The organism is Amycolatopsis sp. NPDC104819, from assembly GCF_055583145.1.
In genome coordinates this window covers 245,255-475,940 of sequence record NZ_JBVJON010000007.1, presented here as the reverse complement: position 1 = coordinate 475,940, position 230,686 = coordinate 245,255, and the positions used below count along the sequence as shown (strand labels likewise).

Here is a 230,686-nt window from a genome sequence, read left to right as displayed (position 1 = left end):
GACCAGGTCTTTCATTCGGGTCCGGACCTTGTCGAAGGCCTCGTCGGCGTCCGCTCCGACGTCCCCGAAGAGCGTCCACCACCACCAGGAGTTGGTCGCCGAGTTGGCGACGAAGTCCGGCACGACCCGGATGCCCCGGGCGTCGAGCAGCTCCTCGGCCTCCGCGGTGACGGGCAGGTTCGCGGCCTCGACGATGAGCTTCGCGCCGATCTTGGCCTGGTTGTCGGCGTCGACGCAGTAAGAGATGGCGGCCGGCACGAGCACCTCGGCCTCGACGTCGAGCCAGGCTTCCGGCGGGAGCAGCTCGTCACCGGGCTTGAGGTTGTCGCGGTCGATGCCGCCGAAGCGGTCACGGTGCCGAAGCAGGTTCTCGACGTCCAGGCCGGCGGGGTTGGTGACGACACCACGGACGTCCGAGACCCCGACGACCTTCAGCCCGGCCTCGGCGAGGAACCGGGCGGTGGCCCCGCCCATCGAACCGAAGCCCTGGACGACCACCCGGTTCTCGTTGCTCAGGCCGAGTTGTTCGAGGCCGGTTAGGGTGGCTTGGGCGACGCCTAGGCCGCCGACCAGCTCGTCGAGCCCCAGGCCGCCGACCTCGATCCGGAAGGCGTCGGCGAGCCGTCCGGTCGCTTCTTCGCGGTCTTCGAGCAGCGGGTAGACGGCCTGGACGGAGCTGAGCAGGCCGATTTCGGTGATGATGCCGTCGATGACGTCCTGGCGCAGGCCGAGGTCTTCGCCCATGGTCCAGTACCGCTCGATCAGCGGCCGCATGGCATGAAGGAACCGCGCGACCACATCCCGGGCGCGGTCGTCGTAGGGGTCGAAGTCGATGCCGCCCTTGGCGCCGCCGAGGGGGATGTAGCGGCCGTGGGGGTCGTAGTTGAGGGCTTCTTTGAGGGTCATGCCGCGGGCGAGGCCGCGGACTTCGAAGAGCGTGCAGCCGCGGCGCATCCGGAGGCCGCCGCTGGCGACTCCGCGGACCAGGCGGTCGATCACGAGGTAACCGCGGCAGGCGGTGACCGGGTCGGTCCAGGCGATCTCGAGGAAGGCCGGTTCGGTCATCGGTGCTCCTGGGCGGTTGGTTGGTGAGGGGCCGCCTTTCGTGTCATGCGGGACACCGTACCCAGTCGTCGGTCTTGGGTTGTCCACAGTGGATCGTGCGGGGCGGGGGGCTGGCGGAAGTTGTGCAAGGGCGGTGGAGCGTTGCCGCTGTGGGTGAGGATTTGTGCTGGGGCTGGTGGGTCGAGTGTCGGGGCTATCGCGAGAGCCGGGGAGCCGCGAACGCGGCTCCCCGGCGGAGGGATTGGGCGGTGGGATCCCGGTGGGCAAGCGTGGGCGAGGCAACCCCCGGTGGGGGCCCAATGGGGGGCCTGGGCGGGCAACCCCGGTGGGGCGCCCCCAGGGCGGGAGGGCCCGGTGGAAAGACTCGGACGGAGAGACCACGGCGGAGAAGCCCGAGGGGGAGGAGGGCCGGTGAAGCACTATCGGCGGACAACCTCGCGGAGGAACCCTGGCGGAGGAACTTCGCCGGAGAGGTCCCGGGTCGGCGGTGAGGCCCGGTGGAACAAGCCCGGCGGAGAGACCCCCGGTGGAGAGGGTCGACGGGAGGAACCTCGGCGGTGAGATCCCTACGGGGTGGCCCGGGCTGGGCAGCTCCGGTGGGCAAGCTCGGGGTGGGAGGTCCCGGTGGGGCGAGCCCGGCGGGCACCTCCGGGGTGGGAGGTCCCGCTGGGGCGATCCGGTGGGGCAACTCCGAGGTGGGAGGTCCCGGTGGGGCGATCCGGTGGGGCGAGCCCGGCGGGGCAACTCTGAGGTGGGAGGTCCCGGTGGGGCAAGTCCGACGGGGGAGGGCCCGGTGGGCAACCCGGGTGGTGCAGGCCCGGAGTCGGCGGGCCCAGTGGAACGAATCCGGAGGAGAAGTCCCAGTGGAGAGCCCGGTGGAGAAATTCCGTGGGCGAGATCCGGCGAAGCAAGCCCGGCGGAGAAATCTGGCAGAGAGAGCCCGCGGGGGCTTGCTCCACCCGGCCTCCCCGCCGGGGCAGGCCCGGTGCCGCAACCCGGAGGGCTCGCCCGGGCGGGGAGCCCCGCGTGGGCTTGCCCGGCAGAGCAGACTGGCGGAGGGAACCCCGGCGAGGAACCCGGTGGGAGCGGGCCCGGTGGTACGAACCCACGGGAGAGAACCCCGGCGGGGAACCCCGGGGGCCCGGTGGTACGAACCCACGGGAGAGAACCCCGGCGGGGAACCCCGTGGCCCAGTGGTGCGAACCCACGGGGAAGACCCCAGCGAAACACCAGACCTCAAGCCGTCCACTGGGGGTTGCGGCCCAAGTACCGCAGCAGCGTCGAGACCGCGCTGTCCTCAGCCGGGCCCTCCAACGCCGCCGCGTAGGCGAAGCCGCGCAGCGGCTCGGCCAGCTCCCTTGCCACCGGCAACAGCTCCGCCGCCATCGCCTCCGTCAGCGGGGAAACCTGGCCCGTCGCCACCGCGATGTCCCATGCGTGGACCGCCGCGTCCAATGCCGCCGCTCCTACCGCCACCTCGGCCGGGAGGGCTCCCTGGGGCAGCGGGGTCGGGACCTCCGTCGCCGACCGTGACACCGTTGCGAAGGCCGCTGCCGACGCCGTCAAAGTCGGCTCCAGGAACGCCGATGCCGAGACATCGAGGGCGCCCGACGGGGAGAACGGGTCGAAGTCGGGGCCGCCCGAGCCCGTGATGAATGCCGCGTAGCCCAGCTGGTCGCCTGCCGCGTGCTGGAGGACCTGGGTCACGTTCCACGCGTCGCACGGGGTGGGCGCCGTCCAGTCCTGGACCCCCGCCACCGCTGTGCGCAGGGCCGCGTGGGCCGACGCCAGCAGCGGCCACGACGGCGCGCTCAGGCTTGCGAAGAACCCTCGGATGTCCGCCACCAGGATCTCCGGGGCCTCGTGCGCCGCGTAGTGGCCCGCCGCGTCTCGGGGGCCGGCCGAGCCCGCTCCGGCTTCGTACGCGTTCCAGCTGACGATGTTCGTGTGGTCGCGGTCGGCGAACCGGCGGATCGACTGGAAGTCGCCCTTGAACATCGCCAGGGCCGTCGGGACCGTGGTCGGCTCCGTCGGGTGGGACGCCGTGTGCGCGTCCTCGTAGTAGAAGCGGATCGACGAGCCCGCCGTGCCCGTCAGCCAGTACAGCGCCACGTTCGCCAGGACGAAGTCCGCGTCCAGGTGCTCGCCGAACAGCTGCGCGTTCCACGCCAGCAGGCCCAGCGGCGAGTCGGCCAGTGCGAACGCCAGCGTGTGCGGCTGCTGGCTGTGCAGCTGGTTGAACGAGAACATGTTCTCGTAGAACCACTGCAGGTGCGCGAGCGCCGCCTGGTCGGCCTCGCTCAGGTCCGCCATCTCGGCCGGGTCGCCCGACGGGAACGAGAACAGCTGCGTGACGTGCACCCCGACGACCTTCTCCGGCGCGATCCGGCCGAGCTCGGGCGAGATCATCGACCCCGCGTCGTTGCCGACCGCGCCGTACGACTCGTACCCCAGCCGGCTCATCAGCTCGGCCCACGCCGCCGCCGTGCGGTACTTGTCCCAGCCCGCCGACTTCGTCGGGCCCGAGAACCCGAAGCCCGGCAGCGACGGGACGACCAGGTGGAACGCCGGCGCCTCGGCCGACTCCGGCTCGGTCAGCGGGCCGATCACGTCGAGGTACTCCGCCACCGACCCCGGCCAGCCGTGCGTCAGCACCAGCGGCGTCGCGTCCGGCCGCGACGAGCGGACGTGCAGGAAGTGGATGGTCTCGCCGTCGATCTCCGTGACGAACTGCGGGTACGCGTTCAGCCGCGCCTCGAAGGCCCGCCAGTCGAACTTCTCCAGCCAGTACTCGGCCAGCGCGCGGACCCGCTCGTTCGTCACGCCGTACGCGGCGGGCAGGTCGTCCGGCCAGAGGGCGCGCTCGAGGCGGCCGCGCAGGTCGTCGAGAGCGGACTGGGGGACCTCGGCGCGGAACGGGCGGAGGGCGGGGACCGTCATGATGAGCTCCTCGGACTGGAACGGAATGCTTCGTTCCGACTGTAGCAGAGCGGAACGATCCGTTCCAGTGGTAATCTCCCGAACATGCCCGAGACAGCCCTGCCCGGCCGCCGCGGCCAGGCCGCCCGCAACGACGTCGTCATCCTCGACGCCGCCCGCGAGGTCTTCCTCGTCGACCCGAAGGCCCCGATCTCGCACGTCGCCGAGCGCGCGGGCGTCGGGATCAGCGCGCTCTACCGCCGGTACCCGAGCAAGGAGTTCCTGCTCTGCCGGCTCTGCCACGACGGGCTCCGCAAGTACATCGCCGAAGCCGAGGGCGCCGCCGAGGAGCCGGACGGCTGGACGGCGCTGACCGGCTTCCTCCGCCGGGTCGTCGACGCCGACGTGCACTCCCTGACCGTCCACCTCGCCGGCACGTTCACCCCGACGGCCGAGATGGGCGACGACGCCCGCCACGCCGGCAAGCTGTCCGCGCGCCTCTTCGAGCGGGCGCGGGAATCCGGCCGGCTGCGCGCGGACGCCGTCACCGAAGACCTCGGCATGATCCTCGAGTGCTGCGCGGCGATCCGCGTCGACGACCCGGAGCGCACCGCGCAGCTTCGGCGCCGCTACCTCGCCCTGCTCCTCGAAGGCCTGGCCGCGGGAAAAGGTGAAGAACTGCCGGGTCCGCCGCCGCGCCCGGGTGAGATGAACGGCCGCTGGCGTCCGTCCTGACGGCGGTTCCGCGGCACCGCCGGATGGCGGTAACGAATTCCGGGAGCGCGACGACTGATCAACGTCGGCTGTGCAACGAGACAAACGGAACATCTGTCAGAGCGCCATTCCCCGGACGGAACAGCGAGATCACGACTATGCAACGAAGCTGGCGACGGACCACGATCCTGTCCTCGGTGGCCGCGATGGCCACGGCTTTCCTCGCGGTGGCGCCCGCCGCGGAGGCGGCGCCGCCTCCCAGTTCGGTCGAGGTCAGCGCCACCACGGTGCTGCCCGGCCAGACCTTCACGGTCACCGAAACCCTTTACAACGAACTCGATTACGCGGTCGAAGGCGGGAAAGCGGCGATCTCCGCGAGACCGACCCCGCTCACCGACCTCGCCGACCTGGTGGAGTGCGTCGACACGACGGCGGACTGCTACACCTACGACGGCAGCTACCGCGCGCCGGTCGGCAACGTCGAGCCGGGCGGGACCAGGACGGCCACGTTCACCTTGCGGGTCAAGGAAACCGCGGCGCCGGGCCAGTTCACGCTGCGCCACCAGTTCGTCGGTGACAACTACGCCTTCACGAGCACCGACGGCCCGGTGATCACCATCGGCCAGTCGACCACGGCCGCCGACGTCAAGGTCGCCCTCGGCGCCGTCGGGCACGGCGGGCTGAACGCGCGGTTCGACTACACGCTCACCGTGACGAACAACGGCCCGTCCGCGGCCGGCGGGATCCGTGTCGTGGCAACGTATCCGTCGGGTCTGTCGTTCGGCAGCGCGACCGGCTGCACCCGCGTGGGCAGCACCCGGACGCTGAACTGCGACGTCGCTTCGCTGGCGAGCGGGGCTTCGGCCACGGCCAAGTTCTCCCTCAACGGCGGCCTGCTCGCCATGGGCTCGTACGTCACTACGGTGCAGCGGACGGCCAGCACGCCGGCGGATCCCACCAGCGCCAACGACAGCGCTTCGAAGAAGTGCTCGGCGTTCACCGGGCTCATCGTGTCCTGCTGAGGGTTCGCGAGAGGTGAACCGGGCCCGTGTCCTCCGCCAGGGACACGGGCCCGGTTCGCGTTTTCAGCCGTTGACGGACGCGTACAGCTTCGCGATGTCGTCGTCGAAGTAGGCGCTGTAGGAGACGTCCGGGGTGTCGCCGCCGAGTTCGTAACCGCCGATGACCCCGACGACCGCGCCGTCGGTCACCCACGGGCCGCCGCTGGTGCCGTCGGGGAACCCGGGGCAGGCGACGCGTTGCTGGAACGTGTCGGACTGCGTGGTGTCCCCTTGGCAGACCACCGGTTTGTCGGTGGTGTCGGGGTAGCCCGTCAGGGTGATGCGGTGCGTGAACCCGCGGCCGGTGCCGAGCACGTTCGCGCCGGTGAGGCTTTCCAGCGAAGCCGGGTTTCCGGGCTGTTGAACGGTGAGGAACGCAAAATCCAGGTCGGGATCGGCCGAAGCCGTCCATCCGGGAGCGACGGCGACGTCGGTGACCGTCCACATTCCATAAGGCGCGACGCCGTCGTGATATCCCGGCGCGAAAGCCATCCCGTCCTTGACGCAGTGGGCCGCGGTCAACACCAGATCACCGGTTCCTGAATGGACGACGCTCGCCGTGCAGAAATGGCTCCCGTCCGCGAACAACGCGCCGACCGGGGTGGCGGTTTTCGCAACCGCGGCCGGCGCGGGCGAAGTGGCCGGAGTGGCCGGAGCGGGCGTGCCCGCGGCGTAGGCGTCGTCGGCCGTGGTGTTCGTGCCCAGGACGAGGCCGGCCGTCACCACCAGCACGCCCGTCGCGGCCGCGAGCGCGGGCCGCCAGTACTTGATCGCCACCCCTCCAGAGCACCACAACGACGGCGTCCCGGCAGCGTGTGGAGCCGGATCCACAGAGACCTCACAGCGGCTGTGCGGGAGTTGCCGATCCGGTCCGCCGATGGTTCTTGTCCACGGCACCGGCGCCGACCACCACCGCTGGACGGCGGTCCGCGAGCAGCCGGCCCGGAGGTTTCGGCTGCACCTCGTCGACCGCCGCGGCCGGGGCCTCAGCCGCGACGAGGCCGGCGCCTACGACATCCGGCGCGAGGGGCAGGACATCGCCGCCGTCGCCGAGGCCGCCGGGGGAGACGTCTACCTGATCGCGCACTCCTACGGCGCCCTCTGCGCGCTGGAAGCCGTCCAGCTCACCGGCGCGGTCAGCCGGCTGCTGGCCTACGAGCCGCCGCGGCCGAAGCCGGGGAGTTCGTGGTCGGGCCGGACGCGCGTGAGCGCATGGCGGCGGCCACCGGTCCCGAAGAGATCTTCGAGATCTTCCTGCGGGAGACGCTGCAGCTCTCCGCAGCCGACGTCGAGGTGATGCGGGCGACCCCGGCCTGGCCGTCCCGGGTCGCCGCGGCGCCGACGATCCCGCGTGAGCTGGCCGTGGTCGAGGCGATGGTGTTCGACGACCGGCCGGCCGGGATCACGATCCCGGTCCGGCTGCTCGCCGGCACGGAAAGCCCAGAGTACCTGCGGCTCGCCGCCGAAGCGGTGGCCGAGCGCATCCCCGGCGCCGGCGTCGTGCCGCTGCACGGCCAGGCGCACCAGGCGATGGACTTCGACCCGGACCGGTTCGTGCGGGCCGTGCTGGACTTCAGTCCGGCGTGAGGCCGCGGCGGTGCGCCCAGGCCGCGACCTCGGTCCGGTTCGCCAGCCCCAGCTTGGCCAGCACACTGCGGACATGGCTTTCGACCGTCCGCTCGGAAAGCACCAGCCGGCGGGCGATCTGCCGGTTGCTCAGCGCGGCGGCCACCAGCACCGCGACCTCGCGCTCCCGCCCGGTCAGCGGGTCGGCCGCGTTCCGGGCGCCTTCGTGCAACGCCGTCGCGTCGCGCAGCCAGCCGGGCATGCCGAGCCGCCGGGCCTCGTCGGCCGCCTGCCGGGCCAGGGTTTCCGCGCGCGCCGGCTCACCCAGCGCCGTCAGCGACGCCGCCAGCCGGACGCGGTTGTGGACGACGTACGGGCGGGCGCCGAGGCGCGCGTCCAGCACGATCGCCTCCTCGAACAGCGTCACGGCTTCGTCGTGACGGCCGAGGAGCGCGGCGAGCCGGGCGGCCGAGCTGCTGGAGCAGTCGCCGCAGAAGGTGCCCGCGCCGCCCGAGCCGAACGGCGGTTCGCCGGCCAGCTGCTTCGCGAGCCATTCCGCCGTCTCGAGGTCCCGGAACTCCTCCAGCAGCGGCAGCAGGTTCGGTCCGATTCCCGGTGAGTGCCCGATGAAGTCGGGGTCGCGCAGCCGCGGCCGGAGGGTGTCGTACCCCGCCCGCGCCTCGTCGCGCCGGCCGGCGACCAGCGCGCAGAGCGGGCGCGAAACGATCGTGATCGGCAACGGCGGCGCGATCGCGAGCAGCTCTTCGTACCCCTCGGGCAGCTCGGCCGGGTCGCCGACGAGCAGCGCCAGCTGGAGCGCGAAGGCGAAGGACAGTCCCATCGTGGAGCGGTCTTCGGCCAGTTCCGCCGTCGCGAGCTCCCCCGCGAGCCGGTTCAGCTCGCGCGCGTCGGCGAACTCCCCGCGGTAGGCGCCGACCGACGCCCGCAGCCGCAGCTCGTGCCAGCGGACGAGCGGCAGCCGGGTTGACGCCGCGAGCGCCGAAATCGCGCGGAGCTCGTCGTCCACGACCGGGATCGTGCCGACCTCGAACGCCGCGTCGACCCGCCACTTGTGGCCCCACAACGCCACCAGCGGCCGCCCGGTGCCGCCGAGGGACACCGCGAGCGCGCCGAGCCGCAGCCGGTCGGCCAGCGGCAGCTCCATCGGGCGGATCTTCAGCCGGGCTCGGACGGCGTCGATCCGCGCCTCTTCGTCCCCGGACAGCTCGGCGAGGGCCAGTGCTTCGTCGGCGGTCTTGACCGCCTCGCTGGTCTTGCCGTGGTCGGCGGCGACCGCGGCGGCCTGGGCGAGCAGCTTCGCCCGCACCGCCGGGTCCGCGTCCGGGCCGGCCGCGGTCAGCGCGGCCGCCGTCAGCTCGGCCATCCCGGCCAGCAGGTCGGGCGCGGAGGTGTCCCGCACGACCAGCGCCGCCGCGACGACCAGCGCCGGGTCCGACGTCAGTTCGGCGGCCTCGCGCGCGTGCTCGAAGCTCCGCGCGAACCGGCCCGCGCGGTACTCCGCGGTCGCGAGCTCGACGAGCAGGGCGGCCGGGTCACCGCCGAGCCGGCGTCGGCAGTCGAGGGCGAGCGCGAGGAACCGGGCGGCTTCGGTGAAGGCCAGCGACCGGGTGGCGTCCCGCGCCGCGGCTTCGGCCCGGTCCGCCGCGCGGGTGAGCGTGTCCCGGGTCGGCGCCGACCGCAGCCAGTGCCCCGCCACCACCCCGGCGAGCGCGGGATCGGGGCGCTGCTCCAGCGCCGTCGCCGTCCGGGCGTGCAGGTCTTCGCGGACACCCTGGTCGAGATCGGCGTAGATGCCGTCGCGCACGACGGCGTGAGCGAACCGCCGTGACCCGGCGACGGCGGGCAGCAGCACCCCGGCGCGCACGGCGCGGTCGAGCGCGGTGACGACGTCGGCCACCGGCTGCCCGGCGACCTCGGCGACGACGTGCGCGTCGACCTCCTCGCCGACGACCGAGGCGATGGCGAGCAGCTCCCGCGCGTTCGTGTCGAGCCCGGAGACCGTGGTGCGGACGAGGTGCCGCAGCTCGGCTTCCCCGCCGCCGGTCGCCGACGACCGGGCGACAGCCTTGAGGTAGAGCGGGTTGCCGCCGGAGCGTCGCAGCGCGTCTTGGACGTCGACGCCGGTCCGGCCGACTTCGGCGAGGTACGCGCGGACGTCGGGTTCGGTGAGCGGGCCCAGGCGCAGGGTTTCCGTGCCCGGCCGGCCCAGCAGGTCCGGCAGCGCTTCGAAGAGCGCGCCGGCCGACTCGGTGTCCCGGTGGGTCGCGACGACGGCGAGCCGCGACCGGCGGATCTCGCCCGCGAGGTGCCGCAGCAGCCGCAGGGAAGCGTCGTCGGCCCAGTGGACGTCTTCGAGGACGACGACCAGGCCGGCCGGCTCGGCCGCGGCGACCAGGGCGTCGGCGGCCAGCGCGACGAACCGGAACCGGGCCGCGACCAGGTCGGCGCCGCGGTGCTCGTCCAGCTCGGCGAGGGCGCGGGAGACCTCGGCGCCGGCTTCCGGCAGTGCCCGCAGCACCCGCCGCCACGGCCACAGCGGCGGCGCGCCCGGGTCGTCGACGCAGCGGCCCCAGACGGCGGTGGCGCCGGTGACCGTCTCGACCAGGCGGGTCTTGCCGATCCCGGCCGGGCCGCCGACGAGCACCAGCGCACCGGCGCCCCCGGCCGCCGCCGCGAGCCACGCGCGCAGGTCGGCCGCGGCACCGGCCCGCCCGACGAACGGCTCGCTGCGCGTCACGTGAGCAGTATCCCCTGCGTGTCCGGGTTCAGTGCCGTTCTCCGTACTGGCACTGATGCTCGCGGCGCCGTTGCCGCCGAAGGTGGTCCTCACACGATGACCAGCGGAAAGGGGCACGTCATGCACGCCACCGTCCACCAGTTCCGGGTCCCGCTCGGGCCTCTGGGCACCGACCCGGGCGCGGACCTCGCCCAAGGCGCGCTCGGCGCCTGCACCCTCACCCAGGTCGGCGGGCTGTCCGGCGCCGTCGTGGCCTTCTGGCCCGACGCCGCGGCGGCCGCCGAAGCCGCGGCCCGGCGGCCCGCCGGGACCACCTGGCTCGACACCGGCGTCTACCGGGTCGCCGACGTCCACTCGGTGTCCGACGCGGCCGCGGTCGCCCAGATCACCTGGTTCGGCGGTCCGCGCAGCGCCGACCAGTCGGCCGCCGAGCTGCGTGCCGGCCGTGAGCGGATCTGGCCCGCCGTCCGCGACCTCGACGGGGTCGGGGCGACCTACGTCCTGATCGCCGAGGACCGCGCGCTGGTCGTCGTCGGCTTCGCGGCGTCGATCGAGGCGATCGAGGCGACGCAGCGGGCGATCTCGACCACCGAGCTGCTGCCGGGTGAGGACCCCGCGCTGCTGCCGGGCCCGGACCGCGTCGACCTGCACCGCGTGCTGCACGCGGCCCTGCCGGCCCCGGCGGGTGCGCGATGAGCCCGCACACCGCGGCCGCGCTCCGCGCCGGGACCTGGACCGTCCGAAGTGGACGGACGACGGCGGCGTTCGAGGTCCGCAACTTCGGCTTCAACCGCGTGGGCGGCGCCATCCCGGTCCGCACCGGGACCGTCGAGGTGACCGGCGGCCAGGTGACCGCGGTCCAGGCCGAGCTCGACCTCGGCGCGCTCGACACCGGCAACCCGCGTCGCGACGCCGACCTGCGGAAGCCGAACCTGCTCGACAGCGAGGCGCGCCCGGCGATGACGTTCGCGTCCAACGGTGTCCGGCGCACGGACACCGGCTGGGCGGTCGACGGCGAGCTGACGCTGCGTGGGACGTCGTGTCCGCTGACGCTGACCGTCGAACCGGCCGGCGACGGCTTCCGCGCCACGGGGACGCTGGACCGCGCGCCGCTCGGCATGCGCGTGCCGCGTCTGGTCATCGGCCGTTACGTCCGCGTGGTCGTCGACGCGGAGCTCGAACCGCCTAGGTGAGGTCCTTGGGCAGCAGGGTGGTCGCCGCGTCGGGGGCGGCGACCGCCTTCGGCCGCCGGTCGCGGAAGACCCAGCCGCCGACGATGCCGCCCACGAAGCCGAACATGTGGCCCTGCCAGCTGACCCGCTCGTCGCCCGGCAGCAGCGACGAGAACTGGTAGGCGAAGCACAACGCCATCACCAGCCCGATCACGATGTCGATCGGGTGCCGGTCGAACAGCCCGCGCACGATGATGTAGCCGAAGTAGCCGAACACCAGGCCGCTCGCCCCGACGGTGACCGAGGTCGACGGCGAGACGAACCAGACGCCCAGCCCGCTCGCGACGACGATCAGCAGGCTCACGCCCAGCCACTTCTTCACGCCGCGGTAGGCCGCGAGGAAGCCGAAGACGAACAGCGGGCCGGAGTTGGCTTCGAGGTGGTCCCAGCCGAGGTGCAGGAAGGGCGCGCTGAAGATCTCCGGCAGCGACGTGGGGTCGCGTGCCTCGATGCCGAACTGGCCGCTGAGGCCGTACCCGTCGAGGGCGTTGACGATCTGGACCGCCCACAGCACCGCCAGCAGGCCCACCATCACCCAGAGGGCTTTCTTGGCCTCGGCGATCATTTCCTCGGCTTGGTTACGGGGCTCTTCGGTCACCGCACGCCTCTCCCTCTTCGGCTGCGGTGAGGATAACCGGGGGTTGGCATGGTCCGTGGTGTTCCGGACCGAGCCGTGACCTGGCGATGCGCCCGGCCGGGCGACAGAAGCGTGAACGGGCGCCGTCACCCTTCGACCGTAGCGCCGGGGCCGGTGCCATGGCGTACAAAGGACGCAGAGGTGATGCCGGATGACGCCCTCGGTGGTGCGGCACGAAAAGCGGCGCCGGTGGGCGGTCGTCGCCGTGGTGGCCGCCGTGCTCGTTTCCGTGCCGTCCGTCGTTGCCGCGCTTTCCCCTGCCGGGGGCGCCGTCGACCCGGGGCGGCTGCGGGCTCTCGTGCTGACCTCCGGTGGGCTGCCCTACCAGGGTTACGCCGAAAGCGCCGGGTCGCTGGCCCTGCCGGAGCTGCCGAACCTCGCCCCGGTCACCGCGCTGTTCTCCGGCCGGACGCCGATGCGCGCGTGGTACGCCGGCCCGGACCGCTACCGCGTCGACATCCTCGGCACCGCCGGGGAGCACGACGTCTACCGGCTGCCCGACGGCGAGTACACCTGGGACTACGGCGACAACACCCTGACCAGGCTGATCGGCGACCCGACCGTCCGGCTCCCGCGGGCCGCCGACCTGCTGCCGCCCGCGCTCGCGCTGCGGATCTTCCAGGCGGCGAAGGACGACCCGGTGAGCACGCTGCCCGGGCGGAACGTCGCCGGCGTCGCCGCGTCCGGGCTGCGGCTCACCCCCGCCGACCCGGACACGACGATCGGGCAGGTGGACGTCTGGGCCGACCCGGTGACCGGGCTGCCGGTGCGGGTCGAGGTGACCGCCCGCGGGCAGCACGCGCCGATCCTGGTCAGCGAGTTCCAGCAGCTCGAGCAGACGACGCCGGTCGTCGAGGCCCCGCGGCCCGTGCTCGGCTCCGGGTTCACCGTGGCGAGCGCCCCGGACATCTCGGACACGCTCGGCGCGTTCAGCCAGGTTCCGCTGCCCGGGACGCTGCTCGGCCGGTCCGTCGCGTCGTCGGACTTCGGCGGGATCGTCGGCGCCGCGCTCTACGGCGCCGGGCTGGCGTCCTTCGTGGTGGTCGCCGTGCCGCGCAACGTGGCGATCGCGGCGGCCGACGCCGCCGGGAAGGCCGGTGGCACGCAGGTCAGGCTGCCCGGCGGGACCGTGGTGCAGCTGTCGATCACCCCGCTGTCGCTCGCGATCGTCCGCTCGACCGTTTCGCGCCGGTCGTACCTGCTGGCCGGGTCGGTGACGGCGGACGTGCTGCGGTCGGCCGCGGACGAGCTGTCCCGGCTGCGCCGGAGCGGCCGATGATCGTCACGCGCGGCTTGACCAAGCGCTACGGCGCGACCGTCGCCGTCGACGCGGTCGACCTGGAGGTCCGCGAAGGCGACCGCTACGGCTTCCTCGGCCCCAACGGCTCCGGCAAGACGACGCTGGTCCGGATGCTGCTCGGGCTCGTCTACGCCACCAGCGGCGAGATCGAGGTGCTCGGGAAACCGGTGCCGAAGCGGGTCGCCGAGGTGCTGCCGCAGGTCGGCGCGCTCGTCGAGGGCCCGGCCGCGTACCCGCACCTGTCCGGGCGGCGCAACCTGACGCTGCTCGACGCCGCCGGGCGCGGCGGCGCCCGGCGGACCCGGCGGCAGCGGATCGAAGGGGTGCTGGAGCAGGTCGGCCTCGGCGGGGTCGACCAGCGGCCGGTGAAGGCGTACTCGCTCGGCATGCGGCAGCGGCTCGGGCTCGCCGGCGCGCTGCTGCGGCGGCCGCGGCTGCTGATCCTGGACGAGCCGACCAACGGCCTCGACCCGCAGGGCATCAAGGAGATCCGGGAGCTGCTGGTCGAGCTGAACGCGGGCGGCACGACGGTGTTCCTCTCCAGCCACCTGCTGGCCGAGGTGGAGCAGCTGTGCACCCGCGTCGGCGTGGTCGACCGCGGCCGGCTCGTGCTGGAGGAGGACCTCGCGACGCTGCGGGCGGCGACCGGCCGGGTGCTGGTCGGCACGCCGGACCCGGCGGCGGCCGCGGCGGTCCTCGACGGCCAGCTCGAGTCCCGCGACGGCGACCGCCTGGTGATCCGGCACGGCGACCCGGCGGCGCTCAACGCGTTGCTCGTCGAAGCGGGGGTGCGCGTGACGTCGATCCACGCCGAACAGCGGACGCTCGAACAGGTCGTCCTCGACGTGACGGGTCCGGGCTCGGACCGGTTCGGAGCGGCCGGGTGATCGGGGTCGAACTGCGGAAGCTGGTGCTGCGGCCGCGGGTGTGGTTCAGCGTGCTGCTGCTGTGCCTGCTGCCCGCGATCGTCGGGGTCTTCCTGGCGACGGCCGACTTCGCGCCGCCGCCGGGGCAGGGCGGGGCGTTCCTCTCGGCGGTGGTGAACGACGGCGCGCTGTACCCGGCCGCGGCGCTCGCGCTGGTGCTGCCGCTGTTCCTGCCGATCGCGGTCGCGGTGGCGGCGGGCGACTCGATCGCCGGCGAGGCGTCCACCGGGACCCTGCGCTACCTGCTGGTGCGGCCGGTCGGCCGGACCCGGTTGCTGGGCGCGAAGATGGTGGCGCTGGCGGTGTACGTGACCGCGGCGATCGTGATCGTCGTGCTGACGTCGCTGGTGCTCGGCGTGATCCTGTTCGGCACCGGCGGGACCCCGGGGGTCGCCGGGCCGGGCGGCCAGCCGACCGGGGTGACGTCGCTGTCGGGGCAGTCGCTCAGCTCGTCCGCGCTCGGCCTGCGGTTGCTCGGCGCGGTGAGCTACATCGTGGTGTCGATGCTCGGGTTCGCCGCGATCACGGTGTTCCTGTCCACGGTGTCCGACTCGGCACTCGGTGCCGCGCTGGGCGGGCTGGCCGTGCTGATCACGAGCTCGGTGCTGGAGACGCTGGACGCGGCCGCGTCCGTGAAGCCCTACCTGCCGACGCACTACTGGCTGTCGTGGATCGACTTCTTCCGGGATCCCGTGCTGTGGCGCAACATCGACCACGGGCTGCTGCTGCAGGCCGGTTACATCGTGGTGTTCTTCGGCGCGGCGTGGGCGAACTTCGCGACGAAGGACGTCACGAGCTGACGCAGTCCGACGGAGCTTCGAGCGGGCTGGTGCCGAGGGCCTGCAGGACGAGCTCGGTGACGGCGGGATCGGTCGGCAGGTCGCCGTGCGCGGCCTGGTTCCCGGGGCAGATCTGCTGCAGCGAGACGTTGACGGCGCCGTCGAGCCGCGCCGACTCCGGCGGGGTGACCGTCTCGTCCTGCTCGGTCCAGACCGACAGCCACGGCAGCGTCGACGGGATCGGCTCGCGGTCGAGCTCCCGCAGCAGCGCGCTGCCCGGGGCCAGCTGGACGCAGGCGGTCGGGCACGCGCCGGGGACGAGCGCGCCGCCCGCGGCGGCCAGGCCGGTGCCGTGCAGCGGCGCGCCGAGCGTGACGACCCGCCGGGCCTGGTGGTCACCGCCGTCCCGGCTGACCCACAGCCGCGCCACGACCCCACCCGCGGAGTAGCCGACGACGTCGACAGACGGCGCTCCGCCCGCGTACGCCCGCTCGACGGCGTCGGCGAGGACGGCGGCCTGTTCGACCAGGTCACCGGTGCCGTCGCCGGCCAGGGTGAGCACCTCGGCGGTGCGGCCGGTGGACTGCCGGATCCGCTCGGCGAGGGCGTTGAGCGCGCCCTGGCCGCCGCCGTACCCGGGGACGAGCAGCACCGGGCCCGGCCGGCCCTGGTCCGGGGTGCCGCTGCGGGGCGCCGCGCTGCCGCTGGAGGTCGCGATGGCGGTCGCGGCCACCACGACCACGGCCGCGACGGCGACCCCGCCCATCAGGAGGCGCCGCCGTGGACTGATACCGCGCCACCAGGCCGTGATCCGCACAGCTCCATGATGACGGCGGCGGCGCTCGGCCGCCGTGTGCTCAGAGCCCGGCCCAGCCCGTGGTCACCGTGGTGCCGTCGGGCGCGGTGACCCGGACCCGCGTCGCGCCCCGGGGCAGGCCGGTCGCGGTGAACCAGCCGTCCTCGTCGATCGGCTGCTCGTGCCGTTCACCCGGCGCCTCGATCACCGCGGCGCCGACCGCGCCGGTCACCAGCCCGCGCAGGACCACCCGGCCGTCGGCGTACTCCACCTGCAGCTCCAGCGACACCCGCGGCGACTCGAACGACAGCAGCCGGACGTCGTCCCCGTCCGCCCGGACCGCGCCCGCCTCGGCCAGGTCGGAGTCGAACGCGAGGCCGGCGAGCTCGGCGTCGAGGTCACGGGTGACGAGCGCCGCGCGGGCCTGGCGCAGCACGAGGTCCGGCACCGGGTCGGCCTGGACGGCGGCCGCGCGCAGCCGGTCGAGCAGCTCGTCGTCGTTCACGCGCCGTCCTCCGTCCCGAGCCCGGCGTGACCGGCCCGCTCCCGCAGCCGGCCCAGGCAACGCTGCCGCGTCGGGCCGATGCTGCCGACGGGCATGTCGAGGGCGGCGGACACCTCCGCGTACGAAGGCGGGGGAGTGGCCATGAGCACCCGCAGCAGGCGACGGCACTGCTCGGACAGCGTCGCCAGCGCACGCCACAGCGTCGCGTCGCGCTCGTCGAGCAACAGCGCGGCGTCGACGCCCGGGCCCGGCGCGGGCTCGGACTGCCAGGTTTCGTCGTCGACCGGGCGTTCCCGGTCGGCCCGGCGGATCTGGCGGAGGCACTCGTGCCGGGCGGTGGTGGCCAGCCACCCGGCCAGCCGGTCGGGCTCCTTGATCCGGCCGAAGTTCTCGACCAGCTTCAGCCAGGTCGTCTGGACGACGTCGGCGGCATCGGCGTCGGAAAGCCGGTGGCCGCGGGCGATCGACCAGAGCAGGCTCGCGTACTGGTCGACGAGGGCGTCCCAAGCCGCCTGATCCCCGCCGGCGGCCTTTTCGAACAGCGTCGTGGTGTCCACTTCACCTCCGCTTGACCCGCTCAGCCTAACCAAGAGCGGCCCTTCGGACCTGTACGCCATCGGGGGACTCCTTCGCCGTATTTCCCCCCTTTTCACCGATCCGCGAGACGGCCGGGAAATACACCCGTTCGCCCTGAACCGGCGCGCGGTGGCCGCCGTGTGCCCGGTTGGGAGTGGAGAACTCAAAAACGGGGTGAGCCGATCATGCGGATGCGGATTACTGCGCTCGTCGTGCCGTTGCTGGTGTGGGAGGTGGCCGCCTGCGGCCAACCGGCGGTCATCGTGAAAACCGGCACGGCGGTGCCGGTGTACGCCGGGGAACCGGGGTGTGCGTGGCTGGGGGACACCCCGGTGGTGCCGGACAGAGTGAAGCTCTAGGTGCGTTCGATCTTGCCGTTGGCTTGTGGCCGGTAGGGCCGGGTGCGTTTCGCGGGTGGCGAACCAGGCCACCGCCCGGCGGAGTACCGAGGTGGCGGCGGTTTCGTCGGTGTGGATTTCGGCGTAGGCAACGCGGGAATGGTCGTCGATGACGGTGTGGACGAACGCGGTATCGGTACGGGGCTTGCGGTCGGCACCGCGGGGCAGGCCCGCGGTGGCGCGTTTGTTGCGCTCGCCTTGCTGCCGTCCGACGAAGCGGTGCCCGCCGCCGTCGGGAATGTTGCCGTACTTGGTGACATCGACGTGGATCAACGAGCCGGGATGGTCGTGTTCGTAGCGGCGCAGCGGCTCGCCGGTGACCCGGTCGATGCGGGTGAGCCGGTTGATCCGGCAGCGCACCAGGACCGCGTGCACGGTCGAAGCCGGGATGTTGAGCCGGCCGGCGATCCGGACCGGGCCCAGCCGTTGACGCCACCGCAGCCGCAAGATCGCCCGGACCAGGTGCTCGGGGGTGCGGACCGGGCTGCGATGCGGGCGTGAGCTGCGGTCAGCCATCCCGGCCGGGCCTTCGTCGCGGTAGCGGTCGGCCCATTTGCGGGCGGTTTTGGTGGCGACCATGAACATCTTCGGCGCTTGGGTGCAGGTCCAGCCCTGTTCGACGATCAGGTGAGCGAGTCGCAGTCGGGTGCGTGGGGTGAGGGTGGGACACGAAGGCCTCCGGCGGGTGATGAGGTTCCGGGTCACCTCAACTCGGGACAACGTCCCCGGACATCACATCTAAGCCGGCGTCGAGCGGGTGACGTAGTCGATCAGGTCCACGACGGCGGTGGCGTTTTCGGCGTAGGCGATGGCGCCGCCCAGGTCGACCTGGGCGTTTCCGTGCGCGACCTCGTTGCGCATCCGGCGCATGCGCTGGATGCTGTCGACCGCGTCGGCCGGCAGGTGGTCGGCCAGATCGGTCACCTTGCGCTGGGCGGTCGCCGGTTTGGCCGCGCGGTCGGCGCCGAACACCGTCCGGTACAGGCCGTCGAGCGCCGCTTCGATCCTGATCCAGGACTGCATGACCAGCCCGGTGGGCTGCGCCCCGGCGAGCAGCGATCCGGCAACGTGCGCCTTCGGCTCGGATTCTTCTTCGTCCGCCGGTTCTTCTTCGCGCTCGTCGGCGGGCGGGCTCGGCGTCTTGCCGTTGCGAGTGGCGTCGATCGCGGCTTCCGCGCTGCTTTCGGCGGCCTTGAGCTCGGCGCCGAAGTCGAACTTCTGGCCCGCGACCTCGGCCCGGGTGAGGCGGCTCAGCAGAGCGCGGATCGACGGCCGGAACACGAGCAGGAAAACGACGAGCGTGCCCGGCCACGCGAGCGAGGCGATGAAGTCGAGGACGACTTTTAACCACTCCACAGAAAAGCTCCGGGCTCGCAGGGGCGAAGGAGGGCAGGGTATCCCGCTCCGCCCAAGCAACCGGCCCCGGGACCGGCGTGCGGCCCCGGGGCCGGTTCGCTTCCCGGCTCCCTAGTTGAACGGATCCAACGTCAGGTAAGCCGTCCCCGGGTTCCCGTCGTTGACCAGCGATTCGTAGTGGCCCACGTCGTCGAAGGCGAACGCGTACGCCTTGCCGTCCGCCATCTGCGCGTGGATCTTGCGCGCGTACTGGTTCGTGACGCTGTCCAGGTAGAACCCCGCCGAACTGGTGTCGGGCTGGTTGGCGTTCGTCAGCAGCGTCGAGCGGTTGAAGCCCGCGCAGAGCGTGCGTGAGATCTGGCCGCGGACGTCGTTCGGGGCGTCGAGGTTCTTGTAACAGCCGAAAACGCTGTCGGAGTCGGGTTTCTGGAACGCCGTCACGAAGCCGCCGGAGGTGTTCGTGAAGTTCATGACGTTGCCCGAGACCCGCCCGAAGTACTTCACGCCCGGCTGGTCGGCCACCGGTGTCACCGTCAGCGTCGACGAGCTGTACTTCGTCCAGACGCGGTTTATGTAGTCCTGCAACACGTTCGACGGCAGTGCGCCGGCTTCGATGCCGTGGCTCGGGGCGAGTGCGCGCAGGACCGTTCCGTCGGACCGGGTGCGGATCAGGTTGGCCCAGCCGCCCGGCTGGCCGCGCAGCGCGTTCAGGAAACCGTTGTACCCGCCCGCTTTCAGGTGTCCGGTGGACTTCGTCGTGCCGCCCACCGGCTGCACGCCGACCGCGTACGGCGCCGAGAACATGTCGACCTGCGTGCTGTTGAGCCAGAGGCCGCCGTCGTTGAGCGTGTACTCCGACCAGTTGAAGAGGATGTTCACGTTCGGGTCGGACGGGTTCTGGACCGCCGGCTGCACCAGGCCGCCGGTGGCGAGCTTGAACACGAGCTTCTGCCCGTAGGAGAAGTAGATTCGGCCGGAGAACTTGGGGATCCGGATGGTGATCGACTGGCCGTTGGCCGGGCCGGGGATCGACGCGTCCGGAGCCGGGACCGGCGGCACCGAGCCGCCGGGCCACGCATGGAACGTGCCGTTCGCGTCGGCCCAGCCCTGCCGGCCCGTGGCCAGGTTGGTGCCGAGGTCGTAGAGGTAGACCTGGTCGCCGCGGCCGGAGTTGTTGGTGATCTTCAAGGGGATCGTGGCGGGGACCGCGTCGGCGACGGCGGTCGTGAGGCCGGCGGTGACGGCGACCGCCGCGGCCAGCACCCCCAGCCGCCGCCGGAAGGGAGTTCTCGTGCGCACGGGCGCCTCCTCGTCGAGGCCGATGATCGCAAGTTGTTCAGACCATTTCAGAGTCGGTGCCCCGGTGAGCGGTTGTCAAAGGCTGATACTTATCAGCCCCCGTCCGGCCCAACGCCCGGCGCTGCCCGAAGACGACGGCGGTGAGCACGACCGCGGCGCCCAGCAGCTGCCACGCCGTCAGCCGCTGGCCGAGCACGAGCCAGCCGAGCAGCGTCGCGACGACCGGGCTCAGCAGCCCGAGGAACGTCACCTGCGTCGCGGACAGCGCGCGGATCCCGCGGAACCACAACGTGTACGAGAGCGCGGCGCCGATCAGCGCGAGGTAGCCGTAGCCCGCGAGGTTCGCGCCGGTGAGGACGGCGGGCGGCGGCCCTTCGACGGCCAGCGCGACCGGCACGAGCACGAGCCCGCCCGCGACGAGCTGCCAGCCGGTGGTCGCCAGCAGTGGCGCGGGGGACGTCCAGCGCTTGCTGAGCACGACGCCGGCGAGGACGACGCGCCGCGTCAGGCGTTCGCCGAGCAGGCCGGTGGACAGGCCCGCGACGAGCAGCGGCTGCAGTGCGCCGAGCGTGGCGGCGACACCGCCGGGCAGCCGGTACGCGGCGACGAACAGCAGCGCGAGGAAGGCGCCGATGTTCAGCGTGCCGAGCACGAGCGAACGCCACCACCAGTCGCCCTTCGGCAGGCGGCGGGTGAGCGCGACGAGCAGCAGCCCGGCGGGCAGGGCGCGGACGACCGCGGCGAGCAGCGGGCGGTCGGGCGGCAGGAGCTCGGTCGTGACGAGGTACGTCGTGCCCCAGATCGCCGGGGCGAGGGCGGTGAGCAGTTTGGTGAGCACTAAGACAGATTACCTCAGCGCTAAGGTAAATGGCACTACTCACTTATCGCTAAGGTTTCGGCTACGCTGGGCCGATGGCCGACCACGTGGACCGCGTCCTGGAGCAGTGGCAGGCCGAGCGCCCCGACCTCGACGTCTCCCCGATGGCGGTGATCGGCCGGCTGTCCCGCCTGGCCGCGCTGGTCGACACCGAGCTGCGCCGGACGTTCGCCCGCCACGGCCTGGACCGCGCGACCTTCGACGTCCTCGCGACCCTGCGCCGCAGCGGCCCGCCGTACCGCCTGACCCCGACGGAGCTGATGCGTTCGGCGATGGTGACGTCGGGGGCGATCACCCAGCGCCTCGACAAGATGGAGGCCCGCGGCCTGGTCGAGCGCACCCCGAACGAAACGGACGGCCGCGGGGTCCGCGTGCGGCTGACGGAGGCGGGCGGCGAGCTGATCGACCGGGCCCTGCCGGACCACGTCGAGACCGAACACCGGATCCTGGCGACGCTCGGCGCCGAGGAGCGTGAGGAGTTGGCCGGAACGCTGCGGAAGCTGCTGGAAAGCGTGGGTGGCGCGGGTTCCTAGGAAATCCGCCGCACCGGTTCGCCGTCCAGCAGGTAGTCCAGGTCGATCCGGCCGCCCGCCGCGGCCAGGACCGCGTCGATCGCCAGGTCGACGTCCAGCTTGCGGTGGTGCTGGTCGGCGTACGCGCGCATCAGGTTGCCGATGTGACGCTCCGGGTTGCGCCACGTCGGCCAGCGCAGGGCCGCCTGCTGCGCCAGCTTCGTGAAGTCGGACTGGCGGCCCGTCACCTCCAGGAGCCACTCGAGGTAGACGCGCATGCCGTGCACCGCCGTGTGGCCCGGCGTCGCCACCGGGCCGTGGCCGGGGACCACCGTGCGGGGGCGGAACGTGTCCTGGAGCCAGTCGAGCGCTTCGAGCCAGCCCGGGACCGAGCCGTGCACCGCCATCGGCGTGCTGCCGACGAAGACCAAGTCGCCGGTGAACAGCGTGCCCGACCGCGGCTCGTGCACCACCAGGTCACCCGCCGTGTGCGCGACGCCGGGCACCGCCACGACGTCCGCCGCCGCGCCGCCGAGGTCGAGGCGCCGCCAGCCGGGCACCGGGCGGACCGCGTCCGGCTCCGGCGGCTCGAGCACGCCCCACCGCGTGTAGGTGAAGACGTTGCCGTACGTCTGCGGTCCGGCCTTCACGGCCTCGACGCTGCCCGGCGCGGCCAGCGCCGTCCCGCCTTCGCGCAGCGCGACGCCGAGCCCGTTGTGGCGCTCGCCGTGCGCGTGCGTGATGGCGACCGTGAGCTCCTGCTCACCCGCGTACTTGCGGACGTCGCGCAGCAGCTCCAGCGTCGCCTGCTCGGTCCCGCAGGTGTCGACGAGCACGACGCCGTCGCTGCCCTGGATCCAGCCGCTGTTCGCGACGAACCAGTCGGCCGGGCTCTTCACGTACGCCACCACGCCCGGCCGGGCGTGCCGGAGCGGGACGATGTTCGCTGTGACGGCCGACATGCCTTCCCTCCCTCATGCGACGATGCGTTAACGACGGTGACCCGGCCAGGTTGCGGGGAATTTCCGAATTGGTCAGGCGGGTGTCGCCCACCGCTGGTTCGCGGTGGCCGCGCAGGTCCGGATCTGCAGGCGGGTGCCGTCGGCCGAGACGTTCCCGGTCGCGTCGAGGCACTTGCCCGACTGCGGGTTCAGCAGCGTGCCGTCGGCCCGCGCCTGCCATGGCTGCGCGCCGGGGCAGACCTTCACCAGGCCGCCCGGCGGGTTCGGCAGGCGGCGGCCGACGGGACCAGCGCGGTGGCGAACACGAGGGCGGTGCCGAGCGCGGCGAGGCGCCAGGATCCGGTGGTCATGAGGGGAGTTCCGCCTTTCCCGGTGCGGCAGGGGGCGAGAAGTGCGGTCTAGACCACTGGGAATGATAGGAGGGGGTCCGCCGGCTGTCACTGACAAGAACGGACAGCCTGGAGTGAATCGCTCACGGAGGGCGTTCGCCGTATTTCGGTCGGCCGACCGGCCGATGATCTTTCCGGCCCGCTGAGCGGTACAGGTCTTGACAGTCGATCACGACGGTCCATACTGGTATATACCTTTATGGGAGGGTCCGGGGTACCAGAGGGGGCTTCGCGCTCGCGGGCCGACGGAAGGTCTGAGGGGTCCTTCCGTCGGCCGCGCGAAGCCGTCGGCGAGAGACCGGTCACAGCCAGTGTTGACACGGCTACTGGGGCTGACCAAGGATGTTTCCTGCCGTCCGGGAGGAGAAACATGGCGGGGGCACACGTCCGGATCGACAACCGGCTGATCCACGGGCAGGTCACCGTCGCGTGGACCCGGCGGCTGGGCATCCGGCGGCTGGTCGTCTGCAACGACGACGTCGCCGCCGACGACCTGCAGCGGATGCTGCTCCCGCAGGCCGCCCGCGGGCTGCCCACCGACGTCTTCACCGTCGCCGACACGCTCACCGCGCCCGCCGAGACCGGCGTCATGATCATCGTGAAGGACCCCGGAGACGCCTTCCGCCTCGTCGAGGGCGGGCTGCGGCCCGACGTCGTCAACGTCGGCAACGTCGCGCCGCGGCCGGGCCCGGCCTACGCCATGGTCACCCGCTCGATCGCCGTCACCGCCGACGAAGCCGACGCCTACCGCAAGCTGGCCGCGACCGGCGTCCCGCTGGTCACGCAGCTGATGCCGCAGGACAAGCCGGCCGAGTTCGTCCCGCTGCTCGACCGGAAAGGGCTCTAGCCCCGCATGCTCGTCGCGCTGGCCCTGACCATCTGGGCGATCTACTGCACCTACGACGGGCTCGGCCCGTTCCTCATCTACGCCCAGCGCCCGCTCATCGCCGGCTCGGTGGCCGGGCTGATCACCGGGCACCCGCTGCTCGGCCTGCTGATCGGCGCGACGCTGGAGCTGGCCGCGCTCGGCGTCTACACCTACGGCGGCGCGACGATCCCGGACTACCAGACCGGCGCGATCGTCGGCACCGCGCTGGCCGCGGGCGCCGCCGGGGACGTGTCCGCGCAGGTCGCGGTGGGCATCGGCGTCGGGCTGCCGGCCGCGATCCTGCTCTCCGCGCTCGACCCCGTCGGCAAGATCATCACCACCGCGCTGGTGCACCGGGCCGACTCCTACGCCGCCGACGGCAACGCGCGCGGCCTGGCGATGATCCACTGGGTCAGCCTCGTGCCGTGGGCCGCGGTGCGCGCGATCCCGACGTTCCTGGCCGCGCTCGCCGCGTCCGGCGGGCTGGTCAAGGACATCACCGCGAGCATTCCCGCCGGGTTCGTGCAGGGCATGACGCTCGCCGGGTCGCTGCTGCCGGCCGTCGGCTTCGCGCTGCTGCTCGGCATGATGGAGCTCTCGCGTTACTGGTACCTGCTGCTCATCGGGTTCGTCGGGTTCGCCTACCTGCACCTGCCGGTGCTGGGGATCGCACTGATCGGCGTCGCCGTCGCGATGCTGTTCGTGACGCTCAAGCGCGACGAGCCGGCCATCGCCGTCCCTTCGGACGCCGCCGAAGAGTCCACAGTGGATCCACGGTTGACCAGGCAGGACTTGAAACGCGTGTACCGCCGCTACTTCTGGGCGAGCCAGATCTCCTGGAACTACGAACGGATGCAGGCGCTCGGGTTCGCGTACGCGATGGAACCGGCGCTGCGCCGGCTCTACCCGGAGAAGGCCGACTACGTCGCCGGTCTGCAGCGGCACATGCAGTTCTTCAACACCTCCGTGCTGGTCGGCGGCCCGCTGATCCTCGGCTCGGCCGTCGCGCTGGAAGAGGCGGGCACGCCGAAGTCGGCCGCCAGCACGAAGGTCGCGCTGATGGGGCCGATGGCCGGCATCGGCGACACCGTCGTCTTCGCGCTGTACAACAGCATCGTCTTCACCATGGGCGCGTCGTGGGCACTGCAGGGCAACTGGCTCGGCCCGGCGTTCGCCGCCGTGATGGTGCTCGTGCCCTACGCGCTGGTGCGGCGCTGGCAGTTCGGGTTCGCCTACCGCGAGGGGAAACGGCTGGCCGGGCACCTCGCCGCGGGCGCGCTCGCGCGGGTCGCGCAGGGGGCGACCGTGCTCGGGTTCGTCGTGCTCGGCGGGTTCGTCCCGTCGATCGTCAAGGTCGTCACCACGCTGACCTACCGGCAGACCACCACGGTCCAGGGGCAGCCGGTGACCCAGGCCGTGGCGATCCAGGACCGGCTCGACGAGCTGGTCCCGTTCCTGCTGCCGGTGCTGGTCACCGCCGGGGTGTACCTGCTCACCGCGAAGGCCCGGCTGCGGCCGGTCTGGGTCATCGCCATCGTTGTCGTCGCCGGGGTGGTTCTGGGGTGGCTCGGCTGGTTCGCGCCGGCCCCGGCGAAGAGTTAGGGAGACCGTCATGACCGTCCCGATCATCCTCGCCGGGCACGGAAGCCTGCCTTCCGGAGTCGGCGAGGCCGCCGAAATGATTCTCGGCCCGCAGTCGCGGCTGAAGGTCTGCGAGCTGCGCCCGCACGACAGCCCGGAGGAGTTCGGCGTCCGCGTGCACGAGCTGGCCGGCGACGCGCCCGCGGTGCTCGTGCTCGCCGACCTGCACGGCGGCTCGCCGTTCAACGCCGTGCGCGCGCTCGCCGCCACGCGGCCCGGCTTCGAGCTCGTGTCCGGGCTCAACCTGCCGATGCTGCTGGAAGTCCTGCTGCACACCACCGGCGACGTCACCGAGCTCGCCGGGGTCGCTCGCGCCGCCGGCCGCGACGGCGTGGTCGACGTCCTGGAATCGACCTGGTGACCGGCGCGCTGCTGCTGTCCGCGCAGGACGTCCGGATCACCCCGGGACCCGGGCACCCGCTCGGCGGTTACCTGGCCAGGGACGGCGTCGCGACGGGCACGCACGACGAGCTCGAGGCGTCGCTGATCTGGCTCTCGACCGAGGACGACCCGGGTGTGCTGTGGCTGGCCCTGGACGCGCTCGCGGCCGACGCCGGGCTCACCCGCACGCTGGCCGACGCCGTCGCGGCCGCGGTGGGCATCGACCCGGCGCGGGTGCTCGTCTGCGCGTCGCACACCCACTCCGGGCCCGAAGGCTGGACCGGCCCGCTGCACCCGGGGCTGCCCGGACGGCGGGACGCCGGGCTGGTCGGCCGGATGGCGGAGCAGGTCACCGGCGCCGCGCTGCGGCTGCGCGCCGGGCGCGGCCGGGTGCGGGCGTGCTGGCATGCGGGGGAGACCGAGGCCGTCGGCGGCAACCGCTACCGGCCGGACGGGCCGCACGACACGTCGTTCGGCGTGCTCGAACTGCGCCGCGAGGACGACACGCCGGCCGCGCTGCTCTTCGACTACGCGAGCCACCCGACGGTGCTCGGCCCCGACAACCTCAGCTGGTCCGCGGACTGGCCGGGCGCGACCCGCCGCGAGCTGGCCGCGCTGATCGGGCGGCCGGTCGCGGCGTTCCTGCAGGGCGCGGCGGGCGACGCGAGCTCACGCTTCGTGCGGCGCGGCCGTGGCCACGACGAGGTTCGCACGCTCGGCGGCCACCTCGCGACGTCTATTTCCCGGACGCTCGCCGCGGCGGTCCCGGCGCCCGCGGCCACCGGCCCGGTCCGGCTGTCGCGGTCGTCGCTGTTCCTGCCCTACCGTGACGTGCCGTCCATCGAGGACAGCCTGGAGCTGCGGGAGGCGGCCGAACGGGAGTGGCAGCGCGAGCTGGCCGGCCACGGCGAGGACCACCCGGCCGTGCGGATCGCGCAGACGCGGTACGAGGGCTGCGCGATGCTCGCCGCGATGGCGGCGAGCGACCGGCCCACCGGCTGCGCGGAGGTCCCGGTCAGCGTGGTGTCGCTGGGGGAGATCGCCTGGTTGCACACGCCGTTCGAGCTGTTCGCGTCGCTGGGGCTGCGCATCCGGCGGGGCAGCCCGTTCCACCACACCCGCGTGATCGGCTACACCGACGGGTATCTGGGGTACCTGCCCGACGCCGAGGGACACCGCGACGGGATCTACGAGTCGTACGTGACGCTGTTCGGCCCGGACGCCGCCGAGGTGCTGGTGGAGCACTGCCTGAAGCTGCTCCGGGCGCACCACCTCAGCTGGTGCTCCGCCGAGCCTGCGTGAAGACGGTGTAGCGGTCGGCCCGGTACAGCGACCGGCCCGCCTCGATGACACCGCCGCTCTGGTCGTGCAGCGTGCCTTCGATGATGAGGCACGGCTGGCTGGCTTCGATGCCGAGCAGGGCGGCGTCGTGGGTGTTGGGGAGGACCGCGGAGATCGCCGTGTCGTTCCATTCGGCGTGCACGCCCCAGCGCTCCTCGAGGGTGCGGTGCAGCGACTGCGTCTCCCAGTCGAAGAGCTCGATGTCCGGGAACCGGTCGACGGACAGGTTGGTGCGCTCGACCGCGAACGGCTCGTCTTCGACGTAGCGAAGCCGTTCCAGCCGGAAGACCTTCGCGCCCGGCGGCACGTTCAGCCGCCCGGCGATCCGGGTGCCGGCGCGTTCGACCTCGGCGTGCAGGACCTTGGTCTTCGGGACGACACCGCGGGCCTTCATGTCCTCGGTGAAGGAGGTCAGCATGTCGATGTGCGCGGCCTGCCGCTGCGCGGTGAAGGTGGCGGTGCCGTGCTGGCGGTAGAGGACACCGTCGGCGACCAGGCGGTTGATCTCCTGCCGCACGGTGCCCCGGGCGACCTGGAAGTGCTCGGCGAGGAACCGTTCGGACGGCATCAGCCGCCCGGGCCCGGCCTCGGTGGCGACGCTTTCGAGGATTTCGCGGAGCTGGTCACCCTTCGGCCGCCCCGGCTGCAGCGCGTCCGGGAGCCGGAGATCGCTCGCGGGGACGTGTTTGGGACGGGGCATGTGGTCATTATCCCGTGCGGGCCCGACGCGGGCGCGGCGGGCGGGCGCGCTGGGCCGCCTGCCCGGAGGTAGTGAATGACTCATTCATGCCGTCGGACGCGATGAATGAGTCACTCATGGCGGTTCGCCGACTGCGGCCCGGCTTGAGGTGCGGGCGGAATCGGGTGCACAGGTGCTGCGACGCTCTGGTGGGGTTCGCGGAGGCCGGTGAGCCGGTCGCGCGGTCGCTCGGGTGGGTCCGCGGATGCCGCGAATGACCCATTGGGGACGCGAGATGTCTGCAATGGGTCATTCGCGACGCTCGGGGTCTGGTGGACGGGAGCCGGTGAGCCGGTCGCGGTCGCTCGGGTGGGGTTCGCGGAAGCCGCTCAGTCGCTGGTCCGGCGGCCCAGCTCGGGCAGGAAAGCTCAGCCTGTCGCCTGGCCACCCAACTCACGCAAGAATCCATCCGCCAGCGCCTCGCCCGTCACATGCCCGACCGCCCGATACAACGCCCGAGCCTCCCGAGCCGTCCCGTCCGCCAGCATCGAACGTCCGGCCGCCGCCTCCACCGCGGCCAGCCCGAGCAGCGCGTCCGCCTCCACCACGCGGAACCCGCCCGCACGAGCCGCGTCCAACGCCGCTCGTGCGTGCTCGCCCGCCTCACTCACCCGGCCGCCCGCCGCCAATACCCGCGCCAAAGTCGCCGACGCCTCGGCCTGCTGGCCCCGCAGACCCGACTCCGCCGTCAGCTCGCTGGCCTCGCGCAGGACGCGCTCCGCCGTCGTCAGGTCGCCGCCCTCGGTTGCTCGGCCGAGGGCGATCAATGCCGCCGTCTCCACCTGGCGGTCTCCGTCGCGGCGGACGCACTCCAGGGCGGCCGTCGCCGTCCGGGCCGCCGTTGGAGCGTCGCCGCGGGAAAGCTGCAGTGCGCTGATCGCCGTGAGCGCCGTTGCCTCGCCGAAGCTCGAGCCGACCTCGCGGAACGCTCGGAGCGCCTCGTCCAGGACCTCGTCCGCCTCTGCCGGGCGGCCCGTCGCCAGCAGCACCCAGCCGAGGTCGGCGAGGTTCGCCGCCGCCCAGAACGCCAGGTCCTCCTTGCGGGCCAGTGCGACCGCCTCGACCAGGCAGTCTTCGGCCTGCTCCAGCCGGCCCAGCTGCCGGTAGTGGCAGCTCAACGAATTCAGCGCCAGCGCCTCGCCCGACCGCTTGCCCAGCTCGCGGAACAGCTGGATCGCCCGACGGCTGTGCTCGACCGCCTCCGACAGCCGGCCGGTCCACTCCAGCATCGAGCCCAGGTTCGCGACCGCCGTCGCCTCGCACTCGCGCCAGCCGCACGCCCGGCTGGCCAGCACCGCCTTCTGCGAGTGCCGGATGCCCGCTTCGTGATGCCCTTCGCGGAAGTACGCGCCGCCGATGGACAGGTGGACGAGCGCCTCGGCCGGCTGGGCGCCGTGGTCCTGCGCCGCCCGCAGGACGATCGGCGCCAGCTCCAGCCATTCCGCGCGGCGGCCGTGGTCGTGGAAGAACCGCCGCAACGCGTCCGCGAGGTACCACGCGCCGGGGTACGGCCCGCGGGTCGCGGCCTGCCGCAGGGCCGCCGACAGGTTCGGGACCTCGACGTCCAGCCACGCCACGGCTTCGGCGGCGCCGGCGAAGGCGATCGGGCTCGGCGCGGCCGGCGCGTCTTCGCGGGGCAGCGACACGATCCGCGCGCCGAGCAGTGCGACGGCGGCGTCCGCGGCCGCGCAGTAACCGGTGAACAGCCGCTCCCACGCTTGCTCGCGCGAAGGCTCGTCTTCGTCGGCGCGGAGGCACTGCTCGGCGTACCGTCGGGCCAGGTCGTGGAAGCGGAACCGGCGGGGCGCGTGCGCCTCGAGCAGGTTCGCCGCGGCCAGCCCGCGCAGCCGGCGGCTCGCTTCCCCGGCCGGCACGTCCAGCAGGGCCGCCGCCGCGACCGCCGTGAAGTCGGCGCCCGGCACCAGCGCCAAGAGCCGGAACGCCTGCCGCAGCCCAGCCGGAAGTGCCTGGTAGGACAGGGAAAACGCCTTCGCGACGGCGCTTTCCTCGGCGCCGTCGAAGCCGAGCCGGGCCAGCGGGTCGCCGCGCAGCTCCTCGACCACCTCGCCGATGCTGGCGCCGCCGGTGTTCGCCGCGGCGATCCGCAGCGCGAGCGGGTGGTGGCCGCAGAGCCGGGCCAGCTCGGCCGCGGCTTCCGGCTCGGCGACGGCCCGCTCGCCGAGCAACGCGCTCAGCAACGCCCGCGAGTCGGCTTCCCGCAGCTGGGCCAGGCCCAGCGACCGCGCGCCGGTGCGGGCGACGAGCTCGTCGAGCCGGTGGCGGCTGGTCACCAGCACCCGCCCCGACGACGGCAGCAGCGGCAGCACCTGCGCGGCGTCCCGCGCGTTGTCCAGCACCACCAGCGCCTGCCGGTCCGCCAGCAGCGACCGGTAGAGCTTGCTCTGGTCGTCGAGGCCCGGCGGCACGTCCCGCAGGTCGACGCCGAGGGTGCGCAGCAGCTGCGCGAGCGCCGCGGCGGGCGTGAGCGGCTCGTCTTCGGCGTCGAAGCCGCGCAGGTTCACGTACAGCTGGCCGTCCGGGTAGCGGGCCCGCGCGGTGTGCGCCCAGTGCACGGCCAGCGCGGTCTTGCCGACACCCGCGGTCCCGGTGATCACCCAGACGTCGCCGGGCTCGTCGAGCGCGGCCAGCTCCGGCGCCCGGCCGGCGAACCCGCGGACGTCCAGCGGCAGCTCGGCCGGCCGCGGCGCGACCGGGACCACGGCCGGCGTCGGCTCGCCCTCACCCCGCAGGAGCCGCAGCTGCAGGTCCTTCAGCGCCTGGCCGGGCTCGATGCCCAGCTCGTCGACCAGCAGTTCGTGTGCCCGCGCGTACGTCTCGAGAGCTTCCGGGGTGCGGCCGCAGCGGTGCAGCGCGAGCATCAACGCGGCCCGCAGCCGTTCGCGGAACGGGTGTTCCTCGACGAGCTGCCGCAGCTCCCCGACGACCTCGCTGTGCCGTCCGGACACGAGCTCCTGTTCGTACAGCTCTTCCAGCACGACGAGCCGGCGTTCGGCCAGCGCCGGGCCCTGCTGGTCGGCCAGCGCCTCGCTCACCCCGCCGAGCGGCGTGCCGTCCCACAGCGCGAGCGCGGCCCGCAGGTGCGTGACGGCTTCCGGGCCGGACGTCGCCCGGGCCCGGGCGACCTCGTCGTCGAACACGTCGAGGTCCCGCTCACCGGGCGCGACCTCGATCACATAACCCGGCGCGCGCCGGAGGATGACGTCGCGGCCGAGCAGCTTCCGCAGTTCCGAGATGTGCACCTGGAGCCGGCCGCGCACGCTCGGCGGCGCGTTTTCGCCCCAGGTGAGGTCGATCAGGCGGTCTTCGGCGACCACGCGGTTCGGGTTCAGCAGCAGCGCGGCCAGCACGGATGTCTGTTTCTGGCCGCCCGGCCGGACCTCGCCCGCGTCGTCGAGGACCGTGACCGGCCCGAGCAGGCGGTAGCGCACGTGTTGCCCCCAGAAGGCGGACCGAAGCGGAACGGAAGTGCCGTGGTCGACCCTAATGCCGGGCTGGGAGGAATTGGAGGCCGCCGGTGGAGACCGCTGACCCGGATCGCACGCTGTTCGTCTGCTTCCCGGACGTCGGCGAGGCGGCCGGCCGCTATCGCGCGTGGCGCGATCCGCGGATCGCGGTGCACGTCGTCGAGTTGCCCGGCCGGGGGGAACGGCGGGACGAGCACCCGTACCGCGACATGTGGCTGCTGGTCGAGTCACTGGTGGGGGAGCTGGCGGGGGAGCTCGCCCGGCCGCACGTGCTGTTCGGCGCCGGGCTCGGCGCGCTGGTCGCCTACCGGCTGGCGCAACGACGGGTTTCCGCGGGACTGGGGGTCTCGCGGGCACTCGTCGTGGCGCACCAGGCGCCACCGGCCCGGGCGGCACGGGCGGTGCCGGCCCGGGCGGAGCGTGCCGACGTCAGCCTGCAGGCGAGCGACGCGCACCTGCCGGTGGCGCCGCCGCTGCCGTGCCCGATCCGCGGGTTCGGCGAGCCGCACGTGATGGCCGGCTGGGGTGAGCACACCAGCGCGGGGTTCGTGCTCACCCCGGCCCGGGCGCAGGACAGCGCCGCCCTGTTGCGCGACGCGGTCCTGCGCGCGGCCTACCTGATCTCGGCGCTCGCCGTGCCGGCGCCGGGCGGGGCCGGCTTGGGCACGTCGCCGATGTAGGGGCCGCTCCCGACTCCGCCCACCGGCGAGGGGTCGGTGGGCGGACCCCCGGCCGCCGCCGCGGCGGGGGCGAAGACGACGATCCCCAGCAGGGCCGTGCCGATGACGGCCTGGATTGCACCGGCTCTCATGAGCTCTCCTCTTGCGTTCGGTTACCACCGACTTTGCCCGAACCGGCTTCCAAAGTGCTTCCCCTTGCTGCTGGTGCCCGCGTGGTCACGCACTGTCCCTTGTGGAGCCCGGCTTTTCTCGCGGGACAACGGGTCCGCGCCGCTGCCATGATCGGCCCATGGGGAACGACATCCTTCGGCTGGCCTCACTGGCGACACCCATGGCGATCCGGGTGGCGGTGACGCTGCGCCTGCCGGACCGGCTGCGCGCCACGAGCGCCACCGCCGACGACCTCGCGGCCGAGCTCGGTGTCGCGCCGGTTCCGCTCGGGCTGCTGCTGGGGCACCTCACGACCCTGGGCTTCTTGGAGCACACCTCCGGCGGTTACCGCACCACCGAGTACGGCGCCGAGCTCTGCGGTGACGGCTTCACGAACCTCCTCCTGCGCCTGGACACCGCGGGCGGGCGCGCCGAGCTGGCGTTCGTCGAGCTCCTGCACAGCGTCACCACCGGCGAAGGCGGTTACGCGCGCCGGTACGGGCAGGACTTCTGGGCCGACCTCGCCGCGCACCCGCCGCTGCGCGAGTCGTTCGACCGGCAGATGGAGCTGCGCTTCCGCGACCAGGTGCCGGGCATCGTCGCCGGACACGACTGGGCGCGGTTCCCCACGCTCGTCGACGTCGGCGGTGGCACCGGGGAGCTGCTGGCCGCGATCCTCACCGCCTGCCCGGGGACGCGGGGCACGCTGGTCGACCTCGCGCCGGCCGCGGCCGGGGCCGCGCGCACCCTCGAAGCGTTCGGCGACCGGGCCGAAGCCGTCGCGGGCAGCTTCTTCGACCCGCTGCCGCCGGGGGCGGACGCCTACCTGCTGAGCGACATCCTGCACGACTGGGACGACGAGCACGCCCACCGGATCCTGGCCCGCTGCGTCGAAGCCGCGGCGCCGGGCGGGCGGGTCCTGGTCGTCGAGCCGGTCGGGGGCCGGCGGGCGGACACCGGGTCGGACCTGGCGATGCTGGTGATCTTCGGCGGCCGCGAGCGCGGGGTCGGGGAGTTCCGCGCGCTGGCCGCGGCGCACGGGCTGGCGCTCGACGCGGTCGTGGACCTGGCAGCCGACCGGTGCCTGCTGGAGTTCAGAATTATATAAGCGCTGTTATGGTTTCGCCGTGGCTCTGACCCGTGCTCTTGTCGACCTGACACCGCTGCGGACGTCGCCGGCGTTCCGGCGGCTCTGGCTGGGCCGGGTCTTCTCCGGTTTCGGCGCCCAGATGACGCTGGTCGCGGTGATGTTCCAGGTCTGGGAGCAGACCCGCAGCCCGGTCTGGACCGGCGCGGTCGGGCTCGCGCAGGCGGCGCCGGTGGTGGTGTTCGGGCTGTTCGCCGGGTCGCTGGTGGACCGCGTCGACCGGCGGAAGTTCGCCCTCGTCACCACGACGGGCCAGGCGGTCTGCGCGGTTTTCCTGGTCGTGCAGGGGTTTCTGGGCGACGTCCCGGTCCTGGCCGTGCTGGGGCTGGTGGCCGCGCAGTCGTGTTTTGTCGCGGGTGGCGGCCCGGCCGCGCGCACGTTCGTCCCGCGGCTGCTGCCGCCGGCGCAGCTGCCCGCCGGGCTGGCGGTGAACCGGATCGCGTTCCAGGGCGCGATGCTGCTCGGCCCGGCCCTCGGCGGCCTGGTGCTCGGCCGGTTCGGTGTCGGCGGGTTGCCGATCCGGCCAAAAGCAGGCCGGCCTTCGAGCGGTACGTAACCGTTGCCACGAAATCATCCGGCCGTGGCTGTGGTCGGATCGGCAACGAACGGCAGAGTTACCTCGTGGACGCACTGACGTTCGGCATGGCGTTCTACGGCGTCCTGGGCCTCCCGCCGATGCGCCCCGACGGCGAGCCGTCGCGGCCCGGCGTGCGCGGGGTGCTCGACGGGTTGGCGTTCCTGGTCCGGACCCGGTCGTCCGCGGCGCGCTGCTGACGGACCTGGCCGCGGGTCGATCCTGTGGGGTGTTTCGCTGACCGGGTTCGGCTTGGCGCCGGATCCGTGGCTGGGCCTGGCGTGCCTGGTGCTGGCGGGAGCGGCGGACACGGTGTCGGTCGTTTCGCGCGGCGCGCTGGTGCAGCTCACCACCCCGGACGCGCTGCTGGGGCGGGTCGCGGCGGCGGAGCAGATCGTGGGCAAGGCGGGCCCGGACGTCGGCAACCTGCGGGGCGGGCTCGTGGCGGGGGTGACCTCGGGCGGGTTCGCGCTCGTCAGCGGGGGACTGCTGTGCGTGGTGGCGGTGGTGCTGGTCGGTGCGGGAACACCGGGCCTGCGCCGGTTCGTCACGCCGTCCGAAGCCGCCGGGAAGATCACCTGAGCGGGGGCGGGTGCACGGGCAGACCCGAAGTGTGCACGCCCGGTCATCCCGTGGGCTTCCGCCCGAACGGCGGAATCGGTAGTTCTTTTCCGTACGGCACAACAGCCGTCCGGAAAGGACCAAAATGTTGTTCACCACGGTGAAACGCGCGTGCGCGGTGGCCCTGCTGGCCGTCGCGGCGGGTGGCCTCGCGGTCGCGCCCGCCGAAGCGACCGTCCAAAGTGGAAGCGGCACCATCGGCGACCCGTGGGTGCCGACGCGCGCCGCGCACATCACCTGCGCCAGCGCCACGCTCTTCGGCAACTACACCCCCGGCCAGGGTCACTCCGACCCGATCGCGACGCTCGTGCAGGGCAACTACATCGGCGTCCGCTACATCACCTCGGACCAGAACTCGGCCGACGTCTTCTGGCACGGCACGAGCAAGTGGGGCTTCCTGCTCCGCAGCTGTTTCTCCCTCGACTGACCAGGAGCTCCCATGACCACCGCACGCATCACGGCGGCCGCGGCCCTCGCGGCCGCCGTTGCGCTCACCTTCGCCCCGGCCGCTTCGGCGGGCACCGTGCACGAAATCTGCGCCCAGGACCTCTACGTCCGGACGCAGCCGGCCGGCGTCATCATCGGCACCCTCTACCGCGGTGACCACTTCGAGCTGTCGCGGTACTCGCCCAGCGGCGACTGGGCCGAGGGGTACGCGATGGGGCACGTGAACCAGCGGGGCTGGATCCAGGCCGGCTGGTTCTGCTGACCGCCGGGGGCCGTCGCCGCCGGGCGGCGGCCCCTCACGGGATCTTCAGCGAAAGCACGTCGGGCACGGTGATCAGCCGGCCGAAGAGCCCCGCGCCGCCGCCGATCGCGAGCACCCGGTTCGCCGACCGCGGCGCGCAGACGAGCGAAGGCCGGCCCTGCGGCAGCAGACCGCTCAGCAGCCGCCACTCCCGCGTGGCCAGGTCGTAGACCTCCGTCGTCCGGTCCCCGGTGGTCGCGTCCCGGCCCGGCACGGGACCACCTCCGGCCACCACGATCCGGGTCCGGCCGTCCCCGGTCAGCACGGCCGCGCCCGGGAGCCCCCGCCGTTTGTGCATCGGCGGCACGGTTTCCCACGTGTCCGACGCCGGGTCGTACCGCTCCACGGAGTCGAGCGCGTCCTGCCGCCGGCCGGGCAGGCCGCCGAGCGCGTAGAGGTGTTCTCCCGCGGCGACCAGCCGGAAGCGGGCCCGCGGTGTGCGCATCGGGGCCACCGGACCCCAGTGTGGGCGCGGATCTTCCGGGTCGAGCACGAGCACCGCGTCCGTGGCGTCTGTGCCGTCTTCGGCAAAACCGCCTGCCACGTAGACCTTCCCGGCGAACCCGGCGCCCGCGGCCGAGTCCAGCGGGCCGGGCAGCGGCGGGCCCGCGGCCCACTGGTCGCCGGCCGGGTCGTAGACCTCCACGACGTCCGTGGTCCGGTCGTCGGCGGTGCGGCCGCCCGCGGTGTGGACCAGTCCGCCGGCGACACCCACCGCGTGGCCCGCCCGCGCCGTCGGCATCGGGCGCACGAAGCGCCATTCCCCGTCGCCCGCCACCCGGCGGGTCTCCACCGAGCCGAAGCCCCCGGCCCCCTCGGCGCCGCCGAAGACGAAGATGGCGCCCCCGGCGGTCGCGGCTTCGTGGCCGGACCGCCGCGCGAGCATCGGCGGCCGGTACTTCCAGGATTCGGTCATCTTCCCACCCTTTTTGCGCCAGAGTCTCCGGTCCGCCCGGGTTCGTTACGGCTGATCCACTTTTCACAATTGGCCGCGGTGCGAGCGATCGGTTTTGTGATCGCTTGGTACCGGTGGCACGTCGCTGCGCTCATCCGCCGTAGTGGGTTCGGCCGGATGGCGGCTGACGATCACGCTGTGTGCCGGTTTCTCGTGGGTTTCTTTCCCTTGGTGAGCACGGTCCTGTGTGTGCTTACCTGCTTTCCGTCCGTCACTCCTTCCCTCGAACGAGGGCTTGCGCATTTCTCGGCAACGTAATTGCGGACCCGGAAATCGTCATCTACAGTCCGGCGAACCATGGCTCGTCGAGCCGGATTCCGTGCTCTCAAGATTCTTTTGCAAGGAGTGGCATGCCCCCACGCGCCACGACACGACGGCTCGCCGTGCTCGCACTCGTGCTCACCCTGCTGGCCGCCGGATGCAGCCAGCTGAGCGGGTCGGGCAGCGGCGGCGCCGTCGAAAAGCCGTCGATCAAGGTCGCCATCTTCGCCGCGGTGGACCTCGCCAGCCTGTGGCTGGCCCAGGAAGGCGGCTACTTCAAGGCCGAGGGGCTCGACGTCCAAACCGACATGGGCGCCAGCGGCCAGGACGCGCTGAACCGGATGGCCGGCGGCCAGGACGATCTCGCGCTGTCCACCTACACCCTGTTCTTCCTGGCCAAGAGCAGCGGCACCGCGGACCTCCGGCTGATCGCCGACGCGACGTCGGCCAGCCCGCGCAGCAACGAGATCGTCACCGTGCCGAACTCGCCGGTGAAGACCGTGAACGACCTGGGCGGCAAGCGGATCGCCATCAGCTCGAAGAACGCGGCCTCCGACGTGCTGACCCGGTCCGTGATGCGCGACCACGGGGTCGACGCCACCAAGGTGCAGTGGGTCCCGATGCCGCTGCCGGAGATGGGGTCCGCGCTGGCGCAGGGCCGGGTCGACGCCGCCTACCAGCCGGAACCGTTCCTCACGCAGTCCGCCAAGACGGCCGGCGCCTTCCCGGTCATCGACGCCGCCAGCGGCAGCACGGAGGGCTTCCCGCTCACCGGCTTCGGCGCCACGGCCAAGTGGGTCCAGGACAACCCGAAGACGATGCGCGCGTTCCAGCGCGCGATGCTCAACGCCACGCGCGCCGCGGTGGACCGGGCCCGGATCGAGCCGCTCGTCGTCCGCAACGCCAAGGTGGACCAGGACATCGCGAGCCTGATGGTGATGCCGGCCTTCGGGTCCACCCTGGACGCCCGCCGCATCCAGCGGGTGCCGGACCTGTTGCAGCAGCTGGGTGTCGTCCAGACGAAGCTCGACGCCTCCTCGATGCTCGCGCCGCAGGCCGGCACGGGCTGACCGGGAGCCGGACGGCGAAGGGCGGGTGCGCGAACCAGCGCACCCGCCCTTCGCCATTTGTGGCGTAAGGACTTCCCCCGGCGGGCTCGCTTCCCGAAATTTTCGGACCGCTCGCCGAGATCCCGTCGCACCTTGACACGACCGGCGTCGCGCCCCACCCTCTTCATACCGACCGCGCGGTACGGGCTGGTCCACCTGGTGAGACAGGAGCGTCGATGACGACACGGCTTGGCGAGGCACTGCCCGGCGAGGACCTGCTCGTGGTCGATGGCCTCACCGTGCGCTTCGGCGGCCTCACCGCGCTGCACGACGTCCGGCTGAGCGTCGCCGCGGGCACGGTCGTCGGGGTCATCGGGCCCAACGGCGCCGGCAAGACCACGCTGTTCAACGTCGTCTGCGGCTTCGTCCGGCCGCAGTCCGGCCGCGTGCTGTGGCGCGGGGAACCGCTGGTCCGGCACCGTCCCGAGCACCTCGCCGGGCTCGGCATCGTTCGGACGCTGCAAGGGCTCGGCCTCTTCGCCGGGCTGACCGTGCTCGAGAACGTGATGGCCGGCGCGGGCCGGCACGCCCGGACCGGCCTGCTCCCGGCGCTCGTCGGCGCGGGCCGCTCGGCGCGCGACGAAGGCGACCTGGCGGCCCGTGCCCGGGAGACGCTCGGTGAGCTGGGGATCGCCGACCTCGCCGGCCGGCTGCCCGGGGTTCTGCCTTACGGGGTGCGCAAACGCGTCGCCCTCGCCCGCGCGCTGGTGGCCGAGCCCGACCTGCTGCTGCTCGACGAACCCGCGAGCGGGCTCTCGGCCGCGGAACTCGTCGAGCTTGCGACGCTGATCCTTTCGCTGCGCCGGCACATGGCGGTCGTGCTCGTCGAGCACCACATGGACCTGGTCATGCAGGTCTGCGACCGCGTGGTGGTGCTCAACTTCGGCGAGGTGATCGCCGAGGGCACGCCGGCCGAGATCCAGGCCGACCCCCGCGTGGCCGAGGCCTACCTCGGTGACCCCGCCGAGGAGGCGCCCGGTGCTTGAGATCAGCGAGCTTTCCGTGGCCTACGGCGCCGTCCGCGCGCTCGACGGCGTCGAGCTGAAGGTCGAGCGCGGCGGGATCACCGCGGTGCTCGGCGCGAACGGCGCCGGCAAGACGACGCTGCTGCGCACGATCAGCGGCCTGCAGCCGGCCCGCGGCGGCCGGATCACCTGGGACGGCACGGACCTGACCGGCCGCGCGCCGGACCGCATCGCCCGCGGCGGGGTCGCGCACGTGCCCGAGGGCGGCGGGGTGATCACCGAGCTGACCGTCGAGGAGAACCTCCGGCTGGGTGCGCTGTGGCGGCGCGACCGCGCCGACCGCGCGGCCGCCAAACGCGAGGTGTACGAGCTTTTCCCGCCGCTGGAAGAACGTTCGGCGAAACCCGCGTCGACGCTGTCCGGCGGTGAGCGGCAGATGCTGGCCATCGGCCGCGCCCTGATGAGCCGGCCCGAGCTGCTGCTGCTCGACGAGCCGTCGCTCGGCCTCGCGCCGCTGATCACCGCCCGGATCATGGCGATCCTGCGGGACCTGCGGACCTCGACCGGGCTCACCGTGGTGCTCGTCGAGCAGAACGCGCACAGCGCGCTGTCCATCGCGGACAACGGGTACGTCCTCGCGCTCGGCAGCGTGGTGGCCGTCGACACCGCGGCGGAGCTGCTGGCCGACGACGGCCTCCGCCACGCCTACCTCGGTTTCTGAACGTCTACTTGGAGGTGACGGGCCCGGTATGCAGGACTTCTTCGACCTGACCCTCGGCGGGATCTCCGCCGGCGCGGTGTACGCGGCGCTGGGGCTCGCGCTGGTCATCATCTACCGGGCCACGAGGGTGGTGAACTTCGCGCAGCCCGCCCTCGCCCTGATCTCGACGTACCTCGCGTACTCGGTGACGAAGGCGACCGGCAGCTACTGGCTCGGCTTCGCCGTCGCGATCGTCGCCGGGACGCTGCTGGGCGTCGCCACCGAACGGCTGCTGATCCGGCCGCTGCGGCACCGCTCGGAGCTGAGCTCGATCATCGTCACTCTGGGGCTTTTGCTGGTGCTGCAGGCAATCGCGGGCATGATCTGGTCCAACGAGCCGCTGGCCTTCCCGTACGCCTTCGACTTCGTCGGCCGGTTCTCCGCCAACGACCTGTTCGTCGTGCTGATCGTGCTCGCCATCGCCGCGCTCGTGCTGGTGGTGTTCAAGTACACGCCGCTGGGCCTGCGGATGCGCGCCGCCGCGTTCGCCCCGGACGTGGCGCGCACGCTCGGGGTGCGCGTCGGGCTGATGCTCACCGTCGGCTGGGGGCTCGCCGCGGCTGTCGGGTCGCTTGCCGGGCTGTTGGCGACGCCGCCGTTCCTCTTCCCGAACGTGCTGGACGGCGTGTTCGTCTACGCCCTGACCGCGGCCGTGCTCGGCGGGCTCGACAACCCGCTGGGCACCATCGTCGGCGGGTTCGTGCTCGGGATCGGACTGTCCTACGTGTCCGGCTACCTGGGACCGGAGATGGTGACGATCGCCGCGCTGGCGATCCTCGTCGTCGTGCTGATCGTGCGGCCGAGCGGGTTGTTCGGCCGCGCGAAGGTGAGGCGGGTATGACGGTGCGCACGAGTCTTCCGGAAACCCCGGTGAAGACGGTGGCGAAGAAGCGGACGCTGCCGCCGTTCGTCGTCCACGTCCTGTACGCGCTGGCCGCGTTCGCCGTCGTCGTGGTGCTGACCCTGGTCACCGACGAGTTCACCAACCTCCGGATCGCGACGATCGGCTACTACCTGGTCGCGGTGGCCGGGCTGACGCTGCTCACCGGTCTCACCGGCCAGGTTTCCCTCGGCCACGGCGCGTTCATGTTCATCGGCGCCTACACGGTCGCGCTGCTGGTGCGGCGGGTGCCGTCGTTCCCGCTGTGGGCCGACCTGCTGCTGGCCTCGGCGGCCGGCGGGCTCGCCGGGCTGCTGGCCGGGGCCGCCGCGGCCCGGTTGCGCGGGCCGTACCTCGCCGGGGCGACGCTCGCGCTGGCCGTCGGGCTGCCCGCGCTGACCCGCCGGTTCCAGGACTTCCTGGGCGGCAGCAACGGCCTGAGCTTCACCGTCCACAGCAGACCGTCCGGGGTGGCCGTTCCCGAGCTGCGCTGGCAGACCTGGGTCGTCTGGCTCAGCGTGCTCATCGCGCTGGTGCTGGTGCTGAACATCGTCCGCGGGCGGCTCGGCCGCGACTTCCGCGCCGTGCGGGACGACGAGGTCGCCGCGTCGCTGGGCGGGATCGCCGTCGGCCGCACGAAGATCCTCGCGTTCCTCATCAGCGCGGTCTGCGGTGGCCTGGCCGGTGGCCTGCAGGCGTTCCTGCTCGGCACGGCCGCCCCCGGCTCGTTCACGCCCGCGCTGTCGCTGAGCCTGCTGGCGGCCGTGGTGCTGGGCGGGCTCGGGTCCCTGTGGGGCGCGCTGTGGGGCGCGGTCGCGCTCGTGTACTTCCAGGCCTGGTCCGAGGACCTCGCCGACGTCCTGCACCTGAACACCGACGTGGCCAACAACCTCCCGCTCGCGGTGTACGGCGTGATCCTCATCGTCGTCGTGCTCGCCTTCCCCCGCGGCATCCAGGGCGGTTTCCACCGGCTGCGCGGACTTCTCCGTCGACCCGCCGAAAAGAAGGAGAACCATGGGAACCACTAGAACCGTCGCGGGAATCGCGGTGCTGGCGCTCGCGCTCAGCGCGTGCGGCGGTGCGGGGGAGAGCGACGGCGGTGGCCAGCAGGCCGCCGACTCGGCCGTCGGTGTCACGAAGGACTCCGTCGTGATCGGCACCCACCAGCCGCTCACCGGCCCGGCCGCGCCCGGGTACAGCAAGATCTCCGTCGGCGCCCGCGCGGTGTACCAGTCGATCAACGACGCCGGCGGGATCAACGGCCGCAAGATCGACTACAAGGTCGAGGACGACGGGTACAACCCGACCAAGACCGTCGAGGTTGTCAAGAAGCTCGTCCTGCAGGACAAGGTGTTCGCGATCGTCGGCGGCCTGGGCACGCCGACGCACTCGAAGGTTGTCGACTACCTGAACACCGAAGGCGTGCCGGACCTGCTGGTGTCTTCGGGCGCGCTCGCGTGGGACAACCCGCAGAAGGCGCCGATGACCTTCGGGTACCAGGTGGACTACACGCGTGAGGGCAAGATCCAGGGCAAGTACATCAAGGACACCTTCGCGGGCAAGAAGATCGGCTACTTCACGCAGAACGACGACGTCGGCCGCGACACCCAGGCCGGGCTCGACCAGTTCGTCAAGGACCAGACCGTCGCGCGGCAGGGCTACGACAGCGCGAACACCGACGTCACGCCGCAGCTGTCCGCGCTCAAGGCCGCGGGCGCCGAGGTCGTGGTGTGCGAGTGCATCCCGGCGTTCACCGCACTGTCGATCCTGGCCGCGGCGAAGATCGGATACAAACCGCAGTTCGTGGTCAGCAGCATCGGCGCGGACCCGGCGACGCTGTCCGGGCTGCTGCAGGACTTCGCCAAGCGCGGCGGGGCCAGCGTGTCGAGCGCGCAGCTGCTCAACGGCCTGATCGGCACCGGCTACCTGCCCGACGTCGCGCAGACGTCCGACCCGTGGGTCGCCTACTTCAAGGGCATCCACGACAAGTACATCCCGAAGGAGCCGCTCACCAACACGCTGTTCTACGGGATGGTGCAGGCGTACACGTTCGGCCAGGCGCTGAAGGCCGCCGGGCCGGACCCGACCCGCCAGAAGATCGTCGAGGCCATGAGCTCCGGGGCGTTGAAGGGCCCGGGTCTCACGCCGTTCGGGTTCTCGAAGGACTCGCACTCCGGGTACACCGGCGCGTACGTGTTCAAGATCAACCCGGACACCACGACGACGGTGATCCAGCCACCGTCGGTCACCGACCGGGGCACCGGGGCGATCACGCCGTACACCGGTGAACGCGCTACCCCGGACCAGGTGAATCTGCTGGGTAAGTAGATGGGAGGGCCGGTCCGTAGCGCCGTGCGGACCGGCCCGTCCGCTCACCTAGGGTGGTCTCATGAACGTGCGGGACAAGGTCGTGCGGGCGGCGGTGCGCCTGTTCGCGGAGAAGGGGTTCGAGGCGACCACGGTCCGTGAGATCGTCGAAGAGGCCGGCGTCACCAAGGGCGGGCTGTACCACTACTTCGAGTCGAAGGACGACCTGCTCTTCGAGATCTACACGGCGATGCTGCGGATGCAGACGCGCCGGATGACGACGATCGCCGAGTCGGACCTGCCGCTGCCGGAACGCCTGCACGCGATCATCGCCGACGTCGTCGTGACGAGCATCGCCGACCTCGACGCGGCGACGGTGTTCTTCCTCTCGTTCCCGCTGCTGGAGAAGTCCAAGCAGGTCCAGGTGCGGGCGGAGCGGCGCACGTACCACGAGCGCGTGCGCGGCCTGGTCGAGGAAGGGCAGCGGACCGGCGTCTTCCGCGCCGACGTCCCGGCCGACCTGGTGATCAACTACCACTACGGCGCGATCCACCGGCTCGGCATGTGGTACCACGCCGAGGGGGAGCTCTCGGGGGAGCAGGTGGGGGAGCACTTCGCGAACCTGATGCTGCGCAGCCTCCGTCCATAGTGGACGATCTATCGTGGGGGCATGCACATCGTGGCCGTCCTCGCGCTGGACACGGTCGTCCCGTTCGACCTGGCGACGCCCATCGAAGTCTTCTCGCGGACGCTCCTGGGCGGCTCGCCGGCCTACGAGGTCCGGATCTGCGGCACCGGGCGTGAGCTCGACGCCGGCGCGTTCACGCTGCGCCCGCCGTGGGACCTCAGTGGGCTCGAGGACGCCGACACGATCATCCTGCCCGGCCGCGCCGAGGACCCGCCGCCGGTGCCTCCGGACGTTCTGGCCGCGTTGCGGGCGGCCGCGGCCCGGGGCACCCGCATCGCGTCGATCTGCTCGGGCGCGTTCGTCCTGGCCGAGACCGGCCTGCTCGACGGCCGCCGCGCGACGACCCACTGGGCCGCGGCGGCCGAGCTGGCCCGCCGCCACCCGGCGGTGACGGTCGACCCGGACGTGCTCTACGTCGACGAAGGCCAGTTCCTGAGCTCGGCGGGCGCGGCGGCCGGCCTGGATCTGTGCCTGCACCTGATCCGCCGTGACCACGGCTCCGCGGTGGCGGCCGCGGCGGCCCGGCTGTCGGTGATGCCGTTGGAGCGCGAGGGCGGCCAGGCGCAGTTCATCGTCCACGACCCCCCGCCGACCCCGCGCGGCTCCGAGCTGGAGCCGGTGCTGCGGTGGCTCGAGGAGAACTGCGCGGCCGAGCTGACGCTGTCCGGCATCGCGGGACACGCGGGGATGAGCGCCCGCACGCTGAACCGCCGCTTCCGCGAGCAGACCGGGACCACGCCGCTGCAATGGCTGCTGCGGGCCCGGGTTCGGCGTGCGCAGCACCTGCTGGAGGCGACGGGCGACCCGGTGGACCGCATCGCGGGCGACGTCGGGTTCGGCTCGCCGACGGCGTTCCGGGAGCGGTTCAAGCGGGTGGTCGGCACCAGCCCGCAGGCCTACCGGGCGAGCTTCCGCGGCCGGGCCGGTACTGTCGGGGCATGTCGAGCCCCGAAGCGTCCAGGGCGGGGCTGCCGGTCACTCCGGCGGCCCGGTAACTCCCGCTTTCCCGGGCTTCCCGGGTGACCACGAAGTCGGCTGCCGATCTCGTGTTCCCTGGAGTCTCGCTGTGCCTTTTTCCGTGTACTTCCTCGCCCTGGCCGTGTTCGCCACGGGCACGTCCGAATTCATGCTCGCCGGGCTGGTGCCCGGCATCGCCGACAGCTTCGGCGTCTCCCTCGCGCAGGCGGGGTACCTGACGTCCGCCTTCGCCGTCGGCATGGTCGCCGGCGCGCCGCTGATGGCCGCGCTCGCGCGGGCGTGGCCGCGGCGGACCGCCCTGCTCGGTTTCTTGGCCGTCTTCGTCGTGATGCACGTCGTGGGCGGGGTGACGTCGTCGTTCGGCGTCCTGCTCGTGACGCGGCTGGTCGCCGCCGTCGCCAACGCGGGCTTCCTCGCCGTCGCGCTGACCGCCGCGGCCGGGCTCGTGCCGCCGGACCGGCAGGGCCGCGCGCTCGCCGTCCTGCTCGGCGGCACCACGGTGGCGTGTGTGGCCGGGGTCCCCGGTGGCGCGCTGCTCGGCTGGCGGGCGGCGTTCTGGGTGGTCGCCGCGCTGTGCCTGCCGGCCTTCGCCGGTGTCTGGCGGATCGCCGGCACGCCCGCGGCCACCGCGCCGGTGGACCTGCGTGCCGAGCTCGCCGAACTCCGTCCGCTGGCCGGGGTGCTCCTGCTGGGCGCGCTGGTCAACGCGGCGACGTTCGGCGTGTTCACCTACCTGGCGCCGGTGGCCGCCGGGGTCGCGCCGGTGCCGGTGGTGCTGGCCGCGTTCGGCGTCGGGTGCTTCGCCGGTGTCACGGCGGCGGGCCGGCTCGCCGACCGGTGGCCTTCGCGGGTCATCACGCTCGGCGGTGGGCTGCTCCTCGCGGGGTGGGTCGTCTTGGCCCTCACCGCGGAGGTGCCCGCGGCGCTGGTCGGCCTCGCGTTCACGCAGGGAGCGTTGTCGTTCCTGGTCGGCGGCACGGTGATCACGCGGATCCTGCACCTGGCCACCGGCGCCCCGACGATGGGCGGGTCCTACGCGACCGCGGCGTTGAACATCGGGGCGACGGCGGGGCCGCTGCTGGCGGGCGCGGTCCTCGGTGCGGGCCGCGCCGCGCCGATGTGGACCGCGGCGGTGCTGGTGCTGCTCGCGTTGACGGTTCAGGCCTTCCGGCGCCGGACGTAGTAGGTGACCAGTCCGGCGCCGGCGGCGAGCACCACACCGCCGGCGATCATCCGGATCGTGAAGTCGAGGCCGACGAGGGGCCGCCGGCGTTGACGGCGGCGCTGAGGACGAGGGCCAGCCAGAGGAGGACGGGCGTCGCGGTCCGGGCGGGGCGTTGGTGTTGGTCATGGCGGAAACGTTAGGAGCGCGCGGCGGGCGAAACGATGCCGCGCGCACCCGGATCGGGGGTGGTGCCGGCGCTACCCCGCGTCGCGGCCGAGGTAGGCGAGCACCGCCAGCACCCGGCGGTGCCCGCCCTCGTCGGACGGTAAGCCCAGCTTCGCGAAGATGTTCCGGATGTGCTTCAGCACCGCGCCGTCACTCACCACGAGCAGCTCGGCGATCGTGCCGTTGTTGTAGCCCTCGGCCATCAACGCCAGCACCTCGCGCTCCCGTGTGGTCAACGCCGCCAGCGGGTCGGCCGCGCGGCGGCGGGCCATCAGCCGGCCGATCACCTCGGGGTCCATCGCCGTGCCGCCCTTCGCGACCCGCTCGAGGGCGTCGAGGAACCGCTCGACCTTGCCGACCCGCTCCTTCAGCAGGTACCCGACCCCGCCGACGCCGTCCGCGAGGAGCTCGACCGCGTAGCTCGTCTCGACGTGGGCGGAGAGCACCAGCACCGGCAGGGCCGGGTGGATCTCGCGGGCCCGCACGGCCGCGCGCAGGCCCTCGTCCGTGTGCGTCGGCGGCATCCGGACGTCCATCACGACGGCGTCGGGGCGGTCGGTTTCGAGGTAGGCGAGGAAGTCCTCCGCGTTGTCGAACGCCGTGGGCACCTCGATGCCCGCCGTCTTCAGCAGCAGCGACAGGCCTTCGCGCAGCAAAGCGTCGTCTTCGGCGATCACGACCCGCATGGCAGCTCCACTTTCAGCACGGTCGGCCCACCGGGTGGGCTGGTCAGGGTGAGGGTTCCGTCGAAGGCCTCGGCGCGCCGCCGGATCCCGGCCAGGCCGCTGCCGCGGGACTCGTCGGCGCCGCCGCGGCCGTCGTCGCGGACCACCAGCCGCAGGACACCGGCGGTGCCGCCGAGCGTGATGTCCACCCGGGACGCGTCGGCGTGCTTGGTGACGTTGGCGAGCGTCTCGGCCACGACGAAGTACGCGGCGGCCTCGACCGCGGCCGGGCGGCCGGCTTCGTACTCGACGTCGACCACGACCGGCACCGGAGAGCGTTCACCGAGCGCGCGGACCGCGCCGGCCAGGCCGCGCTCGGTCAGCAGCGGCGGGTGGATGCTGCGGACGACCGTGCGCAGCTCGGCGAGCGCGTCGGTCGCGGTGTCCTGCGCCTTGACCAGCAGGTCGCGCACCGTCGCCGGGTCGCGGTCGTAGAGCTGTCCCGCGATGCCCAGCTGCAGCACGACCGCCGCGATCCGCGCCTGGGTGCCGTCGTGCAGGTCATGCTCGATGCGGCGCAGCTCGGCGCCGTGCGCTTCCAGCGCGGCCGCGCGCGTCGCGGTCAGTTCGGCGACGCGGTCGGCCAGGACGACCCCAGGAGCGGGGGCGAGCAGCCGTCGCGCGGTGCGGGCCTGCCAGCGCGCGAGCCGTGGCAGCAGCAACGTCAACGCGGCGTAGGCGGCGCCGATCAGCAGCGTCAGCCCGGCCCGCGGCCAGGAGTTCACGACGATCCCGACCGACCCCTCGAGCCCGCCGGGCACCGCCGGCCAGACGAACGCCGTGACGACCTGCTGAACCGCACCCAGCGGCAGTCCGATCGCCAAGGCGCCGAGGAACATCCCGGTCGCCGCGTGGATCGCGAGCCACGCGGCGTCGCGGCGGGTCGCCGGGTCCTTCAGCGGGGAGCCGTCCCGGTAGGGCTCGGGAACGAGCTCGCCGAGCCGGCGCGCGGCGCGGCGGCGGTCGATCCCGACGGGCCGGCGCGCCAGCCGGATCGCCGGGGCCAGCGACGGGATCCCGACGCCGAACGGGCACAGCAGCAGCACCGCGAACAGCCCGGCGAGGGCGAAGACCGACAGCAGCGAGGTGCCGGCGCCGGCCAGGAGGAACCGGGCCGCCGACCAGCACTCGCGCAGCCGGGTCGTCACGACGGGAGTGTCCCACCCCACCACCGTGGTGGTGCTGGCGCTACCCCCGATCCACCTCCCCACGGGATCGATCGGCGGCCGCCGCGAACCTAGTTTTCCCTTCAGGCACAACGAAGGGGACCAAGATGACCACAGCGTATGCGCTGGAGCTGGCCGAGGTGCGGAAGGTGTACGGCTCCGGCGACGGCGCCGTGACCGCGCTCGACGGCGTGTCGGCGGGTGTCGCGCGGGGGACGTTCACCGCCGTGATGGGGCCTTCCGGCTCCGGCAAGAGCACCTTCCTGCACTGCGCGGCCGGCCTGGACCGGCCGACGTCGGGGCGGGTGCTGCTCGGCGGCACCGAAATCGGCCGGCTGAAGGAAGGCGAGCTGACGCGGCTGCGGCGCACCCGGATCGGGTTCGTCTTCCAGGCCTACAACCTGCTGCCGTCGCTGAACGTGCTGCAGAACATCACCCTGCCGATGCGGCTGGCCGGCACCAAACCGGACCCGCGGTGGCTGCGGGAGATCGTCGAAGGTGTCGGGATCGCGAAGCGGCTCGAACACCGCCCGGCGGAGCTGTCCGGCGGGCAGCAGCAGCGCGTCGCGATCGCGCGGGCGCTCGTCACCCGCCCCGACGTCGTGCTCGCCGACGAGCCGACCGGCGCCCTCGACACCCGCACCGCGCGGCAGGTGCTGGACCTGCTCCGCGACGTCGTCGAGGGAATGGGGCAGACCGTCCTGATGGTGACCCACGACCCGGTCGCGGCCTCGGCGGCGCACGGGGTGCTGTTCCTGGCCGACGGCCGCCTGGCCGGGCACCTCGCGCACCCCACGCCCGAGCGGGTGGCGGAGCGCATGACACACCTCGGGGAGTGGTGACCGTGCTGACCCTGGCCTGGCAGGCGATCCGGACCCGGCTCGGCGGTTTCGCCGGCGCGTTCATCGCGATCCTGTGCGGCACCGCGCTGGTGGCGGCCTGCGGGATCCTCATGGAGTCCGGCCTGCGCGCCGGCGTCCCCACCGAGCGGTACGCCGGCGCGGCGGTCGTCGTCGGCGGCGAGCGGAGCGTGCAGCCGCCCGGCGCCGACGCGCTGTCCGCCGAGCAGGTGGCCGAAGAACCGCCGGTCCCGGCGGCGCTGGCCGGCCGGATCGCCGCGGTGCCCGGCGTCCGCGCCGCGGTGGCGGAGCAGAGCTTTCCCGCGCACGTCGTCACCGCCGACGGGCAGGTGCTCGGCCGGCCGTCGTCGCTGGGCCACAACTGGGACGCGGCCGTGCTGGCGCCGTTCCGGCTGAGCGCGGGCCGGGCGCCCGCGACGCCGGACGAAGTCGTGCTGGACGCCGCGGTGGCGAGCCAGGCCGGGGTCGGTGTCGGCGGGCAGGTGCGCGTCACCACCCGGTCGGCGCCGGTGGTGTTCCAGGTGAGCGGCGTGGTCGACAGCCTTTCGCGGCAGTCGGCGCTGTTCTTCACGCCGGAGCGCGCCGCGGACCTGGCCGGGCGGCCGGGCCAGGCGCACGCGATCGGCGTGCTGGCCGACCCGGGGGTGGCGCCGGACGCGCTGGCCGAGCGGGTGCGCGCGGCCGTGGACCACGTCGAGGTCAGCACCGGGGTCGAGCGCAGCAGCGTCGAGTTCCTCGACGTGAGCCAGACGCGGACGATGCTGCTGGCGATCGCCGGCTCGTTCGGCGGTTTTGCCTTGCTGGTGGCGGTTTTTGTGGTCGCGAGCACGCTGGCGCTGACGATCAACCAGCGCCGGCGGGAGTTCGCGCTGCTGCGTGCGGTCGCGGCGACGCCGAAGCAGATCCGCAAGCTCATCGGCATCGAGACGACGTTGGTGGCGCTGGCCGCCGGGGTGCTCGGCAGCGCGCTGGGGCTGGCGGTGGCGTCCGGGCTGCGCGACGCGTTCGCCGCGATCGGTGTCATCCCGGCGGACTTCGGGCTGGCGATCGGCCCGCTCCCGCTGGTCGCGGCGCTGCTGCTCGGCCTGGGCGCGGCCCGGCTGGCCGCGTGGGCGGCTTCGCGGCGGCCGTCGTCGATCCGGCCGGTGGAAGCGCTCGGGGAGGCGTCGGTGGAACGGCGTGCGCTCGGCCGCGTCCGGCTGGCCACCGGCTGGGGCCTGGTGCTGGCCGGGTTCGGTGGCGCGCTGGTGCCGCTGTTCGTGCACGGCCAGGTGGCGACCGCGATCTCGACGATGGCGACGCTGGTGGTCGTGATCGGGCTGGCGGTGGTGGGGCCGCAGGTGACCGGGCTGGTGGTGCGGGTGCTGGCGCCGGTGCTCGCGCGGGTCTGGCGGATCAGCGGCTACCTGGCGGGCGCGAACACACAGGCAAACACGCGGCGCGTCGCGGCGGCGGTGACCCCGCTGATGCTGGCGGTGGCGTTCGCACTGGCGACGTTCTACAGCCAGACGTCCAGCACGGCGGCCGCGGCGGAGCAGTCGGCGCGGTCGACGACGGCCGACTACGTGATCGGCGGCCCGGCCGGGGTCTCCCCGGAAGTGGCGTCATTGGTGGCCCGCGTGCCGGGCGTGGCGGCGGCGACGCCGGTGGTGCGGACGTCGGTGCTCACGGCGACCCCGATGGGCGACGACCTCGACGTCCAGCGGAAGCCGGCGCAGGGCCTGGCGGGCGACCAGGTCCGGGGCACGCTCGACCTGGGCGTCGACGCGGGCCGGCTGACGGACCTGACCGGCGAGACGGTGGCGCTGAGCCGTTCGGAAGCGAACTGGCTGGACAAGAAGATCGGCGACGAGGTCGAGTTCTACTTCAGCGACGGCGTCCCGGCGAAGCTGCGCCTGGTGGCGACGTACACGCACGACATGGCCTTCGGCGACTTCGTGCTGCCGGTTTCCCTGGCGCGCCAGCACATCGGCGGCCGCCCGGACGATTCGCTGCTGGTCCGCCGAGCCCTGGACGCGGACCCGGCGACGGTTTCCACGGCCGTGCGTTCGGTGCTGTACCCGGGGTTGACGCTCGCGCCCGCGGTGGTGGCGACGGCGTCGGACGGCAGTGAGGCCCAGTTCTACCTGAATCTGGTGGCGGTGGGCGTGATCGTCGGCTACCTGGCGATTTCGGTGGCCAACACGCTGGTCCTGACGACGGCGCAGCGGAGCCGCGAGTTCGCGTTGCTGCGGCTGGTGGGGACAACCCGCCGCCAGGTGACCCGCATGATGCGCCTGGAGGCGGTGGCGACGGTGGGGATCGCGGTCGTCGCGGGGACGCTGGTGGCGTTGGTGCCGCTGGGTTTGCTGAACGTGGGGCTGCGGGGGAGCCCGTTGCCGTCGGGGCCGTGGTCCGTCTATTTCGGAATCATCGGCGGAGCGGTGTTGCTGGGGATGGCGGCGATCGGGCTGTCGACGTCGGTGGCGTTGCGGGCCCGGCCGGTGGAGGCGATCGGGCTGCCGGAGTGAGGAACCGGGCGCCGTCCCCCTCGGCCGGCGCCCGGGGTCTCGGCACGCTAGCCCGGGCTGATGAAATCTCGATGAAACCGGACTCAGGGGTGGACCGCCGGCCACAGGCCGAGCCGGGTGAACTGCTCTCGGACGTGGTCGTGCACCGGGTCGTCGGGCTCCGTGACCAGGGCGATCGTCTGGCGGGACTCGTTCCACGCCTCCGCCTGCCGTCCCGTCGCCGCCAGGGAACGCACCAATGCCACCAGGGCGCGGACCACCCACCTGTGGTCGGTCGGCGACCGGGAGATCCCCAGCGCCTTGCGCGCGTTCAGCAGGACCTCCGTGTGCTCACCGGCGTCACACCCGGCCTCGCTCAGCTCGACCAGCGCCGTCAGCGTCTGGTGGTGGTCGGCCGGGTGCTGGTCGTGCAGGGTGACGGCTTCGGTGAGGAACCCGATCGCCTCGCCCGTCCGGCCCGACTGGCGGCTCAACAGACCGAGCTCCAGCGCCATGGCCGCGTGCCGCCGGTGGTCGCCCAGCTCCTCGTAAAGCATCTTCGCCTGGCTCAGGTGTTCCGCGGCCTCCTCGAGACGGCGGCCGCGCAGACGCAGGTGCGTGCCGAGCGCCCCGTGCGCCGCCGCGGACTGCGACGGCTCGTTCAAGCTGGCCTGGATCGCCAGCGCCTCGCGCAGGCACGACTCGGCGTGGGCCGGGTCTTCCGCGTGGCGGGCGAGCAGCAGGAGCACCTCCGACCGGTCGCGATGGTTGCCGGTGTTGCCGAAGATCGTGTCCGCCAGCCGCAGCGCCTCCTCGGTCTTGACGGGGTCGTCGTGGATCCGCGCCAACGCCGTCCAGGCCTGCCCTTCCGCGTCGAGGTTCCCGGCGGCCCGGGCCGCGAGCAGGACGGCTTCGGCGGTCTCACGCCACTCGGGACCGAGATGGGGCCGCAGCAACCGAAGCAAGGTCACCGCCCGGGACGAGGACGCGCCACGGCGGATCGCGGCCCGCAAACTCTCAGCTTCGTCGTCCAGAAACGCTTGGGCGGCCGCAAAGTCCGGCAGCCGTCCGGCCTGGGGCAGCTCGGCGGTGCGACGCAGCGCGGGTGCCAGCACCTCGGCGACGTCCGAGACCCGGGCGATGTACCAGTCGAGCAGCCGCTCTTCGGCCTCCCGCCGGACGTCGGGTGGGTCGTGGGCGAGCGCGAGCCGCGCCCCGGCCGCGCGCGTGAGGTCGTCGAGCACGAACCGGCCGTCGCGCCGGCCGACCAGGTAGAGCGCGCCGAGCCCAGCGAGCGCGCCGCGGGTCGTCTCCTCGTCGGCGCCGTCGAGCGCGCACACCGCGGGCAGCGTGAGGCCGGGCGAGCCGTGGAGCGCGAGCGACCGGAACAGGCGGGCGGCCGCCGGGCGGAGCGCGTGGTACGACCACATCAGCGACGTCAGGATCGTGCCCGACGCCAGCTCGCCGGCCAGCAGCAGCTCGGCCGGGCCGGGCAGCTCTTCACCGCCCGCAAGGAGTTCGGCGAGCGTGCGGATGGCCTGCGGGGTGCCGCCGGTGAGCGCGACGGCCGTCGCCGGATCGGGGAGCTCGGCCACGGAGTCGCGGAGCAGGCCGCCGAGCAGCTGCTCGGTCTCGGCCGCCCCGAAGCGGCCGACGTCCAGCCGGTACGCGCCGTGGCCGGTGACGAGGTCGCTGAGCCGGTACCGGCTGGTGACCACGACGACGCACTGCGCGCTGCCCGGCAGCAGCGGCACGACCTGCCCGGAATCCCGGGCGTTGTCGAGGAAGAACAGCATCCGGCGGTCGTCGAGGAGGGTGCGCAGCAGCGCGGTCCGGGCGCTCAGGCTCGCGGGCAACGCCGTCGCGGAGACGCCCAGCGCGTCGAGGAACTCCGCCAGCACGTCGGCGGGGTCGCGGGGCGCGCCGCTGCCGTACCCGGCGAGGTCCGCGTGCAGCTGGCCGTGGGGGAACTGCTCCCGGACGTGGTGCGCCCAGTGCAGGCCCAGCTCCGTCTTGCCGACCCCGGCCGGCCCGGTGACGGCGACGATGAGCGTCGACGGCGAGCCGCCGACCCGGGAGCGGAGGAACAGGTCGTCGAGGCGCACGAGGTCGGCGGAGCGGTCGACGAACTCGCTGACCGTCGAGGGCAGCTGCGCGGGCGGCAACGCGCGAAGGGCGGCCTGCGTGCGGTGCTCGTCGGCCGGCGCGAGCAGGTCCCGCGACTGCAGCAGCCGCCGGTGCAGCTCCTGCAGCTCCCGCGCGGGCCCGGTCCCGAACGAGCGGGCGGAGCGGTCGTAAACCTGTTTCCAGTAGGCGTCGAACTCTTCGTAGTGCCCGAGCCCGTCGAGCGCGGCGAGCCGCTGGGCGATGTACTGGGTGTCGAACTCGTGCTCGACCATGGCGACGTCGAGGATCTGCAGCACCTCACGGTGGTTGCCGCGTTCGAGCTCGACGGCGCACAGGGCCTGGTACCCGGCGACGCGGTCGTAGAGATCGAGGTCTTCGCGCTTCTGCTCCATCCAAACGGTGCCGAGATCCTCGACGGCGGGCCCCCGCCAGAGGTCCATGGCTTCCCGGAGGGCGGCCGCGGCGTCGTCGAGCCGGCCCGCCCGCCGCGCGGTGCCGCTGTCGCGGACGAGGGACTTGAAGCGCGCGTAGTCGAGCTCTTCGTCCTCGGGCAGGAACTCGTACCCGGCGCGCCGGGTGACGATCCGCGCGGAAACCCCGGAGTCCCGCAGCGACGCGCGCAGCCGGCTGACGTAGGCCTGGAGGTCCTTGCGGGCGTGCTCGGGCGGGTTGTCGTCCCAGAGCGCCTCGATGACGGTGCGGACGTGGACGACCTTGCCGTGGTGGAGCATGAGGACACCGAGCAGCGATCGCTCCTTCGCCCGCCCGAGCGTCGCCTTCCGGTCACCGAGCCGGAGCTCGACGGGCCCCAGGATCCGGAACTCCATCAGGTTTCCTCGTCCACCCCCGCTCCCCGCTGGCACCGTAACTCGCCGGCGGCGCGGTTTCGGCGCAGGTCAAGCGGCTGTCAAGAATTTGTCCAGCAACCGGCAACCGAAGTGTCAACCAGCCGCGGTCACGATCGTCCCGGAGGACCGGCCCGGCGGGAGGTGGCCCGATGCGGATGTGGCGATGGCTGCGGGGTTCGCCGCCCCCGGCGACGGAGCCGGTGGCGGATCCCGTGCACCACACCATCTTCGCGCTCGTGATCGACGGCTTTTCGGCCCCGGACCGGACGAACGTGCAGCGGCTGGCGTTGCGGGCGGGGCTGTACCGGCTGGCGGAACAGGCGTTGACCGCCTGCGGCGTGGAGTGGGAAGGCTGCCACCGCACGGACCTCGGCGACGGCGTCCTCGTCCTGGTCCCGGCGGGGTATCCGAAGGCGGTGTTCAGCGAGCTGGTCCCGGCCGAGCTCACGGCGGGGCTGAGCGAGCACAATTCCGGGCTCCGGCGCGGCGAGCGAATCCGGTTGCTGGCGGCGTTGCACGCGGGAGAGGTGAGTTACGACGACCACGGCACGACGGGGGCGGCGATCGTGCACACGTTCCGGCTGCTGCAGTCTCGGGTTCTGCGGGACGCGTTTGCCGGTGCGGTGGGGGATCTGGTGGTCATCGCGTCGGCTTGGTTTTACGACGAGATCATCCGGCACAGTCCGGTGAGCCGGCCGGACAGGTTCCGGCCGGTGTTGGTGCAGGAGAAGGAAACCGCGGCCCGGGGCTGGATCCGGCTGCTGGGGCCGGGCGATGCCGGCGACCGGCCGTGGGCGGATGAAAACGCAGTTTAGTGATGAGGGCGATCTGCGCCGACGCCCTCATCACCCTCTACTTCTTCGCCTCAGCGATCACCGTGTCACGTTACGGCGACTACGAAAGACGACCATGCGCTCGGCGGGAACTCGATGACCCTTGCCCCGGTCTCACTGTCCTTGCTGTCGCGCACATAAACCGCGTCAGATGTCAGTTTTGCTTCGACACAACTCGCGCTTGCGTTGGAGTAGCTGCTCTTGAACCATCCGCCGTTTCCGGGCGAATCGCTGTGTCGATTTTTTGCGTCCAATGGTCTTACCTATCGTTGATGAGTCCTTCCGGTTACCTCGCTTTTGGCGAGTGGGGTTTCGGGTGCCGGGGGCCAGGGGTTCACGCGGGGGATGGAGGGTCCCGGCCGCCTCCATCTCCGCGCCTCATCTGGTTGACGTCAGGCTTCCTCCGGTGTCACGACCCGCAAGAACGTTGTCCACGCGGTCGGGGGGAACTCGATGAAGGGCGAGTCGGGACGGCGGTCTTTGCTGTCCCGCACGAAGGCGGAGCCGGGTGCGAACCGGGCCTCCACGCAGCTTCCGCCGGCGTTAGAATAGCTGCTCGTGAACCAGCTGCTGTGGCTCGCCGCGGACGTCATCTTGATGGTCAATCGAGTTCCTTGGTGTGATGCTGGATCATCTTCAGTGATCGGCTCTTGTCGAGGGCTCGCCGATAGGCGTCCTCGTAGGTGGTGGTCAGATTTCTCACTTGTGTCGAATCGTCGATGATCCCCCAGGTGGTGACGGTTTCCTGCCAGGCCAGTGTGGGCAGCTGCGGGTTGTCGAAGTCGATGAGGACGACCGTCGCGCCGCCGAAGAGCCCGCATGCGGTCGCGGTGAACGGGATGACACGAATGTCGAGTGTCTCCGGGTGCTGCTCGATCAACGTGGCGAGGTGCACGAGCTGGTTTCGGAGCACCTGCCGGCCGCCGATCTGCTGGCGGAGCGCCGCTTCACTGATGACCGCGGTGAACTTGAACGGGTCGCTCTTGTCGGTGAGCCGCCGTTGCCGGCGCAGCCGGGCCTCCACCCGCTGGTCGACTTCGACGGGCCGCATGGTCACGTCGGGCAGCATGATGCCCCGGATGTAGTCGGCGGTCTGCAGTAGTCCCGGGATGAGCAGGTTCTCGTAGTCCCTGATGCTCCGCGCGCCTTGTTCCAGTCCGTAGAGCCGCTGGATCTCGTTGTCGAAGAGCGCTGAATACCGCGTCCACCAGCCGCGTTCCTTGGCGGCCGCGCGCAAGGCGAGGAGCTCCTGCTTCTCCTCGGCGTCGAACTCGAACAGTTCGATGATCCGCGCGAGACTCTCCGGTGAAAGGATCTTGCGCTCGTTCTCGACCGCGGACCAGTAGTTGCGGGAGAAGCCCAGCGTGTCGGTGATGGTCTTGACTTCGACGCCCAGCTGGTCTCGCCGCCGCTTCAGGCGCAGAGCGAGTTCCCATGAGGCAACGACCGGCGACGACGGCGCTGACAACGTCGGCTCCTTCTGCACGCGCAGACGCAGCTGCGAGGGGGCGTACTTGGTTACGGTAACCGAACGGTGCGACCAGTGCGGTAGTGGTGTTGTGTTCGGTTGCCTAACCTGAGGATAGACATCAGCACGCCGCGACACGCCCGAAGACGCGCGCCCGATCGGCTGATGCGCCGTCGTTGCCGAAGGGAACGATGATGTCCGATCCCGAGACGACCAGGCCGCCCGCGTCGCGGCCCGGCGGGCGGACGCACAGCCGGCCACGGCCCGGACACGCCCCCGGGGCCATCGGGATCGCCCCCGTTCGCGGGGTGGGCGCGGTCGATTGGCGCGGCAGTCTCGGGCTCAACACCGCGCACTGCACTCTCGTGGTCGTCGACGTCGAAGGCTTCGGGCGGTACAGCCGGACCAACCCGAACAAGGTCCGTGTCCGGCGGGGTGTCTACAAGTCGATCGAACGCGCCTTTGCCGCCGCCGGCATTCCGTGGGCCGGGTGCCGGCATGCCGACCTGGGGGACGGCGTGCTCGTGCTCGCTCCCGCGGAGATCTCCAAGACGCTGTTCGGTGACCGGCTCCTCGGCGCCCTCGCCGAGGAGCTCGTCGCCCACAATGCCGCGCATCCCGTTCAGGAACGCATCCGGCTCCGGCTCGCCTTGCACGCCGGTGAGGTGAGCTACGACGAGCACGGTGTCACCGGGTCGTCGATCCTGCACGCGCAACGGCTGCTCGACGCGCCCGTGCTCAAGCAGGCGCTCGCGGGGACCGCGGCCGTGCTCGCGGTGATCGTGTCGGACTGGTTCTTCGACGAAGTCGTCCGGCACGCCGAGGCCAGCCGTCCGGGTGTCTACCGGCCCCTCGACGTCGGGGGCGGGGACCGGCCGGCGACCGCGTGGATGCGGCTGGTCAAGGCGACGGTCGCCCGGCGGCGGTACCGGGCCTGATCATCGGGAAACCCTTCCGTACTCCCGAAACTTTCCGAAAGTTATTGCCCACCCCACTCCCGCGATCGCATGCTTTCGCCATTCCCGCAGCCTCGACGAGGAGGAAGCATGCTCACCAGGAACCGGTTCAAGGTGTGCGCCGCCCTGGCGCTGGCCGCCGCCTTGGTGCCCGGGGTTGCCCGGGCCGATACCGTCGTCACCACCAACCAGACCGGGAACAACAACGGTTACTACTACTCGTTCTGGACCGATGGTGGTGGCTCCACCGCCATGACGCTCGGCTCCGGTGGCAACTACCGGATGAACTGGAGCAACACCGGGAACTTCGTCGCCGGCAAGGGATGGAGCAACGGGAGCCGGCGGAACGTCAACTACTCCGGCAGTTTCAACCCCTCCGGCAACGGCTATCTCGCGCTCTACGGCTGGACGTCCAACCCGCTCGTCGAGTACTACGTCGTCGACAACTGGGGCACCTACCGGCCCACCGGCACCTACAAGGGCACCGTCACCAGTGACGGCGGCACCTACGACGTCTACCAGACGACGCGCTACAACGCGCCGTCCGTCGAGGGGACCCGGACCTTCAACCAGTACTGGTCCGTGCGGCAGCAGAAGAAGACCGGCGGCACCATCACCACCGGCAACCACTTCGACGCCTGGGCGCGCTACGGCATGCGGCTGGGGAACTTCTCCTACTACATGATCCTCGCGACCGAGGGCTACCAGAGCAGCGGCAACTCGAACCTGACGGTGGGCTGACCCGTGCGGCCATGGATCACGGCGCTGGTCACCGCCCTCGTCGTCACAGGGAGCGTCATGGGCGCCGAAGCGCACGCCGCGGCTTGCACCGGCTACGTCGGTCTCACCTTCGACGACGGACCGTCCACTGCTAACACACCCGCGTTGCTCAACGCATTGCGCCAGAACGGGTTGCGGGCGACCATGTTCAACGAGGGCCAGTACGCCGCCGCGTACCCGGCTCAGGTGCGGGCGCAGGTGAGCGCCGGGATGTGGGTCGGCAACCACAGTTACACCCACCCGCACCTCACCCAGCAGAGCCAGTCCCAAATGGACTCCGAGATCTCCCGGACGCAGCAGGCGATCGCGGCCGCGGGCGGCGGCACACCCAAGCTGTTCCGCCCGCCCTACGGGGAAACCAACGGGACACTGCAGGCAGTGGAAGCCAAGTACGGCCTCCGCCAGATCATCTGGGACGTCGATTCGCAGGACTGGAACGGCGCGAGCGTGGACGCCATCGTCCAGGCCAACGCCCGGCTCACCAACGGCCAGGTCATCCTGATGCACGAGTGGCCCGCCAACACCCGGGCGGCCATCCCGCGGATCGCGCAGGTCCTGGCGAGCCGCGGGCTGTGCGCGGGCATGATCTCGCCGCAGACCGGGCGGGCGGTCGCCCCGGGGTGAGCGCAGGGTTCCGGCAAAGTCGGGGCGGACGTGACCGGCGGGCCGCTGCGATGTCGTGAATGACTCATTCACCTCGTCAGAGGTCATGAATGAGTCATTCATGACGACTTTGCCGGAACCCTGCGGGGTGAGCGGGGCCGGGGCGGGGCCGGCCGCCGCGCCGCAGCTCAGTTCACGTACCACTCCACGCGGACGGCGTCCGGCGCCAGGGTGGTCAGCCGGGCGCACACCTCGTGGCTGACCACGAGCCCGTTCGTCCGGCAGATTTCGGTGCGCTCCGGGTCGGCCGGCGGGGTGAAGTTCACGGCCGCGAGGTGCTCGCGCATGACGTCCGGGGCGCGCTCGCCGGTCGCCGTCAGGACCCGCCAGCAGCCGCCGGAACCGCAGCTGTAGTCCTCCTGGATCCGCAGCTGCGCGGGCGCGGGCAGGACGCCTTCGTCCCCGGCCGCCGCCTCCAGGCCGACAACCCAGGCGGCACCCGTCAGGAAGACCCCGGCGCCTACCAGGAGCGCCAGCCGGGCGCCGCCGCGCCGCGCGCCGATCGCGCAGACCACCGCCGCCAGGATCGGGTGGAGCCAGAAGATCTCGCGTCCGGCCGGCCACCGCCCGGCGAGGTTCAGCGCGCGCGGCACCACGAACCACGCCAGCAGCGCGAGCAGGACCAGCCCGACGACGATGCCCGTCCGCCGCGACGGCGCGAGCCCGCACCACACCAGGATCGGCACCACGCCGAACATGCCGCCGACGACGCTCGGCGAGAACGCCGCCACGGCCACCGCCGCCACCACGAGAGCTGCGCCCCACCAGTGGGTCTTCACTCTTTCGGGGGTCAGCACGCGGTCATTCTGCTCAGGTCAGGCCGAGCGCCGCGATGCGGGCCGGGTCGGCCACGATGGTGATCTCCACGATGCGGCCGCCGCGGACCGTCGGGCCGAACACCGCCACCGGCTGCCCGGCCTGGCCGTTGACGACCACGGGTCACCGTCCGCGCGCCGCGGACCAGCTTCGACGCCGTGCCCGCGTCCGCGCGCAGCACCACGTCCGGGTCGAGCACGGCGACCAGCGCCTCGAAGTCGCCGGCCTGCGACGCCGCCAGGAACGCCTCGACGACCTCGCGTTGCGCCGAGAGGTCGCCGGGCGGCCCCGCGCACCCGGCGGCGGGCCCGGCTGGCCAGCTGAGTGATGGCCGACGGCGTTCGCCCGGCGATTGCCGCGATCTCCCCGAACGGCACGCCGAACATGTCGTGCAGGACGAACGCCAGCCGCTCGGCCGTGACGTCCGGGTCCGGCACGTGCGTCTCGAGGGGCTCCTCGCGGCGCGTGCGGCGGGAGCGCAGCACGTCCAGGCAGATCCGGCCGGTCACAGTGGTCAGCCAGCCGCCCAGGTTCGCCACCGCGGTGGGGTCGGTGCGGGCGAGCCGCAGCCAGGTCTCCTGGACGGCGTCGTCCACGGTTCCTCTCCTCCGTCACCAGCCTGACGAATCAGGCGGTCCCGATGTGACGCGCGAGGAGCTCGTACGACCGCCGCCGGTCGAGGTGGCCGTGCACCGGGGTGGTCACCATCAGCTCGTCGGCGCTCGTCTCGGCGACGACGGCCCGCAGCTGGTCCAGCACCGTCGACGGCGAGCCCGTGAAGAGCCGGTCGGCGAGGTCGGCGGGCTCGTGGGCCGCGGCTTCCTCGGGACTCGGCAACAGGATGCGTTCACCGCGAAGCCGCCGAAGGACCTTCACCCGGGTCGGCCGGGCGAGCCGTTCGGCGCGAGCGTCGGTCTCGGCCGCGATCACGGACACGCTGACCAGCGTCACCGGCGCCGGAATGCGAACCGGCCGGAACGCCGAGCGGTACGTCTCCGTCGCCTCGGCCGCGTCGTCCGGGTTGAGGTGGTGGGCGTAGGCGTAGGCCAGCCCGAGCTGCCCGGCGAGCCGCGCGCTGGCCGCGGACGTTCCCAGCAACCAGACGTCCGGGGCGTTTCCGGCCGCCGGGACCGCCGGGCCCGGCCGGTCGAAGTACCCGAGCAGCTCCTCGACCTGCTCGCGGAAGCCCGGGGTGGCGCGGCCGCCGCGGACGAGGTCCACCGCGGCCGGGGGACCGCCGGGCGCCCGGCCGAGGCCGAGGTCGATCCGGCCGGGGTGGAACGCCGTCAGCGTGCCGAACTGCTCCGCCACCACGATCGGCGGGTGGTTCGGCAGCAGCACGCCGCCCGCGCCGGCCCGGATGCGGTGCGTCGCGGCCGCGAGCCGGCCGGCGACGACGGCGGGCGCGCAGCTCGCCACCCCGCGCATCCCGTGGTGCTCCGGCACCCAGTAGCGGTGGTACCCCAGCTCGTCGGCCAGCACGGCGAGGTCGACGGTGTTCGTGAGGGCCTCGCGGGCGCTCGAGCCGGCCACGATCGGCGAAGTGTCCAGAACGGACAGCCGGACGTCCACAGTGGACTATCCGGCGAACAGGTCCGGCCGGCGGTCGGCCAGGTAGGGGCTGAGCTCGCGGGCCTTCGGGATCTCGGAGAGGTCGATTTCGGCGATCCGCAGCTCGCCGTCACCGCTGAGCACGCGCCCGTCCGGGCCGACGACCCGGCTCAGCCCGCAGTAGGTGAGGCCCTGCCCGCGTCCGGTCCAGTTGGCGTAGGCGATGAACAGCTGGTTTTCGAACGCGCGGGCCGGCACGAGCCCGGTCGCGACGAACTCGCACGGCTCCATCAGCGCGGTCGGCACGAGCAGCAGCTGCGTCCCGGCCAGCGCGTGCGCGCGCACCGCTTCGGGGAATTCGACGTCGTAGCAGATCAGCACGCCCAGCATGAGGCCCTCGAACTCGGCCTGGACCACACCGTCGTCACCGGGGTCGAACGCGGCGCGCTCGACCGGGCCGTAGAGGTGGCTCTTGCGGTAGCTCAGCAGGGTCTCACCGGCGCGCCCCACGAGCCGGGCGGTGTTGTACACGCGGTCACCGTCGGCTTCGGGCCAGCCGTGCACGATCGCGATCCCGGTTTCGGCGGCGATCGCGGAGACCGCCGCGCAGTACGGCCCGCCGAGCGGTTCGGCGAGGGAACGCAGGCGCCGCGCGTCGGTCAGGTACCCGGTGCCGGACAGTTCGGGCGTGACGAGCACCGCCGCACCGGCTGCCGCGGCCCGCTCGGCGGCGGCGCGCAGCCGGGAAGGTGAGACGCCGTCCTGCACGGCCTCCCAGCAGGCGATCTTCACCGCCCAAGGGTAAGCGCGGCGCCGAAAAACCGGCAACCCCTACTCTGCCCCACCACGGGGGGCCCGGCGGCCGGTGATGCGGCAGACTGCTGGTCATGGACAAGGTGCTCCGCGGCCTCAGGCTCCCCGAGAACGTGGCGCCGGGCTGGCTGGTGGTGCAGCTGCTGGGATCCGTCGTGATCCTGGCGACGCTGCTGACCACCGGGGAGACCCAGTCGTTCGTGTGGGCGGCCTACGGCGCGGCCGCCGCGTGCTGGGTGGGGTTCGTGCTCGCCCACGACCGGCTGCCGCGGACGGCCGCGGTGCTGCTCGCCGCGGGAGCCACCGTCGTGGCGCCGGTGATCAGCCTGGCTTCGGACACCTCCGCGCTGGTCATCGGCGTGGTGATGCTCGGCCGGTTCGCCGCGCTGACCACCCTGCGCGTCCGGGTGATCGTCGCGACCGGGTGCGCCGACATCGCGTTGTGCGTGCTGGGCGGCCTGCTCGCCGACGTCGGGGCCGGCGAGACGCTCGGCAACCCGCTCGGCCTGGTGATCATCCTGCTGTTCGGGCTCAACCGCCGGCAGTACCGGCTCCACCTGGCCCAGACCCGGGCGCTGCTGGAGCAGACGACCCGCGCTCAGGCCGAGCAGGCGCGCGCCGCGGCGCTGGACGAGCGCACCCGGATCGCCCGCGAAATCCACGACGTGCTGGCGAATTCCCTTGGCGCGCTTGTCGTGCAGCTCGAGCTCGCCGAGGCGCTGATGGAGAAGAACGAGGACGGCCAGGCGCTGGAACGGATCCTGGTCTCGCGGCGGCTGGCCGTGGACGGTCTCGCCGAGGCGCGCAACGCCGTCGCCGCGCTGCGCGCCGACGTCCCGCCGCTCGACCGGGCGCTGGCGGATCTGGCGCAGCGGCACAGCAAGATGAACGCGGCCGAAGTGTCCTTTCGCACCGAAGGCGACCTCCGGGCGCCCGCTTTCGCGGTGGTAGCCTGCCTCGTGGCGACGGCCCGGGAAGCGCTGACGAACGCCGCGAAACACGCGCCCGGCGCGCCGGTGACCGTCGTGCTGGGGTGCGAACCGGGGTCGATCCGCCTCACCGTCCGCAACCCGCTGTCCGGCGAACCGCGTGCGGGGAAGGGTTTCGGCGTGACCGGGATGCGGGAACGGCTCGCCCAGGTGGGCGGCCGGCTCAGCGCCGGGGCCGAACCGGGGGCGTGGCAGGTGGTCGCGGAAGTTCCGGAACCCGCGCACAACGGAGGGGATCATGGGTGAGCCGCAGACGATCAAGGTGATCGTGGTCGACGACCAGCAGGTCGTGCGGGAAGGCCTGGTCGCGCTGATGAGCCTGCTCGACGACGTCGAGGTGGTCGGCTCGGCGGCGAACGGCGCGGAGGCGCTCGACCTGGTCGGCCGGCTCGAGCGGCTCGACGTCGTGCTGATGGACCTGAACATGCCGGTGCTGAGCGGGGTCGAGGCGACCAAGCGCATCACCCAGGAGCACCCGGACGTCGCCGTGGTGGTGCTGACGACCTATTCGGACGACGAGTCGATCGCCGGCGCGCTCGCCGCGGGCGCGCGCGGGTACCTGACGAAGGAAGCCGGCCGCGGGGAGATCGGGTCCGCGCTGCGGTCCGTCGTCGCGGGCCAGCTGACGTTCGGCGCGGACGTCTCGCGCCAGGTGGTCAGCGCGCTGTTCGACTCCGGCGGCCAGGGCGCGCCGAAAGCCGTGCCGCACAAGGAAGGCCTGCCCGACGGGCTCACCGCGCGCGAGGCCGAAGTGCTCGGCCTGATCGCCGCGGGGCTGAGCAACGGGAAGATCGCCGCCGAGCTGTTCATCGGCGAGGCGACGGTGAAAACGCACATCAACAACGCGTTTGCGAAGATCGGCGTCCGCAACCGCGTCGAGGCGGTGCGGTACGCCGTGCAGCACGGGCTGGAGCGGGAACCCCGGGCGCGGTGACGTCGGGGGAGCCACCGCGACCGGGTGCTCAGCCGGCGGGAACGGCTTCCCGGCGGGGCTTCAGCGCCAGCTTCGGGTTGTGCGCCACGACCTTGAACGCCTTGGTGAGGGGCACCCGGCTGAAGAGGTTATCGGTGCCGCAGAAGTGCAGCTCGGTGACGTCGAGCCGGTGCAGCGACGCGGTGACCGACGGCCAGTCGATCGGCCGGTCGAAGGTGTCCAGCAGCATCGTGCGCACCTCGGCGGCCGTGCGGACGACGGCGCCGTCCTGGTCGGTCACCAGCGGGATCTCCGGGTCGCGCAGCGGGCAGCCGTCGAACGCGGCCGCGGCGGCCCGGCGGCGCAGCTCGCCGAACGCGGGCGCGTGCACCGGGGGCCGCATCGTGTACAGCGAATAACCGCCCACCGTGCCGATCCGGCGGATGAACTCGTCGAGCTCGCCTTCGCGCAGCGAGACCATGTGGAAACCGTCGTCGACGACTCCCGAGATCTCGTGCCACGACAGCTCGCCGAGCACCGTCCGCCAGCCCGCGTCGGGAACGCGCATCACGGTGTGCGTGACGACGTCTTGGTGCTGGGAAGCGAAATACTCCGCCTCGCAGTCCGCCTGGATCGCGGTCAGGCGCACCGCGTCGGCGAAGGACAGTGCGCCGGAGTGGACCGCGGCGGCCTTCTGCCCGAAGCTCACACCGGTGACGACGTCGGGCCGGAAGGCGAGCGAGTCCGCGAGGGCGACGCAGCTGACCAGGAACGCCAGCTGTGCCGCGGGGGAGTAGTCGTCGTCCGCTTCGGCGTAGGCGTCCAAAATGGAGTATCCGACGACCTCGTCGGCCTCCGCGACCCGGCGGCGGGCGTCGGCGTTGATCACGAGGAACTTGGTCAGCTCCGCGAACTTGCCCGGCGCCATGCCGGGGAAGACGAGTGCGGTGCCGCTCATGCCCCCGCACCGGCCTCGGCGAGCTCTTCCATCCGCTTCTTGTCCGGCTTCCCGTTGCGGTTGACCGGGAACTGGTCGACGACGACCACGCGGTTCGGCTGCTCGTAGGCGGGCAGCACCTCGGCGATCCGGTCGCGCCAGTAACCGCTTTCGCGCTGGTCCGGGTCGGCGACGAAGAACACGAGCTGGGCGCCCTTGCGCTCGTCGGGCAGCGAGATGATGCGGGTGCTGCAGCCGTGCGCGGCGACCTTCCGCTCGATGATCTCGGGGTGCAGCGTGTACCCCATGCGGTGCACGGCGGCCTTGCGGCCCGCGATGAACAGGTTCCCGTGCTCGTCGAGGTGCCCGAAGTCGCCGGTGGGGTACCAGCCCTGCTCGACCGGGGTGATCGTCCCGTCCGCGCCGAGCAGCGACGTCAGCATGTCCGGGCAGTCGATGACCACCTCGCCGATCTCCCCGGCGGCGACCTCGCGGCCGTCGTCGTCGACGACCTTCACGCCGATGCCGGCCATCACCTGGCCGGTGCCGACCGGGTTGTCCAGCGTCGCGAAGGCGAGGTTGCCCAGCTCGGTGCTGCCGTAGCTGTCCAGCAGGGTCATCCCGAACTCGGCCTCGTACTCGGCGACGACGGGGGAGTCCAGCGGCGCGGCGCCGCTGCAGAACATCCGGACCTTCGCCAGCGCGGCCCGGGCCTCGGGGCGCTTGCGCACGATGTTCAGCATGCTCTGGTAGGTGGTCGGGGCGGCGTCCACGACGGTCGCGCCGCACTGGCCCGCCATCCGCAGCGCGCGGTCGAGCCGGCGGTAGGGGGCGATCACCAGCGAACAGCGCGTCAGCCACGCGATCATCACCATCGAGATGCCGTACTGGTGCGAAAACGGCAGCAGCGGCAGCAGGACGTCGTCCGGCCGGTGCCCGACCTGGTCGGCGTTGCGCTGCATGTTCTTGAGGAACCGGGCGCCGTTCTTGACGATGCCCTTCGGCGAGCCGGTGGAGCCGGACGACCACATGATGATGCTGTCCGGTAGCTCGCACCAGCGCTCGAAGGACAGCCGTTCGCCGGGCTGCGCCGGCACGGCGTCGGCGAGGAGTTCGTAGAGGTAAACGGGGTTCTGCCCGTCCGGCAGCGGGGCGTCGTCGTCCACGATGGACAGCCGGACGTCCGCGCGGTCGAGGATCTCCTGGGTCTGCTGCGGTTTCTCCTGCGGATCGACCAGCACGATCGACGCGCCGAGGTGCATCAGCGCGAACAGCGTGGTGACGTACCCGGCGGAGTTGCCGGCCTTGAGCAGCACGCGGTGCCCGGGCAGCAGTCCCCGCGCGCCCAGCGCGTCGGCCACGCCCAGTGCGCGCAGCTCGAACTCGTCGAGGGTCTGCACCGAGTCCGCGGCAAAGAGTTTCGCCGGCATCGGCCCGTCCTTTCGGTGGAATGGGAAGGCGCCAAGATGGTCCGAATATAGGAATGGCCGGTCGGCGGCGGCCACCCCTAACCCCGGATAGGGGTGGGCGGAGGGCCTCATCAGCAGGTCCAGCCCCTCATCGGACCGGCGGAAGCTAGGGGCGCTTAGGGGTGGGGACGGCCCTCGGGCCTCGGTAGCCTCCCGAGAGGGTGCGGGAATTCCCGCCAATTCCCGTCGGGAAAACGATCGCTGGAGAACGAGGGAAAAATGGTGAACCCCATCCGGGACCTCGGAGACCTTTCCGCCTACGACCGTTCCCGTGTCCTCGGTGAATTCGTCCGGGAGCACCTGGCCGCGGTGCTGGCGGACTGGCCGGACGGCGGCGCGGACGAGCACCGCTCCTTCCTGGAGCTCGGCCTGGACTCGGTCGCGGCGGTCGCGCTGCACGCGCGGCTCGTCGAGGCGACCGGGCTGGCCCTGCCGGTCACGCTCGCCTTCGACCACCCGACGCCGGCCCGGCTCGCCGAGTACCTGCGGGACCGGCTGCTGGGCTCGGGCCCGGCGCCGGTGGCGGAGCTGCCGTCGTGGGAGGGCGAGCCGATCGCGATCGTCGGCATGAGCTGCCGGTTCCCCGGGGATGTGCGCACGCCCGAGGAGTTCTGGCGCCTGCTGTCCGACGGCGCGGACGCGACGTCTTCCTTCCCGACCGACCGCGGCTGGGACCTCGACGCGCTTTACGACGCCGACCCGGACCGCCCCGGCACGACGTACACGCGTCGAGGCGGGTTCCTGCACGACGCCGCCGACTTCGACGCGGCGTTCTTCGGCATCAACCCGCGGGAAGCCGTCGCGATGGACCCGCAGCAGCGGCTGCTGCTGGAGACCAGCTGGCACGCGCTCGAAGACGCGGGCATCAACCCCCAGCGGCTGCGCGGCAGCCGGACCGGCGTGTACGTCGGCGCCGAGGCGCAGGACTACGGCCCCCGCCTCGAGGACGCGGACGGCGCCGAGGGGTACCTCGACATCGGCACCGCCGGAAGTGTCGCGTCCGGCCGGGTCGCGTACACGCTCGGCCTGGAAGGGCCCGCGATCACGGTGGACACGGCGTGCTCGTCTTCGCTGGTGGCGCTGCACCTCGCCGTGCAGGCGCTGCGGCGGGGCGAGTGCGGGCTGGCGCTGGCGTCGGGTGTCGCGGTGCTGTCGAGCCCGGGCGGGTTCCTGTCGTTCAGCCGTCAGCGAGCGTTGTCGGAGGACGGCCGGTGCCGCGCCTTCGCCGCCGACGCGGGTGGCACGGGCTGGGCCGAGGGTGTCGCGACGGTGGTGTTGCAGCCGTTGTCGGAGGCGCGTGCGCAGGGCAACCGCGTGCTGGCGGTGGTGAGCGGCACCGCGGTCAACCAGGACGGCGCGAGCAACGGTTTGACGGCCCCCAGCGGCCCGGCCCAGCAGAAGGTGATCGAGCAGGCCCTGGCCGACGCGGGCCTGCCGGCGGCGGAGGTCGACGCGGTCGAGGCCCACGGCACGGCGACCCTGCTGGGCGACCCGATCGAGGCCCAGGCCCTGCAGGCGGTGTACGGCACAGGTCGCCCGGCGGAGCGGCCGCTGTGGCTGGGTTCGGTGAAGTCCAACATCGGCCACACCCAGGCGGCGGCCGGGCTGGCCGGGGTGGTCAAGATGGTGCTGGCGATGCGGGCGGGGACGTTGCCCCGGACGCTGCACGTCGAGGAGCCGACGCCGCACGTGAACTGGGCGGGTGGCGGGGTTTCGCTGCTGACGGGCGAGCGCGCGTGGCCGGAGACGGGCCGTCCCCGGCGGGCGGGGGTGTCGTCGTTCGGGATGAGCGGGACGAACGCCCACGTGATCCTGGAGGCGGCGCCGGAGGAATCGGTATCCGCACCTGACCAGCCCGTTGGCCCCTTCCTCCTCCCGATCTCCGCCAAAACCCCCGCGGCCCTGCGCGGCCAAGCCGAAGCCCTCCTCGCGCACCTCGACCGCCACCCCCTGGCCGACCTCGGCGCGGCCCTCGGCACCACCCGCGCCGCCCTCAAACACCGGGCCGTCCTCGTCGCCGCCACCTCGGCCGAAGCGCGCGCCCAGCTCGAAGCCCTCATCGCCGGCGAAACCACTCCCGGCCTGGTCCGCGGCAAGACCACCGAAGGCGGCCTCGCCGTCCTGCTGAAGGGCGAACTGCCGCCCGACGTCCGGGACCTCTGCCGCACCTACCCCGTGTTCGCCGAGGCCCTCGCCGACACCTGCGGCCACCTGAACCTGCACCTCGACACCCCCCTGCTCGGCGCGCTGCTGTCCGCGGCGCCCGAGCTCGCGCGGCCCGAGTACGCCACCTCCGCGGTCTTCGCCGTGGACGTCGCGCGCTACCGGCTGTTCGAGTCCTGGGGCCTGCCCGGCGACCTCGTCGCGGGGCTCGGGATCGGCGAGGTCGCCGCGGCGCACGGCGCCGGGGTGCTTTCGCTTGCGGACGCCTGCGCGCTGGCCGGGACCCTGGCCCGCGGCGCGGGAGAAGACGAGCTGCGGAGGCTCGTTCGAGCACTGACCTTCGATCCCCAGCGAAGGCCGGTGCTCGACGTCGTGACCGGTGACCCGGTGGAGGCGACCGAACTCGCCACCGCCGGGCACTGGACGCGGCTCGCGGAGCCGGTCCAGCCGGAAGCCGGCTGGCTGGACCGGCACGGCGTGCGCGCCGTGCTCGAACTCGGCGGGACCACCGATCCCGCCGAAGCACTCGCCACGCTCGCCGCCCACGGCGCGGACGTCGACTGGCGTGCCTTCTACCAGGACCGCGACGTCCGGCACGTGCGGCTGCCGGGGTACGCCTTCCAGCGTGAACGCTTCTGGCTCGACGCCACCCGCCGCGACACCGGGCTGGTCGAGACCGTGCTCACCCACGCCGCCAAGGACGAGGTGACGCTCACCGGTCGGCTCGCCCTGAACACCCACCCCTGGCTCGGCGACCACCGCGTCCACGGCGCCGCCGTCCTGCCCGGCACCGCGTTCCTCGAGCTGGCCGTCCAGGCCGGCACCCACGCCGGCTGCCGCACCGTGGCCGAGCTGACCCTGCACGCGCCCCTCGTCCTGCCGGACGACGCCGGGGTCGACGTCCAGGTCACCGTCGGCGAGCCGGACGCCCAGGGCACCCGGCCCTTCACCGTCCACTCGCGACACGAGGGTCCCTGGACGCACCACGCTTCCGGCGCGCTCGCCGTCGCGCCGGTGGCAGCGAAGGACAACGTCTCCCGCCCCGAAGCCGGAGCCGTCGACATCGGCGACGTCTACCCGAGGCTCGCCGAGACCGGGCTCGGTTACGGCCCCGCCTTCCGCGGCCTGGCCGCCGCCTGGCTCGCCGGAGACGACGTCGTCGCCGAAGTTGTGCTGCCCGAAGGGGTTCCGGGCGGCTTCGCGCTGCACCCGGCGCTGTCGGACGCCGCGCTGCACGCTCTCGAGCTGTTCGAAGGCGCCTTCGGAGGTGACGGCCGCGCCTGGCTGCCGTTCTCGTGGAGCGGCGTCACCGCCCACGCGACCGGCGCCACCCGCGCCCGCGTCCGGCTGACCCGGACCGGCGACGACACCGTCGCGCTGACCATCGCCGACCTCGAAGGCACGCCGATCGCGACCGTCGAGGCGCTGACCCTGCGTCCGGCCTCCGCGGTGGCCGACTCGCTGTTCACCACCCACTGGGTCCCGTTGACCGCCGATGCGGCCACCGGCACCTGGGCCGTGCTCGGCGAGCCCGCGCACCCGGACCTGCCCGCGTTGCTGCTGTCCGAGCTCCCGGACTTCGTGCTCGCCCCGGTCACCTCGACCGGAACCGGAGCCGCGGCCGCCCACGCCACCACCGCCGACGTCCTGGCCCTGCTCACCACCTGGCTCGGCACCACCGCGGCCGCCCGGCTGGTCGTGCAGACCACCGGCGCGCTCGCCGTCGCGGGCGGGGACGCCGTGCCCGGGCTCGCGCAGGCGACCGTCCCGGGTCTCGTGCGGTCCGCGCAGGACGAGGAGGCCGGCCGGATCGTGCTCGTCGACACCGACGGCACCACCGCGAGCCGGACCGCGTTGCCCGCCGCCGTCGCGGCCGCCGTGGCCGCGGGGGAAACCGAACTCGCCCTCCGTGACGGTGTCGCCTTGGTCCCCCGGCTCGGCACGACGTCCACAATGGACACGGTCACCCTCGACCCCGAGGGCACCGTGCTCATCACCGGTGGCACCGGCGTGCTCGGCGGCCTGGTCGCCCGGCACCTCGTGCGCCGCCACGGCGTCCGGCGCCTGGTCCTGCTTTCCCGCTCGGGCAAAGCTGACCTGACCGGCCTCGACGCCGACATCACCGTGGTCGCCTGCGACGCCGCCGACCGTGACGCCCTCGCCGCCGTCCTCGACGGCATCCCGCGGCTCACCGCCGTGATCCACGCCGCCGGGGTGCTCGACGACGGCGTGCTCGGTTCGCTCACCGCCGAGCGGGTGGCGAAGGTGCTCACCCCGAAGGTCGACGCCGCCGTCCACCTCCACGAGCTGACCCTCGACCGGCCGCTCGACGCGTTTGTGCTGTTCTCCTCCTCCGCCGCCCTGTTCGGCGGCGCGGGCCAGGCGAACTACGCCGCCGCCAACACCTTCCTGGACGCGCTCGCCCAGCATCGGCACGCGGCCGGGCTGCCCGCGCTGTCCCTGCAGTGGGGCCTCTGGGAAGAAGCCAGCGGCCTGACCGCGAAGCTCGGCGAAGCCGACCACGCGCGGCTGCGTCGCTCGGGGATCGCCCCGCTGCCCACGGACCGCGCGCTGATGATGCTCGACGCGGCCCTCGCCACGGCGGAACCCGTGGTGGCGCCGGTGATCCTGGACTACCCGGCGCTCCGGGCGAAGGACGACGTCGTCCCGCTGCTGCGCGGGCTCGTCCGGCCCGCGCCGAAGCTCGCGCCGGTCGCCGCGGCGCCGGCCGCGGACCTCTCCGGCCTGGTGCGGGAGCACGTCGCCGCGGTGCTGGGCCACTCCGCGCCGGACGCCGTCGAGGTCGACCAGGCCTTCACCGAGCTCGGGTTCGACTCGCTGACCGCCGTCGAGCTGCGCAACCGCCTCGGCACGGCACTCGGCCGCCGGCTGCCCGCGACGCTGATCTTCGACTACCCGACCCCCGCCGCGCTGGCCGCCCACCTCGCCGAGGGGAGCCGCGCGGTGGCCGCGCCGGTGTCGGCGAAGGTCGTGGACGAGCCGGTCGCGATCGTCGGCATCGGCTGCCGGTACCCCGGCGGGGTCACCGACGCGGACGGCCTGTGGCGGCTCGTCTCGGAGGGCGCCGACGCGATCGGCGACTTCCCCGACGACCGCGGCTGGGACCTCGACGCGCTCTACGACCCGGACCCGGCCGCGCCCGGCAAGATGTACGTGCGCAACGGCGCCTTCCTCCCGCACGCGCTGGAGTTCGACGCCGGGTTCTTCGGCATCTCGCCGCGCGAGGCCCTCGCCATGGACCCGCAGCAGCGCCAGTTGATGGAGGTCGCCTGGGAGGCCCTCGAAAACGCGGGCATCGACCCGGGCAGCCTCAAGGGCAGCCGCACCGGCGTCTTCGCCGGGATCATGTACCACGACCACGCGGCGCGGCTGCGTGAAGTGCCCGAGGAGCTGGAAGGTTTCCTCGGCAACGGCAGCGCCGCCAGTGTGCTCACCGGCCGCATCGCCTACACGCTCGGCCTCGAAGGGCCCGCGATGTCGGTCGACACCGCGTGCTCGTCTTCGCTGGTCTCGCTGCACCTCGCCGCCCAGGCGCTGCGCCGCGGGGAATGCACGATGGCTCTCGCCGGTGGGGTGACCGTGCTCTCGACACCCGAGGTCTTCGTCGACTTCAGCCGGCAGCGCGGCCTCGCCCCGGACGGCCGCTGCCGCGCCTTCTCGGACGACGCCGACGGCACCGGCTGGGCCGAGGGGGTCGGCATGCTGGTGCTGGAACGGCTTTCCGACGCGCAGCGCAACGGGCACCCGATCCTCGCCGTGATGCGGGGTTCCGCGGTGAACCAGGACGGCGCGTCCAACGGTATGACCGCGCCGAACGGCCCGTCCCAGCAGCGGGTCATCACCGCCGCGCTGGCGGACGCCGGGCTCGGTACCACCGACGTCGACCTCGTCGAGGCGCACGGCACCGGCACCGCCCTGGGTGACCCGATCGAGGTCCAGGCGCTGCAGGCGACCTACGGCGCCGGGCGCGCCGAGGACCGGCCGCTGTGGCTGGGCTCGCTGAAGTCGAACCTCGGGCACGCCCAGGCCGCCGCCGGGGTCGGCGGGGTGATCAAGGTCGTGCAGGCGCTGCGGGCCAAGACGATGCCGCGCACGCTGCACGCGGAAACGCCGTCGTCGAAGATCGAGTGGGACGGCGGTGGTGTTGAGCTGCTGCAGGACTCGCGCCCCTGGACGTCGGACCAGCCGCGTCGCGCGGGCGTGTCGTCGTTCGGGATCAGCGGGACCAACGCCCACATCATCCTCGAGGAGGCGCCGGCGTCCGACGTCGCCGAGCGCGACGGCGAGGCGGCGGGTCCGCTGCCGGTCGTCGTGCACGCGAAGACGCCGGAAGCGGTGCGAGACCAGGCTTCCCGGCTGCGGGAGCACGTCCTGGCGCACCCGGAGTTCTCCGTCGCCGACATCGGCTACTCGCTGGCCACCGGCCGGACCGGGTTCGCGCACCGCGGCGCGGTCGTCGCCGCGGACCGCGAGGAACTGCTGAACGGCCTTGCGGACCTGGCCGCCGGTGCGGAGTCCGCGGTGACCGGCTCCGGCTCGGCCGACGCACGGGTGCTGATGGTGTTCCCGGGCCAGGGTTCCCAGTGGGTCCACATGGGACTGGAGCTGGCGGAGCACGAGCCGGTGTTCGCCGAACGCCTGCGTGAGTGTGACGCGGCCCTGTCGGAGTTCGTCGACTGGTCGTTGTTCGACAAGCTCGCGGACGAGTCCTCGCTGGGCCAGGTCGACGTCGTTCAGCCGCTGTTGTGGGCGATGATGGTGTCACTCGCGGCGCTCTGGCGGTCCTACGGTGTCGAGCCCGCCGGGGTGGTCGGACATTCTCAGGGGGAGATCGCCGCGGCGACCGTCTCGGGTGCGCTGTCGCTGCAGGACGGCGCACGGGTGGTCGCCCTCCGGGCCCGCGCACTGCGGGCGCTGGAAGGCATCGGCGGGATGTCGTCGATCCTCGTGTCCGCGGAACGCGCCGCCGAGCTGATCAAGCCGTGGGGCGAGAAGCTCGCCGTCGCCGCGGTGAACGGCCCGGCGCAGGTGATCGTGTCCGGTGACGTCACCGCGCTCGACGAACTTGCGACGCGCTGTGAGAAGGAAGGCGCGCACTACCGCCGGATCGGCGTGTCGTACGCGTCGCACCACCCGCAGGTCGGGCAGCTGGCCGACGTCATCCTCGGCGACCTCGCCCCCGTGACCCCGACGACGACCGAGATCCCCTTCTACTCCACCGTTTCCGGTGAGGCGATCACCACCACGGCGTTGACCGGCGAGTACTGGCTGGAGAACCTGAAGAGCCAGGTCCGGTTCTTCCCGACCGTCGTCGAAGCGCTCAAGAACGGCTTCACGCACGTCCTGGAGATCAGCCCGCACCCGGTGCTCGGCGCGCCCCTGGAGGAAGCGGCGCAAGGCATCCCGGTGCTCTCGACGCTTCGCCGCGGTGACGGCGGGCCGAGCCGGTTCCTGACGTCGGTCGCCGAGTTCACCGTCGGCCAGGGCAGTCTCGACTGGACTGCGCTGTACCTGGACGCCGGCGCGCGGCGGGTGCCGCTGCCGACGTACGCCTTCCAGCACGAGCGCTACTGGCTGGAGGCCCGCCAAGGCGCCCAGGACGTCGGCACGGTCGGGTTGAGCCCGGCCGGGCACGGGCTGCTCGGCGCGGTCATGCACGCCGCCGGCGACGGCACGGTCTACCTCAGCGGACGGCTGTCCCTGGCCGCCCAGCCGTGGCTGGCCGACCACGCGCTCGGTGACACACCCCTGCTGCCCGGCGCGGCGATGGTCGACATGGCCGTGCACGCCGGGGACCAGATCGGCTGCCCGCACCTGGAGGAGCTCACCCACCACGCGCCGCTCCTGTTGCCGCGCACGGGATCCGTGGTCGTCCAGCTGATGGTGACCGCTCCCGACGACGACGGCCGCTGTGGCCTGACCCTGCACTCGCGTCCCGAAGAGGACGGCGAGTGGGAGCTGCACGCGTCCGGCCTGCTGTGCCGCGAGACACCGGAACGGCCGCAAGCCCCGGCCACCTGGCCGCCGGAAGGTGCGAAGCGGATCGAGACCGAGAACGCGTATCACGTCCTCGCTGGCCAGGGATACGCCTACGGGACGCTGTTCCAGGGCCTGGAAGCCGCGTGGCGCGACGGCGACGCGCTGTACGCCGAAGTCAGCCTGGCGGAAAGCCTGGAGGAGGACGGTTTCCTGCTGCACCCGGCGTTGCTCGACGCCGCGTTGCACGTCATCAGCCTGGCGAACCCCGGTGACGACACCGCGATCCCGTTCTCCTGGCAGGGCGTCACCGTGCACGCGAGCGGCGCCCGGCGGCTGCGTGTCCGCATCACCGGCGGCGCGGACGACACGGTCACCATCAGCGCGTTCGACGGCGCGGGCGCCCCGGTGCTCGACGTCCGCGCGCTGGTCTCCCGGGCCCTGCCGCCGCAGGCGCTGTCGCAGTTCGTCAACATCCGCGACAGCCTGTTCCAGCTCGGCTGGCCGGAGTGGACGGCCGAGAGCGGGTCGACGACGGTTGTCGACAAGCCGACTTTCGGGGTGCTCGACGACACGAGCGGCCTGCGGTCCTGGTTCGCCGAGGCCGGGTGCGAGCCCGTGCTCTACCGCGGCTGGGACGAGGTCGCCGTCACGCGCGAGACCCCGGACCTGGTGCTGTGGGACACCGCGTCGCTGCTTCGCCGTCCCGTCGACCTCGACGACGGCCCGGCGCTCGCCGACACCGCGGGCCGACTGGTCGAAGCGGTCCTCATGCGGCTGAAGCGGTGGCTCGCGCTGCCGCAGTCCGAGCGCACCCGGCTGGTCGTGGTGTGCTGGGGCGGCCTGGCCGTCGCCGGCATCGGCGGCCTGATCCGGTCGATGACCACGGAGTTCCCGGACCGCCTGGTGCTGCTGGACGTCCGGGGCAAGGGCACGATCGACGTCGCGGCGCTGATGGCGGTGCTGGCCACCGACGAGAACGTGGTGGGCGTGCGGGACGGCGTCGTCCGCGTGCCGCGCCTCGAGCGGACGATCTCGGAGCTGGCCATCCCCGACGGCGAAGCCTGGTCCGTCGCCTCCGACGGCCGCGGCACGCTCGACGGGGTCGGCCTGGTGCCGTCCGACGCGGCCACGGCCGAGCTCGGGCCGAACGAGGTCCGCGTCGCGGTGCGCGCCGCCGGGGTCAACTTCCGGGACGTGCTGATCAGCCTGGGCATGTACCCCGACGCGGGCGCGATGATGGGCAGCGAGGCCGCCGGCCTGGTGCTGGAAGTCGGCGAGGACGTGCGCTCGGTCGAACCCGGCGACGCCGTGATGGGCCTGTTCACCGAGTGCTCCGGCTTCGGCTCGCACGCGGTGACCGACGCCCGGATGGTCGTCCCGGTGCCCGAAGGCTGGTCGTTCGAGCAGGCGGGCGCGGCCCCGGTCGTGTTCCTGACCGCGTTCTACGCGCTCCACGACCTCGGCAAGCTCGCCACCGGCAAGCGGATCCTGATCCACACCGCGACCGGCGGCGTCGGCATGGCGGCGTTGCAGCTGGCCCAGTACTGGGGCGCGGAGGTGTTCACCACCGCGCACCCGAGCAAGTGGCCGGTGCTGCGCACACTCGGCGTCCCGCGGGAGCGGATGGCCAGCTCGCGGACTGCGGACTTCGAGGCGGAGTTCCTCGCGGCCACCCGCGGCGCGGGCATGGACGTCGTGCTGAACTCGCTGGCCAACGAGCAGACCGACGCGTCGCTGCGGCTGCTGCCGCGCGGCGGCCGGTTCGTCGACATGGGCAAGACCGACGTCCGCGACCCGGACGTCGTCGCGAAGGAGCACCGGGGTGTCCGGTACCGGGCGTTCGACCTGATCGAGGCCGGGCCCGACCGGATCCACGACATCCTCACCGCGTTGCACGAGCTGTTCACCGCGCGGGTGCTGCTGCCGCTGCCGGTCAAGGCGTGGCCGATGCAGCAGGCACGGCGCGCGCTGCGGTTCGTGCGGGAGGCGCGCCAAATCGGCAAGGTCGTGCTGACCCTGCCGGAGGAGCTCGACCCGGACCGCCCGGTGCTGGTCACCGGCGGCACCGGCACCCTCGGCGGGCTGCTGGCCCGGCACCTCGTCACCGAGTACGGCGTGCGGGAGCTGGTGCTCACCTCGCGCCGGGGCCTCGGCGCGGTCGGCGCCGCGGACCTGCGTGACGAGCTTCTGGAGGCCGGCGCGGAGTCGGTCGCCGTGGTCGCCTGCGACGTCGCCGACCGCGAGTCGCTGGCCGGGCTGTTCGAGCAGACCGGGCCGGTCGGGGCGGTGTTCCACACGGCCGGGGTGCTCGACGACGGCCTGTCGGTGAACCTCGGGCCCGAGCAGGTCCGCCGGGTGCTGGCGCCGAAGGTCCAGGCGGCGACCTCCCTGCACGAGCTGACCCTGGACATGGGGCTGTCGCACTTCGTCCTGTTCTCCTCGGCCGCCGGTGTCCTCGGGGACGCCGGGCAGGCCAACTACGCGGCGGCCAACACCTACCTCGACGAGCTGGCCGCGGAACGCCGGGCGCTCGGCCTGCCGGCGCTGTCGCTGTCGTGGGGCCTGTGGGCGGACGAGTCCGGGATGACCGGGCACCTCAACGGGGTCCACCACGACCGGATGGCCGCGAACGGCATGCGGGCGCTTTCGGCGGACCACGCGCTGGGGCTCCTGGACGTCGCGATGACGTCGACGCACCCGCACTACGTCCCGATCTCGCTGAGCGTCGGGACGCAGAGCGAGCCGATCTTCCGGGCGCTGGTGCAGCCGAAACGGGCCCAGGCCCGCGCGGGCACCGCCGTCGCGGACGACGGGCTCGCCGACCGGCTGGCGGTGCTCAACCCCGAACAGCAGCTGCGGCTGCTGGACAAGCTGGTGGCCGCGCAGGTCAACCTCGTGCTCGGGCACGCCGAGGAACACCCGGTCGACCCGGACCAGCCGTTCACCGTGCAGGGTTTCGACTCGCTGACCGCGGTCGAGCTGCGCAACCGGCTCACCACCCAGACCGGTGGACACCTGCCGGCGACGCTGATCTACGACCACCCCACCCCGCGGCACATCACGCAGCTGCTGCACCGGACGCTCGCGCCGGAGCAGGAGCCGCTGTCGGCCGACGACGAGGACAAGCGGCGGCTGCAGGAGATCCTCGCCACCGTGCCGGTGTCCCGGATCCGGGAGATCGGGCTCTTCGACGCGCTGCTCAGCCTGGCCGAGGAGCCGGACGGCGGTTTCACCACCACAACGGCGAACGTGGACGACATGGACACCGACGCACTCATCGCGTTGGCGATGGAGGGATCCGAGAACTCATGACTGCACCTCAGGAGAAGGTCGTCGCCGCACTCCGGGCGTCGGTCAAGGAAACCGAACGGCTGCGTCAGCAGAACCAGCAGCTCCGCGCCGCCGCGCACGAGCCGGTGGCGATCGTCGGGATGGGCTGCCGGTTCCCGGGCGGCGTCGGGTCCGCGGCGGACCTCTGGCGCCTGGTCGCCGACGGCGCGGACGTCATCGGCGAGTTCCCCGCCGACCGCGGCTGGGACGCGGACGCGCTGTACGACCCGGACCCCGAGGCGGCCGGGAAGTCGTACGTCAAGACCGGCGGGTTCCTCCACGGCTCCAACGGCTTCGACGCGGGGTTCTTCGGGATCTCGCCTCGGGAAGCCGTCGCCATGGACCCGCAGCAGCGGCAGCTCCTGGAGGTCGCCTGGGAGACCCTCGAGGACGCCGGGCTCGACCCGGTCGCGCTCAAGGGCAGCCCCACCGGCGTGTACGTCGGCGTGATCCACAGCTCCTACGCCGACCGGCTGCCGTCGGTGCCGGGCGAGCTGGAAAGTTATGTGGACAACGGGAACCTGAGCAGTGTCGCGTCCGGCCGGATCTCCTACACCCTCGGCCTGGAGGGGCCCGCGGTGTCGGTCGACACGGCGTGCTCGTCGTCGCTGGTGGCGCTGAACCTCGCCGTGCGCGCCCTGCGCAACCGCGACTGCACGCTCGCCCTGGCCGGCGGCGCCACGGTCATGGCGAGCGAAAGCTCGTTCGTGAACTTCAGCCGTCAGCGCGCGGTCGCGCCCGACGGCCGCAGCAAGGCGTTCGCCGAGGCCGCCGACGGCTTCGGGGTGGCCGAAGGCGCCGGTTTCCTCTTGCTGGAACGGCTTTCCGACGCCGTCCGCAACGGCCGGGAGATCCTCGCGGTGGTCCGCGGCTCGGCGGTGAACCAGGACGGCGCGTCCAACGGCCTGTCCGCCCCGAACGGCCCTTCACAGCAGCGTGTCATCACGGCGGCGCTCGAGGACGCGCGGCTGTCGCCCGCCGACGTCGACCTCGTGGAGGCGCACGGCACGGGCACCGCCCTGGGTGACCCCATCGAAGTCCAGGCGCTGCAAGCGACCTACGGTGTCGAGCGTGCGGCCGACCGTCCACTGTGGCTCGGATCGCTGAAGTCGAACATCGGCCACTCCCAGGCCGCGGCGGGCGTGGGTGGCGTGATCAAGATGGTCCAGGCCCTGCGGGCCGGGGTCATGCCCCGGACGCTGCACGCGTCGACGCCGTCGTCCAAGATCGAGTGGGACGGTGGTGGTGTCGAGCTGCTGCAGGAGGCCCGCCCGTGGGAGTCCGACGGTCCCCGGCGCGCCGGGGTGTCGTCGTTCGGGATCAGTGGGACGAACGCGCACGTGATCCTGGAGCAGGCGCCCCCGGCCGAGGTCACCTCGGCCGACGTGCCGGGGCCGCTGCCGTTCCTGGTGCACGCCAAGACGCCGGAGGCGTTGCGGGACCAGGCTTCGCGGCTGCGTGAGCACGTCCTGGCCCACCCGGCGGTGGCGTTGGGTGACCTCGGGTTCTCCCTGGCCGGCCGCAGCAGGTTCGCCCATCGCGGGGCCGTGGTCGCCGCGGACCGCGACGAGCTGCTGTCCGGGTTGGCCGACCTTTCGCTGACCGGCTCCGGCTCCGGTGGGCCGAGCCGGGTGCTGATGGTGTTCCCGGGTCAGGGTTCGCAGTGGGTCCACATGGGACTGGAGCTGGCGGAGCGCGAGCCGGTTTTTGCCGAGCGCCTGCGGGAGTGTGACGCGGCGTTGGCGGAGTTCGTGGATTGGTCGGTGTTCGACAAGCTGGCGGAAGAGACGAGCCAGGTCGACGTGGTGCAGCCGCTGCTGTGGGCGGTGATGGTGTCGCTCGCCGCCCTTTGGCGGTCCTATGGTGTTGAGCCCGCCGGGGTGGTGGGTCACTCGCAGGGTGAGATCGCTGCGGCGACGGTCTCAGGTGCGTTATCCCTTGGTGATGGCGCTAGGGTGGTTGCTCTTCGTGCGAGGGCGTTGCGGGCGTTAGAGGGTCTAGGCGGCATGGCGTCGCTGCGAGTGTCGGCGGAAGAGGCCGCGGAGCTGATTGACGAGCGGCTCGCGGTGGCGGCGGTGAACGGCCCGGCGCAGGTGATCGTGTCGGGTGAGGTGTCCGCTTTGGACGAACTGGCGCAGCGGTGCGAGAGCTATCGGCGGATCGACGTTTCTTATGCTTCGCATCATCCGCAGGTCGGGCAGCTCGCCGAGGTGATCCTGGCAGATCTCAAGCCGGTGTCGCCGGAGAGCACCGAAATCCCGTTCTTCTCGACAGTGTCCGGTGAAGAGGCCGACACGGCGACCCTCACCGGCGAGTACTGGCTGGAGAACCTCAAGAGCCAGGTCAAGTTCTTCCCGACCGTGGTGGCGGCGCTGAAGCAGGGCTTCACGCACGTCCTGGAGGTCAGCCCGCACCCGGTGCTCGGCGGCCCGCTGGAGGAAGCGGCGCAAGGGATCCCGGTGCTGTCGACCCTGCGCCGCGAGGGCGGGCAGCCGCGGTTCCGGACCGCGCTGGCCGAGCTGCACGTCCACGGCGGTGACGTCGACTGGACGCGGGTGTTCGACGGCGCCGCCCGGGTGCCGCTGCCCACCTACGCGTTCCAGCACGAGCGGTACTGGCTGGAGGGTGAGGCCGCTCAGGACGTGACGGCCGTCGGCCTGCGCCCGGCCGGGCACGGCCTGCTCGGCGCGGTCCTGCACGCCGCCGACACCGGCGCGGTCTACCTGACCGGACGGCTTTCGGCGGCCGCGCAGCCGTGGCTGGCCGACCACGTCGTCGGTGACAGCGTGCTCCTGCCGGGCGCGGCGATGCTGGAGATGGCGGTCCACGCCGGGGACCAGCTGGGCTGCCCGCACGTCGAGGAGCTGACCCACCACGCGCCGCTGGTGCTGCCTGCGGAGGTGCAGGTCACCGTCCACGAGCCGGACGAGACCGGCCGCTGCGCCTTCGCCCTCCACTCGCGGTCCGACGACGAATGGGTCCAGAACGCGGAAGGCACCCTGGTCAAGGGCACCGCGGCCGCCGACACCGGCCTCACCGAGTGGCCGCCGCGAGACGCACAACCGGTCGACGTGACGGCGTTCTACCCGACGCTGGCCGAAACCGGGCTCCGCTACGGGCCGGTGTTCCAGGGCCTGCGGCAGGCGTGGCGGCGCGGCGACGAGCTGTTCGCCGACGTCGTCCTGCCCGACGGCGAGGCCGCCGACCGGTTCGTCGTGCACCCGGCGCTGCTCGACGCGGCCGTCCAGGTCGCCGAGCTGGACGGCGACGGCACCACCCGGCTGCCGTTCTCCTGGCGCGGGTTCTCGGTGTTCGCCACCGGCGCCCGCGCGCTGCGGGTGCGCGTGGCCCCGACCGGCGAAGACGGCGTCACCATCACCGCCGCCGATCCGACCGGAGCCCCGGTCGCCCAGGTCGACGAGCTGATCTCCCGGCCGACCCAGGCGGCCGGCCCCGCGGTGCGGCTGCGCGACACGATGTACCGCGTCGACTGGCAGGACTGGACTCCCGCGCCGGCTTCGGCGTCCGCCGAGATCGCGCGGTGGCCGGTCCCCGGCGGGCTGACCGCGAGCGAAGTCATCGAGACGACGTTGCGGCGCATCCAGGAGTGGCTGGCCGAGCCGGGCGAGGCGCGCCTGGTCGTCGAAGGCGCCGACACGCTCGAAAACGCGGGCCTGCCGGGTCTCGTCCGCACGGTCGCCGCCGAGTTCCCGGGCCGGGTCTCGCTGCTGGTCACCGACGGGTCCGAAGTGGACGAAGCCGTCCTCACCGCCGATGAGCCCGTCGCCGGGGTCTTCGACGGGACAACGCGGGTGCCCCGCCTCGGCCGTGTCGGCGCCGAGCTCACCGTCCCCGACGGCGGCTGGCGGATCGGCAACAACGCCGAACCGGTGCCGTACGACGTCGGTGTCGCGCCGCTGGAGTCCGGGCACGTCCGGGTCCGGGTGCGTGCGGCGGGTGTCAACTTCCGGGACGTCCTGGTGGGCCTGGGCATGTACCCGGACCCGGACGCGGTGCTGGGCAGCGAGGCCGCCGGTGTGGTGGTCGAGGTCGGCCCCGGTGTCGAGGCGGTCCGCGTCGGCGACGCCGTGATGGGCATGTTCACCGAGTGCGCCACCTTCGGCGCCCTCGCCGTCACCGACGCGCGGCTGGTCGTCCCCGTCCCCGACGGCTGGACGTTCGAGCAGGCCGGCGCGACCCCGGTGGTGTTCCTGACGGCGTTCTACGCCCTCGCCGACCTCGCCAAGCTGACGGCGGGGGAGCAGGTGCTGATCCACACCGCGACCGGCGGGGTCGGCATGGCCGCGCTGCAGCTGGCCCGGCACTGGGGTGCGGAGGTGTTCACCACCGCGTCCCCGGCGAAGTGGGAGACCTTGCGCGCCCTCGACGTCCCGCTCGACCGGATCGCCAGTTCGCGGGCCCTCGACTTCGAAGCCGACTTCCGCGAAGTGGCCGGCGGCCTCGACGTCGTCCTGAACTCCCTTGCGCACGAACACACCGACGCGTCGCTGCGGCTTTTGCGGTCCGGCGGCCGGTTCGTCGACATGGGCAAGACCGACGTCCGCGACCCGGAAACCGTCGCCGCGGAGCAAGAAGGCGTGTCCTACCGGGCGTTCGACCTCATCGAGGCCGGACCGGACCGGCTCCACGAGATCCTGACCGAGCTGCACACGCTGTTCAGCACCGGAGCGCTCACGCCGTTGCCGGTGCAGACGTGGCCGATGCAGCAGGCGCGGCGTGCGCTGCGGTTCGTGCAGGCGGCCCGGCACGTCGGCAAGGTCGCGCTGACCCTGCCCGAGCCGCTCGACCCGGCCCGTCCGGTGCTGGTCACCGGCGGCACCGGCACGCTCGGCGCGCTGCTGGCCCGCCACCTCGTCACACGGCACGGCGTGCAGCACCTGGTCCTCACCTCGCGTCGCGGCCCCGAAGCCGCCGCAGGACTCGAGGACGAACTGCGGGAACTGGGCGCCGACGCCGTCGACATCGTCGCGTGCGACGTCGCCGAGCGGGCCGCCGTCGACACGCTGGTCGCCCGGTATCCGCGGCTGGGCGCGGTGTTCCACACGGCCGGGGTCCTCGACGACGCCCTGTCGGTCAACCTCACGCCCGAGCAGGTGACGAAGGTGCTGCGCCCCAAGGTGGTCGCGGGCACCCACCTGCACGAGGCGACGCGGGACCTCGGGCTGTCGCACTTCGTGCTGTTCTCGTCCGCGGCCGGGGTGCTGGGTGACGCCGGTCAGGCCAACTACGCGGCCGCCAACACCTTCCTCGACGAGCTGGCCCGCCGACGCCGTGAGGAGGGCCTGCCGGGGCTGTCGCTGTCCTGGGGGTTGTGGGACAACGCGTCCGGCATGACCGGGCACCTCAGCGAAGGCGAGCGATCGAGGATGGCCGCCGACGGCATGCGCCCGCTGTCGGCCGAACACGCGCTCGGCCTGCTGGACGCGGCGATGACCTCGACACACCCGCACTACGTGCCGATCGCGCTGACCGTCGGCGCTCAGCCGGAGCCGCTGTTCCGGGCGCTGACCACGGCGGCGCGGTCCAGCGCGCACACCGCCGTGACGACGACCGGTCTGGAAGGGCAGCTGGCCGCGCTCACCGCGGAGCAGCAGCTGCACCTGCTGGAGACGATCGTGGCGGCGCAGGTCAACCACGTGCTGGGGCACGCCGAGGAGCACGCGGCCGACCTCGACCAGCCGTTCAAGACCCAGGGGTTCGACTCGCTCACCGCGGTCGAGCTGCGGAACCGGCTGACCACGCGGACCGGCGTGCGGCTGCCCGCGACGCTGATCTACGACCACCCGACCCCGCGGCACGTCGCCCGGCTGCTCCACACCGAGCTGGCGCCGGACCAGGCCGCGGGCGGTTCGCCGGTGCTGGCCCGGCTCGACGCGCTCGAAGCCGCGCTGGGCGGCGCCGCCGACGAGGACCGCGAGGAGATCACCGCGCGGCTGCGGGCGCTGCTCGACCGCTGGGCCGGCAGCGCCGACGAGACCGGGGACGACGTCGACGACGCCTCGGCCGACGAACTGCTCGACATCATCGCCAAGGAATTCGGAAGGTCCTGACCCATGCCGAACGACGAGAAGCTCCTCAAGGAACTGAAGTGGATGACCACCGAGCTGCGGCGCAGCCGCCGTCGGCTGGTGGAGGTCGAGGACGCGGCGCACGAGCCGATCGCGATCGTCGGCACGGGCTGCCGCTTCCCGGGCGGCGTCACGTCGGCCGAGGACCTGTGGCGCGTGGTCACCGAAGGCGCCGACGTGATCGGCGAGTTCCCCGCGGACCGCGGCTGGGACACGGACAAGCTGTTCGACGCGGACCCCGACGCGGCCGGGAAGACCTACGTGCGCTCCGGCGGTTTCCTGCGCGACTCGAACGACTTCGACGCGGAGTTCTTCGGGATCTCCCCGCGGGAAGCCCTGGCCATGGACCCGCAGCAGCGGCAGCTGCTGGAGGTCGCCTGGGAGACCCTCGAGGACGCCGGCATCAACCCGGACTCCCTGAAGGGCAGCCTGACCGGCGTCTTCGCCGGGGTGCTGCAGAGTGACTACTCGACGCGGCTGGACACCGTGCCCGCCGACCTCGAGGGCTACCTCGACAACGGCAACATGGCCAGCACCGCCACCGGCCGCATCGCCTACACCCTCGGCCTGGAAGGGCCGACGATGGCGGTCGACACGGCGTGCTCGTCGTCGCTGGTCGCGATCGACCTCGCGGTGCGGTCGCTGCGGAACCAGGACTGCTCGCTGGCGCTGGCCGGCGGCGTCACGGTCATGTGCACCCCGGCGACGTTCACCAGCCTCAGCCGTCAGCGCGCGCTCGCCCCGGACGGCCGCTGCAAGGCCTTCTCGGACGACGCGAACGGCTTCGGCGCGGCCGAGGGCATCGGGTTCCTGCTGCTGGAACGGCTTTCCGACGCCGTCCGCAACGGCCACCAGGTCCTCGCCGTGGTCCGCGGCTCGGCGGTGAACCAAGACGGCGCGTCCAACGGCCTGACGGCGCCGAACGGCCCGTCGCAGCAGCGCGTGATCCAGGCGGCCCTGCGGAACGCACGGCTCGGCGCCGCCGACGTCGACCTCGTCGAGGCGCACGGCACCGGCACCGCGCTCGGCGACCCGATCGAAGTCCAGGCGCTGCAGGCGGTTTACGGCGTCGACCGGGCCGCCGACCGTCCACTGTGGCTGGGTTCGCTGAAGTCGAACATCGGGCACGCCCAGGCCGCCGCCGGGGTGGGTGGTGTGATCAAGATGGTGCAGGCGCTGCGGGCGGGTGTTATGCCGCGGACGCTGCACGCCTCGCCGCCGTCGTCGAAGATCGAGTGGGACGGCGGTGGTGTCGAGCTGCTGCAGGAGGCTCGTCCGTGGGCCTCGGACACCCCTCGCCGGGCCGGTGTTTCGTCGTTCGGCATCAGCGGGACGAACGCCCACGTGATCCTGGAGCAGGCGCCCGCGGTCGAGGTCGAGCGGTCCGAGGTGCCGGGCGCGGTGCCGGTGCTGCTGTCCGGCCGCACGCCGGACGCGTTGCGGGACCAGGCCGCGCGCCTGCGTGAGCACGTCCTGGCGCACCCGGTGTCGTCCTTGGGAGACCTCGGGTTTTCGCTGGCGACGGGCCGGGCGAACTTCGCTCATCGCGGTGCCGTGGTCGCCGCCGACCGGGACGAGCTGCTGTCGGGGTTGGCCGACCTTTCGCTGACCGGTTCGGGGTCCGGTGGGCCGAGCCGGGTGCTGATGGTGTTCCCGGGTCAGGGTTCGCAGTGGGTCCGGATGGGACTGGAGCTGGCGTCACGCGAGCCGGTTTTCGCCGAGCGCCTGCGTGAATGCGACGCGGCGTTGGCGGAGTTCGTCGAGTGGTCGGTGTTCGACAAGCTGGCGGAAGAGACGAGCCAGGTCGACGTGGTGCAGCCGCTGCTGTGGGCGATCATGGTGTCGCTCGCCGCACTCTGGCGCCACTACGGTGTTGAGCCCGCCGGAGTGGTGGGCCACTCGCAGGGTGAGATCGCCGCGGCAACGGTCTCAGGTGCGTTATCCCTTGGTGATGGCGCTAGGGTGGTTGCTCTTCGTGCGAGGGCGTTGCGGGCGTTAGAGGGTCTAGGCGGCATGGCTTCGCTGCGAGTGTCCGCGGAAGAGGCCGCGGAGCTGATCGACGAGCGGCTGGCGGTGGCGGCGGTGAACGGCCCGGCGCAGGTGATCGTGTCGGGTGATGTGTCCGCTTTGGACGAGCTGGCGGAGAGGTGCGAGAGCTATCGGCGCATTGACGTTTCCTACGCTTCGCACCATCCGCAGGTCGGGCAGCTCGCCGAGGTGATCCTGGCAGATCTCAAGCCGGTGTCGCCGGTGAGTACCGAGATTCCTTTCTACTCCACGGTTTCCGGTGCGCAGGCCGACACGGCGACCCTTACCGGCGAGTACTGGCTGGAGAACCTGAAGAGCCAGGTGAAGTTCTTTCCGACCGTCGTCGAGGCTCTCAAGCACGGCTTCACGCACGTCCTGGAGGTCAGCCCGCACCCCGTCCTCGGCGCGCCCCTCGAAGAAGCGGCGCAAGGCCTCCCGGTGCTCTCGACCCTGCGCCGCGACGGCGGCCAGCCGCGATTCCGGACGGCGCTGGCCGAGCTGCACGTCCGCCACGGCCGGGTCGACTGGACGCCGCTGTTCGAGGGCGCTCACCAGGTTCCGTTGCCCACCTACGCTTTCCAGCACGAACGGTTCTGGCTCGACGCGCCCCAAACGAAGGGATCCACGGACGCCGCCGAGGCCGCCTTCTGGACCGCCGTCCGCGAGGAGGACGTCGACGAGGTCGCGAAGACCCTCGGCGTCGAAAGCGACTCGCTCGGCACGGTGCTCCCGGCGCTGTCCGGCTGGCAGCGCCGCCGCGAGGAGCGGGCGAGCCAGGACGCCCTCCGCTACCGGGTCGCCTGGACCCCGCTGACCCGGCCCGCCGCGGTCCGGCTCACCGGCCGCTGGCTGGTCCTGACCCCACCAGGCGTCGAAGCGCCGCGGCTCGACGACCGTGGCGCCGAGGTGGTCCACGTCAGTGTCGAGGCCCGCACGGACCGCGCGGCCTTCGCGGAGCTGCTCACCGGCGAGCCGTTCACCGGGGTCCTTTCGCTGCTTGACCTCGTCGGGACCCTGCACCTGACCCAGGCCATGGGCGACGTCGAATCGGCGGCACGCCTGTGGTGCGTCACCCGCGGCGCGGTCTCGCCGACCCGCGAGCCCGGCGCCGTCGACCCGGTGCAGGCCCAGCTCTGGGGCTTCGGCCGGGTGGCCGGCATCGAGGCCCCGCAGCGCTGGGGCGGCCTGGTGGACCTGCCCGCCGGCGCGGACGAGACCCTGCTGGTCGCCGCGCTTTCCGGCACCGAGACCGAGGTCGCGGTCCGCGACGGCGAGTTGTTCGGCCGCCGCCTGGTCCGCAGCCCGGTCGGCGGGGCCGCCGGGGAGGCGTATCGGCCGCGCGGGACCGTGCTGGTCACCGGCGGCACCGGGGCGCTCGGCGCGCACGTCGCCCGTTGGCTCGCCGCGAACGGCGCCGAGCACGTGGTCCTCACCAGCCGCCGCGGGGAAGCCGCGGAAGGCGCCGCCGAGCTCGCGGAGGAGCTGCGGGCGTGCGGCACCGGCGTCACCATCGCGGCCTGCGACACCGCCGACCGCGACGCGCTCAGCGGGCTCCTGGACGGCGTCGGGCCGCTCAGCGCCGTGTTCCACGCGGCCGGTGTCCTCGACGACGGCGCGCTCGACTCGCTCACCCCGGACCGCTTCACGACCGTGCTGCGGCCCAAGGTCGACGCGGCCCGGAACCTGCACGAGCTGACCCACGACCTGGACGCGTTTGTGCTGTTCTCGTCGTTCGCCAGTGTCATCGGCAATGCGGGCCAGGCCAACTACGCCGCCGCCAACGCCTACCTCGACGCGCTCGCCGAACAGCGCCGCGCGGCCGGGCTCCCGGCGACGTCGGTGGCCTGGGGCGCGTGGGGCGGCACCGGCCTCGCCGCGGACGAGACGATCGCCGAGCGCCTCGACAAGGAAGGCGTCTCGCCGATGGCCGCGGCCGCCGGGGTCACCGCGCTCGGCCTCGCCCTGGACCACCGGGACGTCGCCGTCGGGGTCGCCGACGTCGACTGGCCGCGCCTGGTCGAGCGGCACGGGCCCCGGGCCCTGCTCGACCGGCTGCCCGAGGCGGTCGTGCCGGTCTCGGCGCCCGCGGCGGCCGTCGCCACGGCGGACGCGGGAGCGGCCCTGCGGCAGCGGCTGGCCGACACCCCGCCGGCGGACCGCGAAGGTGTCCTGCTGGACCTGGTGCGCGCCCAGGCCGCCGCGGTGCTCGGGCACGCGTCGCCCGCCGCGATCGACCCCGGCCGCGGGTTCACCGAGCTCGGGTTCGACTCGCTCACCGCGGTCGAAACGCGCAACCGCCTGAACACGCTCACCGGCCTGCAGCTGCCGACGGCGCTCACGTTCGACTACCCGACGCCGGCGGTCCTGGCCCGCTACCTCGCCGGCCGGCTCGTCCCGGAAGACACCACGACGGCGGCTTCGGTGCTCGCCGAGCTGGACAAGCTCGGCCGCGCCTTCGCCGAGACGGCGCCCGACGGCATCACGCGGGCGCAGCTGAAGGTCGGCCTGCAGTCGTTCCTGGCCGGCTGGATCGACGGGGAATCCGGTTCTTCCGGCGATTCTTTCGATTTCGGAACCGACGAAGAATTGTTCGAGTTCATCGACAACGGACTGACTGCCTGACGTCGAGGTCGAACATCAGCGAGTCGTACACGGGAGCGTCGTCGAACGGCTGCAATTGACCGAAGAGCTGCCAGCCCCAGGACAGGTATGCGGTCCGAGCGGGAATGTTGTCCGGTTTGACGAGCAGAGTGGCCCGTTTTTCCGGTCGGCCCTCGATCAGCTCGTCGTGCAATCGACGGGCGAACCCGCGCCGTCGCCATGCGGGCAGGACCATGAGCTGGGTGATGGCGAAGGTGCGCTGTCCGTCCTCTGCGAGGATCGTGGGGTCGGTGTTTCCGCGGAATCCGCGCCACCATCCCGAACGATCAGGAAGGGTATACCCCAACGTATAACCGACAAGCGTATCCCGGATCCAGGCCGTGACGAGCTCAAAACCGGGCCACTTGGCGTAAGCTTCCAGCCGCTCCCAAAATCGTTCCGGCGAGAAGAACGGATCATCGAGCAGGTTGGCGTACGCCTCGGCGTAGACCGTGAGCAGCGGGCGGCGCAGTTCCTGCATGCCGTCGGCGTCATGTTGGCGAAGCGCCGGCGCGGTCATGAGGCCAGGGTGGCGTAGCGTTCGGTCAGCTGATCGAGCCCTGGAGGCTGTTGCGTCGAGAGGGTCCGCATAACGCGGTGCAGCTCCATCGTGACCCGCCAGCTGTCCAGTCCCTCAGCGATCGCATCGAGTACTTCGTGGGCGGCTTCGACCGCTCCGTCGGCAGCGCCGTCAGCCGCACGGGCCGATGCCAGCCGCACCCGGTACAACCCAACGTTGCGGGCGAAACCGTCACCGTATCCGGCGATCGCCTGCTCCAGGAGCTTCTCGGCGCGTCGAGCATGGCCTGCTTCGATCGCGCAAGTGGCTTCGACGGCATCGATCTCCGTGGGGCTCATGAATTCCGCCCACCCGGCCGTCTCTCCGCCTCGATCGGTATCCAAGGCTTTCCGGGCACGGGTAATGGCAGCCTGGGCTTCGCCGGCGCTGCCGCTACGGGCATTGGCCACCGCCAGATGCAGCAACGGCACAGCGGTCATTCTTGACGGCCGCCCGAGGGTGCGAACGGTGTCTTCGGCTGCCCGGGAGAAGCGCACACCTTCGAGGGGACGGCCGGCCAGATTGCTCTGGAAACCCAACCCGGCCAGGGCACGAGCTTCGATTTCGGCTTCGCCGGCTTGGCGGGAGACGGCCAAAGCACTGGTGAAGCTCGATCGGGCCACCTCGTGCCGCCCGGCATCGCCGGCCAGCCAGCCGGTGCGGATGTGCAGGTTGCCGATGGCTTCAAGCAATGCTTGACCCACTCCGCCGCCATAGCTGCCTTGTTCAAGCATGAAGGTGGCGTCGCGGACGGTGGCCACGCCGGCCTGCCAGAGCGTTTCGCCGCCATGCGTGTGGTCGAGGCGGCAAAGCCGGTCGGTGGCCCGCTGCAGACGTCGCACGTCGGCCATGCCGATGCTGTCGAACACTTCGATACCGATGCTCGTGACCGCAGCCGCGCTCCACTTCATGAGCGTCCGTCGCTTCATGGGGTCGGACGGTACCTCCGATTCGGGAAGCGTGCTGTGGTGTTCGGTCAGCAGATCTTCCAGGCCGGCGCCGGTCACCCGGAGCAGCCGAGCCAGCTTGGGCCGCTTGTAAGGCAACGGCTCGGTGTCTCCCGCCTCCCACCGGGCCACGGTGCTACGGTCGGTCCCGAGGGCTTCGGCCAGGGCCTCCTGGGTGTACCCGGCCGCCTTCCGCGCCCGTGCCAGCTGTGTCCGCTTGGCGGCCATGACCATCTCCTCGAAGACGCTGTGTGGTCGTCAGATTACCGCAGGTCAGATGCTCGGGTGCGGCATCCATGCGTCGTTTCCGCGCTATTCGTGCTCTGGTACGTCGCGTTTCGGCGGGTGAAGGTGGTTCCCGGCACGATCCCACCCACGAAGGAAGGCCGAAGATGACCATCGTTGCGGTGACTGGGCGGGGCCTGGTCGACGAGGTGTTGTTCGAGCGTCTCACAGGACGGATCGTGAAGGAGCGCCGGCTCTCGGTCGAACTGGCCGAAATGATCGTGGACCAAGCCTTGGCGTTTCTGATGGCCTGCGCCAAGTCGGCAGAGCCGCTCGCACCGAGCGAACAGGTCGACATCGGCTGGCACACCTTCATCCTCTACACACGGGAGTACGCGCACTTCTGCGAGAGGATCGCCGGACGGTTCATCCATCACGTCCCAACCGACGACGGTCATCAGAGCGTGCCACTTCGCGAGATGATGCTTCGCACCACCTCCGCCATCGAAGCAGCAGGGTTCGCCGTCGAACGCACGCTGTGGTTTACTCCGGCCGCCGGGAGCCGGACCTGCTCCCAGTGCAAGAACGGCTGCGCGGACGACCCGCCGCCGCTCCCGGACTGGTGATCGAGGAACCGACCATGGCTCGCCAAGACTGGGAGGATCTTCCCGAGCCCGTTCGCCGGGTGGTGGAAAGAGAAACCGGCGTAGTCCTCTCGGCTGTGTCCGCCTCAGCCGGACGCAACTCGGACCTGCTGACCACTCTCCGGGCCGAGAGGGGAACCTTCTTCGTGAAGGGGGTTCTGACGGGCTCGCGGATGGCTCGAGCGCACGAGATCGAGGCCGCCGTGAACCCGTTCTTGCCGCTTCTTGTCGCTCCGCGTCTCCTGTGGGAGGTGAAAGCCGGCGACTGGGCTCTTCTCGGGTTCGAGCACGCCTCGGGCCGGCACGCGGACCTCGCGCCGGGTTCGCCGGACTTACCGCTGGTCTCCGACATGGCTGCGACGATGGTGCGGGGGCTCGCGAGCTGCCCGCTCGACATCCCGAAGGCCGCCGAGCAGTGGGCCTGGTCGAGCCCGTGGCGCCGGTTGCGCAAGTCCTCTCTCGACAGCCTCCACCCATGGGATCGGCGGCATGTCGACAAACTCGTGGCGCTCGAATACGACGCGGTCGAGGCCGTACGGGGGAACAGCCTGGTGCACGGCGACGTGCACCCCCTGAACATTCTTGTCGGCGATCGTGCGCACCTGGTCGACTGGGCGTGGTCGAGTCTTGGCGCGGCCTGGCTCGATACCGCCTCACTCGTGTTGCGGCTGGTGGCCCAGGGGCACACGCCTGCAGCGGCAGAGGCCTGGGCGTGTGAGATCACCGCGTTCAAGGAGGCTCCCCGGGCGGCCGTCACCGCCTACGCCGTGGTGGTCATGGGCATGTGGGCCTACCGGGGCCACTTCCCGGAGCTCACCGACGCGGCGAGGCGCTTCGTCCGCTACCGCTGGGATACGTGAAGGCCTTGTAATGCAAGCGGGGTGGACGTTATCTTGTTCTTCCGGCGATTCTTTCGATTTCGGAACCGACGAAGAATTGTTCGAGTTCATCGACAACGGACTGACTGCCTGACCCGTACCGCCCCTCCTGCGCCCCCGGCGAGCTTCCCCAGCTCGGCGGGGGCGCAGGGGTGTCTAGGGGAGAGGTAGGGGTTGTCGGCGCGAGGGCCGGTCCATAGCGTGGAAATTGGAATTCGCGGTCGTCGAACCGCCCGCCTGCGCCGAATGAGGTCGAAGCTGAAATGGCTGATGTCGAGAAGCTCCGCGAATACCTCCGCCTGGTCACCGCTGATCTGCAGCAGACCCGTCAGCGCGTGCGTGAGCTCGAGGACCACGATCCGATCGCCGTGGTCGGCATGGGCTGCCGCTACCCCGGCGGGGTCGACGGCCCGGACGCGCTCTGGCGGCTCGTCACCGACGAGGCCGACGCCATCGGCGGCTTCCCCGAGGACCGCGGCTGGGACCACGAAGCGATCTTCGACCCCGAGCCCGCCAAGCCCGGCAAGACCTACGTCCGCTCCGGCGGTTACCTGCGTGGCGCCGACCAGTTCGACGCCGAGTTCTTCGGCATCTCGCCCCGCGAAGCCGTCGTCATGGACCCGCAGCAGCGGCAGCTCCTGGAAGTGTCCTGGGAGGCCATCGAGCACGCCGGGATCAACCCGCGCTCGCTGCGGGGCAGCCGGACCGGGGTGTTCATCGGCGGCTGGTCCGACGACTACACCGCCGCCGCCCGCGGAGTGTCCGAAGAGTACGAGGGCTACCTGTTCACCGGCAGCGCGGCCAGCGTCATCTCCGGCCGGGTCGCCTACACGTTCGGCCTGGAAGGGCCCGCGGTCACCGTCGACACCGCCTGCTCGTCCTCGCTCGTCTCCCTGCACCTTGCGGCCCGCGCGCTGCGCAGCGGCGAGTGCACCCTCGCGCTCGCGGGCGGCGTCACCATCATGTCGACCCCGCAGGGACAGATCGAGATCAGCCAGCAGCGCGCGCTCGCGCCGGACGGCCGCTGCAAGGCGTTCGGCGACGGCGCCGACGGCTTCGGCGCGTCCGAAGGGGTCGGGGTCGTGGTCCTGGAGCGGCTTTCCGAGGCTCGCCGCAACGGCCACGAGGTGCTCGCGGTCGTCCGCGGCTCCGCGACCAACCAGGACGGCGCGAGCAGCGGCCTGAGCGCCCCCAACGGCCCGTCGCAGCAGCGCGTGATCCTCGCCGCGCTGCAGGACGCGCGGCTGTCCGCCGCCGACGTCGACGTGGTCGAGGCGCACGGCACCGGCACCTCGCTGGGCGACCCGATCGAGGCCGACGCGCTGATCGCCGTGTACGGCAAGGACCGCGCCGCCGGCCGCCCGCTGTGGCTGGGGTCGCTGAAGTCCAACATCGGGCACTCGGCCGCGGCCGCGGGTGTCGGCGGCGTGATCAAGATGGTGCAGGCGCTGCGCGCGGGCGTGCTGCCCAAGACGCTGCACGCCTCGACGCCGTCGTCCCGGATCGCCTGGGACGGCAGCGGGGTCGAGCTGCTGCAGGAAGCCCGTCCGTGGGAGTCGGACGCGCCTCGCCGTGCGGGCGTCTCGTCGTTCGGGATCAGCGGGACGAACGCCCACGTCATCCTCGAGCAGGCGCCGGAAGCCGACGGCGGGGAGCGTGCCGGGGTACCGGCCGGCGCGGTCCCGGTCGTGCTGTCCGGCCGCACCCCGGAGGCGGTGCGGGACCAGGCGGCTCGGCTGCGAGCGCACGTGCTGGCGCACCCGGAGCTGCCCCTCGCCGACCTCGGGTTCTCCCTGCTCGGCCGCACGGAGTTCGCGCACCGCGGCGCGGTGGTCGCGAGCGACCGTGACCAGCTGCTGGCCGGGCTGGCGGACCTGCCGCTGACCGGTTCGGGCTCGGGTGGGCCGAGCCGGGTGCTGATGGTCTTTCCCGGCCAGGGCTCGCAGTGGGTCCACATGGGACTCGAGCTCGCCGTGCTGGAGCCGGTGTTCGCCGCGCGGCTGCGGGAATGTGACGCGGCTTTGTCGGAGTTCGTCGACTGGTCGTTGTTCGACAAGCTCGCCGACGAGTCTTCGCTGGGGCAGGTCGACGTCGTCCAGCCGCTGTTGTGGGCGATCATGGTGTCGCTCGCGGCCCTCTGGCGTTCGTATGGTGTCGAGCCCGCCGGGGTGGTGGGTCACTCCCAGGGTGAGATCGCCGCGGCGACCGTCTCAGGTGCGCTATCCCTTAGCGATGGCGCTAGGGTCGTTGCTCTTCGTGCCAGGGCGTTGCGGGCGTTAGAGGGTCTAGGCGGGATGTCGTCGATCCTCGTCTCCGCCGAACGCGCGGCCGAGCTGATCGAGCCGTGGGGTGAGAAGCTGGCCGTCGCGGCGGTGAACGGCCCGGCGCAGGTCATCGTGTCCGGCGACGTCACCGCGCTCGACGAACTGGCCGTCGTCTGCGAGAACGAGGGTGCCCACTACCGCCGCATCGGCGTCTCCTACGCCTCGCACCACCCGCAGGTGGGGCAGCTGGCCGACGTCATCCTCGAAGACCTGGAGCCGGTCGCGCCGGCCGCCACCACGATTCCCTTCTACTCCACGGTTTCCGGCGCGAAGATCACCACGACGACGCTGACCGGCGACTACTGGCTGGAGAACCTCCGCAGCCAGGTCAAGTTCTTCCCGACGGTCGTCGAAGCGCTCAAGGACGGCTTCACGCACGTCCTCGAGGTCAGCCCGCACCCGGTGCTGGGCGCGCCGCTCGACGAGGCCGCCGACGGCCGGCCGGTGCTGTCGACCCTGCGCCGCGACACCGGGCAGAAGCGGTTCCGGACCGCGCTGGCCGAGCTGCACCTGCACCACGGCCACGTCGACTGGACGCCGGTCTTCGCCGGCGCCCGCCGGGTTTCCCTGCCCACTTACGCCTTCCAGCACCAGCGTTACTGGCTGGAGCCGCGCCAGGGCAGTCAGGACGTCGCCACCGTCGGCCTGCGCCCGGCCGAGCACGGCCTGCTCGGCGCGGTCCTGCACGCCGCCGACACCGGCGCGACCTACCTCTCGGGACGCCTTTCGCTCGCCGCGCAGCCGTGGCTCGCCGACCACGCCCTCGGCGACACCGTGGTGCTGGCCGGCTCGGCGATGCTGGAGATGGCCGTGCACACCGGAAGCCGCCTCGGCTGCCCGCGGGTGGACGAGCTGACCCACCACGCGCCCCTGGTCATCCCGGGTGACGGTGCGGTGGTCGTCCAGGTCACCGTCAACGCCCCCGACGAGCGCGACGCCCGCGCTTTCACCCTCGCGTCCCGCACCGAGGACGACGAGGAGTGGGTGGTCCACGCGACCGGCCGGCTCGCCCCGGCCGGGGCCGAGGAGGACTCCGGCGAGCTCGCGGTCTGGCCGCCGCAGAACGCGGAAACCCTTTCCCTCGAAGACTTCTACGAGACCATGGCGGACGTCGGGGTCCACGCGGGCCCGGCCTTCCAGTGTGTCGGCGCGGCCTGGCGCCGCGGTGACGACGTCTTCACAGAGCTGGCGCTGCCGCCGGACCTACACCGCGAGGCCGGTTCGTACGTGCTGCACCCCGCGTTGCTCGACGGCGCGTTGCAGGGCGCGTGGTTCGGCGTGCTCGGTGACCCCGGGCAGGGGCGCGGCCCGTTCAGCTGGAGCGGCGTGCGCCTGCGCCGCCCGGCCGGGACCACGCTGCGCGCCCGGGTCCGCGCCGCCGGACCGGACGCGCTGTCCGTGCTGGTCGGCGACGAAACCGGCGCCGAGGTCGCCGCCGTGCGCTCGCTGGTCATGCGCCCGGTCGGGGACGGCTCCGCGCCGGTCGAGCCGCCGCTGCGGGTCGACTGGGTCGAGCACCCGGCGGTCACGCCCACGACGTCCGGGACCTTCGCGCTGCTGGGTGACGACGAGCTCAAGGTCACCAGGGCCCTCGAAGCCGCGGGCGCGCAGGGCGAGCGGCACGCCGACCTCGCCGCGCTGGCCGCCGGACCCGTTCCCGAATACGTCTTCCTGTCGCTGCCGCCGCAGCGCGCGGCGACGTCGGCATTGCTGGCCGAGCAGGCGCGCGCCGCGACCACGACGATGCTCAAGACCGTGCAGGACTGGCTCGCCGAGCCGAATCTGCGGCACACGCGCCTCGTGGTCGTGACTTCTGGCGCCGTCCGGATCGGCGAGCAGGAGGACGTCGACCTGACGCACGTCCCGGTCTGGGGGCTGCTGCGGTCCGCGCAGGCCGAGAACCCCGAGCGGTTCGTGCTGGTGGACACCGACGGCAGCCCCGAGTCCACGGCCGTGCTGATCGAAACGCTGCTGGGCGGGGAGAACCAGTTCGCGCTCCGCGAGGGCCACGCCTCGGTGCCGCGGCTGACCCGGCTTTCCCCGCAGCAGCAGGGCGAAGCCCCGAAGTGGGACCGCGGCACGGTGCTCGTCACCGGTGGCCTCAAGGGCGTCGGCTCGCTGATCGCCAAGCACCTGGTCACCGCGCACGGCGTCCGGCGGCTGCTGCTGCTCGGTCGCCGTGGCCTGGAGACGCCCGGCGCCGACGCGCTGGTGGCCGAACTGGCCGGACTCGGCGCCGAAGCGCAGGTCTGCGCCTGTGACGGCGCCGACCGGGACGCGCTGTCGGCGGCGCTCGCCACCATCCCCGGCGAGTACCCGCTGACGGCCGTCGTCCACTCCGCCGGGGTGTTCGACGACGGCCTGATCCCGGACCTGACCGCCGGCCAGGTCGAGCGGGTGTTCGCGCCGAAGGTCGACATGGCGCTCAACCTCCACGAGCTGACCGCCGGCCTCGACCTCGACGCCTTTGTCCTGTTCTCGTCGTTCGCCGGGACCTTCGGCGGCGCGGGCCAGGGTCCGTACGCCGCGGCCAACCTGTTCCTCGACGCGTTCGCCGCGCACCGGGCCGCTCGCGGCCTCCCGGCGACGGCGCTGGCGTGGGGCCTGTGGGAGGAGCGCAGCGGCATGGCCGGCGCGCTCGGTGACGCGCAGCTGCAGCGCCTCGAGGGCGGCGGGCTCGTCCCGATGACCGCCGAGCACGGCGCCGCGCTGTTCGACGCCGCGTGCGTGTCCGGCGAGACCGCGCTGGTCCCGGTGCCGTTCGACCGGGCCCGGCTGCGGGCCGACGCCAAGGCGGGCGCGCTCCCGGCGATCCTGTCCGGGCTGGTGCCGGCCCCGGCACGGGCGAACGGCGAGCCCCGGACCGTGGACGCGTCCCGCTTCCGCGCCGAGCTGGCCGCACTGTCCACAGAGGACCGCGAGAAGCGGCTCCTGGAGCTGGTCCGCACGACGGCCGCGTCCGTGCTCGGGCACGCCGGGGCCGCCGAGGTCGGCGCCGAACGCGCGTTCGGCGCGCTGGGCATCGACTCGCTGACCGCGCTGGAGCTGCGCAACCGGCTCACCGCCGCGACCGGGCTGCCGCTGCCGGCGGCGCTGGTCTTCGACTACCCGAACCCGCTGGCCGTGGCCCGGCTCCTGACCGGTGAGCTGGGTGAACCGGCCGTCGAGACCGCCGTGCCGCTGCTCGCCGAGCTGGACCGGCTGGAGGCCGCGCTCACCGCGCTCACGCCCGACTCGCTGGCCGCGCTCGTCCCCGACGAGAGCGCGCTCGCCCGGATCACCCACCGGGTGCAGGCGCTGCGCCCGCTGTGGGACCAGGCGCGCGGCGCGACCGCGGTGTCGCTGACCGCCGCGGCCACCGACGACGACCTGCTCGACCTGCTGGGCGACCGCTTCGGCACGGCCTGACCGCCCCCGCTTCGAACGAGGTGCAACGCATGGACAACGAGGACAAGCTCCGCCGCTACCTCAAGCGCGCGGTGGCCGAGCTGGACGACGCCCAGGCGCGGCTCGCCGACGCCGAGCGGCGCGCGACCGAGCCGATCGCGATCGTCGGCCTCGGCTGCCGCTTCCCCGGCGGCGCGGACACCCCGGAGCGGTTCTGGGACCTGCTGGCCGGAGGTGTCGACACCGTCGCCGAGGTGCCCGCCGACCGCGGCTGGGACATGGACCGGCTGTACGACCCGGAGCTGAGCCGCCCGGGCACCAGCTACGTCCGCACCGGCGCGTTCCTCGACGCGGCGGGCGACTTCGACGCGGACTTCTTCGGCGTCTCCCCGAAGGAAGCGCTGACGATGGACCCGCAGCAGCGCGTGCTGCTCGAGACGTCGTGGGAGGCCATCGAACGAGCCGGGATCGACCCGGCGTCGCTGCGCGGTGAGCGGGTCGGCGTCTTCGCGGGCACCAACGGCCAGGACTACGGAAACGTGCTGCTGCAGGCGCCCGAGGGGGAGGGTTACCTGTCGACCGGCTCGGCGGCGAGCGTCGTCTCCGGCCGGATCTCCTACACGCTCGGGCTGGAAGGCCCGTCCGTCACCGTCGACACCGCGTGCTCGTCTTCGCTGGTCACGCTGCACCTCGCCGCCCAGGCGCTGCGCTCCGGCGAGTGCTCGCTGGCGCTGGCCGGCGGCGCGACCGTCGTCTGCACCACCGACCTGTTCGCCGAGTTCAGCAAGCAGGGCGGGCTGTCCCGCGACGGCCGCTGCAAGCCGTTCTCCGCGGCCGCCGACGGCTTCGGCATCGCCGAGGGCGCCGGGATGCTGCTGGTGGAACGGCTTTCCGACGCCCAGCGGCTCGGCCACCCGGTGCTCGCGGTCGTCCGCGGCTCCGCGGTCAACTCCGACGGTGCGTCCAACGGCCTCACCGCCCCCAACGGCCCGTCCCAGCAACGCGTGATCCGGCAGGCCCTCGAAGCCGCCGGACTGTCCACTTCGGACGTCGACGCGGTGGAGGCGCACGGCACCGGGACGTCGCTCGGCGACCCGATCGAGGCCGACGCGCTCCTGGCTACCTACGGCCGCGGCCGCGACACCGACCGGCCGCTGCACCTGGGTTCGGTGAAGTCGAACGTCGGCCACACCCAGGCCGCGGCCGGGGTCGCCGGGGTGATCAAGATGGTCCTGGCCCTGCGGAACAACCTGTTGCCGGCCACCCTGCACGCCGACGAGCCGACCCCGCACGTCGAGTGGGCTGCCGGCGCGGTCTCCCTGCTCACCGAGGCCCGGCCCTGGCCGGAAGCCGGCCGCCCGCGGCGCGCGGCGGTGTCGTCGTTCGGCATCAGCGGGACGAACGCGCACGTCATTCTTGAGCAGGCGCCCGCGGCGGAGGTCACCGCGGCCGACGTCCCGGGTCCGCTGCCGCTGTCCGCCCGGTCCCCGGAAGCGCTGCGGGCCCAGGCCGGACAGGTGCTGTCGGCGCTGCGGGGTGCGCGGCCCGGCGACGTCGGGTTCACGCTGGCGCGCAGTCGGGCCGGGCACGAGCACCGCGCCGTGGTGCTCGACGATCCCGAGAACGCGCTGGCCGCGCTCGCCGCCGGGGAGCCGGACGCGAACGTCGTCACCGGGTCCACTGTGGACGGCAAGCTGGCCTTCCTCTTCTCGGGCCAGGGCGCCCAGCGGCTCGGCATGGGGCGTGAGCTGTACGCGTCTTCGGAGGTCTTCGCGACGGCGTTCGACGCGGTCCTCGCCGAGCTCGACCCCGGCCTGCGTGACGTCGTCTGGGGAGCGGACGCCGCCGCGCTCAACCGGACCGGGAACACGCAGCCGGCGCTGTTCGCGATCGAGGTCGCGCTGTTCCGGCTGGCCGAGTCGCGGGGGGTCCGGCCGGACTTCGTCGCCGGGCACTCGATCGGCGAGATCGCCGCGGCCCACGTCGCCGGGGTGCTGTCCCTGGCCGACGCGGCCCGGCTGGTCACCGCCCGCGGGCGGCTGATGGAGGCGCTGCCCGAGGGCGGCGCGATGATCGCGCTGCAGGCCACCGAGGCCGACGTGGTCCCGCTGCTCACCGACGGCGTGTCGATCGCCGCGGTCAACGGCCCGGAAGCCGTGGTGGTGTCCGGCGCCGAGGACGCGGTGACGGCGATCGCCGCGCGGTTCGTGGAGAAGGCCCGCAAGACCAAGCGGCTGCCGGTGTCGCACGCGTTCCACTCGCCGCTCATGGACCCGATGCTGGCCGAGTTCCGCGCGGTGGTGTCCGGGCTCGCCTTCGCCCGGCCCACGATCCCGGTCGTCTCCACCCTGACCGGCGGCGACGCCGACCTCACCGAGCCGGAGTACTGGGTGCGGCACGTCCGTGAAGCCGTCCGGTTCGCCGACGGGGTCGCGGCGCTGCGCGAGGCCGGTGTCCGGACGTTCCTGGAGCTGGGCCCGGACGGCGCGCTGTCGTCGCTGGTCGAGGGCGCGGTTCCGCTGCTGCGCAAGAACCTCGACGAGCCGCGCGCGGTGCTGTCGGCGCTGGCCCGCCTGCACGTGATCGGCACGCGGGTGGACTGGGACTCGTTCTTCCCCGGTGCCCGGCTGGTGGAGCTGCCGACGTACCCGTTCGAGCACAGGCACTTCTGGCTCACGCCGGGTGAGCCGGCCGGCGACGCGAGCGCGTTCGGCCAGGGCGTGGGAGCACACCCGCTGCTGAGCGCAACCCTGACCCTGCCCGACGGCGCTTCGGTGGCCACGGGACGGCTGTCGCTGCACAGCCACCCGTGGCTGGCGGACCACGTGGTCCTGGGCACGGTGATCCTCCCGGCAACGGCGTACATCGACATGGCGCTGCACACGGGCGGCGGCGCGGAGCTGTCTGAGTTGACGCTGGCGGCGCCCCTGGTGATCCCGGAGCAGGGCGCGGTCGCGGTTCGGCTGCACGTGGGCCCGCCGGAGGAGGACGGCCGCCGCGCGTTGAGGCTCGACTCCCGCCCGGCCGACGGTGAGGACGAGTGGACCGCGCACGCCAGCGGGTTCCTCGGCGCGGAGGTGGAGGATTCTTTCGAGTCTCTGGACGAATGGCCGCCTCCAGGCGCCGAACCCGTTGCCCTCGAAGGGATCTACGACCGCATCGCCGACAGCGGCCTCACCTACGGCCCCGCCTTCCGCGGCCTCCGCCAAGCCTGGCGCCGCACCGAAGGCGACCGCACCGAGATCTTCGCCGAGGTCGCTCTCCCCGAGCACGTCCGCGCCGACGCCCCCCGCTTCGGCCTCCACCCCGCCCTGCTCGACGCCGCCCTGCACCCCGCCGTCGGCATTCCCGGGCTGCTCGCCGACGCCGCCGACGCGGGCCTGCCCTTCTCCTGGACCGGCGTCCGCCTGCACCTCGCCGGCGCCGACGCCCTCCGCGTCCGGCTGGGCGCCACCGGCACCCGCGGCCTCACCGTCGAGGTCGCCGACAGCGACGGCAACCTCGTTGCCAAAGCCGAGTCGCTCGTCTCGCGGCCGCTGTCGCCCGAGCTCCTCGCCGGCGCCCGCTCCGAGAAGGACGCGCTCTTCACCCTCGACTGGCTCCCGGTCCCGAGCGCGCCCGCCCCTCGTGGCCGCGTCGCCCTCGCCACCGCCGACGACGACCCGGCCCGCGCCTTCGCCGACCTCGGCTCGTTCCCCGACCTCACCGCCCTGCAGGCCGAGCTGGACGGCCTTCCCGCCCCCAGCATGGTCTTCACTTCTCTCCCGGTCGACGGCGCCGACGCCGCCGCGGCGCACCAGGCGGCCGAGCAGGCTCTCCACCTCGTCCAGGACTGGCTCGCCGACCCCCGGCTCGCCGACGCGCAGCTCGTCTTCGTCACCACCGGCGCGGTGAGCACGGCCCCCGGCGAAGACGTCCCGGACCGGGCCCACTCGACGGTCTGGGGCCTGGTCCGCGCCGCCCAGTCCGAGAACCCGGGCCGGTTCGTCCTGGTGGACACCGACGGCTCCGCCGCCGAACTCGCCACGGACGAGCCGCAGCTCGCGATCCGCGCGTCCCGGCTCCTGGCCCCGCGCCTCGCCAAAGCCACCGCAGAGCCGTCCGATGTGGACGGTCTGACCGGCACGGTCCTGGTCACCGGCGGCACCGGCGGCCTCGGCTCGCTCGTCGTCCGCCACCTCGTCACGAAGGCCGATCGGCTGGTCGTCGCGTCACGCCGGGGTCCGGACGCCCCGGGCGCGGCCGAGCTGACCGAGCTCGGCGCCGAGGTCGTGGCCTGCGACGTCGCCGACCGCGCCGCCGTCGAGAACCTGTTCAAGAACACGAAGTTCACCGCCGTTGTGCACACCGCCGGCGTCCTCGACGACGGCCTGGTGACCAACCTGTCACCCGAGCAGCTCCACCGGGTCCTCGCGGCCAAGGTCGACGCGGTCGAGAACCTGCACGACCTCGTCGGCGACGTCGACGCGTTTGTCCTGTTCTCCTCGGCTTCCGGTGTCCTCGGCAGCCCCGGCCAGGCCAACTACGCGGCCGCCAATGCCTACGTCGACGCCCTCGCCCAGCACCGCCGCGCGACCGGCAAGCCCGCCCACTCGCTGGCCTGGGGCTCCTGGGAGCACACCGGTGGCGGCATGACCAGCACCCTCGACGACGACGGCCGCGGCCGCATCACCCGCAGCGGCGTCCTCCCGCTGTCGGTCGAAGACGGCCTGGCGCTGCTGGACTCCAGTGTCCACAGTGCACTCCCGCTGCTCGTCCCGATGCGGCTCGACCTGCCGACCCTGCGGGCGAAGGCCGGTGACGGCGTCCCCGCCCTGCTGCGCGGCCTGATCCGGGCGCCGCGGAAGACGACCGTCGCCCAGCCGCAGCCGGTCACCCAGCGGCTGGCCGGGCTGTCCGGTGAAGAGCGTTCGAAGGCGCTGCTGGACCTCGTCCGCACGCAGGCCGCGCTCGCGCTCGGGCACAGCGGGCCGGCGGACATCGGTGCCGAGCGCGGGTTCCTCGACCTCGGCTTCGACTCGCTCACCGCGGTCGAGCTGCGCAACCAGCTCGACACGGCCACCGGCCTGCGGCTGCCGGCGACGCTGATCTTCGACTACCCGAACCCGGCCGCGCTGGCGAAGTTCCTCGACACCGAGCTGCCCAGCGCCGAGGCCGAAGCCGGCGGAGCGCTGCGGACCGCGTTGGCCGGCCTCGAAGGCCTGCTGACGGCGGTCGACGCCGAGGAAGCCCAGCGGGCGGCCACCCGGCTGCGGGCCCTCGCCGCCGAATGTGTCGCCCGCGTGTCCGGCGACGGCGGGAGCGAGCTGGACTCGGCGACCGCGGAAGAACTTTTCGACCTGCTCGACAACGAGCTGGAAAGCTAGGAGCTCGCGGTGGCGAACGAAGACAAGTACCTCGAATACCTCAAGCGCGCCACGGCGGACCTGCGCGAAACCCGGCGCCGCCTGCGCGAGGTCGAGGAGGCGAGCCGCGAGCCGATCGCGATCGTCGGGATGGCCTGCCGCTTCCCCGGCGGGGTGCGCACGCCCGAGCAGCTCTGGCGGATCGTCGCCGACGGCGTCGACGCGGTCGGCGAGTTCCCCGCCGACCGCGGCTGGGACCTCGCCGAGCTCCACGACCCGACGATGACCCGGCCGGGCACGAGCTACCTCAAGACCGGCGGGTTCCTCGACGACGTCGCCGACTTCGACCCCGCGCTGTTCGGCATCTCGCCGCGTGAGGCCCTGGCGATGGACCCGCAGCAGCGGCTGCTGCTGGAGACGTCGTGGGAGGCCCTCGAGCGCGCCGGGATCGACCCGACGTCGTTGCGCGGCAGCCGGACCGGGGTGTTCGCCGGGATGATGTACCACGACTACCACACGCGGCTGGGCCGGCTGTCCGAGGAGCTGGAGAACTTCCTCGGCAACGGCAACTCCGGCGCGGTCGCCGCGGGGCGCGTCTCCTACACCTTCGGGCTGGAGGGCCCGGCGCTGACCGCGGACACCGCGTGCTCGTCGTCGCTGGTGACGCTGCACCTGGCCGTCCAGGCCCTGCGCAACGGCGAATGCTCGCTGGCCCTCGCCGGTGGCGTCGCGATGATGGCCATCCCCGAGCCGTACATCCAGTTCAGCCGCCAGCGCGCGCTCGCCAAGGACGGCCGTTGCAAGGCGTTCGCGGACGCCGCCGACGGCACCGGCCTGTCCGAGGGCGCCGGGATGCTGCTGCTGGAGAAGCTGTCCGACGCGCAGCGCAACGGCCACCCGGTGCTCGCGGTCATCCGCGGCTCCGCGGTCAACCAGGACGGCGCGAGCAGCGGCCTCACCGCCCCGAACGGCCCGTCGCAGCAGCGGGTCATCCGGCAGGCGCTCGCCGGCGCCGGACTGTCCACTTCGGACGTCGACACCGTCGAGGGCCACGGCACCGGCACGTCGCTCGGCGACCCGATCGAGGCGCAGGCGCTGCTCGCCACCTACGGCCGGGACCGCGAGGAGCCGCTGTACCTCGGCTCGCTCAAGTCGAACCTCGGGCACACCCAGGCCGCGGCCGGGGTCGGCGGGATCATCAAGATGGTCCTGGCCATGCGCCACGACGTCCTGCCGGCCACCCTGCACGTCGACGCGCCGTCGTCCAAAGTGGACTGGACGGCGGGGGCCGTCGAGCTGCTCACCGAGGCGCGCGAGTGGCCGCGCGGGGAGAAGCCGCGGCGCGCCGGGATTTCGTCCTTCGGCATCAGCGGTACGAACGCGCACGTCATCATCGAGGAGCCGCCCGCCGCGGAACCCGTCGAACGTGCGGCGCAGACACATCCCCACACGCCGTGGGTGCTCTCGGGCAAGACCGCCGACGCCCTGCGTGCCCAGGCCCGCCAGCTCGCCGACCACCTGGGTCCGGACATCGACCCGGCCGCGGCCGCCGCAACGCTGTTCACCGGCCGCGCCCGGCTCGAACACCGCGCGGTGGTGCTGGCCGAGGCCGGTTCGCTGCCGCTCGACGCGCTGGCCGCGATCGCCGAGGGCGCCCAGTCGCCGGACGTCGTCACCGGCACCGGCACGGACGGCGCCCTCGCCGTCCTGTTCTCCGGCCAGGGTTCACAGCGCCCGGGCATGGGCCGCGAGCTGTACGGCACGTTCGACGTCTTCACGCAGGCCTTCGACGAGACGTGCGCGGCGCTGGACGAACACACCCGGATCCCGGTCAAGTCCCTGGTGTTCGCCGAGCCGGACAGCCCGGAAGCCGAGCTGCTGTACCAGACCGAGCACACCCAGCCCGCGCTGTTCGCGATCGAGGTCGCCCTCTACCGGCTGCTGGAGTCGTTCGGGGTCCGCCCGGACTTCCTGGTCGGCCACTCGATCGGCGAGCTGACCGCCGCGCACGTCGCCGGGGTGCTCTCACTGGCCGACGCGGCCGGGCTGGTCGTCAAGCGTGCCCAGCTCATGCAGACCCTCCCGGCCACCGGCGCGATGGCGACCCTGGCCGCGACGCCGGAAGAGCTCGGACAGCTGCCCGAAGGTGTCTCCGTCGCCGCGATCAACAGCCCGGACTCGCTCGTGATCTCCGGGGACCGCGACGCCGTCACCACGATCGCCGAGGAGTGGAAGGCGCGCGGGCGCAAGGCCAAGGCGCTCAAGGTCAGCCACGCCTTCCACTCGCCGCACACCGAGGCGATCCTGCCCGCGTTCCGCGAGTACGCGGCCACGCTGACCTTCCACGAGCCGCGCGTCCCGATCGTCTCCGACGTCACCGGGCAGCTCGCCACGGCCGAGCAGCTGGCCGACCCGGAGTACTGGACGCGGCACATCCGCGAGGCCGTCCGGTTCGGGCCCGCCGTCGAGACGCTGGCCGCGCACGGGGTCACCGGGTACCTCGAGGTCGGCCCCGACACGACCCTGACGACGCTCGCCGGGCACACCCTCGGCGCGGGTGACCACGCGGCCGCGGCGATGCTGCACCCCGGCAAGCCCGAGGAACGCAGTGTGCTCGCCGCACTGTCCACTTTGTACGCGCGCACCGCGGTCAAGCCCGACCTGAGCGCGTGGCTCCCGGCCCGGGACACGGCCGCGCTGCCGACGTATGCCTTCCAGCACAAGCGCTTCTGGCTGGACGCGACGGACACGAGCGGCAACGTCGCGACCGCCGGGCTCGGCGCCGCCGGGCACCCGCTGCTTGGCGCGGCCACCGGGCTCGCGGGCGGGGACGGCTTCCTGTTCACCGGCCGCCTCTCGACGGCGACGTCACCCTGGCTCGCCGAGCACGTGGTGCTGGGCAGCGTCCTGCTCCCGGCGACGGCGTACGTCGACATCGCGCTGCACACCGGTTCCCACGTCGGCGCGGACCAGCTCGCCGAGCTGACCCTCGCCGCGCCGCTGGTGATCCCGGCCGACGGCGCGGTGCGGCTGCAGGTGTTCGCCGGCCCGGCCGACGACCAGGGCCGCCGCGAGCTGACTGTGCACTCCCGCGACGAGCGCGCGGACGACGACGAGCCGTGGCAGCTGCACGCCACCGGCCTGCTCGCCACTGGTGTCCCGGCCCAGCCGGAAACCCTGGTGTGGCCGCCGAAGGACGCCACCGCCGTCGACGTCTCCGAGCTGTACACCGGGCTCGCCGGCGCCGGGCTCGACTACGGGCCCGCGTTCAGCATCGTGCGCGCCGCGTGGCGCCGCGGCGACGAGATCTTCACCGAGGTCACCCTGCCCGAGGACCACCACGACGAGGCCGCGGCCTTCGGCCTGCACCCGGCCCTGCTCGACGCCGCCCTGCACGGCATCGCGCTCTTCGCCGAAGACGGTGCCGCGCCGGAGCTGCCGTTCGCCTGGCAGACCGTCGCCCTGCACGCCGTCGGCGCCACCGAACTTCGTGTGCACCTGGTCCGCGGAGACGGCACGGTGGCCGTCGAGGTCTTCGACGGCGCCGGCACGCCGGTGCTGGCCGCGGAGTCCCTGCGGACGCGTGCCGCGGAACGGCCCCAGGCCCGTGCGGAGTCGGTGTACCAGGTCGACTGGACCGTCCTCGACCCCGCCGAGGCGCCGAAGCCGGAGCGGATCGGGGTTCTCGGCGCCGACCAGATCGGCCTGCCCGCGGCCGTGCGCTACCTCGACGTCTCGGCCGTGGCCGCCGCGCAGGAGCTGCCGGAGGTCGTGTTCGCCGCGCTGTGCCAGCACGGTTCCGGTGACCTCGCGGCCGACACGCACACCGCGGCCGAGCAGGCGCTGACCCTGGTGCGGTCGTGGCTGGCGGACGCCCGCCTCGAAGCCGTCACGCTCGTCCTGGTCACCCGGGGCGCGGTCGCGACCGGCGACGAGGACGTGCCCGACCTCGCCCACGCCCCGGTGTGGGGCCTGGTGCGGTCCGCGCAGTCGGAGCACCCCGGCCGGTTCGTGCTGCTGGACACCGACGGGCCCGTCGCGGCGGACCCGGTGTTCGCCGCGCTGGCCGCGGGCGAACCGCAGCTGGCCCTGCGCGGTGACCGCGTGCTCGCCCCGCGCCTGACCACCGCGCATCTGTCCACTGTGGACGCACCGGTGTTCTCTCCGGACAGCACGGTCCTGATCACCGGCGGCACCGGCGGGCTCGGCTCGGCCGTGGCCCGGCACGTGGCCGCGTCCGGCGCGCGGCTCGTCCTGCTGTCCCGCCGTGGCCTCGACGCCCCCGGCGCGGCGGAGCTGCGGGACGAGCTGGGCGCCGACATCGTCGCCGCCGACGTCACCGACCGCGCCGCCCTGGCGGACGTCCTGAGCCGCTTCGCCGTCACCGGGGTCGTCCACACGGCCGGGGTGCTCGAAGACGGCCTCGTCGACAGCCTGACCCCCGAGCAGCTGCACCGGGTCCTGGCCGCCAAGGTCGACGCCGCCATGCACCTGCACGAGCTGACGACGGACCTCGAGCAGTTCGTGCTGTTCTCCTCGGCGTCGGGTGTGCTCGGCAGCCCCGGCCAGGCCAACTACGCCGCCGCCAACACCTTCCTCGACGCCCTCGCGCAGCACCGCCGCGCGAACGGCCAGGCCGCGCACTCGCTGGCCTGGGGTTCCTGGGAGCACACCGCGGCCGGCATGACCACCGAGCTGACCGACGCCGACCGCGAGCGGCTCCAGCGCTCCGGTGTCACCGAGCTGAGTGTCACCGAGGGCCTGCGGTTGTTCGACCTGACCTGCGCCACCGACCGCGCGCTGCTGGTGCCGATCCGCCTGGACCGCGCCGCGCTGGCCGCGGTGCCGGACCTGCCGCCGCTGCTCCGCGGCCTGGTGCGCATGCCGCGCCGTCGTGCCGCGCAGGCCGTTCCCCAGACCGCGACCGGCGGGTTCACCTCGGTCGAAGGGCTGTCCGAGCTGGTCCGCGGCCAGGTCGCCGCCGTGCTCGGCCACGACTCCGCCGCCGACGTCGAGGAGCACAGCGCGTTCAGCGAGCTCGGGTTCGACTCGCTCACCGCGGTCGAGCTGCGCAACCAGCTCGCCGCCGCGACCGGGCTGCGGCTGCCGGCCACGCTGATCTTCGACTACCCGAACCCGAAGGCCCTGGCCGCGCACCTCGCGGCCGAGCTGCTCGGCGCCGACGCCGCCGTGACCGCGGTGACCGGCACGAAGGCGGCCGCCGACGACCCGATCGCCGTGGTCTCGATGGCCTGCCGGTTCCCCGGCGGGGTCAGCTCGCCCGAAGGGCTGTGGGACCTGGTCAGCACCGGCGCCGACGCGATCGGCGACTTCCCGAGCGACCGCGGCTGGGACCTCGACGGCCTCTACGACCCGGACCCGGACCGCCCGGGCAAGCTCTACACCACCCGCGGCGGTTTCCTGTACGACGCCGGGGACTTCGACGCCGAGTTCTTCGGCATCTCCCCGCGCGAGGCACTGGCCACCGACCCGCAGCAGCGCCTGCTGCTGGAGACGTCGTGGGAGGCCATCGAGCGCGCGGGCATCAACCCGCGGTCCCTGCGCGGCAGCCAGACCGGCGTGTTCGCCGGGGTCATGGGCGCCACCTACGGCACCGGCATCGGCGACATCCCCGACGAGGTCGAAGGCCACCTGAGCACCGGCGCGGCGGGCAGTGTCGTCTCCGGGCGCGTCTCCTACACGTTCGGTCTCGAAGGCCCGTCGATGAGCATCGACACGGCGTGTTCGTCCTCGCTGGTCGCGCTGCACCTCGCCGCGCAGGCCCTGAGCTCGGGGGAGTGCTCGCTCGCGCTGGCCGCCGGGGTGCACGTCACGCCGACCCCGGACGCGTTCGTGTTCTTCAGCCGGCAGCGCGCGCTCGCCGCCGACGGCCGCTGCAAGGCCTTCTCCGAGGAAGCCGACGGGTTCGGCGCCGCGGAAGGCGTCGGTGTGGTGGTGCTCGAACGGCTTTCCGAGGCGCGGCGGCACGGGCACCCGGTGCTCGCCGTCCTGCGTGGCTCGGCGGTCAACCAGGACGGCGCGTCGAACGGGCTCTCCGCGCCCAACGGGCCCTCCCAGCAGCGGGTGATCCGCCAGGCGCTGGCCAACGCCGGACTGTCCACTTCGGACGTCGACACGGTCGAGGCGCACGGCACTGGCACCCCGCTGGGTGACCCGATCGAAGTCCAGGCACTGCAGGCCACCTACGGCGCCGACCGTGCCGAGGACCGGCCGCTGTGGCTGGGCTCGCTGAAGTCGAACATCGGCCACGCCCAAGGCGCGGCCGGCATCGGGGGCGTGATCAAGATGGTGCAGGCGCTGCGCACCGGCGTCCTGCCGAAGACACTGCACGCCGAGACGCCGTCGGAGAAGATCGAGTGGGACGGCGGTGGCGTGCGGCTGCTGCAGGAGTCCCAGCCGTGGCCCGAGACCGGCGCGCCGCGACGGGCCGCCGTGTCGTCGTTCGGGATCAGCGGCACCAACGCGCACGTCGTCCTGGAGCAGGCTCCGGAAGCCGCCGTCACCACGGCTGGTGCCGCACCGGTCGTGCCCGTGCTGCTTTCCGGCAAGACGCCGGAAGCCTTGCGGGGGCAGGCTTCCCGGCTGCACGACCAGCTCCTGGCCGACCCGGACCTGGCCCTGGCGGACCTCGGCCACTCCCTGGCGGCGGGCCGCACGGCGTTCGCCCACCGGGGCGCGGTGGTCGCAGCGGACCGCGACGAGCTCCTCACCGGGCTGGCCGGGCTGGCCGCGGGCGAGGACGAGAACGTCGTCGTCGGCAGCGGTTCGGGGTCGGACCGGGTGCTCATGGTCTTCCCGGGCCAGGGGGCGCAGTGGGTCCACATGGGACTCGAGCTCGCCGGGCACGAACCGGTTTTCGCCGCCCGGCTGCGGGAGTGCGACCAGGCGCTGGGCGAGTTCGTCGACTGGTCGCTGTTCGACGTGCTCGCCGACGAGGCCGCGCTCGAGCGGATGGACGTCGTACAGCCGGCGCTGTGGGCCGTGATGGTCTCCCTGGCCGAGCTGTGGCGCTCCTACGGCGTGGTCCCGGCCGGGGTGGTCGGCCACTCGCAGGGGGAGATCGCCGCGGCCACCGTGTCGGGCGCGCTGTCCCTGCAGGACGGCGCCCGGGTTGTCGCCCTCCGCGCCAAGGCGTTGCTTTCGCTGGAAGGTGTCGGCGGGATGGCTTCGGTGCTGTTGACGCCGGAACAGGCGGCCGAAGCGATCGAGCCGTGGGGCCTGACGGTCGCCGTGGTCAACGGGCCGTCCCAGGTCATCGTCGCCGGGGACACCGAGGCGCTGGACGGCTTCGGCGCGGCCTGTGAGCGGGACGGCGTCCGCTACCGCCGGGTCAACGTCGGTTTTGCGTCGCACCACCCGAGCGTCGGGCAGTGCGAAGCCGAGATCACCGAGGCACTGCGGCCGGTCCGCCCGGCGGGCACCGACCTCCCGTTCTTCTCCTCGACCCGCGGCGAGGCGATCGACACCGCGCTGCTGACCGGGGACTACTGGTTCGAGAACACCCTCAACCCGGTCCAGTTCCACACGACGGTGCTCGCCGCGCTGGCCCAGGGCTTCACGCACCTGGTGGAGGTCAGCCCGCACCCGGTGCTCGGCGGCCCGCTGGAAGACGCGGCGGCCACGGCCGGGCGTCCGGTCCCGGTGCTGGGCACGCTGCACCGCGACGGCGGCCAGCGCCGGTTCCTCACCTCGGCGGCCGCGCTGCACGCCCACCACGGCTCCGTCGACTGGTCGGCGTTCTTCACCCGCAGCGGCGCGCGGCAGATCCCGTTGCCCACCTACGCCTTCCAGCGTCGCCGCTACTGGCTGACGCCGGCGCCGGGCCAGGCCACCGGCCACACCGCCGGGCTCAACCGCGGCGGCCACCCGATCCTGACCGGCGTCACCGACCTGCCCGAGAGCGGCACCCACCTGTTCACCGGGCAGCTGTCGCTCGGCAGCCACCCGTGGCTGGCCGACCACGCGGTCAACGGCGACCCGCTGCTGCCGGGCACGGCCCTGCTCGACCTCGCGCTGCACGCGGGGTCGCGCACCGGCCGTCCGCACGTCGCCGAGCTGACGCTGCAGAGCCCGCTGATGCTGCCCGCGCGCGGCGCGGTCCAGCTGCAGGTGACCGTCGGCGCGGGTGGCGAGCTCGACATCCACTCCCGCGGTGCCGACGAGGACAGCCAGGGCCCGTGGCTGCGGCACGCGACCGGCCTGCTCACCGAGACGGCTCCCGCGGCGGACTTCACGCTCACGGCGTGGCCGCCGGCGGGCGCCGAGGAGATCGACCTCGACGGCCTCTACGAGGAGCTCGCCGGGAGCGGGTTCACCTACGGCCCGGCGTTCCGGGGCCTGCGGGCCGCCTGGCGCGACGGCGACGACGTCTACGCCGAGGTCGAGCTGCCCGAGCCGGTCAGCGAAGGCGCCGCGGCCTTCGGCGTGCACCCGGCCCTGCTGGACGCCGTGCTGCACGCGATGTCACTCGGCGAGTTCGTCACCCCGAGCGAGGACCCGGACGTGATCCGGCTGCCGTTCTCGTGGGGCGGGGTGAGCCTGCACGCGACCGGCGCGACCACACTGCGCGCCCGGCTTTCCCCCGCGGCGAAGAACATCGTCGCGGTGCACCTCGCCGACCCGGCCGGGGCGCCGGTCGCCGCGATCGAGGCCGTCGAGTCCGCGGAGGTGGACACGCGGCAGCTCGGCGCGTCCGCCGTCACCGCGAACGACACGCTGTTCGGCCTGGACTGGACGCCGGTCGGCCTGCCCGCCGCGGCCGCCGAGGGCGTCGCCCTGCTCGGGGTGGACCACCACGGTGCCGGCGCGGTCTTCCCCTCGGCCGGCGATTCCGCCGAGGTCGTCCTGGCCGCGCCGCAGTCCGTCGGCGCGGCGCTGGACCTCCTGCAGAGCTGGCTCGCCGACGACCGCGAGGAGCGGCTGGTGCTGCTGACCGCCCTGGCCGCCGGCCCGGACGTCACCGACCTCACGACCGCGGGGATCTGGGGCCTGACGCGGTCCGCGCTGTCCGAGCACGGCGACCGGTTCGCGCTGGTCGACCTGGACGGCAGTGCGGAGTCCCTGGCCGCGCTGCCCGCGGCGATCCGCAGCAGCGAGCCGGAGCTGTTGCTGCGCAAGGGTTCCGCGCTGGCTCCGCGGCTGACGCGGACGCCGGAAGCGGTCGCGGCGCCGCGGCCGTTCGATCCGGACGGCACCGTGCTGGTCACCGGCGGCACCGGGGTCCTCGGCTCGCTCGTCGCCCGGCACCTGGTGGCGTCGGGCGCCCGGCACCTGCTGCTCACCTCCCGGTCCGGGGCCACCGCGCCGGGCGCGGAGGAGCTGCGGGCCGAGCTGACCGCGCTCGGGGCGTCGGTGACGCTGGCCGCGTGCGACACGGCCGACCGCGACGCGCTGTCGGCGGTGCTGGACGGGGTGCCCGGCGACCACCCGCTGACCGCGGTGATCCACACCGCCGGGGTGCTCGACGACGCCGTCGTCACCAACCTGACCCACGAGCAGCTCGAGCGTGTCCTGCGCCCGAAGGCCACCGCGGCCTGGAACCTGCACGAGTTGACGAAGGACGCCGACCTGGCCGAGTTCGTCCTGTTCTCCTCGGCCGGCGGTGTCTTCGGCGCGCCCGGCCAGGCGAACTACGCGGCGGCCAACACCTTCCTCGACGCGCTCGCGCAGTACCGCGTCGCGCAGGGCCTCCCGGCCTGCTCGCTGGCGTGGGGCCTCTGGGCGGACACGAGTGTGCTCACCGAGGACCTCAGCGCGGCCGACCGGGCGCGGCTGGGCGCCGGGCTGAGCGCGTCGGAAGGGCTCGCGCTGTTCGACACGGCCCGCGCCCACGGCGCGGCGGTGCTGGTGCCGGCCAAGCTCGACCTGGCCGGGCTGCGCGCCCGGTCCGCCGGGGTCCCGCCGCTGCTGCGCGGGGTCGTCCGCGCGACGACGTCCCTGCGGACGGCCGCGGCGGCGTCGGCGGCTTCCGCGGACGCGCTGCGGCAGCGGCTCACGCCGATGACCGGCGCCGAGCGTGAGCAGGTCCTGCGTGACCTGGTGCTCACCGAGGTCGGCAAGGTGCTCGGCTTCGCGGTGGGCACGCCGGTCGACCCGGCCCGGGCGTTCACCGAGCTCGGGTTCGACTCGCTGACCGCGGTGGACCTGCGCAACCGCCTCGGCGCGGCGACCGGCATCCGGCTGCCCGCGACGCTCGTCTTCGACTACCCGACAGCGAACGCGCTGGTCGAGTACCTCGACGGCGAGCTGGCCCCGGCCGAGCCCGCGGCGCCGCCGGTGCTCGCCGAGCTCGACCGGCTGGAGGCCACGCTCACCGGGGTCGAGGGCGACGTGCGCGAGCAGGTCCGCGACCGGCTGGCGGCGCTGCTCGGCGCCTGGGACGAAGACCGGCCCGGTGACGACGTCGCCGACCGGATCTCCGCGGCCAGCGACGACGAAATGTTCGAGTTCATCGGCAAGGAACTGGGGATCTCCTGATGACCACGACCGAGGACAAGCTCCGGCACTTCCTCAAGCAGGTGACCACCGAGCTGCACCAGACCCGGCAGCGGCTGGCCAAGGCCGAGGAGGAGGCCGCCGACCCGGTGGTGATCGTCGGGATGGCCTGCCGGTTCCCCGGCGGGGTCGACTCGCCGGAAGCGTTGTGGCGGCTGGTTTCCGACGGCGTCGACGCGGTGGGCGAGTTCCCCGCCGACCGCGGCTGGGACCTCGAGAGCCTCTACGACCCGGACGGCGCCGACGCGTCGTACACGCGGCACGGCGGGTTCCTCGACGGCGCCGCGGAGTTCGACGCGGGCCTGTTCGGCATCTCTCCGCACGAGGCGCTGGGCATGGACCCGCAGCAGCGGCTGCTGCTGGAGACGTCGTGGGAAGCGCTGGAGCACGGCGGCATCAACCCGCTGTCGCTGCGGCGCGCCAAGGTCGGGGTGTTCGTCGGGCTGATGAACAGCAGTTACGCCAGCGGCGCCACGGAAATCCCGGCGGAGACCGAAGCGCACGCGGCGCTCGGCAACTCCACCAGCATCGCGTCGGGCCGCATCTCCTACACCTTCGGCCTCGAAGGGCCTTCGGTCAGCGTCGACACGGCGTGCTCGTCGTCGCTGGTCACGCTGCACCTCGCCGCGCAGGCGCTGCGCAACGGCGAGTGCTCGCTGGCGCTGGCCGGCGGCGCCACCGTCGTCGCCCAGCCGGACGCGTTCATCAGCTTCAGCCAGCAGAAGGCCCTGTCTCGCGACGGCCGGTGCCGCGCGTTCGCCGAGGAGGCCGACGGGTTCGGCATGGCCGAAGGCGCCGGGATGCTGGTGCTGGAAAGGCTTTCCGAGGCGCGGCGGCTCGGGCACCCGGTGCTCGCGGTCGTCCGAGGCTCGGCGGTGAACTCCGACGGCGCGTCCAACGGCCTGACCGCGCCGAACGGCCCTTCGCAGCAGCGGGTGATCCGGGAGGCTCTCGCCGCCGCCGGACTGTCCACTTCGGACGTCGACGCGGTGGAGGCGCACGGCACCGGGACGTCGCTCGGCGACCCGATCGAGGCACAGGCGCTGTTCGCCACCTACGGCCGGGATCGTCCGGCCGACCGGCCGCTGCTGCTCGGCTCGCTGAAGTCGAACATCGGGCACTCCCAGGCCGCGGCCGGCGTCGGCGGGATCATCAAGATGGTGCAGGCGCTGCGGGCCGGCGTGGTGCCGCGGACGCTGCACTCCGCGAACCCGTCGTCCCATGTGGACTGGAGCTCGGGCGCGGTGGCGCTGGTGCCGGAGAACGTGCCGTGGCCGGAGACCGGCCGCCCGCGGCGCGCCGCCGTGTCGTCGTTCGGGATCAGCGGCACGAACGCGCACGTCATCCTGGAGCAGGCCGAGCCCTTCGTTGTGGAGTCGCCGGAAGGCGCGTTCCCGCTGGTCCTGTCGGGCAAGACGGCGTCCGCGCTGCGGGACCAGGCCGCCGCTCTGCGTGATTCTCTCGCGTCGGGGTTCAACCGGACCGACGTCGCCCGCACCCTCGCTTCCGGCCGCGCCGCGCTCGCCCACCGCGCGGCCGTGGTCGGCTCGGACGTCCTCGCCGGCCTCGACGCGCTGGCCGAGGACCGGCCGAGCGACCTGGTCGTCACCGGGGTGACCCGGTCGCCGGGCAAGGTGGCGTTCGTCTTCCCGGGCCAGGGTTCGCAGTGGCCCGCGATGGCTCGTGCGCTGCTCGAGTCGGCGCCCGCGTTCGCCGACGCGGCCGAGGAGTGCGCGAAGGCGTTCGACGCGCACCTCGACTGGTCCGTGCTGGCGGTGCTGCGCGAAGAGCCCGGCGCGCCCGAGCTGAACCGCATCGACGTGATCCAGCCGGTGCTGTTCACGGTGATGGTGTCGCTGGCGGAGCTGTGGCGCGTCCACGGTGTCCAGCCGGCGGCGGTCGTCGGGCACTCGCAGGGTGAGGTCGCCGCCGCGTACGTCGCCGGTGGCCTGGACCTCGACGACGCGGCGCTGATCGTCGCGGCGCGCAGCAAGGTCTCGGCGCGGCTGTCCGGGCACGGCGCGATGGCGACGGTGGCGCTCAGCCAGGAGCAGCTCACGCCGCGCCTTTCGCCGTGGGGCGACCGGCTGTCGGTCGCGACGGTCAACAGCGCGTCCTCCTGCGGCGTCTCCGGCGAGCCCGAGGCGCTGACGGAGTTCCTCGCGGCGTGCGAGACCGACGGTGTCTGGGCGAAGCGGGTGCCCGGCCTGGACACCGCGGCCCACTCCGCGCAGGTCGACGCCCTGCGCGACGACCTGCTGCACGACCTGGCGGGGATCAAGCCCCGCCGGTCGACAATCCCGATGTACTCGACGGTGACCGGTTCGGCGCAGGACACGGCAAGTTTTGACGCGGAGTACTGGTACCGGAACCTGCGCCAGCCGGTGCTGTACCAACCGGCGGTCGCGGCGCTGGCCGAGGACCGGCACACGGTGTTCGTCGAGTGCAGCCCGCACCCGGTGATCGTGCTGCCGACCCGCCAGACCCTGGAAGGCACGGACGCGGCAGTGGTCGGCTCGTTGCGCCGCTCCGACGGCGGCCTGCCGCGCTTCTTCGCCGCACTGGCCGAGGCGCACGTGCACGGCGCGGTGGTGGACTGGGCGGGCGTGATCGGCGGCGGCTTCACCGACCTCCCGACGTACCGTTTCCAGCGACAGCGCTACTGGCTGGACACGCTCCGCACGGCAGCAGGCGACGTCTCGGTGGCCGGCCTCACGGCGACGGGCCACCCACTGCTGGGCGCGGCGGTGCCACTCCCGGAGTCGGACGCGGTGCGGTACACGGGCCGCGTCTCGTTGGCCACGCACCCGTGGCTGGCGGACCACGCGGCGATGGACGCGGTGCTCCTGCCGGGCACGGCGTTTGTCGAGATGGCCGTGTCTGCGGGTGCCGAGTGGGGCTACGGGACGCTGGCCGACCTCACTTTGGCGGCGCCGCTGCCGCTGTCTTCTTCGGTGCAGCTGCACCTCGCGCTGGGCCCGGCGGGGGACACGCGCTCGGTGGACGTCTATTCGCGGACCGACGAGGGTTCGTGGACGTTGCACGCGACGGGTTCGCTGGCACCGACGTCTCCGCCGGTGGCTTCGGTGGGGCCGTGGCCGCCCGCGGATGCCGCGCCGGTGGATCTCGAGCACATCTATGCGGAGCTGTCGGCGATCGGGCTGGTTTACGGGCCTTCGTTCCAGGGCCTGCGTGCCGCTTGGCGGCGGGGCGAGGACGTTTTTGCCGAGGTCGAGCTGGAGTCCGGTCCGGAGGGGTTCACGCTGAGTCCCGCGTTGATGGACGCTTCGTTGCATGGGGCGTTGCTGGGCGGGTTGCTGGGTAACGGACGCCCGGGTCTGCCGTTTTCCTTCACGGGGGCGCGAGTGTCGGCGTCTTCGGCGACTTCGTTGCGGGTGCGGCTGTCGCCGGGTCCGTCGGGGATGCGGTTGGAGGCGGTGGATTCCGCTGGTGAGCCGGTGTTCTCGGTGGACGCGGTGCAGACGCGGGACCTGCCGTCGGCGGGTCTTGAGCCGCTGTATCGGGTTGATTGGACGCCGGTTGCGGTGTCGGAGTCCACTGTGGATGTTGCGCTGCTGGGTCCGGACCGCTTCGGCCTGGTGTCGGATCCGCCCGGCCTCGCGCTCTGCGCCGCCCTGACCAGTCCGCTCGGCCTGGACCTCCCAGTCATCGAGTCCCGGGCTTCCGCCCCCGCGATCGTCCTGACCACAGTGGACGATTCCGGCCCAGACCTCCCCACGGCAGCCGGAAACGCCGCCCGCTCCACCCTCGACCTCATCCAACGCTGGCTGGCCGAAGCCCCCACCACCAGCAAACTGGTCGTCGTCACCCGCGGGGTCGCCGCGGCAACCGCGCGCGGCCTACTGCGCTCGGCGTCCGCGGAAGAACCCGGCCGCTTCGCCCTGATTGACCTCGACGAAACCCCCGAATCCCTCGCTCTCCTCCCGGCCGCTCTGGCCATCGGCGAACCCGAGCTGGCCCTGCGCGAAGGCGTCGCCCTCGCACCTCGGCTGGCAAAAACCCTGCCTTCCGAAGGAATCCGTCCCCTCGACCCCGAAGGCACGGTCCTGATCACCGGCGGCACAGGCGCGGTGGGCGCACTGCTGGCCCGTCACCTCGTCACGGCATACGGCATCCGCAACCTCCTCCTGCTCAGCCGCCGCGGCCCCGAGGCCCCGGGCGCCGACGCCCTCGCGGCCAACCTCGCCGAGCTCGGCGCCACGGTCACGATCGCAGCCTGCGACACCGCCGACCGCACCCGCCTCGCCGAAGTCCTGCGTACGATCCCGGCGGCGCACCCGCTCACCGCCGTGGTGCACTCCGCGGTCGTCCTCGACGACGGCCTGGTCAGCAGTCTCACCCCGGACCGGCTCGAGCGCGTGCTGCGCGCGAAGGTCGACGCGGCAGTGGCCCTCCACGACCTGACCGCCGACCTGGATCTGGCGGCGTTCGTGCTGTTCTCGTCCGCGGCGGGCGTCTTCGGCAACCCGGGCCAGGGCGCGTACGCGGCGGCGAACGTCTTCCTCGACGCCTTCGCCGAACACCGCCGCGCCCAAGGACTTCCGGCGCACTCGATGGCCTGGGGCCTGTGGGAGGAACGCGGCGAGTCGACGGCCACGGTGTCCGGCGGCGGCCTCTCCACCGAGTCGGGCCTCGCGTTGTTCGACGCGGCACTCGCCGGCGACGAGGTCCTCACGGTGCCGATCCGCCTGGACGTCCCCGCCGTCCTGCGCGCCCAAGACGGTGACGTGCCGCCCCTGCTGCGCGGCCTCGTACGCGCGCCCGCTCGGCGTAAGACGAGCTCCGCGTCGCAGTTCCGCACGCGAATCGCCGCCGCGGACCCAGCGGAGGCCGAGAAGCTCCTGGTCGACCTGGTGCGCGGCCACCTCGCCGACGTCCTCGGCCACGAGGACACCACCGAAATCGCGGCAGGCGCGCGGTTCCTCGAGCTGGGCGTCGACTCGCTGACCGGCGTCGAACTGCGCAACCGCATCAACAGCGCCACCGGGCTCACGTTGCCCGCGACGCTGGTGTTCGAGCAGCCGACCGTCCTCGACGTCGCCCAGGCGGTGGCGTCGGCATTGAGCGACACGCCGCAGCCGACCCCCGAACCGGCGGGCCTGTTCGGCCCGATGCTGGCGGAGGCGGGCCGAACGGGCCGTTTCGGCGAGTTCGTCGAGCTCCTGGCGCGCGCGGCCCGGTTCCGCCCGACGTTCGAGGAGGGCGCGCGCCCCGACGGCGTCGACGTCGTCCGCCTGGCCAAGGGCGGCGCGGGGACCGAGCTGATCTGCGTGCCGTCCGTGCTGGCGATGTCCGGGCCGCAGGAGTACGCGCGGTTCGCGGCGGCGCTGCGCGACTTGCGGGACACGTCGGTCCTGACGCTGCCCGGTTACCACGCGGGCGAGCTGCTGCCGACGTCGATTCCGGCGCTGGTGTCGGTCCTGGCCGAAGTGTTGCTGCGGCACACGGAAGGCCGCCCGTTCGCGTTGGCGGCGCATTCGTCGGGCGGTCCGGTGGCGCACGAACTGGCGCGTCTGCTGGCGTCTCGCGGCGCGGCGCCGCGGGGAGTGGCGCTTCTGGACACGTATCTGCAGAGCGCGGACGTCCTGGCCGACGTCCAGGGTGAGCTGGCGGGGGAGATGTCCGGCGCCGCAGTCGGCGACGCCCGCCTGACGGCGATGGGCGGCTACCTGGAGATCTTCGACGGCTGGGTGCCATCTTCGCTTCCGACGCCGACTCTCCTGCTGCGAGCGTCATCCCCGCTGCCGTCGTGGTCCGACCGCCCGGACTGGCAGGCGACGTGGGACCTCCCGTCGTCCATTGTGGACACGCCGGGTGACCACTTCTCGATGATGCGCGAGCACGCGTCTTCCACGGCCCGGAGCGTGCACGACTGGCTGGCGGTTCTCCAGCCCTGACTTCACCTGATCGAGTGGTGAACTTGTGTTCGAAGCTCGGTAACGTCGAAGCCATGGACAGACACCTGTGGCAAGCCGACGCGGAGGCCCTCGCCGACCGCGTCGGTTTGCTGCTGTCCCGAATTCGCGCCACGGAAGCGGAACTCGGGGCGGTGCTGACGGAGATCGCGGATCGCGGTGTCATGGACTTGTACGGATACCGTTCCCTGACCCGCTGGCTCGAGCACATGGCCGACATCCCCCGCCGCGCGGCGGACAAACTCGTCAAACGCGCGCAGGTCCTGAACCCGTCACACCACCTGGACGGCACGGTCGAGCCTGCATTGGCCCCGGCGACGGGCGAAGCAGCCCGCGCGGGCAAACTGAGCGACGCGACGATCGACGCGATCACCGAGACGTTGCGTCAGATCCCACCCGAGGAACGCGAGCAGGCAGAGCACCAGCTCCTGAACCTGGCGGACCAGGCCGGCCCGGCCCAAGTCGCGGCCGCCGGCCACCGCATCATCGCCCACCTTGAACCGGACGGCCCAGAACCGGACGTCACCGAGCCACCCACGCCCGACCGCGAGTTGACGTTTCGCCGCAAGAGAACCGGAGTATGGGAGCTCAAGGGCAGGTTCGACGACGAGACCGGCACCCGAGCCAACGCACTGCTGGATTCCCTGTCCGAGCGCCGCACCTCCGAAGACGGTCCCGACCTCCGCAGCCCAGCCGAGCGACTGGGCGACGCATTCTCCGACGCGGTGGACCTGGCCCTGAACTCACCGGCGCTGCCCACCCAGGCAGGCGAACGAGCACACGTGATGGTCGCGGTGTCCTTGGAGAACCTGAAATCCGGCACAGGCAAGGCAACCTTAGGCGACACAGCGGAGATCACCGCGGCAGAGGCAAGAGTCCACGCATGCGACGCAATGGTGATCCCAGCAGTACTCGGCGGCAAGAACGAACCCCTGAACTTGGGCCGCCTACGCCGCCTGATCTCAGCTGGCTTGCGCCGGGCGTTGTACCTCCGAGACCGCGGCTGCGCTTTCCCGGGATGCCACCGCCCGCCCCGCCACTGCCAGGGCCACCACATAAAGCGCTGGTCCGAAGGCGGCCCAACGGACCTGACGAACACGGTCCTCCTGTGCGGCCACCACCACCGCCTGCTGCATCGCTCGGGCTGGAAGGTCCGCCTGGCACCAGACGGCCAACCGGAGTTCATCCCACCCCAGTACCTAGACCCAAGCCGAAGACCCAGGCGCAACAACCTGCACCCACCACTACCCTTCGCCGCCTAGACAAAGGACACCCACGGTCCGACCCCCACAACGGCAGAGGGCACTTCCACCTCCCCGCCGCGCCGGCCACCCACCCCGACGCGAAGTAGCTCTCAGACCCGCGGTCACGTCTCAACCACCGCGCCACAGCGCTGGAATGTCACCCACGATCCAGCCGGAACCCTTGCCCAGCCGCGGAGTAGCCCCGACCCGCAGCCAGCCCGGCTGCGCGCCAGCCGCCATGCCCGCGGTGGCAAGAGATCCGAAGCGCAACCGGAACCTGCCCCCAACGCGGAGTGGCCCCGGACCTGCGGCCACCGCGGCTGCGCGCCAGCCGCCACGCCCTGCGATGGCAGGAGAGCCGAAGGCGCAACCGAAACCCTGCCCGCCGCGGAGCAACCCCGACCCGCGGCCACCGCGGCTGCGCGCCAACTGCCATGCCTGCGGCGGGCATGTTGTCACTGGCCACCTCCACTGGCGCGGAGTAGCTCTCAGACCCGCAGTCACCGCGGCTGCGCGCCAGCCCCCACGCCCACAGCGGCGGGACAGCCGGGCACGCCACTCACGATGCGACCGACATCCCAGCACTGGCGCGCGGGTAGCTCTCGGAGCCGCAGCCATGGCGTGCCTGGCCGCGGCTCTCTGCGGAACCGCCTTCGGCGCGGCTCGCAGCTGACCCACGGGAAGCCACCTGGCGCCGCTCGTCCCGGTTCCGGCCCAGCGTAGGCGGATTACGCGAGTTTGTTCCGCACGCCCACCAGCCGGGGCCGCCGACAGCAAAGCGGCAGCCCTCAAGGAACCGCCGCATGCCTTCGCAGCAGGAAGCTACCTCGCGCCGCTCGAGGTGCGGCGTGGCCAGACCGCCTGGTTCGTTCCACACGGCCCCGCCAGCCGCATCGCTGGTGGCGAGTCGACGGCAAAGCGGCGGTCCCAACGGAACCGCCGCCTCACCTCTCACCAAGCAACCTGCCCCTGCTCGGTCCGCTAGCCGGACCACGGAAAGCCACAGCAAGCGACCACACCCGAGCGGCAGAAGCCGCGGCTCCCAACAAACCGAGAACCGCGACCCCACCAACCCTCCTACCAGGAAGCCACCTCATGCCGCGGCATCTGCTCCATCTCCCCGGCATGCGACAGCCACCGATGCCCACTCGGCAGCTCAGTCCGCCGATTGATGTTCAGCTTCCGGTACACCCGGGTCAAATGCTGCTCCACAGTCGAAACAGTGATGTACAGCTTCCGCCCGATCTCCCGGTTCGTGTGCCCCAGCGAGGCCAGCGAAGCCACCCGCTGCTCCGCCGCGCTCAACGTCGACGGGCTCAGCTCCTCAGCCACCTGCTCGGTCACCGCCGGCGCCCCGGCCGGCGTCAAACTCCGCCACAACGGGTCCGCGCCGCACGACTTCGCCAGCTGGACCGCTCGGCGCTGGGCTGTGCGGGCCCGGTTGTAGTCACCCAACATCTGCGCGCACTCGCTGAGCGCCGCGAACACGTGGGCCAGCTCGTACCGGTCGTCGCACGTCTGGAGCTGCTCGGCCGCCCTGCGGAGCATCGGGAGGCGCTCCTTGAACTCGCTCACCTCCGCCAGCGCGCGCAGGCACACCGCGTGCGCGCGGACGCGCTCGTCGCCACACCGCTCGAGCTGGTCGCGCAGGAGCTTGCGGGCCTGGTCCGCGTGGCCGAGGCGGGCGTGCGCCTTGGCCGCGCTGAGGCGCCACGGCACCAGCTCCGGGTGGTCGATCTCCCAGCGGACGGCCAACGTCCGGACCGTCGCGAAGTCCTCGAGCGCCGCGTGCAGGCGGTCCGTGGCCAGGTAGTGGTTGCCGCGGGCCATCAGGTACTGGAGCCAGAACGCCGTGCGGCGCAGGCCCGGCGGGATGTCCCGCTTGAGCTCGGCCGCCGCCTCCTCGTACCGGCCCATCCGGGTCAGCGCGTCCACCAGGTGCGCCAGCGGCAGGCCGATCAGCGTGCCCCAGCTCTGCGCCGGCAGGATCGTCAACGCCTCCCGCGCGCACCGCTCCGCCGCGTGCAGGTCGCCGAGGCGCAGGGCTACTCCCGCCTTCACGTCGGTGATCACCGCGCGCAGGGTCGGGGACGTCTGCACCGCCTTCATCCGCAGGAGCTCTTCGCACCAGCGGTCCGCGCGGTGCGGCTCGCCGGCCAGGAGCAGCGCCTGCAGGGCCGCGACGACCTCCTCCAGCTGCGGGACCTCGATCAGCCAGCAGCTCTCCAGCACCTGCTCGGCCGCCGCCAGTGCCTCGTCGCGGTACTTCGACGACAGCGCGAGCGTGAGCGCCTGGCCCGAGCACGCGCCGTCGTACGCGGTCGTGCCGCGGTCGCGACGGCGTTCGCCCGCCACCTCCGGGTACCACACCCGCACCCACTGGCTGTCCGCGAAACACTCCGCCTCGGGCCGGCCCAGCACCGTCGCGGCGCGGTCGAGCCGGCCGTGCCAGAGCAGCGAGTAGACGTAGTCGGCCGTGTGCTGCGTGCTCAGGTGCCCCTGGTCGAACGAGTCGCCGAGGGGGCCGAGCCGCATCGCCGCCGCCGCGGGGTTGGTCCGGTTCTGGATCTGGACCAGCCGGGCGGTGAACGCGGCCGCCTCGCGCGGGCCCATGTCCTCCTGCTTCGGCAGCGTCAGGCACGCCACCGCGACCTCGGCCCGGTTCTCCCGCAGCGCTTCCTGCGCCGCGTTCCACAGCACCGGCAGCGCCCACGGCTCGGCCGCCCCGCCGCGCAGCAGGTAGTCCGCGACGACGGTGTCGGGCTTGCCCTGCTGGTGCAGCCGCCGGGCGACCTCGAGGTTCAACGCCCGCGCTTCCGCTTCGGGCAGCTCGGCCCGGACGGCCTTCGCGGCCCGCTCGTGGCGGAACCGGTGGTGCTCGATCAGGCCGCTGTGCTCCAGCATCGCCAGCGCCGCGGCCACCTTGGCCTGGTCGAGCCGCAGGACCTGCGCGAGGTCCTCCTCGTCACCGTGGCCGTCGAGGACCGCCACCGCCCGGGCCGTCCGCACGAGGTGCGCCGGGCTGCGGTGCAGGCAGCTCAGCACCGCGTGCTCGTACGCGATGCCGATGGTCGGCTCCGCCGCGCCCGCCGACTCGCAGTCGTCGGCCAGTGCGTGCGTGAGCAGCGGGTTGCCGCCGGTGAGGCGGTGGCACGCCGCGGCCAGCCGGCCGGCCGTCGCCGCGTCCAGCCGCTCCGCCAGCACCTGCGCGACCCCGCCGACCGACAGCGGGGGCACGGTCAGGTGCCGCGCGTGCGGCTGCCGGATGATCTCCGAGTGCAGCCGCGACCGGGCCGGCCGGGCACTCGCGCTCTCGGCCAGGATCATCAGGACGCGGGAGACGCCGATGCGGTGCTGGATGTAGAGCAGCGTGCGCAGCGACGCCCGGTCGGCGAACTGCATGTCGTCGACCACGATCACCAGCGGCCGCTCCTTGGACAGCTCCAGCAGCGCCACGCAGATGCCGTGCGCGATCCGCGCGTCGAAGCGCAGGCCGTTGTTCGTGTCCGAGTCCGCCGCGGAGCCCATGATCCGGTGGGCCTGCGTGACGGTCTCGGGCGGGAGCAGCGGGTTGCCGAACAGCTGGTCCAGCATCCCCAGGTGCACGTCTTCTTCCGCGAACGAGCCGCACGCGCTCAGCACGAGCGCTCCCGAGTCGCCGGCCCGTTCGGAGAACCGGCGCAGCAGGCTGGTCTTGCCGCTGGCCACGCCGCCGGTCAGGAGTGCGACGACCCCGTTGCCGCGACGGCTTTCGTCGAGGAGCTCGATCAGACTGTCTAGTACCTTTTCCCGTTCCACCAAAGCCATGTGCCTATCACCCCAGTGATGTTCCCCGCCGAAGGTGTGTGACCACCCCAGTGACAACCTTCGGCGTAGCTTGCTATCCCCAGTTACTTGCTGTGACGAAGAGCGTCTCACCATCAAGGAAGAACTCTTCGACAAAAACAAACGTAGTCGCCTCGGCACGGGTTGACCAGCGCAGGTGGAGGCGGGGGTGTGTTCGGTCCATCACCGTCGGAGGTGGCTTTACCCAGGATGAAAAGCGTTCGTTTTCCGCTGTTCCCGGCGAGCGGATCGCTCCCCTCAATCACCCGAACGAGTGAAAAAGCGGCTTCGGAGCGTCAGTTGGGCCCGATTTTTGACCGTTGGTGGCAGTGCCGTCACGCAGGGATGCGGAATGCACGACCGGGGCAGGGCGGACGAATGGGGTAAATCGGGCGCGCCGTCGGAATCGATCGAGGGTCTAACTCGTTCGGCCTAAACTGACGCGCTCCGTGGTCGAAGGACCTGTCGAACACTACCCAGAGTGTCTGCGACCAAAGGGGGAGACGCGGCGGCCACCACGGCTCAGGCCGGTTTTTGGAGATGATCTCCAGGTCGGAGCGACTCCGGGACGTCACGGTCGGGGACAGAACCTTGACCAGGAGTGAGATGCCGTCACCCGATCGGACTAGAACTGGGCTCCACCTCGCGTCGCGGCCGCCTTCCGGGGTCTCCACCCCGGACAACCTTGGTTCAGGTGACCCGGATCCCCGGCCGAACCGCGGTAGTAGGGGTCGAGTAGGGGTGTCGGCCCGCACGGGCACCCCTGAACCGGGCAAAACGACCGGCGGGGCGCGACGGTGGATTTTGGCTCTCCACCCCGGGAGAAGGGGGAGCGGCGGCCTTTTCGGTGACGACTGCCCTCGCGGTGTCACGGCCGGAGCCGGAAACGAGAACAGCGGGAAAAGGGTGCGGGAATTCGGCGCGGCCCACTGACCGGGAACACGTCTACCTGCCGCCCGACAGAAACTTCACACGAGCCCGGCCGGCGGCGCCGTACCACGACGTCAATCGTCCTGGGGCCACAATTTCGCCGCGGGTTGAACAACCGTGGGGGCGGAAACACGCACCCGGGAACGCGAAAAGCCGCCTTGGACAGCGTCGGACGCTGTCAAGGCGGCTCTCGGGGAGAGGAACTACAGGCTGGTCACCGTCGTGACGCCGGTGGCGGCCCCGGTCGTGTCGAAGAGCCGGGCCGCGCCGCCCAGCACCTCGGCGGTGTACTCGCGGTGCGGCTGGAGCAGCACGACCAGATCGGCGGCGGCCAGCGCCGCGTCCAGCTCCGGCACGCACTGCAGACCGCCGAACACGTCGATGTACGGGTCGTGGAACGCCACATCGGCGCCGCGGTCGAGGAACTGCCGGATGATCGGCGCGGCCGGCGTCTCCCGGGTGTCGGCGACGTCCGGCTTGTAGGTGACACCCAGCACGAGGACCTTCGCCCCGTCGACGGCGATGGAGTTGTCCTCGAGGTGCTTGCAGACGCGGTCCGCCACCCACAGCGGCATGCCCTTGTTCACATCGTTCGCCGTCTCCGCCATCTTGAACCGGAGCCCGAGCGTGGTGGCGTGGTGCACCAGGTACAGCGGGTCGGCCGGGATGCAGTGGCCGCCGACGCCCGGGCCCGGCCAGAACACCTTGAAGCCGTAGGGCTTCGTGGCCGCGGCGCGGATCGTGTCCCAGACGTCGAGCTCCATGCTGTGGCACAGCTGCGCGAACTCGTTCACCAGCGCGATGTTCACCTGGCGGAACGTGTTCTCCAGGATCTTGGCCGCCTCGGCCTCGCGCATGCCCTTGGTCAGGTGCACGAGGGTGACACCCCGGTAGAAGTCCGCCGCACGGTCGCGCGAGGCGTCGGTCAGGCCGCCGACGAGCCGGGGGGTGTTGCTCAGGTCGAACTTGGCGTTACCCGGGTCGATCCGCTCGGGCGAGTACGCGAGGTCGAAGTCGACGCCGGCCAGCAGGCCCGACTCCTCCAGGATGGGCAGCAGCAGCGCGTCGGTGGTGCCCGGGTAGGTCGTGGACTCCACGATCACCAGCTGGCCCGGCTTCAGGTGGTCCCGCACGGTGGCGACCGCGGACTCCAGCGGCACCAGGTCGGGCTGGTCGTCCTCGCGGACCGGGGTCGGGGCGCACACGACGACGACGTCGGCCTCGGCGAGCACGGACGGGTCGAGCGTGGCGCTGAGGTTCCCGGCCACCTCGGCCAGGTCGCTGTCGAGCACCGTGTCGACCGGCGACCGCAGCGCGTTGACGGCTTCGACGCGCTCGGCGCTGATGTCGAAACCGACAACCTGACGGCCGAGGCGCGCCTGCGCGACGGCCAAGGGCAGACCGGTGTACCCGATCCCCAGAATTACGATATGCCGATCGGTGTCAGCCATGGCGATATCCTCGGATTCTCAGTTGGTTTGTTTCGGCGGGCGGATTACTGTGCCGATCGCGACCGATCCGACCGCAGTCACGGCCGAATGGCTTTCGTGGCAACGGTTGCGTGCCGCGTGGCGGTCGGCCTGCTTTTGGCCGGCTCGGTCACCAGGACATCCGGTACGGCACGAACGATTCGCCGTATTCCCAGCAGTGCGACCCGCCGGTGGCGGCGTCGATGGTCCGGACGTGGTTCAGGGACCGGGGCTGGTTTCCCGGCCGCATCTGGGTGCCGTAGGCGCGCAGTGCTTCTTCTTTGTCGGCCCAGTGCGCGGAGGTGTCGACGTGGACCCACCACGGCTCCGAGTCGGCGGACCAGCGGTCCTCGACCCCGCGGTAGCCGAGCACCATCTTCGGTGTCGGCTTGAGGCCGGGGCCCTGGATCCGGGCGGCGGCGAAAGCGGCGCGGAACACCGCCTGGTGGTCCTGGTGGTACCCGCCGGCCGCGGGGATGATCAGCGCCTCCGGCCGCACCGCCGAGAGTGAGCACTCCTCGTGCTTCTCGATGAGGTTGACCAGGTCACGCTGCTTCGTGGTGATGTCGAGGTCGCCGGTCTCGTCGACCCAGGCGATCGTCTGGGTCGTGGTGCCCAGCGCCTTGCAGGCGGTTTCGAACTCGGCGAGCCGGGTGTTCGGATCGCTGTGCGAGCCCCACATCTTCGCGGCCCGGACGGTCACGCACAGCACGTGCACGCCGATGCCGGCGGCGGCCAGCCGGGCGGCCGTGCCGCCGGGGCCGATGGTCTCGTCGTCCGGGTGCGGGGCGACGACGAGCACCTGGTCGCCCGTCGACAGCCCGAACGGGTGTCGTGAACTCTCGTTGGTCATCAGCGCCGGCTCTTTCGTCGTCGGCCCGCCGGATTTCCCGGAAATGAGCTCGGGACGCGGGCGGTGCGATTTCCCGGAATTCCGGGAACGAACGAAAGGCTAGTCAGCGCTGTGATTACCGGACAACCCCTGCCGGGATTCGATGACCCCTAGCGGGCCCCTGACTCGGGGCGGGTGGAATAGGGGGTGCTAGTCCCCGAGTCCGTGCTGGTAGACGTACCGTACCGCCTCGCTGCGGTTGCGGACGCCGATTTTCATGAAAACATTGTTGGCGTGCGTTTTCACGGTCGCTTCACCGATCAGCATGGCGGTGGCGATCTCGGCGTTGCTCAGGCCGCGGGCGATGTGCGAGAGCACTTCGGACTCCCGGGTGGTCAACCCGGGAATACCCGTCCGCGTCGGCGGTGCGGTCACCGTTGTGGTCCCGGAGTGGTTGAACGCCGCGACCAGCCGTTGCGACACCGCGGCGTCGAAGGTGATCTGGCCCGCGGCGGCGGCGCGCAACGCGGCCGCGATCTGCTCGCGGCCGGCGTCCTTGGTCACGTAGCCCCGCGCGCCGGCGTGCAGCGCGGCGGCGATCGACTCGTCGTCGACGTAGGTGGTGAGCACGAGCACCGCGATGCCCGGGTGCTCGGCGGCGATGCGCCGGGTGGTCTCGATGCCGTCGAGCACCGGCATGCGCAGATCCATCAGGACCGCGTCGGGCGGGTCTTCGGCGATCACGCGCAGCGCTTCTTCGCCGTTGCCGACGTTGCCGATGACCTCGATGCCGTCCATCAGGTCGAGCAGCGCGACGAGCCCTTCCCGCATGATCTGCTGGTCGTCCGCGACGATCACGCGGATCGTCCCGTCGCTCATTCCGGCACCTCGGCCGTGACCAGCCAGCCGCCGCGGGCCGGGTCCGCCGGCCGGGCGACGAGCGAACCGCTGACCAGCGCCAGCCGTTCGCCCATGCCCACGAGGCCGTAGCCCGACGACTGCGTCTCGGCCGACGGCTGGACCGGCACCCGCATGGGCTCGTTGTGCACCCGCAGCGTCACCTTTTCGTCGGAGAAGTCCAGCACCATCCCGATGGGCGCGCCCGGCGCGTGCTTGGCCGCGTTGGTCAGCGCCTCGCGTCCCGCGCGCAGCAAGGAGATCGCGGTCTCGGGCCGGATGGGCCGCGCGGTGCCGGTGGTCTCGAAGCTCACCGGCACACCGTGGTCGGCTTCGTGCTCGGCGGCCAGCTCCCGCAGCGAGGCGGACAACGGCGGCGAGTTGTGCCGCAACGCCGCGACGGCGCGCCGGGCCTCGTTCAGGCCTTCGTTCGCCAGGCGCCGGGACCGGCGCAGCCGCTCCAGCGCGGCCTCGCGGTCGCCTTTGACGCTCAGCAGTCCTTCGGCGAGATCCAGCTGCACACTCAAGGCGCCGAGTGAATGTGCCAGCACGTCGTGGATCTCCCTCGCGATGCGCGTGCGCTCTTGCAGCGCCGCGGCTTTGGCGTGTTCGTCGTGCATAAGGCGCGTCTGCTCGAGCAGCAGTTCCGCCTGGTGCGCCTGGACCTGGTACTGCCGCCGGTTCAGCCCGAACAGCGTCGAAATCAGCATCACGATCGCGTAGCCGAGCATCGTCACCCACGACTGGTGGGCGAGCGCGCAGCTGGTGACGACCACGCCGACTTCGAAGCCGGCGAAGGCGATGATGAGGTTCGCGCTGACCCCGGCCAGCGCGGCGAACACCCCGAGCGGGACGCCGGCCATCAGCATCGCCGTGCCGTCCGTGCTCCACCCGACCACCAGCGTGGGCAGGAACGAGCACAGGGCGAGCGCGGCGGTCGAGGTCCGCGGCCAGGTCCGGTCGGACAGCGCGAAGAGCAGCCAGCACAGGAAACTGACGCCGCAGACCGTCCACACCAGCGGGGACGCCCGCGCCGTCAGCAACGCGCCGAGCAGCAGCAGCGTGCTGATGACCTGGACGACGAGCCACCCCGGCGCGACCCGTTCGGCCAGCCCCAGTTCGGTGTCCTCGTCGCCGGAGCCCTGCATGGTCCTTAGCTCTTCTTCTTGAACATCAGGACGATGACGCCCAGGAGCAGGATCGCGAGCAACGCGACGCCGCCGATGATCAGGTACCGCTCGAACATGAGGTCCATGACGTCGCTCATGCTGGTGTCCGCGAGGACGGTGGTGGTGTCCATGGTGGTTCCTCCCCGTCAGCCGTTCGACGGCTGGGTCAGTCGATTTCCTTGTGCTTGACGTTGCCCTGCTTTTCGCGCTCGCTCAGGTAGTCGAGTGCCTTGGTGCCGAGCGCGCCCTTGTACCCCTGGCTCTTGCTCAGCTTGTTGCGCACGACCGGCTCCACCATCGACTTCGCCTGGTCGAACCGGCCGGTCTTCTTCAGCGCGAACACGACAACGCCGATGAGCAGCAGGAGCAGGATGATTCCGCCGCCGATCATGGCGAAACGGAGAAGCATGAAACCGATAACTTCACCCATGGCAGATTTCCTCCGTGTGAGTCTGTTCCCGCACCCGTTTCCGGATGCTTTCCTCCGCCGGTTCCGACTGCTTCCGACACGTTGGACACTACTGCTCCACCCGGGTGGAGCAGGACCTCCGCACGGTGGAGATCCGGGTGGAGGTCCGGCGGCAGGCGTGGGGGGAGCCGGCCCCCGTCGTGCGGGGGATCGGGGCCGAAAAACCGGCCTTGAGCTGCATAAACAGCAGCCGGGCACGCAGTTCGCGTGCCCGGCTGCTGTCATGGGCCCCGAGTCCGGCGCCGGGGGAGTAGCGCCTGCTCCGGGGTGGCGTGCTCAGTCCATCGGGAGGTCCACCGGGGCCAGTTCGGAAAAGAGGTCACCCGGTCCCGGATTGCCCGGAACCGTGGTGCCGCCGAGGTGGTTCAGTACGCCCCAGACCGCATTCAGCGCCGTTGTGACGGCGCCTTCCGCGAAACCGCCGGTCCACGATATGTCATCTCCGGCGAGAAAGAAACCCCGCTGTCCCGGCGGCATCTCCTGCTGCATGAAATGGGTGTACAACCGCCGTTGGTAGCGGTAGTGGCCCGGCAGGTTCGCCTTGAACGCGCCGTTGAAGTTCGGCTCGTTCTCCCACGTGACGGTGATCGGCGGGCCGGCCAGGCGCGCGCGGATGTCGACGCCGGGGTAGATGCGTTCCAGCGTGGCCAGGATGCTGTCCATCCGCTCGCCGTCGTCCAGTGTGGCCAGCTTCGCCGAGTCGTCGTTCCAGGTGTAGGACAGGCACATCACGCCGGGGCGGTCCGGGCCGTCGTCCATCAGGTAGACGCTGCGCGGCCCGCGGTCGGTGAGCGTCATGCTCAGTGTGTCGCGGCCGGTGCCCGGGTCGAGGTCGCGCCAGAACGGCCGGTCGGTGAGCACGAAGACCTTGGACGAGCCCATGTAGTGCGTGCGCTCCACCGCTGTCCACAGTGGACGCGACAGCAGGCTCTCGTCGGTGCGGATCCGGGTCGTCAGCAGCCGCACGTGCGGGGTGAAGACCACCGCGGGGTACGTCCGCGCGTCCCCGCAGCTGTCCCGCACGGTGATCAGGTCGCCGGCCCGCTCGATGCGCGCCACCCCGGGCCGGGGCTGCCCGCCGTGCAGGTCGGCCAGCGACGTGCCGTCCGGCCAGTGGGCGGCGCCGTGGTGGCGGTGCGTCCAGAGCCGCTCCGGCAGCTGCTGGCAGCCGCCGACGATGCTGCGCTGCTCGTCGTCGGCGCCGCTGAACACGACCCGCAGGATCTCCAGGATCGAGTTCGGGAAGTCGGTGTCCCAGCCGCCGGTGCCAAACCCGACCTGGCCGAAGATCTCGCGGTGGCGGAAGGAGGAGAACGACGTCGAGTTCGCGATGAACTCGTAGAACGACTGGTCGTCGAGCCGCGAGACGAGGTTGTTCCAGATCGCCTTGATGCTGCCGACGTCGCGGCGGCGGATGGCGTCCTCGATCGCCGAGCGCTCGGCGTTCTCCTGCAGTGCCTTGTCCCAGGCGTCGGACACCTGCTGGTAGACCGACGGCAGGTCGGCGGCGGTGCGCGCCCAGGTGGTGCGGCCCTCCAGGTCGATCACCGTGCTCGGCGTGGCCGGGTCGAGCGGGTTCGGGAACGCCTTCGTGTCCAGGCCCGCTTCGGTGATGTAGTGGTAGAGCGCGGTGGCCGACACGGGGAACCGCATGGCGCCGAGCTCGGCGACCGAGTCCGGGTGGCCGTCGAAGGCCGCCGAGCGCATCCGGCCGCCGAGCTGCTGCTCCGCCTCGTAGACGACCGGGCGCAGGCCCAGCCGGAGGAGCTCGTGCGCGGCGACGAGACCCGCGACCCCGCCGCCGACCACGGCCACCTCGGTGCCGTGGACGGCCGCGGGCAGCGTGCCGAGGCCACCGGGGTGGCCGATCCAGTCGTCGTAGGCGAACGGGAAGTCCGGCCCGAACATCGTGAGCGGTCCGGAAAGCGTCCCGTTCTCCCGCGGACGCTCGAGGGGAAAGGTAGTCATGAGCGATCGTGCCTTTCTGCGGGCCGGCTCGAATTCGGAGGCCGAGCACGAATCCTGGCGCTGAAAGTGAGAATGGCGATGACCATGGACGGATACATCGTGCCCGTTCCGAAGGTATTCGCGGGCCGGGCCGCGCGGATACCCCTGGTCACCCCTAGCCGATCACTCGGCGACGCGCGTGCGGCCGCACCAGGCGAACACCGGGACCTGGGCGCCGCCGCTGGTCGTGACGAACTCCCCCTCGTGGGTGAAGTGCTCGTAGCCGGCGCCGTAGCTGACCTTGGCGACGTCGCCGAGGTTGCCGACCGTCCACTCGCGGTGGCGCTCGATGAGCTCGGCGGGACCACCGGAAAGCGTGACCGTGATTTTCGACATGGTTCGTCCTCCGTCGGTTGGGTTTTCGCGGTGAAAAGAATGCAGTAAATGTGTTCTGCGTCTCTCGAGGATGCCGGGCGGGAGAACGGCGTGTCAAGGTGGGCGGCTCCTATTCGTGAATGGCCCTGAACAGGGGTTACGGGGGTTTTGATAGGGGTTGTCCGCGGTCCGCGCATCCTGGGAATCTGCCCGGGTAGGCCACTGCGAGAAGGGGAGTGCCGTGCACGAGAGCAGCTGGATCCGGAGTTTCCACCGCCGGCCCGGGCCCGGGCACCGGCTGGTGTGCTTCCCGCACGCCGGCGGCTCGGCCAGTTACTTCTACCGGGTGGCGAAGGCGTTCGCCGCGGCCGGCCCGGACGGCCCGGCCGAGGTGGTCGCCGTGCAGTACCCCGGCCGCCAGGACCGGCGGGCCGAGCCGTTCGCGGCGAGCATCGCCGAGCTGGCCGAGAAGATCGCCGCGGTGCTGGCCGGCGCCGACGACCGGCCGCTGACCCTGCTGGGACACAGCATGGGCGCCACCGTCGCGTTCGAAGTCGCGCTGCGGCTGCGGTCCGCGGTGACCGGGCTCGTCGTGTCCGGCCGCGCGGCCCCGTCGGCGCACCGCGGCGGCACGTCCCACCTGCTCGGCGACGACCAGCTCATCCGCGAGGTCCGGGCGCTGGCCGGCACCGACGCCGCCCTGTTCGGCGACGACGAGCTGCTGCGGATGGTGCTGCCGGCGATCCGCAACGACTACCGCGCGGTCGAGACGTACGAGCCCACGCCCGGTGCGGCGGTCGACGTCCCGATCACCGCGCTGACCGGCTCCGAGGACCCGCGCGTGACCGCCGCGGAGATCGCCGCCTGGGAAGGGCACACGCGCGGCGCGTTCACGCTGCACACCTTCCGCGGCGGGCACTTCTACCTCGACCACCACCTGCCCGAGATCGTCGGGCTCCTGCGTCTCCAGCTGCGGGAACGCGCCGCCGTCTAGGGGTGGGTAAGGGTGTCGCGGAGGCCCGCGGCAGACCTACTGTCGCAGGCAAAGCTGCTTCCCGCGTCCACAATGGAAGGTGTCGACCGTGCGAGTTCTGTGCACTGTGACCGGCTCGCCCTCGCACGCCAGGGCGATGCTCCCGATCGCCAGGGGCCTGGCGGAGGCGGGGCACGAGATCCTCGTGGCCACCTCCGGCTACCTGGTGCCGACCTACGACGGCGAGCCGGTGGACGTCCGGGTCACCATGCCCGACCTCGGCGAGCTCATCATGAACATCCGCGAGTACTCCGCGAAGCACAACGGCGGGGTGCCCGACGAGCGGCTGGACATGATCTCGTTCGCCGGGGAGAAGCACGTCACGAGCGCCTTCGAGAAGACCTTCCCGCTCGCCAAGGACTTCGCGCCGGACCTCGTCCTGCGCGACGGCTCCGAGCTGTCGGGCTGCCTGGTCGCCGAAGCGCTGGACGTGCCGCTGCTGTCCGTGCCGTCGGGCGCGGGCAACACCCTCGACCCGGACGGCCTGCTGCCGCTGCTGAACGAGCGCCGCCGTGAGGTCGGCCTGCCGGAGAGCGACGACCGCAACGCGATCTACCGCAACGGCCGCATCGACTGCATGCCGCACGAGTACTCCTTCGCCAACTACGCGCCGCCGCAGGCGTTCGCCTACCGGCAGCCGCTGGACGTCAAGCGCAACCTGCGTCTCCCCGCGGAGGTCGCCGCGCTCTCCGGGGACAAGCCCCTGGTGATCGCGTCGATCGGCACCACCCTCGGCATGGTGAAGACGATCCGCGAACAGGGGGTGGCGGCCGACGAGCACTCGCCGGAGGCCGCGACGCCGCTCGCCGCCATCGTGAGCGGACTGTCCGAAGTGGACTGCCACGCCGTGGTCGCGACCGGGGGCTACCCCGTCGAGGTCCCGGTGGGGGACAACGTCCACCTCTACGACTGGATCCCGCAGCCGCTGCTGCTGCAGTGCGCGCAGGCGTTCCTGACCCACTGCGGGTACAACAGCACCCGCGAGGCGGTCGGCGCCGGCGTCCCGATGGCCGGGCTGCCGCTGATGGGCGACCAGGAGTACCACGCCACGCAGGCCGAGAAGATGGGCCTGGGCCGGAAGGTGCCCGAGGAGAGCGGCGCCGCGATCGCCGAGACGGTGACGGCGCTGCTCGCCGACGACGGCGTGCGGGCCGAGGTGCGCCGCGCGCACCGGGAGATGCTCGCGCTGCCGGGGGTCGACGGAGTGGTCGAGCACCTCGAGCACGTGGTGGCGCAGGCGCGATGAGCGGCGAGTTCGCCATCGAGGCGGCGGGGCTGACCAAGACGTTCGGGAAGTCCCGCGCGGTGGACGGGGTGGACCTGCGGGTCCGCACCGGCGGGGTCTACGCGATCCTCGGCCCGAACGGCGCCGGCAAGACCACCACCGTCCGGATGCTGTCCACGCTGCTGCCCCCGGACGGCGGCGCCGCGCGGGTGCTCGGCCACGACGTCGTGACCGAGGCCGACCAGGTGCGCGGGCGGATCAGCCTCACCGGGCAGTTCGCCTCGCTCGACCAGGACCTGACCGGGCGCGAGAACCTCGTGCTGCTCGGCCGGCTCTTCGGGTTCCGCGGCCGTGAGGCGCAGGAACGCGCGGACGAGCTCCTCGAGGTCTTCGAGCTGACCGAAGCCGCGGCACGCCCGGTGAAGACGTACTCCGGCGGCATGCGGCGACGCGCCGACATCGCCGCCGGGCTGGTGGTCGCGCCGGACCTGATGTTCCTCGACGAGCCCACGACCGGGCTCGACCCCCGCAGCCGCAACCAGGTCTGGAACATCGTCCGCGCGCTGGTCGCCGCGGGCACCACGGTGCTGCTGACCACGCAGTACCTCGACGAGGCCGACCAGCTCGCCGACCGCATCGCGGTGATCGACCACGGCCGTGTCATCGCGGAGGGGACGTCGGGGGAGCTGAAGGCGTCGGTCGGCTCGGCCGCGCTGCGCCTGCGGCTCACCGACCCGGCCGACCGCGAACGGGCCCACGGGGTGCTCGCCGGCGAGCTGCGGGTCCCGGTGCACTCCGGCGCGGAGCCGGGAACGCTGACCGCGCAGGTCACCGACCGGCCGGCCGAACAGGCGTCCGCCGCCCTGAGCGGGCTGTCCCGCGCGGGCATCGGCATCGCCGACTTCGGCCTCACCCACCCGAGCCTCGACGAGGTCTTCCTGACCCTGACCGGCAAGCCGGTCGCGGACGCGGAGAAAGGCGTGCTGACATGACGCAGGTCCAGGCCCCGCCGGCGGGGGAGCTCGCACTGGCGCACCTGCGCGGGGTGCTCACCTCGCGCCCCCGGCCGCCGCGGCCGGGGCCGCTCACGACGTCGCTGGTGTTCGGCCGGCGGACGCTGCTCAAGCTCAAGCACCTGCCCGAGCAGCTGATCGACGTGACGGCGTTCCCGATCATGCTGACGTTGATGTTCACCTACCTCTTCGGCGGCGCGATCGCCGGTTCGACCGGGAACTACCTGCAGTACCTGCAACCGGGGATCCTGGTGCAGACGATCGTGATGATCACGATGACCACCGGCAGCGCGCTCAACGCCGACCGCGTGTCCGGGGTGTTCGACCGCTTCCGCTCGCTGTCGATCTGGCGGCCGTCCGCGCTGGTCGGCGCGCTCCTCGGCGACGGCGCGCGGTACCTGCTCGGCTGCGTGATCGTCCTGGTGCTGAGCCTGGTCCTCGGGTTCCGGCCGGCGGGCGGGTTCGGCGGGGTGCTCGCCGGGGTCGCGCTGGTGCTGGTGTTCTCGTTCAGCCTCGGCTGGCTGTGGACGACGCTCGGCCTGCTGCTGCGCACCCCGCAGGCGGTGACGTCGCTGAGCATGTTCGTAATGCTCCCGCTCACCTTCGCCAGCAACATCTTCGTCGACCCGAAGACGATGCCGGGCTGGCTGGCGTCGGTGGTGGGCCTCAACCCGATCACCCACCTGACCACCGCGGTCCGGGCGGCGATGGACGGCACGCTCACGTCCGGGCAGACCGGCTTGGTGCTGCTGTGGTGCGCGGGACTGGTCGGGGTGTTCGCGCCGGCCACTATGCGCCTGTATCGGACCAGGCACTGAGCGTGAACGTTTGGTACCCTGAAATCGAAGATCCACAACTGGGAGGAAACGGATAATGGGCTTGTTCTCGAAGGTCGCCGGCATGCTGGGCGGCAAGAAGGGCATCGACCGCGAGCGCCACAACCGGGACAAGGACCTGGAGAAGGAGCGCCGCCGCGACAAGAACGGCAACCGTCGCTAGTCCTCTTGGGACAGTTCTTCCGCCAGGCGGTGGATGCGCAGGGCCAGCTGGACGTCCAGGGCCCGGTCGCCGTCCTGCCAGTCGTCGCCCAGCAGGGCGGTGATCCGGTCCAGGCGCTGGTAGAGCGTGTTCGGATGGATCGTCAGCTCGTCGGCCGCCGTGGCCTTGCGGCGGCCGCAGCGCAGGAACACCTCCGCGGTGCGGACGAGGTCCGTGCCGCGTTCCTCGTCGTGGGCCAGCAGCGGCGCGAGCGTGCGGGTGACGAACGTGCTCGCGTCCGCGCGCCCGGCCCGGCCGAGCAGGTAGCGGTACGGGCCGAGGTCCGCGGGTGACGCCGTGGAACCGGTGCGGCCCAAGGCTTCCAGCGCCCGGACGCACGCCGCGGCGTCGTCGTACGCGTCGGCCAGCGCGGCGGCTCCGGTCGCCGGCCCGGCCAAGCCGGTGGTGCCCAGCTTCAGTGCGCGAGCCGGAGTTTCGTCGGTGCGGACCAGCGCGACCAACCGGTCGTCCACCGCGGCCGCGAGACCGCCGTGGCGCGCGGCGAAGTCCCGCAACCGTGGCAGGGCTTCGAGGTTCGGCGTCACCACGGCGAGGTGCGGGCGGCGCAGGTCCAGGCCGAGCGCACGCGCGCGGCGGGCGAACGCCGGCTCGTCGCGCACCCGCCGGGTGACCAGCTGCTCCAGCAGGTCCGCCGCCGTCCGGCGCTCGGCGTCCGCCACCGCGCGCTCGACGGACGCCACCAATGCCACGGTCAGGGCCGAGCGTTCCAGCAGCCGGACGTCCGCGTCGTCGAGCGGCTCGGCCGGAACCACTTGCAGCGCCCCGAAATACGCGTTCGCCGACGCGACCGGGACGGTCACCGTCCGCTCGCCGACTTCGGTGCGCCGCGCGGCCGGGTCCGCGAACCACGCCGAGGGTTTGCCCTCGAGCACCGCGTCGATCGGGACGCCGTTGCGGGCGGCAGCACGGACTTCGTCGTGTTCGTCGGCGACGAGCACCAGACCGGGCACCAGCTTCGACAGCGGGACGACCACGTCTTCGGGAACGGCCACCTCCGAAAGCTCGTCGTGCAACCGCACGGCGCGTTCCAGCCGGTTGTTCGCCGCCGCGAGCGCGGTGACCAGCTTCGCGTTCTCGATGGCGATCGCGGCGAACGAACCGAGCGAGGTCAGCAGCGACGACTCCGCCGCGGTGAACCGGCGGACGTCCCGCTGCGAGACCATCAGCACCCCGGCCACCTTGCCGCGCAACCGCAACGGCACCCCGAGGATCGTGCGCAGGCCCTCGTCCTCGGCGACGCGGTCGACGGCGCCGAGGTGCGTGAGCCCGCTGTCCCCGAGGTAGTCGGCGCTCTGCACCGGCTCGCCGGTGCCGGCCACGCGCCCGGCCAGCCCGCTGTGCGGCGGCAGCACGACCCCGCGCAGCCGCGGGCCCAGCGAGCCGTCGGTGACGCGGATGACGAGCGAGCCGTCCGGTTCCGCCAGCGCCAGGTAGGCGACGTCGACCCCGAGCAGCCGCCGCGCGTGGTCGACGACCTCCTGCACCAGCGCGTCGAGGTCGTGCACCGCCGACAGCCGCAGCACGAGGTCGTAGAGCTCGCGCAGCCCGTGGGTGTCCATCAGCCCAGGCGTGCCGTGGCTCCTTCGGCCCAGCCCGGGTCGCCGGTGGCGGCGAAGGAGTACCACGCGGCGTTGAGCTCGCGGGCCAGCTCGGCCGGGGCGTGGTCGCCGACCAGGCTGCGAGCCGCGTCGAGCGCGTCGAACACGAACGGCAGCTCCATGCCGTGGCACGCGCCGAACACCGGGGCACGCCACTCGAACTCGTACCGGTACGACCGGCCCTGGTGATTCTCGACGAGCTCTTTGACGCCGTCGCGGAACACGAGGTCCGTCATCGCCTCGACGAACACCTCACCCGCCTTGCGGCCCTCACCCAGGCCGTAGCGCTTGAGCGCGCCGGCGGCGTCCGGGTGCGACGCCGACAGCATCGCAACCGCCTGCTCGTCGGTCAGCACGTCCGCCAGCCCGGTCGGGCCGAAATACAGCAGCATCTCTTCGCGGCACGTCCCCGCGATCAGGTCGACGTCGGCACTCGCGCCGTCGCGGATCGCTTCGCCCGGGTGCCGCGGGAGGACGTCGTCGCCGACCAGCGGGAGGAACGGGCTGAGGCCGTAACTGCGGTCGAGGCCGTTCTCGTCCCGCAGGTCCGGGCCCTTGCCGGGCTGCAGGACCGCGTCCTGCGCGGTGAGCAGCTGCTCGGTCGTCAGCGTCCGGAAGGCGGCGGCGGTGGGCTCGACGCCCAGGCCGTCGGCGACGACTTTGGTCAGCCGCTCCAGTTCTCCGCGCCCGCGCACCATGTTTGCGTGTCCACTTTGGACAATAGCGCGACGGAAGAGTCCCGCCGAGAGCGGGGAACCGAGCAGGCAGGCTACGCTGATCGCGCCCGCGGACTCGCCGAACAGGGTCACGTTGCCGGGGTCGCCGCCGAACGCCGTGATGGTGTCCTGGACCCAGCGCAGTGCGGCGAGCTGGTCGCGGAGGCCGAGGTTGGTCGTTTCGCCGTCGAGCGGGAGGAACCCGTCGATCCCGAGGCGGTACTGCAGGGTCACCAGCACCGCGCCGGCGCGGGTGAACGCCGTGCCGTCGTAGACGTCGGCGGACCCGGTGCCGCCGATGAACGCGCCGCCGTGCACGAACACCAGCACCGGCAGGCCTTTCGCGCCCGGGTCCGGCGTCCAGACGTCGACCGTCAGGTAGTCCGGGCCCGCCGGCCCGGGGCGGCCGACCAGCGGCGAGAGGTCGAGGCCCGGGATCTCGCGGTGGCGCTGCGGCGCCCTCGGGCCGGCTTCGGTGGTGTCGCGGACGCCGTCCCAAGCCGGCGCCGGGACGGGCGGCGCGAACCGCAGCTCGCCTTCCGGCGCGGCGGCGTAGGGGATGCCGCGGAACCGGACACCGGTGGCGGTCGGCGTGCCGCGGACTTCGCCGGCGGTGGTGCGGACGATCATGCGGGTGTCCCTTCGGGGAAGACCTTGCCGGGGTTGAGGATGTGGTGCGGGTCGAGGGCGTTCTTGACGGCGTGGTGCAGGGCCAGGACGCCGGGCCCGAGCTCGCGCGCGAGGCCGGGCTGCTTGAGCAGGCCGACGCCGTGCTCGCCGGTGACGGTGCCGCCGAGGTCGAGGGCGCCGGTGATGATGTCGTCGAACGCGGCCTGGGCGTTTTTCTTCGCGGTCTCGTCGCCGGCGGGCGTGACAAGCAGCGGGTGCAGGTTGCCGTCCCCGATGTGGGCGACGTTGGCGATGAGGACCCCGTGGCGCTGTGCGGCGGCGTCGATGCGGGCGAGCATCTCGGGCACGGCCTGCGTCGGGACGCAGACGTCCTCGGTGAGCACCGGGCCGAGGCGTTCCAGCGCGGGGTAGGCCAGCCGGCGGGCGGCGAACAGCGCGTCGGCCTCGGCCTGGTCGGTCGACCGGGCGGCCCAGGTCGCGCCGGCCCCCTCGAAGCAGTCGAGGATCTCGGCGGCTTCGTGCTCGCCGAGCGCGCCGGGGGCGTCGGTGCGGGCGAGGAGCACGACGTTGGCATCGGCGCTCAGGCCCATGTTCTTCCACTGGTCCACGGCGGCGAGGCAGTGCCGATCGACCAGCTCGAGCGCCGATGGCAGCACCCCCCGGGCGGCGATGGCGGCGGCCGCCCGCCCGGCGTCGACGGTCGTGTCGAAGTACCCGGCGACGGTCCGTTCCGCGGCGCGGGCGGGCCGCAGCCGCACGGTGACCTCGGTGACGACCCCGAGCGTGCCTTCGGACCCGACCATCAGCCCGGTCAGGTCGTACCCGGCAACGCCTTTCGCGGTGCGGCGGCCGAGCCGGACGAGCTCCCCGGTGCCGGTGACGACCTGCAGGCCCAGGACGTAGTCCCGGGTGACGCCGTACTTGACGCAGCAGATCCCGCCGGCGTTGGTGGCGACGTTCCCGCCGAGCGTCGACCACGGCGAGCTGGCCGGATCCGGCGGGTACCAGAGGCCACGTTCGGCGCAGGCGGCCCGCAGGTCGTCATTGACCACGCCGGGCTCGACCACGGCGTACCGCTCGTGGGTGTTGATCTCCTTGATGGTGGTGAGCCGGTCGGTGACCAGGACCACGCAGCCGTCTCCGGCGTTGGCCCCGCCGGAGAGCCCGGTGCCGGCCCCGCGGGTGACGAGCGGGGTCCGGTGGCGGATGCAGGCTTTGACGACGGTTTGGACCTCTTCGGCCGTGTGCGGCCGGACGACCACGGCGGGCAGTGCGTAGGGCGCCCATTCGGCTTCGTCGTGGGCGAAGCCGGGCAGAACGTCCGGATCCCGCACCAGCCGGTCAGCCGGCAGCGCGGCGGCCAGGTCGTCGATCACCATCCGCGGGAACCTCCTCGTCACCGGCCTCCCACGCTAGGGCGGCGTGCGAGGTCTGGCTATGGGGAAAGTCCCCACCGGGTGACTCGGGCGACGTGCAGACCGCACAGCGGGGCCGGGTTCCGCGACGTTCGGTCCCGGCGCTTGGTCGCCCAGCCGCGCCCGGTCTGAGGCGAAGCGTGGCATCTGGCACCGCCGCCGCGCAGGGAAGCCGCCGCCGCTGGAGGCTGGGACTGGGGACTGGGGGCTGGGGTCGCCTCCCGGGTTCGGGGCCGTAGGTGGCCCCTCGGGTTCGGGCAGGGGCTCGCCTCCCGAGGCGGGCAAGGCCCAGGCCCGGGTCCGCTGTCGCGAATGGGTCATTGGGGACGTCTGGCGTCCCCAATGGGTCATTCGCGACGCTTGGGCCCGGCGCTCGGCCGCCCAGCCGCGCCCTACCGCGAGTAAGCCTCCCGAGCCAACGCCGGCGTGAGGTCCATATGGACCCGGTACTCCGACACCAACTCCCCGTCCAGCCACATCACCGTCACGCACGGCAGGGCCAACGTCCGGCCGTCCGGAGCCGCCGTGGTGATCGTGAACCGGCAGAACAGCTGGTCACCCACCACGGCGACCTGCTCCACCACATGCCGGACCCACGGCAACGCGCCCGCCGCGCCCGCCGTCGCCGCCGTGATCGCGGCGCGGCCGGTCAACGGCTCGCCGTTGCCGAACACGTACGTCGCGTCTTCGGTGAACCACGCGGCGAACGCCGTCGCGTCGCCCGCGTCGACCGCCGCGCACATCTCGTGGACCATGCGCTCGTGGTTCACTTCTGCAGCGCCAAGCCGTACCGCGTCATCACTTCCGCCACCAGCTCCATGTCGCGCCCGGGTGGCAGCTCGGACAGCTCCTTGTAGTAGTTCTCCAGCCCCGGCGGGGAAACCACCGCGATGATGCGCGTCTCCTCGTCGAACGGGTTGCGGAACACGTGCGGCACCCCGCGCGGCATGAGCAGCGAGTCACCTTCGCCGAGCACGTGCCGGACGCCGTCGAGCTCCACCTCCACCCGACCCCGGACGCAGGTGAACAGCTCGTCCTCACGGCTGTGGATGTGGGTCGGCGGGCCGCCGAGGCCCGGCGGGACGACGTATTCGAACAGCGAGTACGCGCCGTTCGTGTCGGCGCCGGTCAGCCGGGCGTGGATGCCCAGGCCGATCGCGCCCAGGTTGGTGCCGTCGCCCGGGTGGCTGACGTGGTGGCCGGTCGCGGTGCTCATCGGGGTCCTCCTCGAGTCAGAGCGGGGCTTTTTCGGGTTCGGGGGTCTCCGCCAGCCGGGTCAGCACGGCGGGGGTGAGCGCCCGGTACGCCGCGGGCGCGACCGGGTTCAGCCAGTGCGTGAAGCGGGTGAAGCGGCCGATCTGGACGCCGAGGTCGCCGAGCACCTCGTCGACGTTGTGGATGGAGAACGGGATGATCTTCGTGCCACGGCAGTGGTGCGCGCCCGTCGCGGTGTCGAGGAAGGCGAGCTGGGCGACGACGTCCGCGCGCCGCGCCGCCTCGGCCGGCAGGGTCAGCGCGCCCGCGAGGTCGGCCGCGATCCACAGCGCCGCCATCTCGGCGTTGAGCGGGCTGAAGAACGACGAGTTGTAGCCGTTGAAGTACAGACCGGGCGCGGCCAGCGGCTGGATCTGCCGGTACAGCAGGAAGTTCCCGCGCTCGTCGAACAGTCCCTTTTGGACCGCTTCCGCCAGGAACGGGACACCCTGGGTGAACCCGGTCGCGCAGACGACCAGGTCGGCCGGCCGCACCGTGCCGTCCGCCAGCTCCGCGCACGGGTGGCCGTCGGAAGCGAACAGCCGCGTGATCACCTGGTCCCGGCGCACGCGGATCGAGCCGTCGGCGACACCTTCGAAGAACCCCTCCGTCGCCAGGCCGATCGCGTTCTTGACGATGTCCTCCATCCGGCCGCGCGGCACCAGGTCGTGGCGGGCCAGCCCGAACTGCCGCACCGACACCGTCCCGATGGAGTTCAGCATCGCGCGCCGCAGCCGGTTTCCCGGGCCGTGCAGGAACTTCTCGAACCCGCGCAGCCACCGGTAGCGGAACAGCGCCTCGCCCATCCGCGTCAGCAGCAGCATCTTGAAGTTCAGCACCCCGGCGATCTTGCGCGGCACCTTCCACAGCAGCTGCCGCGCGATCACGTCGGTGCTCGCGGCGACGGCGCTGATCGCGACGGTCACGTCGCAGGCGGACTTCCCGTACCCGACCACCAGCACGTGCTTGTCCCGCGCCTCGGCGACGTCGTGGAACTCCGAACCGGCCAGCAGCCGCCCGCCCGCCGCTTCGAACTCCGCGCGGCCGGGGTAGTCGGGCACCGCGGGCTCGCAGAAGACGCCGTTCGCGACGACGACCCGGTCGACCACCGACGCCCCCTGCGCGCCGGTGGTCACCACCCAGCGCGCGCCGTCGGGGACCACCGACTCGACCGGGGCGCCCAGCCGCAGGTGCGGGGTGACGCCGTACGCGTCGGCGTACGCCGCGAGGTACTCCTGGATCTGGGCGCCCGTGGGCCATTCCGGGAACTCCCGGGGCATCGGGAAGTCCGAAAAGGAGTACTGGGCCTTCGGGCTCTGCGTGGTCAGCCCGGGGTAGCGGCGGGTCCGGCTCCACACACCGCCGACGTCCGGCGCCTTGTCGAAGACCTCGACGTCGTGGCCGGCCTGCAGCAGCACCTTGGCCGTGGTGAGCCCGGCGAGCCCGGCCCCGATGATCGCGACGCGCATGCCTGGTCCTCCTCGTCCGGCAGCCTGCCGGGAGCCCGGCTCGGCGTGCGCCACAGCGTGGAACAGTCCCCGCCGCCGGGCCAACCGGGAGTCCTGTTCACTGGGACGGCAGGTCCGGCCGCGGTGACGCCCAGCGCCGGGCCGAGTACGCGCGGCTGGCCGCCGCGGCCGCCATCCGCACCGCCGGCCCGATCCGGTCGGGCACCACCGCGGCACTCGGCCCGGTGACCGACAGCGCGGCCGTCACGTTGCCGGTGAAGTCGAAGATCGGGGCCGCGACGCAGCTGATGCCGGTGATGCCCTCCTCGCGGTCGTAGGCCCAGCCCTGCTCGTGCACGACGGCCAGCTCGCGCTCCAGCGCCTCGGCGGTGCCGATCGTGCGCGGGGTGCGCCGGGTGAGCCCGGCGGCGACCACCGCGCCGACCGTTTCGGCGTCCGACCAGGCCAGGATCGCCCGGCCGAGCCCCGAACAGTGCGCCGGGACGAACCCGCCGACCTGGTCGAGCATCGGCAGCTGGCGGTGTCCGCTGATCTTGTCGACGACCAGCACCCGCGTGCCCTCGAGCACGCCGAGCTGCACCGTCGTCTTGGCCGCGGCGTAGAGGTCCTGCAGGTACGGCAGCACCGCTTCACGCAGCTCGTGCCGCACCGGGACCAGGCCGGACAGCTCGAACAGGCGTCGCCCGATCCGGTACTTCTCGCCGGGCTTGTCCAGCCAGCCGAGCTCGATCATCCGGGCCGCCGTGCGGTGCACGGTCGAGCGGGGCAGCCCCGAGCGTTCGACGAGCCGGGCGAGGGGGAGTTCGCGGTGCGTCGCGTCGAAGGCGTCCAGCAGCGCGGCGGCCCGTTCGAGGGCGCCGGACGCCGCGTTGTCGTCACCCGGGTCCCGGGCAGTGGGACTCATCCTTGGTCGCCGGAGGTCATGGCCCGAATGTAGGACACATCATGGAGACCAACCAGACCCGCGTCGCCCTCGTCGGCGGCGGAGCCGGGGGCATCGGCTCGGCCTGCGCCACCGCGCTGCTCGCGAGCGGGCACCGCGTGGTGCTCGCCGGCCGGACGGAGAAGACCCTCGCGGAAACCGCGTCGGCGCTGGGCCCGGGGGTCGGGCACCTCGTGTGCGACCTCGCCATCCCGGCCGCGGCGGCCGACGCCGTGAACCGCGTCCGCGAGCGGTACGGCTCGCTCGACGTCGTCGTGGCCAACGCCGGTGGCCCGGCGCCGGGCCGGGTGTTCGACGTCCCCGCCGAGCAGTGGCACCACGACCTCGACCTGCTGGTCCTCGGCCCGCTGGCGCTGCTGGGCGCCGCGCTGCCGGGCATGGCCGAGCGCGGCTTCGGCCGCGTGGTCGTGATCAGCTCGACGGCGGTCCGGCAGCCGCAGCCGGGGCTCGCCGCGTCGACCGTGCTGCGGTCGGCGACGACGTCGGCGGCGAAGCTGGCCGCCCTCGAGTACGCCGACCGGGGTGTCACGGTCAACTGCGTCGCCGTCGGCGCCACGCTCACCCCGCGGCGCCTGGAGATCGTCCGCAGCCGGGCGGGCGCGGCGGGGGTCGACGTCGCGACCGCGATGGCCGAGGACGTCGCGGCGATCCCGGCCGGCCGGGCCGCGGCGCCCGGCGAGGTCGCGGCCGCGGTGGCGTTCCTGGCCTCGGCCGAAGCAGGGTATGTCAACGGAACCGTGCTGGCCGTCGACGGCGGCCGCACGGAATGTCCCGCCTGAACGGAAGGTGTGCCATGACCACGACCGGACCCGGCTTCACGATGACCGACTTCCTCGGCAGCATCGCCCACACCGTCCGCCCCGGCGGCGCGCGGCCGCTGGTCGTGCACGACGAGGAGCTGGCCGAGATCCCCGCCGGCGCCGTCCCGAACCCGACGTCCCTGCGGGTCGCCGGCACGCTGCCGACCACGACGTTCGAACTGTTCCGCCAGGTCATCCCGGCCGGGGAGAGCTCGGACATGCAGCGCCACCACCACGAGACCGTCCACTTCGTCCTGACCGGCGACGGCCACAGCGAGATCGAGGACGAAACCGTGCGCTGGACGACCGGGTCGTTCGTCTACACCCCGCCGTGGACCTGGCACCGGCACCACAACGGCTCGGCCGAGCACCCGGTCGAGTTCCTGACCATCGAGAACTCGCGGCTGCTGGGCCTGTTCGGTCTCGGCTGCCGCCAGAGCGCGGGCCTGGCGACGATGGCCGAGGCCCGCGCCCGCTTCGACCACCGGGAGGACCAGTGACGACCACCGACCGCGGCGCCCCGCCGATCCCCGACCACGTCGGCATCTGGGGGGAGCTGGGCGAGCTCGAGCACACCCTGCGTTACGTCTACGTGCCGTTGGAAGGCCGTTCGGTGCGCACACGCGTGCTGCAGGCGGGCACCGGCCCGGACCTGGTGCTGCTGCACGGCACCGGCGGGCACCTCGAGGCCTACGCCCGCGACCTGGCCGGCCTCGCCCGCGACTTCCGCGTCACGGTGTACGACATGGTCGGGCACGGCTGGTCGGACCTGCCGGACCGGCCGTACACGATCGACGTCCTCGCCGGGCACCTGGTGTCCCTTTTGGACGTTCTCGGCATCGGCCGCGCGCACCTGTCCGGCGAGTCGCTCGGCGGCTGGGTGGTCGCGTGGACCGCCGCGCACCACCCGGACCGCGTCGACCGGCTCGTGCTGAACACCCCGGGCAACATCGCCAACAAACCCGAGGTGATGGCGCGGATGCGTGACAGCACGATGGCGGCGGTGCTCGACCCCAGCGACGAGACCGTGCGCCGGCGGGTCGAGTTCCTGTTTCACCACAAGGAGATGGTCACCGACGAGCTGGTCAACCTGCGTCGCCGCATCTACTCCCGGCCGGGGTTCGTCACCGCGATCGGCAACACGCTCGTGCTGCAGGACCCCGAGGTGCGCAAGGACTTCGCGTGGGACCCGTCGTGGGTGTCGCTGGTGAAGGCGCCGACGTTGCTGCTGTGGACGAGTCACGACCCGACCGGCGGGCTCGACGAGGCCGAGCTGCTGCTCGGCTGGCTGCCCGACGCGCGGCTGCACGTGATCGACGACGCCGGGCACTGGCCGCAGTGGGAGAAGGTCACCGAGTTCCTCGACGTCCACCGCGCCTGGCTCGTGTCCGGAAAGGACCCGTCCTGATGGCCGGGATCGCCGGGTTCGCCGGCATGTCCCACAGTCCTTTCGCGACACTGCTGCCGCCGCCGTCCGAGGGTGGGCCGGGCGCGAAGTTCCTCGCGGACGCCGCCCGCGTCCGGCGTGCGGTCGAGATGCTCGCGCCGGACGCGGTCGTCGTGATCGGCCCGGACCACTTCCACGGCAACTTCTACGACGTGATGCCGCCCTTCGTGCTGGGGGTCGAGCACGCCATGGGGTTCGGGGACTTCGGCAGCACCGAAGGCCCGCTGCCGGTGGCGGGCCCGCTGGCGTGGTCGGTCCACAACGGACTGACCGAGGCCGGGTTCGACGTGTCGCTGTCCTATTCGCTCACCGTCGACCACGGCATCGTGCAGAGCTACGAGATGGTCACCGGTGGCATCTCGCTGCCGATGGTGCCGCTGGTCGTGAACACCGCCGCGCCGCCGTTGCCGTCGCTGCGGCGGTGTGTCGCGTTAGGACAGGCGCTCGGTGCGGCCCTGCGGTCGGCCGACTTCCCCGGCCGGATCCTGGTGGTGGCGAGCGGCGGGCTGTCGCACTGGCTGCCGTCGAACGACCCTCGCGAGGTCGTCGGTGACCGCCGTGACTCGCTGATCCACGGCCGTTCCGACGTCCACGCCTTCGCGGCGGCGCGCGAACCCCGGGTCCGCGCGATGGCCGGCGATCCGGGAGCCCGGGTGAACACCGAGTGGGACAACTGGTTCCTCACCCGGCTCGCCGAAGGGGATCCGGAAGCGGTGGCGCGACTGGGTCACGAGGGCCTGGAGGAGTCGGCGGGCACGGGCGGCCACGAGGTGCGCTGCTGGCTGATCGGCCAGGTCGCGGTCGCCGCGCCACTGGTCTGGACCAGCTACGAGCCGGTGCCGGAGTGGATCACCGGCATGGGCATCGGCACGACGTTCCCGGTCGCCTGAGGGGCGGCCGGTCAGCAGGTGATGGTGCCCTTGCGCAGCGCGTGGCCGCCGTCGTTGCTGTCGTCGGACCAGTACACCGGCTTGCTGCCCCCGGCGCACTCGCTCGCGGGGGCCACCGAGAAGCCCTCGTTGTTGTAGTCGCCCATGCCGCTGGGCCGGTTGTAGACGGCGGTGGTCGTGAAGGTGCCGGCGGAGCCGATCTTCAGCGTGCGGTGCTGGCCGTGGCAGGTGTCGTCGCAGACGGCCCACAGGCGCGACGCCTGCGGCTCCCACTGCAGCTCCATGACCCCGCTCATCCCGCTGGTGAAGGAGGCGACGCGGGTGAACGCGCCCGAGTCCTGCAGGACGTAACCGTGGATCATGCCGGTGCCTTCGACCCCGACGAAGAACACCCCGCCGCCGTGCGCGCCGTAGTGCGCGGGGTCGTAGGCCGCGCCGGTCGAGGCGTCGGCGAACCCGGCGGCGGTCAGGGTGCTGTCGGGCACCCAGGTGATGCCCTCGAAACCGAGGTTCGCACCCACCGGCGGCAGGTCGGCGGTCAGGTTCCACTCCCGCGTGGCGGTCAGCGTCGAGCCGGTCCCGCCGACGTCGTAACGCAGCACCGACGTGCGGCTGCTGCCGGAGCCGTTGCGCTCACTGGCGACGTAAACGCCGGTGCTGGTGACGGTCACGCCTTCGCTGTCGGGGGTGCCGGAGCCGCCGGGGAAGCGCAGGGCCTTGCCGGACGTCCAGCCGGACGCCGTGTCGGGCTTCCAGCCGCCGGAGCCGGTGGGCAGCAGGCGCCACAGCTTGCCGGAGTTCTGCGCGGCCCACAGCACACCGCCGTCCTGGAAGAGGCCGCTGAGGTCCTCGCCGAAGACGTTGGCGGCGTCCGCCGTGGTCACCGAGCTGCCGCCCGGCCAGGCCGTGGGCGCCGCGCTGCAGCTGTTCGGGCCGCCGAGGGTGACCGCGGCCGGGGCGAAGGAGCCGGTCGCGTCGGGGCAGCGTGACCACGACGGGTCGGAGTGCTTGCTCCAGGCGAAGCTGTCGACGAGCGTGCTGCCGTCGGCCTGGAAGAGGCGGGCCTGGTCCTCGGAGCCGAGCCCGAAGGCGTTGTGGACGTCGAAGGCCCGGAACCCACCGGCGGCGAGGGTGGTCCCGGCGGGGACCGTGAACTTCGAGCTGTCCTTGTCGTCCTTGAGAACCCACCCGGAGATGTCGACGGCGACGGCCCCGGGGTTGACGAGCTCGATGGAGTCGTCGACGGCGCCGGTGGTCACGACCTCGTTGATCCGGACGGTCCCGGCCGCGTCGGCGGGGCCTGCGAGGGTGACGACGGCCAGCACCGGCCCGGCGATGAGGCAGAGGGCCCGGCGGCGCGCACGCGATGAGATCAAGGAGTCCGTCCTCGGAGGGTCGTGGGGGACACGGCCCTCCGAGGCTTCCGCCCCGGGCCGAACGGCGGCGCTCGCGGAGATGGGTTCCCCCTGAACTCCGGCCGAACTCCGGTGGCGGACGAACTCCGGCTCCGAAGGTCGCGAATGACCCGTTCGGGACGCGAGACGTCCCCAATGACCCATTCGCGACACCGCAGACCCGCGCGACTCCCTACGGAATCCCCTGAATGGCCAGCCCCACACCGAACCCGAGCAACAACACACCCGTGCTGTACTCGATCCCCGACCGCACCTTCGGCCGCCGCAGCACCGCGCCGATGCGGTCCACCGTGAAGACGTACAAGCTGAACCACGTCAGATACAACGCCGCGAACACGCCGCAGTACGTCAGCGCCTTTCCCAGCACCGGCCCGTCGGTCGGCAGGAACTGCGGCAGGAACGTCAGGAAGAACACCGCCAGCTTCGGGTTCAAAGCGTTGGTCAAGAACCCCTTCCGCAGGCAGCGCAACGGCTTCCGGTCGGTCGGCTCGCCCGTCGGCTGGCTGGTCGCCGCGCGGCGGGCGATGCGGACCGTCTGGACGCCCATCCACACCAGGTAGATCGCGCCGACCACCTTCAGGACCGTGAACGCCACCGGGGACGCCACCAGGATCGCCGTCAGGCCGAGGGACGCCGCCGCGGCGTGGACCGACAGGCCCGTCGCCCCGCCCAGCGTCGTCATGAAGCCCGACCCCTTGCCGCGGACCAGGGCCTGGCGGGTGATGAGCGCCTGGTCCGGGCCCGGGATGATGATGATGACCAGTGCGGCCGCGATGAAGACCCACATGGTCACGCCGCCCTGTCCGCGGGGACGGTCGTCCGGACGACCGCCGCCAGTGCGCGCAGGACCACCGCCGGGTGCTGCCGGAAGTAGAAGTGGTCGCCGGCGAACTGCCGCACCGTGATCGGCTCCGTCACGTGGTCGCGCCACGCGCGCAGCTCGTCCTCGCCGATCGAGTCGTCCCGGCCGCCGAACACCGTCAGCGGCACCGGCAACGGCGCTTCGGGACGCCACTGATACGTCTCCAGCACCTGGTAGTCGGCGCGCAGGTACCGGGCGACCATCGTCTTCAGCTCCGGGTCGGTGAGGATCTCGCCGGGCAGGCCGCCGTGGCGGCGGCCCACCTCCGCGACCAGCTCGTCGTCGGGCAGGCCGTGCACCGGCGGCTCGGTCCGCTTCGTCGACGGCGCCGGGAAACCGGAGACGACCAGGCGGTCCGGCAGCCGGCGCCCGGTGCGCCGCAGCTCGCGGGTGACCTCGTAGGCCACCAGCGCGCCGAGGCTGTGCCCGAACACCGAGTACGGCGCGGTCGTCGGCATGACGTCGACCACCGCCGCGACCAGCTCGTCCATGGTGGACAGCACCGGCTCGGACAGCCGCGACCCGCGCCCGGGCAGCTGGACGGCGCTGAGCTCGACCCCGGTCAGCTGGCGCGACCAGCGGACGAACTCCGCGGCCGACCCGCCGCCGTGCGGGAAGCAGAACAGCTGGGGCCGCCCGGGCCGCGCCTGGCCCCGGACGAACCACCGGCCGGTGGCGCGTGGCTTCACGGTCGTTCGCCTCCCACCGCTTCGACGGTCACCAGGTGCTCGACGACCGCGTCGATCGTCGGGTTGCTCAGCACCTCGATCGGCTGCACGGTCCGGCCGAGCACCACCGACAGGTCGGCGACGAGCACCAGCGTCATCGCCGAGTCGACCCCGAGCGACTCCCACGGCGCGCCCGGGTCGACCTCCTCCGGGCCGATGTCGAGGACGTCGGCGACGAACGTCGTCAGCCACGCCCGCAGGTCCTCCTCGTGCGCGTTCACGAAACGACCTCCGCAACGTCGGGAAGCAGCTCGGAGGCGCCGAGGATCTGCTCCAGGTAACCGTCGAGGAGTTCGACGGTCGGGTACTCCAGCACGGTGGCGACGGCGACCGTGGTGCCGAACGCCGAGGAGATGGTGGCGACGAGCCGGGCCGCGAGCAGCGAGTCGCCGCCGGCTTCCAGGAAGTCGTCACCGAGGTCGGCGTGGCTCAGGCCGAGCACCGTGCACCAGATCTCGACGAGCTTGCGCTGCCGTTCGGTGCGCGGCGGCTTGGCGGGCCGTCCGGCCGCCGACGCCCGGCCGCGCGCCTTGGCCAGCGTCGCGCGGTCGACCTTGCCGGTGCTGGTCAGCGGGAGCTCGTCGATGGCGTGGATCGTGCTGGGCACCATGTGCTTCGGCAGGTGCAGCCCCAGGAACGACCGCAGCCGCTCGCCGTCGAACCGGCTGCTCTCGTCCGGCGCGCGCCCGACGATCACGTCGAAGCCCACCGACGCCATGCCGCTGCCCTCGGGCGTCAGCACGGCCGAGTCCGCGAACCCGGCTTCGGCCAGCTCGGAGCGCCAGGTGGCCGCGTCGAGCAGCGGGTGCGCCGAACGCAGGTCCGTGTCCTCGTAGCCGTCGAAACCCTGCTGCAGCCCCATCGTCAGGTCGAACCAGTCGTGGAACGCGGTCTGCTCGACCAGCAGCAGCATCCCGCCCGGCGCGAGCACCGACCGCAGGTTGCGCACGGCCCGCCGGATCAGCTTGGCGTCGTGCAGCATGCTGCCCGCGATGACCAGGTCGAACGCCCGGCCGTCGAACCCCTGGATGTCGGCGGGCTTGTCGACGTCGAAGAGGTCGAAGCCGATGTTCGGGTAGTCCGCGTACTGCTCCCGCGCCCGCTCGGTGAAGTAGGTCGAGATGTCGGTGAACGTGTACTCGGCGTGCTCCGGCAGCTCCGGCACGACGTGCTTGGTCAGCGTGCCGTAGCCCGCGCCGACCTCCAGGATCCGCAACGGCTTGTCCTCGGGCCACGCCGCCGTGACGCGCCGGATCGCTTCGGTCGCGGCCAGGTGCACCGGGCCGAAGAGGTGCTCGTACACCGCGGGTGTGCGGTCGTTCGCGTACAGCTCGGCGGAGTGCATGCTCTGGGTGAGCACGCCCTCGACGTTCGCCGCGATGGTCATCAGCCAGTCGGTGAGGTCGGCGGGCACCTCCAGCTTGTCGCCGAGCACGCGGTGCGTGGCGGCGACCAGCTCGTCCGGGATGGCCGTCGGCAGCGCGCCCGGCAGCATGCCCCGCTCGGTCAGGTTCGCCGCGGCGCGGTGCAGCCATCTCTCGTACCGCGCGGCCACCCCGCCCGAGCGCAGCAGCGCGGGGACGTCGACCTCGCCGGTCACGCCGAGCGAGGTCAGGGCCATCGCCGCGGCGTGGGCGTAGACGTTGTTGAGCTGCGTCCAGGCCGCGGCCAGCTCGGTGGCCGACGGGCCGGGCGCGGGCAGGGTGCCGTCGCACAGCGCGCGCCACGTCCGCTCCGACTCGGCCGGGTCGACGGTTTCCCTGCTGTACAAGGACTCCGGCCCGTCCGCGGCGTCGCGGCCCGGGATGACGTAGCCGACCAGCCGCGCGCCGGCGCCGTCGTCTTCGGCCTTGACGGCGACCGCGCGGTCGACCCCGGCGTGCTGCGCGAGCACGGCTTCGATCTCGCCGAGCTCGATCCGGTGCCCGCGGATCTTGACCTGCCCGTCGCGGCGGCCGAGGAACTCGATGATGCCGCCGGGCAGGTACCGGCCGTAGTCGCCGGTGCGGTAGAGCCGGACGCCGGTGACCGGGTGACGCAGGAAGCTGGCGTCGGTCTTGGCCGGGTCGCGCCAGTACCCGCGGGCCAGGCCGGTGCCCTCGATGTACAGCTCGCCCGGCACCCAGTCCGGGCAGGGCCGCAGGCCGCCGTCGAGCACGTGGAACCGCTGGTTCCGCAGCGGGACGCCGTAGGGGATGCTGCGCGTGCCCTCGGGCACCTCGTCGACCTGGTGGTAGTTGGACCAGATCGACGCCTCGGTCGCGCCGCCCATGCTGATCACGGTGGCGTCCGGCCAGAGTTCGTGGATGCGGCCGGGCAGGTCGACGGGGATCCAGTCGCCGCTCAGCATCACCAGCCGCAGGCCCTCGGGGACGTCGCCGACGGCCTCGATGTGGTCGACGAGCATCTGCATCTGCGCCGGCACCGAGTTCCACACGGTCACGCCGTGCTCGCTCATCAGCTCGGCCCAGTGCGCGGGCTCGCTCGTCTGGTCCGGGTCGGGCAGCACGAGCGCCGCGCCGGCGCCGAGCGCGCCGAACAGGTCGTACACGGAGAGGTCGAAGCTCAGCTCGGCCAGCCCGAAGACCCGGTCGCCGGCGGTCACGCCGAACCGCTCGGTGATGTCGGCGACGGTGTTCAGCGCCGACCGGTGCTCGATCATCACGCCCTTGGGCCGTCCGGTCGAGCCGGAGGTGAACAGCACGTACGCCAGGTCGGACGGTTCGGCGGTGCTCGACGGCGGGGCGTCGGGGGCGGTGAGCCGGTCGATCGGCACCAGCGTGGTCGCGCAGCCGGTCCAGTCGAGCTGGTCGGCCAGCCGGGACGTCGTGACGACCGTCGACGCCTGGCCGTCGGTGAGGATCCCGTTGCGCCGCTGGGCCGGGAGCCCAGCGCCGGCCGGCAGATAAGCCGCGCCGGCGAGCAGGACGCCGTACGCGGCCGCGACCTGGTCGGCGCCCTTGTCCAGGCTGATGCCGACCAGCCGGTCGCGCACCGGCGAGCCGTCACCCGAGCGGAGGATCGCGTCGGCCACCGCGCCGGCCCGGCCGGCGAGCTCGCCGTAGGTGACGGTGCCGGCGCTGGTGATGACGGCGGGGGAGTCCGGGTGCTCGGCGGCCGCGGCCAGGAACGGCTCGTGCAGCAGGCCGTCGGGCAGCGGGCCCGCGGTGCGGTTCACCTCGTCGCGCTCGGTGAGCTGGTACTGCGGCGGGCTGACCCGCAGTTCGCCGTCCCAGCAGGCGCTTTCGGCGGCGAGCCGCTCCACCAGGCCGGTGTAGGCGGCGAACATGTCGTCGAGCAGGGTGCCCGGGAACAGCTCCTCGACGACGTCCCACGTCAGGTCGAGCGAGCCGGTGAAGTCGACGACCTGGTGGTCGAACCACACCTGCGGGGTCTGGCTGATCCGGTAGGTGATGTCGCCGAAGAAGTCGCGCGGGCCGGTGACGTCGGCGACCGTGCCCAGGCCGCTGGTGAACACGACCGGCATGGTGCCGAACGCAGTGTCCAGCCCGAGCCGGCGGCGTTCGCGCAGCGTGTGCAGCGCGCTCACGTGCCGGTGGCGCAGGTCCTGCTGGAGCTGGCGCTGGGTGCGGCGCACGCGCTCCTCGAACGTGCCCTCGGCGGTGTCGACCTCCAGCAGGCAGATCGAGGTGAAGTCGCCGACCACCCGGCGCAGGTGCGGGTGCAGGATCCGGTGGCCTTCGCCGTCTTCGGCGAGCAGCAGCGGGAGCCGGTTGAACAGGGTCAGGTTGAGCGTGAACTTCAGCGTCCCGCTCCACGCGGCGAGGACCTCGGAGAAGGCCGTCGCCAGCACGGTCGTCGGGGTCAGCCCCTTCGCCTCGGACCGGTCGCGCAGGCGCTTCCAGGCGTCGGGGTCGAGCTGGAACTCGCGGTGGGTGAACCGCGGCTTGTGCACCGAGACCGGCGACGCGGCCAGCGGCAGGTCCGGCGGCGGCGCGAGCGTCGCGGCGCGGGACGTCCAGTACTCCAGCGCCCGCTGGGTGCGCGGAGAGTCGGCGTTGCGCTCGAGCGCGAGCACGTAGTCGCGGAAGGAGACGTCGATCGGCGGGAGCTCGTGCGCCGGGTTCTCGCACAGCAGCTGCCATTCGCTGAACAGCACTGTGACGCTGGCCAGGTCGACCATCAGCAGGTCGAGGCTGATGTGCAGGCGGTCCGCGTCGGCCAGGCGGGTGATGCGCACGTCGAACAGCGGCCACTGCGACGCGTCGTACACGCGGTGCGACATGGCCGACCGGATCTCTTCGAGCTTGCCCTCGACCTCGCCGGCCGGCGCGTCCCGCAGGTCGACGACGTCGATCTCGAACCGGGGCGTTTCGGGCAGCACGCGCTGGCTGCCGTCGGTGCCGACGACCGCCCGCAGCATGGGATGCCGGTCGATGAGCCGGTTCCACGCAGTGGTCAGCGCGCCGGGGTCGAGCCGGCGGCCTTCGAGCTCGAAGTAGGCGTGCGGCGCGACGTTGCCCAGCACGAAGTTCGGACCGCGGCCGACCCAGTACGCGTACTGGATTTCGGTCAGCGGAAAGGGGCTGTCGCCGTTAACCTCGGCGGGTTCGCTCGGTTGTTGCGCGGCCATCCGGATCGCGTTCCTCTCCGTCTCCGACACAGGTCACTGCAGGCCAGCATGCTGTGTCCAACCAGTGGGACGCACCTCCGGGCGTGCTATCGGGCTGAGCACCTCCGAAGATGACATTTCCCTGCCACCACGGTGTTCTTGAGCCATGCGCGCATCGCAAGGGGCCCGGTACCTGATCTTCGACCGGCTCGACGAGCGGACCCTGCGGTTCCGTCCCGGGGTGAAGTGGGGCGCTCCCGCGCCGGACGTGCTCCCCGCGTCCATCGCGGACATGGACTTCCCGGTGGCGGAGCAGGTTTTGGCTTCCCTGCGCGGTTATCTCGACCTGGGCGACCTCGGCTATCCTAATTGGACGGACAATGCGAGCCCGTTGCGCGAGGCCTTCGCGCAGCGGATGTCGGCCCGGTACGGCTGGTTTCCCGCTCCGGAGCACGTCCGCGAGTTCACCGACGTGACGCACGCCGTGCGGACGGCGCTGGAGCTGAGCACCCGGCCCGGGGACGGCGTCGCGATCCACACCCCGGCGTTCGGGCCGTTCCCGGCGATGATCCGGCAGCTGGGCCTGCGCCTGGTGCCGATCCCGATGCTCGACACCCCGCGGGGCTGGGGGTTCGACGCCGACGACTTCGCCCGGCGCGCCGCCGGTGAGGGGTGCCGGGTGCTGATCCTGGTCAACCCGCACAACCCGACCGGGCGCGTGTTCACCCGGGCCGAGCTGACCGCGCTCGGCGAGGTCGCCGAACGCCACGACCTGACGGTGGTTTCGGACGACCTCCACGCCGATCTCACCTACGCGCCCCACCGGCACCTGCCGTTCGCGTCGCTCGATCCGGCGCTCGAAGCCCGGACCGTGACGCTCTACGGCGCGAGCAAGGCGTACAACCTCGCCGGCATGCGCTGCGCGGTCGGGCACGTCGGACCGGTGGCCCTGCGGGAAAAGCTCGCCGCGCTGCCGGCCGGGCCGAACGTCAACGTGCTCGGCATGCGGGCGAGCCTCGCCGCGTGGACCGAGGCCTCCGACTGGCTGGACACCGTGGTCGGCTACCTCGACGACAACCGGCGGCTGATCGGCGACCTGCTCGCCGAACGGCTGCCGGAAGTCCGCTACCACCTGCCCGAAGCGACGTACTTGGCTTGGCTGGACTGCCGGGCCCTCGCCGGCTGCGGCGCCGACCCGGCCGGCTACTTCCTCGAGCGGGCCCGGGTCGAGCTGGCCGCCGGCACCAAGTACAACCCCGGCGGTGACGGCTTCGTGCGGCTCAACTTCGGCACCGCGACCCCGGTGCTGCGCGCGATCCTCGACCGGATGACCGAGTCCGTCGCGGTGCCGCGACGGCTGGCGAGCTGAAGGGAACCGGCATGGCAGACCGACCGCTCGGCCAGTACTGCGGCCTGGCGCGGGCATTCGAGATCATCGGTTCGCGGTGGTCGGTGCTCGTCGTCCGGGACCTGCTCCTGGGCCCGAAGCTGTTCGCCGAGCTGCACGAGACGCTGCCCCGGGCGTCCGCGGAGATCCTGGCCCGCCGGCTGGCCGACCTCGTCGAGGCCGGCGTGGTCCGGCTCGGCGCGTCCGGCGCCTATGAGCTGACCGGCTACGGCCGGGCGCTGGAGCCGGTCCTGCTGGAGCTCGGCCTCTGGGGCGCGCGCTCGCTCGGCGACCCGAGCCCGGGCGACCTCTACTCGATCGACATCGCGATCCTCGCGTTGCGCTCGACGTTCCGGCCGGACCGCGCCCGCGGCGTCCGGGCGAGCTTCGAGGTGCGCTTCGGCGAGCTGGTCGTCGGCGCCCGCGTCGACGACGGCGTGCTCACCGTCGAGGAAGGCCCGCTGCCCGGCGCCGACCTCGTGATCGAGTCACCGCTGCTCAAGCACCTGATGGCCGGCGAACTGAGCCCGACCGACGCGTTGTGGCTCGGCCTGGTCGAGGCGAAGGGTGATCCGAGCATGATCACGACCTTCGTCCGGCTGTTCCCCATTCCCGCGGCTCCCGAAAGGATCGTCTCGTGATCGAGGACTGGAACGGCATCGAAGACCCGCGACGCGTCGCGGAGAGGATGCTCGAGGGCTTCGCCGACCTCCCGGTGCTCGACTGCGGCCCGATCGCAGCCGGCCGCGGCCGGCTGCGCGCGATCTACGGCATGACGACCACGGAGTCCAGCTTCAAGTCGATCCTCGGGTTCGGGATCCTGCTGCTCGCCTACGAAGCCGGGCTGCTGAAGCCCGGCCAGACGGTGATCGAGTCGACGTCGGGCTCGCTCGGCGTGAGCCTCGCACTGGCCGGCAAGATCCTCGGCAACCCGATCGAGCTCGTCACCGACCCGAACATCCCGGCGGTCACCCGGCGCAAGATCGAGCTGCTCGGCGCCAAGCTCCACATCGTCAGCGGCCCGCACCCGACCGGCGGCACGCAGCAGTCCCGCGTGGAGCTCCTGGAGGCGCTGCTGGCGGAGCGGCCCCGCATGCACTGGACGAACCAGAACAACTCCGACCTCAACCCGGCGGTGTACCGCCGCTGGCTGGTCCCGAGCGTCGAGCCCAAGCTGGACCTGGACTGGATCGACGCGGCGATCTTCGTGGTCGGCACCGGCGGCCACTTCGTCGGCCTCTCGGAAATGCTGCGCGCCAAGGGAATCCCGTGTTACGTGGCGGACCGGGTGGGCTCGGCGACGTTCGGCCTGGAGCCCGGCCCGAGCGTCCTGCGCGGCATCGGCAACATGAACTGCGTGCCCGAGGTGATCGGCTCCAACATGCACCTGGTCGAGGACGTGTACTACTCGACGGACGAGGAAGCCGCGGAGGGTGTGCGCGAGCTGGCGGGCCGCGGCATCTACGCGGGCGGCACGTCGGGAATCGCGCTGCAGGGCGCGAGGAAACTGGTGGAGGCGACGGGAGCGCGCAACATCCTGACGTTCTTCCCGGACCGTGGAGATCTGTACGGTGACCAGTTCCTCGGAGCGTCGCCGGTGACCGAGCTGGTGAAGGTCGCCGCCTAGAATCGCGGATCTCGTCCTTGGTGAACGTGCGCCGGCCACCGGGCCACGTGATCCGGCGCGGGAAACCGAGGATCGCGTTCTTGAGGCCCCGGGGCCGGGCCGCCCGGTAATTCGGTACGCCCCGTCCGCCGGACCGTCTACATTCGGCGACATGGCCGTCGAGGGGTTCGTCCAGGAGGGGTTCGCCGCCGTCGAGGGGGCGTTCGCGGCCAATCTGGCCGACGGGACGGATCTCGGCGCCGCGCTGTGCGTGACCGTCGAGGGGGAGACCGTCGTCGACCTCTGGGGTGGCTTTGCCGACGCCGCCGGGGCGCGGCCGTGGGAGCGCGACACCATCGTCAACGTCTACTCGACCACCAAGACCGTCACCGCGCTGACCGCGTTGCTGCTCGCCGACCGCGGTGAGCTCGACCTCGACGCCGCCGTGGCCCGCTACTGGCCCGAGTTCGCCGCGAACGGCAAGGAACACGTCACGGTCAGCCACGTCCTGAGCCACTCCGCGGGCCTGCCCGGCTGGCGGCAGCCGATGCGCACCGAGGACCTCTACGACTGGGAAAAGGCCACCTCGCTGCTGGCCGCCCAGGAGCTCGACTGGGAACCCGGCACCGCGTGCGGGTACCACGCGCTGACCCAGGGCTACCTCGTCGGCGAGGTCGTGCGGCGCGTCACCGGACGCTCGCTGGGCGCCGTCCTCCGTGACGAGATCACCGGGCCGCTGGGGGCCGACTTCCACATCGGGCTGCCGGCGTCCGAGGAGCCGCGCGTCGCCGAGCTGGTGCCGCCGCCGGACGGGCCGCCGCCCGAGCTCGCCGTCACCGAGCTGCAGAAACGGGTGGGCGGCAACCCCGGCCCCGAGGTGGCCGAGGTCAACTCCCGCGCCTGGCGCGCCGCCGAGATCCCGGCCGGGGGCGGCACCGGCAACGCCCGGTCCGTCGCGCTGGTCCACACCATGCTCGCCAACGGCGGAGTCGCCGGCGGCCGCCGCTTCCTGTCCGAGGCCGGCTGCCGGCGCGCCCTCGACGTGCAGGTCTCCGGACGCGACCTCGTCCTCGGCATGCCGCTGCGGTTCGGCCTGGGGTTCGCCGTCGGCGACCAGGTGATGCCCAACCCGCACACCCTGTACTGGGGCGGGTACGGCGGCTCGCTCACCATCGTCGACCTCGACGCGCGAACCACGTTTTGTTACGTCATGAACCGGATGTCCGGCACGGTCGGCGACCTGCGGGGCGTCGGCCTCGCGATGGTCATGTGGGAAGCCATGGGAATCCTGTGACAGCACCAGAAGTCCGCACGACGACCGGCGACGACCTCGAGGTCTTCGTCGACACCTTCCACGCCGCCTTGGGGCGGTTCCCCGAAAAGCCGGCCGACGGCACCGGGGTCTGGTGGTCCGCGCTCGAGATGGACCGCAACCTGCTCGCCCTGACCGCCGACGGCCGGCCCGTCGGCACCGCCGGCGCGTACTCCTTCGAGCTCACGCTGCCCGGCGAAGTGGTCGCCCCGGCCGCCGGCGTGACCGCGGTCGGCGTCCTGCCCTCGCACCGGCGCCGCGGGGTGCTCAGCGCGATGATGCGGCACCAGCTCACCGAGCTGCGGGCCCGAGGTGAGTTCCTCGCCGTGCTGCTGGCGTCGGAAGCCCTGATCTATCGCCGGTTCGGGTACGGCCCGGCGACCGCCACCTCGCGGCTGACGGTCCCGCGTCACAAAGCCGCCTTCGCGATCCCGCGGGCGGGCGAGACGACGGACCCCGGTTCGATCGAGCTGCTGCCGCGGGACAAGTGCGTGGACGTCCTGGAGGAGGTCTACGACCGCTACCGCCGCGCCCAGCCCGGCGCGCTGTCCCGGCCGCACCGCTGGTGGGCCACCGGCGCGGGGAAGCCCCCGATCGCCCCGGCGCCGCGGTACGTCGCCGTCCACCGGGACGCCGACGGCGTGGCGGACGGCTACGCCACCTACTCACTCGAGTCGAACACGCTGGTCGTCGACGAGACCATCACGGCCGACCCCGCCGTCGCGACGGCCCTGGCCCGGTTCGTGCTCGGCCACGACCTGGTCACCGAGGTCGTCTTGAAGCACCGCCCGCCCGGCGACCCGCTGCGCTGGCAGCTCGCGGACTTCCGCGCCGGCCAGGTCGCCGACGACACCGACTGGCTCTGGGTCCGGCTGCTGGACGTCCCCCGGGCCCTGACCACGCGCGGCTGGTTCGCCGACGGCGAGCTGGTCCTCGAGGTGGACGACCCGTTCGGCGGCGAGCACGGCCGCCACCTGCTGACCGTCCGGGACGGCAAGGCGGAGTGCGTCCCGACGCGCCGGGACCCCGACCTGTCCCTCGACGTCAGCGACCTGGGTTCGCTTTACCTCGGCGGGACCGCCCCGAGCACGCTGGTGCGCGCCGGTCACATCCGCGCCCACCACCCGGACGCGCCTGCCCTCGCCGACCGTCTCTTCCGCGTCGAGCGCGCCCCGCACTGCGTGCACTGGTTCTGACCGGGCCGCTCACCGCATCCTCGGATCGTGCGAAGGGTCGGCGTACATCGGCGGACAGCCGTTCTCGACGGCTTCAGGCCGCAGCTCGTAGTGCCACGGCTCGTTGCGGTAGATCTGGCACAGCCCGTACCGAGCGCCGTGCTCGGCAAGCCAGGCCCGGGCCTCCACGGGCCCGATGTCGACGGCCTGCCCCGACACGTGCGCGGACCGGTCCGGCGTGGTCACCCACCGAGCCGCCTCCTCCTCCGAGCCGTACTTCGCGACCGCGTCACGGCGCAGGCGCTCCTGGTACCGCGGGGAGCGCCAGCCTCCGTTGACGCGGAACCCGACGCCGTCGCGGGCCGCGTCGGCCGCCGCTCGGCGCAGGGCCGCGAGCAGGCCGGGCTCGAGGTTGGCCACGGCCGGGACCGCGTCGTCGAAGACGGTCGTGCCGGCGGGGAGGGCGCCGTCCGCCGTGCCGAGCAGGGTTCGTGCCGGTTCGCTGGAGACCATGGCTCCAGCCAAGGCAACGCGGGGTTGCCGGCCCGTATGCCGTTTCGGATACGCCGGCGATATGCCCCGGCCTCGTAGCATCGGAAGCATGCGTGTGCTGATCGTCGAGGACGAGCCCCACCTGGCGGAGGCCATCCGCGACGGCCTGCGCCTGGAGGCGATCGCCGCCGACATCGCCGGGGACGGCGACACCGCGCTGGAGCTGCTGAGCGTCAACACCTACGACCTCGCCGTCCTCGACCGGGACATCCCGGGCCCGTCGGGGGACGAGGTCGCCAAGCGCATCGTCACCTCCGGCAGCGGCATGCCGATCCTCATGCTCACCGCCGCCGACCGGCTCGACGACAAGGCGTCCGGGTTCGAGCTGGGCGCCGACGACTACCTCACGAAGCCCTTCGCGCTCCAGGAGCTCGTGCTCCGGCTCCGCGCGCTGGACCGCCGGCGCGCCCACAACCGGCCGCCGGTGCGGGAGATCGCGGGCCTGCGGCTCGACCCGTTCCGCCGCGAGGTCTACCGCGACGGCCGGTATGTCGCGCTCACCCGGAAGCAGTTCGCCGTGCTCGAAGTGCTCGTCGCCGCCGAGGGCGGGGTCATCAGCGCCGAAGAGCTCCTGGAACGGGCGTGGGACGAGAACGCCGACCCGTTCACCAACGCCGTGCGCATCACGGTTTCGGCCCTGCGCAAGCGCCTCGGCGAACCGTGGGTCATCACCACGGTGCCGGGCGTCGGCTACCGCATCGACACCCCATCGGAGGGCGAAGACCGTGGATAGGGCGCCCGGGATGAGCGTTCGGCTCAAGCTCACCCTCAGCTACGCCGGGATCGTCATGGTCTCGGGCACCTTGCTGCTCGCCGCCGTGACGGTGTTCCTGCTGGGCTACCAGCGGCTGGCCCAGGAGACCATGGGCGTGGTGATCGCGCCCCCGGGCCGGTTCCTCCTGCGCGCCTTCGCGCCGTCGGCCGCCGCGGTGATGGTGTTCCTGCTGGTGTTCGGCCTGGCGGGCGGCTGGGTGCTCGCCGGCCGGATGCTCGCGCCGTTGACGCGCATCACGCAGGCCACCCGCATGGCCACCAGCGGGTCGCTGTCGCACCGCGTCCGGCTCGCGGGCCGCAAGGACGAGTTCCGCGAGCTCGCCGACGCCTTCGACGCCATGCTCGCCCGGCTCGAAGCGCACGTCGCCGGGCAGCAGCGGTTCGCGGCCAACGCGTCCCACGAGCTGCGGACCCCGCTGGCGATCACGCAGACCCTGCTCGACGTCGCCCGCACCGACCCGGACCGCGACCGCGCCGACCTCGACGACCGCCTCCGCGCCGCCAACGCCCGGGCCATCGAGCTCACCGAAGCCCTGCTCCTGCTCAGCCGCGCCGACCAGCGGTCGTTCAACGGCGAGGACGTCGACCTGTCGCTGATCGCGGAAGAGGCCGCCGAGACGCTCCTGCCGCTGGCGGAGAAGCACGGCGTCACCATCGAGACGTCCGGCGACCTGACGTCCAGCATCGGCTCGCCCGTCCTCCTGCTGCAGCTGACGACGAACCTGCTGCACAACGCGATCGTCCACAACCTGCCCGAAAACGGCTCCGTGCAGATCGACACGGCCGTCCGCTCCGGGTTTGTCATGCTCACGGTGGAGAACACCGGCGAGAAGCTCAGCCCCCAGCTGGTCTCGACGCTGACCGAGCCGTTCCAGCGCGGCACCGAGCGCATCCGCAGCGGCGACCACGCGGGGGTCGGCCTCGGCCTGGCCATCGTCCGGAGCATCACCCGCGCCCACGACGGAATCCTGAACCTGACGCCCCGGCCGGCCGGCGGGCTCCGGGTGACGGTGCAGCTCCCGGTGCTGACCTCACCCGCCGCCCTTTGACGGTCAGGTGACGGGGAAGTCGAAGTACGTGTCCGGATAGGGCTCGTCCTTCAGCGTGTAGTGCCACCACTCGTGGTCGTACCGGGCGAACCCGCAGGCCTCCATGACGGCGCAGAGGTCGCGCCGGTTCTGCGCCGCGACCGGCGTGATCCCCGCGGCCCCGTGGTGGGAGACCGGATCCATCAGGTCGTGCCCGCCGCCCATGGCCACGAGCTCACCGGTGGCCAGCTGGCACAGCGTCAAGTCGACGGTGCTGCCCCGGCTGTGGCCCGACCGGGCGGCGACGTAACCTTTCTCGAACATCTCGGACCGGCGGATGTTCGGGTAGTGCCGCGCTTTTGTCCGCCCGTCCTCCGGCTCCTTCGACCACTGCCGGAACCGGTCGACGGCGCGCTGCGGGCGGTAGCCGTCCCACAGCACCAGGCCGAAGCCGAGGGATTCGGCCTTCTCCTGCGCCGTTTCGAGTGCCGCGCACAACGCCCGCGTGCCGACGATCCGGTTGGCCAGGTAACCGTCGACCGGTCGGCCGGTGAAGTTGTCGGAGGTGGCGTACTTGGCGTCCCACCGCACGCCGGGCACGAGCTCGTCCACGTGGACGAAGTCGTCCTTCATCGGAGTTTCCCCTTCAAGGCCAACGAAACGAGCCGGTCGATCACGTCGCCGAGGGACAGCCCGGCGGCGGCCATCATCCGCGGGTAACGGCTGTAGGACGTCAGCCCGGGCAGGGTGTTGACCTCGTTGAGCACGACCGAGCCGTCTTCGGTGAGGAACATGTCCACCCGCGCGATCCCGCGGCAGCCCAGGGCCTGGTAGATGGCCTTCGCCGTCTCCTGGACGAGCGCGCGCGTCTCGGCCGGGACGTCGGCGGGCACGATCGCCACCGAGTTGTCGGACCCGGTTTCGGGCGTGCTTTCCTGGTGGATCCGGAAGAACCCGTGGGACAGCGCGATCCGGTCCACCTCGCCGACGACCAGGTCCGTGTCGTTCCCCAGAATCGCGCAGCCCACCTCACTGCCGGCAACGGCGGCTTCGACCAGCACCTTCGAGTCGTACTGCCGCGCGGTTTCCACCGCACCGGGCAGATCCTCCTTCTGCGTCACCTTGCTGACCCCGAAGGACGACCCCGACCGGGCCGGCTTGACAAAAACGGGATAGGAGAGCGAATCGGGATCGAGCTTCTCGTCCGCCGCGACGATCCAGAAGTCCGGCGTCGCGATCCCCGCGACGCGGGCGACGGTGTAAGCGAGCGACTTGTCCATGCACAGTGCGGAACTTTGGATGTCGCAGCCGATGTACGGAATACCGGAAAGCTCCAGCAGGCCCTGCGTGGCGCCGTCTTCCCCGAGCTTGCCGTGGAGCACGGGGAACACGACGTCCAGCCCGATCGTCTCGTACCGGCCGTCCTCCAGGACGAGCAGCCCGCGCACCCCGCGGTCCGGGACCAGCACGGCCGGCCGGGAGCCGTCGAACCCGGGCCCGGCACAAAGCCGGTGGGCGCCGCTTTCGGTGATCCCGATCCAGACCGGCTCGTACTTCGCGGTGTCGAGGTTCTTCGCGACTTCCCGGGCGGACTTGAGGGAGATGGGGTGCTCCTCGGAAACGCCCCCGAACAGAATTCCGATCTTCACCCTGGTCATGCTTTCCCGCTTTCGAAGTTCAGGCAGTTGACGATGGAGTTTTCGACGGTGTCGCTCAGCGCGTGGTCGGTGTAGTAGGCCGTGTGCGGGCTGATGAGCACGTTCGGCAGTTCCTGCAGTCGCAGCAGCGTTTTGCTTTCCAGGGTTTTGCCCCGGCAGTCGGCGTAGAAGATTCCCTCTTCGCCCTCGACGACATCCAGCGCCGCACCGCCCAGCCGTCCGCTTTCCAGCGCCGAAAGGAGGGCTTCGGTGTCCAGGAGCGGACCGCGTCCGGTGTTGACGACAAACGCGCCGGGCTTCATCCGGTCGATGCGCCGGCGGTCGAGGAGGTGGTACGTGTCCGCGGTGAGCGGCGTGTGCAGCGTGACGACGTCGCTCTGCCGCACCAGCTCGTCGAGCGGGACGTGCCCGGCCGCGGGCCGCAGGTCGTGCGCCAGGATCCGGCAGCCGAACCCCCGCAGCCGGTCCATGACCGCGGCGCCGATGCGGCCGGTCCCGACCACCCCGACGGTCAGGTCACGCAGTTCCTTCCCACGCACGTCGTGCAGCCGGTAGTCGTGCACGTCGGCCCGCCGGACGACGGACTTCGCGTGGCGCAAGGACATCAGCATGAGCATCACGGTGTAGTCGGCCACACTGTCCGGCGAATAGGCGACGTTCCCGACGGTGATCCCGACGCTTTCCGCGTACTCGACGTCGATGTGGTCGAACCCGATGCTCCTGGTGGAGATGTATTCGACCCCGGCCTGGCTGAGGGCGAGCAGCGTGGAGTTCCCGACCGGGGTCTTGTGCCCGACACTGACACACCGATGCCCTAGAGCCAGCCCCACGGTGACCTCGGACAAGGTGGCTTCGGTGACGGCGGGGATCACCCCGAGGCGAGGCCCGAGCTCCCGGAACAGCGCGGCTTCATCCGGCCCACACCCGAAAACGGCGATCCCGGTGCCGGACCGCCCGGAGGCGACCACCCGGCCGCGTTGTGCTGCATCGCTGTGAGGCATGCGCCCCAGTCAAGGCAGCCCGCTGTTGCCGGCCCGTATGCGGTTTTGGATACACGGACGATAGGTCCTCTCGATCACCCGCGCGGGTGATCTTCGAGTGTGTTGTCAAGTTTCCGCACGCCGTCCCGGTTTGGCACTTGCGCACCGGGTGGGCTCTTGTGCACTTCTCGTCCGGACAGCCCCCGTGGGGCGTTCGCCTGGGATCGGCGCCGGAACGAATGACCACGCGCGCCGGAGTTGGCCGAGATGTCCAGAGTGGGAGTTTTGGCAATTGGCGATATATGTCTGTTTTGCCGTCTCTCTATTCGTCACCGCGATAGTGCGCCGATTCGGCGTCCGGCCGTGACTGCGCTGATCGGCCTATTTCGGATCTTCGCCGGGTTTGGCATCGTGATCGCGGGTTCGTCGGGGGCTCAGCAACGGCTGGTTGCTTTTGACGAGGGGGATCTCGTGCGTTCTTCCGGTGCGCGTTGGCGCGCTCTTTTGTTCTGCGCCGCGATGGGCGCCGCAACCGTGGTGACGGTCACACCGGCACACGCCGCACCGGCCGCGGTGGTGCCGGATTCGGCGCCGGACGAGGTCACGGCTACGTCCTACGCACGTGAAGGCGGCAAGCAGGTCGAGGTGTCGTCGGAGACCACCGAGACGTCGCGGACGCTGGCCAATCCGGACGGCTCGTGGACGATGACGCAGTACGTCCACCCGGTGCGGGTCAAGCAGGGCGCCACGTGGGCACCGGTCGACACGACCCTGGTGCGGCGCGCGGACGGCTCGCTCGGGCCGAAGGCGATCACCGTCGACGTCAAGCTCAACCCGGGTGGCGCCGGCTCGGCCGCCGAGCCCGTCGTGAAGGCGGGGGAGGACGGGAAAGAGGTCGGGCTGAAGTGGATCGCCGACCTGCCGGTCCCGGTGCTGACCGGCGACACGGCCGTCTACCCCGAGGTGCTGCCCGGCGTCGACCTGACCGTGAAGGCGGTGGCCGCCGGCTTCACCGAAAACCTGGTCATCAAGACGCCGGAGGCGGCGAAGAACCCGAAGCTGCGGGAGATCCCCTTCGGGTTGCACACCCGCAACACGACCGTCGAGGTCGCGGAAGGCGAAGGCCGCGGCACCCCGGCGCAGCCCGCGCCGACCGACGGGCTCGAGGTCAAGGACACCGCCGGGCAGGTGGTGTTCTCCGGTGACGCGTCCCGGATGTGGGACTCCACCGGCGCCGGTTCGCCCGCCGAGCAGCAGCTCGGCGAGGGCGGCGGACGGCGGGAGGCGGTGATGGACGTCGCGCTCACCCGGGACAAGGTCACCATCACGCCGGACCAGGCGTTCCTGGCCGACCCGGCGACGCGGTACCCGGTCTCGCTGGATCCGGACAGCTGGTGCGACTCGTGCGGGATCCAGTCGCACGTCGTGGTCCAGTCCGGCTACCCCGGTGCGAAGAACTGGAACGCCTCGACCGGGGACCTGTCGAACCTCAAGGCCGGCTACGAGAACTACGACAGCGCCGGCACGTCGAGGTCCTATCTCCAGATGAACAGCGCCCGGCTGGCCGGGACCGTGGTGCACAGCGCGTCGCTCAACACCACGATCCAGCACAGCTACTCGTGCTCCCCGGCGCCGACCGGCCTGTGGCTGGCGAACCCGGCGACGCCCGATACCACGTGGAACGCGCAACCGGGCTGGGTGTACCAGGTTTCGACGATGAACGTCGCGAACTGCCACGACGCCGGGGGCGTGACGGGGCAGTTCGACGCCACCCGGGCTGCCAAGGACGCGGCCGCGAACCGGTGGCAGAACACGTGGTTCGCGCTGGCGGCCGCCAACGAAGGTGACGGGATGGCCGCCTGGCGGCGGTTCGACCTGAACCCGTACTTCGCGGTGAACTACGACTCGTACCCGAACCCGCCGGCGAGCCTGACGATGCAGAACGGCCGGCTGCCGTGCACCTCGGGGGCGAACCGGCCGTGGGTCTACACGAAGACGCCGCAGATCGCGGGCCGGTTGTCCGACCCGGACGGCGGCACCGTCTACGGCAAGTTCGCGCTGGCTTACGGCGCGCTCGGCCACAACGTCTACATCCACGACAACGCCGCGAACGTCGTCCCGGTGGGCACCGCGGGCCCCAACCAGCAGGCGACCGCGCAGCTCGCCGCGGTCCCGCCCGGCTGGATCAACGAGGACGGCGTCTACAACTGGTCGATGCAGGCCTACGACGGTGAGCTCTGGTCGAACTGGGTCGGCAACTGCGAGTTCACCGTGGACACCAAGGTCCCGCTGCCGCCGAACGTCGCGATGGCCTCCTGGACCGATCCGAAGGTGCAGGGGGACGCGGCCGACTTCAGCGTGTGGACCTACCTGGCCACCGACGGCCTCTACGACATCGACCACTTCATCTACACGACGGACGGTTCCGAGCCGCAGCCGCAGGGATCACCCACCGCGCCGGCGGTCCAGAGCACCGACGCCAACGGCAAGGTGGTCGCCACCGCGGCGCTGAAGACGATCGCGGTGAACGGCAACCAGAACCTGATCAGGGTCAAGTCGGTGAACAAGGCGGGCATGCCCAGCCCCAACGCGACCTGCCTGGTCATCCCGGACTCCAACCCGGCGCTGGACGGGCCGTCCTGCTCCTACCACGTCCAGCCGCTGACGCCGGCGAAGAACCTGGTCGCGGCGTGGGGCGCGGACGAGCCGTCGGGAACGTCTCTTGTGGACAGTGCCGCCGCGACGCCGGGCAACACCGGTCTCGCCGCGCACCCGGCGACGCTGTCCGGTGGGGTGACCCGGCAGCCGGGTTACAACCACGGGACCACCTGGACCCACCCCGACACCAGCGGGTACAGCGAGGGCGCGAAGGGCGCGATCGAGCTGGACGGCACGAGCGGCTACGCCCAGACGTCGGACCGGGTCCTCGACCCGGCGAAGTCGTTCACCGTGGCCGCTTGGGCGAAGCTCGCCGACACCGCGCACTCGCAGACCGTCCTCGCCCAGGACGGCACGCAGTCGGCGCCGTTCATCCTGCAGTACAACAAGGAACGCAACGCCTGGGCGCTGCGCGTCACGGCCGGGGACCAGGCCGCGCCGGGTGACGTCCGGGTGGTGGCGAGCGGGCCACCGCAGGTCGGGGTGTGGACGCACCTGGCCGCGACCTACGACGCCGCGACCGGGGCCGCCACGCTGTACGTCGACGGGGCCAAGCAGGGCACGGAGATCGCCCGCCCGTGGACCGCGACCGGCCCGGCCGTGCTGGGTGCCGGCAAGTGGGCCGGGGCCCGCACCGACTTCTTCCACGGCCGGCTCGACGACCTGCAGGTCTGGCAGCGCACCCTGTCCGGCCAGGACGTGCACGACCTGGCCGGGACGGCGGTCCCGCTCGCGAACTACGGGCTGGCCGAGGGGTGCGGTCCGGAGCTGGCCTCGGCGACCTCGCGGGTGCCGTCCCTGCAGGCGAGCTGGGCGCTGGGGCAGACCAGCGGCAACGCCGCCACGGACAGCACCGGCTACGGAAACGACCTCACGATCACGGGCGGCCACACCTGGGTGCCCGGCCACGACGGCGGCGGTCTGCAGCTCGACGGCGTCAACGGTTACGGCGCCACCCCCGGTCCGGTGGTGGACACGGCCAGCTCGTTCACCGTGTCGGCGTGGGTGAACCCGGCCGACCTGAACGCCGGTTACACCGTCCTGTCGCAGGCCGGGGCGCACACGGCGAACTTCGTCCTGCGCTACGACAAGCCGGCCAACCGCTGGGCGTTCGGGGTGTCCGCGGCCGACAACGCCGCGGCGTCGATGACCTGGGCGGCCGGAACCTCGGTGCCCCAGGCGGGGAAGTGGACACTGCTGACGGCGGTGTTCGACCGGGCGGCGACGCGCATCCGGCTCTCGGTGAACGGCGTCCGCGAGGCCGACGCGCCCGTGCCGACGGCGTGGACGGCGAACGGGCCGCTGCTGCTCGGCGCGGAACCGGGTGGGAGCAACCCGTTCAAGGGCCTCCTCGACCAGGGCCGGGTCTGGGCGCACAGCCTCACGGACGACCAGATCGCCGCGACGAACGGCTTGAGCTACCTGGACTCGGTCGCGAAGTCCACCGGCACGCCGTCCGGTGGGGTCTCGCTGGGCATGGAGACGGACGCCTCGGGCGCTCCGGTGGCCTGCGCCGCGAAGTTCACCGTCAACGGTGGCGAGGTCGCGACGACCAAGCCGGCCGCCCTGCGGACCGACAAGTCGTTCACGGTCGAAGCCTGGGTCAAGCACTCGTGGACCGCTTCGGACGCCACCGTGAACGGCCCGGTCGACCCGTCGCCCCGCGCCGTCGTCAGCACCGCCGACACGCAGTTTTCGCCGCTGCTGCTCGGCTACCGGCCGTGGGCCGACACGTCGGGCAAGCTGCGTCCCCGGTGGAGCTTCCTGCTGTCCCCGTCCGCGACCGGGAACGACAGCCGGATCGTGTTGAGCGATGCCGAGGCGGCCGACAACACCTGGACTCACCTGGCTGCCACCTACGACGCCGCGACCGGCTACATGGCGCTCTACGTCAACGGGGCGAAGCAGAGCTTCTACGTCAACACTCCCGACGGCGGCGGGGTCACGGCTCGCGACTCCAGCGGCGGTCTCTTCCTCGGCCACGGCGTGTGGACCGGACAGCGCAGCGACACCTGGTATGGCGATCTGGCCGGCGTGCGTGTCTACTCCGGCTTGCGCGGCGCCGACGCGATCACCACCGACAAGCGGGCCGACGACCCCGGCACCCTCTTCGACGTCACCCACTAGCCCAGCACCGGCTTCCGGCGCGTCGAGCGCCAACCACACTTAGGCAGGCTGACATGACTCTCGCGCGCTTCACCCGGAGCAGAAGGGCACTGGCCCTCGGTCTCGCCGTCGTGTTGCTGGGTTCGGCCCAGACCGCGGCGGCGGAAGCCGCGGCCGGCGGCTGGCACGGACTGGGCTGGGACCTGCCCCCGTTGCAGCAGACCCGCTCCGTGGCCGGTGTCGACGGCGGGTTCCGGGCCGTCCCGGCCGCCGCCGCGGCGTCGGTCACGCCGGCGAAGGTGAACTGGCCGGCGGCCGGGTCGGCCGACGTCGACCTCGCCACAGCGGCGAAAGCGCCCGCCGGGCAGGCGGTCGGCGTCGTGCGGGCGGCGGCCACCGCGCGCCGCGGCGCGGGCAAGGTCCGGATCAGCACCGTCGACCAGGCCACGAGCGCCAAGACCGGGGTCAAGGGAGTGCTGGTCAGGGTAGAGCCAGTGGCTGGCGACACGAGCGGGCCGGTGACCGTCGACGTCGACTACCACACCTTCGGCGACGCGTACGGCGGCGACTTCGGCGGCCGCCTGCACCTCGTGCAGTACCCGCCCTGCCTGCTGAGCACCCCGGACAAGCCCGAGTGCCGCGTGGGCACCCCGCTGAGCTCGGACAACAACACCAAGACCCGGCACGTCGCCGCCGACGTCACGCTGCCGGCGGCCCCGGCCGGAGCGCGGCAGAGCACCGCGGCCACCTCGATGCTGGTGGCCGCGGAAGCCGACACCAAGGGCGGCGGCGGTGACTTCGGCGCGACCGACCTGAAGCCGGCCGGCTCCTGGACGGCCGGCGGCTCGGCGGCGGACTTCGACTACTCGTACCCGATCGGCACCCCCGCCGCGCTCGGCGGCACCGGTCCCTCGGTCAGCCTGAACTACTCCTCGGGCTCGGCGGACGGCCTCACCTCCGCCACGAACAACCAGGCTTCGGGGATCGGCGACGGCTGGAGCCTCTCCGGCGGCGGCTTCATCGAACGCCGGTACAAGGGCTGCAGCCAGGACCTCGGCGGCAACAACAACCAGACGAAGACCGGCGACCTGTGCTGGTACAAGGACAACGCGACGATTTCCTTCGCCGGCGCGAACGGTGATCTCATCTTCGACAAGAACACCGGCACCTGGCACCCGCAGGACGACGACGGCACCCGGGTCGAGCGGCTCACCGGTGGCGCCAACGGCGACAAGTTCGGCGAATACTGGAAGGTCACCACACCGGACGGCGTCCAGTACTTCTTCGGCCTGAACCACCTGCCGGGCTGGGCATCAGGCAAGGCGGAAACCCAGTCGACGTGGACCGTGCCGGTGTTCGGGAACAACGCCAACGAGCCCTGCAACGCCACCACCTACGCCGCGTCCTGGTGCAACCGCGCCTGGCGGTGGAACCTCGACTACGTCGTCGACCCGCACGGGAACGCCGTTTCGTACTACTACCAGCCCGAAACCAACTACTACGGTCTCAACCGCAACGCGTCCACGGCCAACAACCCCGGCACTGTTTACACCCGCAGCGGGTACCTGCAGAAGATCGAATACGGGTTCAACACCCACGTCGCCGACACGTTCAGCCACGCGCCCGCCCAGGTCCTGTTCGACACGGCCGAACGGTGCCTCCCGAGCGGCACGATCACCTGCGACCCCGGCCAGCTGAACACCGGGACCGCGACGTCGTGGCCGGACGTGCCTTCGGAGACGATCTGCAACCAGGGCGCCGTCTGCGTCTACAACTCGCCGTCGTTCTTCTCCCGCAAGCGCTACACCAAGATCACGACCCAGGTCAGCGACGGCGGCACGGGGTGGAAGCCGGTCCGCGAGTGGGCGCTCAAGCAGTCGTACCCGCCCACCACCGATGGCAACAAGCCCGCGCTGTGGCTGGACTCGATCACCGAAACCGGGAAGATCACGAGCCCGAACACCGTGGGCGCGGCGATCACGCTGCCCGCGACGACGTTCCACCCGAAGCCGATGGCCAACCGCGTGGACCCCGCCAGCCAGTACACGGCGCTGACCCGCAACCGGATCGACGCCATCACCACGCCCCAGGGCGGGCTCACCACGATCAAGTACGCGGACGCCGAGTGCAAACCCGGCGGGCCGATGCCCGATCCGGCGAACCTGAAGAACAACACGCTGTCGTGCTACCCGGTGTACTGGAGCCCGCCCGGCGCGACCGACCCCGTCCTGGACTACTTCACCAAGTTCCGGGTCAGCGACGTCATCGAAGACGCGAACACCACCCAGCAGCCGCAGAAGAAGGTCACCCACTACGACTACCTCGGCGGCGGCGCCTGGCACTACGACGACGACCCGTTCAGCGACCCCAAGTACCGGACGTGGTCGCAGTGGCGCGGGTACGGCGACGTCAAGACGACCACCGGGCTCGGCGTCGAGGGCGGTGACCCGTCCGGTCCGCCGGTGACGACCGAGACGTACTACCTGCGGGGCATGGAAGGCGCGACGGTCACCAGCCCGAACTGGCACGAGTCGGTCACCGACCGCAAGGAGGTCGCCGGCTTCACCCGGGAGACCGTCACCTACCGGGACGGGCAGGTCGTCGGCGGCACGCTGGCCGAGCCGTGGGTCTCGGACGCCACGGCGACCGACGCCGACGGCCGGACCGCGGCCTACACCGACACCGACACCAGCCGGGCCCGCACCTGGCTCGACACCACGGGCACCTGGCGGGTCTCGCGGACGCACACCACCCACGGGAAGTACGGGCTCGTGACCGCGGTGCAGTCCGAAGGGGACACGAGCGACCCGAAGCAGACCAGCTGCACCCTCACGACGTACCTCGAGAACACCGCCGGCTGGCTGCTGAACTTCTCGAGCCAGGTGCGGAAGATCTCCGGGGTCTGCGACGACCGGACGAACCCGCCCGGACCGGGCAACATCATCGGCGACAGCCGGACCTCCTACGACAACCAGGCCTTCGGCGTCGCACCCACGACCGGGATCATCACCCGGATCGACAGCCTCGACGACTGGCCCGCGGGCGGCGCCGAGAAGATCAAGTCGCCCGCGGCGACCACGGTGTACGACGACTACGGCCGGGTGGTGAGCGCGACCGACGCCCTCGGCCTGACCAGCACGACGGCCTACACCCCGGCCAAGGGCGGGCCGGTCACCCAGGTCGACACGACCACACCACCGGTCACCGGGGTGGCGGGCGCGCCCAAGTTCACGTCCACCAAGTACCTGGACCCGGTCTCCGGCGCGACGGTCGCGAGCAAGGACGCCTCCGGGCTGCGGACCGACGCCACCCAGGACGCCCTCGGGCGTGTCCTCTCGGTGTGGAAACCCGGGCACAGCAAGGCGTTGAACGCGCCGGCGGACGTCACCTACGCCTACAGCGTCAACAACGTGGGCGGCGTCAGCAACGTCGCGACGAAGAGCCTGCTCGCCAACGGGCAGTACGCCACCTCGTACACGCTGATCGACGGGCTCGGCCGCACGATCCAGACGCAGGCGCCGCGCACGGACGACGGCCCCGGCCGGATCATCACCGACACCTTCTACGACTCCCAGGGCCGCACGTACAAGACCCACAACGCCTACTGGAACAGCGCGGCCCCCTCGGCGACGCTGTACGTCGCCGACGACGCCTCGGTCCCGAACACGACGCTGGCCACCTTCGACAGCGCGGGCAGCCCCCGCAGCAGCGCCTACCTGCTCAACGCCGTGGAGCAGTGGCGGTCGACGACCATCCCGGACGGCGACCGCACGACGACGATCCCGCCGAACGGCGGCACGGCGTCGACCACGGTCACGAACGGGCTCGGGCAGACCGTCCAGCTCCTGCAGTACAAGGACCCCGCGAAGCACACCGCCGGGTCGCCCGCCGACACGACGACCTACACCTACACCCGCAGCGGCAAGCAGGCCACGGTCACCGACACGACCGGCAAGAACGTCTGGTCGTTCGAGTACGACCTCAAGGACCGCAAGACCTCGTCGACCGACCCGGACACGGGCAAGACGACCTACACCTACGACGCGGCCGGGCGGCTGCTGACCACCACGGACGCCCGCAACCGGCTGATCAGCTACACCTACGACAACCTCGGCCGCAAGACCGCCGAGTTCGACGGGCCCGTGGCGACCGGCGCCAAGATCGCCGGGTGGACCTACGACACGCTGCTCGCCGGGCAGCCCACGAGCTCGACGCGCTACGTCGGGACCAAGGCGTACACGAAGGAGACCACCGGCTACGACACCGCCGGCCGGCCCACCGGCAGCAAGGTCACCATCCCGGCCGGGGACAAGGGCCTTTCGGGCAGCTACCAGTTCGGCGTCACCTACGAGCCGAACACCGGCGCGGTGCAGACCACGAACACGCCCGAGAAGGGCGGCCTGCCGGCGGAGGAGCTGTCGTTCGGCTACTACGGCAACGGCGCGCCGAAGACCATGCTGGCCGCCAACTCGTCGGGCGGCGGCACCAAGCTGGTCTCGCTCACCGAGTACAACCCGCTCGGCCAGGTGCTGCGGACCGACTTCAACAACGACGACAGCCCGTTCCAGGTCGCGGTCACCAACACCTACACCAACGGCACCAACCGGCTCGAAACCGTCCAGGCGCAGCGTTCGACGTCGTCCGACTACTCGATCGCGAACCGCGCCTACACCTACGACCAGGTCGGCAACCTCACGAAGGTCGCCGACACCCCGCAGGGCGCGAAGGCCGACGTCCAGTGCTTCCGGCAGGACTACCTGCAGCGGCTCACGGAAGCGTGGACGCCGACGTCCGGCGACTGCGCCGCGCAACCCGCCACGGCCGGCATCGGTGGTGCGGCCCCGTACTGGACGTCCTGGACCTTCGACGACACGGGCAACCGCAAGACCCAGGTCCAGCACACGGCCGCCGGAGACATCACGACCGGCTCGACGTACCCGGCGCCCGGCGAGACCCGCCCGCACGCGGTGGAAGCCGTCACGACCACGGGGCCGGGCGGCACGACCGCGACGAGCTACGACTACACGGAGACCGGCAGCACGAAGACCCGCGGCCCGGCCGGCGCGGCCCAGACGTTCACGTATGACGCCGAAGGCCGCGTCGCGACGGCGAAGGAGGCCAGCGGCGCCGAGAGCAGCTACCTCTACGACGCCGACGGCGGCGTCCTGATCACGAAGGACCCGAGCGGGGCAACGCTTTCCGTGGGGGACATGGAGTTGTTCGTCCCCACCGGCGGAAGCTTCGCCTCGGGCACCCGCTTCTACAGCTACAACGGCCAGGTGATCGCGTCCCGTACGTCGTCGACCGGCCTGAGCTGGAAGCTGACGGACCACCAGGGGACCACGTACGCCACGGTCGACGCGGCCAACCTGGCGGTCTCGAAGCGCTGGCAGGACCCGTACGGCGCGAACCGCGGAACACCCCCGCCGAGCTGGGCGGACAAGCACGGTTTCCTCGGCGGCTACCAGAACACGACGGGCCTGACCCACCTGGGAGCCCGGGACTACGATCCGCTGTCCGGCCGCTTCCTGACGGCGGATCCGATGCTGGACACGGGCAACCCCCAGGCGCTGAACGCGTACAGCTACAGCAACAACAGCCCGGTTTCGTTCAGCGACCCGACCGGCCAGATGTGGGGAGCCGAGTGCGGCCCGGACGGCGTCCTGTGCGGCACCGGCGAGGCGATGTCGGACCCGAACTACGTCGACAACCGCGCGTATTTCATGAAGCAGCGCGGCTACAGTCAGCAGTCGATCGACAGCTTCCGCAAGATCGCGGCGAACAGCGGTTGTAAGCGCGGGTCCGCGTGCAGCAAGCAGCGAGAGGTCGTCCGCGGTCACGTCAAGAAGTACTCGCCGATCACGAACGACCCTCAGCGCCTGATCAGCCTGTGGTCGTCGCTCGCCATGCAGAGCGACGGACCACGGCCGTTCTGGAGCACGGCCACCGGCACCGGCGACGAAATGGCCTGTTACGGCCAGCGTGGTTGCCACGAGGCCTGGGTCTACCTCCAGGGCCACGGCGACGACGTCGCCGGCGCGAAGGTGATCGCGGCTTTGTACTGCGTGGAGCACTTCGAGGAGTGTGAGAGCGAAAAGCGGTTCAACGACGTGGTCATGGACGACCTGTCGTCGTTGCTCCTGCTCGGGGCGATGGGTGCCGGATCGGCCGCCGGGGCCGCGGCGGGTGAGACAGCTGCGGGCGAAGGAGTCGCCGGCACGATGACCGCTGACGGCGCAGCCGAACGGGCGGCGTTCGGGTGCAACAGTTTTCCCGGATCGACGCCCGTCCTGATGGCCGACGGGAGCACCAAGGCGATCGCGGACGTCCACGTCGGCGATCAGATCGCCAACACGGATCCCGAAGAGGGCGACGAGGAACATCACGCTGTCGTGGCACTGCACACGACGGACACGGACCGGGACTTCGTCGACCTGTACCTGGTCACCGGTCATGGCCTCGAGAGCGTCTCGACAACGGCACATCACCTCTTCTGGGATGCGGTGGGGCGGGCGTGGACGGCCGCTGCCGATCTCAGGTCGGGTGACCGGGTGCTGACCGTGGGCGGCGCGTACGTGCTCGTAGCCGGCACGTACCGCCACGCCGGTGCCGAGCGGACTTACAACCTCAGCGTCGACACCGTCCACACCTATTACGTCGAAGCCGGTGGCACGCCGGTCTTGGTCCACAACTGCCCGATCTGGTCTTCGACGAAGCAGTTGAGCGGCCCTCAGAACGCTTTGAAGCACTGGAACAAGCACGGCGGGGACTTCCCCGGGTTGCAGAATGCGAAGCAGTACGTCGAGAGAGCGTCGGAGTTCCTGAGGAACCCCGGGCCCGGGGTGCTGACCAAGATCAGGTCGAGCGGCGATGTGGTCAGGTACGATCCCACCACCCAGGAGTTCGGTGTCATGACTCAGGATGGTGTGCCCAGGACCTACTATGTCCCCGACCCGGCAACGCACGGCTATCCGACCAACCTGGACTACTTCAATGCCCAATGAAGAACTTCACTGCCGTGTGTGTGGTCTGCTTCAGCACGATCCCCCGTGGGGGGAGGACGGCCGCACACCGAATTTCGAGATCTGCCTGTGTTGCGGAACGGAGTTCGGGTACGAGGACGTCAGCCGGTCCAGCACGCTGCGGAAGCGCGCCCAGTGGTTGTCCGGTGGCGCGCCCTGGTTCGACGTCAAGTGGAAGCCCGCGAACTGGAACCTCGACGAGCAGCTGTCCGCAGTGCCGCAGGCGTTCAAGGATTGACTGAAGGGCCCGGGGCGACTTCTTTGCCGTCCATCAGTCCGGCCCTGGATTCGCTGCCACAACCCAAAGGGGGAAGAAAACCATGCCTACTGGCAGATTCACGCGGCCGGCCTCCGTGCTGGCCGCGGCACTCGTGATGGCCGGGCTGGCCGCCACACCCGCGTCGGCCGTTTCCGGGGCGAACCTCAAAGTCACCGTTGTCGCTCAGCAGGGACGGTGGCTCTCCGGGGACACCGTCGGGCTCGACGTGACGGTGACCAACATCGGGGACTCCGTCGCCTTCGGTGCGTTCGGCACCGCCTACTCCGAGTCCGGGACGCCCTTCTGGGGCAACCGGAACCAGTGGGGAGACCTCTCGGACGGCGGCACCGGCGCGACCATCGCGCAGGGGGAGACCCGGACCGTGCACCTCACCGGGCAGCTCGGCACGTTCGACGGCGACTCCGTGGTGCACGTCGAGGTCTACGGCGGGCAGGACGTCGACTACAGCGACAACATCCAGCGCGTCACGCTGCCGATGGCGCGCGGCACCGAGCGGGTCGCGGGTGTGCTGTACGGGGACGCGAACGGCGACGGCAAGCTGTCTCCGGGTGAGAGCCTGGCCGGCGCCGAGGCGCACTTCATCGGGGTCGGGACGACGTCGGACATGGTCGCCGTCACCGACTCGACGGGCCACTTCTCCTTCGACGGCGTGCCGCTGAGCCGGACGGCCTACCTGTCCTTCCAGAAGATCCCCGGCGGCTGGGTCGACCAGCCCGTGGGCGAGATGCGTCTGGACGGCCGTGGCGCCTACACGGCGCTCGAAGTGCGAGCCGTGCGGCCGCTGTCCGACGTGCTGCACGAAACCCTCACGCTGGACAAGGCGAGCTACGCGCCCGGCGACACCGGCACGGTCACGGTCACGTTGACGAACTCCGGCAGCACGCCGCTGACCGGCCTCTTCCTCAGCTGCGACGCGGGCGGCTTCGGTTCGGAGCTGACGGTCACCGACGACCAGTGGGGCGCGTTCGACTTCCGGCGCCGCGATGGCACGTTGGCCGCCGGCGGGCGGATCGTGCTCACGGCGCACGGCAAGGTGCCCGACAAGGCGGCCTACACCGGCCTGACCGGGCTCGACTGCTCGGCGTCCGACGGCCACACCGGCGGCGCCCCGTACGTCAGCGCCCTGGCCAAGGTCCCCGGCATGCACGCCGACTCCCACGGGCAGGTCTGGCTCGACAAGAACGGCAACAACCAGCCCGACGCCGGCGAAGGCGTGGCGAAGCGGAACGTCGTGCTGCTCGAGAACGGCGTCATCCAGGCGATCACGAAGACCGACGCCAACGGCTTCGCGACGTTCAAGAACGTCCCGGTGGGCAACTACCAGCTGCGGGTCCTGGGGCCGTGGAAGCCGGCCCCGTTCTCCGGCGAGCTCGCCGTCCACGCCCCGCCGTACGGTGGCGGCGACTGGAGTGAGCAGGTCGTCGCGGGCTGACCGCGAGCGCAGGTTCGGCTTCCGCGCCGGCGGGGTATTCCCCGCTTGTGCGGCGCACCGACCGCGCCACCGTGGTGAGAGGCGACTGCCGATGACGACGTACCAGCTCCCCCAGACGGACGAGCAGCTCCGCGTCGTCGCGCTGGAGATCGCCGACGACCTCGGCGAAGTGCCCGCGGTCCGCGCGTGGGCCGAGCGCGTTCTGGGCGACCTGCCGGGACACCAGCGGCGAGTGGCGCTCTTCGTCATCGAGGAGCTGGTCACGAACGCGTTGCGCCACGGCGAGCCACCCCGCCAGGTCCGGCTGCTGCGCCGTCCCGGCTGGCTGTGCGTCGAGGTCGACGACGGCTGCCTCGACACGGCGTGCGTCCGCCGCGCGGGAGACGGCGGCGGGAGCGGGCTGCGCGCGGTCGCCCAGGTGAGCGTGTCGTGGGGGCAGTGGCAGCGCAGCACCGGGAAGACCGTGTGGGCCGAGATCGTCCTCGGTTGACCGGATCGTTACACAACTTGGGCCGGGGTTGGCGCGTCTAGTGGATCGTGAGAACGATCCGCATCGCCGGGCTCGGCCTGGTGGCCCTCCTGCTGGCCGCATGCAGTGGACAGACCGACGGGACCGCGCAGCCGGTCGGCGCGGCCGGACCGGCCGGGACGTCGGCGGCGCCCGAGGTGCCGGCCGCACTGGTGGCGTTCGAGGGCGGGGACCAGCTGAGCCCCAAGGACCCGATCGTCGTCCGGGCGTCGAGTGGCACGTTGCAGACGGTCACGGTGACCAACCCGCAGACCGGCAACGGCGTCAAGGGTGAGCTGTCGCCGGACAAGAAGACGTGGACCAGCAACGACCACCTCCGGTACGCGGCCACCTACCAGGTGGTCGCCACGGCCGTGAACGAGGCGGGCGCGGCGACCGAGCAGCGCAGCGAAGTGCACACGATCAAGCCGGCCGGCGTCGCCACGCCGTCGCTGTTCCAGTCGGCGTCGGGTGACTTCGGCGTGGGCCTGATCATCGGCCTGAAGTTCGACCACGACATCACCGACAAGGCGACGGTGGAGAAGTCGCTCAAGGTGACGTCGTCGCCGGCCCAGGAGGGCGGCTGGTACTGGGTGGGCAAGCGCGAGGTGCACTTCCGGCCGAAGGACTACTGGAAGGCCGGCTCGACGGTGAAGCTCGAGACCGCGAACTTCGGCACGCCGATCGGCGGCGGGCTGTACGGCGGCCAGGACGTCTCGGCCACCTACAAGGTGCACGACTCCTGGGTGGCCAAGGCGGACGGCAAGACGCACCAGATCCAGGCGTTCCACAACGGGCAGCTGGTGAAGACCGCGCCGACCAGCATGGGCAAGACCGCCAACACCCCGCCGCGGGGGCCGACGCCGACCTTCAACGGCACCCACACGGTGCTGGGGAAGGAAGAGCACAAGATCATGGACTCCTGCAGCTACGGCGTCTGCGAGGGCGACCCCGGCTACTACAGCGCGCCGGAGAACTGGAACGTCCGGATCTCCAACGACGGCGAGTACCTGCACGAGAACCTGAAGACGGTCGGCGTGCAGGGCCGGGACAACGTCTCCAACGGCTGCCTCAACATGAACACCGAGAACGCCAAGTGGTTCTTCGACAACTTCAACGTCGGCGACGTCGTCGAAATCACCAACACGGGCGGCCCCCAGCTGTCCATCAACAACGGCCACGGCGACTGGGCGATCAGCTGGAGCGCTTGGCAGGCGGGCAGCGCCCTGCGAGGCTGAGGGTGTGGGCGTCGAGCGGATGAGCCCGTACGAGCGGGCGGCGTGGCAGGACATCGAGCGCTGGCGTGAGGAGCGGCTGGCGGTCAACGAACGCCGTCTCGTGCCGCAGGGCGTCCGTGAGCGCGTGGCCAAGGGTGGCCGGCTCGCCCGGGGACGGCTCGAGCAGGTGCCGGGCGCGGAGCAGCTGACCTCGGTCGTCCAGAACTCGATCGACGGACTGCTGACGTTGGTGAACAAGGCCAGCGAAGCGACGTTGCGGCGGAAGGCGGTCGTCGCGGCGTACGCCAAGCGCGGGCACGCCGTCAGCGAGCTGAGCGACATCCACCGGCTCGACCTGGCCGACATCGACAAGGCCAAGCCGCGCCTGGGCCTGAGCTACACGACGTTCAGCGCGGTCGAGGGCGCGGGCGCCGGCCTGGCGGTCTCCGGCGGCGAGCTGCTCGCGTCAGCCGGCGGCATCCTCGGCGCGGGCGCCGGCGCGGCACCCGGAGCGGGCACGGTGGCCGCGGCGATCGCGGCCGACGCGGTGCTGGTCCTGGGCGCGATGACGAGGGCGATCGCTCACACCGCCGCGTACTACGGCTACGACACCGAGCTGCCCCAGGAGCGGGTCTTCGCGCTCGCCGTCCTCAACTTCGGGATGGCCCAGCAGACCGGCAAGAGCATGGCGTACGTCGAGCTGAACAAGCTGGTGAACGACCTCGCCCGCCGGGCGACGTGGGACCAGCTGAACCGGAACGGCGTCACCCGGATCATCAGGGCGTTCTACGAGCGGTTCGCGATGCGGCTGACGAGGCAGAAGCTCGGCCAGGCCGTGCCGGTGGTCGGAATCATGATCGGCGCCGGCCTCAACGCACGGTTGCTGTCCAACCTGACCAGCGACGCCGAGCACCTGTACCGCGAGCGGTTCCTTCGCGAGAAGCACAGCCTCGAGACGGCCGAGGTGACCGCGGAGGAGGCCGCCGTGGACGACGACACGATCCTGATCGCGGAGATCGTCGAGGAAGCGGCCGCGGACGACCAGTCCGGAAGCTGAAACCGGCATCTCCCCAGCGCACACGTCGCCTGACCAGCGATGTTCCTCATCGGGTGACCTGACCTGAACGCTTTGGGCGGGCGTTGGCAAAGACGGGTGTCAGGGCGAAGCGAAACCCGAGGAGCTTCATGTCGTCAGACGCGGAACTGATCGGTAGGTCGCTGCGCGGAGACACCGACGCCTTCGTGGAAGTGATCGGCCGGCACGAGACCGCGCTCGGGAACTATCTGGCGCGCAGAGCCGGGCGGCAGGCCGCCGAGGACCTGCTCGGCGATGTGTGGGTGGCGGCTTACGAGTCCCGTGCGAACTACGACCTTTCGTATCCCGAAGCCAGGCCGTGGTTGTACGGCGTCGCGCTGAACCGGCTGCGCCGGCACTGGCGGTCCGCGCCGGCCGAGGAGCCGGCGCCGGACCTGAGCGGCGTGGCGAGTGACTGGGATCCCTGGCCGGCGGTGGACGTCCGCGTGGACACGCAGGCGCTACTGAGCCGCGCACTGGCCCGGCTCAAACCGGAAGAGCGGGAAGTGCTGGGCCTGGTCGCCTGGGAGGACCTGACCGTCGCCGAGGCCGGGCGGGTGCTCGACATCCCGGCCGGCACCGCCCGCCGCCTGTTGCACCAGGCGCGCAAAGCGTTGCGTGAAGCCCCCGAAGTGGTCGCGCTGCTGAAAGTCCCGACAACGTGAAAGACAGCCCCATGGACGAAATGGATCTCATGAAGAAGCTGCGTGACGTGCCGTCCCCCGGTCCCGAGGCCTATGACCGTGCCCGCGCGGCACTGCGGACGGCGATGGCGGAACCCGTCGCGACGGTCGTGCGGCCGAAGCGCTGGTTCTCCTGGCCCAAAGCCGGTGTCGCCGCCGTGGGCGCGACAGCCGTCGCGGCGGCTGTGGTGCTGGCTACGTCCGGCGGCAGCGTCCCGGCCGGTCCGTCCGGCCCCGCCCCGCGGGCGGTCGAGGCCCCGCCGGCGGTCGAGGCGCCGCTGGTGAAGCTGGCCTCCGCGGTCAAGGCAGCCGGCACGCAGCCCGGAGACGCGTCGCTGATCGTCAACACGAAGTTCACGCCGGACGGCAAACCGGACCTCTCCTACACCCTCTACACCGACAAGGGCCTGCAGTTCACGGGCGATTCGATGAAGACCCTGGCGCACGCGGTCGCCAAGGGCAACGCCGAGCCACCTCAGCCGTACGACAAGAACGTGATGGCGGCGGCCCGTCTCGCCGCGAACGGCGACGTCGACCAGGCCCGGATCGCGATGATCACCGCCTCCGGCAACGCTCTGGGAGTCGGCCTGAGCCCCGCCGAGGCCGACAAGGCCTGGGCGGCCGCCCAGGCGGAGACCGCGGAGCTGTTCCGCAAGATCGGCAAGCCGGTTCCCGCCCCCAAACCGCGTCCGACGGGCAAGGACCTGGAAAACCTGATCAACAACCACCTGTGGAGCAACAACGAACACGCGCTGTTCGCCAACGCGGCCGACGCGGAGGTCCGCGCGGGCGTGCTGAAGCTGTACGCGACCATCCCGGACATGATCGTCGGCAAGACCACTGTCGACGGCCAGGCCGCGCTGACCCTCACCGCGCCCCCCGCGATCCTGGACGGCAGTACGGACGTCCTCATCATCAACGCCGACAACGGCCTGCCGATCCGTGAGGAGATCACCACGACGGAACCGTCCAAGCACTACGTGGTGAACTACAAGTCCTCCCGCGTGACCCTCGCCGACGTGGCGGCGGGCAAGATCTGATCCCGGACGGCCGGTCGGCGTCAGCCGGCGAAGTGCTCGATTCCGTGTCACGGCTGAAGTAGCGGCCGGTGACACCGTCGGCGGGGCTTGCCCGCGAGCTTGATCCGCCGGGTGTCGTCGAGGGTGTCGCCGGCGACATTTGCCGAGACGAGGTGTTCGGAGTACTGCGCGCCGGCGTTGTTGACGAGGAGGTGGATCCGGTCGTAACGGTCCACAATGGTCGCCGCCGGGGCGCCGATGCGTGCGCGCAGAGCGTCCGCCCGAGCGGGATCGCGGGCGACGGTGACCACGTGCGCACCGGCGCGGACCAGGTCGGCGGCGATGACCTGGCCCATGCCACCGGTCGCACCGGTGACAACGGCGACTTTCCCCGTCAGGTCGGGGAGGGCGGTCACCGGACGACCCGCGGGTGGGCGTGGATGTACCGCGGGGTTTCGGCTTCATCGACCAGGAACGCGGCGAGCTCGGCACGGCCGACGGCACTCCACAGCCGGATCCGCAGGTCGGCGCCGGCCCGGTACTGCCCGACCCGGTCGTCGTCCGACAGCTTCGGCGGCCGGAGGCGGTGATCAGCGGCTCCATCGTTTCCTTGTCGCGCAGGCGGTCGGCCACGTTCGCCGTGATCGCGGAGCCACGGGCCGTCGACGAGACGGGGTGCCGCTGTAGCCGAGCGCGTCGCCGGAATCCAGCACCCGCACCACCTTCGGCATCGACGAACACCGTCCGTCGCCGGATGTATCGAGGCTGTACCGGCTCGACCTAGCATCGCCGCACCTGACATTTCGGACCACCGAGGGGCGCATGATGCGAGATACCAGGGTCGACCTACGCCGGGTGCTGGGCCACGCCGCGGCGGGCGGGTTCATCACCGTCGCCTTCGGGCTCATCGGGGCGGGCGCCGCGCACGCCGGGCCGCGGATCGCCATTCCCGGCGCTGACGACGGCACGGCCGGTGCGGCCACGGTCCCGGGGATGATCGGCACGCCCCAGCCGGTGGCGAGCCCGAAACAGAACGACGACGGCAAAGCGAACTCCGCGGCTTTCAAGGGCGCCGACGAGGGCGGCGCTCGCGAGGTCGTGCTCGGCAACGCGGGCGCCAAGTACAAGGGTTCCGACGACTCCGGAAAGAAGAACGACGGCGGCGAAAAGAAGTCCACGGGCTTCAAGGGCGCTGACGAGAGCGGCGCCCGCGAGGTCGTGCTCGGCAACGCGGGCAAGAAGGACGACGAGGACGACTCCGGCGACCGGAAGAACAATTCCGGCGATCGCAACGATCGCAACGATCGCAACGATCGCAGCGACCAAGGCGACCAAAGCGACCGCGACGACCGGGACGACCGCAGCGACCAAGGCGACCGGAACTCGAAGCACGACGACGGCCGCGTTCGCGACCACATCGATTCCCCTGCCGCCATCCTCTCGGACGACGACGAACCACCGCTGAGCACTCCCGCCGCCATCCTGCGCGACCGACCCGATCGCGACGACCCCGAAGACGCCACCCGAGCCCCGTCGAGCACGGAACGTTTCGGCGGCGACGCGGGCGCCCTCGTCCACCGCCTCACCGGCGGCCCCGGCGACTACGGTGCGCCCGCCGCCTACGACGTCGACCACGTCGAGGACGTGCTGGCCGCGAACCCGGAGAACAAGTTCCCGCTCTACGGCAAGGAACCGGCCACCACCCACCACGCGACGAGCACCCACGAGGAACCCGCGCCCGAAGACGTCCACGACCTGCTGGACTACCTGGGTTTGGTCCCCTTGGCCGGTGAGGCCGCCGACGCGGCGAACTCGGGGATCTACCTGGCCGAGGGCGACCCCGGCGAGGCCCTGCTGACGATGCCCGTGGTGGGCAAGGCCAAGGCCGTGGTCAAGGTGGCGCAGGGTGTCGGCGACGCGATCAAGGGTTCGGAACCGGACATGGTCGTGGTCGAGGACGGCCCGACCCGCTACCGGCTGCCGGTGGTGACGACCCCGCTGCCCCCACCGACCGCGGCCGAAGTGGAACAGGAGGCGGGCGACTACGAAGCGAGCCGGCTCAAACCCGGGAGCTCGCCCTACCTGCCGGGGACCCGGCCGCCCGCCGCCGTCACCCCGGAACAGTTCGAGAAGTACCTCGACGACTGGGTGGACCTGCGCCCGGCCCCCGAGAACTTCAAGGGCGGGCCCGTGGTGTGGCGGCGGATCCAGGCCGGGAACCTGTTCAACTGGCTGCGCAGCGAATCCTACGACTACAGCGAGGTCCGGACCGAACGCCGGAAGTACATCGATTCCTACGACCCGGGCGACAAGATCGTCGAGCGGAAGTACACCAACATCCAGAACGTCCTGCCCTCGACGGTGAACGGTTATCTCGGCGCCACCGCGAGCAAGTACAAGATCGGCGACATCGTCAGCGCCACCGAGGCGAACAAGGCCAAGGAACGCCGGAACGCCACCACGGCCACCCCGAAACCGATCGTCGGCCGGCCGATCGGCGGCACGCACATCCTGGAGGTGCCGGAACAGGACCTGACCAAGGTGCCCAAGGTGGTGCGCGACCGGGCGCGGTTCCTGCACATCGACATCTGCGACACCGGCGGCGAATGCTTGTACGCGGTCCCGAAACCGGAATGAACCGTGCGGCCCGGACCGGCGGATCCGGTCCGGGCCCCCGGGCTCGGGTGCCCTCAGCCCCTCACGGCGATCAGCCTCGCCGCCTGGCCAGTGCTCGTGGCCGCCGGTCCGCCGCCCGGTACGTGCCCTGATCCGGGAGAACCCGATGTCCGCACAGCATGAAGATCATGCTGTGGTCTCCGCGGTCCGCGACTACTCGGATCTCCGGTGGGAGCTCATCTTCGTCGAAGCCGAAGATGCGACGAGCTTCAGGTCGGTCTTCCACCTGCCGAAACCCGAAGTTCGGAGACATGAAAAAACCGCCCACCCTGGAACCTGCTGTTCCGGTGAGCGGTCTTCGTGAGAAGTGGAGCTAAGGGGACTCGAACCCCTGACCCCCTCACTGCCAGTGAGGTGCGCAAGGCCTCCTGACCTGCGGTTTTGGTGAATCCGCAGGTCGACTGGGGCAGTCTGGGGCAGTTGGGTGCACTTCAGAGTGGTTGAGTGCGGTTCTGGAAGGGGCTTTGCCCCAGCTGTGCCCCAGTGAAATTAGCGAGAAGACTGCCCGCGTTCGTCTCGAACAGCTGTGCGGTTATCGCACTCCCCGGGTTTGGAGCCAGCCGAGTAGCGTCGAATTCGTGCGGCGCCGTGTAGCCGAAGCCCCACGGTGACGAGCTACGTCAGTCGCGCGGCTTGTCCCCGCGATAAGCTGCCGAACGTGGCCTGCCCATTCCCGGACGGAACCGGCCACCGGCCTTCGCTCGCATGTGGACCGGGCTTCGCCCCGGTATAGGCGCGTTACGGTCTTGATACTGCGAACGGAGATCGCGATGCGCCACTCCGACACAGCCACGACTGCACAAGTGGGTGTCGACCGGGTTTCCCTCGCCGTTCGTGAAGAACTCGGCTGGCTGGTCCGCGGACAGCCGATCGACGACTACGGCATCGACGCGCAGGTGGAGATCGTCGAGGCCGGTGAAGTCGTCCCCCGGCTACTGGCGCTACAGATCAAGTCGGGCGCGAGCTTCTTCTCGGAGCCGAGCCCGGACGGCGGCTGGTGGTTCCGGCCGAAGGCCGAGCACGTCCGCTGCTGGACAAACCACGTCCTTCCCGTCGTGGTCGTACTGGTCAACCCGGAAACGAAGCGCTGTCACTGGCAGGCCATCACGCCCGATAACCTCGAACGCAGTTCGCGAGGTGGTTGGAAGGTGCGCATCCCCGAAGACCAGGTCATCGACGAGTCTGCCCGGGTTCCGTGGCGGAAGTTGGCCGAAGGTGACCCGTCGGTAGCCCGCATGCGCGAACTACGCCTGGCGGCTCCCTGGATGCGGTTGCTCGAGTCCGGATGTCAGCTCGTTGTCGACATCGCCGAGTGGGCGAACAAGTCGTCGGGCCGGGGCTCGATCACGCTGGGCACCATCGACCACGACGGCGACGAACCCGTTCCGCTGGCCCGGTGGGACATCCTCATCGGCAGCGCGGGATATGACGAGGAGGTGCCGAGGTTGTTCGCGTGGGCCGATGTCGCGATTCACGATCGTACATACGACGATGCGGCTTACGACCAGTACGAAGCCGAATGCGTGCGCTACGGCGATGACGGCAGGTACTACGGCGAGACATTCGAAGAGTGGCAGGAGTCCCGGACAGCCAGGGCGGGCCTCCACCTCTACCGCGAGGACGGTGAGATCGCATACCGGCGCCTTGAGCTGACGCTGAACGAACTCGGGCGCGCGTTCCTGCTCATCGACCGATTTGCGACTGACGGAGATCCACAGCTCACGGTGCAAAACGTCGTGAATACGACCGACAACCGCTGACGACGAGTGGAGTCTGGTCGAAGGCGTCGGTCAGCTACCAGTCCTGCAAAGTCGCGTCGCGCACGGTCCGGCGCCACGAAGATGTAGAGCTGGCGACACTGCTATGGCTCCGCGAGCCGATTCGTCGAGGGGGCGTCGATCTGATGCTCCCGCTTCCTTTCCTGAGCGTAGGTAAGGTTCGGGACCGGAACGGCGCCGAAGTGGCGCTTAGGGGAGACTGTCTGGATGTATCCCGCGCGTTCGTTCTACGTGGGCCCCGGGCGCCCGCCGGTGCAGATCGACACCTGGCAGCAACTGTGCGCCGCGGTCGATGCCGGCGTGCTGGCCGAAAACCAGTGGGTGGAGCACAAAAAGGACATCCCGGCGGGAACGAAGGCTGCCGGAGAGCTGGCCAAGGACCTCGCGTCGTTAAGCGTCGAGGGCGGCGTGTTCATCGTGGGCGCCATCGACAAGATCAGCGACGCATCCGGCCTGGTCGGTGTCGTGGATCCGGACGGTTTGCGTGAGCGGATTGGCCAGGTCGCCTCGAACCGGATCAAACCTGCGCTCAACGTCGTGATCGACATCCTGCGCACCGAGAACGAGCGAGATGGCGCGCCGCGACTGCCGTGCCTGCTCGTCACGGTGCACGCGTCGGCAAGCGCCCCACACATGGTCGACGACAGGTATTGGGGTCGCTCCGCAACAGGCAAGCGCCCCCTAGGAGACAGCGAAGTGCGCCGGTTGATCGCCGAGCGTGCAGCCCGCGCCGAAGAACTGTCGCAGCAGCTGCTCGCTATGAGCGAGAACTTCGACCCGATACCCGCGGCTGAGCGACGCTTTGGCCACATCTACTTCTACGCCCGGCCGGCGATGCCCCCGGTGACTCGTGTGACCGAGGTGCTCGCGCCAGCCCACCCCGCGCAATGGGTGCGCGAACACCTGCCCGGTCGTGCTACTTACTCGAGAACACTGCAGGAACTGCTCGACCGGCGGGTGCCGCATGCCGACGGGCTGATGGTGACGTCCGTCGTGAGGTCGGAAAAGTCCGAAGACGCCGAGGCCTACGCCATGCAGCTCCTGCTGGAGGACGACGGTGGTCTCCGCGTCACCAGTTGTCAAGGCACCCGCGACTGGCCGGAGACGACGCAGGCGTGCATCTCTCCGCACTACCACCTCGAACTTGCCCACCAGGTCCTCAGCATGGCAGCGGCTGTGCTGAAGAACCACGTCGGCTACGTCGGATCCTGGGACGTCGGTGTGCACGTCACTGGGCTTGAGGGCTGCCCGTCGACCGTGGCCATGCAGGCTGACTTCCGATTCTCCGGCGCCGCGTTCCAGACACCCACCTACACGAGCGTGACCGAAGCCAGCACCGAGGAGATGCTCGAGCGAACATCCGCCGTCGTCGAACGACTCTACAGCCGCTTCACCCGCGGACTCGGCCTCGACAACTTCTTCTTCCCCTACACCGAGTTCGGAGACATCGGGCGCAAGTCGGCCCGTTAACCGGAGGGTTCTTGGTTCGAGTCCAAGCGGGGGAGCAAAGCCCAGGTCACAGACCTGGGCTTTTTTGCTACCCACGGGTAGGGGCGATTTAGTGTCTATTTTGACGGTCGTCCAAGGACTGGGTTGGCCATCGATACTGGTCCCTGACCGCGGGTAGAGGTGCCGCGGAACGTGACCGCCGACCGTGGCAGCTAGCTGAGATGAGTGCAGGATCCATGACGCACCCGACTGAGTGCGTGGCGGTTCCCGGCGGCCGGCACTCGCTGAGCCTGGTTGCGATTGCGAAGGGCTCAAGTCCGGTGGACGGAGCGTGCCGGTTCGAATCTCGTCGGGGGCACCACGCAAACCATCATGTCCCGAACAGCCCGATCTGACAGGCACCCTGGTCATCGAGGCCACGTTCGACCTCTCGTCGAAGCGCGGGAGGCGGTGATGGGCTCCTCGGCCAGCGTGAGCAGGTTCGTCACCACGATGATGAGCATCGTCATCGGGCTCACCTTCCTCTTCGGCTTCGGGAACGTCTTGGCCTTGGCGCTGCGGATCGGTGTGTCGGCCTACGTCGCGCCGCTGGTGGCTCCGGCGCTGGACCTGACCGTGCTCGGCCTGCTCGTGGGCACCCGGCACTTGGCGATGAACGGTGCTCCGGAAGCGGTGCTTCGGCCGGCCCGCCGCCTTCTGCTAGCGGCCAGCAGCGCGACGCTTGCTCTGAACGTCGCCGACCCGATCTGCGCAGGCCAGTGGGGTAAGGCGAGCTTCGACGCGGTTGGACCTCTGCTGCTTATAGAGTGGGCCGAGGTCGGTCCCGCCTTGCTTCGAAGCCTGCACGCCGTGGACGGTGCGCCGGACTTCCGAGCCGATCAAGGCAGTGCGGCGTCCGGCGTGTTAGTGGAGGCGGACCACGCGACTGCGGGCGGCCATGAGAATTTGACCGAGACGGCTATGGCGGACGCTCCAGCCAACCTCGAACGTGCGAGAAGCCTCAACCGCGAGCATTGGAATCTCCACAGCCGCCCTATTTCGGCGGAGACGCTTCGACGCGAACTTGGCATCGAAGCCGCGGCTTCGCGGAAGCTGTGTGCGACCGTGCGATCGGAAATGCAGACGGCCATGGATGTGGAGTGCCGATAAGTCTCGTTACCGGCAGTTGCTGCAGACGTCGTTCTCAAGATCGTTTTTTGGAGACTGTGCAAAGCATTCCTTGCAGGTCCCGGTCAAGGACTGTCGTCGCTGGCAGTCGCATTGCTTGCATCTTGGGCAGAATGGCTTACCGCAGTCGGGGCAGGGAAACCCTGTTGTGGCGCCGGCGAAGCCGCATCGGCAGGTAAAATTGGTCCTCGGGCGGTCGGTTCGCTGGTGTTCCGGGCTGGTCAGGTGGAGCTTGTCGACGTTCCAGAGGTCGAGTTCGGCGAGAACAGCGTACGTGCGCTTCGCAGATGCTGCGGCGTTCAGGTAGAAGGTGTTCCGAGTACCCCATGGGGTGGACCAGAATGACTTGCGGACCAGTTGCTGACCGGGTCGCAGACGGGCCAAAGGGTGGTCGCTGGGGACACCTTGGCCGGAAGTGGGGTAGACCGCCGGGCGGTCGACCAGCCGGGCGTGAACGACCTTTTGGGTGGCGCGGTCCGTGATGACGACTGCGCCTGTGCAGGTGAGACGGCGGGCCAAGGCGATGGCGCATACGATTTGGCTGGCCTCAGTCTTCTTGAATAGATCGAGCAGGTGCTGCCCGGTGATCGGCCCTTTGCCGACGATCGTGTTCAGGACTTCGTCTGGCACGAGGAGCATGGCGGCGATTTCGTCGCAGAGTTTCTCGAGTTCGACGGCTGGTTCGTCCTGGTCGGCGACCCAGTTCAGAGCTTCCTCGTCCTGAAGCACCAATATGTGCCCGTACTCGTGCAGGAGGGTGAAGTTCTCGCGACGAGAGTCTGTGGGCGAGTAGAGCACGGTGTTGTGCTCGCTGAACGACATCCCGTCGCATATCCCGTGTGCGCCACGGCGAGAAGTCAACTGTGCAACTGCGCGAACGGTGAGACCGGCCCCGGTCATTGCTTCGAAAGGCGCTCGGCGAAGTGCGTCTCGAAGCGGTGGGGCGAGGGTCCGCACCAGCCTGGTGGCCTGGCCTCTCCTCGTCATGATCTGTCCAAGAACCCGGGAATCGACCGAAACTGTCGGAGGACGCCCAGCAAGGCCTCGACCGAGCCGCCGGTGCGGTTCCGGTGGGCGGCGCCGGCCAACGTGGTCGTAGCGCGTTGGCGGAGCACCGCCGGCTGGACGCCGGCCTCGGCTGCCCAGTCCGAGAGGAAGGCCTGAATCCTCTGGTCGTCGAAGAGGTCGTCCACGCCACTGGTCGGCCGCGCCGTGGTCAGGAGCACATCGTCTCCGACAGATAGCTCTTCGGCGATCGCTGTGATGAGCGCTGGGGCCAGGGCGGGATTGCCGAGTTCCCACTTGAACGCTTCCTGCATGGTCACCTCCCAGCCGCGTGCATTGATGCGGGTGACGAGCTGACGGAGGTCCAGCCGTGACCTTTTGCGCGCGGCTGCGAGTTTGCGGCCGTCGACGAGTACGCCCGGGTCGGGCACGAGGCCGAGCATCAGGGCGACGGGGTCGTCGTGCCTGACGGGCTCGCGAGTCGGAGGCCCGGTTCGGTCCTGCTCTTCCGCGGCGAGTTCGGCGGCGACGTTTACAGCGTCGAGCCAGGGAGCCACTTCGTCGTGCATGTCCGGAGCTTGGCCGTCGTCGGTGCGTTGCCTGGAACCGTCATCAGGGTTGCCGGTCACGCGGACGATTCACCTCCTCCTTGAGCCGCTTGAGTGCTTCCTTATGCAGCTGGCTTACTCGTTGGCCGGTCAGGTTCAGCTCTTCGCCGATGTCTTTGTTGGTCCGGCGGTGGGCCTGCTTGGCGATGACGATCGCACGGGACCGTTCGTCGAGTGCATTCAGCGCCACCTTGGCTCGGTCTGCGAGCTCCCCCTGTTCGAGGTGCTCCTCTTGTTCGAGGACGGCGTCGCCGGTCGGATCGTGCGGTACGTCGCGGTGAATTCGCGGATCACCGTCGTCGATCTCCTCGTGCTGCCGCGCCTTTGCCAGGTCCTTGCAGGCGTTGTCGACTGCGCCGCGCAAGTAGGCTTCCCAGTTGGACGGCCGGGGCATCTGGCCCTCTTTGCGGTAGTTCACCAGCCGCTCGAAGACCATGCTGAGTGCCGTGCTGGCCTCGCTCCGCAGCCTAAGGGGAAGCTTTCCCTCCGCGTACCTCGTCAGGCTCCCGTGGTAGCGCGCGTAGAGCGCACCGGGGTCGGCCGCTGGGCCGTCGGTCGACCCCGGCGCCTCACCCGCTTCCTGACCAGCGCTCACAGCAGCAGTATGCGCCGAATGGCCGTAAGGGGGGTCATGACGCACCGTGCGCGACCTCGACCGGTACCTGAGTGCCGTACAGCTGCTGGTACCACCGGAGCCGTGTTCCCGAGCGGCACAAGCACCGGCCCGTGCGGTCAGCTGGCATTCGGCGGACCAGCCCGGGCGGCAGTCCACTGAGGTCGACATCCACTCGGCCGGTCAGCACCGGTAGACCGTGAATCTGTTTCACGATCTCCGCCGCCGCCAGCACCCCGGCGAACCAGGACACCTGCGGCGCGGCCACGGCGACCACTTCCTCACCCCCGGCAGCGGCGCCCATGCGGACCTCGGCCTCGGCATACGCCTGACGGACCAGGTCGTTGATCGACCGGCCGACGAGCGCGTCTCGCCGATGTGCGGGCAGCTTCCTCGCCGCGATGGCCTGGTCGATGTCCGCGGCGGTCAGCTGGGCCCCGTCCTGGAGCAGCGCGAGCACCCGCTGGACGGACAGGCCGGTGGTCTCGGCGTAGACGCCTGCTTGGGTGGCTGGAGGCTGGGCGCTGACGAAGTCGCAGAACGGACACGCGAACCCGTCGCCGAACCCTTCCCGCTGGGCGTGCAGGGAGAGGCCGGACACGCCGAGGGACAACGTCGATCGGGCCAGGACGTCGGTTACCTCTAACCGGCCCGTGAGAGTGTCGACCGACGACAACACCAGCCCGTCGAAGCCCGGGTTGTCCCGGCTGACGACCCAGTCGGCGACGCTCGTGGAGAACGGACGCGCGCCCAGCCCGAGCGCCGTGAGCTTCGAGGCCATGTAGTCGGCCTTCGGCCCGGTCTCGGTCCCGAGGAGCGCCGGATAGCGGAAAGGGTTTCGTGTCGTGTCGAAGAGGTCGGAGTCGATGACCGGGATCTCCTCGAGCGCTTCCGTACTCAACATCCCGGTGAGCTGCGGCGCGAACGCCGTCGCGAGCAGGGCGAGGCTGCTCGTGCCCACCGAGCCGACTCCCGCGACGGCCAGCTTGAGGCGATCGCGGACCGGCAGGAGCGCCGGTGTCACGGGCGCCGCGGTCAGCCCGTAGTCGATCAAGTTCGTCACGTACGGCGCGTCCAACGCAACGCCCGAGAACCCGAGGGGGCCGAGCACGCGGATCAGGAGCTGGCTCACCGCCAGGCACGCCGCTGCGTGCACGCCGAGCGCGTGGGTCGTCACGGCCCCCACGGGCTGCGGAGCCAGGCCGAGACGGACCGTGTAGTCGTCGCCGCCCACACCGAGGTCGCCGGCCTCCACCTGGATCCCGAAGGTGACCACGATGTTCCGCTGCGGTGCCTGCGCGGGATGAGGACGTACGTAGTCCAACGCGGTCAGCAGGGCGGCGCTGTCGCGGGCGCCCCACCAGTTGGGTGGCAAGGCGACCGGGTGCGCGAAGGCGACGTCGCCGAACAGGCGTGCCGCCATGCCGGTGAACGCCGCCAGCGCGGTGGCCGCCCCGTCAGTCACGTCCGTCCCGGCGCGGATCACCACCCGCACGTCGTCCAGAGCACCCAGGAGCTCAGCCGCGGCCGATTCGTCGGCGGTGCCGAGGAGCCTCAGGCGCAGGTCAGTCATCAGACGTCACCTCCGGGTCCACGCGGAGGTGACGTTCCCGTTCGCCGCCCGGGGGCAAGGACCGCCACTGATCGCCTTCGCGGCGCAGAACGGCACACGCGTCGAGGCCGAGGCGCAACCCGAGCCCGAAGAACGGAGCGACGATGGAAAGTGCGCCTTCGTGAGTCAGGACGGGGTTCGCGTCGTCGGCAGGTGAGTGGAATGCCTCGGCCGGGTGGGAGTGGATCCGGGCGACGTAGAGCTCTCCGGGTTCGAGGGCCAAGGCCAGCTCGATCTGCCCGGCCCGGGTGACCTCCACGGAGACGCCGCCGCCGGCGCCTCGCCACGGCCGCTGCTGCGGAACGACGAGCGCTGCGCCGTCCGGGCCGCTTTTGATCATGGCGGTGCCTTCGTGACCGCGGGCTCCGCGATCTTCGAAGAACATCCGCGCGTCGGCCAGCAGTTGCGATGGCAGGACCAGGGGGCTCATAGCCCCACCTTGGTCAGGAGGCGGTCCAGGAGGCTGTCCGCTCGGAGTGCGTATCGCACCGCGTCCCACCTTTCTCCGTAGTGGCTCTCGTGGGCGTAGTAAGCCCGGGTTCCGCTGACGCAGGCCCAGGGCACGCCGAGGCTGCTGTGGATGCCGTGGGCGAACCCGGGGATCCACTGGTCGAGCGGAAGCACGTCGCCCGCGTCGTCGACGAGGGCGACGTCGAACGGCTCCGCGTCGTACCGGGAGCCGTCCAACCGCAATGTCCACGTGCCGCCGGCGGGCGGCCGCAGCGTCATCAGCAGGCTGGAACCCTCGCGGCGGAGGTCTCCGGCGCGAGGGCCCAGCCGTGCCCGTGCCTGCTCGACCTCGATGTCGAGCAGGTCGGCCAGCACCCGGGGGTGCAGGGCCATCAGCCGTCGACCTGCGGCTTGCGGTTGATCAGCACGAGCACGTCGTCCTCGCGCACGCCCGAGTGCTGGAGGGTCGACGTGGGGTCGAGCTCGCCTTCGCCGCCGCGGGGCAGCGTCAGGGCGTACTCGCCGTCGACGAGCTCGCCCCTGTTGACGAAGTACTTCACCGCCTTGCGGGTGAGGTCGGCGACCTTGTCGTCCGGCTTGACCGTCTCTCGCACCTGGTGGCCCGCCAGTGTCCGGACGGTCACGTGGAACGGGTGGTTGCCGCCGTCGTGGCCGGTCTGCTCGCCGTTCTGTCCTTGGGGGACATTGGTGTTCGGCATCGTTCTCCTCCTCGGTTTCGGTGCCGTGTGTCGAGTAGACGATCGACCTCGCCAGAATGAAAATGACCAGGTCAAGGACGCTTTCTAGTGCGGCTGGAATGCACGCTGCTGGCGGGCTGGCCCGCGCACCTGCTCATCGACAGCCGGGACTTTTCAGCCTCGACAGGTTCCGCTCCGGGGTCCGGTCGTTCGCCGAGGCCATTGACGAGGAGGCCCGATGAACCCCGACCGTGACGCCGTCCGCGACCGCTACGCCACCGCCGCCCGGCGGGCCCTGCCGGGGAGGGAACCGGTCTGCTGGCCGGCGAAGGGGATGCCGACCGGCTCGGCGCCGTCCACTACGTCGGCGCCGAGCTTGCGGTCGAGGTGACCGCGACCAGCCTCGGCTGCGGCAACCCCCTGGTCGTGGCCGACCTGAAGCCTGGTGAGACCGTGCTCGACCTCGGCTCCGGCGGCGGGCTGGACGTCCTGCTCTCCGGCCGCCGCGTCGGACCCAGCGGGCGGGCCATCGGCCTGGACATGACCGACGAAATGCTCACCCTCGCCCGCCGGCAGGCCTCGCGGGGTCACGCCGCGGATCGACGTGACGCTGGCGGTGCGCGAGGACGCGATCGGCGAACTATCCGATCGGAAAACAGAGAAGAGGTACTGGTGACGGACTCGGAGGTCGCCGAGCTGCTCGGCTTCCCGGCGGAGCTGCTGGACACCAGCCTTGACCAGCTGCGGACGCTGGCTCTGGTCCATGCCACCGGCAGCGCCCAACGCGCGGCCCGGGTCCTGCAGCGGTCGCAGTCCAGCGTGCAGAAGCAGCTCGACACGCTCAACGACGCCGCGCTCCGGCTGATGGGCGAGGCGCTGGTCGCGAAGCAGGGCCGCGGGAAGGACTTCCTGTTCACCAGCTCCGGTGATGAGGTCGTCGCGCTGGCCGCGTCCACACTGCGCGCCTGGACCGGACGTGTCCACGGCGCCCGCCGGCGGGTCGGGTCCACCATCACGGTGGGCACCACCGAGTTCACCGTCGAGTTCCTCGGCGAGGTCTGGCCGCAGTTGCGCGAGACCTTCGAACGCCGGGGCATTCAGCTCAAGATCGAGCACGTCCGGACCCGCGACCTGCGGGCCAAGCTGGACGCCGAGCAGGTCGACCTCGTGTGCGGCTCGTTCGCCGCCGAGCGTGACCGCGGCCCGGACGTGCCGCACGACTTCCTCGAGTGGCATCGGGAACGCGTCGCGCTGCTGACCAACCTGAGCCTCCGCGAGCTTCCCGACCGGCCGGTCGCGCGCGACACGCTGTCCGGATTGCCATTGCTCGCACCGACCGCGGGCCTGCTGGCCGACTTCCTCATCCGCTGGTACGGCCCGGAATACCGGGGCAAGCTCCACGTGGTCGCCGACATCGACGCCCTCAACTACGGCCTCAACCTGCTCAGCAGCAAGCTGATGTTCGGCTGCCTGCTCACGACCGAGCGGGTCGCCGACGCGGCCGTCGAAGGCCGGCTGCCCGGCGCGAACCTCCGCAAGGTCCAGCTCGGGACGGGCTACGAACCGGCGCTCGAAATCGTCACCGGGATCTTCGCCCGTTCCGGCGAGCGACAGCGGTACGCCGCCGATCATCCGCTCAACTTGCTCTGGGAGGCCTTCGCGGCTGCTGCTCCGGCTGGCCGCGGTCAACACGACGCCACTGGCGCGTAAGCGACAGCCTCTTGCCGGAGGGCGCTGAACGTCGATCGGTAGCGCTTGACCGTGGCCGGTTCGGAAAGGTAGATCGTCGCGTGTTCGTGCTTCAAGACGACAGTGGATGCCTTCTCCGCGGTCTCGTAGATCACGAAGGGCCAGATCGTCGAAGTGACGTGTGCTTCGGCCGGGACGACCCGGGTGTCGATCCGCGGCTGGATGGCGGGGCTGGTGATCGCCTCGAGCTGCGCCCGTAGCACGTCGGGTGGGACGCATTCCAGATTCGTCGCGGCCGCGCCCAGTACGAGAAAGTGCCGGTGTCGTGGATCTCGATCGAGCTTCCGCACCTGCCGGGTCAGAACTTCTTCGTCGACGTCGTCAGGCTTGGCCACATGTGGCTTCAGAACCGCGTGTGTGTAATCGAACGTCTGCAAGGATTCCGGGATGAGCATCGGCGCCCATTCGAATGTGCGGAGGGTGTAGCGGTCGTAGGCACGCTGAAGGCTGGTCGCATCGGGCTCGGGATTTTCGATGTGGAACACGCGGTTGGACTCCGCATGAAGTCGAACCAGGAGCTGGCATTCGGCCGGTGGCACGTCAAGGACACCGAGAATCCGCCCCAGTTGCACTGCGGGGATGGGGCGATATCCCTTCTCCCAGTGCGAAAGACTGCTGGGGCCGACGTCGATCTTCCGAGCCAGCTGACGCAGGCTCAGGCCACGGTCGATTCGCTGCTGTCGTAGCGCGCGGGCGAGCACGTAGAGGCCAGGGCAGTTCAAGGGCGCGTCGGTCATGCCGGGTGCCGTTCTGTGAGAAGAAGATGATGCGGCGTCGGCACGATGCCCGCGTCGACATCGGCAGCGTGCGATCGCAGGAAGTCCGACAGCTCTTCAAGCTCGTCGGTCAGCTGGCGCTCGTCGTGCGCCGTCGCGGTTCCGTCTTCGAACTTGTACACAAGAAGGCTGATTCGTGCCTGAGTCGCATGCAGCAGGTCGACAAGGCAGTAGGTGTCGCGAGACATCGAGGCTCCGGTCGGTCGTGGTGGTGATTCCGAAGAGGACAGATGACGAAGCCCGATGAGCAAACGGCAAAGAAGGACGTAGTCGTCGCACTCGGCGCGACGCAGATCCACTTCGGAAGGCCATTGCGCTTCGGTCGGTGCCATGGTGATTCACCCCGGACGTACCGCTTGTGTCCTGACATCTGGTCGTCTTCGTTGGGTGGCGGGGGGGGGGGGGGGGGGGGGGGAAACCCCCCCCCCCCCCCCCTCCCCCCCCCCCCCCCCCCCCCCCCCCCACCCACCCCCCCCCCCCCCCCCCCCCCCCCCCCCCCCACCGCCGGTCTGAGTTACCCGTGCTCGCTGACGTAGCTGACGGCCAGCTCGAGGGCGGCGTCGTGATCGGATGGAGGCAAGGGAACGCTGCTGACTTCGAGGTTCTCGGCGACGATGCGCACCCACCGGTCTGCGAGACGCCGGAATTCCTCGTTGTCGCTGTCCCCCTCACTCACGTCAGCGGGAAGCGTTGTCCGGAAGAGCAGGTTGTAGTTCGAACTGTGTTTCTGTACCAGGCTTTCAAGCTGCTCGATGCCTGCCGGGTCGGGCTCTTCACCACGGTGCTCCAGTGCGGCGCGGTAGTACGCCAGCGCGTCGGGCACCGCGCCGTTGACCAAGATGACATCAGCGTGCACCCAGGCTTCCAGCTCATCGCTGATGCCCCGCGTGACGAACCACATCGTGGACGCCCACGAGTGGTTGTGCAGGATCGGTATGCCGAGCCGCTGCGCCCGCTCCACCAGCGCGGCGATCGTGGCGACCTGGAACCCGTTTCGCCGGAGCTCCAGAGCCAGCCGGGATACGAACGTGCTCTTGCCCGTCAAATGCGGGCCCATGATCCCGATGGTGAGGGGCCGCTCGGCGTCTCCCGGCATCATCGATCCCGTCCTTCCACGTTCCTCAAATCAGGTAGTGCTTCGCCGGATACCGGCATGGCGGTTGTGGTCACCGGTTCCCCTTCTGCATCGTGACGTCGGAACGATCACCATGGGACCCTGACCAGCTATGATTCGGTAAGGGGGTAAACGCCGAACCCGCCGATTTACCCCCTGCCGAACGAACCGGAGACAGATGTGACCGAGGGACAGCGCGACGCGCGGCCCGCCGCCGACGAGCTCGCGACGGAGATCCGCCGGTTTCGCGTCGGCGCAGGTCTGAGCCAGTCGGCACTGGCCCGGACTATCGGCTATACGCGCAACTACGTGTCGATGGCGGAGCGGTTAGGTCAGAACCTTCCTTCACGCGAACTCATCGAAGCGCTGGAGCGCGGCCTCAACGTGGGTGGCGAGTTGCGGAGGCGTTGGCAGGCGGCGAAACAAGAGCAGGCGGTTTTGCGACGCGAGCACGTGCCACCACGGGCCGTCCAGTTGCGCGACGACGTGGTTCGGGCAGGAATGCCGTCGCTGCGTCGGGCATTGCTTGCGTGCGACGTGCCGGACGACGGTCCTGTTCGGCCACGGCACGATTTGCGAATGGCTGTCGCCCAGGCAACGGAACAACGAGTCCAAGCCCGTTATGCCCAGCTGATCATGGAGCTGCCCGCGCTACTGCTGGAGCTGGGGCGAGCGCGACACCTCGCTGCAGACGAGCGGGAGCGGGACGATGCCACGGAGCTGTTGGTCCTCGCGTATCGAGCCGCAGACGGCTTGGCGTTCAAGTACGGCTACGGGGATCTGTCGGCTCAGATCATCACCGCGATGCGCTTGGCGACGGCGGGAATGGACCGGCCGTTCCTCGATGCCGCCGTCGCCTACGTGCGCACCGAGATGTTCTTCGCCACCAAGGATCTCGATGCAGCAGGCCGGTCACTGGTTCAGGCCATCGACCGCGTACCAGCTTCGAAGTCCACAGTAGTTGAGGCTGTCGCACGCGGGTCGCTGGCGATGCGGGCCGCGGTGGTTGCCGCACGTGCGGGAAAATCGGACGAGGCCGACGATCACCTGAAGGAGGCATACCGGGCCGCCGAGCACACGCCTGAAGGTGTCTATCTGGGCACTGCTTTCGGACCGGCGTCCGTCCGCATCCACGAAGTCGCTGTCGCGCAGGAGCTGGGCGACAGCCCGACGGCCGTCCAGCGCGGCACCGGGTGGCACCCGCCGCGCGAACTCCCGGCTGAGCGCCGGTCCCACTTCTACATCGACTTGGCCCCGGCGCAGCTCGACGTCGGCCGGCCCGAGGACGCGTTCGCGTCCCTCCAGCTGGCCAAGCGGGTGGCCCCGCTGCACACCCGGGAGCACCCTCGGGTCAAGACCGCGCTCAGGACGTTGCTTCGTGGCCAGCGGACGGTCAGCGACGAGCTGGCCACCTTCGCAGCCTGGGCTGACGTGACCTGATCAAGTCCTCGCGACCAGCCGAGGCAGCTCGGCGAGGGAGTCGATCACCCAGTCGGCGCTCGCGAGCACGGCGGGGTCGTTCGCCCACAGATGCCCCCATGGCCCGCGGCGGATCAGTGCCGTCCACAACCCGGCGCCGTGCCCGGCGACCACATCGTTGTCGCGATGGTCGCCGACGTAGAGAAGCTCGTCGGGAGCAACTCCCGCCAGCTCGACGACGTGTCGGAAGAACACTGGATCCGGCTTGGCAACGCCCCACTCGGCGGAGGTCGCGATGGCGTCGACCGGGAGGTCAAGCTCGCGGAGCAGGTTCCCCGCCTTGGCGGTTTGGTTACCGGCGAGTCCAACCCACACCCCGCTCGCTTTGAGCTCGGCCAGAGCTGATCGGACGTCGGGGTAGAGGTCGGACTCGTCGATCTGCTCGCCGGCGCCGGTTTCTTCTCGACGCTGACGTTCGGCGGCCACGTCGAAGTTCGGCCGGAAGTACCGGAACGTTTCGGCGTTGTCCCGCCCGGCCGCGGTCACCGCGCCGAGCACGGTCGAGAACGTGTGCCGGCCGACCCCGATCCAGTCGGCCCAGGCGTTCCACTCGCGCGTGTCGTCGAGCACGGTCTCTCCGACGTCGAGGACGACCGCCCTCACCGGCATGGCGCTTCCTTCCGTCAGGATCTACCTCGCCCGAGTCTGCCACTCCGGCGGTGTCGGCGTGACCGGTCCTGGCCATCCGAAGCTGGTGCGGGTGGATGGGACCTTCTGGGACGGCGCACATGGCCGGGAAGGTCCGGCGACTCGGCCTTCAACTGAAGCGAGTCGCCGGACTCCGATTATCGCGTGGATCCCGCCGGTGGCACCTCACCATTTCGGAACGCCTTGAGGCGATCACGACGCTCCCGCCGTGCAGCCAGGCCGAGTGCAATCAATCCCAGTTGCCCTCCGATCCCGACCATGGCTGCTATCACCGCCGTGCCGGTGAGCAGCACGGTAGTCAGCAGCAGGAGCCGCAGGGTGATAGGCCAATTCTGGAGCAGTCGCTCCAGACAGGTCAGCCATGTTGGAACCGCCAGTTCATGGCGGCCGCGGCGCAGGTCGGTGAGTGGTTCGATGGACGGGGATGTCAGCTTGACAGGTAGCTCGTGGAACGTAAGTGTCACCCGACGCGGTGACCTGCCCGGCATGTCCGCTGGATTATTCGGCGGGCTGCCATCTATAGTTGACAACGCTGTGCTCCTTGTTGGTTCGAGGTGTAACAGTTGAGCCGGCTCCCTGCTGCGACAGGGAGCCGCGCGCTCTCTCGGAATGCCTGCTGGTTTGCAGAGCACTGCGCAACGCGAAAAGTCCGGCTCGGTCATAAGTTTGCACCGAAGCGCCATCGACAAGTGCTTTCGATCGCGGCCTGCGCCGAACGGCGGCGCAATCACGGCAAGCGGTCGAGCATGACAGGTCCGGCGCACGGTCGTCTGAGTGCACCGATTACTCGGCAACGGACTGCGACATTAGTTGCATAAGTTCACTCTTATGGATGAGCTGCGGTGCGGGAGCCGACGAGCGGTAATCCTTCATGAGAAGGAAAGAGGGTGCATGGCGCCGTGTGTGCCCCAAATGGCCTAGTTGTGCTTTGGGTTGGTGACACCCTTCTTGTTGTCCACTTGTCAATTTCTGGACAGAAGTTGTGCTTCCTCTGCGGGCGACCTGCCCGTATTCGCTCGTTAGGGGTCGCCTTCCGCTTGCGGTGGGAATAATCGGCGCGGATGATTAATCGGTACGTATCTGTTCGAAAGGGGTTGATTCGATCATGATCGGTACGATGGAGTCGGGGTCCTCGGCTGGCGATGGCTGGATTCGCTCGAAGTGGAGCACGCCCAACAACAACTGCGTGGAGACCAGGCTTGCCTGGGACGGCGCTTGTGTTCGTGACTCGAAGGATGTGGGGGGAGGAATCCTGGCGTTCGGTTCGCGCGAGTGGCTGGAGTTCCTGTCGCGTGCCATGCGGTAAACTCTGGGCATGCGCTCTGGAGGGTGCGTGCCCCATGTGGAGGGTGTGGCTAACACTGTCGGATGATAGATTCGCGAAATCTAGTCGTTAGGGACGCGGGCGCTCGGGGGCGCAAGAAGTCCTTCGAGTGACGAGGTGGTAAGTCAAGTGGCACATGACGCCACTAAGTGCCGGTTGCAGCTCGGAGTTGAGCTCTGCAAAGCGCGTGACAACGCAGGTCTGACGCAGCAGCGGGCCGCCGCGGTGCTGGGGTGTACGCAGTCGAAGATCAACAAAATCGAAAAAACCACGGTTGTGGTGAGCTTGCGAGACCTGAATGGGCTCCTGCGCGTTTACGCGCCAAACGAGGCTCATGCACAGAAGATCAAGTTGCTTGCGCACCAGTCCACCGCGGGCCCGTCGGCCGGCGCTCCCGCAAATCAAGAGTATCTGAAGCTTCTTGAGTTCGAGCGTGAAGCTGTGGAGATGCTGGCCTTCTACTCCGAACGCGTGCCGAACCTGATGCAATCCGAGAGGTACACCCTCAAGCAGTACGAGCGGGCGGGTCAGCTCTATGACGTGTCTTCGATCACGGAGGGTAGGCGTGAGCGGGAGGAGCTTTTCTCGAGCGATCGAGCTCCACTCTACCGGGTGATTTTTAGTGTTTCTTCGTTCTATCGTCTACCAGGAGGCCGAGAGGCTTCATTGGCAAGGGATCAGATTCAGCATGTGATCGATATGTCGACTAAGTATCGTGAGAACTTGTTCGTGCAGGTGATGCCCTGGGAGGCGGACGCTCCGTATGTTCCTCACGACCTCACCGTTTTGCGCTTCGCGGATCCGCGAAAAGATCTAGTATATCATGAATATGGGGTTGGCGAGGGGCGAATCTACACTGGTCGCAAGCAGGTGGAAGCGCATGTTAGGTACTGGAAAGATGCCTCCGAGCAGGCGTTGAGCGTCGACGAAACCCAGGTTTTCCTCCAGGATCTCATCGATGAGACGCGAACTTGGTGACGCTGTGTTCGGTAACGAAACTCCAACAAGCTGCTGATGTGACTGCCTGTATCGCCTCGTGTTCGCTAACATCGACGATTATTCCGACGAGGCGATAGCGGGAGGTTGGTCGGTGCCCGAGAGGAAAACGGATCCGGTTCCGCCCACGGGTGTCGATCTGGAGCACCCCAGTGTTGCTCGGGTGTATGACTACTACTTGGGTGGCAATGCAAATTGGACTATAGATCGCGAGTTCGGAGACCGAGTCCTGGAGAAATTTCCTTTGCTCAGGCAGGTGGCCCTGGCTAATCGACAGTTGCTCAATAGATTGGTGCGCTACCTGGTCAGGAAAGGGGTTCGGCAATTTCTCGATATCGGCGCCGGAGTGCCAACGGTCGGTAACACTCATCAGGTGGCCGACGGAGTCAAGAGGGAAATAGACGGAAATGCCGACGTTCGAGTTGTTTATGTCGATAATGACCCTGTAGCGGTCGCGCACGCGAGCATGCTGCTCAATCGAGAGGGCGATTCTGCTCGTCATGCGATCATTGAATCCGATCTTCGCCAGCCGAGCGAGCTCTGGCGGCAGGCGTTGGAAACGCAGCTAATTGACCCGCGCGAACCGGTTGCGCTGCTGCTCATCGCGGTACTTCACGTGCATCAACCCGATGACGCTGGAAATGACATCGGCCCGCAGTCTGTTGCTCAATTTCGCGAATTTCTACCATCGGGATCTTATCTCGCAATCTCGCACATTACCGATGATGGAGTTCCTGTAGAGCTGAATGCAAAGCTGGCGGAGCTTAAGCGGATGTACGACACGTCTAGCAGCAGTGATGCTATTTGGCGTAGCCGTCCGGACATTGCTCGGTTCCTTGGTGACTTTCAACTGATTGAGCCAGGTTGGTGTTGGACGCCAGAGTGGCACCCAGAGGAAGTTGGCCCGGAGGCGCAGCCTGTGGAGTTCGCATCACCGAATGAATCAGTGATATGGGCCGGTCTCGGGCAGAAAGTTTGATCCGTCAGGCCCTGAAGCGTTGGCGGCAGTTGTTGTGACTTGGGTTTCAGGTTCGCTGGCTCAGGTCGACGTCGCGACCATTGATCGTGGCAAGTTTCAGCTCGCCAAGGGCGAAGAGGTTGCGTAGCGGGTTTCCATCCACGATTAGCAGGTCCGCGGAGAGGCCCGGCGTCAGCTGCCCGGTCTTGTCGCCGATGCTCAGCGCTTCAGCGCTCGTCGTCGTGGCCATCTCGATGATGTCCGCACGGTCGAAACCGAGGTGCTCGTAGAGCTGGAGGGCGCCGGCGTAGTCGTCGAAGCCCGAGTTCCCCGCGCCGGCATCGGTGCCGGGGATCATCCGGATGCCGTGGTCGGCCATCCACTCGAACCGGCTGACGACCTGGTCGGCGCGGGCGGACCCGAGGCGGTTCATGAAGCCACGCCAGTCCGAGGGCCAGGCGACGCACGCGAAGATCCCGCGCTCGGCGATCTTCGCGGCCACGTCGTCGCGCAGGTCGTAGCCGCCTCCGCCTTCGCGTAGCCAGGTGCAGTGCTCGATGGTGGTGACCCCGGCGTCGACGGCTGCCGCGATCGCGTCCGTGCCGTGGGCGTGTGCCGCGACGGGAAGGCCGGCCTTCGAAGCTTCGTCGACGATGGCGGTCAGCTCGGCGGTGGTGAACTGGCTTTCCCACATCGATGGGGAGTTCGGCGTGATCTGGCCACCGGACGCCATGACCTTGATAACGTCCGCGCCGAGCTTGACGTTCTGCCGTACCCGCGCGCGGAGCTCGGCCTCGCCGTCAGCGGCGCCGCCGAGGAACCAGCAGTGCCCCTCGGGGATGGTGATCGGCGGCCCGGACGCGACGATCCGCGGTCCTCGCGCGCCCCGGTCTCGGAACTGGATGGCGAGTCCGTCGCGGTCACCGAGGTCGCGGACGGTGGTCACGCCCGAGCGCAGGAGCCGGTCCGCTCGGTCGGCCAGCTCGGTGAAGGTCGCGTTGGTAGCGGCCTGCGCCGGGTCACCGCAGGCGTCGAACACGAGGTGGACGTGGCAGTTGATCAAACCGGGAAGGATGGTCCCGCCAGGGAAGTCCCGGCGTTCGGCGGACGACGAGGCCACCGCTTCGACGTCCGCGCGCGGCCCGACGGCCAGGATCGTTCCGTCTTGGAAGAGCACGGCGCCATCGACGATCCGATGGCCGGCCGGACCGGGAAGTACCTGGTCGGCGGTGAAGAGCTGCTGGAGCACAGGTGGGGACCTTTCAGGCGGGAACGCACAGCTGGAACACGGCGATCTGCCCCATGAAGGGCAGCACCTGCTCCGGGGGCGCGTCGCCGGGGAAAGGCCATTCATCGGAGACGCGGGGAAGGCGGTCGAGATAGCGGGCGACCGCCGCGGCGCCGCCGGCGTCTTCGACGAGGAGGGCTTCGCGGGACTCGAGCTCGTCGGGCTCGATGGTGCACCGGCCGGCCGCCAGGAGGTTGCGGACCCAGTCGCGGCGGCGGTCCGGTGAGCAGGCGTATTGGACGCCGTCGAGCTGCATGACGGCGATCGGAACCGCGCGCGGCTCGCCTGTCGTGCGGCCGGCGACGGTCAGCATCCGCAGCGCGTAGTAGCCCTCGCGGTGTGGTTGGGGATCTTGTGAGCGGATGCGATTGAGCATCTGCAGGTTCCGGTCGCGAATCTCGGCCTTCGAAACCGTGGTCACGAGGCTCCTTCCCGGGCGAGAGCCCGTGAGAGGTGGACGAGCTGCCGGACATCGGAGTTGATGTCCGTGTCTTCGGGAGCCGCGACGAGTACACCCGTCCGGCTGGTCGGTGTGTGGCCGCTGGCTTGAAGCTCGAGCGCGTGGCGAAATGGGCCCAGCTGCTGCGCCGCCGGCCGGCCGGAGTCGAAACCGGCGTCGACGAGCTGCGGGCTGAGCTGCAGGAGGCCGTCCCGGATCTCGATCACGCGGCGCCAGTACCGATGACCGACCCGACGGGGGAGCAGGGTGTCCAGCCAGGCGCGGGTAGGGGCGTGGTCGAGGGCGTCGGCGGGGAACACCGCATGCAGCGCCCGCCACAACGGCCACAGCTCGGCGTAAGCGCGACGCCGTCGCAGCCACGTCCTCAACGCGGCGAACCGGGCTGCGATGCCGACCGAGAACACCCCGACGAGAAACACGAACGTGCAGATCGGGACCAGGCGGGTCGTCACCTGCATGATCGGCGCGCCGTAGCCCGGGTTGCCGGCCCAGCGGATGATCGTCACGAGCGTCCGAGCGCCGGTCGTGACTGCGGTGGCGACGAGCGCGACGGTGAGGACGCGCAGGCCGAAGCGGGCGCGACGGCTCGACTCGTCGGCGTACCGGAGAGCCCACCGTGCCGCCTGCACGGCGGCGTACAGCATGTAACCGCCGCCGATGATGTAAAAGGGCGCGACGCCGGGATGGCTCATGTCGTTCGGCAGAACCCCGGTCAGCGGGTACGCGCTGTCTCGAGCCGCCGATGGAAGGACGAGAACCGCGGCGGCCATTGCCGAGCAGACGCCGACGAGGATCGCGGTCTCGATGCGCACCCGCCGCCACGATCCGCCGGCCGAGATCAGGAAGAAGAGCAGGAGCGCGTAGCGCGAAGTGTTCAGCGCGATGTTCGTCAACAGCTTCACCGTGCTGGACGACGGCAGCTCGCCGAACACCGTCCTGGTGAACGCGACGAACGTGGAAGCGCCGAGCAGCTGGCAAGCGATGCACACCACGACGGCCCAGAGCGCCGGGTCTCGCGGTGAGCGAGCCAGCCGATAGAGGAACCAGGCCAGCACGAGCAGCAGGAAGTTCGTGAGATTCATAGAACATCGACCGGATCGCCGAGGGACGTTTGCGCGCGGCGGGCGCGAGGTGACCGGCTGGGCAGAGTGATCTCCTGCGCTTTGGTCGTCGCCTCCAGGAGCACGGTCGCGAGCGCTTCAGCTTCCTGCTCGTACTCGTTCGCGTACGAGGTGCGCCGCCGCAAGGCGCTCCGGATGACGCTGGGCGGAATGTCGGGCAGGAGCTGGCGCCACATCTCGTCGTCACCCTCGTCCGACGGATGATCGGCCAGGAGGTGGCCGAGCTCGTGGGCGATGATGTGCTCCTGGTGGAACCGCGTCGTTCCTGTGCTTTGGTACAGGATGACATCGGCGGCCGTTGTCTTGATCCACAGACCGAACGGGCCCGGAACCTCCATTGGCACGGCCAGCAGCCGGATCGGCTTGCCGCGGCGTTCGCCGAACCGCGCGCAGATCTCGGCCATCGGCGTCGGACCTTCGACGCCTGCCGTGCGCAGCTCGGATCGCAACCGGCGGCGCAGGCCGGCGATTCGCCGATCACGGCGCACGCGCTGAAGCAGGCTGCTCACGACGGTCCTCCCAGCCCGTTGTCGATCACCTCTGACGATCGTCGCAGATCAAACGCGGTGTCCGGAACGATGGACGGCAAGTCACCCGGACGTGTGGTTCTCGCCGCGGCTGGCCTGGAAGTCGATGAAGTCCAGGACGCTCGACAGGACGTCCGGCGAAAGCGCGCTCGCCCGGAACGCGACGTCGCGGACTCCCTGCTGGGACAGCCGCTCGAGGAGCGCGTACTGCTCTTGGATCTCGCGGGCTCGCTCGCTGGTTCCGAAGTACTCCAGCTCGACGCCGAAGTAGGCCGCGAGTTCCTGGGCGAGCCGCAACTTCGGTTCGTTCGCTCCCTTGATCAGGTTGTACAACTGGCTCTTGGAGATGCCGACTTCCTCGGCGACCTCCGACACGGTGTACGAGCGGCCGTCGTCGTGCTTCTTGAGGTAGATCAGCCGCTCGAGAAGCCGGCCGAAAGGTTCAGGTGGCTGGAGCTGCTGATCCTCGGGCTCGGACACGGTCACCCCCTCCGGATCGGAATTCCAACTTCCTGGAATTCCGGTCGCAATACGTCCGATTTGTTTGACTCTGCGTCCAGGCTTTCGTACGGTCGAAGTTGATCATTCCAAATTACTGGACGCAGAGCAGCGCAGGAACCGCCCGATCGAGTGCCTGCCACCTGGTCCGACCGAGTCCCGGGTCCCCGCCCACGCAGACGCGTCAATCGGCGCGTCTCGACGCGGGGAGGCGTGATGCGAACCATCGACAGCTTCGCGGCGGCGGTGCACCGGAAGCGGAGAGAGCGCGGGTTGACGCTCGGCGAGGTCGCGGCGAAAGCGGGTTACAGCGCGAGCTATCTCTCGAAGCTCCTGCACGGCCACCGCACGCTGCTGCCGACCGTCGTGCACGACCTCGACACCGTGCTCGCGGCCGAAGGTGAGCTGGACAAGATCGCCGCTGATCAACGGGGTGACACCCGCGCGGTAACACGTCCAGTCCAGCTTCCGCCGGCAGCCACCGATTTTGTCGGTCGCGAGGAACAGCTGCAGGCGATGGACCACGCCCTGGTCACACAAGGCCGTCCCGGTGCGACGGTGACCATCGTCATCGAAGGTGGCTTCTGGGTCGGCAAGACCGCTCTTGCCGTGCACTGGGCGTCCGGTGTCCAAGCTCGTTTTCCCGGCGGGTGCCTGTTCGCCGACCTACGGGGTCTCGCGCCCGGCGCGCCGGCCGATCCGGAAGAGGTCCTGGACGGCTTCCTCGCGGCGCTCGGCGTGGGTGCCGCCGAGCTCGGCACGTCCAGCTTGCAAACCCGGATAGCGCGCTACCGATCGCTGCTCGCCGAGCGCCCCGCGGTCGTGATCCTGGACAACGTCGCCGACTACCGGCAAGCCGAATGGCTCCTCCCAGGCGCCGGCAGCGTGGTACTGGCGATCAGCCGGGAACGGCAGTCCGGCCTGCTCGCGCGCACAGGTGGAACGGCGATCGAGCTGCCGCCCCTTCCTGCTGGGCAAGCAGTCGACCTGCTCGGGCGCCGAGCCGGAGAAGCTCGCGTGCGAGCCAGCGCGGCAGCCGCGGAACTCGTCGTCGAGCAGTGTGGCTGCCTCCCGATGACGATCCTCATCGCCGCAGAACATCTGCAGCGCCACCGTGAGACCGCGCTGGACGAGCTGGCTGACCACCTCGGCTCGGACAAGACCCGCCTCGACCTCTTCACGTCGAACGACCCGGCGGTGAACATCCACGGTGTCGTCGACGTCTCGTACCTGGCCCTGCCCGCCATGGCACGGAGGGTGTTCCGCTACCTCGGGGTCGGGCCCGCCAACGTCTTCGGGGCCGAGTCGGTCGCGGTGCTCGCCGAACTGGACCTCGATCGCGCCCGCGAAGCTCTGCGGCTGCTCGCGGAGGCGCACCTCGTCGAGCCGCTCGCCGACGGCCGGTACCGGATCAGCCACCTGCTCCGCGCGTACGCGCACCAGCGCGCGCTGGTCGAGGAACGGCTGTGCGAGGTTGAGCGCGCCCACGACCGGGCCTTGCGCTGGTGCGCCGCGACGGCGTGGAACGCGAACAACACCTTGATCCCGAGCTGGGCGGACAGCGGGACCGCGCCGGAGAACCTGGCGGGAGTCGAGCCGATGTCGTTCAAGGAGGGCGGCTTCGACGCGGCGATGGCCTGGTGCGAGCGGGAGGTGGCGACCGCTCTTCAGGTGGCGCGGAGCGCGCGGACGCACGGGGCGAAGGACGTCCTGTGGCTGCTGCCGACGGCGTTCCTGCCGTACTTCGTGCTCACGCGCAGCTGGAACACCTGGTTGGTCGCGGCGCACGACGGGCTCGCCGCCGCACGTGCGGCAGGAAGCGACGCCGGAATCGCACGGAGTCTGGAGGCCCTCGGGTGGGTGGAGCACGAGCTCGGCCGGACGGACGACGGCATCGCGCACCTCGAAGAAGCGCTCCGTCGCCATGACGAGCTCGGAGACGACCGGTCGCGGGCATGGACTGCGTACGGACTCGGCCTCGCGTACGCCAGTCGCGACCGGCACGCCGAGGCGCTTGAGCTTCATGAGCTCGCCGACCGGCTGTTCGCGGACTCCGCAGTCAAGGTCGGTGCCGCGGTCAACCGGGCCGCGCTCGCCGACGTCTGCGATCGCCTCGGTTTCACGAACAAGGCGACGGAGTATGCGTTCGACGCGCTGAACCGGGCGCAGATGTTCACCTCGAAGGCCGTTCTCGGCATCGCCCATCAGCGCATTGGCGTCCTGCTCAGCCGACACGGTCGCCACCGGACCGCGCTGAAGCACTTCGACGAGGCGTTGGCTGTCCGCGGTAGGACCTGGCAGCGCTGGGGCGCCGCGGAATCACTGATCTCACGAGCCGAGGCTCTCTCTGAACTCGGAGAGGCCGAGCAGGCGCGAGAGGCGTACCTGCGGAGCTTGCGGGTGCTGGAGACCATGCGTGACGTGCGGGCCTTGGCCGTTCGCACTCGGCTGGCCTCCCTGGAGGCCACGAGCGCGAGCTGGCCGGGAGGAACACCCGCCACTGCGTGACAATCTGCTGCGCCGTTGAACGGCGTACTCTTCACTTCATGAGGGGTGCGCGAGTGGGGATTCTTGCGGCAGTGTGCATGGCGGGATTGGTTGCGTGCACGCCTGGAGACTCTGAGACCGACAAGACCGCGAGGCAGATCGCCGAAGCGATCGATTCACCGCCCCAGCCCTCGGCGGTGAAATACGCGCGGAAGGCCGTTGAGGCCGCACACGGCAGCTCGGAAGCCTTCGCTGTGGTCGAGATGCACGACAGCACTGCAGACGATCCCAACGAAGCCACGGCGCACCTTGTCTTCCGGGTGTACCACCCCGGGACGCAGGACGAGCTCTTTCCTCAAGAGCCGGTGACTGCCTGCTACAAGGTTGGCTTCAACTTTCGAGGCCTCGTCGATGAGCCTCTCCGCACCGATTGCCCGGCAGGTGCGGTACCTCTGGACCCGCCTCCGATCCCGGTTTGGGAAGTGCCGGAAGGCTTTGATCCTTCTTTGCGGTCCGTCCTGACCGGCCTGCCGGCATCCGTGACCCAGGAGGAAGTGCTGGCCGGTCTGGCGCGCTCGATGCCGGCGCCGCCCTTCGACCCGGAAACGCGGACGCAAGGCCAGTCGCCGGTGCAGGACGTTGGCCTCCGCGGCAACGACGTCGGCGTCGCCTATCGAGCGGGCGACCGATCAACGGGCGGAATCGACTGTCTCTTCGGCTCGCGAGTGCAGGGTGCGACCTTGGTATGGAGGCCATCCTGGGAGCAAGTGCAGCCGGGTGAACTTCCTTGTACTGCGGAGAACGCGCTGAACCGGCAGGGGATCACGCCGCCTCATTGAGGAGCTTCTCTTGTTGAAAACCGTTGGCTGGTTGACAGAATCAGTACAAGGACGGCACTGAACCAGCACACTGCTGGGTTGCGCGCGCAGTTCCCGGAATACCGGCATGGGTCCAAAGTGGAGTCAACAGAACTTCCGAGTCCTCGTTGGCTCACATGGAATCCATGGAGGAAAAATGACTTCGCGAAATCTGCGATCCAAGGTTGTCCGCGCGATGTGCGTCCCCGTTGCGGCGTTGGCGGCCTGCGTGGCTGGCGCGAACCCGGCCGCCGCTGCGACCGAGGTCCCGACCCGTGAGGGGTGCGGCTACCTCGGCTGGGGCGAGTACCGGCACTGCGACGGTGGTACCGGCTCCCGGGTCGACCTGGACGTCGAAGATATCTGGGGGAATCTCTACCGCTACTGCGTCGGGCCCGGGACCACCGACCTTCAGCCGGTGATCAGGTGGAGAGTCACCGGTGCCTGGTGGAACGGCGGCGTCGGCTGCATACCGGGCTTCGAAGGCCCGGCCTGACCCACGATCTCGAGGACGACTCCCAGTCCTCGGCCAGTCGACGCGGCGGGCGCTCTTGCCCCCTCTGCGGCTCCCGCCGCGTCGACAAACTCGGTCAGCCGGCCACCGCGAGCATCGTCGTCATCCCGGCCAGGAGGCACGGACCGAACGGTACGCCCGCACGCCTGGTGCCCTCGCGCGGAACGAGCAGAAGAACCAGCGCGAGGAACGACGCGAGGATCAGGGCGCCGGCCAGCTCGGCCCATCCGGACCACCCGGTCATCAGCCCGACGACGGCGGCCAGGCCCACGTCGCCGGAACCGACGCCGTCCTCCACCAGGACGGCCAGGAGAAGGTAGAAGCCGGCCGCGGCGAGCATCGCCCACAGCGCGCGAATTCCCGGAGTCGCGTCAGAACGTGCGACGCACAAGCAAAACAGCCCCACGGCGCCACCGAGCAGCTGGGGAATCACGACGATCCGAGGTAACCGATGTTCGACCCAGTCGATGATCACGAGTGGAACGCCCAACGTCAGCACGAAGGCGTACACGGCCAGCTCGCCGCGAGGACCGACGCTCCAGCCAAGGAGGGCCAGCACGAGCGCTGCGGCGATCGCGCCAAGCCACCACGACGACGCGATACGGGAAGGCTCGCGCAGAAGTCGTCTGGTGAGCAGGCTGCCCGCCGCGCCGAGGGCGAAGCCCGCAACGGCCCCGACGGCGGCAAGCCAGGTGTTCACCGCGGCGCCGAGGCTAAGCGTGAGCTGATTCCCTTCCCCATGACGCCATGCTGGCCACCCCCGAAGGCCGGCGCACGGCTCGTCCTTCCAACGGGTGAACCTCCGCCGAGGTGGTGTTTCGGGCCGGACGGCCAGCTGATCATTCCAACGGGAGGGGTTTCCATGAACTTGCGTCACGCTGCCGTTGCCTGCTCGGCGGTCCTGCTGGTCACCAGCTGCGGCACGAGCGAGCCGACCCGGCCCACGACGTCCTCGGCCGCGCCGGCGAGCACGAGCGCGATACCGCAGCCGGGCGAGATCGCGAAGCAACGGGCCACGGCGGCGTACCTCGGCATGTGGAACGACATGGCCGATGCCGCGACGACCTCGGACTGGCAGTCGCCGAAGCTCGCGCAGAACGCCACTTCCGACGCGCTGCAGACCATCTCGCGAAGCCTCTACGCCGACCACTACAACGGCCTGATCACCAAAGGTCGCCCGCTGAACCACCCGCGCGTCGAGGCCGTAGCGCCGCCGGCCGACCCGACGAGCGTCACGATCGCGGACTGCGGCGATTCCACGAGCTGGCTGAAGTACCGCGCCGACAACGGGCAACCCGCCGACGACGGCCCCGGAGGCCGTCGGCAGATCGAGGCCCTGGTGAAGAAGGCGATCGACGGCTCTTGGAAGGTCACCACCTTCGCGGTGCACGAGGTCGGATCATGTTCAGGGTGACGAGAACCGCGGGGTCCACCGCAGTCGCGTGCGGCTTGGTCCTGGCGCTGGCGCCCGCTGCCGTCGCGGACGGCTGGGGGAACGTGCACTGCGGACAAGGCGGAAACCCTTCGTGCGAACTGGATGCCGGACGGGGTGGTGCTTCGAAACCACAGCCACCCGCCGCGCCGGGAAAGCCAGCGGCGCCGCGCCCGGCTCCGGGGCAAGAACCGCCTTCGGGTGACAGCATCATCGGCGGTAAGGACACCTCGGCGCACTGCTCCTACGTCCGCAGCAACTACCAGCCACCAGCGAACGGTGTGCAGACCGTCGCCCATCGCGCCACGCCGGGGATGGGCGTGCTGGTGGCCTTCGTGCCCGCGCAGGCCGGCGGAGCTTGGTACGTCTACCGGTGTTCCGGCCCGGGCTTCCATGACGGTCTGTACCGAGCCCCGATCTGGCTCCCGGACGGCCAGGTTCCGGCAGATGCCGCGTTGCCTTCGCCGCAACAGCTGGCCGAGCAGGCCCGGGCGCAGCTGCGGCTGCCGTCTCCACGCATCGAGGCGAACCCTCGCGGCGACAAGCTCGTGAGCCTGCCGACCTGGCTATGGCTGGAGCGCGGTAGCTGGGACACGCAGCGAGCAACGGCAGCCGTCCCCGGCGTATCGGTGACGGCGGTGGCCACGCCGACCTCCGTCTCGTGGTCGATGGGGGACGGCGAGAACTTGAGCTGTTCGGGACCAGGGACGCCATTCGTGCCTGGCCAGAATCCCGCAGCTACCTCTCCGGATTGCGGCCACACCTATCACCGGTCTTCGGCATCGGCACCGGCCCAGCAGTTTGCTGTCCGCGCGACCGTGCACTGGACGGTCGCGTGGTCGGGCGCCGGTGCGAGCGGCACCTTCCCGGACATGACGACCTCCGGCTCTGCGGCCTTCCGCGTCGCCGAGGTGCAAGCGCTCGGCACCGGCAACCGCTGACCGGACCCGCACATTCGAATCTTCGTTTCAGCCGTGCACGCGCTTGGGCGCCACGGCGCGGTCAAAACCATGCCTGGAGGAACCTCGTGACCAGCATCCACACCGACCACGACTCCGAATCCGAGGTGGGTTCCGTGTCGTGGGTGGGAAAGAACGGAAGGCTGACGGCCGTGCCGACCGGCCGTCGAACGCATCGGCGCTTGCCGCACCTGCTCGTTGGTGTGCTGCTTGTCGTCGTCTGCGTCGGCGGCGCGCTCTGGTGGTCGAGCACCGCACAGGATCGGCTTCCGGTTCTGGCCGTCGCTCGTCCACTGAGCGTCGGGCACGCCGTCGAGCCTGGCGACGTCCGCGAGGTGGAGGTGTCGGTCGCCGACGCGGTCGCCACCGTTCCGGCCGGGCAGGCGGCCGCCGTGCTCGGCCGACGCATGGGGACGAGCCTCGGGATCGGTGCGCTGCTCACGCCGGACAGCTTCGGCCCGCCCGCGATTCCCGCCGCCGGTTACGCCGTCGTGGCGGTCGCCCTCAAGCCCGGCCAGTTCCCGTTGGAACTCGCGCCGGGTTCTCCCGTCCTCGTCGTGACGTCGTCAGCACCTTCAGCTGATCAGCTCGCCGGTGACGGCTCGACCTGGCCGGCGACGGTGACCGACGTTGCCAAGGCGGAGACCGACCAGAACACCGTGGTCTCGCTGCAGCTGGCCGGCACGAGCGCGCCGGCGCTCGCCCGCGTGCCGTCCGGACAGGTTTCCCTGGTCATGCTCGCGGGCGGTGATCGCTGATGTTGATCGCGTTGGGCAGCGTCAAGGGATCGCCCGGCGTCACGACGTTCACCGTCGCGCTGGCCGCCACCTGGCCGGCCGCCGCCCGCCGTGTGGTGGTCGAATGCGATCCAGCGGGTGGAGACATCGCCCAGCGATTCGGGCTCCCGCCGTCGCCCGGCTTGCTCAGCCTGGCCGCCGCGGCGCGTGGCCGGCTCGAGCCCGAGGCGGTTTGGAACCACACACAACCGCTGATCGGCGAGGTGCACGTGATGCCCGGCCCGGCCGGCGGCAACCAGGCACGCGCCGCGCTGAACGGCCTGAAGACCTCTGGCTCGCCGCTCTACAGCACGGGGCAGCTGCCGGGCGTGGCGATGTTCGTCGACTGCGGCCGGATGGACCCCGGATCACCTGCGGAACCGGTGATCCGGAAAGCGGACGTCCTCCTGCTGCTCTCCGGCACCCACAGCGATGAGCTCGCGCACCTGGCCGTCCGGCTGCACGAGCTGGGACGAGCCGCTGCCCGCCCGTGCCTCGTGCTCGCCGGCCAAGGGCATTCGACCGCCGAGGTCGAACGCGAGCTGGGGATTCCGGTCATGGCGAGGATTCCCCACGATCCCGCCGCAGCCGCGGCCCTCACGGGCCATGCCGTTGCCGGAGGGCGAGCGAAAGGCGGGCTCGTCCGAGCAGCCGGGGCGGTCACCCGATGCCTGCTCGGCGGGGCGGTCCCGAGGCAATCCGCAGGGTTTCCGATCGTCGGGACGCAGATTCCAGGTGTGCCACCTCGGCAGGTCCGGACGTCCGGCGTCCGCGTCGTCCCGCCGGAACTACAGCACAACGGCACCGTGCTCAGGAAGGACGTCTCGTCATGACCGTGCTCGACGAACATCGCCGGCCCGCCGCCGACAAGAACCCGGAGGCACGGCTTCGCGCCCGCCTTCGCCATGCACTCGCCATTGAGCTGCCAGGCCGCGTCGGCAGAGACGCGCTGACAGTCACCGGCGAACGCCGACGCGAGCTCGCCCGGGAAGTTCTCCTCGCCGCGAGTGCCGCCCACAGCGAAGCCGAGCTGCAGGCCGGCCGTGTTCTCCTTCCGACCGACATCGAAGGCCGCGTCGCGGACGCCGTGCTGGACGAGGTCTTCGGGCTCGGCGGCCTGCAGCCGCTGCTCGACGACCCCGCGGTCGAGACGATCAACGTCAACAGCTTCGACCGCGTCTTCGTGCAGTACACCGACGGCACCCGCGCCCAGGTACCAGCGGTCGCGGCCTCGAACGACGAGCTGACCGACCTGATCCGCACCCTCGCGGCGCGCGCGTCCTCGGAGGAGCGCCGGTTCGACCGAGGCTCTCCCTCGCTGAACCTCCAGCTCCCGGGAGGCGAGCGGCTGTTCGCCGTGCTCGGGCTCACCGCCGGCGGGATCACGGCGTGCTCGATCCGCCGCCACGGCTACCTCACGGCATCCCTCGCCCAGCTGCGGCGCCGCGGCACGCTCGACGTCGGCCTGGAGAGGTTCCTCCGCGCGCTCGTCCGGGCTCGCAAGAACGTCCTGATCACCGGCGGAACCGGAATCGGCAAGACGACCCTGCTCCGCGCCATGGCGGCCGAGATGGACCCGCTCGAACGCATCGTCACCATCGAAGACGCCTTCGAGCTCGGCCTCGGCATCGATCCGAGGCAGCACGCCGACGTCACGGCCTTGCAGGCGCGCGAGGCCAACGTGGAGGGAGCCGGCGCGATCAGCCAGGCGGAGCTCGTCCGCTGGGGTCTGCGGATGTCCCCGGACCGCGTGATCGTCGGCGAGATCCGCGGGCCCGAGGTCATCCCGATGTGCAACGCGATGTCTCAGGGCAACGACGGCTCGATGGCGACCTTGCACGCGAGCAGTTCGAAGATCGCGTTCACCCGCCTCGCGTCCTACGCCGCGCAGGGCGCTGAGCGCCTGTCGCTGGAGGCCACCGCCCTGCTGGTGGCGTCCAGCGTGCACTTCGTCGTCCACCTGGCCAAAGCCGGAGACCGCACGACGAGGGTGGTCTCCTCGATCCGCGAGGTCGTCGACGCCGATGGCGGCACCGTCGTGTCGAACGAGATCTACCGCCCGGGACCCGACCTCCGAGCTCGTCCGGTCGCCGGCGCGCTGCGCGCCGACACGCTCGACGACCTCGTCGACTCGGGCCTCGAGCCTGAACTCCTCGTCCAGCCGGACGGATGGTGGGCGGCATGAGCAGCACCGTGATCGGCTGCGTCATCGGGCTCGGGAGTTCCGTCGGGCTGCTGCTCATCCTCGTCGGGCTTCGCCGGCCGCAGCGGGCACCCGGACGACGCCCGGCTGGTCGAGAGCTGCCCTGGCGTGCCGATCGGCGTTGCGGTTTCCGCCTGGCACTCGCCGCCGGAACCGGTCTGCTCGCCGGCGCGGCGACCGGCTGGGTTGTGGGAGGCGTCCTTGCCGCCGCCGCGGCCTGGTTCCTGCCGGCGCTGGTCGGACCTGACCGTGCTCACGCACGCCGGGTCGCGCGCATCGAGGCCGTGGCGTCGTGGACCGAGATGCTGCGCGACACGCTGTCGGCCGCGGCCGGCCTGGAGCAGGCGGTCCTCGCCACCGCACCGCTGGCGCCGGCAGCGATTCGCGGTGACGTCGCCAACCTGGCCGTGCGGCTGCGGAGCGGCCAGCGTCTTGCTCCGGCCTTGCGGCTGCTCGCGGACGAGATCGCCGACCCGACCGCCGACCTGGTCATCGCGTCGTTGATCCTGGCCGCCGAGCATCAGGCGCGCCAGCTCGGCGAGCTGCTCGGTTCGCTGGCCGAAACCGCGCGCGCACAAGCAGCGATGCGCATGCGCGTCGAAACCGGCCGCGCCCGCACGCGCACCTCGGTCCGGGTCATCGTCGGCACCACCCTCGCCTTCGCCGTCGGAGTCGTCGTACTCAACCGCGCTTATCTCACGGCGTACGACGGCCCGCTCGGACAGGCCGTCCTGCTCGGGATCGGCGCGCTGTTCGGCAGCGGGTTCGGCTGGCTGGCCCGGATCGTCGCAGGTCGCGCGGCACCACGAGTGCTTTCGCTTCACGAGCAACCGGAGCCGGAGCCCGCCACGACGGCCTTGTGCGGAGGTGAACGAGCATGATCGTCGTCGTTTTGATCGGCATCGGAACCGGACTCGGCCTGTGGCTGATCCTGGCCTGGGCGATCCCGCCACGACAGACCCTTCAAGGACGCCTTTCCGGAGCGGGTTCGTTCGCCGAGGTTGCCGACGCAACGTGGGCTATGGCCTTGGCTCGACCGTTCCTGCCTGGTCTGCGAGCGCTCGGTTTGCCGGGGAGCGGCCTCGAACGTGATCTGCACGTGCTCGGCCGCGGCGTCGACACGCACTTGGCGGTGAAGCTCGTGCTGAGCTGTGCCGGATTGCTGGCGCCGTTCCTGCTTCAAGGGCTTCTTGCCGTCGGCGACCTCCGACTCGATTTCGAGCTCCCGTCCGCCGCCGCGGTTGTGCTGGCCGCAGCGGGCTTTCTGCTCCCGGACGTCGAGGTCCGGACGAAAGTCACGCGTGCACGTGCAGAGTTCCGCGCCGCGCTGTCGGCGTTTCTGGACCTCGTCTGGATCACCCTCGCCGGCGGCGCTGGGATCGAATCCGCCTTGCTCACGGCGGCGGACGTCGGATGCGGCCCGGCCTTCACCCAGCTCCGCCGCGCGCTCGCCGTCGCCCAGCTGACTCGCACCACGCCCTGGACGTCGCTGCGCGGGCTCGGTGACGAACTGGACATCAACGAGCTCGCCGAACTCGCCGCTTCGATCTCCCTCGCCGGCACCGAGGGCGCCAGGATCCGCGCCTCGCTGTCGGCCAAGGCCGGCGCGCTGCGAACCCATCTGGTCGCCGACGCCGAGGCTGAGTCACAGGCCGCGACCGAACGCATGGCGCTACCGGTGACCCTGCTGTTCCTCGGTTTCCTCGGGTTCATCGCCTATCCAGCTGTCACCCAGGTCCTCAACGGCCTCTGAAAGTCCATAGGAGACACCATGCTGCTCTACCTTCGAATCCTCTGGAACCTCTTCACCGCACGCATCCTCCGAGTCCTTGAAGACGATGACCGCGGCGAGATCACGACCACCGTCATCGTCACGGCCCTCATGGCCGTGCTGGCGATCGCCCTGATCGCGATCATCGCGGCGAAGCTGACGGCGAAGGCGAACAGCATCAACCTCGGCCTTGGCGGCTGAAGTGATCTCGCGTGTTCGCCGTGCGCTGGCAGGCGACAGGGGAGAGGTAAACGCTGAGCTGGTGATCGCGACGCCGTTGCTGCTGCTCGCGCTGCTGGCGATCATTCAATTCGCCCTCTGGTCGCACGCCATGCACGTCGCTCAGGCGGCCGCTTCCCAGGCTCTGTCGATGACTCGCGCGCAGGATGGCACCACCGCAGCCGGCCATGACGCCGGCCAAAAACTGCTCGACGACCTCGTGCGCGGGCCCTTGCGCTCGGCACGCGTCGACGTCGTCCGCACCCCGACCTCGGCGTCGGTGAGCGTGGAGGGCGAGGTCGTCGCGGTTCTGCCCGGCATGCACCTGCGCGTACACGCCGAAGCAGCCGGCGAGGTCGAAAGGTTCGTCCCGGACGCCTGATCGAGGGGAAAGCCATGTCACTGCTTAAAAAGCCGGAGGCCGTGACCGTCGGCGACTTTGCCGATGGACCGGACGTCATGTTGTGGAATCCCGCGCTCAAAACAAGAATTTGGCGCTGGCAGACCCTTTGCACCTTCCTCAAACGACTCTTCTCGATGCGTTGCGCGGCAGGGCTACTTGCGCTGGGGCCTGCATTGAGCTTCGCCGTCCACGGAACTTTCATCGGAGTGGCGATGACCGGCGGTGCCCTCGCGCTCGTCCTGAGCGGTTTCTGCGATGCGCTCGTGTGTGCAGACTGCCTCGCGAGCGATCACGAGCATCGGTACGGAAGCCGTTGTCGTCTGGAGCGGTCTCCCGGCGAGTTCTTCCTCCGAGGCGCTGACTTCGTCGACAGCGGCGACGGAGCGCAGCAAGCGGCCAGGCTCCTGGTCGACCTCACCAGGGAAATCCACGACTCGACAGCGCGCGACTGGCTCGGCCCCGAGCTACCTGGCCACGTCCACCAAGCCGTCTGGGACGCGCTGGTGCGCTTGACCCGGACAGCGTCTGCTCGCCAGCACGCCGCGCAGCTCGCGATGACACCCGGCGAGGCCGTGCTCGCGGCCACGGCCGCGTCGGCGATCGCCGAGTTCGACGCCCTGCTCGACGAGCTGGTACTTCACCTTCAGAGCTGCGCCACGCTCGCCAGGGAATGGGAGACGAAGCTTCGGCACGCCGAGCTCGTCGAGCACACCCGTGTTGTCCGCGCCGAGCTGGAGACCGCGTCGATCCGCCGGGTGGTCGAGGTCGCCGAGGAGCTGCCGAAGTCCGTCTTCGCATACGTCACCGCTGCTCGAGACCTGACGGGCGCCGGGCAGTTCCCGTGGGAGCTGCCCGGCGCGGAGCCGGTTCCGTGACCGCGGCGCAGCTCCGTCGGGTGGCCGGCTGGTGGCGCACGCAACGTGGGTCCGTGACCGCCGAGGCCGTGCTGATCGCGCCGGTCCTGGTCATGCTGCTGGTGTTCGTCGCCGTAGTCGTCCACCGCGGCGTCGATGCTCGGCTGCGGCTCGACGACGCAGCACACCAGGCCGCGCGCGCCGCGAGCCTGCAGCGCACGCCGTCGGCCGCCGGCGCGGCGGCGCAAGCCACCGCTACCTCGGCGCTCGCACACGCAGGGCTCGTCTGCCGCAACGCCGGGATCAGCACCTCGACCTCTGCGGGCCCCGGCAGCACCGTTGTCGTCAGCGTCCGGTGCACCGTCGACTTCGGCCAGGCGCTCGTCCTCGGTGTGCCCGGCACCCGGACGCTCAACGCCTCGGCCAGCGAGGTCATCGATACCTATCGCTCCCAGCCAGCCGACGGAGGCGCGTGATGGACGTCCGCCAGGCTGCGTGGTGGCGAGCCGAGGAGGGCCGCCTCTCGGCCTTCGTCGTTGTGATGATGACCGGGCTCCTGGCGTTGGCCGGCCTCGGACTGGACGGTGGCCTCGCGCTCGCCGCCAAAGTCCGAGCGACTGGCCAGGCCGAATCCGCTGCCCGCGCCGGCGCACAAGCGATCGACCTCGCCGCGTACCGGGCAACCGGCGCGTTGCGGCTGGTGCCGGCGAATGCCGACGAGCTCGCCCGCCGTTACCTCGCCGGCGTCGGCGCCACCGGCGCGGTGACCGCCACGGTCGACACCGTGACCGTCACGGTGACGACCAGCCAACGCACCCAGCTGCTGTCGCTGGTCGGTATCGCCGCGATCGGCGCTCACGGCAGTGGTGCCGCACACCCGCAGCGTGGCGTCGCCGGGCTCGAGCCCTGACCACAGGAGGAGAACATGATCACGACCGACGAGATCGAACGGCGCGTCGAGAAGGCCGACGCGGAGAAGAGCGCGCGGAGGACAGCCGCAGCCCGCGAGGTCGGTGAGCTGGCGCACCGCCGTGCCGCGCTGGCCGAGGAGCAAGCCGACGTCGAACGCAAGCTGGGCGCTGTACTCACCGCGTCGGCGGATGTCGTCAGCGTCGACGAGCTGGCCGAGTTCACCGACGTCTCCACCGCCGAACTCTCCTCGTGGCTCGCCGCCGGCAAGCCACGCGCCCGGCGCGGCCGACCGCCCGGAAGCCGTCGGCCGAAGCCGGACCCGCACGCCGGAGCGACCCCGGTACCCGAACCGGCGGAACCTCGGCCACGTGCGGTAGTGCCGGGTGCCCAGCCGCCTGCAGTCCAAGGTCAGCGAAGCTGAGCGGGGGCGCTGTTGTGCTTGCCGGCCACCAGACCAGAGCTGGTCCGCGACCACGTCGTTCTGCGTTTCTGCACGGCGCGCGACGGCTGATGCAAGCCGGCGTGGCGCTCGCGCTCCTGTCCGGCTTGTGCGCCGGGCTGCCGTGGGCGCTGGTGCGGTTCGTGGGCTGGCCCTTACCGGACCACCTGCCCACGATGGTTGAACTCGGCGAGACACTGGCGGCGCCGCTGTCGACAAGTCTGCTGCTGGACGTGCTCGCGTGTGGCGCTTGGCTCCTGTGGGTCTCGTTCGTCGTCGAGCTCGCCGGGTGTGCACGCAATCTCGTCCAATCCGCCGGTCGGCCGGATCTCGGCCGTGGCGGGAGTCCGCTCCGCCGGGTCGCCGCGGTGCTGATCGCCGCTGTCGTCGTGTCGTTCGTCAGCCGTACAGCCGTCGCTGCGCCCGGCGGAAGCAGCGCGGTCCAGCACGCCACGGGCTCGTCGGCCAGCGCGCCGTCGGCGGTCGACGGCACGCCGGAGGACGAAGAACTCGTGCGGCCACCGCGCGACGGCGTCCACGATTCGCTGTACCGGATCGCGCAGCGCCGCCTCGGAGCCGGCAACCGGTGGCCGGAGATCTGGCGCCTGAACGTGAGAAGTCCCCAACCTGGTGGTCGGACGCTCGCTTCGCCCGATCTAATCCACCCTGGCGACCGGATCCAGCTGCCGCCGACGACCAGGCCCGTCTTGCCGGTATGCCCCCAGCTGCACCCTTCGCCTGCGGCGCCTGCCCCTGTTACGCCGCCGAGCCCAGTCGCACCTCCTGCTGCTACTTCCGACCCTGGCTCGTCGTGGGGTGCCGAGGTGTACGTCGGCCTCGGCTTGGCGGGCGCGATCAGCGCGGCGCTGGTGGTCGCCCGACGCCGTCAGCGCGCCGGCTACCGGCCCGGCAGCGGGCGGCGCGACCACCTGCCTGTCGCCCCGGTCGTCTACCAGTTGCACCTGGCACACGAGCGCGCCAAGGCCGAACCGAGCGAGATCGACCAGGCCGGTATGGAAGTGGAAGACGACATCGCCGAGCCCGGTGCGACGCCGGAGCTCGGCAGTCTTGCCGATGAGGCCGCGGCGGGACTGGCACTCGACCTCGCGTCGACGCACGGCCTCGGTCTTGTCGGGCCTGGCGGCCAAGCCGCGGTCCGGGCACTGCTGCTCACGGCCATGACCTCCACCCGCGACTCGGAGGTCGTGACGCCGGCCGCAGACCTGCGTGTACTACTCGGCGTCTCGGATCACGGCGCCGAGCTGCCGGCAAGCGTCCGCGTCTTCGACGACCTCGTCGCCGCGCTCGCAAGCCTCGACAGCCTCGATCCGCCCGAACGATCTCGCCGAATTCTGCTGGCGAGCGCGCCGGCTGGCGAATCCGACCAGTACACGCTCGCCGAAGGCCGCGCGGGCGCCACGATGCTGCTCGTCGGCCAATGGCATCCGGGTGTCACGGCCTACGTGGACTCGGCAGGCGTCATCACCGCGACATCACCCGGGCCGGGGGAACGGTTACGCGGCCGACGAGCTTTTTCCCTGCCCGAATCCGCGACCCGCGAGCTGCTCGCCCTCTTCGACGCCGCGCAGGGCACGTCGAACGACCGCCCCGAACCCCCGGCCGAGTCGGTTAACGGGCTGGAGATTGCCAGCCCGGCCGCAGGCCAAATGGAGGCATCGCCTGAGCCGGCGACCGTCTTTGCCATTGAGTCCCAGCACGACGCGGCGACGCCGCTGGTGCTGTCGGTCTTCAGGCAGCCGAAGTTGTCGTGGCGGCCCGACGTCACCAGCCCGGACGACACCGTCGAAATCACCGGCAGTCTGTCGCGGCGGCTGTGGGAATTGCTGATCTACCTTGCCCTCCATCCGGAAGGAGTTCCGCGGGCGGCGATCATCGACAGCCTGTGGGCCCATCGCCCAGCGCGCGATCCGGCTGCCGTGCTGCGCACCGTCCTGTCCCGCTTCCGCAGCACCATCGAAAAAGCAACGTCGCCCGGTGTCGGCGATCTCCTGGTCGCGCAGCACGGCCGGTATCGCCTCGAGCCCGCGGTCGTCGAGGTCGACTACTGGGCGTTCGCCGGCGCGCTCACTCGCCGCCGCACCACGACCGACGACCGACAACGTGCCGCGGCCAACGCCGCGATCGTCGCCAGCTACGGCGGCGAGCTGGCCGCAGGCGTCGAAGCCGAATGGCTCACCGCAGTCCGGGAAGGCGTCCGCCGCGACGCTCTCGACGCGGTTGCGGCGCTTGCGCGCGGCCAGGTCCAGCGTGATCCCGAGTCCACGCTGGACTTGCTGGAATCCGCACGGGACTTCGACCCGCACAACGAGCTGCTCTACCGCGACATCATGCGCCTCGAACACAACCTCGGCCGGCACGAGGCGATAGGCAGGACCCTGCGGCTGCTCGAAGCACGTCTCGCCGAGCTAGACGAAAAACCGTCCGCCGCGACAATCGAACTCGCTGAGCGCCTACGAGAACTCCACGCCGGCATCGCCATCCCGGAGGTTTGAACTACCGTGTCGACGTCATCTAAGAGCCTCTATCCTGGAATGGCTGAGCAGTCGCGACCGATGTTAGTGTCGACCAGCTGATAGCCATCGTTCAGAAAAGTCTCCGTGTATCCGTTCAGAGTCGCAGTCATTCGTTGCGTCGTCGCAAGGGTTTCCCGACGTTGCCTGCTGAAAGAGGCAGCGCGGCGCCGGCCTCGCGAGTGGACGGTTCGGTGGAGCTGGAGCTCGATCGGTGGGTTGGCAGGTGGGCGTCGGTGGTGCCCGTCCGGGCGCCGATCGCAGTGGCGTTCCGTGCGCCGCCTAAGGCGGATCCTCCGTGGATGTGCAAACGCGCAGGTCAGCGCTCGTATGCAGGGATCCGTTGGTATCCCAGACTCGCTTGGCAACAAGCAGGTAAGCACATCGGACCCGCTCTGTCGGTCGCTCTGTCGGCCCAGTGGTCCCATGGTTCTGTTCCGATGCTCATCTCGCTTCGAATTCGGCGGCGCTATAAGTTTCTATTTTCACTACAAAAAGCTTGCGCTTGTGCTTCGCAGGCGGATTTGTCGCCGGATGGCCGGCGTCCCCATTGACCTGCGCAAACATTTCTTCGAATTCACTGAAGCTGCGTCTATGTACGCGGAATTCGTCGCCCGAACGGGGTGGGAATAGCTATTGTGTGCGGCGGTTTGTCGAGTTACTTTTGTTGTGCCACCGGAAATCCGGAATCAAAAATCTCGCCCACCGTGGGTGCTGTCACAGAAACGGGGAACATCATGTGGAACGACCCGGGAACCGACCCCATTGTCACCCGGAACCTTGACGGTGTACCCGAAGTGGCTTACCGCGTCACGACCGACGACCGAAAAATCACCGTTCACGGCCCGGACGGTCCCCGAACCCGCACGTGCCGCCGCCGCAACGGCTACGCGCAAACCGCGATGCTCCGGGAAATGGGCTACGGCGGGTTGTTCGCGCAGTGCCCCGACGGCACCGACGACTACTTCTGCTACACGTACCCGCTAGCGCACTGACCGCCACAACCTCCCACGTCTGAAAGGAATCAGCGATGACCACGCCCACCCCGCCCAGTGCGGGCCCGACCACCTCAGCGGGTGCGACAGCGGCCCGGCTCCGCAACGGCGAACTCCGTGCGATGGTCGCCAAAGTCCTTGCCGACGATCCCGCGAACGCCCATACCCCAGGCAGCATCGCGCGCACCCTCAACCGGTCATCTGGCGCGGTTGGCAACGCCTGCAAGGCCCTTGCCGACAGGGGAAAAGCAGAACTGGCCGCGACCGCACCGCTGAGCTATCGGGCCACCACAGCGACGGCGGCCGTCGCCGCGCCCACCAGCGCGCCCGCACCACCCCGGACACCACGCACGCCACGTCCGAAAGCGTCCGCCGCGCCCCCGGCCGCCGCTCCACCTGCTACTGGCAGCGCGCCCACTCGACCGGCGCGCAAGGTCACCGGTCCGGTGAAACGTCCGAACGGGATGGACTACCACCCCCGGTTGTTGTCCGGGATGCCGGACGTGACCGCATTGCAGCGGCTGCGCGACGCCGGGGTCGCCGCCCTGTTGTACGGACCTCCCGGCACCGGAAAGACGTCGGTGGTGGAAGCGGCCTTCAACGACTGCCTCACCGTTCAAGGCGACGGCGACACCGTGGTCGCCGACCTGGTGGGCGACTACACCAAAACCCCCGCCGGTGACTTCGTGTTCGTCCACGGCCCGCTGGTCCGCGCGATGCGCGAAGGTGTCCCGCTGTTCGTCGACGACGCGACGCTGATACCACCGACCGTGCTCGCCGTGGTCTACCCCGCGATGGACGGACGCCGCGAAATCGTGATCAAGGCCAACGGCAGCGAAGTCGTCCGCGCGGAACCGGGGTTCTACGTCATCGCCGGGCACAACCCCGGCGTCCACGGGGCCATTCTCAGCGACGCCTTGTCCTCCCGGTTCTCCGTGCACATCCAGGTCTCCAGCGACTACGCCCTCGCCGAGCAGCTGGGAGTGGACAAAAAAGCCGTGCGGGTGGCACGCAACCTCGCAACCCGGCAAGAGAAGGGCGAGATCGGGTGGGCACCTCAGCTGCGCGAGCTGCTGGCGTTCAAAAAGCTCGCCGACGCGTGGGACCTCGACGCCGCCGCCGGAAACCTGGTCGGCATCGCGCCGGAAGAGGACCGCGTAACCGTCGCCGCCGTGGTCCGCGACGTCTTCGGCCGCACCGTCACCCCGCTCGCCCTCGGTGCCCGCGTCTCCACCAAGCCCTGACGACCTCACGCCCGCGAACCGTCGCGAAAGGACCCGCGCCATGAGCAGCCACTTCACCGCCGACCCGACCGCCACCGGTGCCGCCGTGTTCCCGGCGCGCCCGGAATGGCTGACCCTGTCCGCCGCTTTCGCCGACGAGGTCCCCGTGATCGCCGACCGCGATGACCTTGTGGTCAGCGTCGCCCCCGGTGCAGGTGGCGGATCGCCCGCCTGCTTCTACCCGCACCGCGCGCTGATCGAAGTCGACGGCGACCACCTCGGCGTGGACCCGGCCACTGTGGACCCCGCCAACCTTTCCGACCGCGCCCGGTACGCCCCGGCGTGGGGTGCTCTCACCCACGAGTGCGGGCACGCCAAACACAGCGCGTGGGAACCGCCGGACGACGCCCCGCCCGCCGTGGTCGCCGCCGCGATGCTGCTGGAGGAGCCACGGATGGAAGCGGCGCACGTCCGCCGTCGCCCGGATGACCGGCACTGGCTGCGCGCGTGCGTGAAGGGCATCGTCGCCACCGACCTGCACCTGTTCGCCGATCCCGCCACCGCCCCGAAGATGACCCCCGCCGACGCCGCGCGGTCCGCCGCGCTCCTGCTGGGACGCGCGGACGGAGGCGTGCTCACCCACGCCGAGGTCGAACCCGTCTCCCGGGTCGTCGAGGACGTGCTCGGCGCGGACGTCTTCGGCAAGCTGCGGATGGTTTGGCGACAAGCGCTGCGCACCGCCGACGACGCGGGCGAGGAGATGCTCGACCTCGGGCGGCAGTGGTGCGAGATTCTCGGCACCGATCCCGACAGCCCGGCCCCGGCCGGGCAACCCACTCCGTCCGGCTGTCCAGAGTCGTCCGGCGGCTCATCCGAGCCCGGTGCCCCCGTCACCTCGTCTCCCTTGGCTGACGCCATTACCGCCGTGCTGGGCGATGTGGCGGCGAATGTCGCGAGCGAGAAGGCCCCGGAGGATCCGGCCGCAGTCGCCGCCGCCGCGAAAGAACGCGAAGACGCTGCCGAGAAGAAGGCACAGGCAGTCGCGCGGCGGGTGTTCGGAACCGGTGGCCCCCGTGGTGGCGACACCAGGACGGCGGGCACCCGGCCGCCCACACCAGCGGAGTGCACGGCGGCCCGTGTTCTCGCGCGAGCGCTGGATACCGCCGGAACCCGGGAACGCGTTGCCGTGCGCTCCACCTCGGAAGTACCGCCGGGCAGGCTGCGGATGCGCGGCGTGCGCGCGGCCGAAGCCCAGCTTGCCGCCGGGGCCCTGGTCACCGCCGAGCCATTCACCCGCACGATCCGCACCCCGGTCACCGTGCCGCCGCTGCGGGTCGGAATCGCGAGCGACGTATCCGGCTCGATGGACTGGGTGCGCAGGCACGTGGCCTCGGCGGTCTGGATCCTGGCGAACGCCACCCGCCACACTCGGGTGCCCGCCGACTCGGCGAGCGTGATCTTCGGGCACCATGTGCGCCCGTTGACCCATCCGGGCAAGCCGCCGGCCGAGGTCACCGAGTTCTGCGCCCGCGACAACTACGAGGACATCCCTCGAGCGCTTGACGCCCTCGACGGCTCCCTCGGCCTGTCCCGCCCTGGCGCGGCCCGGCTGGTGGTCATCATCTCCGACGGCAACTTCCGCGACGATCCGCGCCGGGACGGCCAGAAGAAGCTCGACCGGTTGCGCGCGTCCGGGTGCGCTGTGCTGTGGCTGGCCACCAGCGAATTCGACACTCCGCTCGACGGGGCGACCGTCCACGTGCTGACCGACCCCACGACGGCTGCCCGCGCCATCGGGCAGGCAGCCACCGCCGCACTGCGCGCAGCCGCCCGCCGCTGACCCCAACACCCAACTCGCACGCATCGACACACCAAAGGAGAGGCTCATGCTTGCCAATGCGCCCGCCGTGCCCGCCACCGATCCCGTCCTCAGGGACGAGACGGTGGGTACCGAAGTGATCACCGGACGGGCCGGATTCTTCCGTGGCCGGGGTTCGGGCGCGATCGCGCGGGCGGTCTTCACCTCCTCCGCGCCGAGTTCGCCACCGGACCCCTTCACGCTGGCGACCCTGCCCATCGGCAGGCGGCTGCTGGGCGCGACCAGCGCCGAGGAATTCGACAGCGCCCTCTCCGAGTTGGCCACCGGGTGGACCCCGGCGGGATACGGAGACGCCAGGCTGCGTGACGACGGCCCACTCGACCCCGACCCGCTGGGAGCGCCGCCGCGTGACGGACTGCCGGTTGATGACTGCCTGGGGATGGACGACTGCGGCGAGTGTGAAGTACACCGGGATCCGGAACCGACTCGATGGGCCTGGTACAGGTACGCCTTCGACGACGGGCAAGTGCTGTGCTTTCTGCCTCGGGCCTACCACGCCACCGTGCACGCCGACGCCTGGAACACGATCCACCTCTCCGCAGAAGACGTGTCCGGCATCGAGCTCAGGCCGGCGGGACGGACTTTATGGTGAGTCCTACCTCGCGACCGCGGGTCTGGACCTCCCCGCTCTCGCTGTATGGATCATGGCCGAGCTGACCACCCTCGGCCGCAGCGTTTACTCGCCGATTTGGTCTCACGTGCGCTACGGCGCGGTCGTCAACACGACCCTCAACCAGATCAAGCTTTGCCTGTACGGCCTCGAAGACGAGGAGCCGACAATGTCTCGCCGGGCGTTCCGGGAGATCGAGGCAGTTGCTCGCGCGCACAACTGGTCGAACCAAATCGTCGGCGAGGACGGGCGCTTCCAGTTCTTCAACTATGTGGTGCGGAAGGACGCGGTGATCGAGTATCGCCGCCGGGGACGTGCTCCGGGCACAGTGACCGTCGTGACCGATGATCATCCCTTCTGGCGGTAGCTCTGCGCGGATTGATGCCCCGCACTCGTCAACTGTCCTTTTTGGTCCATTTTGTCAATCGGATCGAGCCTGCGTGCTGACTTCCGGAAGAATAAGTAGGCCCGCGCGAAAGTCAAGGAGCCGAGGATGAATGCCTCGATGATCGAACGCGATGAAACCACCGGCGCTACGCCGACCAGCTACCACCACGCCCGCGTTGTCGCATTCGCCGGGCGCACGCTCCGCGCCCGCGTCGAACGCGACTACTACATCAACCAGAGCTTCGCAGTCGCCGAAGTACTCAGCGACGAGATGACATGGACGAGTCTCGCCGCTGACGCTCCCAGCACCTGGTGGCACGACACGCCGCAGCCGAGCACCGCTGTCAACGCTGCCGCCGCCCTCGGCGAGCTGACCGAGCGGCTCCTCGGTAGGGCCGTCGAAATCCTCGCCGCCCCAACAATCGCCCAAACCATTTCAGCTCATGTCCAAGGTGCGATCGGTGCGCTACTGGCCACGACTTATGGTTTTGACGGTGAGAAACGCATCGACCCGGACGATGTCGCCTGGGCCTACCAACATGGCGGCGCGCTGCAAATACTCGAGCACTCCGACGGAAGTGTCACCTTCACCAAGGCCCACCGAGACAACTGTCCGTTCATTGCCACCGCTGGCGTGCAGGACTGCGACAGCGATTGCATGTTTCCCATTCAGTCGAGGTGAACAGGCAGCCGACGGACTAACTCTCGCTGGGCAAACACAGGTGGGGGGGGGGGGGGGGGGGGGGGGGGGGGGGAGCGGGGGGGGGGGGGGGGGGGGGGGGGGGGGGGGGAGGGGGGGGGTGGGGTCACAAGGTTTCTTTTCTCATCCGATAG

Annotated in this window: 175 protein-coding genes and 6 pseudogenes (1 of these 181 only partly in view); 105 read left to right on the top strand and 76 right to left on the bottom strand. The window is 71.3% G+C overall.

The window, feature by feature from the left end; all coding sequences use genetic code 11:
* On the bottom strand, positions 1 to 1,065 hold the 5' portion of the coding sequence (locus tag ACZ63E_RS24615) for a Glu/Leu/Phe/Val family dehydrogenase (RefSeq protein ID WP_465338449.1). It extends 129 nt beyond the left edge of the window; the window shows 1,065 of its 1,194 coding nt (coding positions 1-1,065); it begins with the start codon at positions 1,063 to 1,065; its stop codon lies off the left edge, out of view.
* Positions 1,066 to 2,301: 1,236 nt separating this feature from the next.
* On the bottom strand, positions 2,302 to 4,005 hold the full coding sequence (locus ACZ63E_RS24610; RefSeq protein WP_465338448.1) for a TIGR03086 family metal-binding protein: 1,704 nt from the start codon (positions 4,003 to 4,005) through the stop codon (positions 2,302 to 2,304).
* Positions 4,006 to 4,089: 84 nt separating this feature from the next.
* Here ACZ63E_RS24610 and ACZ63E_RS24605 point away from each other — a divergent pair, with 84 nt between their 5' ends.
* The gene (locus tag ACZ63E_RS24605) at positions 4,090 to 4,719 is read left to right on the top strand and encodes a TetR/AcrR family transcriptional regulator (RefSeq protein WP_465338447.1); all 630 of its coding nucleotides are present in this window, start codon (positions 4,090 to 4,092) and stop codon (positions 4,717 to 4,719) included.
* A gap of 176 nt (positions 4,720 to 4,895) precedes the next feature.
* The gene (locus ACZ63E_RS24600) at positions 4,896 to 5,720 is read left to right on the top strand and encodes a hypothetical protein (RefSeq protein ID WP_465338587.1); all 825 of its coding nucleotides are present in this window, start codon (positions 4,896 to 4,898) and stop codon (positions 5,718 to 5,720) included.
* Between the two features lie 63 nt (positions 5,721 to 5,783).
* Here the strand turns inward: ACZ63E_RS24600 and ACZ63E_RS24595 are convergent, their stop codons facing one another.
* Positions 5,784 to 6,536: a trypsin-like serine peptidase gene (locus ACZ63E_RS24595; RefSeq protein WP_465338446.1), complete on the bottom strand. Its 753-nt coding sequence runs from the start codon at positions 6,534 to 6,536 to the stop codon at positions 5,784 to 5,786.
* A 100-nt stretch (positions 6,537 to 6,636) separates the two neighbouring features.
* On the opposite strand from ACZ63E_RS24595, the gene ACZ63E_RS24590 reads away from it, so the two are divergent.
* Positions 6,637 to 7,056, top strand: coding sequence for an alpha/beta fold hydrolase (locus ACZ63E_RS24590; protein ID WP_465338445.1), 420 nt, complete (start codon positions 6,637 to 6,639; stop codon positions 7,054 to 7,056).
* Complete coding sequence (locus tag ACZ63E_RS24585; protein WP_465338444.1) at positions 6,972 to 7,346, top strand: alpha/beta fold hydrolase; 375 nt, start codon at positions 6,972 to 6,974, stop codon at positions 7,344 to 7,346. Before ACZ63E_RS24590 ends, ACZ63E_RS24585 begins: the two co-directional genes overlap by 85 nt.
* Here ACZ63E_RS24585 and ACZ63E_RS24580 read toward each other — a convergent pair.
* Complete coding sequence (locus tag ACZ63E_RS24580; RefSeq protein ID WP_465338443.1) at positions 7,333 to 10,083, bottom strand: ATP-binding protein; 2,751 nt, start codon at positions 10,081 to 10,083, stop codon at positions 7,333 to 7,335. The two genes, ACZ63E_RS24585 and ACZ63E_RS24580, sit on opposite strands and share 14 nt — an antisense overlap.
* Before the next feature lie 96 nt (positions 10,084 to 10,179).
* Between ACZ63E_RS24580 and ACZ63E_RS24575 the strand changes: the two genes are divergently transcribed.
* Both ACZ63E_RS24575 and ACZ63E_RS24570 read left to right on the top strand, forming a co-directional pair.
* Entirely contained in the window at positions 10,180 to 10,779 is a 600-nt protein-coding gene (locus ACZ63E_RS24575) for a hypothetical protein (RefSeq protein WP_465338442.1), read from the top strand.
* Entirely contained in the window at positions 10,776 to 11,276 is a 501-nt protein-coding gene (locus ACZ63E_RS24570; protein WP_465338441.1) for a YceI family protein, read from the top strand. The genes ACZ63E_RS24575 and ACZ63E_RS24570 overlap by 4 nt, the downstream gene beginning before the upstream one ends.
* On the opposite strand, the gene ACZ63E_RS24565 is transcribed toward ACZ63E_RS24570, so the two are convergent.
* Positions 11,269 to 11,913: a rhomboid family intramembrane serine protease gene (locus tag ACZ63E_RS24565; RefSeq protein ID WP_465338440.1), complete on the bottom strand. Its 645-nt coding sequence runs from the start codon at positions 11,911 to 11,913 to the stop codon at positions 11,269 to 11,271. The genes ACZ63E_RS24570 and ACZ63E_RS24565 overlap by 8 nt on opposite strands.
* Positions 11,914 to 12,103: 190 nt before the next feature.
* Between ACZ63E_RS24565 and ACZ63E_RS24560 the strand changes: the two genes are divergently transcribed.
* The 3 genes from ACZ63E_RS24560 to ACZ63E_RS24550 are packed head-to-tail and all read left to right on the top strand — an operon-like array spanning position 12,104 to position 14,978.
* The gene (locus ACZ63E_RS24560) at positions 12,104 to 13,231 is read left to right on the top strand and encodes a hypothetical protein (protein ID WP_465338439.1); all 1,128 of its coding nucleotides are present in this window, start codon (positions 12,104 to 12,106) and stop codon (positions 13,229 to 13,231) included.
* Positions 13,228 to 14,139, top strand: coding sequence for an ABC transporter ATP-binding protein (locus ACZ63E_RS24555; protein WP_465338438.1), 912 nt, complete (start codon positions 13,228 to 13,230; stop codon positions 14,137 to 14,139). The genes ACZ63E_RS24560 and ACZ63E_RS24555 overlap by 4 nt, the downstream gene beginning before the upstream one ends.
* On the top strand, positions 14,136 to 14,978 hold the full coding sequence (locus ACZ63E_RS24550) for an ABC transporter permease (protein ID WP_465311598.1): 843 nt from the start codon (positions 14,136 to 14,138) through the stop codon (positions 14,976 to 14,978). The genes ACZ63E_RS24555 and ACZ63E_RS24550 overlap by 4 nt, the downstream gene beginning before the upstream one ends.
* On the opposite strand, the gene ACZ63E_RS24545 is transcribed toward ACZ63E_RS24550, so the two are convergent.
* The 7 genes and pseudogenes from ACZ63E_RS24545 to ACZ63E_RS24515 form a co-directional block, all read right to left on the bottom strand.
* A complete protein-coding gene (locus ACZ63E_RS24545; protein ID WP_465338437.1) occupies positions 14,968 to 15,774 on the bottom strand; it encodes an esterase/lipase family protein in 807 nt (268 codons plus the stop codon). The genes ACZ63E_RS24550 and ACZ63E_RS24545 overlap by 11 nt on opposite strands.
* A gap of 40 nt (positions 15,775 to 15,814) precedes the next feature.
* Positions 15,815 to 16,258 (bottom strand): hypothetical protein, encoded by a 444-nt coding sequence (locus ACZ63E_RS24540; RefSeq protein WP_465338436.1) that lies wholly within the window; start codon positions 16,256 to 16,258, stop codon positions 15,815 to 15,817.
* Complete coding sequence (locus tag ACZ63E_RS24535) at positions 16,255 to 16,815, bottom strand: RNA polymerase sigma factor (protein WP_465311594.1); 561 nt, start codon at positions 16,813 to 16,815, stop codon at positions 16,255 to 16,257. Before ACZ63E_RS24535 ends, ACZ63E_RS24540 begins: the two co-directional genes overlap by 4 nt.
* A 195-nt stretch (positions 16,816 to 17,010) precedes the next feature.
* Positions 17,011 to 17,922, bottom strand: a pseudogene (locus tag ACZ63E_RS24530) (leucine zipper domain-containing protein); the annotation flags it as partial.
* Between the two features lie 48 nt (positions 17,923 to 17,970).
* On the bottom strand, positions 17,971 to 18,588 hold the full coding sequence (locus ACZ63E_RS24525) for a hypothetical protein (protein WP_465338435.1): 618 nt from the start codon (positions 18,586 to 18,588) through the stop codon (positions 17,971 to 17,973).
* 111 nt (positions 18,589 to 18,699) lie between these two features.
* Positions 18,700 to 19,887, bottom strand: a complete 1,188-nt coding sequence (locus ACZ63E_RS24520; RefSeq protein ID WP_465338434.1) for a glycoside hydrolase family 64 protein — start codon at positions 19,885 to 19,887, stop codon at positions 18,700 to 18,702.
* 37 nt (positions 19,888 to 19,924) lie between these two features.
* Positions 19,925 to 20,725: an EamA family transporter gene (locus ACZ63E_RS24515; protein ID WP_465338433.1), complete on the bottom strand. Its 801-nt coding sequence runs from the start codon at positions 20,723 to 20,725 to the stop codon at positions 19,925 to 19,927.
* Between the two features lie 74 nt (positions 20,726 to 20,799).
* Between ACZ63E_RS24515 and ACZ63E_RS24510 the strand changes: the two genes are divergently transcribed.
* On the top strand, positions 20,800 to 21,297 hold the full coding sequence (locus ACZ63E_RS24510) for a MarR family winged helix-turn-helix transcriptional regulator (protein WP_465338432.1): 498 nt from the start codon (positions 20,800 to 20,802) through the stop codon (positions 21,295 to 21,297).
* Here ACZ63E_RS24510 and ACZ63E_RS24505 read toward each other — a convergent pair.
* Both ACZ63E_RS24505 and ACZ63E_RS24500 read right to left on the bottom strand, forming a co-directional pair.
* Entirely contained in the window at positions 21,294 to 22,238 is a 945-nt protein-coding gene (locus ACZ63E_RS24505) for an MBL fold metallo-hydrolase (RefSeq protein WP_465338431.1), read from the bottom strand. The two genes, ACZ63E_RS24510 and ACZ63E_RS24505, sit on opposite strands and share 4 nt — an antisense overlap.
* A 72-nt stretch (positions 22,239 to 22,310) precedes the next feature.
* Positions 22,311 to 22,484, bottom strand: coding sequence for an RICIN domain-containing protein (locus ACZ63E_RS24500; RefSeq protein WP_465338430.1), 174 nt, complete (start codon positions 22,482 to 22,484; stop codon positions 22,311 to 22,313).
* 513 nt (positions 22,485 to 22,997) lie between these two features.
* Between ACZ63E_RS24500 and ACZ63E_RS24495 the strand changes: the two genes are divergently transcribed.
* Genes ACZ63E_RS24495 through ACZ63E_RS24480 form a run of 4 tightly spaced genes read left to right on the top strand, consistent with a single transcriptional unit; the run spans position 22,998 to position 26,819 of the window.
* Positions 22,998 to 23,474, top strand: a complete 477-nt coding sequence (locus ACZ63E_RS24495; protein WP_465338429.1) for a PTS sugar transporter subunit IIB — start codon at positions 22,998 to 23,000, stop codon at positions 23,472 to 23,474.
* Positions 23,475 to 23,480: 6 nt separating this feature from the next.
* A complete protein-coding gene (locus ACZ63E_RS24490) occupies positions 23,481 to 25,097 on the top strand; it encodes a PTS system mannose/fructose/sorbose family transporter subunit IID (RefSeq protein WP_465338428.1) in 1,617 nt (538 codons plus the stop codon).
* 10 nt (positions 25,098 to 25,107) lie between these two features.
* Entirely contained in the window at positions 25,108 to 25,497 is a 390-nt protein-coding gene (locus ACZ63E_RS24485) for a PTS sugar transporter subunit IIA (protein WP_465338427.1), read from the top strand.
* On the top strand, positions 25,494 to 26,819 hold the full coding sequence (locus ACZ63E_RS24480) for a hypothetical protein (RefSeq protein WP_465311582.1): 1,326 nt from the start codon (positions 25,494 to 25,496) through the stop codon (positions 26,817 to 26,819). Before ACZ63E_RS24485 ends, ACZ63E_RS24480 begins: the two co-directional genes overlap by 4 nt.
* Here ACZ63E_RS24480 and ACZ63E_RS24475 read toward each other — a convergent pair.
* On the bottom strand, positions 26,791 to 27,558 hold the full coding sequence (locus tag ACZ63E_RS24475; protein WP_465338426.1) for a GntR family transcriptional regulator: 768 nt from the start codon (positions 27,556 to 27,558) through the stop codon (positions 26,791 to 26,793). The genes ACZ63E_RS24480 and ACZ63E_RS24475 overlap by 29 nt on opposite strands.
* A 407-nt stretch (positions 27,559 to 27,965) precedes the next feature.
* A complete protein-coding gene (locus ACZ63E_RS24470) occupies positions 27,966 to 31,046 on the bottom strand; it encodes an AfsR/SARP family transcriptional regulator (protein ID WP_465338425.1) in 3,081 nt (1,026 codons plus the stop codon).
* A gap of 86 nt (positions 31,047 to 31,132) precedes the next feature.
* Here ACZ63E_RS24470 and ACZ63E_RS24465 point away from each other — a divergent pair, with 86 nt between their 5' ends.
* The gene (locus ACZ63E_RS24465) at positions 31,133 to 31,762 is read left to right on the top strand and encodes a thioesterase II family protein (RefSeq protein ID WP_465338424.1); all 630 of its coding nucleotides are present in this window, start codon (positions 31,133 to 31,135) and stop codon (positions 31,760 to 31,762) included.
* Here the strand turns inward: ACZ63E_RS24465 and ACZ63E_RS24460 are convergent.
* Positions 31,696 to 31,893: a hypothetical protein gene (locus ACZ63E_RS24460; RefSeq protein WP_465311578.1), complete on the bottom strand. Its 198-nt coding sequence runs from the start codon at positions 31,891 to 31,893 to the stop codon at positions 31,696 to 31,698. The genes ACZ63E_RS24465 and ACZ63E_RS24460 overlap by 67 nt on opposite strands.
* A 158-nt stretch (positions 31,894 to 32,051) precedes the next feature.
* On the opposite strand from ACZ63E_RS24460, the gene ACZ63E_RS24455 reads away from it, so the two are divergent.
* The 4 genes and pseudogenes from ACZ63E_RS24455 (at position 32,052) to ACZ63E_RS24440 (ending at position 34,963) form a co-directional block, all read left to right on the top strand.
* Positions 32,052 to 33,020: a methyltransferase gene (locus tag ACZ63E_RS24455; protein ID WP_465338423.1), complete on the top strand. Its 969-nt coding sequence runs from the start codon at positions 32,052 to 32,054 to the stop codon at positions 33,018 to 33,020.
* Positions 33,021 to 33,039: 19 nt separating this feature from the next.
* Positions 33,040 to 34,215, top strand: a pseudogene (locus tag ACZ63E_RS24450) (MFS transporter).
* A 124-nt stretch (positions 34,216 to 34,339) separates the two neighbouring features.
* A complete protein-coding gene (locus ACZ63E_RS24445) occupies positions 34,340 to 34,681 on the top strand; it encodes a hypothetical protein (protein WP_465338422.1) in 342 nt (113 codons plus the stop codon).
* A gap of 12 nt (positions 34,682 to 34,693) precedes the next feature.
* Positions 34,694 to 34,963 carry an SH3 domain-containing protein gene (locus ACZ63E_RS24440; RefSeq protein WP_465338421.1) on the top strand — a complete coding sequence of 90 codons (270 nt, stop codon included), beginning with the start codon at positions 34,694 to 34,696 and terminating at the stop codon, positions 34,961 to 34,963.
* Positions 34,964 to 34,997: 34 nt separating this feature from the next.
* Here the strand turns inward: ACZ63E_RS24440 and ACZ63E_RS24435 are convergent, their stop codons facing one another.
* Positions 34,998 to 35,918 carry a Kelch repeat-containing protein gene (locus ACZ63E_RS24435; protein ID WP_465338420.1) on the bottom strand — a complete coding sequence of 307 codons (921 nt, stop codon included), beginning with the start codon at positions 35,916 to 35,918 and terminating at the stop codon, positions 34,998 to 35,000.
* Between the two features lie 389 nt (positions 35,919 to 36,307).
* Between ACZ63E_RS24435 and ACZ63E_RS24430 the strand changes: the two genes are divergently transcribed.
* From ACZ63E_RS24430 to ACZ63E_RS24390, 9 genes are all read left to right on the top strand, one after another.
* On the top strand, positions 36,308 to 37,288 hold the full coding sequence (locus ACZ63E_RS24430) for an ABC transporter substrate-binding protein (protein WP_465338419.1): 981 nt from the start codon (positions 36,308 to 36,310) through the stop codon (positions 37,286 to 37,288).
* A gap of 215 nt (positions 37,289 to 37,503) precedes the next feature.
* The gene (locus ACZ63E_RS24425) at positions 37,504 to 38,313 is read left to right on the top strand and encodes an ABC transporter ATP-binding protein (protein ID WP_465338418.1); all 810 of its coding nucleotides are present in this window, start codon (positions 37,504 to 37,506) and stop codon (positions 38,311 to 38,313) included.
* Positions 38,306 to 39,013, top strand: coding sequence for an ABC transporter ATP-binding protein (locus ACZ63E_RS24420; protein WP_465311571.1), 708 nt, complete (start codon positions 38,306 to 38,308; stop codon positions 39,011 to 39,013). Before ACZ63E_RS24425 ends, ACZ63E_RS24420 begins: the two co-directional genes overlap by 8 nt.
* A 28-nt stretch (positions 39,014 to 39,041) precedes the next feature.
* Positions 39,042 to 39,893 carry a branched-chain amino acid ABC transporter permease gene (locus tag ACZ63E_RS24415; protein WP_465338417.1) on the top strand — a complete coding sequence of 284 codons (852 nt, stop codon included), beginning with the start codon at positions 39,042 to 39,044 and terminating at the stop codon, positions 39,891 to 39,893.
* Positions 39,890 to 40,960: a branched-chain amino acid ABC transporter permease gene (locus ACZ63E_RS24410; protein WP_465338416.1), complete on the top strand. Its 1,071-nt coding sequence runs from the start codon at positions 39,890 to 39,892 to the stop codon at positions 40,958 to 40,960. The genes ACZ63E_RS24415 and ACZ63E_RS24410 overlap by 4 nt, the downstream gene beginning before the upstream one ends.
* Complete coding sequence (locus tag ACZ63E_RS24405; protein WP_465338415.1) at positions 40,947 to 42,260, top strand: ABC transporter substrate-binding protein; 1,314 nt, start codon at positions 40,947 to 40,949, stop codon at positions 42,258 to 42,260. The genes ACZ63E_RS24410 and ACZ63E_RS24405 overlap by 14 nt, the downstream gene beginning before the upstream one ends.
* A 61-nt stretch (positions 42,261 to 42,321) precedes the next feature.
* A complete protein-coding gene (locus ACZ63E_RS24400) occupies positions 42,322 to 42,888 on the top strand; it encodes a TetR/AcrR family transcriptional regulator (protein ID WP_465311567.1) in 567 nt (188 codons plus the stop codon).
* 21 nt (positions 42,889 to 42,909) lie between these two features.
* Positions 42,910 to 43,950: a GlxA family transcriptional regulator gene (locus ACZ63E_RS24395; protein ID WP_465338414.1), complete on the top strand. Its 1,041-nt coding sequence runs from the start codon at positions 42,910 to 42,912 to the stop codon at positions 43,948 to 43,950.
* Positions 43,951 to 43,993: 43 nt separating this feature from the next.
* Positions 43,994 to 45,088, top strand: coding sequence for a Cmx/CmrA family chloramphenicol efflux MFS transporter (locus ACZ63E_RS24390; RefSeq protein WP_465338413.1), 1,095 nt, complete (start codon positions 43,994 to 43,996; stop codon positions 45,086 to 45,088).
* 239 nt (positions 45,089 to 45,327) lie between these two features.
* On the opposite strand, the gene ACZ63E_RS24385 is transcribed toward ACZ63E_RS24390, so the two are convergent.
* Together ACZ63E_RS24385 and ACZ63E_RS24380 are read right to left on the bottom strand one after the other, a co-directional pair.
* Entirely contained in the window at positions 45,328 to 45,981 is a 654-nt protein-coding gene (locus ACZ63E_RS24385) for a response regulator (RefSeq protein WP_465338412.1), read from the bottom strand.
* A complete protein-coding gene (locus ACZ63E_RS24380; RefSeq protein ID WP_465338411.1) occupies positions 45,969 to 47,168 on the bottom strand; it encodes a sensor histidine kinase in 1,200 nt (399 codons plus the stop codon). Before ACZ63E_RS24380 ends, ACZ63E_RS24385 begins: the two co-directional genes overlap by 13 nt.
* Positions 47,169 to 47,293: 125 nt before the next feature.
* On the opposite strand from ACZ63E_RS24380, the gene ACZ63E_RS24375 reads away from it, so the two are divergent.
* Positions 47,294 to 48,028 (top strand): ABC transporter ATP-binding protein, encoded by a 735-nt coding sequence (locus ACZ63E_RS24375; protein ID WP_465338410.1) that lies wholly within the window; start codon positions 47,294 to 47,296, stop codon positions 48,026 to 48,028.
* On the top strand, positions 48,022 to 50,556 hold the full coding sequence (locus ACZ63E_RS24370; protein WP_465338409.1) for an ABC transporter permease: 2,535 nt from the start codon (positions 48,022 to 48,024) through the stop codon (positions 50,554 to 50,556). The genes ACZ63E_RS24375 and ACZ63E_RS24370 overlap by 7 nt, the downstream gene beginning before the upstream one ends.
* 83 nt (positions 50,557 to 50,639) lie before the next feature.
* Here ACZ63E_RS24370 and ACZ63E_RS24365 read toward each other — a convergent pair whose 3' ends face one another.
* Positions 50,640 to 53,489 carry an AfsR/SARP family transcriptional regulator gene (locus ACZ63E_RS24365; protein WP_465338408.1) on the bottom strand — a complete coding sequence of 950 codons (2,850 nt, stop codon included), beginning with the start codon at positions 53,487 to 53,489 and terminating at the stop codon, positions 50,640 to 50,642.
* 170 nt (positions 53,490 to 53,659) lie between these two features.
* Here ACZ63E_RS24365 and ACZ63E_RS24360 point away from each other — a divergent pair, with 170 nt between their 5' ends.
* Complete coding sequence (locus ACZ63E_RS24360; protein WP_465338407.1) at positions 53,660 to 54,325, top strand: hypothetical protein; 666 nt, start codon at positions 53,660 to 53,662, stop codon at positions 54,323 to 54,325.
* Between the two features lie 65 nt (positions 54,326 to 54,390).
* Here the strand turns inward: ACZ63E_RS24360 and ACZ63E_RS24355 are convergent, their stop codons facing one another.
* The 3 genes from ACZ63E_RS24355 to ACZ63E_RS24345 form a co-directional block, all read right to left on the bottom strand.
* Positions 54,391 to 54,597, bottom strand: a complete 207-nt coding sequence (locus ACZ63E_RS24355) for a DUF397 domain-containing protein (protein WP_465338406.1) — start codon at positions 54,595 to 54,597, stop codon at positions 54,391 to 54,393.
* A gap of 138 nt (positions 54,598 to 54,735) precedes the next feature.
* Positions 54,736 to 54,936: a DUF397 domain-containing protein gene (locus tag ACZ63E_RS24350; RefSeq protein ID WP_465338586.1), complete on the bottom strand. Its 201-nt coding sequence runs from the start codon at positions 54,934 to 54,936 to the stop codon at positions 54,736 to 54,738.
* A gap of 8 nt (positions 54,937 to 54,944) precedes the next feature.
* Positions 54,945 to 55,829: a Scr1 family TA system antitoxin-like transcriptional regulator gene (locus ACZ63E_RS24345; RefSeq protein ID WP_465338405.1), complete on the bottom strand. Its 885-nt coding sequence runs from the start codon at positions 55,827 to 55,829 to the stop codon at positions 54,945 to 54,947.
* Positions 55,830 to 56,119: 290 nt separating this feature from the next.
* Between ACZ63E_RS24345 and ACZ63E_RS24340 the strand changes: the two genes are divergently transcribed.
* The 3 genes from ACZ63E_RS24340 (at position 56,120) to ACZ63E_RS24330 (ending at position 58,171) form a co-directional block, all read left to right on the top strand.
* A complete protein-coding gene (locus ACZ63E_RS24340) occupies positions 56,120 to 56,749 on the top strand; it encodes a hypothetical protein (protein WP_465338404.1) in 630 nt (209 codons plus the stop codon).
* Positions 56,750 to 56,857: 108 nt separating this feature from the next.
* Positions 56,858 to 57,508, top strand: coding sequence for a glycoside hydrolase family 11 protein (locus tag ACZ63E_RS24335; RefSeq protein ID WP_465338403.1), 651 nt, complete (start codon positions 56,858 to 56,860; stop codon positions 57,506 to 57,508).
* A gap of 3 nt (positions 57,509 to 57,511) precedes the next feature.
* Positions 57,512 to 58,171 carry a polysaccharide deacetylase family protein gene (locus tag ACZ63E_RS24330; protein WP_465338402.1) on the top strand — a complete coding sequence of 220 codons (660 nt, stop codon included), beginning with the start codon at positions 57,512 to 57,514 and terminating at the stop codon, positions 58,169 to 58,171.
* 167 nt (positions 58,172 to 58,338) lie between these two features.
* On the opposite strand, the gene ACZ63E_RS24325 is transcribed toward ACZ63E_RS24330, so the two are convergent.
* The 4 genes and pseudogenes from ACZ63E_RS24325 to ACZ63E_RS24310 all read right to left on the bottom strand — a co-directional run bounded on the left by ACZ63E_RS24325 (position 58,339) and on the right by ACZ63E_RS24310 (position 61,369).
* Positions 58,339 to 59,007, bottom strand: coding sequence for a hypothetical protein (locus ACZ63E_RS24325; protein WP_465338401.1), 669 nt, complete (start codon positions 59,005 to 59,007; stop codon positions 58,339 to 58,341).
* A gap of 13 nt (positions 59,008 to 59,020) precedes the next feature.
* Positions 59,021 to 59,619: pseudogene (locus ACZ63E_RS24320) on the bottom strand (sigma factor-like helix-turn-helix DNA-binding protein); the annotation flags it as partial.
* A gap of 34 nt (positions 59,620 to 59,653) precedes the next feature.
* On the bottom strand, positions 59,654 to 60,598 hold the full coding sequence (locus ACZ63E_RS24315; RefSeq protein WP_465338400.1) for an LLM class flavin-dependent oxidoreductase: 945 nt from the start codon (positions 60,596 to 60,598) through the stop codon (positions 59,654 to 59,656).
* 6 nt (positions 60,599 to 60,604) lie between these two features.
* Positions 60,605 to 61,369: a carbon-nitrogen hydrolase family protein gene (locus tag ACZ63E_RS24310; RefSeq protein WP_465338399.1), complete on the bottom strand. Its 765-nt coding sequence runs from the start codon at positions 61,367 to 61,369 to the stop codon at positions 60,605 to 60,607.
* A 95-nt stretch (positions 61,370 to 61,464) separates the two neighbouring features.
* Here ACZ63E_RS24310 and ACZ63E_RS24305 point away from each other — a divergent pair, with 95 nt between their 5' ends.
* Both ACZ63E_RS24305 and ACZ63E_RS24300 read left to right on the top strand, forming a co-directional pair.
* Positions 61,465 to 62,625, top strand: a complete 1,161-nt coding sequence (locus tag ACZ63E_RS24305) for a sensor histidine kinase (protein ID WP_465338398.1) — start codon at positions 61,465 to 61,467, stop codon at positions 62,623 to 62,625.
* A complete protein-coding gene (locus ACZ63E_RS24300; protein WP_465311544.1) occupies positions 62,618 to 63,313 on the top strand; it encodes a response regulator in 696 nt (231 codons plus the stop codon). Before ACZ63E_RS24305 ends, ACZ63E_RS24300 begins: the two co-directional genes overlap by 8 nt.
* A 28-nt stretch (positions 63,314 to 63,341) precedes the next feature.
* Here the strand turns inward: ACZ63E_RS24300 and ACZ63E_RS24295 are convergent, their stop codons facing one another.
* Both ACZ63E_RS24295 and ACZ63E_RS24290 read right to left on the bottom strand, forming a co-directional pair.
* Positions 63,342 to 64,250, bottom strand: a complete 909-nt coding sequence (locus tag ACZ63E_RS24295) for an ACP S-malonyltransferase (RefSeq protein WP_465338397.1) — start codon at positions 64,248 to 64,250, stop codon at positions 63,342 to 63,344.
* Positions 64,247 to 65,659, bottom strand: a complete 1,413-nt coding sequence (locus ACZ63E_RS24290) for a class I adenylate-forming enzyme family protein (RefSeq protein WP_465338396.1) — start codon at positions 65,657 to 65,659, stop codon at positions 64,247 to 64,249. Before ACZ63E_RS24290 ends, ACZ63E_RS24295 begins: the two co-directional genes overlap by 4 nt.
* Before the next feature lie 261 nt (positions 65,660 to 65,920).
* Between ACZ63E_RS24290 and ACZ63E_RS24285 the strand changes: the two genes are divergently transcribed.
* The 3 genes and pseudogenes from ACZ63E_RS24285 to ACZ63E_RS24275 all read left to right on the top strand — a co-directional run bounded on the left by ACZ63E_RS24285 (position 65,921) and on the right by ACZ63E_RS24275 (position 87,930).
* The gene (locus ACZ63E_RS24285) at positions 65,921 to 77,173 is read left to right on the top strand and encodes an SDR family NAD(P)-dependent oxidoreductase (protein ID WP_465338585.1); all 11,253 of its coding nucleotides are present in this window, start codon (positions 65,921 to 65,923) and stop codon (positions 77,171 to 77,173) included.
* A pseudogene (locus ACZ63E_RS24280) lies at positions 77,158 to 83,007 on the top strand (SDR family NAD(P)-dependent oxidoreductase); the annotation flags it as partial. The gene ACZ63E_RS24285 and the pseudogene ACZ63E_RS24280, both read left to right, overlap by 16 nt.
* Positions 83,008 to 83,265: 258 nt before the next feature.
* Positions 83,266 to 87,930, top strand: a complete 4,665-nt coding sequence (locus ACZ63E_RS24275) for a type I polyketide synthase (RefSeq protein ID WP_465338395.1) — start codon at positions 83,266 to 83,268, stop codon at positions 87,928 to 87,930.
* Here ACZ63E_RS24275 and ACZ63E_RS24270 read toward each other — a convergent pair.
* A complete protein-coding gene (locus tag ACZ63E_RS24270) occupies positions 87,905 to 88,468 on the bottom strand; it encodes a GNAT family N-acetyltransferase (protein ID WP_465338394.1) in 564 nt (187 codons plus the stop codon). The genes ACZ63E_RS24275 and ACZ63E_RS24270 overlap by 26 nt on opposite strands.
* Positions 88,465 to 89,682 (bottom strand): helix-turn-helix transcriptional regulator, encoded by a 1,218-nt coding sequence (locus ACZ63E_RS24265; RefSeq protein WP_465338393.1) that lies wholly within the window; start codon positions 89,680 to 89,682, stop codon positions 88,465 to 88,467. Before ACZ63E_RS24265 ends, ACZ63E_RS24270 begins: the two co-directional genes overlap by 4 nt.
* A gap of 164 nt (positions 89,683 to 89,846) precedes the next feature.
* Between ACZ63E_RS24265 and ACZ63E_RS24260 the strand changes: the two genes are divergently transcribed.
* The 7 genes and pseudogenes from ACZ63E_RS24260 (at position 89,847) to ACZ63E_RS24230 (ending at position 119,970) form a co-directional block, all read left to right on the top strand.
* Positions 89,847 to 90,305: a glycine-rich domain-containing protein gene (locus ACZ63E_RS24260; protein ID WP_465338392.1), complete on the top strand. Its 459-nt coding sequence runs from the start codon at positions 89,847 to 89,849 to the stop codon at positions 90,303 to 90,305.
* Positions 90,302 to 91,183, top strand: coding sequence for a phosphotransferase (locus tag ACZ63E_RS24255; protein ID WP_465338391.1), 882 nt, complete (start codon positions 90,302 to 90,304; stop codon positions 91,181 to 91,183). The genes ACZ63E_RS24260 and ACZ63E_RS24255 overlap by 4 nt, the downstream gene beginning before the upstream one ends.
* 281 nt (positions 91,184 to 91,464) lie before the next feature.
* A complete protein-coding gene (locus tag ACZ63E_RS24250; RefSeq protein ID WP_465338390.1) occupies positions 91,465 to 96,933 on the top strand; it encodes a type I polyketide synthase in 5,469 nt (1,822 codons plus the stop codon).
* A 20-nt stretch (positions 96,934 to 96,953) separates the two neighbouring features.
* Entirely contained in the window at positions 96,954 to 102,278 is a 5,325-nt protein-coding gene (locus ACZ63E_RS24245) for a type I polyketide synthase (RefSeq protein WP_465338389.1), read from the top strand.
* A gap of 9 nt (positions 102,279 to 102,287) precedes the next feature.
* Positions 102,288 to 112,754: an SDR family NAD(P)-dependent oxidoreductase gene (locus ACZ63E_RS24240; RefSeq protein WP_465338388.1), complete on the top strand. Its 10,467-nt coding sequence runs from the start codon at positions 102,288 to 102,290 to the stop codon at positions 112,752 to 112,754.
* A 14-nt stretch (positions 112,755 to 112,768) separates the two neighbouring features.
* Positions 112,769 to 118,690, top strand: a pseudogene (locus tag ACZ63E_RS24235) (SDR family NAD(P)-dependent oxidoreductase); the annotation flags it as partial.
* A 53-nt stretch (positions 118,691 to 118,743) separates the two neighbouring features.
* Positions 118,744 to 119,970, top strand: a complete 1,227-nt coding sequence (locus ACZ63E_RS24230) for an HNH endonuclease signature motif containing protein (RefSeq protein WP_465338387.1) — start codon at positions 118,744 to 118,746, stop codon at positions 119,968 to 119,970.
* 1,059 nt (positions 119,971 to 121,029) lie between these two features.
* Here ACZ63E_RS24230 and ACZ63E_RS24225 read toward each other — a convergent pair.
* From ACZ63E_RS24225 to ACZ63E_RS24185, 9 genes are all read right to left on the bottom strand, one after another.
* Positions 121,030 to 123,759, bottom strand: coding sequence for a helix-turn-helix transcriptional regulator (locus tag ACZ63E_RS24225; RefSeq protein WP_465338386.1), 2,730 nt, complete (start codon positions 123,757 to 123,759; stop codon positions 121,030 to 121,032).
* A gap of 1,151 nt (positions 123,760 to 124,910) precedes the next feature.
* Entirely contained in the window at positions 124,911 to 126,158 is a 1,248-nt protein-coding gene (locus ACZ63E_RS24220; RefSeq protein WP_465338385.1) for a nucleotide sugar dehydrogenase, read from the bottom strand.
* A gap of 148 nt (positions 126,159 to 126,306) precedes the next feature.
* A complete protein-coding gene (locus ACZ63E_RS24215) occupies positions 126,307 to 127,029 on the bottom strand; it encodes a PIG-L deacetylase family protein (protein ID WP_465338384.1) in 723 nt (240 codons plus the stop codon).
* Between the two features lie 189 nt (positions 127,030 to 127,218).
* Positions 127,219 to 127,887: a response regulator gene (locus tag ACZ63E_RS24210; protein WP_465338383.1), complete on the bottom strand. Its 669-nt coding sequence runs from the start codon at positions 127,885 to 127,887 to the stop codon at positions 127,219 to 127,221.
* Positions 127,884 to 129,053 carry a sensor histidine kinase gene (locus tag ACZ63E_RS24205; protein WP_465338382.1) on the bottom strand — a complete coding sequence of 390 codons (1,170 nt, stop codon included), beginning with the start codon at positions 129,051 to 129,053 and terminating at the stop codon, positions 127,884 to 127,886. Before ACZ63E_RS24205 ends, ACZ63E_RS24210 begins: the two co-directional genes overlap by 4 nt.
* Before the next feature lie 5 nt (positions 129,054 to 129,058).
* Positions 129,059 to 129,205 carry a GGIII-like transmembrane region-containing protein gene (locus ACZ63E_RS24200; RefSeq protein WP_465311531.1) on the bottom strand — a complete coding sequence of 49 codons (147 nt, stop codon included), beginning with the start codon at positions 129,203 to 129,205 and terminating at the stop codon, positions 129,059 to 129,061.
* 35 nt (positions 129,206 to 129,240) lie between these two features.
* Complete coding sequence (locus ACZ63E_RS24195) at positions 129,241 to 129,483, bottom strand: hypothetical protein (protein WP_465311530.1); 243 nt, start codon at positions 129,481 to 129,483, stop codon at positions 129,241 to 129,243.
* 336 nt (positions 129,484 to 129,819) lie between these two features.
* A complete protein-coding gene (locus tag ACZ63E_RS24190; protein ID WP_465338381.1) occupies positions 129,820 to 131,511 on the bottom strand; it encodes a flavin monoamine oxidase family protein in 1,692 nt (563 codons plus the stop codon).
* Between the two features lie 162 nt (positions 131,512 to 131,673).
* Positions 131,674 to 131,886 carry a DUF5988 family protein gene (locus ACZ63E_RS24185; RefSeq protein WP_465338380.1) on the bottom strand — a complete coding sequence of 71 codons (213 nt, stop codon included), beginning with the start codon at positions 131,884 to 131,886 and terminating at the stop codon, positions 131,674 to 131,676.
* Positions 131,887 to 132,106: 220 nt separating this feature from the next.
* On the opposite strand from ACZ63E_RS24185, the gene ACZ63E_RS24180 reads away from it, so the two are divergent.
* The 5 genes from ACZ63E_RS24180 to ACZ63E_RS24160 all read left to right on the top strand — a co-directional run bounded on the left by ACZ63E_RS24180 (position 132,107) and on the right by ACZ63E_RS24160 (position 136,135).
* A complete protein-coding gene (locus tag ACZ63E_RS24180) occupies positions 132,107 to 132,859 on the top strand; it encodes a thioesterase II family protein (protein ID WP_465338379.1) in 753 nt (250 codons plus the stop codon).
* Positions 132,860 to 132,947: 88 nt separating this feature from the next.
* On the top strand, positions 132,948 to 134,144 hold the full coding sequence (locus ACZ63E_RS24175; protein ID WP_465338378.1) for a glycosyltransferase: 1,197 nt from the start codon (positions 132,948 to 132,950) through the stop codon (positions 134,142 to 134,144).
* A complete protein-coding gene (locus ACZ63E_RS24170; protein WP_465338377.1) occupies positions 134,141 to 135,115 on the top strand; it encodes an ATP-binding cassette domain-containing protein in 975 nt (324 codons plus the stop codon). Before ACZ63E_RS24175 ends, ACZ63E_RS24170 begins: the two co-directional genes overlap by 4 nt.
* Positions 135,112 to 135,954, top strand: coding sequence for an ABC transporter permease (locus ACZ63E_RS24165; RefSeq protein ID WP_465338376.1), 843 nt, complete (start codon positions 135,112 to 135,114; stop codon positions 135,952 to 135,954). Before ACZ63E_RS24170 ends, ACZ63E_RS24165 begins: the two co-directional genes overlap by 4 nt.
* A gap of 55 nt (positions 135,955 to 136,009) precedes the next feature.
* Positions 136,010 to 136,135, top strand: a complete 126-nt coding sequence (locus tag ACZ63E_RS24160) for a hypothetical protein (RefSeq protein ID WP_465311523.1) — start codon at positions 136,010 to 136,012, stop codon at positions 136,133 to 136,135.
* Here ACZ63E_RS24160 and ACZ63E_RS24155 read toward each other — a convergent pair.
* From ACZ63E_RS24155 to ACZ63E_RS24125, 7 genes are all read right to left on the bottom strand, one after another.
* A complete protein-coding gene (locus tag ACZ63E_RS24155; RefSeq protein WP_465338375.1) occupies positions 136,132 to 137,754 on the bottom strand; it encodes a helix-turn-helix domain-containing protein in 1,623 nt (540 codons plus the stop codon). The two genes, ACZ63E_RS24160 and ACZ63E_RS24155, sit on opposite strands and share 4 nt — an antisense overlap.
* Positions 137,754 to 139,139 carry a carboxylesterase/lipase family protein gene (locus ACZ63E_RS24150; protein WP_465338374.1) on the bottom strand — a complete coding sequence of 462 codons (1,386 nt, stop codon included), beginning with the start codon at positions 139,137 to 139,139 and terminating at the stop codon, positions 137,754 to 137,756. The genes ACZ63E_RS24155 and ACZ63E_RS24150 overlap by 1 nt, the downstream gene beginning before the upstream one ends.
* Complete coding sequence (locus ACZ63E_RS24145) at positions 139,136 to 140,518, bottom strand: FAD-binding oxidoreductase (RefSeq protein WP_465338373.1); 1,383 nt, start codon at positions 140,516 to 140,518, stop codon at positions 139,136 to 139,138. The genes ACZ63E_RS24150 and ACZ63E_RS24145 overlap by 4 nt, the downstream gene beginning before the upstream one ends.
* A 428-nt stretch (positions 140,519 to 140,946) precedes the next feature.
* On the bottom strand, positions 140,947 to 141,324 hold the full coding sequence (locus ACZ63E_RS24140; RefSeq protein WP_465338372.1) for a nuclear transport factor 2 family protein: 378 nt from the start codon (positions 141,322 to 141,324) through the stop codon (positions 140,947 to 140,949).
* Positions 141,321 to 141,770 (bottom strand): cupin domain-containing protein, encoded by a 450-nt coding sequence (locus ACZ63E_RS24135; protein WP_465338371.1) that lies wholly within the window; start codon positions 141,768 to 141,770, stop codon positions 141,321 to 141,323. The genes ACZ63E_RS24140 and ACZ63E_RS24135 overlap by 4 nt, the downstream gene beginning before the upstream one ends.
* A 16-nt stretch (positions 141,771 to 141,786) precedes the next feature.
* Positions 141,787 to 143,277 carry a flavin-containing monooxygenase gene (locus tag ACZ63E_RS24130; RefSeq protein ID WP_465338370.1) on the bottom strand — a complete coding sequence of 497 codons (1,491 nt, stop codon included), beginning with the start codon at positions 143,275 to 143,277 and terminating at the stop codon, positions 141,787 to 141,789.
* Between the two features lie 97 nt (positions 143,278 to 143,374).
* A complete protein-coding gene (locus ACZ63E_RS24125) occupies positions 143,375 to 144,181 on the bottom strand; it encodes an IclR family transcriptional regulator (protein ID WP_465338369.1) in 807 nt (268 codons plus the stop codon).
* A 41-nt stretch (positions 144,182 to 144,222) separates the two neighbouring features.
* On the opposite strand from ACZ63E_RS24125, the gene ACZ63E_RS24120 reads away from it, so the two are divergent.
* From ACZ63E_RS24120 to ACZ63E_RS24105, 4 genes are read left to right on the top strand one after another with little or no spacing between them, the layout of a single operon-like run.
* Positions 144,223 to 144,999 (top strand): SDR family oxidoreductase, encoded by a 777-nt coding sequence (locus tag ACZ63E_RS24120; RefSeq protein ID WP_465338368.1) that lies wholly within the window; start codon positions 144,223 to 144,225, stop codon positions 144,997 to 144,999.
* 14 nt (positions 145,000 to 145,013) lie between these two features.
* Positions 145,014 to 145,520, top strand: a complete 507-nt coding sequence (locus ACZ63E_RS24115) for a cupin domain-containing protein (RefSeq protein WP_465338367.1) — start codon at positions 145,014 to 145,016, stop codon at positions 145,518 to 145,520.
* Entirely contained in the window at positions 145,517 to 146,428 is a 912-nt protein-coding gene (locus ACZ63E_RS24110; protein ID WP_465338366.1) for an alpha/beta fold hydrolase, read from the top strand. Before ACZ63E_RS24115 ends, ACZ63E_RS24110 begins: the two co-directional genes overlap by 4 nt.
* Positions 146,428 to 147,357 (top strand): DODA-type extradiol aromatic ring-opening family dioxygenase, encoded by a 930-nt coding sequence (locus ACZ63E_RS24105; protein ID WP_465338365.1) that lies wholly within the window; start codon positions 146,428 to 146,430, stop codon positions 147,355 to 147,357. The genes ACZ63E_RS24110 and ACZ63E_RS24105 overlap by 1 nt, the downstream gene beginning before the upstream one ends.
* An 11-nt stretch (positions 147,358 to 147,368) precedes the next feature.
* Here ACZ63E_RS24105 and ACZ63E_RS24100 read toward each other — a convergent pair whose 3' ends face one another.
* From ACZ63E_RS24100 to ACZ63E_RS24080, 5 genes are all read right to left on the bottom strand, one after another.
* Positions 147,369 to 148,733, bottom strand: a complete 1,365-nt coding sequence (locus tag ACZ63E_RS24100; RefSeq protein ID WP_465338364.1) for a lamin tail domain-containing protein — start codon at positions 148,731 to 148,733, stop codon at positions 147,369 to 147,371.
* 211 nt (positions 148,734 to 148,944) lie between these two features.
* On the bottom strand, positions 148,945 to 149,559 hold the full coding sequence (locus ACZ63E_RS24095; RefSeq protein ID WP_465311751.1) for a LysE family translocator: 615 nt from the start codon (positions 149,557 to 149,559) through the stop codon (positions 148,945 to 148,947).
* Positions 149,560 to 149,561: 2 nt separating this feature from the next.
* Positions 149,562 to 150,323 (bottom strand): thioesterase II family protein, encoded by a 762-nt coding sequence (locus tag ACZ63E_RS24090; RefSeq protein WP_465338363.1) that lies wholly within the window; start codon positions 150,321 to 150,323, stop codon positions 149,562 to 149,564.
* On the bottom strand, positions 150,320 to 150,583 hold the full coding sequence (locus ACZ63E_RS24085; RefSeq protein ID WP_465311509.1) for an acyl carrier protein: 264 nt from the start codon (positions 150,581 to 150,583) through the stop codon (positions 150,320 to 150,322). Before ACZ63E_RS24085 ends, ACZ63E_RS24090 begins: the two co-directional genes overlap by 4 nt.
* Complete coding sequence (locus tag ACZ63E_RS24080) at positions 150,580 to 154,956, bottom strand: non-ribosomal peptide synthetase (protein ID WP_465338362.1); 4,377 nt, start codon at positions 154,954 to 154,956, stop codon at positions 150,580 to 150,582. Before ACZ63E_RS24080 ends, ACZ63E_RS24085 begins: the two co-directional genes overlap by 4 nt.
* Before the next feature lie 145 nt (positions 154,957 to 155,101).
* On the opposite strand from ACZ63E_RS24080, the gene ACZ63E_RS24075 reads away from it, so the two are divergent.
* The 5 genes from ACZ63E_RS24075 (at position 155,102) to ACZ63E_RS24055 (ending at position 160,436) form a co-directional block, all read left to right on the top strand.
* Positions 155,102 to 156,304 carry a MalY/PatB family protein gene (locus tag ACZ63E_RS24075; RefSeq protein WP_465338361.1) on the top strand — a complete coding sequence of 401 codons (1,203 nt, stop codon included), beginning with the start codon at positions 155,102 to 155,104 and terminating at the stop codon, positions 156,302 to 156,304.
* Positions 156,305 to 156,315: 11 nt separating this feature from the next.
* Complete coding sequence (locus ACZ63E_RS24070) at positions 156,316 to 156,963, top strand: winged helix-turn-helix transcriptional regulator (RefSeq protein WP_465338360.1); 648 nt, start codon at positions 156,316 to 156,318, stop codon at positions 156,961 to 156,963.
* Positions 156,960 to 157,949, top strand: a complete 990-nt coding sequence (locus tag ACZ63E_RS24065) for a PLP-dependent cysteine synthase family protein (protein ID WP_465338359.1) — start codon at positions 156,960 to 156,962, stop codon at positions 157,947 to 157,949. Before ACZ63E_RS24070 ends, ACZ63E_RS24065 begins: the two co-directional genes overlap by 4 nt.
* Positions 157,950 to 158,100: 151 nt before the next feature.
* The gene (locus tag ACZ63E_RS24060) at positions 158,101 to 159,222 is read left to right on the top strand and encodes a serine hydrolase domain-containing protein (RefSeq protein WP_465338358.1); all 1,122 of its coding nucleotides are present in this window, start codon (positions 158,101 to 158,103) and stop codon (positions 159,220 to 159,222) included.
* Positions 159,219 to 160,436 (top strand): GNAT family N-acetyltransferase, encoded by a 1,218-nt coding sequence (locus ACZ63E_RS24055; RefSeq protein WP_465338357.1) that lies wholly within the window; start codon positions 159,219 to 159,221, stop codon positions 160,434 to 160,436. Before ACZ63E_RS24060 ends, ACZ63E_RS24055 begins: the two co-directional genes overlap by 4 nt.
* Positions 160,437 to 160,445: 9 nt before the next feature.
* On the opposite strand, the gene ACZ63E_RS24050 is transcribed toward ACZ63E_RS24055, so the two are convergent.
* Positions 160,446 to 160,928 carry a M15 family metallopeptidase gene (locus ACZ63E_RS24050; protein ID WP_465338356.1) on the bottom strand — a complete coding sequence of 161 codons (483 nt, stop codon included), beginning with the start codon at positions 160,926 to 160,928 and terminating at the stop codon, positions 160,446 to 160,448.
* Positions 160,929 to 161,016: 88 nt separating this feature from the next.
* Here ACZ63E_RS24050 and ACZ63E_RS24045 point away from each other — a divergent pair, with 88 nt between their 5' ends.
* Together ACZ63E_RS24045 and ACZ63E_RS24040 are read left to right on the top strand one after the other, a co-directional pair.
* Complete coding sequence (locus tag ACZ63E_RS24045; protein ID WP_465338355.1) at positions 161,017 to 161,700, top strand: response regulator transcription factor; 684 nt, start codon at positions 161,017 to 161,019, stop codon at positions 161,698 to 161,700.
* 10 nt (positions 161,701 to 161,710) lie between these two features.
* Positions 161,711 to 162,790: a sensor histidine kinase gene (locus tag ACZ63E_RS24040; protein WP_465338354.1), complete on the top strand. Its 1,080-nt coding sequence runs from the start codon at positions 161,711 to 161,713 to the stop codon at positions 162,788 to 162,790.
* A 3-nt stretch (positions 162,791 to 162,793) separates the two neighbouring features.
* Here the strand turns inward: ACZ63E_RS24040 and vanX are convergent, their stop codons facing one another.
* From vanX to ACZ63E_RS24025, 3 genes are read right to left on the bottom strand one after another with little or no spacing between them, the layout of a single operon-like run.
* A complete protein-coding gene (gene vanX, locus ACZ63E_RS24035) occupies positions 162,794 to 163,402 on the bottom strand; it encodes a D-Ala-D-Ala dipeptidase VanX (RefSeq protein ID WP_465338353.1) in 609 nt (202 codons plus the stop codon).
* On the bottom strand, positions 163,399 to 164,427 hold the full coding sequence (vanA, locus tag ACZ63E_RS24030) for a D-alanine--(R)-lactate ligase (protein ID WP_465338352.1): 1,029 nt from the start codon (positions 164,425 to 164,427) through the stop codon (positions 163,399 to 163,401). Before vanA ends, vanX begins: the two co-directional genes overlap by 4 nt.
* Positions 164,424 to 165,428 (bottom strand): D-isomer specific 2-hydroxyacid dehydrogenase family protein, encoded by a 1,005-nt coding sequence (locus ACZ63E_RS24025; protein WP_465338351.1) that lies wholly within the window; start codon positions 165,426 to 165,428, stop codon positions 164,424 to 164,426. The genes vanA and ACZ63E_RS24025 overlap by 4 nt, the downstream gene beginning before the upstream one ends.
* 498 nt (positions 165,429 to 165,926) lie before the next feature.
* On the opposite strand from ACZ63E_RS24025, the gene ACZ63E_RS24020 reads away from it, so the two are divergent.
* The 9 genes from ACZ63E_RS24020 to ACZ63E_RS23980 all read left to right on the top strand — a co-directional run bounded on the left by ACZ63E_RS24020 (position 165,927) and on the right by ACZ63E_RS23980 (position 183,428).
* Positions 165,927 to 170,192: a LamG-like jellyroll fold domain-containing protein gene (locus ACZ63E_RS24020; RefSeq protein WP_465338350.1), complete on the top strand. Its 4,266-nt coding sequence runs from the start codon at positions 165,927 to 165,929 to the stop codon at positions 170,190 to 170,192.
* Positions 170,193 to 170,245: 53 nt separating this feature from the next.
* The gene (locus ACZ63E_RS24015) at positions 170,246 to 177,175 is read left to right on the top strand and encodes an RHS repeat-associated core domain-containing protein (RefSeq protein WP_465338349.1); all 6,930 of its coding nucleotides are present in this window, start codon (positions 170,246 to 170,248) and stop codon (positions 177,173 to 177,175) included.
* Between the two features lie 16 nt (positions 177,176 to 177,191).
* Positions 177,192 to 177,431, top strand: a complete 240-nt coding sequence (locus tag ACZ63E_RS24010) for a hypothetical protein (protein WP_465338348.1) — start codon at positions 177,192 to 177,194, stop codon at positions 177,429 to 177,431.
* 82 nt (positions 177,432 to 177,513) lie between these two features.
* Positions 177,514 to 178,905 (top strand): hypothetical protein, encoded by a 1,392-nt coding sequence (locus ACZ63E_RS24005; protein WP_465338347.1) that lies wholly within the window; start codon positions 177,514 to 177,516, stop codon positions 178,903 to 178,905.
* Between the two features lie 91 nt (positions 178,906 to 178,996).
* Complete coding sequence (locus tag ACZ63E_RS24000; protein WP_465338346.1) at positions 178,997 to 179,395, top strand: ATP-binding protein; 399 nt, start codon at positions 178,997 to 178,999, stop codon at positions 179,393 to 179,395.
* Between the two features lie 47 nt (positions 179,396 to 179,442).
* Positions 179,443 to 180,651 (top strand): L,D-transpeptidase, encoded by a 1,209-nt coding sequence (locus tag ACZ63E_RS23995; RefSeq protein ID WP_465338345.1) that lies wholly within the window; start codon positions 179,443 to 179,445, stop codon positions 180,649 to 180,651.
* A 4-nt stretch (positions 180,652 to 180,655) separates the two neighbouring features.
* Complete coding sequence (locus ACZ63E_RS23990) at positions 180,656 to 181,687, top strand: EcsC family protein (RefSeq protein WP_465338344.1); 1,032 nt, start codon at positions 180,656 to 180,658, stop codon at positions 181,685 to 181,687.
* 128 nt (positions 181,688 to 181,815) lie between these two features.
* On the top strand, positions 181,816 to 182,370 hold the full coding sequence (locus ACZ63E_RS23985; RefSeq protein WP_465338343.1) for an RNA polymerase sigma factor: 555 nt from the start codon (positions 181,816 to 181,818) through the stop codon (positions 182,368 to 182,370).
* Between the two features lie 11 nt (positions 182,371 to 182,381).
* Positions 182,382 to 183,428, top strand: coding sequence for a hypothetical protein (locus ACZ63E_RS23980; RefSeq protein ID WP_465338342.1), 1,047 nt, complete (start codon positions 182,382 to 182,384; stop codon positions 183,426 to 183,428).
* A 47-nt stretch (positions 183,429 to 183,475) separates the two neighbouring features.
* Here the strand turns inward: ACZ63E_RS23980 and ACZ63E_RS23975 are convergent, their stop codons facing one another.
* Complete coding sequence (locus ACZ63E_RS23975) at positions 183,476 to 183,823, bottom strand: SDR family NAD(P)-dependent oxidoreductase (protein ID WP_465338341.1); 348 nt, start codon at positions 183,821 to 183,823, stop codon at positions 183,476 to 183,478.
* Positions 183,824 to 184,232: 409 nt separating this feature from the next.
* On the opposite strand from ACZ63E_RS23975, the gene ACZ63E_RS23970 reads away from it, so the two are divergent.
* The 4 genes from ACZ63E_RS23970 to ACZ63E_RS23955 all read left to right on the top strand — a co-directional run bounded on the left by ACZ63E_RS23970 (position 184,233) and on the right by ACZ63E_RS23955 (position 190,459).
* Positions 184,233 to 186,044, top strand: coding sequence for a hypothetical protein (locus tag ACZ63E_RS23970; protein ID WP_465338340.1), 1,812 nt, complete (start codon positions 184,233 to 184,235; stop codon positions 186,042 to 186,044).
* Between the two features lie 809 nt (positions 186,045 to 186,853).
* Entirely contained in the window at positions 186,854 to 187,843 is a 990-nt protein-coding gene (locus ACZ63E_RS23965) for a DUF4365 domain-containing protein (RefSeq protein ID WP_465338339.1), read from the top strand.
* Between the two features lie 225 nt (positions 187,844 to 188,068).
* Positions 188,069 to 189,331: an AlbA family DNA-binding domain-containing protein gene (locus ACZ63E_RS23960; protein ID WP_465338338.1), complete on the top strand. Its 1,263-nt coding sequence runs from the start codon at positions 188,069 to 188,071 to the stop codon at positions 189,329 to 189,331.
* A gap of 432 nt (positions 189,332 to 189,763) precedes the next feature.
* Positions 189,764 to 190,459, top strand: a complete 696-nt coding sequence (locus tag ACZ63E_RS23955; RefSeq protein ID WP_465338337.1) for a hypothetical protein — start codon at positions 189,764 to 189,766, stop codon at positions 190,457 to 190,459.
* A 6-nt stretch (positions 190,460 to 190,465) separates the two neighbouring features.
* Here ACZ63E_RS23955 and ACZ63E_RS23950 read toward each other — a convergent pair whose 3' ends face one another.
* The 7 genes from ACZ63E_RS23950 to ACZ63E_RS23920 all read right to left on the bottom strand — a co-directional run bounded on the left by ACZ63E_RS23950 (position 190,466) and on the right by ACZ63E_RS23920 (position 195,484).
* A complete protein-coding gene (locus ACZ63E_RS23950) occupies positions 190,466 to 191,299 on the bottom strand; it encodes an ImmA/IrrE family metallo-endopeptidase (RefSeq protein ID WP_465338336.1) in 834 nt (277 codons plus the stop codon).
* A 161-nt stretch (positions 191,300 to 191,460) separates the two neighbouring features.
* Positions 191,461 to 192,051: a hypothetical protein gene (locus ACZ63E_RS23945; RefSeq protein WP_465338335.1), complete on the bottom strand. Its 591-nt coding sequence runs from the start codon at positions 192,049 to 192,051 to the stop codon at positions 191,461 to 191,463.
* A gap of 43 nt (positions 192,052 to 192,094) precedes the next feature.
* On the bottom strand, positions 192,095 to 192,685 hold the full coding sequence (locus tag ACZ63E_RS23940; RefSeq protein WP_465338334.1) for an RNA polymerase sigma factor: 591 nt from the start codon (positions 192,683 to 192,685) through the stop codon (positions 192,095 to 192,097).
* Between the two features lie 34 nt (positions 192,686 to 192,719).
* Positions 192,720 to 194,276, bottom strand: a complete 1,557-nt coding sequence (locus ACZ63E_RS23935; RefSeq protein ID WP_465338333.1) for a hypothetical protein — start codon at positions 194,274 to 194,276, stop codon at positions 192,720 to 192,722.
* Positions 194,269 to 194,745 carry a hypothetical protein gene (locus tag ACZ63E_RS23930; RefSeq protein WP_465338332.1) on the bottom strand — a complete coding sequence of 159 codons (477 nt, stop codon included), beginning with the start codon at positions 194,743 to 194,745 and terminating at the stop codon, positions 194,269 to 194,271. The genes ACZ63E_RS23935 and ACZ63E_RS23930 overlap by 8 nt, the downstream gene beginning before the upstream one ends.
* Complete coding sequence (locus ACZ63E_RS23925) at positions 194,742 to 195,158, bottom strand: hypothetical protein (RefSeq protein ID WP_465338331.1); 417 nt, start codon at positions 195,156 to 195,158, stop codon at positions 194,742 to 194,744. The genes ACZ63E_RS23930 and ACZ63E_RS23925 overlap by 4 nt, the downstream gene beginning before the upstream one ends.
* A complete protein-coding gene (locus ACZ63E_RS23920; RefSeq protein WP_465338330.1) occupies positions 195,158 to 195,484 on the bottom strand; it encodes a ubiquitin family protein in 327 nt (108 codons plus the stop codon). The genes ACZ63E_RS23925 and ACZ63E_RS23920 overlap by 1 nt, the downstream gene beginning before the upstream one ends.
* Positions 195,485 to 195,701: 217 nt before the next feature.
* On the opposite strand from ACZ63E_RS23920, the gene ACZ63E_RS23915 reads away from it, so the two are divergent.
* From ACZ63E_RS23915 to ACZ63E_RS23905, 3 genes and pseudogenes are all read left to right on the top strand, one after another.
* Positions 195,702 to 195,854, top strand: coding sequence for a hypothetical protein (locus ACZ63E_RS23915; RefSeq protein WP_465338329.1), 153 nt, complete (start codon positions 195,702 to 195,704; stop codon positions 195,852 to 195,854).
* A pseudogene (locus tag ACZ63E_RS23910) lies at positions 195,851 to 195,988 on the top strand (methyltransferase domain-containing protein); the annotation flags it as partial. The gene ACZ63E_RS23915 and the pseudogene ACZ63E_RS23910, both read left to right, overlap by 4 nt.
* Positions 195,989 to 196,135: 147 nt before the next feature.
* The gene (locus ACZ63E_RS23905) at positions 196,136 to 197,173 is read left to right on the top strand and encodes a LysR family transcriptional regulator (protein ID WP_465338584.1); all 1,038 of its coding nucleotides are present in this window, start codon (positions 196,136 to 196,138) and stop codon (positions 197,171 to 197,173) included.
* On the opposite strand, the gene ACZ63E_RS23900 is transcribed toward ACZ63E_RS23905, so the two are convergent.
* From ACZ63E_RS23900 to ACZ63E_RS23890, 3 genes are all read right to left on the bottom strand, one after another.
* Entirely contained in the window at positions 197,149 to 197,949 is an 801-nt protein-coding gene (locus ACZ63E_RS23900) for a Scr1 family TA system antitoxin-like transcriptional regulator (protein ID WP_465338328.1), read from the bottom strand. The two genes, ACZ63E_RS23905 and ACZ63E_RS23900, sit on opposite strands and share 25 nt — an antisense overlap.
* Positions 197,946 to 198,320, bottom strand: a complete 375-nt coding sequence (locus ACZ63E_RS23895; RefSeq protein ID WP_465338327.1) for a hypothetical protein — start codon at positions 198,318 to 198,320, stop codon at positions 197,946 to 197,948. The genes ACZ63E_RS23900 and ACZ63E_RS23895 overlap by 4 nt, the downstream gene beginning before the upstream one ends.
* A 182-nt stretch (positions 198,321 to 198,502) precedes the next feature.
* Positions 198,503 to 199,087 (bottom strand): hypothetical protein, encoded by a 585-nt coding sequence (locus ACZ63E_RS23890; protein ID WP_465338326.1) that lies wholly within the window; start codon positions 199,085 to 199,087, stop codon positions 198,503 to 198,505.
* A 195-nt stretch (positions 199,088 to 199,282) separates the two neighbouring features.
* Here ACZ63E_RS23890 and ACZ63E_RS23885 point away from each other — a divergent pair, with 195 nt between their 5' ends.
* Entirely contained in the window at positions 199,283 to 200,542 is a 1,260-nt protein-coding gene (locus tag ACZ63E_RS23885) for a helix-turn-helix transcriptional regulator (protein ID WP_465338325.1), read from the top strand.
* On the opposite strand, the gene ACZ63E_RS23880 is transcribed toward ACZ63E_RS23885, so the two are convergent.
* Positions 200,543 to 201,190 (bottom strand): HAD family hydrolase, encoded by a 648-nt coding sequence (locus ACZ63E_RS23880; RefSeq protein WP_465338324.1) that lies wholly within the window; start codon positions 201,188 to 201,190, stop codon positions 200,543 to 200,545.
* A gap of 176 nt (positions 201,191 to 201,366) precedes the next feature.
* On the bottom strand, positions 201,367 to 201,693 hold the full coding sequence (locus ACZ63E_RS23875) for a hypothetical protein (protein WP_465338323.1): 327 nt from the start codon (positions 201,691 to 201,693) through the stop codon (positions 201,367 to 201,369).
* 641 nt (positions 201,694 to 202,334) lie between these two features.
* Here ACZ63E_RS23875 and ACZ63E_RS23870 point away from each other — a divergent pair.
* The 3 genes from ACZ63E_RS23870 (at position 202,335) to ACZ63E_RS23860 (ending at position 204,528) form a co-directional block, all read left to right on the top strand.
* Entirely contained in the window at positions 202,335 to 202,535 is a 201-nt protein-coding gene (locus tag ACZ63E_RS23870) for a DUF397 domain-containing protein (protein ID WP_465338322.1), read from the top strand.
* Positions 202,536 to 202,682: 147 nt separating this feature from the next.
* A complete protein-coding gene (locus ACZ63E_RS23865; protein ID WP_465338321.1) occupies positions 202,683 to 203,531 on the top strand; it encodes a helix-turn-helix domain-containing protein in 849 nt (282 codons plus the stop codon).
* 112 nt (positions 203,532 to 203,643) lie between these two features.
* Positions 203,644 to 204,528 (top strand): SAM-dependent methyltransferase, encoded by an 885-nt coding sequence (locus ACZ63E_RS23860; protein ID WP_465338583.1) that lies wholly within the window; start codon positions 203,644 to 203,646, stop codon positions 204,526 to 204,528.
* Positions 204,529 to 204,574: 46 nt separating this feature from the next.
* On the opposite strand, the gene ACZ63E_RS23855 is transcribed toward ACZ63E_RS23860, so the two are convergent.
* From ACZ63E_RS23855 to ACZ63E_RS23835, 5 genes are all read right to left on the bottom strand, one after another.
* Positions 204,575 to 205,756: an amidohydrolase family protein gene (locus ACZ63E_RS23855; protein WP_465338320.1), complete on the bottom strand. Its 1,182-nt coding sequence runs from the start codon at positions 205,754 to 205,756 to the stop codon at positions 204,575 to 204,577.
* 13 nt (positions 205,757 to 205,769) lie between these two features.
* The gene (locus tag ACZ63E_RS23850) at positions 205,770 to 206,216 is read right to left on the bottom strand and encodes a PNPOx family protein (protein WP_465338319.1); all 447 of its coding nucleotides are present in this window, start codon (positions 206,214 to 206,216) and stop codon (positions 205,770 to 205,772) included.
* Complete coding sequence (locus ACZ63E_RS23845; RefSeq protein WP_465338318.1) at positions 206,213 to 207,337, bottom strand: MAB_1171c family putative transporter; 1,125 nt, start codon at positions 207,335 to 207,337, stop codon at positions 206,213 to 206,215. The genes ACZ63E_RS23850 and ACZ63E_RS23845 overlap by 4 nt, the downstream gene beginning before the upstream one ends.
* Positions 207,334 to 207,885 carry a hypothetical protein gene (locus ACZ63E_RS23840; RefSeq protein WP_465338317.1) on the bottom strand — a complete coding sequence of 184 codons (552 nt, stop codon included), beginning with the start codon at positions 207,883 to 207,885 and terminating at the stop codon, positions 207,334 to 207,336. The genes ACZ63E_RS23845 and ACZ63E_RS23840 overlap by 4 nt, the downstream gene beginning before the upstream one ends.
* Before the next feature lie 81 nt (positions 207,886 to 207,966).
* Positions 207,967 to 208,383 (bottom strand): helix-turn-helix domain-containing protein, encoded by a 417-nt coding sequence (locus ACZ63E_RS23835; RefSeq protein ID WP_465338316.1) that lies wholly within the window; start codon positions 208,381 to 208,383, stop codon positions 207,967 to 207,969.
* A 234-nt stretch (positions 208,384 to 208,617) separates the two neighbouring features.
* Here ACZ63E_RS23835 and ACZ63E_RS23830 point away from each other — a divergent pair, with 234 nt between their 5' ends.
* The 3 genes from ACZ63E_RS23830 to ACZ63E_RS23820 all read left to right on the top strand — a co-directional run bounded on the left by ACZ63E_RS23830 (position 208,618) and on the right by ACZ63E_RS23820 (position 212,241).
* Positions 208,618 to 210,909 (top strand): tetratricopeptide repeat protein, encoded by a 2,292-nt coding sequence (locus ACZ63E_RS23830; protein WP_465338315.1) that lies wholly within the window; start codon positions 208,618 to 208,620, stop codon positions 210,907 to 210,909.
* A gap of 53 nt (positions 210,910 to 210,962) precedes the next feature.
* Complete coding sequence (locus ACZ63E_RS23825; protein WP_465338314.1) at positions 210,963 to 211,727, top strand: hypothetical protein; 765 nt, start codon at positions 210,963 to 210,965, stop codon at positions 211,725 to 211,727.
* Positions 211,728 to 211,941: 214 nt separating this feature from the next.
* Positions 211,942 to 212,241, top strand: a complete 300-nt coding sequence (locus ACZ63E_RS23820) for a DUF6355 family natural product biosynthesis protein (protein ID WP_465338313.1) — start codon at positions 211,942 to 211,944, stop codon at positions 212,239 to 212,241.
* 94 nt (positions 212,242 to 212,335) lie between these two features.
* Here the strand turns inward: ACZ63E_RS23820 and ACZ63E_RS23815 are convergent, their stop codons facing one another.
* Positions 212,336 to 212,959, bottom strand: coding sequence for a prepilin peptidase (locus ACZ63E_RS23815; RefSeq protein WP_465338312.1), 624 nt, complete (start codon positions 212,957 to 212,959; stop codon positions 212,336 to 212,338).
* A gap of 162 nt (positions 212,960 to 213,121) precedes the next feature.
* Here ACZ63E_RS23815 and ACZ63E_RS23810 point away from each other — a divergent pair, with 162 nt between their 5' ends.
* The 20 genes from ACZ63E_RS23810 to ACZ63E_RS23715 all read left to right on the top strand — a co-directional run bounded on the left by ACZ63E_RS23810 (position 213,122) and on the right by ACZ63E_RS23715 (position 230,534).
* Positions 213,122 to 213,673 (top strand): hypothetical protein, encoded by a 552-nt coding sequence (locus ACZ63E_RS23810; RefSeq protein WP_465338311.1) that lies wholly within the window; start codon positions 213,122 to 213,124, stop codon positions 213,671 to 213,673.
* 299 nt (positions 213,674 to 213,972) lie between these two features.
* On the top strand, positions 213,973 to 214,632 hold the full coding sequence (locus tag ACZ63E_RS23805) for a hypothetical protein (RefSeq protein WP_465338310.1): 660 nt from the start codon (positions 213,973 to 213,975) through the stop codon (positions 214,630 to 214,632).
* Between the two features lie 221 nt (positions 214,633 to 214,853).
* The gene (locus ACZ63E_RS23800; protein ID WP_465338309.1) at positions 214,854 to 215,408 is read left to right on the top strand and encodes an SAF domain-containing protein; all 555 of its coding nucleotides are present in this window, start codon (positions 214,854 to 214,856) and stop codon (positions 215,406 to 215,408) included.
* Positions 215,408 to 216,259 (top strand): CpaE-like family protein, encoded by an 852-nt coding sequence (locus tag ACZ63E_RS23795; protein WP_465338308.1) that lies wholly within the window; start codon positions 215,408 to 215,410, stop codon positions 216,257 to 216,259. The genes ACZ63E_RS23800 and ACZ63E_RS23795 overlap by 1 nt, the downstream gene beginning before the upstream one ends.
* Complete coding sequence (locus ACZ63E_RS23790; RefSeq protein WP_465338307.1) at positions 216,256 to 217,611, top strand: CpaF family protein; 1,356 nt, start codon at positions 216,256 to 216,258, stop codon at positions 217,609 to 217,611. Before ACZ63E_RS23795 ends, ACZ63E_RS23790 begins: the two co-directional genes overlap by 4 nt.
* On the top strand, positions 217,608 to 218,510 hold the full coding sequence (locus ACZ63E_RS23785; protein WP_465338306.1) for a type II secretion system F family protein: 903 nt from the start codon (positions 217,608 to 217,610) through the stop codon (positions 218,508 to 218,510). Before ACZ63E_RS23790 ends, ACZ63E_RS23785 begins: the two co-directional genes overlap by 4 nt.
* Positions 218,507 to 219,382 carry a secretion system protein gene (locus tag ACZ63E_RS23780; RefSeq protein ID WP_465338305.1) on the top strand — a complete coding sequence of 292 codons (876 nt, stop codon included), beginning with the start codon at positions 218,507 to 218,509 and terminating at the stop codon, positions 219,380 to 219,382. The genes ACZ63E_RS23785 and ACZ63E_RS23780 overlap by 4 nt, the downstream gene beginning before the upstream one ends.
* A gap of 18 nt (positions 219,383 to 219,400) precedes the next feature.
* Positions 219,401 to 219,601 (top strand): hypothetical protein, encoded by a 201-nt coding sequence (locus ACZ63E_RS23775; RefSeq protein WP_465338304.1) that lies wholly within the window; start codon positions 219,401 to 219,403, stop codon positions 219,599 to 219,601.
* A 61-nt stretch (positions 219,602 to 219,662) separates the two neighbouring features.
* Positions 219,663 to 220,001, top strand: a complete 339-nt coding sequence (locus ACZ63E_RS23770) for a TadE/TadG family type IV pilus assembly protein (RefSeq protein WP_465338303.1) — start codon at positions 219,663 to 219,665, stop codon at positions 219,999 to 220,001.
* Between the two features lie 14 nt (positions 220,002 to 220,015).
* The gene (locus ACZ63E_RS23765) at positions 220,016 to 220,897 is read left to right on the top strand and encodes a hypothetical protein (protein WP_465338302.1); all 882 of its coding nucleotides are present in this window, start codon (positions 220,016 to 220,018) and stop codon (positions 220,895 to 220,897) included.
* Positions 220,898 to 220,950: 53 nt separating this feature from the next.
* A complete protein-coding gene (locus ACZ63E_RS23760) occupies positions 220,951 to 221,352 on the top strand; it encodes a TadE/TadG family type IV pilus assembly protein (RefSeq protein WP_465338301.1) in 402 nt (133 codons plus the stop codon).
* Complete coding sequence (locus tag ACZ63E_RS23755) at positions 221,352 to 221,786, top strand: pilus assembly protein TadG-related protein (RefSeq protein ID WP_465338300.1); 435 nt, start codon at positions 221,352 to 221,354, stop codon at positions 221,784 to 221,786. Before ACZ63E_RS23760 ends, ACZ63E_RS23755 begins: the two co-directional genes overlap by 1 nt.
* 15 nt (positions 221,787 to 221,801) lie before the next feature.
* Positions 221,802 to 222,209, top strand: coding sequence for a hypothetical protein (locus ACZ63E_RS23750; RefSeq protein ID WP_465338299.1), 408 nt, complete (start codon positions 221,802 to 221,804; stop codon positions 222,207 to 222,209).
* A gap of 101 nt (positions 222,210 to 222,310) precedes the next feature.
* Complete coding sequence (locus ACZ63E_RS23745; protein WP_465338298.1) at positions 222,311 to 224,740, top strand: transcriptional regulator; 2,430 nt, start codon at positions 222,311 to 222,313, stop codon at positions 224,738 to 224,740.
* A gap of 755 nt (positions 224,741 to 225,495) precedes the next feature.
* Positions 225,496 to 225,753: a hypothetical protein gene (locus tag ACZ63E_RS23740; protein WP_465338297.1), complete on the top strand. Its 258-nt coding sequence runs from the start codon at positions 225,496 to 225,498 to the stop codon at positions 225,751 to 225,753.
* A gap of 35 nt (positions 225,754 to 225,788) precedes the next feature.
* Positions 225,789 to 226,997: an AAA family ATPase gene (locus tag ACZ63E_RS23735; RefSeq protein ID WP_465338296.1), complete on the top strand. Its 1,209-nt coding sequence runs from the start codon at positions 225,789 to 225,791 to the stop codon at positions 226,995 to 226,997.
* A 40-nt stretch (positions 226,998 to 227,037) separates the two neighbouring features.
* The gene (locus ACZ63E_RS23730; protein ID WP_465338295.1) at positions 227,038 to 228,816 is read left to right on the top strand and encodes a vWA domain-containing protein; all 1,779 of its coding nucleotides are present in this window, start codon (positions 227,038 to 227,040) and stop codon (positions 228,814 to 228,816) included.
* 46 nt (positions 228,817 to 228,862) lie between these two features.
* On the top strand, positions 228,863 to 229,447 hold the full coding sequence (locus ACZ63E_RS23725) for a hypothetical protein (protein WP_465338294.1): 585 nt from the start codon (positions 228,863 to 228,865) through the stop codon (positions 229,445 to 229,447).
* A gap of 52 nt (positions 229,448 to 229,499) precedes the next feature.
* Positions 229,500 to 229,832: a hypothetical protein gene (locus tag ACZ63E_RS23720; protein WP_465338293.1), complete on the top strand. Its 333-nt coding sequence runs from the start codon at positions 229,500 to 229,502 to the stop codon at positions 229,830 to 229,832.
* A gap of 126 nt (positions 229,833 to 229,958) precedes the next feature.
* Positions 229,959 to 230,534: a hypothetical protein gene (locus tag ACZ63E_RS23715; RefSeq protein WP_465338292.1), complete on the top strand. Its 576-nt coding sequence runs from the start codon at positions 229,959 to 229,961 to the stop codon at positions 230,532 to 230,534.
* Positions 230,535 to 230,686: the final 152 nt, after the last annotated feature.

Bases quoted from the DNA above. Each gene is read 5' to 3' on its own strand.
- ACZ63E_RS24610 (WP_465338448.1), bottom strand. From the start codon at position 4,005: ATGACGGTCCCCGCCCTCCGCCCGTTCCGCGCCGAGGTCCCCCAGTCC.
- ACZ63E_RS24605 (WP_465338447.1), top strand. From the start codon at position 4,090: ATGCCCGAGACAGCCCTGCCCGGCCGCCGCGGCCAGGCCGCCCGCAAC.
- ACZ63E_RS24590 (WP_465338445.1), top strand. From the start codon at position 6,637: ATGGTTCTTGTCCACGGCACCGGCGCCGACCACCACCGCTGGACGGCG.
- ACZ63E_RS24585 (WP_465338444.1), top strand. From the start codon at position 6,972: ATGGCGGCGGCCACCGGTCCCGAAGAGATCTTCGAGATCTTCCTGCGG.
- ACZ63E_RS24575 (WP_465338442.1), top strand. From the start codon at position 10,180: ATGACCAGCGGAAAGGGGCACGTCATGCACGCCACCGTCCACCAGTTC.
- ACZ63E_RS24570 (WP_465338441.1), top strand. From the start codon at position 10,776: ATGAGCCCGCACACCGCGGCCGCGCTCCGCGCCGGGACCTGGACCGTC.
- ACZ63E_RS24560 (WP_465338439.1), top strand. From the start codon at position 12,104: ATGACGCCCTCGGTGGTGCGGCACGAAAAGCGGCGCCGGTGGGCGGTC.
- ACZ63E_RS24555 (WP_465338438.1), top strand. From the start codon at position 13,228: ATGATCGTCACGCGCGGCTTGACCAAGCGCTACGGCGCGACCGTCGCC.
- ACZ63E_RS24510 (WP_465338432.1), top strand. From the start codon at position 20,800: ATGGCCGACCACGTGGACCGCGTCCTGGAGCAGTGGCAGGCCGAGCGC.
- ACZ63E_RS24505 (WP_465338431.1), bottom strand. From the start codon at position 22,238: ATGTCGGCCGTCACAGCGAACATCGTCCCGCTCCGGCACGCCCGGCCG.
- ACZ63E_RS24495 (WP_465338429.1), top strand. From the start codon at position 22,998: ATGGCGGGGGCACACGTCCGGATCGACAACCGGCTGATCCACGGGCAG.
- ACZ63E_RS24490 (WP_465338428.1), top strand. From the start codon at position 23,481: ATGCTCGTCGCGCTGGCCCTGACCATCTGGGCGATCTACTGCACCTAC.
- ACZ63E_RS24485 (WP_465338427.1), top strand. From the start codon at position 25,108: ATGACCGTCCCGATCATCCTCGCCGGGCACGGAAGCCTGCCTTCCGGA.
- ACZ63E_RS24475 (WP_465338426.1), bottom strand. From the start codon at position 27,558: ATGCCCCGTCCCAAACACGTCCCCGCGAGCGATCTCCGGCTCCCGGAC.
- ACZ63E_RS24460 (WP_465311578.1), bottom strand. From the start codon at position 31,893: ATGAGAGCCGGTGCAATCCAGGCCGTCATCGGCACGGCCCTGCTGGGG.
- ACZ63E_RS24455 (WP_465338423.1), top strand. From the start codon at position 32,052: ATGGGGAACGACATCCTTCGGCTGGCCTCACTGGCGACACCCATGGCG.
- ACZ63E_RS24445 (WP_465338422.1), top strand. From the start codon at position 34,340: ATGTTGTTCACCACGGTGAAACGCGCGTGCGCGGTGGCCCTGCTGGCC.
- ACZ63E_RS24440 (WP_465338421.1), top strand. From the start codon at position 34,694: ATGACCACCGCACGCATCACGGCGGCCGCGGCCCTCGCGGCCGCCGTT.
- ACZ63E_RS24435 (WP_465338420.1), bottom strand. From the start codon at position 35,918: ATGACCGAATCCTGGAAGTACCGGCCGCCGATGCTCGCGCGGCGGTCC.
- ACZ63E_RS24430 (WP_465338419.1), top strand. From the start codon at position 36,308: ATGCCCCCACGCGCCACGACACGACGGCTCGCCGTGCTCGCACTCGTG.
- ACZ63E_RS24425 (WP_465338418.1), top strand. From the start codon at position 37,504: ATGACGACACGGCTTGGCGAGGCACTGCCCGGCGAGGACCTGCTCGTG.
- ACZ63E_RS24415 (WP_465338417.1), top strand. From the start codon at position 39,042: ATGCAGGACTTCTTCGACCTGACCCTCGGCGGGATCTCCGCCGGCGCG.
- ACZ63E_RS24410 (WP_465338416.1), top strand. From the start codon at position 39,890: ATGACGGTGCGCACGAGTCTTCCGGAAACCCCGGTGAAGACGGTGGCG.
- ACZ63E_RS24405 (WP_465338415.1), top strand. From the start codon at position 40,947: ATGGGAACCACTAGAACCGTCGCGGGAATCGCGGTGCTGGCGCTCGCG.
- ACZ63E_RS24400 (WP_465311567.1), top strand. From the start codon at position 42,322: ATGAACGTGCGGGACAAGGTCGTGCGGGCGGCGGTGCGCCTGTTCGCG.
- ACZ63E_RS24395 (WP_465338414.1), top strand. From the start codon at position 42,910: ATGCACATCGTGGCCGTCCTCGCGCTGGACACGGTCGTCCCGTTCGAC.
- ACZ63E_RS24385 (WP_465338412.1), bottom strand. From the start codon at position 45,981: ATGCGGGTCGTGATCGCCGAAGACGACGCTTTGCTGCGCGAAGGCCTG.
- ACZ63E_RS24375 (WP_465338410.1), top strand. From the start codon at position 47,294: ATGACCACAGCGTATGCGCTGGAGCTGGCCGAGGTGCGGAAGGTGTAC.
- ACZ63E_RS24365 (WP_465338408.1), bottom strand. From the start codon at position 53,489: ATGGAGTTCCGGATCCTGGGGCCCGTCGAGCTCCGGCTCGGTGACCGG.
- ACZ63E_RS24360 (WP_465338407.1), top strand. From the start codon at position 53,660: ATGCGGATGTGGCGATGGCTGCGGGGTTCGCCGCCCCCGGCGACGGAG.
- ACZ63E_RS24350 (WP_465338586.1), bottom strand. From the start codon at position 54,936: ATGACGTCCGCGGCGAGCCACAGCAGCTGGTTCACGAGCAGCTATTCT.
- ACZ63E_RS24335 (WP_465338403.1), top strand. From the start codon at position 56,858: ATGCTCACCAGGAACCGGTTCAAGGTGTGCGCCGCCCTGGCGCTGGCC.
- ACZ63E_RS24305 (WP_465338398.1), top strand. From the start codon at position 61,465: ATGGACAAGGTGCTCCGCGGCCTCAGGCTCCCCGAGAACGTGGCGCCG.
- ACZ63E_RS24300 (WP_465311544.1), top strand. From the start codon at position 62,618: ATGGGTGAGCCGCAGACGATCAAGGTGATCGTGGTCGACGACCAGCAG.
- ACZ63E_RS24295 (WP_465338397.1), bottom strand. From the start codon at position 64,250: ATGAGCGGCACCGCACTCGTCTTCCCCGGCATGGCGCCGGGCAAGTTC.
- ACZ63E_RS24290 (WP_465338396.1), bottom strand. From the start codon at position 65,659: ATGCCGGCGAAACTCTTTGCCGCGGACTCGGTGCAGACCCTCGACGAG.
- ACZ63E_RS24275 (WP_465338395.1), top strand. From the start codon at position 83,266: ATGCCGAACGACGAGAAGCTCCTCAAGGAACTGAAGTGGATGACCACC.
- ACZ63E_RS24270 (WP_465338394.1), bottom strand. From the start codon at position 88,468: ATGACCGCGCCGGCGCTTCGCCAACATGACGCCGACGGCATGCAGGAA.
- ACZ63E_RS24265 (WP_465338393.1), bottom strand. From the start codon at position 89,682: ATGGCCGCCAAGCGGACACAGCTGGCACGGGCGCGGAAGGCGGCCGGG.
- ACZ63E_RS24260 (WP_465338392.1), top strand. From the start codon at position 89,847: ATGACCATCGTTGCGGTGACTGGGCGGGGCCTGGTCGACGAGGTGTTG.
- ACZ63E_RS24250 (WP_465338390.1), top strand. From the start codon at position 91,465: ATGGCTGATGTCGAGAAGCTCCGCGAATACCTCCGCCTGGTCACCGCT.
- ACZ63E_RS24230 (WP_465338387.1), top strand. From the start codon at position 118,744: ATGGACAGACACCTGTGGCAAGCCGACGCGGAGGCCCTCGCCGACCGC.
- ACZ63E_RS24225 (WP_465338386.1), bottom strand. From the start codon at position 123,759: ATGGCTTTGGTGGAACGGGAAAAGGTACTAGACAGTCTGATCGAGCTC.
- ACZ63E_RS24220 (WP_465338385.1), bottom strand. From the start codon at position 126,158: ATGGCTGACACCGATCGGCATATCGTAATTCTGGGGATCGGGTACACC.
- ACZ63E_RS24215 (WP_465338384.1), bottom strand. From the start codon at position 127,029: ATGACCAACGAGAGTTCACGACACCCGTTCGGGCTGTCGACGGGCGAC.
- ACZ63E_RS24210 (WP_465338383.1), bottom strand. From the start codon at position 127,887: ATGAGCGACGGGACGATCCGCGTGATCGTCGCGGACGACCAGCAGATC.
- ACZ63E_RS24205 (WP_465338382.1), bottom strand. From the start codon at position 129,053: ATGCAGGGCTCCGGCGACGAGGACACCGAACTGGGGCTGGCCGAACGG.
- ACZ63E_RS24200 (WP_465311531.1), bottom strand. From the start codon at position 129,205: ATGGACACCACCACCGTCCTCGCGGACACCAGCATGAGCGACGTCATG.
- ACZ63E_RS24195 (WP_465311530.1), bottom strand. From the start codon at position 129,483: ATGCTTCTCCGTTTCGCCATGATCGGCGGCGGAATCATCCTGCTCCTG.
- ACZ63E_RS24190 (WP_465338381.1), bottom strand. From the start codon at position 131,511: ATGACTACCTTTCCCCTCGAGCGTCCGCGGGAGAACGGGACGCTTTCC.
- ACZ63E_RS24185 (WP_465338380.1), bottom strand. From the start codon at position 131,886: ATGTCGAAAATCACGGTCACGCTTTCCGGTGGTCCCGCCGAGCTCATC.
- ACZ63E_RS24170 (WP_465338377.1), top strand. From the start codon at position 134,141: ATGAGCGGCGAGTTCGCCATCGAGGCGGCGGGGCTGACCAAGACGTTC.
- ACZ63E_RS24165 (WP_465338376.1), top strand. From the start codon at position 135,112: ATGACGCAGGTCCAGGCCCCGCCGGCGGGGGAGCTCGCACTGGCGCAC.
- ACZ63E_RS24160 (WP_465311523.1), top strand. From the start codon at position 136,010: ATGGGCTTGTTCTCGAAGGTCGCCGGCATGCTGGGCGGCAAGAAGGGC.
- ACZ63E_RS24155 (WP_465338375.1), bottom strand. From the start codon at position 137,754: ATGGACACCCACGGGCTGCGCGAGCTCTACGACCTCGTGCTGCGGCTG.
- ACZ63E_RS24150 (WP_465338374.1), bottom strand. From the start codon at position 139,139: ATGATCGTCCGCACCACCGCCGGCGAAGTCCGCGGCACGCCGACCGCC.
- ACZ63E_RS24145 (WP_465338373.1), bottom strand. From the start codon at position 140,518: ATGGTGATCGACGACCTGGCCGCCGCGCTGCCGGCTGACCGGCTGGTG.
- ACZ63E_RS24135 (WP_465338371.1), bottom strand. From the start codon at position 141,770: ATGAGCACCGCGACCGGCCACCACGTCAGCCACCCGGGCGACGGCACC.
- ACZ63E_RS24130 (WP_465338370.1), bottom strand. From the start codon at position 143,277: ATGCGCGTCGCGATCATCGGGGCCGGGCTCGCCGGGCTCACCACGGCC.
- ACZ63E_RS24125 (WP_465338369.1), bottom strand. From the start codon at position 144,181: ATGAGTCCCACTGCCCGGGACCCGGGTGACGACAACGCGGCGTCCGGC.
- ACZ63E_RS24120 (WP_465338368.1), top strand. From the start codon at position 144,223: ATGGAGACCAACCAGACCCGCGTCGCCCTCGTCGGCGGCGGAGCCGGG.
- ACZ63E_RS24115 (WP_465338367.1), top strand. From the start codon at position 145,014: ATGACCACGACCGGACCCGGCTTCACGATGACCGACTTCCTCGGCAGC.
- ACZ63E_RS24105 (WP_465338365.1), top strand. From the start codon at position 146,428: ATGGCCGGGATCGCCGGGTTCGCCGGCATGTCCCACAGTCCTTTCGCG.
- ACZ63E_RS24095 (WP_465311751.1), bottom strand. From the start codon at position 149,559: ATGTGGGTCTTCATCGCGGCCGCACTGGTCATCATCATCATCCCGGGC.
- ACZ63E_RS24080 (WP_465338362.1), bottom strand. From the start codon at position 154,956: ATGGCCGCGCAACAACCGAGCGAACCCGCCGAGGTTAACGGCGACAGC.
- ACZ63E_RS24075 (WP_465338361.1), top strand. From the start codon at position 155,102: ATGCGCGCATCGCAAGGGGCCCGGTACCTGATCTTCGACCGGCTCGAC.
- ACZ63E_RS24070 (WP_465338360.1), top strand. From the start codon at position 156,316: ATGGCAGACCGACCGCTCGGCCAGTACTGCGGCCTGGCGCGGGCATTC.
- ACZ63E_RS24060 (WP_465338358.1), top strand. From the start codon at position 158,101: ATGGCCGTCGAGGGGTTCGTCCAGGAGGGGTTCGCCGCCGTCGAGGGG.
- ACZ63E_RS24050 (WP_465338356.1), bottom strand. From the start codon at position 160,928: ATGGTCTCCAGCGAACCGGCACGAACCCTGCTCGGCACGGCGGACGGC.
- ACZ63E_RS24045 (WP_465338355.1), top strand. From the start codon at position 161,017: ATGCGTGTGCTGATCGTCGAGGACGAGCCCCACCTGGCGGAGGCCATC.
- ACZ63E_RS24040 (WP_465338354.1), top strand. From the start codon at position 161,711: ATGAGCGTTCGGCTCAAGCTCACCCTCAGCTACGCCGGGATCGTCATG.
- vanX (WP_465338353.1), bottom strand. From the start codon at position 163,402: ATGAAGGACGACTTCGTCCACGTGGACGAGCTCGTGCCCGGCGTGCGG.
- vanA (WP_465338352.1), bottom strand. From the start codon at position 164,427: ATGACCAGGGTGAAGATCGGAATTCTGTTCGGGGGCGTTTCCGAGGAG.
- ACZ63E_RS24025 (WP_465338351.1), bottom strand. From the start codon at position 165,428: ATGCCTCACAGCGATGCAGCACAACGCGGCCGGGTGGTCGCCTCCGGG.
- ACZ63E_RS24020 (WP_465338350.1), top strand. From the start codon at position 165,927: ATGGGCGCCGCAACCGTGGTGACGGTCACACCGGCACACGCCGCACCG.
- ACZ63E_RS24015 (WP_465338349.1), top strand. From the start codon at position 170,246: ATGACTCTCGCGCGCTTCACCCGGAGCAGAAGGGCACTGGCCCTCGGT.
- ACZ63E_RS24005 (WP_465338347.1), top strand. From the start codon at position 177,514: ATGCCTACTGGCAGATTCACGCGGCCGGCCTCCGTGCTGGCCGCGGCA.
- ACZ63E_RS24000 (WP_465338346.1), top strand. From the start codon at position 178,997: ATGACGACGTACCAGCTCCCCCAGACGGACGAGCAGCTCCGCGTCGTC.
- ACZ63E_RS23985 (WP_465338343.1), top strand. From the start codon at position 181,816: ATGTCGTCAGACGCGGAACTGATCGGTAGGTCGCTGCGCGGAGACACC.
- ACZ63E_RS23980 (WP_465338342.1), top strand. From the start codon at position 182,382: ATGGACGAAATGGATCTCATGAAGAAGCTGCGTGACGTGCCGTCCCCC.
- ACZ63E_RS23970 (WP_465338340.1), top strand. From the start codon at position 184,233: ATGCGAGATACCAGGGTCGACCTACGCCGGGTGCTGGGCCACGCCGCG.
- ACZ63E_RS23965 (WP_465338339.1), top strand. From the start codon at position 186,854: ATGCGCCACTCCGACACAGCCACGACTGCACAAGTGGGTGTCGACCGG.
- ACZ63E_RS23960 (WP_465338338.1), top strand. From the start codon at position 188,069: ATGTATCCCGCGCGTTCGTTCTACGTGGGCCCCGGGCGCCCGCCGGTG.
- ACZ63E_RS23955 (WP_465338337.1), top strand. From the start codon at position 189,764: ATGGGCTCCTCGGCCAGCGTGAGCAGGTTCGTCACCACGATGATGAGC.
- ACZ63E_RS23950 (WP_465338336.1), bottom strand. From the start codon at position 191,299: ATGTCGTTCAGCGAGCACAACACCGTGCTCTACTCGCCCACAGACTCT.
- ACZ63E_RS23945 (WP_465338335.1), bottom strand. From the start codon at position 192,051: ATGCACGACGAAGTGGCTCCCTGGCTCGACGCTGTAAACGTCGCCGCC.
- ACZ63E_RS23935 (WP_465338333.1), bottom strand. From the start codon at position 194,276: ATGACTGACCTGCGCCTGAGGCTCCTCGGCACCGCCGACGAATCGGCC.
- ACZ63E_RS23930 (WP_465338332.1), bottom strand. From the start codon at position 194,745: ATGAGCCCCCTGGTCCTGCCATCGCAACTGCTGGCCGACGCGCGGATG.
- ACZ63E_RS23925 (WP_465338331.1), bottom strand. From the start codon at position 195,158: ATGGCCCTGCACCCCCGGGTGCTGGCCGACCTGCTCGACATCGAGGTC.
- ACZ63E_RS23920 (WP_465338330.1), bottom strand. From the start codon at position 195,484: ATGCCGAACACCAATGTCCCCCAAGGACAGAACGGCGAGCAGACCGGC.
- ACZ63E_RS23915 (WP_465338329.1), top strand. From the start codon at position 195,702: ATGAACCCCGACCGTGACGCCGTCCGCGACCGCTACGCCACCGCCGCC.
- ACZ63E_RS23900 (WP_465338328.1), bottom strand. From the start codon at position 197,949: ATGACCGACGCGCCCTTGAACTGCCCTGGCCTCTACGTGCTCGCCCGC.
- ACZ63E_RS23895 (WP_465338327.1), bottom strand. From the start codon at position 198,320: ATGGCACCGACCGAAGCGCAATGGCCTTCCGAAGTGGATCTGCGTCGC.
- ACZ63E_RS23890 (WP_465338326.1), bottom strand. From the start codon at position 199,087: ATGATGCCGGGAGACGCCGAGCGGCCCCTCACCATCGGGATCATGGGC.
- ACZ63E_RS23880 (WP_465338324.1), bottom strand. From the start codon at position 201,190: ATGCCGGTGAGGGCGGTCGTCCTCGACGTCGGAGAGACCGTGCTCGAC.
- ACZ63E_RS23870 (WP_465338322.1), top strand. From the start codon at position 202,335: ATGATCGGTACGATGGAGTCGGGGTCCTCGGCTGGCGATGGCTGGATT.
- ACZ63E_RS23845 (WP_465338318.1), bottom strand. From the start codon at position 207,337: ATGAATCTCACGAACTTCCTGCTGCTCGTGCTGGCCTGGTTCCTCTAT.
- ACZ63E_RS23830 (WP_465338315.1), top strand. From the start codon at position 208,618: ATGCGAACCATCGACAGCTTCGCGGCGGCGGTGCACCGGAAGCGGAGA.
- ACZ63E_RS23820 (WP_465338313.1), top strand. From the start codon at position 211,942: ATGTGCGTCCCCGTTGCGGCGTTGGCGGCCTGCGTGGCTGGCGCGAAC.
- ACZ63E_RS23810 (WP_465338311.1), top strand. From the start codon at position 213,122: ATGAACTTGCGTCACGCTGCCGTTGCCTGCTCGGCGGTCCTGCTGGTC.
- ACZ63E_RS23795 (WP_465338308.1), top strand. From the start codon at position 215,408: ATGTTGATCGCGTTGGGCAGCGTCAAGGGATCGCCCGGCGTCACGACG.
- ACZ63E_RS23790 (WP_465338307.1), top strand. From the start codon at position 216,256: ATGACCGTGCTCGACGAACATCGCCGGCCCGCCGCCGACAAGAACCCG.
- ACZ63E_RS23785 (WP_465338306.1), top strand. From the start codon at position 217,608: ATGAGCAGCACCGTGATCGGCTGCGTCATCGGGCTCGGGAGTTCCGTC.
- ACZ63E_RS23780 (WP_465338305.1), top strand. From the start codon at position 218,507: ATGATCGTCGTCGTTTTGATCGGCATCGGAACCGGACTCGGCCTGTGG.
- ACZ63E_RS23775 (WP_465338304.1), top strand. From the start codon at position 219,401: ATGCTGCTCTACCTTCGAATCCTCTGGAACCTCTTCACCGCACGCATC.
- ACZ63E_RS23765 (WP_465338302.1), top strand. From the start codon at position 220,016: ATGTCACTGCTTAAAAAGCCGGAGGCCGTGACCGTCGGCGACTTTGCC.
- ACZ63E_RS23755 (WP_465338300.1), top strand. From the start codon at position 221,352: ATGGACGTCCGCCAGGCTGCGTGGTGGCGAGCCGAGGAGGGCCGCCTC.
- ACZ63E_RS23750 (WP_465338299.1), top strand. From the start codon at position 221,802: ATGATCACGACCGACGAGATCGAACGGCGCGTCGAGAAGGCCGACGCG.
- ACZ63E_RS23740 (WP_465338297.1), top strand. From the start codon at position 225,496: ATGTGGAACGACCCGGGAACCGACCCCATTGTCACCCGGAACCTTGAC.
- ACZ63E_RS23735 (WP_465338296.1), top strand. From the start codon at position 225,789: ATGACCACGCCCACCCCGCCCAGTGCGGGCCCGACCACCTCAGCGGGT.
- ACZ63E_RS23730 (WP_465338295.1), top strand. From the start codon at position 227,038: ATGAGCAGCCACTTCACCGCCGACCCGACCGCCACCGGTGCCGCCGTG.
- ACZ63E_RS23725 (WP_465338294.1), top strand. From the start codon at position 228,863: ATGCTTGCCAATGCGCCCGCCGTGCCCGCCACCGATCCCGTCCTCAGG.
- ACZ63E_RS23720 (WP_465338293.1), top strand. From the start codon at position 229,500: ATGGCCGAGCTGACCACCCTCGGCCGCAGCGTTTACTCGCCGATTTGG.
- ACZ63E_RS23715 (WP_465338292.1), top strand. From the start codon at position 229,959: ATGAATGCCTCGATGATCGAACGCGATGAAACCACCGGCGCTACGCCG.